The 227826-nt window shown below is 71.6% G+C and carries 217 protein-coding genes, 5 tRNA genes and 2 pseudogenes (1 of these 224 running past the window's edge); 145 read left to right on the top strand and 79 right to left on the bottom strand.

What is annotated here, in order from left to right; genetic code table 11:
* The 6 genes from V6D49_RS10360 to V6D49_RS10335 all read right to left on the bottom strand — a co-directional run.
* A protein-coding gene (locus V6D49_RS10360; RefSeq protein ID WP_340558991.1) for an ATP-binding protein crosses the window boundary here: on the bottom strand, positions 1-28 show its 5' portion. Its footprint begins 1409 nt before the window's first position; only the first 28 of its 1437 coding nucleotides appear in the window; the start codon lies at positions 26-28; its stop codon lies beyond the left edge, outside the window.
* Positions 29-338: 310 nt separating this feature from the next.
* Entirely contained in the window at positions 339-899 is a 561-nt protein-coding gene (locus tag V6D49_RS10355; RefSeq protein ID WP_340558989.1) for a nitroreductase family protein, read from the bottom strand.
* Between the two features lie 88 nt (positions 900-987).
* On the bottom strand, positions 988-1482 hold the full coding sequence (locus V6D49_RS10350) for a peroxiredoxin family protein (protein WP_340558987.1): 495 nt from the start codon (positions 1480-1482) through the stop codon (positions 988-990).
* Positions 1483-1577: 95 nt separating this feature from the next.
* Positions 1578-2549: an alpha/beta fold hydrolase gene (locus V6D49_RS10345; protein WP_340558985.1), complete on the bottom strand. Its 972-nt coding sequence runs from the start codon at positions 2547-2549 to the stop codon at positions 1578-1580.
* A gap of 37 nt (positions 2550-2586) precedes the next feature.
* Positions 2587-3681 (bottom strand): PDR/VanB family oxidoreductase, encoded by a 1095-nt coding sequence (locus tag V6D49_RS10340; protein ID WP_340558983.1) that lies wholly within the window; start codon positions 3679-3681, stop codon positions 2587-2589.
* Between the two features lie 21 nt (positions 3682-3702).
* Positions 3703-4608 carry a metal-dependent hydrolase gene (locus V6D49_RS10335; RefSeq protein ID WP_340558981.1) on the bottom strand — a complete coding sequence of 302 codons (906 nt, stop codon included), beginning with the start codon at positions 4606-4608 and terminating at the stop codon, positions 3703-3705.
* A 201-nt stretch (positions 4609-4809) separates the two neighbouring features.
* Here V6D49_RS10335 and V6D49_RS10330 point away from each other — a divergent pair, with 201 nt between their 5' ends.
* The 19 genes from V6D49_RS10330 to V6D49_RS10240 all read left to right on the top strand — a co-directional run bounded on the left by V6D49_RS10330 (position 4810) and on the right by V6D49_RS10240 (position 25530).
* Positions 4810-5085 carry a hypothetical protein gene (locus V6D49_RS10330; RefSeq protein ID WP_340558979.1) on the top strand — a complete coding sequence of 92 codons (276 nt, stop codon included), beginning with the start codon at positions 4810-4812 and terminating at the stop codon, positions 5083-5085.
* A complete protein-coding gene (locus V6D49_RS10325) occupies positions 5079-6407 on the top strand; it encodes an EsaB/YukD family protein (RefSeq protein ID WP_340558977.1) in 1329 nt (442 codons plus the stop codon). The genes V6D49_RS10330 and V6D49_RS10325 overlap by 7 nt, the downstream gene beginning before the upstream one ends.
* Positions 6408-6416: 9 nt before the next feature.
* The gene (locus V6D49_RS10320; RefSeq protein WP_340558975.1) at positions 6417-7658 is read left to right on the top strand and encodes a MinD/ParA family ATP-binding protein; all 1242 of its coding nucleotides are present in this window, start codon (positions 6417-6419) and stop codon (positions 7656-7658) included.
* Complete coding sequence (eccCa, locus tag V6D49_RS10315; protein WP_340558973.1) at positions 7655-11692, top strand: type VII secretion protein EccCa; 4038 nt, start codon at positions 7655-7657, stop codon at positions 11690-11692. Before V6D49_RS10320 ends, eccCa begins: the two co-directional genes overlap by 4 nt.
* Positions 11689-13119, top strand: a complete 1431-nt coding sequence (locus V6D49_RS10310; RefSeq protein ID WP_340558972.1) for a DUF6177 family protein — start codon at positions 11689-11691, stop codon at positions 13117-13119. Before eccCa ends, V6D49_RS10310 begins: the two co-directional genes overlap by 4 nt.
* 276 nt (positions 13120-13395) lie before the next feature.
* Complete coding sequence (locus tag V6D49_RS10305) at positions 13396-13761, top strand: NADH-quinone oxidoreductase subunit A (protein WP_191209822.1); 366 nt, start codon at positions 13396-13398, stop codon at positions 13759-13761.
* Positions 13752-14399: an NADH-quinone oxidoreductase subunit B gene (locus tag V6D49_RS10300; protein WP_340558971.1), complete on the top strand. Its 648-nt coding sequence runs from the start codon at positions 13752-13754 to the stop codon at positions 14397-14399. Before V6D49_RS10305 ends, V6D49_RS10300 begins: the two co-directional genes overlap by 10 nt.
* Positions 14396-15343 (top strand): NADH-quinone oxidoreductase subunit C, encoded by a 948-nt coding sequence (locus tag V6D49_RS10295; RefSeq protein WP_445330497.1) that lies wholly within the window; start codon positions 14396-14398, stop codon positions 15341-15343. Before V6D49_RS10300 ends, V6D49_RS10295 begins: the two co-directional genes overlap by 4 nt.
* The gene (locus tag V6D49_RS10290; RefSeq protein ID WP_340558969.1) at positions 15343-16302 is read left to right on the top strand and encodes a complex I subunit 1/NuoH family protein; all 960 of its coding nucleotides are present in this window, start codon (positions 15343-15345) and stop codon (positions 16300-16302) included. Before V6D49_RS10295 ends, V6D49_RS10290 begins: the two co-directional genes overlap by 1 nt.
* Positions 16302-16904, top strand: a complete 603-nt coding sequence (locus V6D49_RS10285; protein WP_340558968.1) for a NuoI/complex I 23 kDa subunit family protein — start codon at positions 16302-16304, stop codon at positions 16902-16904. The genes V6D49_RS10290 and V6D49_RS10285 overlap by 1 nt, the downstream gene beginning before the upstream one ends.
* Positions 16901-17473, top strand: a complete 573-nt coding sequence (locus V6D49_RS10280) for an NADH-quinone oxidoreductase subunit J family protein (protein ID WP_340558966.1) — start codon at positions 16901-16903, stop codon at positions 17471-17473. Before V6D49_RS10285 ends, V6D49_RS10280 begins: the two co-directional genes overlap by 4 nt.
* Positions 17473-17847: an NADH-quinone oxidoreductase subunit NuoK gene (gene nuoK / locus V6D49_RS10275; protein WP_340558965.1), complete on the top strand. Its 375-nt coding sequence runs from the start codon at positions 17473-17475 to the stop codon at positions 17845-17847. The genes V6D49_RS10280 and nuoK overlap by 1 nt, the downstream gene beginning before the upstream one ends.
* The gene (locus V6D49_RS10270; RefSeq protein ID WP_340558963.1) at positions 17844-20015 is read left to right on the top strand and encodes an NADH-quinone oxidoreductase subunit 5 family protein; all 2172 of its coding nucleotides are present in this window, start codon (positions 17844-17846) and stop codon (positions 20013-20015) included. The genes nuoK and V6D49_RS10270 overlap by 4 nt, the downstream gene beginning before the upstream one ends.
* Positions 20016-20018: 3 nt before the next feature.
* Positions 20019-21605, top strand: coding sequence for a complex I subunit 4 family protein (locus tag V6D49_RS10265; protein ID WP_340558961.1), 1587 nt, complete (start codon positions 20019-20021; stop codon positions 21603-21605).
* Positions 21602-23188: an NADH-quinone oxidoreductase subunit N gene (locus tag V6D49_RS10260; protein ID WP_340558959.1), complete on the top strand. Its 1587-nt coding sequence runs from the start codon at positions 21602-21604 to the stop codon at positions 23186-23188. Before V6D49_RS10265 ends, V6D49_RS10260 begins: the two co-directional genes overlap by 4 nt.
* Positions 23189-23332: 144 nt before the next feature.
* On the top strand, positions 23333-24196 hold the full coding sequence (htpX, locus tag V6D49_RS10255) for a zinc metalloprotease HtpX (RefSeq protein WP_340558957.1): 864 nt from the start codon (positions 23333-23335) through the stop codon (positions 24194-24196).
* On the top strand, positions 24193-24591 hold the full coding sequence (locus V6D49_RS10250; protein ID WP_340558956.1) for a YccF domain-containing protein: 399 nt from the start codon (positions 24193-24195) through the stop codon (positions 24589-24591). The genes htpX and V6D49_RS10250 overlap by 4 nt, the downstream gene beginning before the upstream one ends.
* Positions 24588-24938: a VOC family protein gene (locus V6D49_RS10245; protein WP_340558954.1), complete on the top strand. Its 351-nt coding sequence runs from the start codon at positions 24588-24590 to the stop codon at positions 24936-24938. Before V6D49_RS10250 ends, V6D49_RS10245 begins: the two co-directional genes overlap by 4 nt.
* A gap of 88 nt (positions 24939-25026) precedes the next feature.
* Positions 25027-25530 carry an FBP domain-containing protein gene (locus tag V6D49_RS10240; protein WP_340558952.1) on the top strand — a complete coding sequence of 168 codons (504 nt, stop codon included), beginning with the start codon at positions 25027-25029 and terminating at the stop codon, positions 25528-25530.
* A 9-nt stretch (positions 25531-25539) separates the two neighbouring features.
* On the opposite strand, the gene V6D49_RS10235 is transcribed toward V6D49_RS10240, so the two are convergent.
* A complete protein-coding gene (locus tag V6D49_RS10235; RefSeq protein ID WP_340558951.1) occupies positions 25540-26256 on the bottom strand; it encodes a TetR/AcrR family transcriptional regulator in 717 nt (238 codons plus the stop codon).
* Positions 26257-26381: 125 nt separating this feature from the next.
* On the opposite strand from V6D49_RS10235, the gene V6D49_RS10230 reads away from it, so the two are divergent.
* A complete protein-coding gene (locus V6D49_RS10230) occupies positions 26382-26831 on the top strand; it encodes a nitroreductase family deazaflavin-dependent oxidoreductase (RefSeq protein WP_340558950.1) in 450 nt (149 codons plus the stop codon).
* A gap of 34 nt (positions 26832-26865) precedes the next feature.
* Here the strand turns inward: V6D49_RS10230 and V6D49_RS10225 are convergent, their stop codons facing one another.
* Positions 26866-27354, bottom strand: a complete 489-nt coding sequence (locus V6D49_RS10225) for a YajQ family cyclic di-GMP-binding protein (protein ID WP_191209806.1) — start codon at positions 27352-27354, stop codon at positions 26866-26868.
* 184 nt (positions 27355-27538) lie between these two features.
* Here V6D49_RS10225 and V6D49_RS10220 point away from each other — a divergent pair.
* A tRNA-Tyr gene (locus tag V6D49_RS10220) sits at positions 27539-27620 on the top strand.
* Between the two features lie 182 nt (positions 27621-27802).
* Here V6D49_RS10220 and V6D49_RS10215 read toward each other — a convergent pair.
* From V6D49_RS10215 to V6D49_RS10145, 15 genes and pseudogenes are all read right to left on the bottom strand, one after another.
* On the bottom strand, positions 27803-29176 hold the full coding sequence (locus V6D49_RS10215; protein WP_340558949.1) for a tyrosine-type recombinase/integrase: 1374 nt from the start codon (positions 29174-29176) through the stop codon (positions 27803-27805).
* Positions 29176-29385 carry a helix-turn-helix transcriptional regulator gene (locus V6D49_RS10210; RefSeq protein WP_191209885.1) on the bottom strand — a complete coding sequence of 70 codons (210 nt, stop codon included), beginning with the start codon at positions 29383-29385 and terminating at the stop codon, positions 29176-29178. The genes V6D49_RS10215 and V6D49_RS10210 overlap by 1 nt, the downstream gene beginning before the upstream one ends.
* Positions 29386-29636: 251 nt before the next feature.
* Complete coding sequence (locus V6D49_RS10205) at positions 29637-31436, bottom strand: DnaB-like helicase N-terminal domain-containing protein (protein WP_340558947.1); 1800 nt, start codon at positions 31434-31436, stop codon at positions 29637-29639.
* An 89-nt stretch (positions 31437-31525) separates the two neighbouring features.
* Entirely contained in the window at positions 31526-31987 is a 462-nt protein-coding gene (locus tag V6D49_RS10200) for a hypothetical protein (RefSeq protein WP_340558945.1), read from the bottom strand.
* 3 nt (positions 31988-31990) lie between these two features.
* Positions 31991-32113 carry a hypothetical protein gene (locus V6D49_RS10195; RefSeq protein WP_340558944.1) on the bottom strand — a complete coding sequence of 41 codons (123 nt, stop codon included), beginning with the start codon at positions 32111-32113 and terminating at the stop codon, positions 31991-31993.
* Positions 32114-32117: 4 nt separating this feature from the next.
* Positions 32118-32312, bottom strand: a complete 195-nt coding sequence (locus tag V6D49_RS10190) for a hypothetical protein (protein ID WP_340558942.1) — start codon at positions 32310-32312, stop codon at positions 32118-32120.
* A gap of 13 nt (positions 32313-32325) precedes the next feature.
* The gene (locus V6D49_RS10185; protein WP_340558941.1) at positions 32326-32514 is read right to left on the bottom strand and encodes a hypothetical protein; all 189 of its coding nucleotides are present in this window, start codon (positions 32512-32514) and stop codon (positions 32326-32328) included.
* Positions 32505-32795, bottom strand: coding sequence for a hypothetical protein (locus V6D49_RS10180; protein ID WP_340558940.1), 291 nt, complete (start codon positions 32793-32795; stop codon positions 32505-32507). The genes V6D49_RS10185 and V6D49_RS10180 overlap by 10 nt, the downstream gene beginning before the upstream one ends.
* A gap of 140 nt (positions 32796-32935) precedes the next feature.
* Positions 32936-35119 (bottom strand): cell division protein FtsK, encoded by a 2184-nt coding sequence (locus V6D49_RS10175; RefSeq protein ID WP_340563847.1) that lies wholly within the window; start codon positions 35117-35119, stop codon positions 32936-32938.
* 140 nt (positions 35120-35259) lie between these two features.
* Positions 35260-35592, bottom strand: coding sequence for a hypothetical protein (locus V6D49_RS10170; protein WP_340558939.1), 333 nt, complete (start codon positions 35590-35592; stop codon positions 35260-35262).
* Positions 35589-35765 (bottom strand): hypothetical protein, encoded by a 177-nt coding sequence (locus V6D49_RS10165; protein ID WP_340564348.1) that lies wholly within the window; start codon positions 35763-35765, stop codon positions 35589-35591. The genes V6D49_RS10170 and V6D49_RS10165 overlap by 4 nt, the downstream gene beginning before the upstream one ends.
* A gap of 522 nt (positions 35766-36287) precedes the next feature.
* A pseudogene (locus V6D49_RS10160) lies at positions 36288-36653 on the bottom strand (DNA cytosine methyltransferase); the annotation flags it as partial.
* 47 nt (positions 36654-36700) lie between these two features.
* On the bottom strand, positions 36701-37678 hold the full coding sequence (locus V6D49_RS10155; protein ID WP_340558938.1) for a DUF2637 domain-containing protein: 978 nt from the start codon (positions 37676-37678) through the stop codon (positions 36701-36703).
* Positions 37675-38325 carry a GGDEF domain-containing protein gene (locus V6D49_RS10150; protein WP_340558937.1) on the bottom strand — a complete coding sequence of 217 codons (651 nt, stop codon included), beginning with the start codon at positions 38323-38325 and terminating at the stop codon, positions 37675-37677. The genes V6D49_RS10155 and V6D49_RS10150 overlap by 4 nt, the downstream gene beginning before the upstream one ends.
* A complete protein-coding gene (locus V6D49_RS10145; protein ID WP_191209798.1) occupies positions 38322-38612 on the bottom strand; it encodes a hypothetical protein in 291 nt (96 codons plus the stop codon). The genes V6D49_RS10150 and V6D49_RS10145 overlap by 4 nt, the downstream gene beginning before the upstream one ends.
* A gap of 155 nt (positions 38613-38767) precedes the next feature.
* Here V6D49_RS10145 and V6D49_RS10140 point away from each other — a divergent pair, with 155 nt between their 5' ends.
* From V6D49_RS10140 to V6D49_RS10125, 4 genes are all read left to right on the top strand, one after another.
* Positions 38768-39121, top strand: coding sequence for a winged helix-turn-helix domain-containing protein (locus V6D49_RS10140; protein WP_224754861.1), 354 nt, complete (start codon positions 38768-38770; stop codon positions 39119-39121).
* A 159-nt stretch (positions 39122-39280) separates the two neighbouring features.
* Entirely contained in the window at positions 39281-40030 is a 750-nt protein-coding gene (locus V6D49_RS10135) for a hypothetical protein (RefSeq protein ID WP_340558936.1), read from the top strand.
* Between the two features lie 34 nt (positions 40031-40064).
* Entirely contained in the window at positions 40065-41153 is a 1089-nt protein-coding gene (locus V6D49_RS10130; protein ID WP_340555944.1) for an IS630 family transposase, read from the top strand.
* A 53-nt stretch (positions 41154-41206) separates the two neighbouring features.
* A complete protein-coding gene (locus V6D49_RS10125) occupies positions 41207-41668 on the top strand; it encodes a hypothetical protein (protein ID WP_340558935.1) in 462 nt (153 codons plus the stop codon).
* A gap of 64 nt (positions 41669-41732) precedes the next feature.
* Here V6D49_RS10125 and V6D49_RS10120 read toward each other — a convergent pair whose 3' ends face one another.
* Positions 41733-42758, bottom strand: coding sequence for a hypothetical protein (locus V6D49_RS10120; RefSeq protein ID WP_340558933.1), 1026 nt, complete (start codon positions 42756-42758; stop codon positions 41733-41735).
* A 649-nt stretch (positions 42759-43407) separates the two neighbouring features.
* Between V6D49_RS10120 and V6D49_RS10115 the strand changes: the two genes are divergently transcribed.
* A tRNA-Tyr gene (locus tag V6D49_RS10115) sits at positions 43408-43493 on the top strand.
* A gap of 62 nt (positions 43494-43555) precedes the next feature.
* Here V6D49_RS10115 and V6D49_RS10110 read toward each other — a convergent pair.
* From V6D49_RS10110 to V6D49_RS10100, 3 genes are all read right to left on the bottom strand, one after another.
* Positions 43556-43852: a hypothetical protein gene (locus V6D49_RS10110; RefSeq protein ID WP_340558931.1), complete on the bottom strand. Its 297-nt coding sequence runs from the start codon at positions 43850-43852 to the stop codon at positions 43556-43558.
* 61 nt (positions 43853-43913) lie between these two features.
* Positions 43914-44573, bottom strand: a complete 660-nt coding sequence (locus V6D49_RS10105; protein ID WP_340558929.1) for an NAD(P)H-binding protein — start codon at positions 44571-44573, stop codon at positions 43914-43916.
* A 37-nt stretch (positions 44574-44610) separates the two neighbouring features.
* Complete coding sequence (locus V6D49_RS10100; RefSeq protein WP_340558927.1) at positions 44611-45879, bottom strand: amidohydrolase family protein; 1269 nt, start codon at positions 45877-45879, stop codon at positions 44611-44613.
* Between the two features lie 299 nt (positions 45880-46178).
* On the opposite strand from V6D49_RS10100, the gene V6D49_RS10095 reads away from it, so the two are divergent.
* The 6 genes from V6D49_RS10095 (at position 46179) to V6D49_RS10070 (ending at position 48768) form a co-directional block, all read left to right on the top strand.
* Positions 46179-46251, top strand: a tRNA-Thr gene (locus V6D49_RS10095).
* 48 nt (positions 46252-46299) lie between these two features.
* Positions 46300-46372: transfer RNA gene (locus V6D49_RS10090), tRNA-Met, on the top strand.
* A 93-nt stretch (positions 46373-46465) separates the two neighbouring features.
* Complete coding sequence (rpmG, locus tag V6D49_RS10085) at positions 46466-46630, top strand: 50S ribosomal protein L33 (protein WP_003956487.1); 165 nt, start codon at positions 46466-46468, stop codon at positions 46628-46630.
* 152 nt (positions 46631-46782) lie between these two features.
* The gene (locus V6D49_RS10080; RefSeq protein WP_340558926.1) at positions 46783-47238 is read left to right on the top strand and encodes a MaoC family dehydratase N-terminal domain-containing protein; all 456 of its coding nucleotides are present in this window, start codon (positions 46783-46785) and stop codon (positions 47236-47238) included.
* A 1-nt stretch (position 47239) separates the two neighbouring features.
* Positions 47240-47674 carry a MaoC family dehydratase gene (locus V6D49_RS10075; protein WP_340558925.1) on the top strand — a complete coding sequence of 145 codons (435 nt, stop codon included), beginning with the start codon at positions 47240-47242 and terminating at the stop codon, positions 47672-47674.
* A 38-nt stretch (positions 47675-47712) separates the two neighbouring features.
* Positions 47713-48768 carry a UDP-N-acetylmuramate dehydrogenase gene (locus V6D49_RS10070; RefSeq protein ID WP_340558923.1) on the top strand — a complete coding sequence of 352 codons (1056 nt, stop codon included), beginning with the start codon at positions 47713-47715 and terminating at the stop codon, positions 48766-48768.
* Between the two features lie 28 nt (positions 48769-48796).
* Here V6D49_RS10070 and V6D49_RS10065 read toward each other — a convergent pair whose 3' ends face one another.
* Positions 48797-49816 carry an adenosine deaminase gene (locus V6D49_RS10065; RefSeq protein ID WP_340558921.1) on the bottom strand — a complete coding sequence of 340 codons (1020 nt, stop codon included), beginning with the start codon at positions 49814-49816 and terminating at the stop codon, positions 48797-48799.
* Between the two features lie 157 nt (positions 49817-49973).
* Positions 49974-51218, bottom strand: a complete 1245-nt coding sequence (locus V6D49_RS10060; RefSeq protein ID WP_340558919.1) for a pyridoxal phosphate-dependent aminotransferase — start codon at positions 51216-51218, stop codon at positions 49974-49976.
* A gap of 278 nt (positions 51219-51496) precedes the next feature.
* Here V6D49_RS10060 and V6D49_RS10055 point away from each other — a divergent pair.
* The 17 genes from V6D49_RS10055 to V6D49_RS09975 all read left to right on the top strand — a co-directional run bounded on the left by V6D49_RS10055 (position 51497) and on the right by V6D49_RS09975 (position 71375).
* Positions 51497-51569, top strand: a tRNA-Trp gene (locus V6D49_RS10055).
* A 118-nt stretch (positions 51570-51687) separates the two neighbouring features.
* Positions 51688-51969 (top strand): preprotein translocase subunit SecE, encoded by a 282-nt coding sequence (secE, locus tag V6D49_RS10050; protein ID WP_191209786.1) that lies wholly within the window; start codon positions 51688-51690, stop codon positions 51967-51969.
* A 76-nt stretch (positions 51970-52045) separates the two neighbouring features.
* Positions 52046-52966 (top strand): transcription termination/antitermination protein NusG, encoded by a 921-nt coding sequence (gene nusG, locus V6D49_RS10045; protein ID WP_340558918.1) that lies wholly within the window; start codon positions 52046-52048, stop codon positions 52964-52966.
* A 206-nt stretch (positions 52967-53172) separates the two neighbouring features.
* Entirely contained in the window at positions 53173-53607 is a 435-nt protein-coding gene (gene rplK / locus V6D49_RS10040; protein ID WP_191209784.1) for a 50S ribosomal protein L11, read from the top strand.
* An 83-nt stretch (positions 53608-53690) separates the two neighbouring features.
* Entirely contained in the window at positions 53691-54413 is a 723-nt protein-coding gene (gene rplA / locus V6D49_RS10035; protein WP_191209783.1) for a 50S ribosomal protein L1, read from the top strand.
* 160 nt (positions 54414-54573) lie between these two features.
* Positions 54574-55494, top strand: coding sequence for a hypothetical protein (locus tag V6D49_RS10030; RefSeq protein WP_340558916.1), 921 nt, complete (start codon positions 54574-54576; stop codon positions 55492-55494).
* 382 nt (positions 55495-55876) lie between these two features.
* Positions 55877-56434, top strand: a complete 558-nt coding sequence (rplJ, locus tag V6D49_RS10025; protein ID WP_191209781.1) for a 50S ribosomal protein L10 — start codon at positions 55877-55879, stop codon at positions 56432-56434.
* A 97-nt stretch (positions 56435-56531) separates the two neighbouring features.
* The gene (gene rplL, locus V6D49_RS10020; RefSeq protein WP_191209874.1) at positions 56532-56921 is read left to right on the top strand and encodes a 50S ribosomal protein L7/L12; all 390 of its coding nucleotides are present in this window, start codon (positions 56532-56534) and stop codon (positions 56919-56921) included.
* Positions 56922-57626: 705 nt separating this feature from the next.
* Complete coding sequence (gene rpoB / locus V6D49_RS10015; RefSeq protein ID WP_340558914.1) at positions 57627-61109, top strand: DNA-directed RNA polymerase subunit beta; 3483 nt, start codon at positions 57627-57629, stop codon at positions 61107-61109.
* Positions 61110-61204: 95 nt separating this feature from the next.
* Positions 61205-65104, top strand: a complete 3900-nt coding sequence (locus V6D49_RS10010) for a DNA-directed RNA polymerase subunit beta' (protein WP_340563845.1) — start codon at positions 61205-61207, stop codon at positions 65102-65104.
* A 136-nt stretch (positions 65105-65240) separates the two neighbouring features.
* A complete protein-coding gene (locus tag V6D49_RS10005; protein WP_340558912.1) occupies positions 65241-65807 on the top strand; it encodes a DUF1707 and DUF4190 domain-containing protein in 567 nt (188 codons plus the stop codon).
* A gap of 344 nt (positions 65808-66151) precedes the next feature.
* Positions 66152-66523, top strand: coding sequence for a 30S ribosomal protein S12 (gene rpsL / locus V6D49_RS10000; protein WP_003948652.1), 372 nt, complete (start codon positions 66152-66154; stop codon positions 66521-66523).
* Between the two features lie 2 nt (positions 66524-66525).
* Positions 66526-66996 (top strand): 30S ribosomal protein S7, encoded by a 471-nt coding sequence (rpsG, locus tag V6D49_RS09995; RefSeq protein WP_191209779.1) that lies wholly within the window; start codon positions 66526-66528, stop codon positions 66994-66996.
* Between the two features lie 39 nt (positions 66997-67035).
* A complete protein-coding gene (fusA, locus tag V6D49_RS09990; protein WP_340558910.1) occupies positions 67036-69159 on the top strand; it encodes an elongation factor G in 2124 nt (707 codons plus the stop codon).
* Between the two features lie 227 nt (positions 69160-69386).
* Positions 69387-70580, top strand: coding sequence for an elongation factor Tu (gene tuf, locus V6D49_RS09985; protein ID WP_191209777.1), 1194 nt, complete (start codon positions 69387-69389; stop codon positions 70578-70580).
* A 122-nt stretch (positions 70581-70702) separates the two neighbouring features.
* A complete protein-coding gene (locus tag V6D49_RS09980) occupies positions 70703-70978 on the top strand; it encodes a type II toxin-antitoxin system Phd/YefM family antitoxin (RefSeq protein ID WP_340558908.1) in 276 nt (91 codons plus the stop codon).
* Positions 70971-71375, top strand: a complete 405-nt coding sequence (locus tag V6D49_RS09975; RefSeq protein ID WP_340558906.1) for a type II toxin-antitoxin system VapC family toxin — start codon at positions 70971-70973, stop codon at positions 71373-71375. The genes V6D49_RS09980 and V6D49_RS09975 overlap by 8 nt, the downstream gene beginning before the upstream one ends.
* Before the next feature lie 24 nt (positions 71376-71399).
* Here the strand turns inward: V6D49_RS09975 and V6D49_RS09970 are convergent, their stop codons facing one another.
* Positions 71400-71783 carry a DUF2267 domain-containing protein gene (locus tag V6D49_RS09970; RefSeq protein ID WP_340558904.1) on the bottom strand — a complete coding sequence of 128 codons (384 nt, stop codon included), beginning with the start codon at positions 71781-71783 and terminating at the stop codon, positions 71400-71402.
* A 128-nt stretch (positions 71784-71911) separates the two neighbouring features.
* A complete protein-coding gene (locus tag V6D49_RS09965; RefSeq protein ID WP_340558903.1) occupies positions 71912-72652 on the bottom strand; it encodes an SDR family NAD(P)-dependent oxidoreductase in 741 nt (246 codons plus the stop codon).
* Positions 72653-72705: 53 nt separating this feature from the next.
* Here V6D49_RS09965 and V6D49_RS09960 point away from each other — a divergent pair, with 53 nt between their 5' ends.
* Together V6D49_RS09960 and V6D49_RS09955 are read left to right on the top strand one after the other, a co-directional pair.
* On the top strand, positions 72706-73044 hold the full coding sequence (locus V6D49_RS09960; protein WP_340558901.1) for an ArsR/SmtB family transcription factor: 339 nt from the start codon (positions 72706-72708) through the stop codon (positions 73042-73044).
* 44 nt (positions 73045-73088) lie between these two features.
* Positions 73089-73310, top strand: coding sequence for a hypothetical protein (locus V6D49_RS09955; protein WP_340558900.1), 222 nt, complete (start codon positions 73089-73091; stop codon positions 73308-73310).
* A gap of 85 nt (positions 73311-73395) precedes the next feature.
* Here the strand turns inward: V6D49_RS09955 and V6D49_RS09950 are convergent, their stop codons facing one another.
* From V6D49_RS09950 to V6D49_RS09930, 5 genes are all read right to left on the bottom strand, one after another.
* Positions 73396-76401 (bottom strand): carbohydrate binding domain-containing protein, encoded by a 3006-nt coding sequence (locus V6D49_RS09950; protein WP_340558898.1) that lies wholly within the window; start codon positions 76399-76401, stop codon positions 73396-73398.
* A gap of 319 nt (positions 76402-76720) precedes the next feature.
* Positions 76721-77365 (bottom strand): dihydrofolate reductase family protein, encoded by a 645-nt coding sequence (locus V6D49_RS09945; RefSeq protein WP_340558896.1) that lies wholly within the window; start codon positions 77363-77365, stop codon positions 76721-76723.
* Positions 77366-77505: 140 nt separating this feature from the next.
* Complete coding sequence (locus V6D49_RS09940; RefSeq protein ID WP_340558894.1) at positions 77506-78414, bottom strand: hypothetical protein; 909 nt, start codon at positions 78412-78414, stop codon at positions 77506-77508.
* On the bottom strand, positions 78411-79007 hold the full coding sequence (locus V6D49_RS09935) for a DUF6932 family protein (RefSeq protein WP_340563843.1): 597 nt from the start codon (positions 79005-79007) through the stop codon (positions 78411-78413). Before V6D49_RS09935 ends, V6D49_RS09940 begins: the two co-directional genes overlap by 4 nt.
* Positions 79008-79125: 118 nt before the next feature.
* The gene (locus tag V6D49_RS09930) at positions 79126-80037 is read right to left on the bottom strand and encodes a helix-turn-helix domain-containing protein (protein ID WP_340558893.1); all 912 of its coding nucleotides are present in this window, start codon (positions 80035-80037) and stop codon (positions 79126-79128) included.
* Between the two features lie 323 nt (positions 80038-80360).
* On the opposite strand from V6D49_RS09930, the gene V6D49_RS09925 reads away from it, so the two are divergent.
* The 3 genes from V6D49_RS09925 to V6D49_RS09915 are packed head-to-tail and all read left to right on the top strand — an operon-like array spanning position 80361 to position 81496.
* Positions 80361-81107: a DUF5753 domain-containing protein gene (locus V6D49_RS09925; protein ID WP_340558891.1), complete on the top strand. Its 747-nt coding sequence runs from the start codon at positions 80361-80363 to the stop codon at positions 81105-81107.
* Positions 81104-81304, top strand: coding sequence for a DUF397 domain-containing protein (locus V6D49_RS09920; RefSeq protein WP_340558889.1), 201 nt, complete (start codon positions 81104-81106; stop codon positions 81302-81304). Before V6D49_RS09925 ends, V6D49_RS09920 begins: the two co-directional genes overlap by 4 nt.
* A gap of 6 nt (positions 81305-81310) precedes the next feature.
* Positions 81311-81496 (top strand): DUF397 domain-containing protein, encoded by a 186-nt coding sequence (locus tag V6D49_RS09915; protein ID WP_340558887.1) that lies wholly within the window; start codon positions 81311-81313, stop codon positions 81494-81496.
* A 64-nt stretch (positions 81497-81560) separates the two neighbouring features.
* Here the strand turns inward: V6D49_RS09915 and V6D49_RS09910 are convergent, their stop codons facing one another.
* Both V6D49_RS09910 and V6D49_RS09905 read right to left on the bottom strand, forming a co-directional pair.
* A complete protein-coding gene (locus V6D49_RS09910; RefSeq protein WP_340558885.1) occupies positions 81561-81971 on the bottom strand; it encodes a VOC family protein in 411 nt (136 codons plus the stop codon).
* A 48-nt stretch (positions 81972-82019) separates the two neighbouring features.
* Complete coding sequence (locus V6D49_RS09905; RefSeq protein ID WP_340558883.1) at positions 82020-82412, bottom strand: AraC family transcriptional regulator; 393 nt, start codon at positions 82410-82412, stop codon at positions 82020-82022.
* A 103-nt stretch (positions 82413-82515) separates the two neighbouring features.
* Here V6D49_RS09905 and V6D49_RS09900 point away from each other — a divergent pair, with 103 nt between their 5' ends.
* From V6D49_RS09900 to V6D49_RS09880, 5 genes are all read left to right on the top strand, one after another.
* On the top strand, positions 82516-83286 hold the full coding sequence (locus tag V6D49_RS09900; RefSeq protein ID WP_340558882.1) for a DUF4232 domain-containing protein: 771 nt from the start codon (positions 82516-82518) through the stop codon (positions 83284-83286).
* A 132-nt stretch (positions 83287-83418) separates the two neighbouring features.
* A complete protein-coding gene (locus V6D49_RS09895; RefSeq protein ID WP_340558881.1) occupies positions 83419-83844 on the top strand; it encodes a DUF7144 family membrane protein in 426 nt (141 codons plus the stop codon).
* A 36-nt stretch (positions 83845-83880) separates the two neighbouring features.
* Positions 83881-84267, top strand: coding sequence for a RidA family protein (locus tag V6D49_RS09890; protein ID WP_340558879.1), 387 nt, complete (start codon positions 83881-83883; stop codon positions 84265-84267).
* A 209-nt stretch (positions 84268-84476) separates the two neighbouring features.
* Entirely contained in the window at positions 84477-85382 is a 906-nt protein-coding gene (locus V6D49_RS09885; RefSeq protein ID WP_340558878.1) for a universal stress protein, read from the top strand.
* 5 nt (positions 85383-85387) lie between these two features.
* Positions 85388-88003, top strand: a complete 2616-nt coding sequence (locus tag V6D49_RS09880; RefSeq protein WP_340558877.1) for a cation-translocating P-type ATPase — start codon at positions 85388-85390, stop codon at positions 88001-88003.
* Between the two features lie 44 nt (positions 88004-88047).
* Here V6D49_RS09880 and bla read toward each other — a convergent pair whose 3' ends face one another.
* From bla to V6D49_RS09865, 3 genes are all read right to left on the bottom strand, one after another.
* Positions 88048-88992: a class A beta-lactamase gene (gene bla, locus V6D49_RS09875; RefSeq protein WP_340558876.1), complete on the bottom strand. Its 945-nt coding sequence runs from the start codon at positions 88990-88992 to the stop codon at positions 88048-88050.
* A gap of 68 nt (positions 88993-89060) precedes the next feature.
* Complete coding sequence (locus V6D49_RS09870; RefSeq protein ID WP_340558875.1) at positions 89061-89273, bottom strand: DUF4287 domain-containing protein; 213 nt, start codon at positions 89271-89273, stop codon at positions 89061-89063.
* A 29-nt stretch (positions 89274-89302) separates the two neighbouring features.
* Positions 89303-89983: a DUF998 domain-containing protein gene (locus V6D49_RS09865; RefSeq protein ID WP_340558873.1), complete on the bottom strand. Its 681-nt coding sequence runs from the start codon at positions 89981-89983 to the stop codon at positions 89303-89305.
* A 126-nt stretch (positions 89984-90109) separates the two neighbouring features.
* On the opposite strand from V6D49_RS09865, the gene V6D49_RS09860 reads away from it, so the two are divergent.
* The 4 genes from V6D49_RS09860 to galE all read left to right on the top strand — a co-directional run bounded on the left by V6D49_RS09860 (position 90110) and on the right by galE (position 95015).
* A complete protein-coding gene (locus V6D49_RS09860; protein WP_340558872.1) occupies positions 90110-90730 on the top strand; it encodes a TetR/AcrR family transcriptional regulator in 621 nt (206 codons plus the stop codon).
* 213 nt (positions 90731-90943) lie between these two features.
* Positions 90944-91963 (top strand): UDP-glucuronic acid decarboxylase family protein, encoded by a 1020-nt coding sequence (locus tag V6D49_RS09855; protein ID WP_340558870.1) that lies wholly within the window; start codon positions 90944-90946, stop codon positions 91961-91963.
* 65 nt (positions 91964-92028) lie between these two features.
* Positions 92029-93936, top strand: coding sequence for a glycosyltransferase family 2 protein (locus tag V6D49_RS09850; RefSeq protein WP_445330496.1), 1908 nt, complete (start codon positions 92029-92031; stop codon positions 93934-93936).
* A 38-nt stretch (positions 93937-93974) separates the two neighbouring features.
* Positions 93975-95015: a UDP-glucose 4-epimerase GalE gene (galE, locus tag V6D49_RS09845; protein ID WP_340558869.1), complete on the top strand. Its 1041-nt coding sequence runs from the start codon at positions 93975-93977 to the stop codon at positions 95013-95015.
* A gap of 21 nt (positions 95016-95036) precedes the next feature.
* Here the strand turns inward: galE and V6D49_RS09840 are convergent, their stop codons facing one another.
* From V6D49_RS09840 to V6D49_RS09830, 3 genes are all read right to left on the bottom strand, one after another.
* On the bottom strand, positions 95037-96716 hold the full coding sequence (locus V6D49_RS09840; RefSeq protein WP_340558867.1) for a right-handed parallel beta-helix repeat-containing protein: 1680 nt from the start codon (positions 96714-96716) through the stop codon (positions 95037-95039).
* A gap of 144 nt (positions 96717-96860) precedes the next feature.
* Positions 96861-98204 (bottom strand): PP2C family protein-serine/threonine phosphatase, encoded by a 1344-nt coding sequence (locus tag V6D49_RS09835; RefSeq protein WP_340558865.1) that lies wholly within the window; start codon positions 98202-98204, stop codon positions 96861-96863.
* Between the two features lie 107 nt (positions 98205-98311).
* The gene (locus V6D49_RS09830; RefSeq protein ID WP_340558863.1) at positions 98312-98677 is read right to left on the bottom strand and encodes a YybH family protein; all 366 of its coding nucleotides are present in this window, start codon (positions 98675-98677) and stop codon (positions 98312-98314) included.
* 130 nt (positions 98678-98807) lie between these two features.
* On the opposite strand from V6D49_RS09830, the gene V6D49_RS09825 reads away from it, so the two are divergent.
* Positions 98808-99701: a LysR family transcriptional regulator gene (locus V6D49_RS09825; RefSeq protein WP_340558861.1), complete on the top strand. Its 894-nt coding sequence runs from the start codon at positions 98808-98810 to the stop codon at positions 99699-99701.
* A gap of 39 nt (positions 99702-99740) precedes the next feature.
* The gene (locus V6D49_RS09820; protein WP_340558859.1) at positions 99741-100106 is read left to right on the top strand and encodes a nuclear transport factor 2 family protein; all 366 of its coding nucleotides are present in this window, start codon (positions 99741-99743) and stop codon (positions 100104-100106) included.
* A 43-nt stretch (positions 100107-100149) separates the two neighbouring features.
* Here V6D49_RS09820 and V6D49_RS09815 read toward each other — a convergent pair whose 3' ends face one another.
* Positions 100150-100734, bottom strand: a complete 585-nt coding sequence (locus V6D49_RS09815) for a TetR/AcrR family transcriptional regulator (protein ID WP_340558857.1) — start codon at positions 100732-100734, stop codon at positions 100150-100152.
* Between the two features lie 88 nt (positions 100735-100822).
* Between V6D49_RS09815 and V6D49_RS09810 the strand changes: the two genes are divergently transcribed.
* Positions 100823-101281 carry a nuclear transport factor 2 family protein gene (locus V6D49_RS09810; protein WP_340558856.1) on the top strand — a complete coding sequence of 153 codons (459 nt, stop codon included), beginning with the start codon at positions 100823-100825 and terminating at the stop codon, positions 101279-101281.
* 20 nt (positions 101282-101301) lie between these two features.
* Here the strand turns inward: V6D49_RS09810 and V6D49_RS09805 are convergent, their stop codons facing one another.
* Positions 101302-102864, bottom strand: a complete 1563-nt coding sequence (locus V6D49_RS09805) for an FG-GAP repeat protein (RefSeq protein ID WP_340558854.1) — start codon at positions 102862-102864, stop codon at positions 101302-101304.
* 365 nt (positions 102865-103229) lie between these two features.
* Between V6D49_RS09805 and V6D49_RS09800 the strand changes: the two genes are divergently transcribed.
* The 40 genes from V6D49_RS09800 (at position 103230) to truA (ending at position 136524) form a co-directional block, all read left to right on the top strand.
* Positions 103230-112394, top strand: a complete 9165-nt coding sequence (locus tag V6D49_RS09800) for a DNRLRE domain-containing protein (protein ID WP_340558852.1) — start codon at positions 103230-103232, stop codon at positions 112392-112394.
* Positions 112395-112396: 2 nt separating this feature from the next.
* Complete coding sequence (locus V6D49_RS09795) at positions 112397-112924, top strand: SMI1/KNR4 family protein (RefSeq protein WP_340558850.1); 528 nt, start codon at positions 112397-112399, stop codon at positions 112922-112924.
* A 34-nt stretch (positions 112925-112958) separates the two neighbouring features.
* A complete protein-coding gene (locus tag V6D49_RS09790; RefSeq protein ID WP_340558849.1) occupies positions 112959-113285 on the top strand; it encodes a hypothetical protein in 327 nt (108 codons plus the stop codon).
* A 415-nt stretch (positions 113286-113700) separates the two neighbouring features.
* A complete protein-coding gene (locus V6D49_RS09785) occupies positions 113701-114282 on the top strand; it encodes a hypothetical protein (RefSeq protein ID WP_340558847.1) in 582 nt (193 codons plus the stop codon).
* Positions 114283-115134: 852 nt separating this feature from the next.
* Positions 115135-115680: a hypothetical protein gene (locus V6D49_RS09780; protein ID WP_340558845.1), complete on the top strand. Its 546-nt coding sequence runs from the start codon at positions 115135-115137 to the stop codon at positions 115678-115680.
* A gap of 47 nt (positions 115681-115727) precedes the next feature.
* A complete protein-coding gene (locus tag V6D49_RS09775; RefSeq protein ID WP_340558843.1) occupies positions 115728-116051 on the top strand; it encodes a hypothetical protein in 324 nt (107 codons plus the stop codon).
* A gap of 341 nt (positions 116052-116392) precedes the next feature.
* Entirely contained in the window at positions 116393-116779 is a 387-nt protein-coding gene (locus tag V6D49_RS09770; protein ID WP_340558842.1) for a hypothetical protein, read from the top strand.
* Positions 116780-116781: 2 nt separating this feature from the next.
* On the top strand, positions 116782-118119 hold the full coding sequence (locus tag V6D49_RS09765) for a hypothetical protein (protein WP_340558840.1): 1338 nt from the start codon (positions 116782-116784) through the stop codon (positions 118117-118119).
* A 378-nt stretch (positions 118120-118497) separates the two neighbouring features.
* Positions 118498-118806: a 30S ribosomal protein S10 gene (gene rpsJ / locus V6D49_RS09760; protein WP_016473429.1), complete on the top strand. Its 309-nt coding sequence runs from the start codon at positions 118498-118500 to the stop codon at positions 118804-118806.
* Between the two features lie 14 nt (positions 118807-118820).
* Complete coding sequence (gene rplC / locus V6D49_RS09755; protein ID WP_340558838.1) at positions 118821-119465, top strand: 50S ribosomal protein L3; 645 nt, start codon at positions 118821-118823, stop codon at positions 119463-119465.
* 4 nt (positions 119466-119469) lie between these two features.
* Entirely contained in the window at positions 119470-120144 is a 675-nt protein-coding gene (rplD, locus tag V6D49_RS09750) for a 50S ribosomal protein L4 (RefSeq protein ID WP_340558836.1), read from the top strand.
* The gene (rplW, locus tag V6D49_RS09745; protein WP_340558834.1) at positions 120144-120485 is read left to right on the top strand and encodes a 50S ribosomal protein L23; all 342 of its coding nucleotides are present in this window, start codon (positions 120144-120146) and stop codon (positions 120483-120485) included. Before rplD ends, rplW begins: the two co-directional genes overlap by 1 nt.
* A 51-nt stretch (positions 120486-120536) precedes the next feature.
* On the top strand, positions 120537-121373 hold the full coding sequence (gene rplB, locus V6D49_RS09740; RefSeq protein ID WP_191209741.1) for a 50S ribosomal protein L2: 837 nt from the start codon (positions 120537-120539) through the stop codon (positions 121371-121373).
* 12 nt (positions 121374-121385) lie between these two features.
* Complete coding sequence (gene rpsS, locus V6D49_RS09735; RefSeq protein WP_340558832.1) at positions 121386-121667, top strand: 30S ribosomal protein S19; 282 nt, start codon at positions 121386-121388, stop codon at positions 121665-121667.
* Between the two features lie 43 nt (positions 121668-121710).
* Positions 121711-122058, top strand: a complete 348-nt coding sequence (gene rplV / locus V6D49_RS09730) for a 50S ribosomal protein L22 (protein ID WP_191209867.1) — start codon at positions 121711-121713, stop codon at positions 122056-122058.
* The gene (gene rpsC / locus V6D49_RS09725) at positions 122058-122885 is read left to right on the top strand and encodes a 30S ribosomal protein S3 (RefSeq protein ID WP_191209740.1); all 828 of its coding nucleotides are present in this window, start codon (positions 122058-122060) and stop codon (positions 122883-122885) included. Before rplV ends, rpsC begins: the two co-directional genes overlap by 1 nt.
* 5 nt (positions 122886-122890) lie before the next feature.
* Positions 122891-123310 (top strand): 50S ribosomal protein L16, encoded by a 420-nt coding sequence (gene rplP / locus V6D49_RS09720; protein WP_191209739.1) that lies wholly within the window; start codon positions 122891-122893, stop codon positions 123308-123310.
* A complete protein-coding gene (gene rpmC / locus V6D49_RS09715; RefSeq protein ID WP_191209738.1) occupies positions 123310-123534 on the top strand; it encodes a 50S ribosomal protein L29 in 225 nt (74 codons plus the stop codon). Before rplP ends, rpmC begins: the two co-directional genes overlap by 1 nt.
* On the top strand, positions 123534-123818 hold the full coding sequence (gene rpsQ / locus V6D49_RS09710; RefSeq protein WP_340558830.1) for a 30S ribosomal protein S17: 285 nt from the start codon (positions 123534-123536) through the stop codon (positions 123816-123818). Before rpmC ends, rpsQ begins: the two co-directional genes overlap by 1 nt.
* 98 nt (positions 123819-123916) lie before the next feature.
* Positions 123917-124285: a 50S ribosomal protein L14 gene (gene rplN, locus V6D49_RS09705; protein WP_030174545.1), complete on the top strand. Its 369-nt coding sequence runs from the start codon at positions 123917-123919 to the stop codon at positions 124283-124285.
* Positions 124286-124287: 2 nt separating this feature from the next.
* Positions 124288-124611 (top strand): 50S ribosomal protein L24, encoded by a 324-nt coding sequence (gene rplX, locus V6D49_RS09700; protein WP_191209736.1) that lies wholly within the window; start codon positions 124288-124290, stop codon positions 124609-124611.
* Positions 124611-125171, top strand: a complete 561-nt coding sequence (gene rplE / locus V6D49_RS09695; protein WP_191209735.1) for a 50S ribosomal protein L5 — start codon at positions 124611-124613, stop codon at positions 125169-125171. Before rplX ends, rplE begins: the two co-directional genes overlap by 1 nt.
* Position 125172: 1 nt before the next feature.
* Positions 125173-125358 (top strand): type Z 30S ribosomal protein S14, encoded by a 186-nt coding sequence (locus V6D49_RS09690; RefSeq protein WP_059127180.1) that lies wholly within the window; start codon positions 125173-125175, stop codon positions 125356-125358.
* 234 nt (positions 125359-125592) lie between these two features.
* A complete protein-coding gene (gene rpsH, locus V6D49_RS09685) occupies positions 125593-125991 on the top strand; it encodes a 30S ribosomal protein S8 (RefSeq protein ID WP_191209734.1) in 399 nt (132 codons plus the stop codon).
* Between the two features lie 23 nt (positions 125992-126014).
* Positions 126015-126554, top strand: a complete 540-nt coding sequence (rplF, locus tag V6D49_RS09680; RefSeq protein ID WP_191209733.1) for a 50S ribosomal protein L6 — start codon at positions 126015-126017, stop codon at positions 126552-126554.
* Between the two features lie 3 nt (positions 126555-126557).
* On the top strand, positions 126558-126941 hold the full coding sequence (gene rplR, locus V6D49_RS09675; RefSeq protein WP_340558828.1) for a 50S ribosomal protein L18: 384 nt from the start codon (positions 126558-126560) through the stop codon (positions 126939-126941).
* Between the two features lie 43 nt (positions 126942-126984).
* On the top strand, positions 126985-127590 hold the full coding sequence (gene rpsE / locus V6D49_RS09670) for a 30S ribosomal protein S5 (RefSeq protein ID WP_191209731.1): 606 nt from the start codon (positions 126985-126987) through the stop codon (positions 127588-127590).
* Positions 127590-127772, top strand: coding sequence for a 50S ribosomal protein L30 (gene rpmD / locus V6D49_RS09665; RefSeq protein WP_191209730.1), 183 nt, complete (start codon positions 127590-127592; stop codon positions 127770-127772). Before rpsE ends, rpmD begins: the two co-directional genes overlap by 1 nt.
* Position 127773: 1 nt before the next feature.
* Positions 127774-128235: a 50S ribosomal protein L15 gene (rplO, locus tag V6D49_RS09660; protein ID WP_340558826.1), complete on the top strand. Its 462-nt coding sequence runs from the start codon at positions 127774-127776 to the stop codon at positions 128233-128235.
* Positions 128236-128467: 232 nt separating this feature from the next.
* Positions 128468-129784 carry a preprotein translocase subunit SecY gene (gene secY / locus V6D49_RS09655; RefSeq protein ID WP_340558824.1) on the top strand — a complete coding sequence of 439 codons (1317 nt, stop codon included), beginning with the start codon at positions 128468-128470 and terminating at the stop codon, positions 129782-129784.
* Positions 129784-130437, top strand: a complete 654-nt coding sequence (locus V6D49_RS09650; protein WP_340558822.1) for an adenylate kinase — start codon at positions 129784-129786, stop codon at positions 130435-130437. Before secY ends, V6D49_RS09650 begins: the two co-directional genes overlap by 1 nt.
* A 202-nt stretch (positions 130438-130639) precedes the next feature.
* Complete coding sequence (gene map, locus V6D49_RS09645; protein ID WP_340558820.1) at positions 130640-131485, top strand: type I methionyl aminopeptidase; 846 nt, start codon at positions 130640-130642, stop codon at positions 131483-131485.
* A 199-nt stretch (positions 131486-131684) separates the two neighbouring features.
* Positions 131685-131906: a translation initiation factor IF-1 gene (gene infA / locus V6D49_RS09640; protein WP_003948620.1), complete on the top strand. Its 222-nt coding sequence runs from the start codon at positions 131685-131687 to the stop codon at positions 131904-131906.
* A gap of 58 nt (positions 131907-131964) precedes the next feature.
* On the top strand, positions 131965-132078 hold the full coding sequence (rpmJ, locus tag V6D49_RS09635; protein WP_003956441.1) for a 50S ribosomal protein L36: 114 nt from the start codon (positions 131965-131967) through the stop codon (positions 132076-132078).
* Between the two features lie 195 nt (positions 132079-132273).
* Positions 132274-132654, top strand: coding sequence for a 30S ribosomal protein S13 (rpsM, locus tag V6D49_RS09630; RefSeq protein ID WP_191209725.1), 381 nt, complete (start codon positions 132274-132276; stop codon positions 132652-132654).
* Between the two features lie 65 nt (positions 132655-132719).
* Positions 132720-133124, top strand: coding sequence for a 30S ribosomal protein S11 (gene rpsK, locus V6D49_RS09625; protein ID WP_004571845.1), 405 nt, complete (start codon positions 132720-132722; stop codon positions 133122-133124).
* 26 nt (positions 133125-133150) lie between these two features.
* The gene (gene rpsD / locus V6D49_RS09620; RefSeq protein WP_191209724.1) at positions 133151-133777 is read left to right on the top strand and encodes a 30S ribosomal protein S4; all 627 of its coding nucleotides are present in this window, start codon (positions 133151-133153) and stop codon (positions 133775-133777) included.
* A 146-nt stretch (positions 133778-133923) separates the two neighbouring features.
* Positions 133924-134946, top strand: coding sequence for a DNA-directed RNA polymerase subunit alpha (locus tag V6D49_RS09615; RefSeq protein WP_191209723.1), 1023 nt, complete (start codon positions 133924-133926; stop codon positions 134944-134946).
* Between the two features lie 112 nt (positions 134947-135058).
* Positions 135059-135574 (top strand): 50S ribosomal protein L17, encoded by a 516-nt coding sequence (gene rplQ, locus V6D49_RS09610; RefSeq protein WP_340558818.1) that lies wholly within the window; start codon positions 135059-135061, stop codon positions 135572-135574.
* A 104-nt stretch (positions 135575-135678) separates the two neighbouring features.
* The gene (truA, locus tag V6D49_RS09605) at positions 135679-136524 is read left to right on the top strand and encodes a tRNA pseudouridine(38-40) synthase TruA (protein ID WP_340558816.1); all 846 of its coding nucleotides are present in this window, start codon (positions 135679-135681) and stop codon (positions 136522-136524) included.
* 37 nt (positions 136525-136561) lie between these two features.
* On the opposite strand, the gene V6D49_RS09600 is transcribed toward truA, so the two are convergent.
* Complete coding sequence (locus tag V6D49_RS09600) at positions 136562-137407, bottom strand: hypothetical protein (protein ID WP_340558814.1); 846 nt, start codon at positions 137405-137407, stop codon at positions 136562-136564.
* Positions 137408-137505: 98 nt separating this feature from the next.
* On the opposite strand from V6D49_RS09600, the gene V6D49_RS09595 reads away from it, so the two are divergent.
* The 4 genes from V6D49_RS09595 (at position 137506) to glmM (ending at position 142126) form a co-directional block, all read left to right on the top strand.
* The gene (locus V6D49_RS09595; RefSeq protein ID WP_340558813.1) at positions 137506-139134 is read left to right on the top strand and encodes an ABC-F family ATP-binding cassette domain-containing protein; all 1629 of its coding nucleotides are present in this window, start codon (positions 137506-137508) and stop codon (positions 139132-139134) included.
* Between the two features lie 384 nt (positions 139135-139518).
* On the top strand, positions 139519-139962 hold the full coding sequence (rplM, locus tag V6D49_RS09590; protein ID WP_340558810.1) for a 50S ribosomal protein L13: 444 nt from the start codon (positions 139519-139521) through the stop codon (positions 139960-139962).
* Between the two features lie 38 nt (positions 139963-140000).
* Positions 140001-140516: a 30S ribosomal protein S9 gene (rpsI, locus tag V6D49_RS09585; RefSeq protein ID WP_340558809.1), complete on the top strand. Its 516-nt coding sequence runs from the start codon at positions 140001-140003 to the stop codon at positions 140514-140516.
* Positions 140517-140767: 251 nt separating this feature from the next.
* A complete protein-coding gene (gene glmM / locus V6D49_RS09580) occupies positions 140768-142126 on the top strand; it encodes a phosphoglucosamine mutase (protein ID WP_340558807.1) in 1359 nt (452 codons plus the stop codon).
* A 58-nt stretch (positions 142127-142184) separates the two neighbouring features.
* On the opposite strand, the gene coaA is transcribed toward glmM, so the two are convergent.
* Complete coding sequence (gene coaA, locus V6D49_RS09575) at positions 142185-143105, bottom strand: type I pantothenate kinase (RefSeq protein WP_340563840.1); 921 nt, start codon at positions 143103-143105, stop codon at positions 142185-142187.
* Between the two features lie 276 nt (positions 143106-143381).
* Between coaA and glmS the strand changes: the two genes are divergently transcribed.
* Together glmS and V6D49_RS09565 are read left to right on the top strand one after the other, a co-directional pair.
* Positions 143382-145229: a glutamine--fructose-6-phosphate transaminase (isomerizing) gene (glmS, locus tag V6D49_RS09570; RefSeq protein WP_340558805.1), complete on the top strand. Its 1848-nt coding sequence runs from the start codon at positions 143382-143384 to the stop codon at positions 145227-145229.
* Between the two features lie 7 nt (positions 145230-145236).
* The gene (locus tag V6D49_RS09565; RefSeq protein ID WP_340558803.1) at positions 145237-145605 is read left to right on the top strand and encodes a holo-ACP synthase; all 369 of its coding nucleotides are present in this window, start codon (positions 145237-145239) and stop codon (positions 145603-145605) included.
* A 121-nt stretch (positions 145606-145726) separates the two neighbouring features.
* Here V6D49_RS09565 and V6D49_RS09560 read toward each other — a convergent pair whose 3' ends face one another.
* The 4 genes from V6D49_RS09560 to V6D49_RS09545 form a co-directional block, all read right to left on the bottom strand.
* Positions 145727-146320 carry a DUF5825 family protein gene (locus tag V6D49_RS09560; RefSeq protein WP_340558802.1) on the bottom strand — a complete coding sequence of 198 codons (594 nt, stop codon included), beginning with the start codon at positions 146318-146320 and terminating at the stop codon, positions 145727-145729.
* A 100-nt stretch (positions 146321-146420) separates the two neighbouring features.
* Positions 146421-148322: a RiPP maturation radical SAM C-methyltransferase gene (locus tag V6D49_RS09555; RefSeq protein WP_340558799.1), complete on the bottom strand. Its 1902-nt coding sequence runs from the start codon at positions 148320-148322 to the stop codon at positions 146421-146423.
* A gap of 295 nt (positions 148323-148617) precedes the next feature.
* Positions 148618-150465: an alpha/beta hydrolase family protein gene (locus V6D49_RS09550; protein WP_340558797.1), complete on the bottom strand. Its 1848-nt coding sequence runs from the start codon at positions 150463-150465 to the stop codon at positions 148618-148620.
* Positions 150462-151718 (bottom strand): MFS transporter, encoded by a 1257-nt coding sequence (locus V6D49_RS09545; RefSeq protein WP_340558796.1) that lies wholly within the window; start codon positions 151716-151718, stop codon positions 150462-150464. The genes V6D49_RS09550 and V6D49_RS09545 overlap by 4 nt, the downstream gene beginning before the upstream one ends.
* A gap of 760 nt (positions 151719-152478) precedes the next feature.
* Between V6D49_RS09545 and V6D49_RS09540 the strand changes: the two genes are divergently transcribed.
* The 5 genes from V6D49_RS09540 to V6D49_RS09520 all read left to right on the top strand — a co-directional run bounded on the left by V6D49_RS09540 (position 152479) and on the right by V6D49_RS09520 (position 157124).
* Positions 152479-153921, top strand: a complete 1443-nt coding sequence (locus V6D49_RS09540) for an NAD(P)H-hydrate dehydratase (RefSeq protein WP_340558794.1) — start codon at positions 152479-152481, stop codon at positions 153919-153921.
* Between the two features lie 12 nt (positions 153922-153933).
* Positions 153934-155157, top strand: a complete 1224-nt coding sequence (alr, locus tag V6D49_RS09535) for an alanine racemase (protein ID WP_340558792.1) — start codon at positions 153934-153936, stop codon at positions 155155-155157.
* A 4-nt stretch (positions 155158-155161) separates the two neighbouring features.
* Positions 155162-156250 (top strand): alpha/beta fold hydrolase, encoded by a 1089-nt coding sequence (locus tag V6D49_RS09530; protein ID WP_340558790.1) that lies wholly within the window; start codon positions 155162-155164, stop codon positions 156248-156250.
* Positions 156251-156260: 10 nt separating this feature from the next.
* The gene (gene tsaE, locus V6D49_RS09525; protein ID WP_340558788.1) at positions 156261-156842 is read left to right on the top strand and encodes a tRNA (adenosine(37)-N6)-threonylcarbamoyltransferase complex ATPase subunit type 1 TsaE; all 582 of its coding nucleotides are present in this window, start codon (positions 156261-156263) and stop codon (positions 156840-156842) included.
* Between the two features lie 111 nt (positions 156843-156953).
* Positions 156954-157124 carry a hypothetical protein gene (locus V6D49_RS09520; RefSeq protein ID WP_340558787.1) on the top strand — a complete coding sequence of 57 codons (171 nt, stop codon included), beginning with the start codon at positions 156954-156956 and terminating at the stop codon, positions 157122-157124.
* A 23-nt stretch (positions 157125-157147) separates the two neighbouring features.
* Here V6D49_RS09520 and V6D49_RS09515 read toward each other — a convergent pair whose 3' ends face one another.
* On the bottom strand, positions 157148-157702 hold the full coding sequence (locus tag V6D49_RS09515; protein WP_340558785.1) for a hypothetical protein: 555 nt from the start codon (positions 157700-157702) through the stop codon (positions 157148-157150).
* Between the two features lie 168 nt (positions 157703-157870).
* On the opposite strand from V6D49_RS09515, the gene tsaB reads away from it, so the two are divergent.
* The 4 genes from tsaB (at position 157871) to V6D49_RS09495 (ending at position 160550) form a co-directional block, all read left to right on the top strand.
* Positions 157871-158548 carry a tRNA (adenosine(37)-N6)-threonylcarbamoyltransferase complex dimerization subunit type 1 TsaB gene (gene tsaB / locus V6D49_RS09510; protein ID WP_340558784.1) on the top strand — a complete coding sequence of 226 codons (678 nt, stop codon included), beginning with the start codon at positions 157871-157873 and terminating at the stop codon, positions 158546-158548.
* A 77-nt stretch (positions 158549-158625) separates the two neighbouring features.
* The gene (gene rimI / locus V6D49_RS09505; RefSeq protein ID WP_340563837.1) at positions 158626-159135 is read left to right on the top strand and encodes a ribosomal protein S18-alanine N-acetyltransferase; all 510 of its coding nucleotides are present in this window, start codon (positions 158626-158628) and stop codon (positions 159133-159135) included.
* A gap of 15 nt (positions 159136-159150) precedes the next feature.
* Positions 159151-160296: a tRNA (adenosine(37)-N6)-threonylcarbamoyltransferase complex transferase subunit TsaD gene (gene tsaD / locus V6D49_RS09500; RefSeq protein ID WP_340563835.1), complete on the top strand. Its 1146-nt coding sequence runs from the start codon at positions 159151-159153 to the stop codon at positions 160294-160296.
* Positions 160293-160550 carry a hypothetical protein gene (locus tag V6D49_RS09495; RefSeq protein ID WP_340558782.1) on the top strand — a complete coding sequence of 86 codons (258 nt, stop codon included), beginning with the start codon at positions 160293-160295 and terminating at the stop codon, positions 160548-160550. Before tsaD ends, V6D49_RS09495 begins: the two co-directional genes overlap by 4 nt.
* A 17-nt stretch (positions 160551-160567) precedes the next feature.
* Here the strand turns inward: V6D49_RS09495 and V6D49_RS09490 are convergent, their stop codons facing one another.
* Positions 160568-161356: a VOC family protein gene (locus V6D49_RS09490; protein WP_340558780.1), complete on the bottom strand. Its 789-nt coding sequence runs from the start codon at positions 161354-161356 to the stop codon at positions 160568-160570.
* 118 nt (positions 161357-161474) lie between these two features.
* Positions 161475-162686, bottom strand: a complete 1212-nt coding sequence (locus tag V6D49_RS09485) for a THUMP-like domain-containing protein (RefSeq protein ID WP_340558778.1) — start codon at positions 162684-162686, stop codon at positions 161475-161477.
* Between the two features lie 81 nt (positions 162687-162767).
* Between V6D49_RS09485 and V6D49_RS09480 the strand changes: the two genes are divergently transcribed.
* The 3 genes from V6D49_RS09480 to groL all read left to right on the top strand — a co-directional run bounded on the left by V6D49_RS09480 (position 162768) and on the right by groL (position 166082).
* Positions 162768-163742, top strand: coding sequence for a polysaccharide deacetylase family protein (locus tag V6D49_RS09480; protein WP_445330632.1), 975 nt, complete (start codon positions 162768-162770; stop codon positions 163740-163742).
* A gap of 286 nt (positions 163743-164028) precedes the next feature.
* Complete coding sequence (gene groES / locus V6D49_RS09475; RefSeq protein ID WP_191209702.1) at positions 164029-164337, top strand: co-chaperone GroES; 309 nt, start codon at positions 164029-164031, stop codon at positions 164335-164337.
* Positions 164338-164456: 119 nt separating this feature from the next.
* Complete coding sequence (gene groL / locus V6D49_RS09470; protein WP_340558775.1) at positions 164457-166082, top strand: chaperonin GroEL; 1626 nt, start codon at positions 164457-164459, stop codon at positions 166080-166082.
* 85 nt (positions 166083-166167) lie between these two features.
* Here groL and V6D49_RS09465 read toward each other — a convergent pair whose 3' ends face one another.
* From V6D49_RS09465 to V6D49_RS09455, 3 genes are all read right to left on the bottom strand, one after another.
* Entirely contained in the window at positions 166168-166875 is a 708-nt protein-coding gene (locus tag V6D49_RS09465; RefSeq protein WP_340558773.1) for an ester cyclase, read from the bottom strand.
* Positions 166876-166982: 107 nt separating this feature from the next.
* Entirely contained in the window at positions 166983-167756 is a 774-nt protein-coding gene (locus V6D49_RS09460; RefSeq protein WP_340558771.1) for an SDR family NAD(P)-dependent oxidoreductase, read from the bottom strand.
* Between the two features lie 117 nt (positions 167757-167873).
* Entirely contained in the window at positions 167874-168524 is a 651-nt protein-coding gene (locus V6D49_RS09455) for an MOSC domain-containing protein (protein ID WP_340558769.1), read from the bottom strand.
* 119 nt (positions 168525-168643) lie between these two features.
* On the opposite strand from V6D49_RS09455, the gene V6D49_RS09450 reads away from it, so the two are divergent.
* Positions 168644-169621, top strand: a complete 978-nt coding sequence (locus tag V6D49_RS09450) for a LysR family transcriptional regulator (protein ID WP_340558767.1) — start codon at positions 168644-168646, stop codon at positions 169619-169621.
* A gap of 73 nt (positions 169622-169694) precedes the next feature.
* On the opposite strand, the gene V6D49_RS09445 is transcribed toward V6D49_RS09450, so the two are convergent.
* A complete protein-coding gene (locus tag V6D49_RS09445; RefSeq protein WP_340558766.1) occupies positions 169695-170045 on the bottom strand; it encodes a WhiB family transcriptional regulator in 351 nt (116 codons plus the stop codon).
* Between the two features lie 589 nt (positions 170046-170634).
* On the opposite strand from V6D49_RS09445, the gene V6D49_RS09440 reads away from it, so the two are divergent.
* The 4 genes from V6D49_RS09440 to V6D49_RS09425 all read left to right on the top strand — a co-directional run bounded on the left by V6D49_RS09440 (position 170635) and on the right by V6D49_RS09425 (position 175046).
* Entirely contained in the window at positions 170635-171246 is a 612-nt protein-coding gene (locus V6D49_RS09440) for a response regulator transcription factor (RefSeq protein ID WP_028426699.1), read from the top strand.
* A 291-nt stretch (positions 171247-171537) separates the two neighbouring features.
* The gene (locus tag V6D49_RS09435; protein ID WP_340558764.1) at positions 171538-172146 is read left to right on the top strand and encodes a sigma-70 family RNA polymerase sigma factor; all 609 of its coding nucleotides are present in this window, start codon (positions 171538-171540) and stop codon (positions 172144-172146) included.
* A gap of 170 nt (positions 172147-172316) precedes the next feature.
* Positions 172317-173825 carry an IMP dehydrogenase gene (guaB, locus tag V6D49_RS09430; protein ID WP_340558763.1) on the top strand — a complete coding sequence of 503 codons (1509 nt, stop codon included), beginning with the start codon at positions 172317-172319 and terminating at the stop codon, positions 173823-173825.
* Between the two features lie 105 nt (positions 173826-173930).
* The gene (locus tag V6D49_RS09425) at positions 173931-175046 is read left to right on the top strand and encodes a GuaB3 family IMP dehydrogenase-related protein (RefSeq protein ID WP_340558762.1); all 1116 of its coding nucleotides are present in this window, start codon (positions 173931-173933) and stop codon (positions 175044-175046) included.
* Between the two features lie 139 nt (positions 175047-175185).
* Here the strand turns inward: V6D49_RS09425 and V6D49_RS09420 are convergent, their stop codons facing one another.
* The 3 genes from V6D49_RS09420 to V6D49_RS09410 form a co-directional block, all read right to left on the bottom strand.
* Complete coding sequence (locus tag V6D49_RS09420) at positions 175186-175503, bottom strand: hypothetical protein (protein WP_340558760.1); 318 nt, start codon at positions 175501-175503, stop codon at positions 175186-175188.
* A gap of 350 nt (positions 175504-175853) precedes the next feature.
* Positions 175854-176138, bottom strand: a complete 285-nt coding sequence (locus tag V6D49_RS09415) for a hypothetical protein (protein WP_340558758.1) — start codon at positions 176136-176138, stop codon at positions 175854-175856.
* Between the two features lie 324 nt (positions 176139-176462).
* Positions 176463-179645 (bottom strand): DNRLRE domain-containing protein, encoded by a 3183-nt coding sequence (locus V6D49_RS09410; RefSeq protein ID WP_340558757.1) that lies wholly within the window; start codon positions 179643-179645, stop codon positions 176463-176465.
* A gap of 621 nt (positions 179646-180266) precedes the next feature.
* Here V6D49_RS09410 and V6D49_RS09405 point away from each other — a divergent pair.
* Positions 180267-187202: a polymorphic toxin-type HINT domain-containing protein gene (locus V6D49_RS09405; RefSeq protein WP_340558756.1), complete on the top strand. Its 6936-nt coding sequence runs from the start codon at positions 180267-180269 to the stop codon at positions 187200-187202.
* 603 nt (positions 187203-187805) lie between these two features.
* Here the strand turns inward: V6D49_RS09405 and V6D49_RS09400 are convergent.
* The 3 genes and pseudogenes from V6D49_RS09400 to V6D49_RS09390 form a co-directional block, all read right to left on the bottom strand.
* Positions 187806-188560, bottom strand: a pseudogene (locus V6D49_RS09400) (helix-turn-helix domain-containing protein).
* A gap of 773 nt (positions 188561-189333) precedes the next feature.
* Complete coding sequence (locus V6D49_RS09395; RefSeq protein ID WP_340558754.1) at positions 189334-189912, bottom strand: hypothetical protein; 579 nt, start codon at positions 189910-189912, stop codon at positions 189334-189336.
* 174 nt (positions 189913-190086) lie between these two features.
* Positions 190087-191349, bottom strand: coding sequence for a nucleotide sugar dehydrogenase (locus tag V6D49_RS09390; protein ID WP_340558753.1), 1263 nt, complete (start codon positions 191347-191349; stop codon positions 190087-190089).
* Positions 191350-191537: 188 nt separating this feature from the next.
* On the opposite strand from V6D49_RS09390, the gene V6D49_RS09385 reads away from it, so the two are divergent.
* The 5 genes from V6D49_RS09385 (at position 191538) to V6D49_RS09365 (ending at position 201830) form a co-directional block, all read left to right on the top strand.
* Entirely contained in the window at positions 191538-193244 is a 1707-nt protein-coding gene (locus V6D49_RS09385) for a glycerol-3-phosphate dehydrogenase/oxidase (protein ID WP_340558752.1), read from the top strand.
* A gap of 132 nt (positions 193245-193376) precedes the next feature.
* Positions 193377-195668, top strand: a complete 2292-nt coding sequence (locus V6D49_RS09380) for a serine/threonine-protein kinase (protein ID WP_340558751.1) — start codon at positions 193377-193379, stop codon at positions 195666-195668.
* Positions 195669-195868: 200 nt separating this feature from the next.
* Positions 195869-198247 (top strand): serine/threonine protein kinase, encoded by a 2379-nt coding sequence (locus V6D49_RS09375; RefSeq protein WP_340558749.1) that lies wholly within the window; start codon positions 195869-195871, stop codon positions 198245-198247.
* A 114-nt stretch (positions 198248-198361) separates the two neighbouring features.
* Complete coding sequence (locus V6D49_RS09370; RefSeq protein WP_340558747.1) at positions 198362-199960, top strand: succinic semialdehyde dehydrogenase; 1599 nt, start codon at positions 198362-198364, stop codon at positions 199958-199960.
* A gap of 31 nt (positions 199961-199991) precedes the next feature.
* Positions 199992-201830 carry a GMC family oxidoreductase gene (locus tag V6D49_RS09365; RefSeq protein ID WP_340558745.1) on the top strand — a complete coding sequence of 613 codons (1839 nt, stop codon included), beginning with the start codon at positions 199992-199994 and terminating at the stop codon, positions 201828-201830.
* Between the two features lie 109 nt (positions 201831-201939).
* Here the strand turns inward: V6D49_RS09365 and V6D49_RS09360 are convergent, their stop codons facing one another.
* Both V6D49_RS09360 and V6D49_RS09355 read right to left on the bottom strand, forming a co-directional pair.
* A complete protein-coding gene (locus tag V6D49_RS09360; protein ID WP_340558744.1) occupies positions 201940-203052 on the bottom strand; it encodes an LAETG motif-containing sortase-dependent surface protein in 1113 nt (370 codons plus the stop codon).
* 308 nt (positions 203053-203360) lie between these two features.
* Positions 203361-203837, bottom strand: coding sequence for a hypothetical protein (locus tag V6D49_RS09355; protein WP_340558742.1), 477 nt, complete (start codon positions 203835-203837; stop codon positions 203361-203363).
* A gap of 98 nt (positions 203838-203935) precedes the next feature.
* Between V6D49_RS09355 and V6D49_RS09350 the strand changes: the two genes are divergently transcribed.
* On the top strand, positions 203936-204379 hold the full coding sequence (locus V6D49_RS09350; protein ID WP_340558740.1) for a MerR family transcriptional regulator: 444 nt from the start codon (positions 203936-203938) through the stop codon (positions 204377-204379).
* Here V6D49_RS09350 and V6D49_RS09345 read toward each other — a convergent pair.
* Both V6D49_RS09345 and V6D49_RS09340 read right to left on the bottom strand, forming a co-directional pair.
* On the bottom strand, positions 204363-204923 hold the full coding sequence (locus tag V6D49_RS09345) for a hypothetical protein (RefSeq protein ID WP_340558739.1): 561 nt from the start codon (positions 204921-204923) through the stop codon (positions 204363-204365). The genes V6D49_RS09350 and V6D49_RS09345 overlap by 17 nt on opposite strands.
* A gap of 296 nt (positions 204924-205219) precedes the next feature.
* Positions 205220-205483, bottom strand: a complete 264-nt coding sequence (locus tag V6D49_RS09340) for a chorismate mutase (RefSeq protein WP_340558737.1) — start codon at positions 205481-205483, stop codon at positions 205220-205222.
* Positions 205484-205775: 292 nt separating this feature from the next.
* On the opposite strand from V6D49_RS09340, the gene guaA reads away from it, so the two are divergent.
* The gene (gene guaA, locus V6D49_RS09335; RefSeq protein WP_340558736.1) at positions 205776-207356 is read left to right on the top strand and encodes a glutamine-hydrolyzing GMP synthase; all 1581 of its coding nucleotides are present in this window, start codon (positions 205776-205778) and stop codon (positions 207354-207356) included.
* Between the two features lie 116 nt (positions 207357-207472).
* Here guaA and V6D49_RS09330 read toward each other — a convergent pair whose 3' ends face one another.
* On the bottom strand, positions 207473-207916 hold the full coding sequence (locus V6D49_RS09330; protein WP_340558735.1) for a cold-shock protein: 444 nt from the start codon (positions 207914-207916) through the stop codon (positions 207473-207475).
* Between the two features lie 224 nt (positions 207917-208140).
* Here V6D49_RS09330 and V6D49_RS09325 point away from each other — a divergent pair, with 224 nt between their 5' ends.
* Complete coding sequence (locus tag V6D49_RS09325) at positions 208141-208926, top strand: thioesterase II family protein (protein ID WP_340558733.1); 786 nt, start codon at positions 208141-208143, stop codon at positions 208924-208926.
* Positions 208927-208969: 43 nt separating this feature from the next.
* Here the strand turns inward: V6D49_RS09325 and V6D49_RS09320 are convergent, their stop codons facing one another.
* Complete coding sequence (locus tag V6D49_RS09320) at positions 208970-209680, bottom strand: response regulator transcription factor (RefSeq protein WP_340558732.1); 711 nt, start codon at positions 209678-209680, stop codon at positions 208970-208972.
* Entirely contained in the window at positions 209677-210981 is a 1305-nt protein-coding gene (locus V6D49_RS09315) for an ATP-binding protein (RefSeq protein WP_340563831.1), read from the bottom strand. Before V6D49_RS09315 ends, V6D49_RS09320 begins: the two co-directional genes overlap by 4 nt.
* A 100-nt stretch (positions 210982-211081) precedes the next feature.
* Here V6D49_RS09315 and V6D49_RS09310 point away from each other — a divergent pair, with 100 nt between their 5' ends.
* Together V6D49_RS09310 and V6D49_RS09305 are read left to right on the top strand one after the other, a co-directional pair.
* Positions 211082-212542 carry a PspC domain-containing protein gene (locus V6D49_RS09310; protein ID WP_340558730.1) on the top strand — a complete coding sequence of 487 codons (1461 nt, stop codon included), beginning with the start codon at positions 211082-211084 and terminating at the stop codon, positions 212540-212542.
* Complete coding sequence (locus V6D49_RS09305) at positions 212539-212793, top strand: hypothetical protein (RefSeq protein ID WP_340558729.1); 255 nt, start codon at positions 212539-212541, stop codon at positions 212791-212793. Before V6D49_RS09310 ends, V6D49_RS09305 begins: the two co-directional genes overlap by 4 nt.
* A 31-nt stretch (positions 212794-212824) precedes the next feature.
* Here the strand turns inward: V6D49_RS09305 and V6D49_RS09300 are convergent, their stop codons facing one another.
* Positions 212825-213337 carry a DoxX family protein gene (locus tag V6D49_RS09300; protein WP_340558727.1) on the bottom strand — a complete coding sequence of 171 codons (513 nt, stop codon included), beginning with the start codon at positions 213335-213337 and terminating at the stop codon, positions 212825-212827.
* A gap of 340 nt (positions 213338-213677) precedes the next feature.
* Between V6D49_RS09300 and V6D49_RS09295 the strand changes: the two genes are divergently transcribed.
* On the top strand, positions 213678-215918 hold the full coding sequence (locus tag V6D49_RS09295) for an ADP-ribosyltransferase (protein ID WP_340558726.1): 2241 nt from the start codon (positions 213678-213680) through the stop codon (positions 215916-215918).
* 82 nt (positions 215919-216000) lie between these two features.
* Positions 216001-216408 (top strand): hypothetical protein, encoded by a 408-nt coding sequence (locus V6D49_RS09290; protein WP_340558725.1) that lies wholly within the window; start codon positions 216001-216003, stop codon positions 216406-216408.
* Positions 216409-216459: 51 nt separating this feature from the next.
* Here the strand turns inward: V6D49_RS09290 and V6D49_RS09285 are convergent, their stop codons facing one another.
* On the bottom strand, positions 216460-217563 hold the full coding sequence (locus tag V6D49_RS09285; protein WP_340558723.1) for a C40 family peptidase: 1104 nt from the start codon (positions 217561-217563) through the stop codon (positions 216460-216462).
* Between the two features lie 200 nt (positions 217564-217763).
* Here V6D49_RS09285 and V6D49_RS09280 point away from each other — a divergent pair, with 200 nt between their 5' ends.
* Positions 217764-218117, top strand: coding sequence for a hypothetical protein (locus V6D49_RS09280; RefSeq protein ID WP_340558722.1), 354 nt, complete (start codon positions 217764-217766; stop codon positions 218115-218117).
* 45 nt (positions 218118-218162) lie between these two features.
* On the opposite strand, the gene V6D49_RS09275 is transcribed toward V6D49_RS09280, so the two are convergent.
* The gene (locus V6D49_RS09275; RefSeq protein WP_340558721.1) at positions 218163-218795 is read right to left on the bottom strand and encodes a DUF1707 SHOCT-like domain-containing protein; all 633 of its coding nucleotides are present in this window, start codon (positions 218793-218795) and stop codon (positions 218163-218165) included.
* Between the two features lie 67 nt (positions 218796-218862).
* Here V6D49_RS09275 and pcrA point away from each other — a divergent pair, with 67 nt between their 5' ends.
* On the top strand, positions 218863-221361 hold the full coding sequence (pcrA, locus tag V6D49_RS09270) for a DNA helicase PcrA (protein WP_340558720.1): 2499 nt from the start codon (positions 218863-218865) through the stop codon (positions 221359-221361).
* Positions 221362-221430: 69 nt separating this feature from the next.
* Here pcrA and V6D49_RS09265 read toward each other — a convergent pair whose 3' ends face one another.
* Complete coding sequence (locus V6D49_RS09265) at positions 221431-223110, bottom strand: peptidoglycan DD-metalloendopeptidase family protein (RefSeq protein WP_340558718.1); 1680 nt, start codon at positions 223108-223110, stop codon at positions 221431-221433.
* Positions 223111-223289: 179 nt separating this feature from the next.
* Positions 223290-224063, bottom strand: coding sequence for an esterase/lipase family protein (locus V6D49_RS09260; protein WP_340558716.1), 774 nt, complete (start codon positions 224061-224063; stop codon positions 223290-223292).
* Positions 224064-224339: 276 nt separating this feature from the next.
* On the opposite strand from V6D49_RS09260, the gene V6D49_RS09255 reads away from it, so the two are divergent.
* The gene (locus V6D49_RS09255; protein ID WP_340558714.1) at positions 224340-224750 is read left to right on the top strand and encodes a cobalamin B12-binding domain-containing protein; all 411 of its coding nucleotides are present in this window, start codon (positions 224340-224342) and stop codon (positions 224748-224750) included.
* 9 nt (positions 224751-224759) lie between these two features.
* Here V6D49_RS09255 and V6D49_RS09250 read toward each other — a convergent pair whose 3' ends face one another.
* Together V6D49_RS09250 and V6D49_RS09245 are read right to left on the bottom strand one after the other, a co-directional pair.
* On the bottom strand, positions 224760-226445 hold the full coding sequence (locus V6D49_RS09250; protein ID WP_445330631.1) for a DUF5691 domain-containing protein: 1686 nt from the start codon (positions 226443-226445) through the stop codon (positions 224760-224762).
* Positions 226446-226459: 14 nt separating this feature from the next.
* Complete coding sequence (locus tag V6D49_RS09245; protein ID WP_340558711.1) at positions 226460-227785, bottom strand: SWIM zinc finger family protein; 1326 nt, start codon at positions 227783-227785, stop codon at positions 226460-226462.
* Positions 227786-227826 lie beyond the last annotated feature (41 nt).

The following is a 227826-nucleotide window of genomic DNA, read 5'->3' as shown; positions in this document are numbered from 1 at the left end:
GGTCAGTAGCTCTCCCGCGAAAATCCATGCCTCACCTCCGTCGACAACGTCAGATCGCTTCTTAGTAAGATTCCATCTTACTTTGTTGCATCCGACGTTGTCGGCGACGGCCGGAGCGTGATCGCGGTGGCGGGGCCGAGGGGGCCGTCGGTGGGGATGACACGGGTCTCGGTGAGGTGGCCCTCGGCGAGGGCGGCAGCCCGGCGGGGTCGGGTTGGAGGGCCAGGGCTGCCGGTCGGGCAGCCAGCCGCCCCCGCTGACGGCGATCATCACCTCCTGGGCGACGGCCGCGCAGATGAGCGCGATGCGGCGGTGACGCACCCGGCCGGGCCCGGCGGCTACGCCGAGGATGCCCAGGGGCCGGAGCGGAGGTGGGCGACGCTGTGCCGCTCGCGTCCCTCCGGGGGGCCGCCGACGGCCCGGCCCACGGCGGCCATGGAGACGATCGCCCAGCCCGGGTCCGGCGCCAGTTCCTCGGTGAGTCCCTCCAGGTCGAAGGCGCGGAACTGGTGCACGGCCAGCCCCAGGGCCTGCGCTTGGACCGTCAGGTGGGCGACGGCCTGGCCGAGGTCGTAGTCCGCGAACTCGGAGTACAGCAGACGCGTGTCGTCGACGTGTCGGCGCGTGAGCGTGACGAGGAGCAGGCCCGCGTCCGTCGCCCACCGGGCGGAGCTGGGGGCGAGGTGGGGGAGGAGCCGTTTGTGCTCCGGCTCCCCGGGCCTGCCGGTGAAGAAGGCCCACGGCTGGGAGTTGCCCGCCGACGGCGCCCACCGTGCGGCCTCCAGCAGCAGCCCGAGGGCCTGATCGTCGACGGCCGCCGACGGGTCGAAGCGGGAGGGGCTGAAACGCCCGGCGAGCAGGGGGTGTATACCGCTGGGCGGCTCCTGGGGATCGTGCACGGTGGGCTGCAACCGCCGACGGCGCGTGGGTATTCCGGCCGGTGGGGTGCGCGACGTGTGACGTGCGGGCGCGCGGCCCGCCCGGTGGCTACCGGGGGTCGGTGGTGGTGAGGGCGGCGAGGTGGGTGGTGAGGGTGTCGGTGGTCTGGAAGGAGAGCCCGGCGAGGGCGACGTGCTTCCAGTGGACGTTTCCGTCGGCGTCGACGATGAAGACCGAGCGGCGCAGACCGAGGCCGGGGAGGGCGATTCCGTAGGAGCGGGAGACGGCGCGGTCGGTGTCGGCCAGCAGCGGCAGGGCGAGGCCGTGGGTGCGAGCGAACGCCTCGTGGCTGTCGAGGCCCTGCGGGCTGATGCCCCACACGGTGGCGCCGAGGTCGCGGAAGGCGTCCAGCTCGGAGGTGTAGGCGCAGAGCTGCTTCGTGCAGACGGGGGTGTTGTCGCCGGGGTAGAAGACGAGGACGAGCGGGGTGCCGCGCTGGTCGGAGAGGCGGTACGTGCCGCGCTGCGCGGTGCCGTCGTCGAGCACGACGCCGGGGAGTTCGAAGTCGGGGGCGGGTGTGCCGGGCGCGGGGGTCCTGGACATGTGGCGTTCCCTCACGAGACGTGTTGAGGCGGGCGGCCTGCCGCAGCAGGCCGGGCGGAGGCGGCCGGGGAGCCGGGCCGCCGTGGACTCGAAGGTTACGGCGCCGACGGCCCGTTCGCCCCGTTCGCCCCGGGGGCTCGCGTCGGCGACCCGGCGTCGGGGGAGGCGGCGAAGCGGCGTACGAGGTCGGCGACGGTGGCGCTCTGCTCCAGCAGCGCCGACCAGTGGGTGGCGTCGAGGGAGCGACGCACGAGGTGGGGCGCCCACTGCTCCAGCCCCTCGGCGAGCGCGGGGGAGACGTAGTGGTCGCGGGTGAGGGTGACGAGTTGGACGGGCACCTGGGTGGGCCGGTAGCCGGGCCGGACGACGCGGGGCAGCATGTTGGCGCGGTAGAGGGCGATGCCGCGCACGGCGTCGTCGCGCAGGGTGGACTGCGGGTGCCCGGCGCGGGGCGGCACGCCCTCGACGCGGTGCAGCACCGACCGCCAGCGGGCCGCGAGGCCGAGCCGCCACACGGCGGGCGCGAGCAGCGGCAGGTGGAAGGCGTAGATGTACCAGGAGTGCGCGGCCTGCGCGAGGAGTTGGGCGAGGTGCCGGGGCGTGGGGTGGGTGAGCCGGTGGCGCGTCCAGTGGCCGACGTGGTCGAGGCAGGGGCCGGAGAGCGTCGTGTAGGTGGCGACGCGCCGTTCCGCGCCGGGCCGGGTGACGGCCTCCCAGCTCTGGATGGAGCCCCAGTCGTGGGCGAGGACGTGCACGGGACGGTCGGGGCTGACGGCGTCGGCGACGGCGAACAGGTCGTCGGCGAGGTGCGGGAGCCGGTAGGCGGCGCGGTCGCGCGGGGCGGTGGAGGCGCCGGCCCCGCGCACGTCGTGGCGGACGACGTGGTGGTCGGCGGCGAGGTCGGCGGCGACGTCGTCCCACACCCGGTGCGTGTCGGGGTAGCCGTGCACGAGGAGAACGGTGGGCCGGGCCGGGTCGCCCTGCGCGTACACGGCGAGGTCGACGCCGCCGGAGCTGACGGTGCTGCGGCGTACGCGCTCATCGCGGTCCTCGGGGGAGACGCTCATCGTCGGTGCCAGTTCCTTCCGCGGCCGGTTCGGCGGGTCACAGGTCCAGTTCGAGGCAGGCGCCCTCGGGGGCGCGGGAGACGCACACGAGCATGTCGCCGTCGGCGCGTTCGGCGGGTGTGAGCCGCCGGTCGCGGTGCTCGACCGGCCCGGCGAGCACCCGCACCCGGCAGACGCCGCAGAAGCCCTGGCGGCAGGAGGAGGCCGTGGCCGGGTCGTTCGCCCGCAGGACGTCGAGCGCGGTGCGGTCGGCGGGCACGGGCAGGACGGTGCCGCTGCGGCGCAGGCGCAAGGAGAACGGGCGGCCGTCGACGACGGGCGGTGCGGCGAAGCGTTCGGCGTGCAGGGCCCCGGCCGGGCACGCGTCGAAGGCGGCCCGGACGGCGTCGAGCAGCGGCCCGGGGCCGCAGCAGTAGACGGCGGCGCCGGGGGGCGCGTCGGCGAGCAGCCGCGCGGCGTCGGGCGGGCCGTGCTCGTCGTCGGTGCGCACGTGCACCCGGCCGGGGTGGCGGGCGTCGAGCGCGGCGAGTTCGTCGGCGAAGGGGAGGGAGGCCCGCGTCCGTCCGCAGTGGACGAGCCGCCAGTCCAGGCCGCGCCGGGCGGCTTCGCGGGCCATCGGCAGGATCGGGGTGATGCCGATGCCGCCCGCCAGGAGCAGGACGCGGTCCTCGGCGGCGAAGGGGAAGGCGTTGCGCGGCCCGGCGACGGTGACGCGGGCGCCGGGCGTCAGGGTGGCGTGGACCTCGACCGAGCCGCCGCCGCCCTCGGGAAGGCGGCGGACGGCGATGCGGTAGGAGTGGCGCTCGGCCGGGTCGCCGCACAGGCTGTACTGGCGCGTGCGCCCGGAGGGCAGTCGCAGGTCGAGGTGGGCGCCGGGTCGCCAGGGCGGCAGCGGGGCGCCGTCGGCGGCGGTGAGGCGCACGGCGACGACGTCGTCGGCCACCATCTGGCGGGCCGTCACCGTCAGCCGCAGCGGCGGGCGGGACGCGGCGGGGTGCCGGCCGGTGGGGTCGGTGCGGGTGGCGAGCGCGAGGTAGCGGTCGGTGAAGGCGTCGAGGAACCGCAGGAAGCGGTCCGGGCGGGGGCGCCCGGAGAGGGCGGCCGGGGGCGGGGTGTCGGGGCGGCTGCGCATGGCTGTCCTCGGCCGGGGTCGTCAGTGGGCGGCGGCGCGGGCGGCCGGGGACGTCCCGAGGTAGGCGACGGCCTGCCGGGTGGAGCCCTCGTGGGTGGGGTGGTAGCGGGGCTTGAAGTACCGGCCCGCCGAGCGGGCGGCCCGTCGCGGGTCGGGGAGGAGCCCGCGCCGGGCGGCGGCGGTGTAGGCGCGCCAGCTGGGCCGGGCGCGGGCGGGCAGCTCGGGGTCGGCCGCCATGAGGAACCGGGTGCCGCTGATCCAGAGCTTCACCAGGACGGGCCCGGCGATGAGCATGGCGCGGGTGCGGCGGACGTAGCCGGGGTCGAGGTGGCACAGCAGGTCGTAGGCGACGCTGCGGTGTTCGACCTCCTCGGCGCCGTGCCAGCGCAGCAGGTCGAGCATGGTGGGGTCGGCGCCGGCCCGGTCGAGGCCGCGCGCGTTCAGGACCCAGTCGCCGAGGAAGGCGGTGACGTGCTCGATGCCCGCGATGAGGGCGACGCGTTCGGTCAGGTAGGCGCGGGCGCGGTGCGGCGGCAGCCCGGGGCGTTCGCCCAGCACCCGCTGGAAGACGAACTCGACGTGCCGCAGGTAGGGGCCGGGGTCGAGGCCCTGGGCGTGCAGGTGGTCGAGGACGCCCTCGTGGGCGTCGGCGTGCAGGGCCTCCTGGCCGATGAAGCCGAGGACCTGTTCGCGCAGTTCGTCGTCGGTGATCAGCGGCAGCGCCTCCTGGAAGGTGCGGACGAACCAGCGTTCGCCCTCGGGGAGCAGGAGGTGCAGGACGTTGACGACGTGGGTGGCCAGGGGCTCGCCGGGGATCCAGTGCATCGGGAGACCGGCCCAGTCGAAGGTGACGTCGCGGGGCTGGAGCACGAGGCCGTCGGGCTCGTCGGGGGCGGCTGCGGCGTCGGGCGCGGCGGGCTGGCGCATGCGGGTTCCTCCCGGAGGAGCGGCGGGTTACCGACGGGTTACCCCACAGTAGAGCTTGCTGACATCTTGTCAATAGTGGTGACGCCCCGCACACCCGCGTCCGTGCCGGGCGGACCCGACCTGGACAGCGGGTCGGAGCGGGGTCGTATGGTGTTGGCGCGCGGCGCCGGGGGTCGCGCGCCAACGGGTGGGAGGGAGCCGATGGCTCGGGACTACGACAGCCAGCTGCTGGAGTCGGTGGCCGTCCGGCGTCGACGGCTGCGGGACGCGCTGCTGTTCGGCTCGCAGCGCATGCGGCGCACCCTCGACGAGAACCTGGGCAAGATGTTCGGCGGGATCGCCCTCGCCGCGGTGGTCTGCGCCGGGTGCGTGGGGTGGTCCTTCATCTCCGAGCGGATGCTGAAGGACGACGACGCCTCGGGCCCGCCCGCGCACGTGAGCGAGAGCGACACCGCCCGGGCGGTGGCCCCGTGGTGAGCGTGGCGGACCAGCGCACCGGCCTCAGCCGGGTGACGCTCGTGGGCGAGCGGCGGCGCGTCGACATGGTGCTGCCCGCCGAGGAGCCGATCGGCGAACTCCTCCCGGACGTCCTGCGCCTCCTCGGCGACAAGGCGGCCGACCGGCCCGCGCTGCGCCGCCTGGTCACCCCCGGCGGCGCCGTCCTGGCCCAGGACGACACGCTGGCCTCCGCCGGTGTCGCCGATGGCGCGGTGCTGCGCCTGGTGCGGCAGCAGGAGACGCCCGCCGCCCCCGTCGTCCACGACGTGACGGACGAGGCCGCCGACGACCTGGACGTGCGCGGCTGGCGCTGGGGCGACCGCACCCGGACGTGGACGGCGGGGACGGCCCACGTCCTCCTCGGCCTCGTCGCCGCCGTCTGCGCCCGGCTCTGGCTCGGCGCCGACGCCGTGGGGCCGTGGCTGCTGGCCGCAGCGGGAGCGGCGTCCGCGATCGGCGCGGTGGCCGCCCGGCTGGGCGGCCGGGAGCTGGGCACCGCCCTCCTCGTACTCGGCGGCGCCCTCGGCGCCTACGGCTCCTGGACGGTGACCGACGGCGCCGCCGTCCGGCTCGCCGCCCTCGGCGGGGTCCTCGCCCTCTCCCTCGTCCTGCTCGGCGTGTGCGCGGGCGCCGGCCGGGGCGCCCTGGTGGGCGCCGGAGCGGTGGCCGTCGTCGTCGGCGGCTGGGAGCTGGCCCTCGCGGTGACGGACGCCGCCGGGGCCGGGCTGATCCTCGGCCTCGCCTCCGTCCTCGCCCTCGGCCACCTGCCGCGCCTCGCGCTCATGGGCGCGGGCCTGACCCGGCTGGACGACCAGCGCGCGGGCGGCGCGTCGGTGAGTCGGCACCGGGTGGACGCCGCCCTGGCCGCCACCCACCGGGGCCTGGCGCTGGCCACCGTGGTGACCGGCCTCTCCGCCGCCGCCGGGGGCTGGCTCGCCGTGAGCGGCCCGCAGGCCACGGCCTGGGAGGTCACGGCCACCGCGCTCTTCGCGGTCGTCCTGCTCTCCCGCTCCCGCGCCTACCCGCTCGCCGTCGAGGTCGTCGCCCTGCTGGCCGCCGGGACGGCCCTGGCGGTGCGGCTGTTCGCGCTGTGGGGCGGGGCCGCGACGGCCGCCCCGCTGGCGGCCCTGGCGGCGGTGGCCCTGGTGCCGCTGGCCGTCCTCGTCCTGCGGCCCCCGGACCACGTCCGGGTCCGGCTGCGGCGGACGGCGAACCTGGTCGAGTCGGTCAGCGTCGTGGTGCTGATCCCCGTCGTGATCGGTGCATTCGGCGTCTACGGCCGACTGCTGAACACCTTCTGAGAGGTTGCTGTGGCACAGTCGGCGCACGGGGACTGGCAGCACACCGTGCTGGGCGAGCTGGGCGGCGCCGCCGAGCGGGCGTCGCGTCCCGCCGGTGCGGACCCGCACTCGGAGTCGTCCGCGCACCCGGAGTCGTCCGCGCACCCGGAGTCGTCCGCGCGCCCGGAGTCGTCCGGCGCGGCCGAGCGGGAGGCGGCGCAGCCCCCGCCCGCCGCACCGACCGAGCCGGTGCCGCCGCAGCGGGCGTCCGCCGCCGCGCCGCACCGGGCCGGGCCGCCGCCCACGCCGGTGTCGGTGCCCGTCGTGGCGCCGCAGCTCGCGGGCACCGAGGGCCGCACCCGGCACGGGGACACCCTCGCCCGCCGCGCCGGGCTGGTGCTGCGCCGCCTGGTGACGGCCGCCGCGAAGGACACGGCGGCGGCCACCGAGACGGCCCAGGCCATCCAGCAACCCATCACCACCGGGCGGCAGATGGCCGTCACCAGCATCCGCGGCGGAGCGGGCAAGTCCACCGTCGCCGCCCTGCTGGCCCTGACGTTCGCGCACTACCGCACCGACCCGGTGCTCGCGGTGGAGGCGGACCCGGCGCTGGGCACGCTGCCGCGCCGCCTGGGCGCCACCGAGGTCCGCTGGTCCTGCGGCGACCTGGCCCGCATCGTCGATCCGTCGCTCCAGATCACGGACGTCACCGGCTACCTCCTGCCGTTCGCGGGCGGCGGGTGGCTGCTGCCCGGCAGCCAGGGCTCGGTCGGCGTGCAGCTCGACGTCGACACCTACCGCGTGGTGATGACCTCGCTGCGCCGCTACTTCGGCACGACGCTCGTCGACTGCGAGACCCTGCCCGCCGAGGTGGCCCGCACCGCGCTGACGACGACCCAGGCGCGGGTGCTCGTCAGCCCGGCGACCGTGGAGGGCGTCGCCGCCACCCGCACCGTGCTCGACTGGCTCGGCGGCCTGCACCGCAGCATGCTCCCGACGACCGTCGTCGTCCTCAACCGCACCAGCCCCGACATGACGCTGGACGAGACGGCGGCCGCCGGGCACCTGGAGGCGGGCGGGGCCCGGGTGCTCGCCCTGCCCTACGACCGGCACCTCGCGGCCGGGGGCGAGGTCCGGACGGGCCTGCTCGGCCAGGCCACGCGCGAGGCCGCCGCCCGCGTCGCGGCGACGCTCATGGACCGCGCCATGTCCCGTGGCGCCCGCACCGGCCGCGCGCCGGGCCCGGGAACGCCGGGGGCCGACGGCCGATGAGCGTCCGCGTCGTCCACCGCCCCGCCCGTACGACCCGCCCGCTGCCGCCGCCCGCCGAACGGTTCGTCGAGCCCCCGCCCAGCCTCCCGGAGGGCAACGCCGGCTCGGCCGCCACGTCGCTGCTGCCGATGGCGGGCGTCATGGGCTCCGTCGTGATGATGACCGTCATCCGCAGCAGCCAGTTCGCGGCGATCGGCGCGCTCGTCCTGGTCGTCGCGGTCGTCGGCGGCGTCGCGCTGCTGTTCAGCCAGCGCGGCCGGGCCCAGCGCACCCGGCGCACCCAGCGCGAGCGCTACCTGGAGTACCTGGAGAACCTGCGCGAGGAGCTGGGCGCCGAGGACCGGGCCCGCCGGGACGCCGCCCGCGTCCTGGCCCCGCCGCCGGAGGCCCTGTACGACCTGGTGGCCGACCCGGCCCGGCTGTGGGAACGCCGCCGCACCGACCGGGACTTCCTCGACGTGCGCGTCGGCACCGGCCGGACGCCCGTGCGCACCCTGTCCATGCAGCAGCAGAGCGGCAACGTCCTCACCCCGCCCGACCCCTTCATGCTCAACGAGGCGGCCGGGCTCCAGGAGCGCTTCGCCACCGCCACGGAGATGCCGCTCACCGTGCCGCTGGACCGGGCGGGCAACGTGAGCATCATCGGCAGCCGTGAGGACGTCCTGCGGGCGGCCCGCACGCTCCTCGTCCAGTCCGCCGTCTCGCACGCGCCGGACGACGTCGCCCTGGCCCTGGCCTGCCCGGCCGAACGGCTCGGGGACTGGGAGTTCGCCAAGTGGCTGCCGCACGCCCTGGACCCGCAGGCGTTCGACGGGCCGGTCAGCGCCCGCCGCATCGCCGAGACCCCGCAGGCGCTCGCCGCCGGGCTCGCCGGGGACCTGCGCCGCCGGGCCGAGTACGCCGCCGAGGTGCGGCGCGGGCTGGCCGGGCGGGAGGCGCTGAAGCTCGGCTCCCGGCTCCTGGTCCTCAGCGACGTCCACGGCGCCGCCGCCCGCGAACTGGCCCGGCCCGACGAGGCCGTGGCCCTGCGCGACATGGGCGTCACCGTGGTGCACCTGCTCGCGCGGCGCGTCGACGAGCCCGGCCAGGTCTCCGTGCGCATCACCGTGGACGGCCCGGACGTCACCGTGGAGGACCTGCGCGGCGAGCAGCCCGAGCAGCGCGTCGTGCGCGGCGCGCTGGACGAGGTGACGGCCGCCGGCGCCCTCGGGCTCGCCCGGATGCTGGCGCCGCTGCGGCTCTCCCCGGAGTCGGCCGCGTCCGGGGCGCCGCTGTCCGGGCCGGTGGACTTCACCGAGCTGATGGGCCTCGACGACCCCGCCGCGCTCGACGTCCGCCGCCTGTGGGCGCCGCGCGGGGACCAGTCGTTCCTGCGGGTGCCGATCGGGCTCGGCGACGGGCACGAGCCGGTGCTGCTGGACCTCAAGGAGTCCGCCGAGCTGGGCATGGGCCCGCACGGGCTGTGCGTCGGCGCGACGGGCTCCGGCAAGTCGGAGCTGCTGCGCACCCTCGTCCTGGCCCTCGTCGCCACGCACCCGCCCGAGGACCTGGCCATGGTCCTCGTCGACTACAAGGGCGGCGCGACGTTCGCGCCCTTCGGCACGCTGCCGCACGTCGCGGGCATCATCACCAACCTGGAGAACAAGGCCGGGCTCGTCGAGCGCGTGCACGCCAGCCTCGCCGGGGAGGTCAAGCGCCGCCAGCAGGTCCTCAAGGACGCCGGCCACATCGCCGACATCGGCACCTACGTCGCCACCCGCGCCCAGCGCCCCGAACTGCCGCCGCTGCCGCACCTGTTCGTCGTCATCGACGAGTTCGGCGAACTCCTCACCGCCAAGCCGGACTTCATCGACCTCTTCCTCTCCATCGGCCGCATCGGCCGGTCCATCGGCGTGCACCTGCTGCTCTCCAGCCAGCGCATCGAGGGCGGCAAGCTCAAGGGGCTGGACACCTACCTCTCCTACCGGCTCGGCCTGCGCACGTTCTCGCCCGAGGAGTCCCGCACCGTCCTGGACACCCCGGACGCCTTCCACCTGCCGCCCATTCCCGGCTTCGGCTACCTCAAGGTCGACACCAGCCACTACGAGCGGTTCAAGGCCTCCTACGTCTCCGGTCCCTACCAGGGCCCGGTGCGCCGCGCCGACGACGGCGAGGAAGGGCCGGCCGCGCTGCCCTACCCCGCCTACAACACCCTCGGCGGCGCTGACGGCAAGGGTGACGACGACGGCGAGCCGAAGGCCGCCCCCGCGCGGCGCACCGTCGGGCCCACGCTGCTGTCCACCGTCGTCGACCAGCTCGCCGCCGCCCGGCCCGACGCCGTGCCGCAGGTCTGGCTGCCCCCGCTCCCGGAGGCCCTGCCGCTGGACGCCGTCGGCGGGCCGCTGGAGACCGGCCCGCAGGGCATGCGGCTCGCCCGCCGCCCGGCCGAGGCGCTGCGCGTCCCACTCGGCCTGCTGGACGACCCGGCCAAGCAGTGGCAGGGCCAGTGGCTGCTCGACCTCACCGTCGCGGGCGGGCACGTCGCCGTCATCGGCGGCCCGCAGTCGGGCAAGACGACGCTGCTGCGCACCCTGATCCTCTCCCTCGCCCTCACCCACACCCCGCAGGACGTCGGCGTCTACGGGCTCGACCTCGTCGGCGGCGGCCTCCAGACGATGGCCGGGCTGCCGCACGTCGGCGGCGTCGCCGGGCGCGCCGACCGGGAGCGGGCCGCCCGCACCGTCGAAGAGGTCCGGGCCATGCTCACCGCCCGCGAGGAGCTCTTCCGCGACCACGGCATCGACTCCGTGGAGCAGCTGCGCCGCATGCGGGCCCGGGGCGAGCTGCCGCAGCTCGGCTCCACGGACGTCGTCCTCGTCATCGACGGCTTCGGCGGCCTGCGCGAGGACTTCGAGGAGCTGGACGAGGCCGTCGCCGACCTCCTCAAGCGCGGCGGCGGGTACGGCATCCACGTCGTCGCGAGCATGCTGCGCTGGAACGACGTGCGCATCGCCACCCAGTCCGCGTTCGGCACCCGCGTCGAGCTGCGGCTCAACGACCCGAGCGAGTCGAGCATCGCGCGCAAGCTCGTGGAGACCATCGGCGCCGAGGAGGCGGGCCGCGTCCTGACCACCGGCAAGCTCTTCGCCCAGTGCGCCCTGCCCCGCATCGACTCCCGGCGCACCGCCGAGGACCTGGGCGACGCCGTCGAGCAGGCCGTCCGCGCCGTGCGCGCCGCGTGGTCCGGCGAGCAGGCCCCGCCCGTGCGGGTGCTGCCCGCCCGGCTCGGCCCGGACCGGCTGCCGTCCCCGCAGCGGGAGCCGAAGCGCGTCCCCCTCGGCCTGGACCAGGCCGGGCTGGAACCCGTCCTGCTCGACCTCTTCCGGCACGACCAGCACCTCCTCGTCTTCGGCGACAGCGAGTGCGGCAAGACGAACCTGCTGCGCCTGGTCGCCCGCGGCCTCATGGACCGCTACGGCGACGACGAGCTCGTCTTCGCCGTCATGGACCCGCGGCGCGGCCTGCACAGCCTCGTCCCCGAGGAGTACCGGGGCGGCTACGCCCACAACGCGCGGCTCGCCCACGGCCTGGCCGGGGCCATCGCCACCGAGCTGGAACAGCGCATGCCGGACGACACCGTCGCCCCCGAGGTGCTCGCCGCAGGCGGTGGGTCGATCGGCGGTCCGCGCATCGTCGTCCTCGTCGACGACTACGACGTCCTCGCCACCGCCGGGCAGGCGCCGCTCGAACCGTTCCTGCCCTACCTGCCCTCCGCGCAGGACATCGGCCTGCACTTCGTCGTCACCCGGCGCGTCGGCGGCGCCTCGCGGGCCCTGTACGAGCCGTTCCTCATGACGCTCCGCGAATCGGGCACGGCCGGCCTCGTCATGACCGGCGACCGCTCCGAGGGCGCCCTCTTCCCCGGCGTCCGCGCCGCCCAGCGCCCGCCGGGGCGTGGCACCTTCGTCCGCCGGGGGGCGCCGAACCGGCTCATCCAGACCGCGCTCGCCGAGGAGCCCGACGTCACCGCATCCGGCAGGGGGACCACCGCATGACCAAGGACGTCGTCGCGCTCACCGAGCGCATGCCCGACACCTGGACGCTCCTGGCCGGGCTCCTGTCCGGCGGGCCCGACACCCGCCTGGCCACCGTCGCTGACGGCGCCGTCGTCCAGCTCACCGACGCCGACGGGCGTCCCCTGGCGTCCGTCGAGGCGCCCATGCTCGTCCAGGTGCCCGGCGAGGTGCGCCGCCTGCTCGGCCTGGACGCCGACCGGCCCGTCTGGTGGACGGAGGTGCGCGCCGCGACCACCGCCAAGGGCGGCGACCGGCTCGCCGGGACGATCGCCACCCGCCTCGTCACCCGCCTCGGCGGCGCCGTGTGGCCCCCCGCCGCGCTCGTCCCCGACGTCGGCACGCCGGTGCGGGACGTCGTCGCCGCGACTCCGGCCGCCGCTCAGCCCGCCGTGGACGTCCTGACCGACGACGTGGCCGTCGTCATCCAGGACCGCCCGGTGATCGCCATGACGGCGTGGCTGTCCGAGACGCTGCGCGCCGTCGCCGACTCCGAGCGCGCCCTCCAACTCGTCACCCCGCCCACGGCCCGACTCTCCCTCCCCACCCGCGCCGTGCTGTCCGGACTGCCCAACCGGTGGGTCGTCCAGGACCCCGGACGCGGCTACTTCGACGGCCTCTCCGGCGCCGAACTGCGCTGGGAGAACGGCTCGTTCACCGCCACCGGGAAGCTCGCCGACGGCTACGCGCCGCCCACCCCGCCCACCGGCCGCCAGCTCGGCGTCTCCGTGCGCACCCGCCACCGGGCCACCACCGACCTGCTGCTCGGCGGCGCCCTGGAGGAGGCCTGGCAGCGCCTGACCGGCACGCTCCCGGCGGGCTGGGGCACCGCCGAACCCGCCGGAGCGCCCTGGTCGCGCGAGGAGCTGAGCACCTACGTGCGGGAGCGCGCCGAACCGACCTGGCTCGTCGTCGTCGGGCAGCCCGACCGTCCCGCCATCGCCACGCTGCGCGTGTCCGTCACCGAGGGCGGCGTCGAGGAGGACATGACGCTGACCGTCGGCCACCCCGAGGGCGGCCCGGAACCGGCCGTCACCGAACTGCCCGGCCTCGCCGCCGAGCTGGCCGCCCACCACGGGCTCGTCTCCCTGCTCGCCCAGCAGCGGCACGGCCGCGCCGACCTGACCGTGCCCTGCGCCCTGGAGGGCCCGCCCGAGCCCGTCGGCTTCGCGCTCGGCCCCGGCGAGGTCCCGGAGATCGGCCTGACCGCCGCCCGCCGCGCGCCGTCGGCCGGCGAACCCGTCCAGCTCGGACCCGCCTCCCGGGCCGGGATGTACTACCCGCTGGCCGAGGTCGGCTGGGGCGGTTTCCAGGAACTCGCCCAGCACCTGCGGGCGACGGACGGGCGGGGCAAACCGGCGGAAGAGGGGGCGGGCGGGGCGAACGGCCCCGAGTCGACCGGGCCGTGAGACGGGGCGCGGGGCCGTCCGACCAGGGCCTAGGGTGTGGTTCGAAGGTAGCGTCGTCCGCCCGGAGGGCGGGGCTGGGGGCGTCTGGTGCGTGCGATCGCAAGGCGGAGGGAGGAAAGCGCAGCGGGCTGCGCTGACGACCGACAACGCCGCGAGCGTGCGTGCCAGGCGTTCCCAGCCAGACGGGACCTTCGAAACACAGCCTAGACTCCGGTCCGTACAGAACGTCGAACGCCGGCGTACAGCCAGGGACCACACCAGGGACGAGGTAGGACGGTGCCGGACTATTTCCACGGCTACTCGGTCGTCGGACTGGTCGCGGTCGTCGGCGTGCTCTTCGTGGCCGTGTCCTTCGCGGCCGGAGCACTCCTGCGGCCGGTCGTGCCGACGCGCGAGAAGATGCTCACCTACGAGTGCGGAGTCGACCCCGTCGGCGAGAACTGGGCGCACACCCAGGTCCGCTACTACGTCTACGCCTTCCTCTACGTCATCTTCGCCATCGACTCGATCTTCCTCTTCCCGTGGGCCACGGTCTTCGCGTCCCTCGGCGCGGTGACCCTGGTGGAGATGTTCCTCTTCCTCGGCCTGCTCGCCCTGGGTCTGCTCTACGCCTGGAAGAAGGGCGTCCTCACATGGACGTGACACGCACCGACCTGCCCATGCCGCGCCGGCTCGGCACCCTCGCCAAGCTCGCCCCCGAGCCCATGAAGGTCGTCCTCAACTGGGGACGCCGGTACAGCCTGTGGGTCTTCAACTTCGGGCTCGCCTGCTGCGCGATCGAGTTCATCGCCGCCTCCATGGCCCGCCACGACTTCATCCGGCTCGGCGTCATCCCGTTCGCGCCCGGCCCGCGCCAGGCCGACCTGATGGTCGTCTCCGGCACGGTCACGGACAAGATGGCCCCGGCCGTCAAGCGGCTCTACGAGCAGATGCCCGAGCCGAAGTACGTCATCTCCTTCGGGGCCTGCTCCAACTGCGGCGGCCCCTACTGGGACTCCTACGCCGTCACCAAGGGCGTCGACCAGATCATCCCCGTCGACGTCTACGTGCCCGGCTGCCCGCCCCGGCCCGAGGCGCTGCTCCAGGGCATCCTCAAGCTCCAGGAGAAGATCGCCGCCGAGTCCCTCGCGGAGCGGTACGGCACCTCCTCCCGGCCCTCCCCGGCCGCCCTGACCAGCCCGCTCGTGGCGCCCCCCGCCGCCGGCCCGGGCTCCGGGCGTGGCGCCGGTCCGGGCTCCGGTGCGGGCGGGACCGGGGACGTCGAGGAGGGCGGACGATGACCACCGCATGGCTGCCGCGTCCGGCCGAGGAGCTCTTCGGCCCCGAGGCGCGCGCCGAGGAGGCCTTCGGTCTGCTGACCGTCGACGTCCCCGCCGCCGGGTGGCTCCCCGCGCTGGAGACCGCCCGCGACTCCCTGGGCTGCACCTACTTCGACTGGCTCAGCGCCGTCGACGAGCCCGGCACCGGCTTCCTCGTCTGCGCCCACCTCGTCGCCCTGCCCGCGCCCGGCGGCGCCGAGGCCGCAGGCGGCGTCCGGCGGCTGGTGCTGCGCACCACCGTCCCGCACGACGCGCCCGCCCTGCCGTCGGCCACCGGCGTCTACCCCGGGGCCGGGTGGCACGAGCGCGAGACGCACGAGATGTTCGGCGTCGACTTCACCGGCCACCCCGGGCTGACGCCGCTGCTGCTGCCCGACACCTTCGAGGGCCACCCGCTGCGCAAGGACTTCGTGCTGGCCGCCCGCGTCGCCAAGGCGTGGCCCGGCGCGAAGGAGCCGGGGGAGTCCGCAGCCGGGCACGGCGGGCCCAAGCGCCGTCAGATGCTCCCGCCCGGCGTCCCCGACCCCAACGAGTGGGGACCGCTCAAGGGCCAGCTGCCCCCGGCCCCGGCCCGGCCCGCACGGGGCCGCGCGGCGGCGGGCGACCGTCCGCCCCGCCGTACCCGCACCGCCTCGGCGGGCTCCGCCAGCCAGCGCGCCACCACCGGCGCGGAGACGCCGACGGCCGACACCCCGGCCACCGGGACGCCCGCCACCGGGACGCCCGCCGCGCCGCGCCGGGCGCGCGCCGCCGACGTGCCGTGGCGCGAGCAGCCGCCGCAGGAGCCCGCCCCCGAGTCGCGCGGCGACGACCCCGGCCCGACCGAGCCCGGCCCCGCCGAGCCCGACCGGACCGACGCCGACCGGCGCGGGACCGGGACCGACGGAGAGGAGGGCACCCCGTAATGGACTTCCTCGACGTCGCGTGGCGGCTCGCCGCCGTCCTCCTCGCCTTCCTCACCCTCCCGCTCCTCGTGGGCCAGGCCGAGCACAAGGTCATGGCCCACATGCAGGGCCGGGTGGGCCCGATGTACGCGGGCGGCTTCCACGGCTGGGCCCAGCTCGTCGCCGACGGCGTCAAGTTCGCCCAGAAGGAGGACGTCGTCCCGACCGAGGCGGACCGGAGGATCTTCCAGCTCGCCCCGGCCGTGGCCCTCGTCCCCTACCTGCTGGTGCTCGTCGCCATCCCCGTCGCGCCCAACGGTGGGGTCGGGCAGGCCATCGACGCGGGCATCTTCTTCGTCCTCGCCGTCCTCGGCGTGGGCGTGCTCGGCCAGCTCATGGGCGGCTGGGCCTCGGCCAACAAGTACAGCCTGCTCGGCGGCCTGCGCACCGCCGCCCAGCTGATGGCCTACGAACTGCCGCTGCTCCTGTCGGCCGCCTCCGTCGCCATGGCCGCCGGAACGCTCTCCCTGCCCGGCATCCTGGACACGTGGGAGTGGTGGTGGCTGCCGTGGCAGCTGATCGGCGCCTTCGTCTTCTTCACCGCCGGGGTCGCCGAGCTGCACCGCCCGCCCTTCGACGCGCCGCTCGCCCCCGAGGAGATCATCTTCGGCCCGCTCACCGAGTACGGCGGCCTGCGCTTCGCGCTGTTCATGCTCGCCGAGTACGCGGGCATCGTCGTCGTCTCGGCGCTCACGGCCGTGCTCTTCCTCGGCGGCTGGCACGGCCCGTTCGCCGACCAGCTCGGCTGGCTGTGGATGCTGCTCAAGACCGCCGCGCTCAGTTTCCTGGTGATCTGGATGCGCGTCGCCTGGCCCCGGATGCGGGCCGACCAGATCCAGAAGTTCGCCTGGACGGTGCTGGTGCCGCTCGCGCTGCTCCAGATCGCCGTCACCGGTGTCGTGAAGGTGGTGTTCCCCTGATGGGTCTCCCCGGCTCCGGCCTGGCCAAGGGCCTCGCCGTCACCCTGAAGACGATGACCCGCCGGTCGCACACCGCGCACTACCCGGACGTGCAGCCGCACCTGCCCGCGCGCAGTCGCGGCGTCATCGGCCTCTTCGAGGAGAACTGCACGGTCTGCATGCTCTGCGCCCGCGAGTGCCCGGACTGGTGCATCTACATCGACTCGCACAAGGAGACGCTCCCCGCCACCGCTCCCGGTGGCCGGGAACGCAGCCGCAACGTGCTCGACCGGTTCGCGATCGACTTCTCGCTGTGCATGTACTGCGGGATCTGCATCGAGGTGTGTCCGTTCGACGCGCTGTTCTGGTCGCCCGAGTTCGAGTACGCCGAGACGGACATCCGTGAGCTGACCCACGAGCGCGACAAGCTGCGGGAGTGGATGTGGACGGTGCCCGAGCCGCCGCCGCTCGACCCGGCCGCCGAGGAGCCCAAGGAGCTCGGCGCCGCCCGCAAGGCGGCCGACAAGCTGGCCGCCGCCGAGGCGGCGGCTGAGGCCGCCGCGTCCGACGCGCCCCCGGCAGGGGAGTCCGGGGACGGCGACGGGGCGGGGGAGCGCGCGTGAACGCTCCCGGCTTCCTGTCCCCGACCGGCGTGGAGATCGCCTTCGTCCTCACCGGCCTCGTCACCCTCGGCGCCGCGCTCGTCGCCGTCACCACGAAACAGCTGGTGCACGCCGCGCTGTGGCTCGTCGTCGCGCTCGGCGGGATCGCGGTGGAGTACCTGCTGCTCACGGCCGAGTTCGTCGCCTGGGTGCAGGTCCTCATCTACGTCGGCTCGATCGTCGTCCTGCTGCTGTTCGGGCTGATGCTCACGCGGGCGCCCGTCGGCCGCTCGCCCGACGCGGACTCCGGCAACCGCTGGGTCGCTCTCGCCGTGGCCCTCGCCGCCGCCGCGACGCTCGTCACCGTCGTCGTGGACGCCTTCCGCACCGCCTGGATCGACCTGGACACCCCGCAGGGCTCGACGCAGGCCATCGGCGAGGCGCTGTTCCGGCACTGGGTGCTGCCCTTCGAGGCCCTCTCCCTGCTGCTGCTCGCCGCCCTCGTCGGCGCCATCGTCGTCTCCCGCCGCCGCAGCGGCCCGGACTCCCAGGACGCCCCGGACGCCGCCGCGCCGGAGGAGGAGCGCTGATGCATCTCGTCTACCCCGCCGTGCTCGCCGCCCTGCTCTTCAGCATCGGCCTGTACGGGGTCCTCGCCCGGCGCAACGCCGTCCTGGTGCTGATCTCCGTCGAGCTCATGCTCAACGCCGTCAACCTGAACCTCGTCGCCTTCGACGTGTGGCTGCGCGACACCCTGCGCGCCGGGCAGAGCCTCACCCTCTTCACCATCGCCATCGCCGCCGCCGAGATCGGCATCGGCCTCGCGATCGTGCTGCAGGTCTACCGCAACCGGGCCGGCTCCGACGTCGACGAGCTCCGCGACCTCGCCGAGCCGCCCCCCGCGCCCACCGACACCGCCGCAGACGCGGAAGCAGACGCAGACAAGGCGGAGGCCGCCGCGTGAGCACGACGACCCTCGCCGTCCTGGTCCCCCTCCTGCCCGCGCTCGGCGCCGTCGCCGGGCTCGCCGCCGGCCGTCGGGCCCCCGGCTTCGTCCGCCCCCTCGCCGTCCTGCCGACGCTGACGGCCGCCGTCCTGGCGATCGTCGTCGCCGTACGGCAGGGCGGGCGGGCCCCGCTGACCGCCGCCACCGAGCTGACGCCCACCGGTAACGCGGCCCTCCCCGTCGAGCTGGCCTTCCAGCTCGACGGCACCGCCGTGCTCGTCGCCGTGCTCGTCGGCACCGTCGCGACCTGCGTGCAGCTCTACTCCACCGGCTACCTGCGGGACGACCCCCGCTACGCCTCCTACGCCGCCCTCGTCTCCCTCTTCACCGCCGCGATGCTGCTCGTCGTCTACAGCGACGACCTCATCGTGCTGCTGGTCGGCTGGGAGATCATGGGCATCTGCTCGTACTTCCTCGTCGGGCACTACTGGGAGACGTCCGCCGCCCGCGCCGCCTCCCTCAAGGCGTTCCTCGTCACCAAGCTCGGCGACGTGCCGTTCCTCATCGGCATCCTCGCGCTCGGCTCCGAGGCGGGAACGTTCCGCATCTCCACGATCGTCACCCGGCTCACCTCCTCGCTGGCCGACTTCCAGCTCGACCACCCCACGGTGATCGCGCTGCTGCTGCTCGCGGGCGTCGCGGGGAAGTCCGCCCAGTTCCCCCTGCACACCTGGCTGCCGGACGCGATGGCCGGTCCCACGCCCGTCTCGGCGCTCATCCACGCCGCGACGATGGTCGCCGCCGGCGTGTACTTCGTGGCCCGGCTGCTCCCCGTCTTCACGGCCTCGGCCGCAGCCCTCGTCGTGCTCGCCCTGCTGGCGGCCGTGACGATGGCCGGCTCCGCGCTGGCCGCGCTCGCGCAGGACGACATCAAGCGCGTGCTCGCCTACTCCACGATCGGTCAGCTCGGCTACCTCGCCGGGGCCCTGGCCGTCGACAACCGGGGCGCGGCGATCTTCCACCTCCTCTCCCACGGCGCCTTCAAGGCGCTGCTCTTCCTGGCCGCCGGCGTGCTCATCCACGCCGCCGGTACCGGGTCGCTCACCGCGATGGCGCGGGCGGGCGGCACCGCCCGGCGCGTCCCCGACGTCTACTGGACGCTGACGATCGGCCTGCTGGCGCTCGCCGCCGTCCCGCCGTTCAGCGGCTTCTTCTCCAAGGAGGCCGTGCTCGGGGCCGCCGAGCACACGGCGCTCGACCCGGCCGTCGGCATCCCGGCCGCCGCCGGGTGGATCGTGCTCGTCGCCGGGCTGCTCACCGCCGCGCTGACCGCCGCCTACGCCACCCGGCTGTGGCTGCTGGCCTGCCGGGGCGAGGCCGCCGTCCCGCCCGCCGTCGCCCCGGCCCCCGCACCGGCCGGTGCCGCCACGGCCGCCGCCGGTGCCGCCGCCGGGCCCGGCACCGGACCCGCGCAGGCGAGCGCCGCCCGCACCGGCGGCTCCCACGCCGTCACCGCCCCGGCCGGTTCCCTGGACGCGGGCACCCCGGACACCGAGGACGCCGCCGCCCCCGAGCCCGGCGCCACGGAGGCCGTCGCCCTGGCCGCCGCCGACGACACGACCGTCCCGTCCGCCGAGGCCGCGCTCGACACCGGCCGCGACCCGGGCCCGGAGCGCGGCCACCCGCACCAGCCGCCCGTCATGACGCTCGTCCTGTGGGTGCTCGCCGTGCCCTCCCTCGCCTTCGGCCTCTTCTACGACTGGCTGCCGCACTGGCTCGGCGGCGGCAGCCTCGGCCCGACGCTCGTCACCTCCGTCCTGGCCACCGGCGCCGCCGCCGCGGGCGCCGCCGTCACCTGGGCCGCCTGGCGGCACGCCGTCACCTACGGCTCGGTCGACCCCGGGCCCGCGCTGCTCGGCCCGCTCCACCGCAGCGCCGTCGACGGCTTCCGCCTCGACGCGCTGTACCAGCGCGCGTTCGTCACCCCCGTGCAGGGCGCGGCCCGGCTCGTGCGCTTCCTGGACCGCGAGGTCATCGACGCCTACGTGCGCGGCGCCGGGACGGCCACCGGCTGGCTCGGCCGGGCCGTCCGCCTCGCCCAGACCGGCAACGTGCAGACCTACCTGAGCGCCCTGCTCGCCGCGTCCGTCGTGCTGGTCCTCGCCGTCGTCCTCGCCGGAGCGTGAGCCGTGATCACCCTCAACGACACCGTGCTGCAGTACCTCCTGGCGGCCGTCGTCACGCTGCCCCTGCTCGGCGCGGCGGCCGCCCTGCTGCCCGCCCCGCCCGGACTGCGCGGCCGCAGCCCCGAGCAGGCCGTGCTGCGGCACGGCGTGACCGTCACCGGCGTCGTCCTCGCCGCCGCCCTGGCCCTCGCCGCCGGCTTCGACTACGACCGCGCGGAGGACATCCAGGGCGGCACCGATATCTCCTGGATCCCCGCCCTCGGCATCCGGCTCCACCTCGGCGTCGACGGCATCTCGCTCCCCCTCCTCGTCCTGACCGCCCTGCTGACGTTCCTCTGCGCCCTCTACAGCTACCGGAACCCGCCGAAGGGCCCGACCCCCACGGCGTTCGTCGCCCTCCTCCTCGTCCTGGAGGCCGGCACCCTCGCCACCTTCGCCGTCCTCGACCTGGTGCTGTTCTTCCTCGCCTTCGAGATGGTGCTCGTCCCGATGTACTTCCTCATCGCCCGCTGGGGCGGCGAGGGCCGCGCCAGGGCGGCCTGGAAGTTCATCCTCTACACGCTGCTCGGTTCCGTCGTCATGCTGCTCGGGCTGCTGCTCGTCGGCCTCACGGCCGGCACGTTCGACATGGTGGCACTCGCCTCTGACAACGGCTCCGGCATCGGCCGCACCACGCAGATCATCGCCGTGCTCGCCCTCGGTATCGGCTTCGCCGTCAAGACGCCGATGTGGCCCCTGCACACCTGGCTCCCCGACGCGCACACCGCCGCGCCCACCGTCGGATCGGTCCTGCTGGCCGGCGTCATGCTGAAGATGGGCACCTACGGGCTCGTCCGCATCGTGCTGCCCGCCGCCCCGGAGGGCGCCGCCTACTTCGCCCCCTACCTGGCGGCCTTCGCCGTCGTCGGCATCCTCTACGGCTCCCTGGCCTGCCTGGCCCTCGTCCGCCGGGGCGGTGGGGGCGACCTCAAGCGGCTCATCGCCTACTCGTCCGTGGGCCACATGGGCTTCGTCCTCCTCGGCATCGCCACCCTGACCCGGACGGGCGTCAACGGCGCCCTGTTCGCCAACGTCGCCCACGGCCTCATCACCGGCCTGCTCTTCTTCCTCGTCGGCGCCCTCAAGGAACGCACCGGCTCCACCGACCTCGACGCCCTCGCCACCCAGGCGGCAGGCGGCCGGGGCGCCGGGCTCTACGGCCGCGCGCCGCGCTTCGGCGGGCTGCTCGCCTTCGGCGCCGTCGCCTCCCTCGGGCTGCCCGGCCTCGCCGGCTTCTGGGGCGAGATGCTGGCCCTCCTCGGCGCCTACCACCCCGCCGACGGGCTCAGCCGCCCCGCCTACCTGGTCTTCATGGCCCTCGGCGGCCTCGGCACCCTGCTCACCGCCGCCTACCTGCTGCTCGTCGTCCGGCGCGTCTGCATGGGCGAACGGCAGCCGGACACCGCCGCGCTCCCGGACGTCCGCGGCTACGAGTTCGCCGCCTGGACGCCGCTCGTCGTCCTCACCGTCCTGGCCGGACTGTGGCCCGCGCTCCTCCTCGGGCTCACCGACCCGGCCGTGCAGAACCTCCTGCCGGGAGTCAGCCGATGACCGAGACCGCCGCCCCCGCCCCGCCCGCCGCGTCGGCGCACCCGGGGGACGTCACCGCGCTCGCCGCGGACCTGGTGCAGTCGGTCGACTGGGTCGCGCTCGCCCCCGTCGCCGTCACCGCCGCCGTCGCCCTGCTCCTCCTCCTGGCCGACCTCTTCCTGCCCGAGCGGCGCAAGCCGCTGCTCGGCTGGGCCGCCGTCGCGGGCCTCGCCCTCGCCATGCTCTCCCTGCTGCCGCTGATCGGCGAGGACCGCTCCACGTTCTGCCTCACCACCGACGCCGCCGCGTGCAGCTACACCGCCGACGGCTTCGCGCTGGCGATCCAGCTCCTCGTCCTCGGCGGCGCGCTGCTCACCGCCCTGCTCTCCGTGACGACCGTCGCCGACAGCAAGCTTCCGCCCGGCGAGTACTGGTTCCTGCTGCTCGCCTCGGTCGCGGGCGCCGCGCTGCTGCCCGCCGCCCGCGACCTGGCCACGCTCGTCGTCGCCCTCGAAGTCGCCTCGCTGCCCGTCTTCGCGCTGATCGCCCTGCGCCGCGAGGACCGGAAGGCGTCCGAGGCCGCGCTGAAGTTCTTCCTGTCCTCCGTCACGGCCACCGCCGTCAGCCTGCTCGGCATCAGCTTCGTCTACGCCGCCACCGGCAGCCTCCACCTGCGGACCGTCGCCCAGAGCCTGACCGACGTCGACCCCCGGCTCACCGTGCTCGTCCCCGCCGGAATCGTCCTGACCCTCGTCGGCTTCGCCTTCAAGACGGCCGCCGTGCCCTACCACTTCTGGGTGCCGGAGACCTACGTCGGCGCGCCCGTGCCCGTCGCCGCCTACCTGTCCGTCATCGGCAAGGCCGCCGGGTTCTCCGGTCTCATCCTCGTCACCCTCTACGCCTTCCCCGCCTACGCCAGCACCTGGGGCCCGGTCGTCGGCGTGCTGGCCGCACTCACCATGACCGTCGGCAACGTGGGCGCGCTGCGGCAGCGCCCCGACGCCCCGCACAGCGCGGTACGGCTGCTGGCCTGGTCGTCCGTCGCCCAGGCCGGCTACCTCCTGGTGCCCATCGCCTCGGCCGCCTACAGCGACGACCCCGGGCGGGCCGTGGGCGCCACCGTCGCCTACGCCCTCATGTACGCCGTCGTGAACCTCGGCGCCTTCGCCGTCGTCCTGCGCCTGCACCGCGCCCCGCGCGCGGGCGGGCGGCCCGGCACGGACGGCGGCACCCGCGTGGCCGACTTCCGCGGCCTCTACGCCGCCCACCCGGCGACCGCCCTCGCCCTCGCGTTCTTCCTGCTCTGCCTGGCCGGGCTGCCGCCGGGCGTCATCGGCCTGTTCGCCAAGGTCAGCGTCTTCGCGGCGGCCGTCGACGCCGGGCTGGGCCAGCTCGCCGTCGTCATGGCCGTCAACGTCGTCATCGGCCTCGTCTACTACCTCCGCTGGACGGCCCTCCTGTTCCGCGCCCCCGTGGGCACCCCCGCCCGGATCAGCCTCCCGGCACCCATCGGCGTCGCCCTGGCGGTGACCGCCGTCGCGGGCGTCGTCCTCTCCGGTGCGCCGCAGCTCGTCCTGCGCTTCGTCTCCGGCTCCCTCCTGTAACCCGCCGGATCGGTTCAGCACCCCGCCCACCGGCGGGAACCCGTGGACGGCGCCTCGCGTTGTCCCCTCCGGGAGGTTCCACTGGAAGGTGGACGGACCACCGGAGCGAGGCGCTCCCCTGCTGCACCACCTGGAGGGCGTACCGTGCACCGCCGCAACAACGGCCTGAGGACCGCCCTGCTGCTGGGGTCGCTGTCCGCGCTGATCGTCGTCGTCGGCGGCTTCTTCGGCCGCACCGGCCTGCTCGTCGCCGTCCTCGTGGCGCTCGGCACGAACGCCTACGCCTACTGGAACAGCGACCGGCTCGCCCTGCGGGCCATGCGCGCCCGCCCCGTCAGCGAGTTCCAGGCGCCCCAGCTCTACCGCATCGTCCGCGAGCTCTCCACCGCCGCGCGTCGGCCCATGCCCCGGCTGTACGTCTCACCCACCCAGGCCCCCAACGCGTTCGCCACCGGACGCACCCCGCGCAACGCCGCCGTCTGCTGCACCGAGGGCATCCTGAGCCTCCTCGACGAACGCGAGCTGCGCGGCGTCCTCGCGCACGAGCTGAGCCACGTCCACAACCGGGACATCCTCATCGCCTCCGTCGCCGGGGCGCTGGCCTCCGTCGTCGTCTTCCTGGCCAACTTCGCCTGGCTCATCCCCTTCGGCCGCACCGACGACGACGAGGGCCCCGGCCTCGTCGGCATGCTGATGCTCATGATCCTCGGGCCCCTCGCCGCCTCCGTGATCCGCCTCGCCGTCAGCCGCTCCCGCGAGTTCGAGGCCGACGCCGACGGGGCGCAGCTCACCGGTGACCCGCTGGCCCTCGCCTCCGCCCTGCGCAAGCTCGACGCGGGCACCAAGCGGCTGCCGCTGCCCCCCGAGCCCCGGCTGGAGACGTCCAGCCACCTCATGATCGCCAACCCGTTCCGGCCCGGTGAGGGGCTCTCCCGGCTCTTCTCCACGCACCCCCCGATGGACGAACGCATCGCACGGCTCGAACGCATGGCAGGCTGGACGCCGTGAAGACGATTCTGAACGTCATCTGGCTGGTGCTCGTCGGCTTCTGGCTCTTCCTGGGCTACCTCGCGGCGGGCGTGCTCCTGTGCATCACCGTCATCGGCATCCCCTTCGGCATCGCGTCCTTCCGTATCGGCGTCTACGCGCTCTGGCCCTTCGGCTACTCCGTGGTCGAACGGCGTGACGCGGGCGCGGGCTCCCTCGTCGGCAACATCCTGTGGCTCGTCCTGGCCGGCTGGTGGCTGGCCCTCGGGCACATCGCCACCGGCGTCGTGTTCTGTCTCACGATCATCGGCATCCCGTTCGGCATCGCCAACTTCAAGCTGGTGCCCGTCTCGCTGATGCCGCTCGGCCGCGAGATCGTCCGCTCCGACGCACCCCGGGGGTACGCACTCCGATGACCGTCCGCCGCGTCGTCCCCGACGCCCACACCCATGCCCTGGCCGAGAACCGCGACTTCTACGGCCTCCTCGGCCTGGAGGAGGTCATGAACCTGGGCTGGGTCATGGCCCTGGCCTCCCCGTCCAACCCCACGGCCCAGCTCCTCTTCATCCGGGAGGAGACGGCGCCCGTCGTCCCCGACCTCAGCATCGAGGTGGACGACGTCGACGCCGTCCACGCCGCCGTCCTGGCCTCCGGGGCCGAGATCGTCCACCCGCTGACCGACGAGCCCTGGGGCGTGCGCCGCTTCTTCACCCGCGACCCCGAGGGGCGCGTGGTCAACGTCGTCAGCCACCGCGACGCCTGACCACCGCGCGGGCCGGCCACCGCTTTGGCCGGCCGCCGCCCGAAAAACCGCAGGACAACGGGCGGGCCCGCGGATAGCTTTGCCTTACATGGAACCCCTCACCGAGAAGACCGTCCGGGCCAGCTTCATCAACTGCAGCAAGGGCGAGGCGTCCCGGCTGCGCCTCCCGACGGACTTCCCCGCAACGCCCTGGGGCGACCTGGACTACCTCGGCTGGACGGACCCGACGGCCCCCCAGCGCTCCCTGCTCGTCCTGCCCCGCGCCGACGGGCCCGTCGGCGTCCTGCTGCGCGGCACCTCCGGCCAGCCGGCCGGAACCGTCAAGTCCAGCATGTGCCAGATCTGCCTCACCGCCCACGACCTGTCCGGCGTGCGCCTCCTCGTCGCCCCGCGCGCCGGAGCCGCCGGGCGGGCGGGCAACTCCGTCGGCCTGTACTTCTGCGCCGACCTCAAGTGCTCCCTCTACCTGCGCGGCATCCGCCGGCCCGCCCGCCGCCTCGTCCGGCACACGGAGTCGCTCACCCTGGAGCAGCGCGTCGAGCGTGCCCTGGCCAACCTGGACGACTTCGTCGCCAAGGTCGCCGCCCCCTGACGGCAGCGCTCAGCGTCCGGCCTCCCCCTCCGGCTCCACCAGCCCGACCGTGCCCCCCAGCCGGGCGGCCGCGTGGTCGAAGAACGCGTCGCGGGCGTCGATGACCCGCTCATACTGGCCGAACACCTCGAAGCCGACCAGCCCGAACAGCTGTGACCAGGCGGCCACCGCCTCCGCCAGGACGGGCCCGGGCAGCCGGACGCCGAGCCGCTCGCGCAGGTCCGCCACGTCGCGCAGCACCGCCTCCGGCACCGGCGGACCGGACGTCCGCAGCGCCCCGGCCGCATGCGCGTCGGCCACCACGGCGATCAGGGCCAGCCCGACGCGGGACGCCGGGCCCACGGTGGCCTGCGGCGCCGCGTAGCCGGGCACCGGCGAGCCGTGGATGAGGGCGTACTCGTGCGGATGCGCGAGTGCCCAGTCCCGCACCGCCCGGCAGACGGCCGTCCAGCGGGCGACGGGCCCGGCGTCCGCCCCCGCGTCCAGCGCGCGCTCGGCGGCCTCACCGACGGCGTCGTAGGCGTCGATGATCAACGCGGTCAGCAGCTCGTCCCGGCTGGGGAAGTAGCGGTAGAGGGCCGAGGAGACCATGCCCAGCTCCCGTGCGACGCCGCGCAGCGAGAGCCGTGCGGCACCCTCGGCGGCCAGCCGGCGCCGGGCCTCCTCCTTGATCGCCGCCGTCACGTCACTCCGCGCGCGCTCCCTGGCCCCTCTGATCACCGTCATGGGGATGAGTGTGCCAGGTGCCGGAGCAGCGGCCAAGAACGAGAGCACTGCTCTTGCCGGCAGCGCGTACGGGTGCGACACTGCTCTATAACGAGAGCAGTGCTCACATCGTGGAGGTCCCCGCCATGCCCGCACACGTCATCAAGCCCGGCCGGCTCACCGTGCACGTGCTCAACCCGCTGATCGCCTGGCTCGCCCGCCGGGGCGTCAGCGTGTGGGGGGCCAGGATCCTGGCCGTGCGCGGCCGGAAGACCGGCACCTGGCGCCGCACCCCCGTGAACCCGCTCACCGTGGACGGCCGCCTCCACCTCGTCGCCCCGCGCGGCCACGTCCAGTGGACGCGCAACCTGCGGGTGGCGGGCGGCGGTGAACTGCGACTCGGCAGGAGGACCGAGCGCTTCACCGCCGTCGAGGTGCCGGACGAGGAGAAGCCCCCGCTCCTGCGCGCCTACCTCCGGCGCTGGAAGGCCGAGGTGGGCGCCTTCTTCGACGGCGTCGGCCCCGACGCCACGGACGCCGAGCTGCTCGCGATCGCCCCGAAGCACCCCGTCTTCCGCCTCACCGTCGAGCCCTGACCCGCCCGGTACCCGACCGGGCGGGCGCCACCCGTCAGCGGTAGTTGACGAACTGGAGGGCGAAGTCGAAGTCCTTGCCCTTCAGCAGGGTGATGACCTCCTGCAGCGCGTCACGGCTCTTCGAGCTGACCCGCAGCTCGTCGCCCTGCACCTGCGCCTTGACGCCCTTCGGGCCCTCGTCGCGGATGACCTTGGCGACCTTCTTGGCGTTGTCCTGGGAGATGCCCTCCTGGATCGAGCTGAAGATCTTGTACTCCTTGCCCGACGCCTGCGGCTCCCCGGACTCCAGCGCCTTCAGCGAGATCCCGCGCTTGACCAGCTTGGTCTCGAAGATGTCCAGGACCGCCTTCGCGCGCTCCTCGGAGTTGGCACGGATCTCGATCTTCTCGCCCGACCAGGCGATGCTCGCGCCCACGCCCTTGAAGTCGTAGCGCGTGGAGATCTCCTTGGCGGCCTGGTTGAGGGCGTTGTCGACCTCCTGCCGCTCGACCTTCGAGACGATGTCGAAACTGGAGTCGGCCATCGTGGGTTGGCTCCTCAATGCGTAGATCCGGTAGGGACGACGGCCCGCCCGACGGCGTCCGCGCCCGCAAGCCTAGCCCCGCCCACCCGGCCGGGCCGCTGATCAACCGAGTGGCGAAGCACCCCCACCCATCAGGTATGGTTTACCCCGTCGTCGAGGAGCACGGCTCCGGACGGCCATCCCAGGCGGTGTGCCCGAGCGGCCAAAGGGAGCAGACTGTAAATCTGCCGGCTCAGCCTTCCCAGGTTCGAATCCTGGCGCCGCCACAGGAACGCAAGAGGCCCCTGACCTGCATACAAGCAGGCAGGGGCCTCTTCGTATCGGTGCCCAGCGGAGTGTCGGACTGTCTCACCCCGTCCCGTTCGATCACGTCCTCTACCAGTGGTTCTGGACGAGCCGTGGACGGGCGTCGGGTGGGTGACCTGCACCTATGGGGCATGCGTGGGGCTCAGCCGGACGGCGTCCCCCGCTCCCCCAACCGAGCGGAGATCTTGGCGTTCGCTGCCTCGTCCGCGTTGCCGAGGAACTTGGCGTACACCCGGAAGAGCACGGCCACGCTGTGGCCGGCCCGCTTGGCCACCAGCTGCGGTTCCACGCCGGAGCTGAGCCACGTGGACACCGCTGCGTGGCGGAGGTCATAGGGCCGTTTCGCCATGAGCGTTTTCGCGGCGCCCGCTGGGAGGGCTTTCTCCCGGGCCCGCGCCCAGACCTCCCCGTAGCCGCTCTCCTGCACGAGTCCACCCCGCAGCGTCCGGAAGAGCCGACCGTCCGGGGCCACGCCGTGCGCCGTGATGTGCCACCGCAGCATGGCCACCAGCTCGGGCGGGATGGGCACCGGCCGCACGGCCTTCCGTGACCGGTGCTTCAGCCCACGGCTGTCGTGCGCTTCCCCGGAATCCGTCCATGCCGCGCCCGCTCGCGGACGCGTCTCCTGTAGTTGCAGGAGGCCCCAGCCACGGCGGGGCAGTGTGCAGTCCTCCCGCCGCAGCCCCACGACTTCGGCGGGCCGCGCGGCGGCGTAGTAGATGCAGCCGAAGAACGCGACCAGGTGCCGGCCACGGGCACCCTGCGCCCGCACGGCGTTCAGCAGTTCCGCCGCCTGGACGGGGTCGGGGACGCACGACGGGTCGATTTCTTCTTCGACCGGTTCAGGCAGGCTCCAGCTCACCCGGGGAATCGGATTCTCGTTCAACAGCCCGGCGTCAACGGCGTAGACAAGCGCGTTGTGGAAGATGGCCCGCTTTCGGCGGATCGTGGACGACGCTGCCGCCTTGCCGTCCAACTTGCGGGTCAGTGCGTCCAAAACCTTCCGCACGAGCATCCTGTCCGCCAGCGCTGACGTGGGTTTCGACTTCCGCTCGAACCATGCCAACACGGCTTGGTACTCGGGCGGCGGCTCCTCGTCCCAACGCTTCACGTTGAATGCCCAGCCGTACAGCGCCGCGCGGACGACGCGGGCGTCCGCCATGCCTTTGGTGTCCTTCACGAGCACAGGCGTCACAGTGGCCATGGCCTCTGCGAGCGTCTTCCGTGTGGACGCGGGGGAGTGCGGCCACTTCATCTCGATGTACTGCCGTGCGTGTTGGTACCACGAGATGTCTTCCTGCTCTCGCAGCAGGGACTTCGGAAGCCCGCTTTCCACGTCGAACGGCTCACCTGCCCTGGCGGCGGTGATGAGCTGAGCCTTGCGGCTCTCCGCCAGTCCGGCCGTGAGGAACGACTCCGAATGTGCCCGCTCGCCCACCTGCCAGCGAAGCTGGAACGGCTTGCGGTACCGACGCTTTCGGATGCTCCACACGCGGACGGTGTAGCTCCACTCCATTACGACACCTCCATGTCGGCCAGAAAGGCGTCGAGGTCGCTACGGCGCACCCGGAGGTGCCCGTTGGGCAGGCGATGTGTGCGGGGGCACTGGCCACGGTTGCGCCAGCGGTACCAGGAGGCTCGCGTGATGCCCAGTTCTTCCAGCACCACGGTGAGCGGTAGGAGTTCATCAGCGGGCTGACGGCGCTTGCGTGCGGACGTGCTCACGGGCGGACCTCCCTGTCCGATCCGGGGATGCGCATGGGTTCTCCGTTGGTGTCCGGCTGGGGCGGTAAGGGCGGTAAGGGTGTTAAGCGGCCTGAGCTGGGCCTTCGCTGGGGCGGTAAGGGGTGCGGTATCCGGGGCGGTATGTCGGGGGCGCGCGTCCGGCGGACTTACCGCCCGCCTTTCCGCACCCCTTACCGCCCTGCCGTCGCCGCTGGTCAGCGTGCTTATCGCCCTTCGCGCCCTTACCGCCCTCAGCCCGCGTAGCTGATGACGGTGGTCGGGCGGCCTCGGGTCGGCCGCTGGGTGCGGACGTAGCCGGGCTGGTCGAGCAGTTCGGCGGTGAGCCGGTCGCGGTCCGCGCGGCTGGAATTCTTGAACAGCCGCCGCACCTGGTCGGCGCTGAGCCCGTCCGGTCCGGCCGCGCGTACGGCGTCGGCGAGCTTGTTCACCTTCGGGTCGCCGGTGACGTTGCCCAGCAGGTGCACGGCGGACGCGCGGGCGTAGTTGAGCAGCTGCCATGCCGCCCGCATGTGGGTCTCGGTGATGGTGTCCGTGTGGTCGCACAGGGCGTAGACCATGGCGACGCGCTGAACGTAGGGCGCGGACCGGGCCGTGAACTGGGCGATGACGCCGCCGGCGGAATCGTCGCTCAGTGCCGGGTACACCTCGTCGCAGTACAGCGCCCACGCGTCCGGGCTGAACTTCACGTGCTCCACACGGGCGGCGTCGTTCAGGACGGTGCGCCACCCTGCCGCGAGATTGGCCACCAGCTCCGGGCTGGCGCCGCGCGAGCCGGGGAGCACGAGGTTGCGGTGGCAGAAGATCGGGAGGAAGCGGTTGTACGTGCCGCCGGCCATTTCCGAGTCCTGCATCTTGGCCCGGAACTCCTCGGGGGTGATGTGGCCGAGGATCGCGATGTGGGGATCGGTGGCCTTGAGCGAGTCGCGGACCATCGAGCCGAGCGAGTCGCCGTCCCATGCTTGCCGCAGGACGCCCGGCAGGCTTGAGCCCTCTCGGCGTCCCCGGCTCATCGTGACGGCGTACTCCGACTCCAGCACCCACAGTCGCTTGTCGGTGCTGGCCGGTGCGGGGTTGTCGCTGTCGTCGTCCTTGACGTACTCGATGAGCCCTTCGCCGGAGTTCAACCCGCGCGGGGTGTGCTCCGGGCCGAAGAACTCGGGCAGGGCTTCCGCCAGCACACGGCGGGCCGTCGAGGTCGCCGAACCCTTCCGGCCGGTCGAGGTGGGACCTATGGTGAGGGCCCAGATGAGGCAGGGATGCCGGTCGTTGCCGACCATGACGTGGGGGCGTCGTCCGATGGCGGCCCCGGCGGCGGAGAGCAGGTTCACCAGGACCGCGACCGGGTCGGCCTCGGTCGTGGGGTCCAGTTCGCGCACGGTCTCGCCCAGCCAGCCGGTGAACACGTCGGGGTGGGGTGTCGGGCCGAGGCGCTGAGGCCGGCGGATGCCGGGCTGGGGGTCGTAGAGGACGTTCGGCGGTCCGTCTTGCGGTGCGTCGTCCTCGGGCCCGCTGTCGCGGTCGGAGGTGGTGAGCGCGGTCACCTCGGCCAGCACGGCGGCCCGCACCTCGTGCGTGTCGACGTCGGACGCTGACGCGGCCTGCACGAGCCGGTTGCCGGATTCGATCAGGCGTCGGCGGACCGCCTTGTCCCTGATGATCTCCGCGTAGTACTCGGCGTGGCTGGGCGTCGGGACCTTCTGCACGAGCGAGTGCAGGTATCCGGCACCACCCACACGGCGAAGGTCGCCGGTCCGGTCGAGTTCGTGCGTGAGGGTGATGGGGTCCACGGCCCGTCCCTCGTCGTGCATCCGCTGAACGGCGCGGTGGATCGTCTCGTGCGCGGGCCGGTAGTGGTCGGAGGGGTCCATCGTGCCCGCCGCATCGGTGATGGCGGCGTCCGACAGGAGCATGGCGCCCAAGACGCACTGCTCCGCGTCGAGGTCCTGCGGCGGACCGTCCCGCCGGGCTTCACCGGGCCCGTGCAGCAACAGCACATCGCCGTGCTGCCGGTCCGTGGGATCAGCTGTCATTCTGGAGGTCTCCTGTTCAGTCATCGAACGGGCAGGGAGACCGGGGCGGCGGGTGTTCCTTGGCCGGGAGACCGCCGCCCCGGGCGTTGCTACTGGTCGCAGGCCCAGCGGGCGTACTGCTGGCGGACGTAGCCGCGGGCATCCCGGACGCCGGTCACGTCGTCCAGCTCGACGAGCCGCTGAGCGGCCTTCGCGGCCACCTCGTCGGCGTCACCCGGGGCGTGATCGGTCAGGGCGATGCGGTCGAGCACGGCGGCCTTGCGCAGCCAGAACTCGCGGCCGAGCGTGGTGCCGACGGGGCGAGTGGCTGCCGCGTCGGCGGTCCACCCGATCTCGCGGATGATGCTGGGCGCGGTGGCGTAGGCGTCTTCCGGCGCCGGCCACGTCGCGGTCTCGGTGTCGGGGCGGTGGTCGGCGGTGATGTAGAGCCGGGCCTGAGCGCTGTGCCGGGACGGCAGCCGCCGCACGGGGCCGGTCTCGAACGTGGTGTTCAGGGCGGTGGTGATGCGGTCGGCGTCGGCCGGGTCGCAGATGACGCGAAGCTCGAACACGGGTCAGTGCTCCTGGTCGCAGATGCAGTCGGGGCACTCGCTGCTGCCGTCGGCGCCGCACCCGCAGCAGTGGGGGTAGGGGTCGGGGTCGTCGGCGCACAGCTCGCAGTCGATGAACGCGGGCATGGGTTCAGTGCTCCTTCGCGGTGGTGGTGAGGGCGGTGATGCTGCCGCCCAGCGCGGCGAGCCGGTCCTCGATGGCTCGCCAGGACTCGGGGTCGATGGAGGCCAGGGCGTGAGCGGCGGCGGCCGTGTCGCCGCGCTGGACGGCGTCGACGGCGTCGCGCAGTTCTCCGGCGGCCATGAGGGTGATGCGGTCGGTCATCGCAGCCGCCCGGTCAGACGTTGGGGATGGCGTCGATGACGGCGGCGAAGAACTCGTTGATGGGCCCGGCCGCGCCGGTGGACGCGAGGAAGTAGCCGAACCCTGCGGCGACGAACGCGGAGCCGGCGCCGAGGCTGCGGGTCCTCAGCAGCATGGCCAGTGCGCCGCCGAAGAGGAGTGCGAGGGAGATGGTCACAGCCATGGGTGGTTCTCCTTCGGGGTGCGTGCGGGGGTGTGGGTGCCGTCGTGGTGCAGGCGGGTGGTGCGGTTGTAGAGCCAGCGCCCGGCACGGAGGCGGTGGCCGTGGCCCTTGCAGCGGCGGCAGGTCTTGCCGCGCTTGGGCTTGCCGCGCCGGGTGTGGGTGAGGGCGAAGCCGAGTCCGGAGCAGGTACGGCACTGGCCGAAGGGCGATGCCGCACACAGAGTCGCGTAACCCAGCGTGACGAACAGGAGGATGGCTATAGCACCCAGGGCAGGGGGCATGTACGGCCTCCAAAGCCGGATTCCGGTGTTCTTGCAGGTGGGCCGCTAGGAGTTAGTGAGCTGATCAGGCGCGGTGCGGGCCGCTAGTGGGGCCGCTAGACCTAGCGGGGTGTGCCGCTAGGTCTAGCGGTGAATCCGAGTCAGGCCGCGTCGGTGTTTCCGTCACGCTGAGCGACGGCGGTGAGGATGTCGGCGCGCTTGATGCCGCGCCGGTTCGCGCCCTTGCCGTCCTCCGTCGTCCCCCAGACCTGACCGGTCTTGACGCCGTAGGGCTTGAGCGCTGCGGTCAGTTGCTCACCGCTCCACGTCCCGTAGACGTCCGGTCGCAGCTCCGCCAGCCGCGCCACGACCGTCTCCGACCACACCTTGGCCTCGTCCGCGCCGACGACGGCGAGGATGTCGGCGAGCAGGTCGAACCCGGGCTGGGCGGTGGCGTCGGCGTCGTGCTCCTGCCCCAGGGCGTACCCGGCGAGCGTGCCGGCCGCTTGGCGTGCGGCGCGGGCCCGGGCGGCGATAGCGTCGGCGGCGGGGGCGTCAATGAACGTGGAGCGGACGATGCGGGCGTCGGCGCCTTCCCCCACGAAGTAGTGGATGCCCTTGTCGGCCCAAGAGAACATCGTGGCCCGCACCCCGCGCTTGTAGGCGGAGGTGCCCAGCACCATGTCGTTCTCCAGCTGGCCCATGACCTTCAGGCAGAACCGCGCGGAGGCGTTCGCGCTGATGCCGGTGGGCAGGGCCTTGGCGTCGGGGCGCTGGGTGGCCAGCAGGAGCACGATGCCGGTCGCGGGGCCGCGCTTGACCAGATCGGTGCAGATCTCCTCGATCTCGCTTCCGTGCTTGTCGTGCTCGAACCACACCTGGCACTCGTCCACCCCGATCACGATCGGGTGCAGGCCGAGTGACGCCTTCGACGCCAGCGCGGAAGTCACCTTCGACTCCGGGCACACGTCGCGCGGCAGGGCCCGGATCGCCTTGGTACGGCGCCGCAGCTCCTCCCGCAGGGCCCGCAGGTCCGCCAGCGCGTATTCGATGTCCTCCTCTTCGTCCCCGGCGCGGTGGCGGTAGGAGACGGCGTTGCCGACCGGGTCGAGGTCGCCGGTTCCCTTGAGGTCGTACGTGTGCAGCTCCGCTCGCGGATCGAGTGCGGCGATGAGCAGCAGGAGGCGCAGGAGGAAGGTCTTGCCCATGCGGGGGATCGCACCGATCACGGCCGCGATGTACATGAGCGTGATCTCCACCCACCGCCCGCGCGGGTCGGTGCCGAACGCGACCGGCTTGAACAGGTCCACGCCCCCGTCCTTGGCCAGCGGCCACACAGGCTGCTTGGCCTTGGACATGTCCTGATCCCCGACCCACAGCACCAGGCGCCCGGTGTGCTCCTCCGTCACGGCCTCGGGCCACACGCACCCCAACGGGCGACGCAGGCCCGACGCGAGCTTGTCGCGCCGGTCGATGACGTCGGTGACCGTCACCCCGTAGGGCAGGTCACCTTCGGCGCGCCAACCGCGCCCGTCGCGGGCGATGGGAGCGGTGAACTTGAACCCGTCCCCGCCCTTGGACTGCGCCTGATTGATCGCCGGAATCCCCAGAGCGCCCAGCGCACGCAGGACGATGTCGGACGTGAGCTTCGGAGCCTTGCCGGTCTCCACGGCGCGGTGGATGACGGGAGCATCGGCCGGCGCCCCCAGCCACCCCAACGCGAGCGTCACCGAGGCGCCCGCGAGCGCGAGCAGCCAGCCGGGAGCGAGGACGTACAGCGACAGGGCCGCCCCGATCCCGACGAACGTCGAGACGACGGCAACCAGGGTGCGCCACTTCACGCGGCGGTCCCGCTGGCGGGAAAGCGTCATGTACTCCGCCACGTTCTCCCGCCGCGCGGCAGCCGCCCGCAGCGGATCGCCTTCGCGATCGGCCACCCACCGCATCGCCCCGCCGACGAACTTCGCCGTACCGGCCGGGGCCTGTGCGGTCAGCCGCAGCCCGTACCACGGCAGGCGCACCCCGTGGTACGCGACGGTGTGCCCGATGTGGCCGGTCAGCCACCGCGCCGCCGTCGCGAACTCGTCCCGAGAGCGGGCCCACGCCGGAAGCACTGCGCGACGCTTACCACCCCGCAACCGATCGGTCAGCCCACCGCCCGATCCGGTCCCCGGGGAGTCGACCCACACGCGCCCCGATCCGTCGACCGACCCGGAGTCGATCCGTCCGGCCGATCCCGTCGCCGATGCGTCGGCCGACTCGCGGGCCGATCGCGCCTTGTCCAGATCGACCACCGCGCCGCCCGACCCGTCGGGCGTGCGATCGGCCGATCCGGTGCCGCTCATCTCGTGTTCGAGCCGGGCGAACAGCTCCCGCTCGTCGTCGTCTCCGTCGTGCTGATTCACTGAGAGTTCCTTCCTTGTGGAGAGGGAGGACCGGGGCCCGACCATGTGCTTTGGTCGGCGGTGGCCGGGCCCCGTCGGTGCTACGACAGGTCGAACAGGCCGATCTGTGCGGGATCGGCAGGTGCGGTGCGCAGTGCCGCGCGGCGAGCTGCGTCCAGGCAATCCGGGCACCATGCCCGGAGCGCGTGCACCGGGAGGGCGACCGCGCGGCGGGTGGGGGTGATCGGGTCGGCCGGCGCGGCGAGCAACCGGACCGGCCCGCGATGCTTGCTGGCGTGTCGGTCGTGCTCTCTCGGGCAGCGGCCCCCGCCCTTGGCGTGGGCGTGGCCACACTCCCCGGAGCACTGGCAGCGCCACTCAGATGCGGCCATGACGATGCGCCACTGGTCGGCGTAGACGATGGGCTCACTCACGCCGCCACCCCGCTTGTACCGTCGCCGCGCGCGGCGAGTGCGACCAGGTGCGTGAGGGCGGTGGTCGCCTGCTGGGGAACCACGCCGTTGCCCAGCGCCTTGAGCTGCGCTGTCCGTGACAGGCCCGGCACGGCCGTGACGTGGCCGGCGGGAAGGCCCATCAGCCACTCCACCAGGAGGGGGTTCAGCCGTCCCAGAGCGTCAACTGGCCTGGGGGCGGGGCGGTCGAGGACGACTTCCCAGTGTCGGACGGCCGGGCCGTAGGCCCCCCAAGCCTGTGCGCCGCCGACGGCAGTGTCAGATCCCCCTTGCCGCCACGCTGGTTCGGGCTGCCCTTGGCCCCGTCCGTCGCTCGTGGGGTCGGCAGAAGTGTGCCGCTGTGGGCCAGGTCGGTCAGGGTCGGCGAGCTGCTGCGTGGGTTCGTTGCCGTAGCCTGCCGGGCTCCCCGGGCGTCCCCTGCCACCGGGGTGGGAAGCAGGGAGACGGCGTGCCGCAAGTTCATCCCACCCTGTGCAGCGTGGCCGACGCCGGTCGCCTCGGAGGTCGAGGGGGTGGGCATCAGCGCGACTACCGTCGGCAGGCCGTCGCGGTAGCCGCGACCCTTGGCGTCCCTGGCACGTGGGGTGGGCAGGCCAGGCGAGGAGGAACAGGCGGTTGCGCCGATGGGCGGCGCCGACATCCGACGCGCGAAGAGTGCACCACTGCGCATCGAACCCGAGGGCGGCAAGGTCGGCGAGGACGGCGTCGAATCCGAGGGAAAGGTGCCCTGCGACGTTCTCAAAGACCGCGTAGCTGGGTCGTAGTACGCGAAGGGCACGGGCGATGTGCGGCCAGATGTGGCGGTCATCGGTGACTCCCTTCCGTTTGCCGGCGCTGCTGAACGGCTGGCAGGGGTAGCCGCCGCACACGATGTCCACCGGCTCCACCGCGTGCCAATCGACGGCGGTGATGTCTCCGAGGTTGGGCGACTGTGGCCAGTGATGGGCCAGGATTCGGGCGGCGCCGGGGTCGTTGTCGGCCACCCAGGCCAGGGAGGCGCCGAATACCTCTGCAACGGCCATGTCCAAACCGCCGTAGCCGCTGCAAAGCGACCCGATCCGCAACCTGTTCACGCCGCCACCGCCTCGGCGTCGGTGGTGCTCTGGGTGCGTTCGGCCTTGAGCGTTTCCCGCAGCCGCCGGGCGTTCGTGGGGGAGCAACGCAGCTCGGTCCGGATCGGCTCAGCTGCCAGCCGTTCGGTCGGCCACTGTGCCGTGGCCTCGCGTGCCTGCGTCAGCAGCTCCTCAAACGACCGCTTGCCCTGCGTACGCCGCCCCTTCCTCGCACCGGTCGCGCGCGGCTTGGGCGCCTCCCTGGGGGGCGCGGGCGGCAGTGCCGGCCGGTCCGGCGTGGCCGGTTCCGGCATCGCCTCGTCGGGGGCGAGTTCGCCCAGCTTGAGCAGGACGCGGGTCCGTCGCGGTGCGGTGCGGCGCCAGTTCCGACCGTGCCGCTCGCGCAGCTCTGCCCGGAGCAGCTGGCGTTCCCGCTCGCGGGCGAGTGCGTCGCGGTAGCTGGTCGTCTCCCACAGCACCATCCGGCGCCACAGGGCGAACGTCGCGATCGGGGAGAGCAGCCAGCGGGAGCGGCGGATGCGTTCCATCCTCGCACCGGTGGCCGCGCCGATGCGGACGGCGTAGATGTGGGCGGCGATCTCGGAGAGCACCACCCACAGAAGCGGCATGGTCCCGTGCGCCACCTTCGCCGACAGGGACTCGCCAGCCGCGACGTTCAGCCAGCACGTCACCGCCGTGAGGGCCCAGGGAACGAACCGCACCCACCCCAGGGGCATCCCCATGCGGATGAGCAACAGGTTGGCCACGGTGAACACCGGAATCGCCACGTCGATGCCGACCGGCAGCATCCACGGTGCACCGAATCCCCACCGCTCAGCTGCGGCGGACACCGCGTCGAACGACGATGCCAAGCCGAGTCCGCCGACCGCGCCGGCGGACAGAGCAGCAGCGGCAGCCAGCCACCGTTCCCCCGTGCTCAGAGCGGGGATGCCCCGGTGCTCAGCCGTCGTCGCGGCCGTCTCGGTCCCGCTCACGGCTTCCTCCCCTCGGACGGGGCCGCGCCGACTCGACCGGGGCGGCGGCCGTTGATCTGCTCGCCGGTGCCCGGCACGTTTCCGTGACCGATGCACCAGTCCCAGCCGCTTCGCTTGCACCGGTACATCGCCTCGTCAGCCCGACGCAGCGCGACCGGCAGTCCCGTACCGGGTCCGGTGGCCACCACTGCGCCGATGGATGCGCTGACGGGGAGCTGGGCGTTCTGGTGGGTGACGGGCTCGTTGAGCCGTTCGGCCAGATCGGCCAGCGCAGCGCGGAGGTCGGACTCACCACCGGCGGTGAACACGGCGGTGAACTCGTCTCCGCCAAGCCGGGCCGCCGTCCCCGCGTGGTCGAGCGCCCACCGGGCCAGCCGCCGACCGGTTGCCCGGATGGCCGCGTCACCGGCTGCGTGACCGAACGTGTCGTTCAGCTCCTTGAAGCGGTTCAGGTCCGCCAGCAGCACCGCCCGCGATCCCCGGGACAACAGCTTCCGGGCCCGGGTCTCGAACAGCGCCCGCGTCGGCAACCCGGTCAACGGGTCGCGCCGGGCGCGGCTGAGCTGGCGACGCATCCACACGGTGTGAACGGACCAGCCCGCCGCTACGGTCGCCGCAGCGGCGACCGTGGAGAGAACAGCGCTCATGCCGCCTCACCCTCTCGGCGCACGCGACGACGCCGGGCCGCAGCCCTCAGCATCGGCACGGTGCGTGTCAGGGCCTCGGCGTACAGCGCGTCCCAGGCGGCCACCTCGTCCGACTCGGCCCGCTCTCGCAGGTCCGCCAGGGCCTCTCGCGCGACGTCCATCCGCGCGGCCCGCTCCTCGTGGGACTCGCCCGGGACACCCACGAACAGCTCCCGGTCGATGCCGAGTGCCAGTTCCGTGAACTCGGAGGCGTTGTAAGCCTCCTGACCAGCAACAAAGGTGCGCATCACTACTCCTGTGCTTGTCGAGCAGGGCAGGGTGCAGCGGTCGGCGTTCCTTGGCCGGGAGACGACCGCGCACGCATCAGCATGCACTAGTGCGCACTAGCTCGCAACCATTGCGGCAGTGCGCAGTAGGGCGCGCTGGTGGATAACCTCGAAGCATGAGCCTTGCCGCGAACGACCCCAGACCCAAGCCGGTGCAGGTTGCGGATGTGCTGCGGAGGCGGATCAGCGAGGGGAGGTACGCGGACGGCAGGTTGCCGGGAACCCGGGAACTGGCCCGCGAATTCGGGATCGCCGGCCAGACGGTGCGCGACGGGCTGGGCATCCTTGTCGCAGAGGGGTTGATCTTCTCTGCGGGGAACCGCGGGTACTTCGTGACGGCGGCCTCAGCAGAGGCGCCGAGTGCTAAGCAGGACACGACCGAAGAGATCAAGGAAATCCGCTCCCAGATTCAGGCATTGGCTGAACGGGTGGCGGCCCTCGAAGGACGCGCCACCTCAGGCAGTGCGTGATCTGGAAAACACTGTGAAGCTGGGGCCGGCTGTCGAGAAGTGACAGTGGGGGTGTCAGAGAGCCGGGCACGGTGACACCTCAGATGCCCCCACACTGTCCTCTTGCGTGTCCCCCCGAAGGAACGGCAAGACTCACGACAGGCAGCCAAGGGAGGGCACATGGCAGACGACAGGCCGGCGTGGGCACACCGCATCGTGGCCGAACGGCAAGCACGGGACTGGTCTCAGCTTCAAGCCGTACGCGCCCTCAGAGCCCACGCACCGAGCGAGCTGCCCAGCGAAGAGTCGATGGTCCGCCAGTGGAAGCGCTGGGAAGCCGGCTCCATGCCCGGCGACTTCTACCGCCCCATCATCGCGGCGACCTTCGGCACCGTGACACACGCGATCTTCCCCGCCCCATCCCGTCGTGACGGCAACGCCGAAATCGTCGCCGCGAGCGGCATGGAGACGCTGGAAATCGTCAGCCGCCTGAACCGCTCCGACGTCGACGCCGCCACCCTGGACGCGCTGCGCATCACCGTCGACCGGCTCTGCTCGGAGTACCCGTTCATGCCGAGCGAGCAGCTGCTCGTAGAGGGCCGGCAGTGGCTCCGCCGCGTGGTGGACCTGCACTCCAAGAGCCTCACGCTAGCCCAGCACCGCGAAGTGCTCGCGCTTTCTGGGTGGCTGGCGCTCCTGGTCGGCTGCGTCGAGTACGACATGGGCAACCGCCACGGCGCTGAGTCCACGCGCCGGGCTGCGCTCTCACTCGCCACTGAGACCGACCACAGCGAGCTCACCGGATGGGCCCACGAGATGCGCGCCTGGTTCGCCCTCACAACAGGCGACTACCGAGGCGTCATCGCCGCCTCCCAAGCTGGCGCCGAACATGCCGCGAACCACGGTGTCGCTGTGCAGCTAGTGTCCTGAGTCGTTTGTTCGGTTGCGGTTGTAGGGTGGGGCGATGCCTGGTCCGAAGCCGTTGCTGCTGGAGCTGTCTGATCACGAACGCCGTGTCCTGCGGGGCTGGTTGCGCAAACGGACGGCCTCGCAGGCTCTGGTGCTGCGGTCGAGGATCGTCCTGGCGTGTGCCGAGGGTCGACCGAACGCGCAGGTCGCGGATGACCTGGGGATCTCGCGGGAGACGGTGCGGAAGTGGCGCTCGAGGTTCGTCGCGGACCGGTTGGAGGGTCTGGTGGACCTTCCGCGTTCGGGGGCGCCCCGAAAAATCTCCGACGAGCAGGTCGAGGCCATGGTCGCCAGGACCCTTGGCCAGGCGCCGCCGTCGGGTGATTCGCACTGGTCGACGCGGTCGATGGCCCAGGTCGAGGGCATGTCGCAGTCGGCCGTCTCGCGGATCTGGCGGGCGTTCGGCCTCAAGCCGCACATCGTTGAGACGTGGAAGCTCTCGACCGACCCGCAGTTCGTCACCAAGGTCCGCGACGTGGTCGGCATCTACCTCTCGCCCCCGGAGAACGCCCTGGTCCTGGCGGTGGACGAGAAGTCGCAGATCCAGGCTCTGGACCGCACCCAGCCCGTGCTGCCCCTGGCGCCGACGGTCCCGGCGAGGATGACGCACGACTACGTCCGGCACGGCACCACCAGCCTGTTCGCCGCCCTGGACATCGTCTCCGGCTCGGTCATAGCCCAGCACTACCGACGCCACCGCGCCCAGGAGTTCCTCCGCTTCCTGAAGACCATCGACGCCGCCGTGCCCAAGCACCTCGAACTCCACCTGGTCCTGGACAACTACGCCACCCACAAGACCGAAGCGGTCAAGAAGTGGCTGCTGCGACACCCCCGCTTCCACCTGCACTTCACCCCCACCTCCGCCTCCTGGCTCAACCTCGTCGAGCGCTGGTTCGCCGAGCTGACCTCCCGCAAACTCCGCCGCTCGACCCACCGCAGCGTGATCGAACTCGAGCGGGACATCCGCGGCTGGATCAACGAGTGGAACAAGAACCCCAAGCCGTTCATCTGGACCAAGACCGCAGACGAGATCCTCGAAACCCTCGCCGCATACTGCACACGAACTAACGACTCAGGACACTAGCGGCTCAGGAAGCGAAGGCGTGGGCCCGCATAGGGGACCGCCGACAGGTCGAGGTGACGCTCGACCGAGGCCGCCGCCTCCTGGAAGGCATGCCGCTTCAAGAAAACCTGGACAACCACTTCGTGGTCGACCCTGCGAAGTTCGATTTCTACGCGATGGACTGCTACCGCCTCGTCGGCGAGAACAAGCTCGCCCGTAATCTCGCCGAACAAGTCCTCCGCGACGGCACCGACTTCGACGGCACAGAACGCTCCCCCATGCGCAACGCCGAAGCCCGCGTAACGCTTGGCGTAACAGCGGCTCGTCAAGGTGATCTAGAGCAGGCGCTAGCCTTTGGCAACCATGCACTCCAGGGCGATCGGCAATCTATGCCGTCGTTGCTCATGACAAGTCGCGAGTTGGCGGCGGAGGTGCGGCGGTCCTACGCAAGCGACCCTGCGGCCCATGAATATCTGAGCCGACTACGTGTGCTTGGAACAACTCAGGCCACCTTCTATTCGCCGCAGGGGTTGTAGTTCTGGATAATATGGCCATCGCGAGTACTGCATTTCGTGCTGCGGCCGAGTTGGCGTACTGAGACTAGAAAGGGGGCTCGTTGGCCATTGCCAGAATTTTCTCAGCCAGTTCCTTGTTGCCAAGTTTCCGAACTTCTTTACTGTAGTTCGAATGCTCGCCCCAAGGGATTCCGTCAATAATCGCTCTCGTGAAATATTCGGCAGATTCGTGGCTCTGAATGTGGTCGACCACATTCTTGAGTCGGTACCATTTCCCGGCGGCTACTGCTTTAAGGATCTCTTTGGCGTCGCCTTCCTGGCCCGCTTTCCGGAGATAGGTCACAATCTCGATGAGCTCGTTGCTTCGCCGCCCTAGTCCGATGTGCCTGAGAATCTTCTTTGCATCACCAGATAGTGTGGCACTCCGGAGTTGCTGCACTATGGACTGAATATTTTTAGGCGGGTGTATTCTTGCAATGTTCGCGAGGTAAGCATCGGCATGTTCCTCTATTTCCGCTCGGCGCATGGCAACGACGATTGCAGGTGTTGACGTTGTCCCGTGAATCCGTGCTGTGTGCGCGAGAAGTGACCCAACAGTTCGATCGTTATCCGATACTACCCACAGCACAGGCTCGCCCCGTGGGTCGATAGGTTTATCCTGGGGGAACTCGTTATTTAGTACTGCGAGAGTCTGAACTATCGACTGCGGGCTATCTTGGGCAGCTCTTCTCATGAGATCGCTGACAGACATCTCGGCCCGCAGCATGGGTTCTACTATCTGCGGGAGCCAGAACGCCGTCGGGGTTTCGGTCGAATTTTCCACTATCTCAATGAGATCGTACATTTGAGCTAGCTTAAGCGCCTCAAGATTCCATGGAATTTCTCTTTCTGGGGTAACGGCTGGTGCGTAATGAGTGGAATGTTTATTTTTCGCGTTCCTGGCGAAGTTTGTCACGCGTTCACGCCAGATTCCTTGAGCTATCTCCTGCGGGGGGAGTGGCGTTCCGTTAACCCTCGCGTGCTCCGCTAGTGCTTCCACGATTGACAATACTTCAAGCAAGTTGAGTGAGCTTTTACCTGAAATCTTGTCCTGAATAGTGGAACGTGCCATCGGGCGGTCTCGTCCTTGCCGCCCGATCAGGTGCTCAATCCTGCGGATGCTGGGATTTCCTGCCCGTACTCGCAGCTCCTGAAGCTGTTTCGCCAAGCTCACGTGTTGTCCCCCTGTTGCTGTCCGCAGGTGTCCGGCTCTGGCCGAGACTGTCCGGGCCTGTCCGGGCCTGTCCGGTGAATGCTTGAGCATCTTAGGTGGCCTGCTGGTGAGCTGTCCGGCATTCGCTGGGTTTGGCCGAGCGCATAGCGTTCGTTGCCTCGGACAGGTTGCCTTCATCCAGAAGACAGCGTCGCCCCCGTCGTGGCTGACAGGGGCGACACCGACTCGTGTGGCCAGGGCAACTGAGACGGCCCCTGGCCCTTCATTGGAGGAGCAACGTGTCGAAGCCCGAGACCCCTTCCATGGGGAAGCGTAAGGACGGAGACCCCCAATGGGTCAACCGCTGGGTGCCCTTGGTGACTGCACTTACAGGGGTGATCGGGGCGCTCGCAGCCTTGGTCAGCGCCGTTCGTGGCTGACTGAATAGGGCCCCCTGTGGGACAGGCTTTCCCACAGGGGGCCCTGGGCGGACGGCCTGACTGGGGTCGCTGTGGACGACATGTGGACGGGGCAGGCGTCCATGCGGGGAGTGTGGAACAAAGGGGCAGGCCAGACCAGCGGCCTCGGTGGCACGCGCAGCAGACTGTAAATCTGCCGGCTCAGCCTTCCCAGGTTCGAATCCTGGCGCCGCCACAGGACCTGAAACGGCCCCTGATCCAGCGATCAGGGGCCGTTCTGGTGTGCGGAGCCGACGGTCAGGCGAGCTGCTTCTCCTCGGCGAGATCGAGGATCATGGTCCGAGGGGTACCGACGAGCGCGGGAGCGTTCTCGGGAGCGGGCCAGATGCGGGTGCGGAGGGTGGTGGCCCACGCCTCGGCCGCCTCCACGGTGTCGAAGTCCAGTTCCACGACGATGTACGCGGGGTCGTCGACCGGGCGGTGAATGCGGTGGTGGCGCACCCCTGCCCGCCGACGCTGGTCGGAAAGGCGGTCGAACGCCGCCTTCCACCGGCCGTAGTCGGTGACCGGGTGCTCGATGTGCAGCGTCGGCATGGTGGCCCCTTCCGAGCGTGCCCCTCTTTCCATGCTCCGGCGGTCCCGAAGGGCTGTCCAGTCAGGGCAGGGCGGCGGTGACGGCGGTGGGGACGGGGGTCTCGCCGCTGACGAGGTTGAGGGTGAGGCCGGCGGTGCGGGGTTCGTCGAGGAGGGCGACGAGGACGGCCGCCACGTCGTCGCGCGGCACCTCGGCGCGTTCGGCGTCCGGGCCGAGGTGGACGCGGCCGGTGCCGGGCGCGTCGGTGAGGCGGCCGGGACGCAGGATCGTCCAGTCGACGTCGGTCCGGGCGCGCACGGCGGCGTCGGCGGCGCCCTTGGCGCGGAGGTAGGCGGCGAAGACCTCGTCCATGCCGGGCGGCGGCTCCTCGTCGACCCGCATGGCCGAGACGACGATCAGGCGGCGGACGCCGGCCCGGGCGGCGGCCTCGGCGAAGAGCTCGGCGCCCCGGCGGTCCATCGTCTCCTTGCGGGCCGCTCCGCTGCCCGGCCCGGCTCCGGCGGCGAAGACGGCGGCGTCGGCGCCCGCGAGGTGACCGGCGACCTCCGCGACGGGAGCGGACTCCAGGTCGCAGACGACGGGTTCGGCCCCGGCCGCCCGGACGGTGTCGGCCGCCTCCGGGCGCCGGATCAGGCCGACCGCCTCGTCGCCGCGTGCGGTGAGCAGCTGTTCGAGCCGCACCGCGATCTGTCCGTTGCCCCCTGCGATGACTGTGCGCATGCGTCCGACGGTACGTCACCCGGGCTCTGGCGCGGTGTCATCTCTGCGCCTGTCGCGGCAGGTCGAGCCCGGCGGCGTCGGCCGCGTCGCAGAACTCCCGCACCGCGCTGGTGCGGGCGACCACGCGGCCCCGGTGGAGCACGACGCGGCTGTACCCCAGCGACAGGACGCCCGGCACCGTCTGCCCTCGGACGGCCAGCAGTTCGGCCGGGAAACCGGCCTCGACGCGCACCGGGGGGAGCCCGAGGGCCCGTCGGGCGTGGGTGCTGACGGCCGCGTAGGCGTCCTCGGGGCTGGCCTCGGCGCGGGACGCCAGGAGGAAGGCGGCCTCCAGGGGGTCGCCGCGCCCGACGGGGTTGGCGGCGTCGCGCAGGGCGCCGCTGCCCGCCGCGACGTGGACGCCCGCCGCGCGGAGCAGCCGCAGTGGCACCCAGCCGCTCGCGTCGGGGTGGCCCGCCGAGCCGTCGAGCGCGCAGCCGCCCTGGGGCAGGGTGACGACGCTGACGCCGGAGGCGGCGAGCCGTCCGGCGAGGTGGGCGGCGACGTCGTGCGGGAGCCGGGCGAGCCCGCAGCAGGGGCCGATGGTGACGTGGGGCCGCAGCCCGCCGGCCATCGCGGCGAGCCGGGCGAGCCGGGCCGGTTCGGGGGCGTCGGTGTGGAGGTCGACGGCGCGGCCGTGTTCGGCGGCGAGCTCGAGCACGGCCTCGGCGTGGCCCGACGGGTCGGGGTCGAGGTCGGGGCAGCCGCCGACGACGTCCACGCCCATGCGGAGGGCGTCGCGGAGCATGGCCAGCCCGTCGGCTCCGGCCGTGCCGGTGAGTTGGCGAGGCACGGCGACGACGCGCAGCTCCGTCAGCCCCCGCAGCGCGCGGCGGGCGCCGAGGACGGCCTGGAGCGAGCGGAGTCCGGCGACGTCGCCGATGCGCACGTGGGTGCGGATGGCGGTGGCGCCGTGGCCGAGTTGCAGGAGCGCGGCCTGGGTGGTGCGGCGCTGGATGTCGACGGGTTCCAGGGAGGGCGGTCCGTCGGTGTCGGCGGTCAGGGCGCTGTCGTGGTGGGCGTGGGGCTCGGCGGGGGCGGGCAGCAGGAGGTATCCGCCCAGGTCGAGGCGGGTGCCCCGGGCGCGGGAGTCCGCGTCGGCGAGGCTTCCGGCCGTGCCGACGGCCTCGATGCGGCCGCCGGTGACGCGGACGTCGACGGTTCTGCCGTCGGCGAGACGGGCGCCGCTGAGGACCAGGCCACCCGACTCCGCGCTCGCTCCGGCGCGTTCGTGGCGCCCGGGTTCCTGGGGCTGGCTGTCCGGCATCGGGCTCCCGCTGGGTGCTGTCCCTCGGTCGAGGAGTGTCTGTGGGGGCGCCCCGGGCCGACGGTGTGGCGCGGTGAAGTGCACGTTCCGTGGGCAGGGTCGGACCGAGCGTAGGACGCGGGGGGTGTCCGGGGCGGGCAGTCGCGGGGCGGTCGGCAAAAGTCGTACCGGAAGGGACGGCTCCGGCGGGTGCTCGGAGGGTGGCCGCGAGGGGCTCCGAGGGCGTCCGGGAGGGGCGCCTCACAGGGACGATACGGATTTCACCTTCGGCGGCGGAGCGTGTAGTGTCTTCCTCGCTCGCCCCAATAGCTCAGTCGGCAGAGCGTCTCCATGGTAAGGAGAAGGTCAACGGTTCGATTCCGTTTTGGGGCTCTGGTGTGAGAGGCCGTCCGCCCGGTGGCGGGGGGCCGGTCACATCGTGGCGGCGTAGCTCAGTCGGTAGAGCAAACGGCTCATAATCGTTGTGTCACCGGTTCAAGTCCGGTCGCCGCTACTCACCACTCAGTAGCCGATTGTGGGGTCGGTCCTTCGATCGGCTACTCTTTCTGCGTTAAACACCATTCGTTCGCGTCAAGGAGCACTCAACGTGGCTGCCACGGACGTCCGCCCGAAGATCACGCTGGCCTGCGTGGAGTGCAAGGAGCGGAACTACATCACCAAGAAGAACCGGCGTAACAACCCGGACCGTCTTGAGATGAAGAAGCACTGCCCGCGCTGCAACTCGCACACCGCGCACCGCGAGACGCGCTGATCACTGGGCTGATCACAGCAATCGTCGAGGCCGTCCCCGTCGCCGGGGGCGGCCTCACGGCGTTCGTCGTCCCCGTGCCCGGTCGCAGTCGGCCACGGGGACGACGAACGCCGGGCACCAGCACGCCGGAATCCAGCAGGAGGTAGCGGGCCATGGCCCTCGACCAGTCGTTCGTCGGGCGGAGCTACCCGCCCACCGCGCCCTACGAGGTCGGCCGGGAGAAGATCCGGGAGTTCGCCGAGGCGATCGGCGACGCCCATCCCGCCTACACCGACCCGGAGGCGGCGAAGGCGCTCGGCCACGAGGACGTCATCGCGCCGCCCACCTTCGTGTTCAGCATCACCTACCGCGCCGCCGCCGAGGTCGTGCAGGACCCGGAGCTCGGGCTGGACTACAGCCGCGTCGTCCACGGCGACCAGCGTTTCGCCTACGTGCGCCCGGTGCGGGCCGGCGACCGGCTCACGGTCACCTCGACGGTCGAGGCCATCCGCTCCATGGCGGGCAACGACATCCTGGACATCCGCGGGGAGGTCCACGACGAGCTGGGCGAGCTCGTCGTGACCGCCCACACGAAGCTGGTCGCCCGCGCGGCGGCGGAGGAGAGCTGAGATGGCCGCCACACTTCGCTACGCCGACGTCGAGCCGGGCACCGAGCTGCCCGCGCGGAGCTTCCCGGTCACCCGGGAGACGCTGGTGCGGTACGCCGGCGCCTCCGGTGACTTCAACCCGATTCACTGGAACGAGCGGTTCGCCCGCGAGGTGGGCCTGCCGGACGTCATCGCGCACGGCATGTTCACGATGGCCTCGGCCGTCCGCGTCGTCACGGACTGGGTCGGAGACCCGGGCGCCGTCGTCGAGTACGGGGTGCGCTTCACCAAGCCCGTCGTGGTCCCGGACGACGGCGGGGGCGCCGTGATCGAGGTCTCCGCCAAGGTCGCCGCGAAGCTCGACGACGAGGCCCGCACCGTCCGCGTCGACCTGACGGCGACTAGCGCCGGGCAGAAGGTCCTCGGCATGTCCCGCGCCGTCGTCCGGCTCGCCTGACCCCGCTCCCCGGCGGTCCCACCCGTACGCTGGTGCCCGTGCAGAAGCTTCTCGACGCCCCGCTCGCCCCGCTGACCACGTTCCGGCTCGGCGGGCCGGCGCGGTGCCTCGTCCACGCCACCAGCGACGACGAGGTGATCGACGCCGTGCGCGCGGCGGACGCCACCGGTACGCCGCTCCTGCTCATCGGCGGCGGCAGCAACCTCGTCATCGGTGACGACGGGTTCGACGGCACCGCCGTCCGCGTCGCGACGACCGGCCTCACCCTGGACGGGACGCGGCTGGAGCTGGCGGCGGGGGAGAACTGGTCGGAGGCCGTCGCCCGCACCGTCGAGGCCGGGCTGGCCGGGGTCGAGTGCCTGGCCGGCATCCCCGGCTCGGCGGGCGCGACGCCGATCCAGAACGTCGGCGCGTACGGGCAGGAGGTCTCGTCCGTCATCACGGAGGTCGTCGCCTACGACCGCGTCGAGGACCGCACGGTGACGATCCCGGCCGCCGAGTGCGGCTTCTCCTACCGGCACAGCCGCTTCAAGGCCGACCCGGACCGCCACGTCGTGCTGCGGGTGCGGTTCTCGCTGGAGGACGCCGACGGGCTCTCCGCCCCGATCCGGTACGCGGAGACGGCGCGGGCCCTCGGCGTCGGGGTCGGGGACCGGGTGCCCGCCGCCCGCGCCCGCGAGACCGTGCTCAAGCTGCGCGCCGGCAAGGGCATGGTGCTCGACCCGGAGGACCACGACACCTGGTCGGCCGGGTCCTTCTTCACCAACCCCGTACTCAGCGAGGCCGAGCACGCCGCGTTCACCGCCCGCGTCGCCGAACGCCTCGGAGCCGACGTCACGGCACCCGCCTGGCCCGCCGGGGAGGGCCGCGTCAAGACCTCGGCCGCCTGGCTCATCGACCACGCGGGTTTCACCAAGGGGTACGGCACCGGCGGAGCCCGCATCTCCAGCAAGCACACGCTGGCCCTGACCAACCGGGGCACGGCCAGCACGGCGGAGCTGCTGGGCCTCGCCCGGGAGGTGCGGGACGGCGTCCGGGCGGCGTTCGGCGTCACGCTCGTCAACGAGCCGGTCACCGTGGGCTGCGCGCTGTAGCCCCGGCCCCCGCTCCGGCCGGGGCACGTCAGGACGCGAGCCAGGCGTCGACCTCCGCCAGCAGCTCCGCCCGCACCGGCCCGGGGGCCAGCGAGCCCCGCAGGGACTGCCGGGCCAGCTCCGCCAGCTCCGCGTCCGTGAAGCCGTGGTGCGCGCGGGCCAGCTCGTACTGGGCGGCCAGCCGCGACCCGAACAGCAGCGGGTCGTCCGCGCCCAGCGCCATCGGCACCCCCGCGTCCCACAGCGTGCGCAGGGGGACGTCCTCGGGCTTGTCGTAGACGCCGAGCGCCACGTTGGACGCCGGGCACACCTCGCACGTCACCCCGGCCTCGGCCAGCCGGGCCAGCAGCCGGGGGTCCTCCGCCGCGCGGACGCCGTGGCCCACGCGGTGGGCCCGCAGGTCGTCCAGGCAGTCGCGCACGCTGCCGGGCCCGTCCAGCTCGCCGCCGTGCGGGGTGGCGGCCAGCCCGCCGTCCCGGGCGATGGCGAAGGCCCGGTCGAAGTCGCGGGCGAAGCCGCGCCGCTCGTCGTTGGAGAGCCCGAAGCCGACGACCCCGCGGTCCCGGTAGCGGACCGCGAGACGGGCCAGGGTGCGGGCGTCCAGCGGGTGCTTCATGCGGTTCGCGGCGACGAGGACCCGGATCGGCAGCCCGGTGGCGCGCTGGGCGGACTCCACGGCGTCCAGGATGATCTCCAGCGCCGGGATGAGGCCGCCGAGCCGTGGCGCGTACGAGGTCGGGTCGACCTGGATCTCCAGCCACCGCGAGCCGTCCGCCACGTCCTCCTCGGCGGTCTCCCGCACGAGCCGCTGGATGTCCTCCGGCTCGCGCAGGCAGGAGCGTGCCATGTCGTAGAGGCGCTGGAAGCGGAACCAGCCGCGCTCGTCCGTCGCGCGCAGCTTCGGCGGCTCCCCGCCGCGCAGGGCGTCCGGCAGGTGGACGCCGTACTTGTCGGCCAGCTCCAGCAGGGTGCTGGGGCGCATGGAGCCGGTGAAGTGCAGGTGGAGATGGGCCTTGGGGAGCAGACGGACGTCACGCACGCGTTCCATCCCAAGATCCTGCCGCATCGGGCGGAGAGCGGGAAGCCGCTTTGCGCACAAGCCGTCCCGTGCGGTATTCGCCGCCCGGGACGGCCTGTGCGTGCCGGGCGGGGCCGGGACGGGCCCTGCCGGGCCGGTGCGCCGCCGCACCGGCCCGGCAGCGGGCTCAGCGGGCCTCGGCGAGCAGCTTCTGGATCCGCGAGACGCCCTCGACGAGGTCCTCGTCGCCCAGCGCGTAGGACAGCCGCAGGTAACCCGGGGTGCCGAACGCCTCACCGGGGACGACGGCGACCTCGGCCTCCTCCAGGATCAGCGCGGCCAGCTCCACCGTGTCGGCGGGCCGCTTGCCCCGGATCTCCTTGCCGAGGAGCCCCTTCACGGACGGGTACGCGTAGAACGCCCCCTCCGGCTCCGGGCAGACCACGCCGTCGATCTCGTTCAGCATCCGCACGATCGTGCGGCGCCGGCGGTCGAAGGACTCCTTCATCTTCGCAACGGCCGTCAGGTCGCCGGAGACGGCGGCCAGGGCGGCGGCCTGCGCCACGTTGCTCACGTTCGACGTGGCGTGGGACTGGAGGTTCGTCGCGGCCTTGACGACGTCCTTCGGGCCGATGACCCAGCCCACGCGCCATCCCGTCATCGCGTACGTCTTGGCGACGCCGTTGACGATCACGCAACGGTCGGCCAGCTCCGGCACGACGACGGGCAGCGAGGAGAACTCGGCGTCGCCGTAGACGAGGTGCTCGTAGATCTCGTCCGTCATCACCCACAGGCCGTGCTCGGCGGCCCAGCGGCCCACGGCCTCAACCTGCTCGCGGGTGTACACGGCGCCGGTCGGGTTGGAGGGGGAGACGAAGAGCAGCACCTTCGTGCGCTCCGTCCGCGCGGCCTCCAGCTGCTCGACGCTCACGCGGTAGCCGGTCGTCTCGTCGGCCACCACCGGCACCGGCACGCCGCCGGCCAGCTTGATCGACTCGGGGTACGTCGTCCAGTACGGGGCCGGGACGATGACCTCGTCGCCCGGGTCGAGCATCGCGGCGAAGGCCTCGTAGATGGCCTGCTTGCCACCGTTGGTGACGAGCACGTTCGCGGCCTCGACCCGGTAGCCGGAGTCACGCAGCGTCTTGTCGACGATGGCGGCCTTCAGCTCGGGCAGGCCGCCCGCCGGGGTGTAGCGGTGGAACTTGGGGTTGCGGCAGGCCTCGACCGCCGCCTCGACGATGTAGTCGGGCGTGGGGAAGTCGGGCTCACCCGCGCCGAAGCCGATCACGGGTCGGCCCGCCGCCTTGAGCGCCTTGGCCTTGGCGTCGACGGCGAGGGTGGCGGACTCGGAGATGGCGCCGACACGCGCCGACACGCGGTTGCCGGACGACGTGGTGGAGGACTGGTCTGAGGGGTTTGCAGCAGTCATGCGAAGCATCGTTGCAGACTCGACGACGGCCGGACACAACGGTTTCACCTGGCGGAAGCCGGGTCGCGGCCCGGGCCGTCCCGGCTGCTCGGCGCACGTCCGCACGTCGACGCCGCCGTCCGTGGGACGCCCGGAGGCGCGGCCGCGCACGTCACGCAGGGCTACCTGTTCGACGGCAGCGCGGTGAGCACGTACACTCTTCCCTCGTTGGCCTTCTCCGACCACGCGTCGGACGCTCAGCCGAGTGTCCGTCATGCGGTAGGTTGAGGGATCGGCAAAGGGTCGTAGCTCAATTGGTAGAGCACTGGTCTCCAAAACCAGCGGTTGGGGGTTCAAGTCCCTCCGGCCCTGCTCCACGCATCTCTTCCACCCCATAGGATGGTGCGTGCAGGCGTACGTACAGAAATGCACCGCCGTGCGGCTGGGCTGAACGTCGCGCGGCCCCCGACCCCGGATCAGGTGAGGACAAGTGGCGGAGATCACGGATACTGCCGAGGTCCCCGAGCCCGGGCGTTCGTCGGATGACAAGAAGCCGCGGCGGGGCGGCAAGCGCGGCAAGAAGGGCCCTCTGGCCCGCCTCGCGCTCTTCTACCGACAGATTGTCGCCGAGCTCCGCAAGGTCGTCTGGCCCACGCGGCACCAGCTCACGACGTACACCACCGTGGTGATCATTTTTGTGCTGATCATGATCGGTATCGTGTTCGTGCTTGACTATGGCTTCAGTGAGGCCGTCAAGTTCGTCTTCGGCTGACACCATCGCGGCGGCGCCGCTCCTGCGGTGCCGGTCCGTATGTTCGACCCCATAGAGCCAGGAAGAAGCAGCTACCGTGTCTGACCCGAACCTGAACGACGCTGTCGAGCCCGCCCAGGGCCGCGAGACCGCGCTCGACTCCGTCGAGGCCGCGGCAGACGACAGCGCCGGCCAGGCCGAGGCCGCGCAGGCCGACCAGGCCGACGACGCTGCGGACGCCACCGCCGAGGCCGACGTCGAGACGGCCGGTGCCGGGGAAGCCCCCGAGGCCGGGCAGGCCGACGACGCCGCCGAGGCGCAGGACGGCACCGAGCAGGCTGACGAGCAGTCCGACGAGCAGTCCGACGAGCAGGCTGAGGACGCCGTCGAGGAGGAGCCCGTCGACCCGGTCGCGGCCCTCCGTGACGAGCTGCGCCACCAGCCCGGCGAGTGGTACGTCATCCACACCTACGCGGGGTACGAGAACCGCGTGAAGACGAACCTGGAGCAGCGGGCCGTCTCGCTCAACGTCGAGGACTACATCTTCCAGGCCGAGGTGCCGCAGGAAGAGGTCGCCCAGATCAAGAACGGCGAGCGCCGCACCGTCCGGCAGAACAAGCTGCCCAGCTACGTGCTGGTCCGCATGGAGCTGACGAACGAGTCGTGGGGCGTCGTCCGCAACACCCCGGGCGTCACCGGCTTCGTGGGCAACGCCTACGACCCGTACCCGCTGACGCTGGACGAGGTCGTCAAGATGCTCGCCCCGGAGGCCGAGGAGAAGGCCGCCAAGGAGGCCGCCGAGGCCGAGGGCCGGCCGGCGCCGAGCCGCAAGCTGGAGGTCCAGGTCCTGGACTTCGAGGTGGGCGACTCGGTCACCGTCACCGACGGACCCTTCGCCACCCTCCAGGCGACGATCAACGAGATCAACCCCGACTCCAAGAAGGTCAAGGGCCTGGTGGAGATCTTCGGGCGCGAGACCCCGGTCGAGCTGAGCTTCGACCAGATCCAGAAGAACTGAGCGCACCGAGCGCACCAGGAAGGGCCCCGGCGACGGTTCCACCGTCCGGCGGGGCCCTTCCGCGTGTCCGGGCCGGGGCCCCGTCGACCCGGTCCGGCCTGCCCGGTTTCGTGGTACGGCGGGCCATTCGCTATCGTGGTGCGGTATGCCTCCATCCGGATGACGGATGGTGGGCGAACCACTCTCACTCAAGACCCGGAGAGAGCATGCCTCCCAAGAAGAAGAAGGTCACGGGGCTGATCAAGCTCCAGATCCAGGCCGGCGCCGCCAACCCGGCTCCGCCGGTCGGCCCCGCGCTGGGCCAGCACGGCGTCAACATCATGGAGTTCTGCAAGGCCTACAACGCCGCGACCGAGTCGCAGCGCGGTTGGGTCATCCCGGTGGAGATCACGGTCTACGAGGACCGCTCCTTCACCTTCATCACGAAGACCCCGCCGGCCGCGAAGATGATCCTCAAGGCCGCGGGCGTGGAGAAGGGCTCCGGCGAGCCGCACGTCAAGAAGGTCGCGAAGATCACGCGCGACCAGGTGCGGGAGATCGCCACCACCAAGATGCCCGACCTGAACGCGAACGACCTGGACGCCGCCGAGAAGATCATCGCCGGCACCGCCCGTTCCATGGGCGTCACGGTCGAGGGCTGACCGCACCCGGTCACCAGCAGTTCCGTGGAAGGGCCAAGCGCTGGTCCACACCACGACTCCGTACCTGAAACACAGGAGCAGAAGTGAAGCGCAGCAAGAATCTCCGCAGCGCGGACGCCAAGATCGACCGGACGCGGCTCTACGCCCCGCTCGAGGCCGTCCGCCTCGCCAAGGACACGACCGCCGTCAAGTTCGACGCGACCGTCGAGGTGGCCTTCCGCCTGGGTGTCGACCCGCGCAAGGCCGACCAGATGGTCCGCGGCACCGTGAACCTGCCGCACGGCACCGGCAAGACCGCCCGGGTCCTGGTCTTCGCGACCGGTGACCGTGCAGCCGCCGCGGAAGCCGCGGGCGCCGACATCGTCGGCTCCGACGAGCTGATCGACGAGATCTCCAAGGGTCAGCGCCTGAACGAGTTCGACGCGGTCGTCGCCACCCCGGACCTCATGGGCAAGGTCGGCCGCCTCGGCCGCGTGCTCGGTCCGCGTGGCCTGATGCCGAACCCGAAGACCGGCACCGTCACTCCCGACGTCGCCAAGGCCGTCACCGAGATCAAGGGCGGCAAGATCGAGTTCCGCGTCGACAAGCACGCGAACCTGCACTTCATCATCGGCAAGGTGTCGTTCGGTGAGCAGCAGCTCGTGGAGAACTACGCGGCGGCGCTGGACGAGGTCATGCGTCTGAAGCCGTCCGCCGCCAAGGGCCGTTACATCAAGAAGGCCACCATCACCACCACGATGGGCCCCGGCATCCCGGTCGACGGCAACCGCACCCGCAACCTGCTCGTCGAGGACGAGGCCGCCTGAGCCTCCCCGCGACGCCGGTTCGGACGAGCCCCCGCTCCCTGTGGAGCGGGGGCTCGTCCGTTTGTCAGGGACACACAGCGGTGTACTACGGTTGGGACATTCACTGGCACATGTGGGGGGTATACGAATGCGTCGTACACGCACGATGACGTTGAGCGCCGTGAGCCTGACCGCGGCCCTGGTCCTCGGCGGCTGCACCGGGGACGGGGACAGCTCGGACGAGGGCGGCAAGAAGGCGCCGGCACCGTCGAAGACCGCCGAGCAGCGCTCGGCGGTCCAGGCCATGGCGGCCGCCACGAAGAAGACGACCGAGGCGAAGTCCGCCCGCGTCGAGATGACGATGACCGCACCGGGTATGCCCGAGGCGATGGACATGCAGGGCGTCATGTCCTGGGACCCGGTCGCCATCGACTTCACCATGAGCGGTTCGGCGTTCGCGCCCGGCGCGGCGGGCGACCCCTCGGCGCCGTCCGAGATGCGCATGATCATGATCGAGGACGTCATGTACGTCAACGCGGGCGAGGCCATGGCCGCTGAGACCGACGGCAAGTCCTGGCTGAAGATGGACCTCACCGCCCTGGCCGAGCAGTCCGGCGACGAGGCGCTCGCCGACCAGATGACGGGCGGCCTGGACGACATGGGCCGCAGCCCGGCCGAGCAGATGGCCCTCCTGCTGGACTCGCCGAACATCGAGCACGTCGGCGAGGAGCAGCTGGACGGTGCCACCACGCAGCACTACCAGGGCACCATGACCGTCGAGGAGATGCTGGAGATCGAGGCGGAGGAGTCCGAGTCCGGCGAGTACATGACCGAGGAGGAGCGGACGGAGCTCCTGCAGGGCATGGAGGAGTCCGGCATCAAGGGCATGGACCTCGAGGTCTGGATCAACGAGGACGACATGCCGGTTCAGCTGACCATGGTGATGGACAGCCCCGAGGGCAGCGTCGAGGTCACTCAGCGCATCACCGACTACGGCGTGACGGTGGCGCCCGAGGCTCCGCCGGCCGACGAGACGATCGACTTCATGGAGATGATGGAGGAGCTCGGCGGTCCCGGGGCCATGGAGCCCGGCGCGGTCTGACGTGCACGGCTTCCGGTCCGACGTCATGGCGCCCGTGCCGTGACGTCGGACCGGGAAGCCGGATTTGCCACCGCCGTGACGCCCCCCGTACAGTGTCGCGGTAGCCAAAGACCGCTGGTCGTTGCTGCGCGCCGTCGTCACAGTCGGAGCGCGGTGGCCTAAGGATTCGCTCGTAGGAGCGGACGGCCCGTGCAGGCACGTGAGGTTCATACTCCGGTACGGGCAGTGTTCCGTACTGTCGAGTCACGCCCCGTGCGCCTGCGCACCGGGGCGTTTCGCTTGTGTGCAGCTCCTTCCTGAAGTGCCCGATGGGGCGGTCCGGCGCGACGGGCCGGTCGGCAGACCGGCCGAGGACCAACACCCGGAAGGAGGCGCGAGGCTCATGGCGACGCCCGACAAGGTCGCAGCCGTTGAGGAGATGACGGAGAAGTTCCGCAACTCCAACGCCGCTGTGGTCACCGCGTACACCGGACTTTCCGTGGCACAGCTCAAGGAGCTGCGCCGCTCGCTCGGTGACAACGCCCAGTACCGTGTGGTGAAGAACACGCTGACCAAGATCGCGGCCAAGGAGGCCGGGGTCACCACGCTCGACGAGTTCCTGACGGGCTCGACGGCGGTCGCCTTCGTGACCGGTGACCCGGTCGAGGCGGCGAAGGGTCTGCGTGACTTCGCCAAGACCAACCCCGCTCTCGAGCTGAAGGGCGGTGTCCTTGACGGCAAGGCACTGTCCGCGGACGAGATCAAGAAGCTTGCGGACCTCGAGTCCCGCGAGGTGCTGCTCTCCAAGCTGGCCGGTGGCATGAAGGCGTCCATGGCCAAGGCCGCGGCGACCTTCCAGGCCCCGCTCACGAAGTTCGTCCGCACCGCGGACGCGCTGCGTGCCAAGCAGGACGAGCAGGGCGGTGCCGGTACGCCGGCTCCCGCCGAGGCCGCGGAGTAACCGAACTTCCGGCTACCGCGCAGCCCAGCGGGCCCCCCGTACGCCCGCCGACATGTACGACATCCGGCACCAGCCGAACGAGTGGAAGGACGCCATCATGGCGAAGCTCAGCCAGGACGAGCTGCTCGCGCAGTTCGAGGAGATGACCCTCATCGAGCTCTCCGAGTTCGTCAAGAAGTTCGAGGAGAAGTTCGACGTCGAGGCCGCCGCCCCGGCCGCCGTCGTCGCCGCTGCCCCGGGTCAGGGTGGTGGCGCCGCCGCCGCCGAGGAGGAGAAGGACGAGTTCGACGTCGTCCTCACCGCCGCCGGTGACAAGAAGATCCAGGTCATCAAGGTCGTGCGCGAGCTCACCTCCCTCGGCCTGAAGGAGGCCAAGGACCTGGTCGACGGTGCGCCGAAGCCGGTTCTGGAGAAGGTCGCCAAGGACGCCGCGGACAAGGCCAAGGAGTCCCTCGAGGGCGCCGGCGCCAGCGTCGAGGTCAAGTGACCCGCTGAACCCCTGCGGGGTGTGTGCCGACACGGCACGCGGCCCGCTCGCCCAGGGCGATCACCCATCCGGGTGGTCGCCCTTCGGCGTTCCCGCACCCCTACGACCGGGGGGTTTCCGGGCTACCCGGGAGTCACCCACTCGATCGCGCCGCGCTCTCCTTGCCTTCGCTGCTGCCAAGGGTAGGGTGATCACCGGCGTTCGGCCCGGCACCCCTGGAGGGGGGCGGCGGGGTCGGCGAGGGGGTGGTCGTCCAGGCCGCCGGCGGCTGCCGTCGCGGGCGTGACCACCGCAACCGAGCGCGGGGCCTTGACGTACGGCCTCCGGGCACGCGATTCTCACAAGCGCCCGAGGTGCCGAGAAGCACTGGTTCGGAGTTCCGCGGAACCCGAGGCATGGAATCTCGGTGATGTGGGAAGCCTTGCGGCAGACGCCGAGGGACGGCCGCCAGGCCGGATCGAGACGCCGCGCGAGAGCTGTGCCGTACGAGAAGCAGTACCGAGAAGCAGCACCGAGACAGACAACCGAGGAAGAGACTCCCGGAGGGAGAGAGAGGCCCTGCGCCGATCTCCGATGTTCCGCTCTGGACATCAGTGTGCCTTGTGGCTACACTGACCCTTTGCGCTGCCTTATAGCTGCTCCCTGCCCGTCACCAGGGGCACCGGTATGCGCGTAGTGAGTCCGAGCCCTCGGAAGGACCCCCTCTTGGCCGCCTCGCGCAACGCCTCGACCGTCAATTCGAACAACGGCGCCAGCACCGCACCGCTGCGTATTTCCTTTGCGAAGATCAAGGAGCCTCTCGGGGTTCCCAACCTCCTCGCGCTCCAAACCGAGAGCTTCGACTGGCTGCTCGGCAACGACGCCTGGAAGGCGCGGATCGAGGCTGCGCTCGACCGGGGGGAGGACGTCCCCACGAAGTCCGGTCTTGAGGAGATCTTCGAAGAGATCTCCCCGATCGAGGACTTCTCCGGGTCGATGTCGCTGACCTTCCGCGACCACCGCTTCGAGCCCCCGAAGAACTCCATCGACGAGTGCAAGGAGCGCGACTTCACGTACGCCGCTCCGCTCTTCGTCACCGCCGAGTTCACCAACAACGAGACCGGCGAGATCAAGTCCCAGACGGTCTTCATGGGCGACTTCCCGCTCATGACGAACAAGGGCACTTTCGTCATCAACGGCACCGAGCGTGTCGTCGTCTCGCAGCTGGTGCGCTCCCCGGGCGTGTACTTCGACAGCTCGCTCGACAAGACGTCCGACAAGGACATCTTCTCCGCCAAGGTCATCCCCTCCCGGGGCGCCTGGCTGGAGATGGAGATCGACAAGCGCGACATGGTCGGTGTGCGCATCGACCGCAAGCGCAAGCAGTCCGTCACCGTGCTGCTGAAGGCCCTGGGCTGGACGACCGAGCAGATCCTGGAGGAGTTCGGTCAGTACGAGTCCATGCGCGCCACCCTGGAGAAGGACCACACCCAGGGGCAGGACGACGCCCTGCTGGACATCTACCGCAAGCTGCGTCCGGGCGAGCCGCCGACCAAGGAGGCCGCCCAGACCCTGCTGGAGAACCTCTACTTCAACCCCAAGCGCTACGACCTCGCCAAGGTCGGCCGCTACAAGATCAACAAGAAGCTCGGTGGCGACGAGCCGCTGGACTCCGGCGTGCTCACCAGTGCCGACATCATCGCCACGATCAAGTACCTGGTGAAGCTGCACGCCGGCGAGACCGAGACGGTCAGCGCCGAGGGTGACGAGATCGTCGTCGAGACCGACGACATCGACCACTTCGGCAACCGCCGCCTGCGCAACGTCGGCGAGCTGATCCAGAACCAGGTCCGCACCGGCCTCGCCCGCATGGAGCGCGTGGTCCGCGAGCGCATGACCACGCAGGACGTCGAGGCGATCACGCCGCAGACCCTGATCAACATCCGGCCGGTCGTCGCCTCCATCAAGGAGTTCTTCGGCACCAGCCAGCTGTCCCAGTTCATGGACCAGACGAACCCGCTGTCGGGCCTGACCCACAAGCGCCGTCTGTCCGCCCTGGGTCCCGGTGGTCTGTCCCGTGAGCGGGCCGGCTTCGAGGTCCGTGACGTGCACCCGTCGCACTACGGCCGCATGTGTCCGATCGAGACGCCGGAAGGCCCGAACATCGGTCTGATCGGCTCGCTCGCCTCCTACGGCCGGGTCAACGCCTTCGGCTTCGTGGAGACCCCGTACCGCAAGGTGGTGGACGGCGTCGTCACCGACGAGGCCCACTACCTCACGGCGGACGAGGAGGACCGGTACGTCATCGCCCAGGCGAACGCCCCGCTGACCGACGACATGCACTTCGCCGAGGGCCGCGTCCTGGTCCGCCGGCGTGGTGGCGAGGTCGACTACGTCACGGGCAACGAGGTCGACTACATGGACGTCTCGCCGCGCCAGATGGTGTCGGTCGCGACGGCCATGATCCCCTTCCTCGAGCACGACGACGCCAACCGCGCGCTCATGGGCTCGAACATGATGCGCCAGGCGGTGCCGCTGCTGAAGTCGGAGTCGCCGCTGGTCGGCACCGGCATGGAGTACCGCTCCGCGGTCGACGCCGGTGACGTCATCAAGGCCGAGAAGGACGGCGTCGTCCAGGAGGTCTCCGCCGACTACGTCACGGTGGCCAACGACGACGGCACGTACACGACCTACCGCGTCGCCAAGTTCTACCGCTCCAACCAGGGCACCTCCTTCAACCAGAAGGTGATCGTCGACGAGGGCGCCCGCGTCATCGAGGGCCAGGTCCTGGCCGACGGCCCGTCCACCGAGAACGGTGAGATGGCGCTCGGCAAGAACCTCCTCGTCGCGTTCATGCCCTGGGAGGGCTACAACTACGAGGACGCGATCATCCTGTCGCAGCGCCTCGTGCAGGACGACGTCCTCTCCTCGATCCACATCGAGGAGCACGAGGTCGACGCCCGCGACACCAAGCTCGGCCCGGAGGAGATCACCCGGGACATCCCGAACGTCTCCGAGGAGGTCCTGGCCGACCTCGACGAGCGCGGCATCATCCGCATCGGTGCCGAGGTCGAGGCCGGCGACATCCTGGTCGGCAAGGTCACCCCGAAGGGTGAGACCGAGCTGACGCCGGAGGAGCGCCTCCTGCGCGCGATCTTCGGTGAGAAGGCCCGTGAGGTCCGTGACACCTCGCTGAAGGTGCCGCACGGCGAGACCGGCAAGGTCATCGGCGTCCGCGTCTTCGACCGCGAGGAGGGCGACGAGCTGCCCCCGGGCGTGAACCAGCTGGTCCGCGTCTACGTGGCGCAGAAGCGCAAGATCACCGACGGTGACAAGCTCGCCGGCCGCCACGGCAACAAGGGCGTCATCTCCAAGATCCTTCCGGTCGAGGACATGCCGTTCACCGAGGACGGCACCCCGGTCGACGTCATCCTCAACCCGCTCGGCGTCCCGTCCCGGATGAACCCGGGCCAGGTGCTGGAGATCCACCTCGGCTGGCTGGCCTCCCAGGGCTGGAAGGTCGAGGGCAGCGAGGAGTGGATGGAGCGGCTGAAGGCCATCGGTGCCGACGAGGTGGCCCCGGGCACCAACGTCGCCACCCCGGTCTTCGACGGCGCCCGCGAGGACGAGCTGACGGGTCTGTTCGAGCACGCCATGCCCAACCGGGACGGGGACCGCGTGGTCCTGCCCTCCGGCAAGGCCAGGCTCTACGACGGCCGCTCGGGCGAGCCGTTCCCGAAGCCGATCTCCATCGGCTACATGTACATCCTCAAGCTGCACCACCTGGTGGACGACAAGCTCCACGCCCGGTCCACCGGCCCGTACAGCATGATCACCCAGCAGCCGCTGGGTGGTAAGGCCCAGTTCGGTGGCCAGCGCTTCGGTGAGATGGAGGTGTGGGCACTGGAGGCGTACGGCGCCGCCTACGCCCTCCAGGAACTGCTGACCATCAAGTCCGACGACGTCACCGGCCGTGTGAAGGTCTACGAGGCCATCGTCAAGGGCGAGAACATCCCCGAGCCCGGCATCCCCGAGTCCTTCAAGGTGCTCATCAAGGAGATGCAGTCGCTCTGCCTCAACGTGGAGGTGCTCTCCTCGGACGGCATGTCGATCGAGATGCGTGACACCGATGAGGACGTCTTCCGCGCCGCGGAAGAGCTCGGCATCGACCTGTCCCGGCGCGAGCCGAGCAGCGTCGAAGAGGTCTGACGGGTGGCCGGGGAGCCGCTGACAGCGGCTCCCCGGCACTCCCCGGACCCCCGTTCAGACCACCATTGACACGACCCTGAGAGGGATTGACGAGAGTGCTCGACGTCAACTTCTTCGACGAACTGCGGATCGGCCTCGCCACCGCTGACGACATCCGTCAGTGGTCCCACGGCGAGGTCAAGAAGCCGGAGACCATCAACTACCGCACCCTCAAGCCGGAAAAGGACGGGCTCTTCTGCGAGAAGATCTTCGGCCCCACCCGGGACTGGGAGTGCTACTGCGGCAAGTACAAGCGCGTCCGCTTCAAGGGCATCATCTGTGAGCGCTGCGGCGTCGAGGTGACCCGCGCCAAGGTGCGCCGTGAGCGGATGGGCCACATCGAGCTCGCCGCCCCCGTCACGCACATCTGGTACTTCAAGGGCGTCCCGTCCCGGCTGGGCTACCTGCTGGACCTCGCGCCGAAGGACCTGGAGAAGGTCATCTACTTCGCCGCGTACATGATCACGTATGTGGACGAGGAGCGCCGCACGCGCGACCTGCCGTCGCTGGAGGCCCACGTCTCCGTCGAGCGCCAGCAGATCGAGCAGCGCCGCGACGCCGACCTGGAGGCCCGCGCCAAGAAGCAGGAGACCGACCTCGCCGAGCTGGAGGCCGAGGGCGCCAAGGCCGACGTCCGCCGCAAGGTGCGCGAGGGCGCCGAGCGCGAGATGAAGCAGCTCCGCGACCGCGCACAGCGCGAGATCGACCGCCTCGACGAGGTGTGGAACCGCTTCAAGAACCTCAAGGTCCAGGACCTGGAGGGTGACGAGCTGCTCTACCGCGAGCTGCGGGACCGCTTCGGCACCTACTTCGACGGCTCCATGGGCGCCGCCGCCCTGCAGAGGCGCCTGGAGACGTTCGACCTGGACGAGGAGGCCGAGCGCCTCCGCGAGATCATCCGCACCGGCAAGGGCCAGAAGAAGACCCGCGCCCTGAAGCGGCTCAAGGTCGTCTCGGCGTTCCTCCAGACGTCCAACAGCCCCAAGGGCATGGTCCTGGACTGCGTCCCGGTCATCCCGCCGGACCTGCGTCCGATGGTGCAGCTGGACGGTGGCCGTTTCGCGACCTCCGACCTGAACGACCTGTACCGCCGCGTCATCAACCGCAACAACCGCCTCAAGCGTCTCCTCGACCTCGGTGCGCCCGAGATCATCGTGAACAACGAGAAGCGGATGCTGCAGGAGGCCGTCGACGCGCTGTTCGACAACGGCCGCCGCGGCCGGCCGGTGACGGGCCCGGGCAACCGGCCCCTGAAGTCGCTGTCCGACATGCTCAAGGGCAAGCAGGGCCGCTTCCGGCAGAACCTGCTCGGCAAGCGCGTCGACTACTCGGCCCGTTCGGTCATCGTCGTCGGCCCGCAGCTCAAGCTCCACCAGTGCGGTCTGCCGAAGGCGATGGCGCTGGAGCTGTTCAAGCCGTTCGTGATGAAGCGCCTGGTCGACCTGAACCACGCGCAGAACATCAAGTCGGCCAAGCGCATGGTCGAGCGCCAGCGCACCGTGGTGTACGACGTCCTCGAAGAGGTCATCGCCGAGCACCCGGTGCTGCTCAACCGTGCGCCGACGCTGCACCGCCTCGGCATTCAGGCCTTCGAGCCGCAGCTCGTCGAGGGCAAGGCCATTCAGATTCACCCGCTCGTGTGCACCGCGTTCAACGCGGACTTCGACGGTGACCAGATGGCCGTCCACCTCCCGCTCTCGGCGGAGGCCCAGGCCGAGGCCCGCATCCTGATGCTGTCCTCGAACAACATCCTCAAGCCCGCCGACGGCCGTCCGGTGACCATGCCCACCCAGGACATGGTGCTCGGCCTCTTCTTCCTCACCAGTGAGGCGGGGGAGCGCGAGGTCGTGGGCTCGGGCCGGTCGTTCGCGTCGACCGCCGAGGCGATCATGGCGTTCGACGCCGGCGAGCTGTCGCTCCAGGCCGAGATCGACATCCGGTTCCCGGTGGGCTCCGTCCCGCCGCTGGGCTGGACGCCGCCGATCCCGGAGGAGGGCGAGTCCGCCTGGCAGCCGGGTGACGGCTTCCGCCTCCGCTCGACGCTCGGCCGGGCGCTCTTCAACGAGCTCCTGCCCGAGGAGTTCCCGTTCGTCAACTACACCGTCGGCAAGAAGCAGCTCTCCCAGATCGTCAACGACCTGGCCGAGCGCTACCCGAAGGTGGCGGTCGCCGCGACGCTGGACAACCTCAAGTCGGCCGGTTACCACTGGGCCACGCGCTCCGGTGTGACCATCGCCATCTCCGACGTCGTCGTCCCCGAGGCGAAGAAGGAGATCATCGCCGGGTACGAGGCGAAGGACGAGAAGGTCCAGAAGCAGTACGAGCGCGGCCTGATCACGAAGAACGAGCGTTCTCAGGAACTGATCGAGATCTGGACCAAGGCGACGAACGAGGTCGCCGAGGCCATGAACGCGAACTTCCCGAAGACGAACGCGATCTTCATGATGGTCGACTCGGGTGCGCGCGGAAACATGATGCAGATGCGTCAGATCGCGGGTATGCGTGGTCTGGTGTCGAACGCGAAGAACGAGACCATCCCGCGTCCGATCAAGTCCTCGTTCCGTGAGGGCCTGTCCGTGCTGGAGTACTTCATCTCCACGCACGGTGCCCGTAAGGGTCTGGCGGACACCGCCCTGCGGACCGCCGACTCCGGCTACCTCACGCGTCGTCTCGTGGACGTCTCCCAGGACGTCATCATCCGCGAGGAGGACTGCGGCACCGAGCGCGGCCTCAAGCTGCCCATCGCCGTCAGGGGCGAGGACGGCGTGCTGCGCAAGACCGAGGACGTCGAGACCAGCGTGTACGCGCGCTGCCTCGCCGAGGACATCGTCGTCGACGGCAAGGTGCTCGGCCCGGCCGGCACCGACCTGGGCGACGTCCTCATCGAGGAGCTCGTCCGGCACGGCATCGAGACGGTCAAGACCCGCTCGGTCCTGACCTGCGAGTCCGCCGTCGGCACCTGCGCCATGTGCTACGGCCGCTCCCTGGCCACCGGCAAGCTGGTGGACATCGGCGAGGCCGTCGGCATCATCGCCGCCCAGTCCATCGGTGAGCCCGGCACCCAGCTGACGATGCGTACCTTCCACACCGGTGGTGTGGCCGGTGACGACATCACCCAGGGTCTGCCGCGTGTCGTCGAGCTGTTCGAGGCGCGCACCCCGAAGGGTGTCGCCCCGATCACCGAGTCGGCCGGCCGGGTGCGGATCGAGGAGACGGAGAAGACGAAGAAGGTCGTCGTCACGCCGGACGACGGCAGCGACGAGATGGCCTACCCCGTCTCCAAGCGTTCGCGTCTGCTCGTGAGCGAGGGCGACCACGTCACCGTCGGTCAGCCGCTGACGGTCGGTGCGGCCAACCCGCACGACGTCCTGCGCATCCTCGGCCAGCGCGCCGTCCAGGTCCACCTGGTCGGCGAGGTGCAGAAGGTCTACAACAGCCAGGGCGTGTCGATCCACGACAAGCACATCGAGATCATCATCCGGCAGATGCTGCGCCGGGTGACGATCATCGAGTCCGGCGACGCCGAGCTGCTGCCCGGCGAGCTGGTCGAGCGGTCGAAGTTCGAGGGCGAGAACCGTCGCGTGGTCCAGGAGGGCGGACACCCGGCCTCCGGCCGTCCGCAGCTGATGGGTATCACCAAGGCCTCGCTCGCGACCGAGTCGTGGCTGTCGGCGGCCTCCTTCCAGGAGACGACCAGGGTCCTGACCGACGCGGCGATCAACGCCAAGTCGGACTCCCTGATCGGCCTCAAGGAGAACGTCATCATCGGTAAGCTCATCCCGGCCGGTACGGGCCTGTCCCGCTACCGCAACATCCGGGTCGAGCCGACCGAGGAGGCGAAGGCCGCGATGTACTCGGCCGTCGGGTACGACGACATCGACTACTCGCCGTTCGGCACCGGCTCCGGCCAGGCCGTTCCGCTGGAGGACTACGACTACGGCCCCTACAACCAGTAGGGCCCACCCGTCGCCGTGGGCGGCACTCCCTCGGGAGTGCCGCCCTTCGGCGTTCTCCGGGGGGAACTCCGCGTGACGCCCGGACGTCCTGGATGATAGGAGCCGTACGCTCCGCAACGTGGGGAGGAGTCGGTCGATGTCACTGAACTGGCCGGGAGGCAGCCAGCCTTACGGGGGTCAGCCCTACGGGGGGCAGCCGTTCATGCGGGCCTCCGACGCCGACCGTGAGCGGGCGGCGGACGTCCTGAAGGCCGGCTACGCCGAGGGGCGCCTGCCCAAGGAGGAGTACGAGGCCCGCCTCCACCGCATCCACGAGGCGAGCACGTACGCCGAGATGCAGCCGCTCATCGCCGACCTGCCGCAGGGGCCGGTCCCCGCGCCCGCGCCCACCCCGTACCAGCGTCCGGTCGAGCCGACGTACCACATCACCCCACCGCGGTACTCCCCCTATCCGGTGCACCCGATGCGCCGCCCGCCGGAGACGAGCGGGTGGGCGACGGCCGCGCTGGTCTGCGCCTGCCTCGTGCCGGCCGTCTACATCACCGCGCTGCCGGCCGTGATCTGCGGCCACGTCGCACGGGCCGACATCCGGCGGACGGGCAAGGAGGGGAACGGCTTCGCGACGGCCGGCATCGTCGTGGGGTACGTCGCCATGGGTTTCGCGGCGCTGATCGCCCTCTTCGCGGTCGCCCTCTCCGTGTGAGCGTTCGCCCCGCCCTCTGGTCGCCGCGCGTGGGGCCCGCTACGGTGAGAGCGCCCGGGTGACGGCGCCCGGGGATTCCGTGCCGCCCGCGCGCGCCGATCGCTTTTGACCGGAGCCGATGCGGTAGGTACGCTCTGACCTTGTGCCTGGGGTGTCCCCTGCGCTGGTTCGTCCCGTTCGTGGACGGCCTCGCGTGACACCAGGATCTGCACTCACTTCTCCCTCCAGAGGAGTCTCCCGCGTCAGTGGGGGGTCTGCAGAATCCGACACACCCGACCGCGTGGGTCGGACAATGTGGCCCAGGTTAGCTTTACCGAGACTGGCACACAGAAACCGGAGAAACTGTGCCTACGATCCAGCAGCTGGTCCGCAAGGGCCGGCAGGACAAGGTCGAGAAGAACAAGACGCCGGCACTCGAGGGCTCTCCTCAGCGTCGTGGCGTCTGCACGCGCGTGTTCACCACCACCCCGAAGAAGCCGAACTCGGCCCTGCGTAAGGTCGCGCGTGTGCGTCTGACCAGCGGGATCGAGGTCACGGCCTACATCCCGGGTGAGGGCCACAACCTGCAGGAGCACTCCATCGTGCTCGTGCGTGGCGGCCGTGTGAAGGACCTGCCGGGCGTTCGCTACAAGATCATCCGTGGCTCGCTCGACACCCAGGGCGTCAAGAACCGCAAGCAGGCTCGCAGCCGCTACGGCGCCAAGAAGGAGAAGTAAGCATGCCTCGTAAGGGCCCCGCCCCGAAGCGCCCGGTCATCATCGACCCGGTGTACGGCACTCCTCTGGTGACCTCCCTGATCAACAAGGTGCTGCTGAACGGCAAGCGCTCCACCGCCGAGCGCATCGTCTACGGCGCCATGGAGGGTCTGCGTGAGAAGACCGGCAACGACCCGGTCATCACGCTGAAGCGCGCTCTGGAGAACATCAAGCCGACCCTCGAGGTCAAGTCGCGTCGTGTGGGTGGCGCCACCTACCAGGTGCCGGTCGAGGTCAAGCCCGGCCGCGCCTCCACGCTCGCGCTGCGCTGGCTCGTCGGCTACTCGCGCGCCCGTCGCGAGAAGACGATGACCGAGCGGCTGATGAACGAGCTCCTCGACGCCTCCAACGGCCTCGGCGCGGCCGTGAAGAAGCGTGAGGACACCCACAAGATGGCCGAGTCCAACAAGGCCTTCGCGCACTACCGCTGGTAGTCGCTACCCCTATCGAGACCGAGAGAAGACTGAAGCCTCATGGCTACCACTTCACTTGACCTGACCAAGGTCCGGAACATCGGGATCATGGCCCACATCGACGCGGGCAAGACGACGACCACCGAGCGGATCCTGTTCTACACCGGTGTCAGCTACAAGATCGGTGAGGTCCACGACGGCGCTGCCACGATGGACTGGATGGCGCAGGAGCAGGAGCGCGGCATCACCATCACGTCCGCCGCGACGACCTGTCACTGGCCGCTGGACGACATCGACCACACCATCAACATCATCGACACCCCGGGCCACGTCGACTTCACCGTCGAGGTGGAGCGTTCGCTGCGCGTGCTCGACGGTGCGGTGACGGTGTTCGACGGTGTCGCCGGCGTCGAGCCGCAGTCCGAGACGGTGTGGCGTCAGGCGGACCGCTACGGCGTGCCGCGCATCTGCTTCGTCAACAAGCTGGACCGGACCGGCGCCGAGTTCCACCGCTGCGTCGACATGATCGTCGACCGCCTCGGTGCGACGCCGCTGGTCATGCAGCTGCCGATCGGCGCGGAGTCCGACTTCAAGGGCGTCGTGGACCTGGTCCGCATGAAGGGCCTCGTCTGGTCCGCCGAGACGGCCCTGGGTGAGGCGTACGACGTCGTCGACATCCCCGACACGCACAAGGAGGCCGCCGAGGAGTACCGCGGCAAGCTCCTTGAGGCCGTCGCGGAGAACGACGAGGAGATGATGGAGCTGTACCTCGAGGGCCAGGAGCCCACCGAGGAGCAGCTCATGGCCGCGATCCGCCGTGTCACCCTCGCGTCCACGGGCGCCGAGGGCACCCCGACGGTCACCCCGGTGTTCTGCGGTACCGCGTTCAAGAACAAGGGCGTGCAGCCCCTGCTCGACGCGGTCGTGCGCTACCTGCCCTCGCCCCTGGACGTCGAGGCCATCGAGGGCCACGACGTCAAGGACGCCGAGCAGGTCATCAAGCGCCGTCCGTCCGAGGAGGAGCCGCTGGCCGCCCTGGCGTTCAAGATCGCCAGCGACCCGCACCTCGGCAAGCTCACCTTCGTCCGGGTGTACTCGGGCCGCCTGGAGGCCGGCACTCAGGTGCTGAACTCCGTGAAGGGCAAGAAGGAGCGCATCGGCAAGATCTACCGGATGCACGCGAACAAGCGTGAGGAGATCGGTTCGGTGGGTGCCGGCGACATCATCGCCGTCATGGGTCTGAAGCAGACCACCACCGGTGAGACCCTCTGCGACGCGTCGTCCCCGGTGATCCTGGAGTCGATGGAGTTCCCGGCCCCGGTCATCCAGGTCGCCATCGAGCCCAAGTCGAAGGGTGACCAGGAGAAGCTGGGCGTCGCGATCCAGCGGCTGGCCGAGGAGGACCCGTCCTTCCAGGTCAACACCGACGAGGAGACCGGCCAGACGATCATCGCGGGCATGGGCGAGCTGCACCTGGACGTGCTGGTCGACCGCATGAAGCGCGAGTTCAAGGTCGAGGCCAACGTCGGCAAGCCGCAGGTGGCCTACCGCGAGACGCTGCGCAAGTCGGTCGACAAGCACGACTACACGCACAAGAAGCAGACCGGCGGTTCCGGCCAGTTCGCGAAGGTGCAGATCCAGATCGAGCCGCTGGAAGGCGACGGCTACGAGTTCGTCAACAAGGTCACCGGTGGCCGCATCCCCAGGGAGTACATCCCCTCGGTGGACGCCGGCTGCCAGGAGGCCATGGAGTTCGGCGTCCTGGCGGGCTACCCGCTCACGGGTGTCCGCGTGACGCTGCTCGACGGTGCCTTCCACGAGGTCGACTCCTCCGAGATGGCCTTCAAGATCGCCGGCTCGATGGCCTTCAAGGAGGCCGCCCGCAAGGCCAGCCCGGCCCTGCTGGAGCCGATGATGAAGGTCGAGGTCACCACGCCCGAGGACTACATGGGCGATGTGATCGGCGACATCAACTCCCGCCGCGGTCAGATCCAGTCCATGGAGGACCGCGGTGGCGCCAAGCTCGTCACGGGTCTGGTGCCGCTGTCGGAGATGTTCGGCTACGTCGGTGACCTGCGGAGCAAGACCTCCGGTCGCGCGAGCTACTCCATGCAGTTCGACTCCTACGCCGAGGTTCCCCGGAACGTCAGCGAGGAGATCATCGCGAAGGCCCGGGGCGAGTGACGTCGGTTCGCCGTCGTAATCTCACCCCTTAGGCTGTAGCACAACGGCATTCCGGGGCATCCGGCACAGATCGCACACGCGTTCTGGGCCGGAGCCCCGGGTCGCCAGCCCTTAAGAACGAACGGGTCAAGGGCGTCCCCCTCGGGGTCCTGGCTTGTTCGGTACGACCACCTGAACCCTTCCGCAGAAGCGGGGGGCGTACAGCACCAGTCCACAGGAGGACCCCAGTGGCGAAGGCGAAGTTCGAGCGGACTAAGCCGCACGTCAACATCGGCACCATCGGTCACATCGACCACGGTAAGACCACCCTCACGGCGGCCATTACCAAGGTGCTGCACGACCAGTTCCCGGACCTGAACGAGGCTTCTGCGTTCGAGAACATCGACAAGGCGCCCGAGGAGCGTCAGCGCGGTATCACCATCTCCATCGCGCACGTCGAGTACCAGACCGACTCGCGTCACTACGCCCACGTCGACTGCCCGGGTCACGCGGACTACATCAAGAACATGATCACCGGTGCCGCCCAGATGGACGGCGCGATCCTGGTGGTCGCCGCGACCGACGGCCCGATGCCGCAGACCAAGGAGCACGTGCTCCTGGCCCGCCAGGTCGGCGTTCCGTACATCGTCGTCGCCCTGAACAAGGCCGACATGGTGGACGACGAGGAGATCCTGGAGCTCGTCGAGCTCGAGGTCCGCGAGCTGCTCTCCGAGTACGAGTTCCCGGGCGACGACGTTCCGGTCGTCAAGGTCTCCGCGCTGAAGGCGCTGGAGGGCGACGCCAAGTGGGGCGAGTCCGTCATGGAGCTCATGAAGGCGGTCGACGAGTCGATCCCGGAGCCCGAGCGCGACACCGAGAAGCCGTTCCTCATGCCCATCGAGGACGTCTTCACGATCACCGGTCGCGGTACGGTCGTCACCGGCCGTATCGAGCGTGGCGTTCTCAAGGTCAACGAGAACGTGGACATCATCGGCATCAAGCCGGAGAAGACCTCCACCACGGTCACCGGCATCGAGATGTTCCGCAAGCTGCTCGACGAGGGCCAGGCCGGTGAGAACGTCGGTCTGCTGCTCCGCGGCATCAAGCGCGAGGACGTCGAGCGCGGCCAGGTCATCATCAAGCCGGGCTCGGTCACCCCGCACACGGAGTTCGAGGCGCAGGCGTACATCCTGTCGAAGGACGAGGGCGGTCGCCACACCCCGTTCTTCAACAACTACCGCCCGCAGTTCTACTTCCGCACGACGGACGTGACCGGCGTGGTGACCCTCCCCGAGGGCACCGAGATGGTCATGCCGGGTGACAACACCGAGATGAAGGTGGAGCTCATCCAGCCCGTCGCCATGGAGGAGGGCCTGAAGTTCGCCATCCGTGAGGGTGGCCGGACCGTGGGCGCCGGCCAGGTCACCAAGATCGTCAAGTGACCTGACGCTCCCCGGAGCACGCTGAACGAAGGGGCCCGTACGACCACCCGGTCGTACGGGCCCCTTCGCGTGTCTATCCGACAGCCGTAGCACGCTGTGCTATGGGGTGCTACGCTGATGGCATGAAGACCATCACGCAGCGAGAGCTCAGGAACGAGTCCGCAGCGGTCATGAACGCCGTGGAGGAGGGCGAAACCTTCCACATCACCCGGAACGGTGTCGAGGTCGCCGAACTGCGGCCGCTGTCCCGTAGGCGTCGGCTCAGCGCCGAGGAGCTCGTAGCCCGGCACCGGACGCTGCCACGTCTCGACCATCGTGAGCTGCGTCGTGAGGCCGACGAGGTCTTCGGGGACGAGGACGACGTGACCGTCGACCCCTGGACGCGCTCCGATGACTGAGCGGCACGCCTCCGGGGTGCTCGACACCTGCACGTTCATCGACCTGGGCCTCCTGGACCCGAAGGTTCTGCCCGCCGTGCCCGAGCTGACGGCGATTACCATGGCCGAGTTGCAGCAAGGGGTTGCCATGGCCAAGGACGCCGCCGCCCGTGCGGTCCGGATGGAGGTGCTGGGGGCGGCGGTGGCGGACTTCGAGCCATTGCCGTTCGACGGCGCCGCTGCGGCGCGCTACGGCACCTTGGTGGCGCTGGTGGTCGGTGCGGGCCGCAACCCCAAGCCTCGCCGCATGGACCTGATGATGGCCGCCGTCGCTTCCTCGCGCGGCCTTCCCCTGTACACCCGCAACGGTGCCGACTTCGCGGGCCTGGAAGGGCATGTGACGGTCGTGACGGTGTGACGCCGGCTTCGGCCTCGGCGGGCGTCAGGTCAGTTCGGGGTGGCCGAAGAGGTCGGCGTACCCCGAGGGCAGGTCGCTGATCACCTTGTTCAGCTCGCCGCCGCTCACCTGTCCGGCGACGGCCGTCAGGACGGCCCGGCTGTGACTCTCCGCCTGCTCCTCGGTGTCACCGGTGATCTCCGCGACCCGGTGCACGAACTCGCCCACACCCCAGTTCTGCGGCGTCGAGCTGGCGCCCTCGATCAGCTCGGCGACGGGGTCGGGAAGCTGGTCGGCCAGGTGCTCGGCCGTCTCCGGCGGGAGCCGGTCACCGAGCGTGCTGATCACCGCCTCAGTGGCGCGGGCGGCGTCCTCGCGCTCGTACCCGCCGGTCTCGCTCACGGTCATCAGGAACTCGTCGTAAGCCATGCGTGCCTCTCTCCCTCCTCGGCGGCGCGGCCCGCGTAGGGCCGTGCGGACCCGACCCGCCGGGCCGCCCGCGCCGAGTTCCCGGCGCGTGGTCGGGCAAACGGTCGCCACCCGCTCAGGATGCGGGGTCAGGTGAGGTTCAGGCCGCCGTCCACGGTGACGATCTGGCCGGTGAGCCAGGACGCGTCCCGGCCCGCGAGATGGACGATCCACGCGGCGACCTCCTCGGGTGCCCCGCGCCGTCCGAGGGGTATCCGGGCGGCCTCGGCGGCCTTGATCTCCGCGATGTCCGCCTCCGGCAGGCCGGAGGCGGACAGGGCCTCGCTCTCCGTCGGGCCGGGTGCCACGGCGTTGACGCGGACACCCTCGGGGGCGAGCTCCAGCGCCCAGCTCCGGGTGAGGCTCTCCAACGCGGCCTTGGACGCCGCGTAGTACGCCGCCCCGGCGGCCGGGCGGTGCCCGAAGGTGCTGGAGACGTTGACGACGGCGCCGCCGACTGCGGTGAGGTGGGGGAGTGCGGCCGCGAGGAGCAGGCCGGGTGCGGTGACGTTGAGGGCCAGCAGCCGCGTCACCCGCTCGGCGTCGGTTCGGGCCGACGGCATCGCGGTGAAGGCGCCCGCGTTGTTGACGAGGACGTCGAGGCGTCCCCAGCGCCGCACGGCCTCCCGTACGACGGTGTCGGGGGCGTCCACGGCGGTGATGTCGGCGCTCAGCGTCGCGATGCCGGGGTGCGCCTCCGCCGTCGCGGCGAGCGGCTCCGGGCGCCGTCCGACGGCGAGGACGTGCGCGCCCCGCTCGGCGAACGCCCGCGCCGTCGCCCGGCCGATCCCGCTGCCGGCCCCCGTCACGACGACCACGTGCCCGTCCATGCTCTCTCCCTTGTTCGATGTTCGGCGAATATCGAACAACGTACCATGGTGCCATGAAGGACCCCCAGCACCCGGCCCCCGACGCGATGAGCCTCACCCGCGTGCTGGCCGCGCTGAGCGACCCCGTCCGACTCGGGGTCGTCCGGCTGCTGGCCGACGGTGCCGAGCTCGGCTGGGGCGAGCTGCGCGCGCCCGTCGCCAAGTCGACGCTCAGCCACCACATGAAGGTCCTGCGCGACGCGGGCGTCACCCGCACCCGCCAGGAGGGCACCCGCTGCTACGTACGGCTGCGCAGCGCCGACCTCGAAGCCCGCTTCCCCGCGCTGCTCCCCGCGATCCTCGACGCCGCCGCGACCGACGGCGTCGGGGCGGACGTCAGCACGGCGTCCTGAGGCGGGCCTCGACGGGCTCTTCCGGCTCCGCGTACGATCCGCGGATGGGCGACGCCACGGGGTTCCGGTACGAGCAGCGGTCCGACGGGACGGTCGTGGTGCTCCACGGCGCCCGGAAGGCGGCGACGCTGCGGGGGCCCCGGGCCGCCGAGTTCCTCGACGCCGTCACCTCCGAGGACCCGCAGCTGGTGATGGCCCGCTGGACCGGCAACTACCGGCGGGGCAACGAGCGCACCGCCAAGGCGCACCCCCGCAACCGCGCCTGACCACAGCGGCAGGAGCCCCGCGCGGGCCGTTCCCGCGCGGGGCTCTCCGTGGTGCGTCACCTGTGCCCCGGGGCGGGGCCGGGCGTCACTTCAGGTAGGGGCCGGCGGTGCCGATCCGGCCCGGTCCGTCGAGGACGTAGACGCGCAGGTTGCCCTTCCCGGGAGCGGAGACGGTGAGGTTCCCGTCGGTCACGGTCCGGGCGTCGCCCGTGACGGCGTCCCGGTAGGTGCCGTTGGGGATGCCGGTGTAGGACGCGCCGCCCGAGACGGTGACCAGCGCGAAGCTGTCCGTTGCGCCCTCGGTGTAGCGGCGCTTGAACGCCATGTCCCCGCTGACGCCCTCGGTGGAGTACTGACCCATCTGGAGGGCCGGTACCGCGCGGCGGATCTGGTTGAGCCGCTGGAGGTGCCGGGCCAGCGGCTGGGCGAGGGTGTCGGCGACCGCGCCGTCGGCGGAGTCCACCGTGCCGAAGTCCGAGGCGCTGACGTCGCCCTGGAGGTGGTCGCCGAAGTAGGCGCGGCCGGTGGTCGCCAGCGGGCAGGTGGGCCCGCAGTCGATCTTCTGCCCCTTCTGGAACTCGATCTCCGAGCCGTAGTAGAGGGTGGGGATGCCGCGGAAGGTCCACATCAGCGACATGTTCTCGGCCCAGGCGTCAGTGCCGCCCGTGTACCGCTCGCTGGACTTGTTGGGGCCGTAGTCGTGGCTGTCGACGTAGACGACGTTGTACGTGGCGTTGTTGTAACTGTCGTCCGAGTCCTTTCCGTTGTGGAAGGCGTTGGAGGCGTCCCCGAAGTTCATGTGCATGCGCATGTCGATGACGTGCATGCCGGAGAACGCGCTGTGGTCCGGGGCGTGGTAGTCGTTGCCGTCCAGGAAGGCGTTGGTGCTGGTCGGCTGGCCGGCCGGGCCGATCGCCTGCTCGTGCTCGTACATCTCCAGTGCGGCCGTGGCGTCGTCGGCGGCGTACTCCTTGCGCTCCTTCCAGGTGAAGAACTGCGCGGAGTGATTGACCGAGCCCCGGTTCCACTTGTCGTTGACGAAGGCGGCCACCTCGCCGAAGACGAAGAAGTTCTCGGCGGCCTCGGCGCCGTGCTGCTGGGTGACGCGCTCCTGGATGGCGGGGAGGAAGCGGCGATTCCAGGTGGTGCGGGGGATGTGCACCGCCGTGTCGACGCGGAAGCCGTCCACGCCCATGTCGATGTACTTGTTGTACGCGCCGATCAGGTAGTTCTGGACGGCCGCGCTCTCGGTGTCGAAGTCGGCGAGATCCTCGTGCAGCCAGCAGGAGCGGGAGTCCTCGCCCTCCCAGTTGCCGATCCAGCACTGGTGGTAGAGGTCCTCCGGGAACATGCCCGAGGTGGGGGAGGGCCACTGGCAGTTGTAGATCCGGTAGCCCTCGGGGGAGGTGTGCCCCGTCGGCTCGCCCCAGTCAACGCAGGTGTTGCCGGTCGGCTCGGCCGTCGACCACAGGTCGCCGTTGTAGTACGACTTCCCCGACTTCGGCTCCACGGTGAGGCCGTCGTACGCGAAGGCGGAGTTCGGCTCGTCGTAGTACCAGCTCCACTCGCTGTCGCGGACGCCGTAGACGGTCGGGGTGAACAGCCCCTTGGCGCCCCAGCGGGAGGAGTGGTTGTAGACGACGTCCTGGTAGATCTTCATGCCCTTGGCGTGGGCCGCGTTGATCAGGTCCTGGTACGAGGCTCCGGCGGACTCCAGGCGCGGGTCGACACGGTAGAAGTCGTAGCCGTGGTAGCCGTGGAAGTCGTAGTCCGAGCGGTTGAGGACGACCGGCGTGACCCAGACGGCCGAGAAGCCGAGGCCCTTGATGTAGTCGAGCCGCTCGATCAGGCCCTTGAAGTCACCCCGGAACATCGGGTCGTCGTACTCGGCGTTGCCGGACTTCTCGTGCTGGCTGCCGCCCCGGTTGTTGGAGGCGTCGCCGTCGTGGAACCGGGCGGTCATGACGAAGTAGATCGGGTCCTTGCGCGGATCGGTGCCCAGCGGCTTCCCCGGCTCGGCGGCCGGCGGCCGCTCACCCGTGGTGGCGCTCGCGGAGGCGGAGGCGTCGGAGACGTTCCCGGCGGCGTCCACGGCCTTCACGGTGTAGGTGTACCGGGTCCGCTCCTCCAGGTTCGCGTCGGAGAAGACGGTGGAGCCGACGTCGGTCACGAGGGTGCCGTTGGTGCCACCGGTCCGCGTGACCTGGTACTTCGCCACGCCCGTGTCGTCGCTGGAGGGCTCCCAGGTGAGCACGACGGACACGCCGTCGGCCTGCGCGGTGACCTCCGTCGGGACGCTCGGCGCCTGCGTGTCGGGCACCTCGTCGGCGCACGGGTCGTCGGCGTCGTCGGTGACCGCGTTGTCCCGGACGGTGGAGCGGCCGGCGCCGATCGTGTAGTCGGCCCCCTGGTTGTTGTCCCAGACGCCGTTGCCGTTGTTGAACGCGGCCGTCAGTGTGGTGGCCGTGCCGAGGTCGATCTCGCGCTTCCACCAGCCCGTGCAGGCGGGCTGCATGCCGACGCCGGGCACGTCCGTCCAGGAGCCGTCCTCGGGCCGGTAGTGGACGTTGGCCGTGGTCCAGCCCAGGGTCTCGGTGGAGTAGAAGACCGTGGCCCGGTTGCCGTCCCCCGGCGTGGGACCGGGCGTCGGGTCGGGGTCGTCGTCCGGGCAGGGGTCGGAGTGGGCGACGACGCCGTCCTTGACGGTGATCTCGCCGGTGCCGAGGTCGTAGTTCTGGCCGGCGTTGTTGTCCCAGGTGCCGGACCCGTCGGTGAACGTGGCCTGCAGGCCGTCGGCCCCGCCGAGGTCGACGGTCTTCTTCACCCAGTCGGTACAGGCCGCTTCCATGCGGACGCCGGGCACGCTCGTCCAGGAGCCGCCGTCGGGCGCGTAGTGCAGGTGGTAGGCCGACCAGTCCTTCGTCTTCGTGGAGTAGAAGACGGTCGCGGTGGTGTCGGAGGCTGCGGTGGCGGCGGTGGGCTGCGTGGTGAGCTCGACGTCGCCGGGCAGGGCGGTGAGCAGGCCGACGAGGCCGGCTGCGGCCGTCGCGGCCGCCAGCGGTCTCCGCCACCGGCGTGGGGTGCGGTGCATACGGGTCTCCCGTGAGAGGTCACGGCCGCGCTGCCGACGGGGCCGGCAACGGCGGCGGTCGATGCGCAGGTGCACGGCCGCACCGGTGGGGTGGGCCGTCGACGACGTGACGCGCTCACGGTCCTGCACGTGAAGAAGATCGGGGGTGGCTGAATGAATGAACTCGCGGAATATTGCTGCAAGTTCTTGCGCTCTGGAAGTTACCGGGGCGTGGCAGAGCCGTAAAGAGGTGCGGCACGAAGTCGTGCGCCGCACCTTCTTCGCGCCCGACGAGATGACCACGCCCGCGCCCCCGGGCCGACCGGCGACGAGCCTTCTGTTACTTGCGCCAGAACAGGTGGTGCGTCACACCGCTCGGGCTGGGCACGACCTCCAGGTGGAACCGGTCGCGCAGCTCGTCGGGGGACTCCCAGAGCCGCAGCCCGGACTCGAAGGTCACCGGTGAGACCGCGATGTGCATCGTGTCGACGAGGTCGGCTTCGAGGAACTGCCTGATGGTGGTGACCCCACCACCCAGCCGGACGTCCCTGCCCTGCGCCGCCTCCCGCGCCTGCGCGAGGACCGCGGCCGGGTCGCCGCCGACGAAGTGGAACGTGGTGTCGCTGAGCGTGAACGACGGGCGCTCGTGGTGCGTCAGGACGAAGACCGGGGTGTGGAACGGGGGTTCCTCGCCCCACCAGCCGCGCCACTCGTGGTCCTGCCAGGGGCCGCGCTGAGGGCCGAACTTGTTGCGGCCCATGATCTCCGCACCGATGTTGCGCGCGAAGTCCCGCGTGAAGTAGTCGTCGAGCCCCCGGCTCCCGCCGGAATCCGTGCGCCCGGGCCAGCTCGCCGTGGCTCCGGCCCAGGCGAACAGCTCCTCCGGACTGACATGGCCGAACGGTCGCTCCAGGCTCTGGTGCTCACCGGCGCCGATGCCGTCGCTTGAGACGCCGAAGTTCATGACTCTGAGCAGCTGATCCACGCATTCCTCCTCGGACGGGTCGCGCGACGTCCTGACGGGGCATCACGTCGGGTCCCAAACGGTACGCCGGGGCACTGACAGCCCCTTTCGCACACGCGCAACAGGCGGAGACGCAGTCAGGGTTGTCGGCCTGATCATCCTCAGGGGTGGACATCGAACCGCAGGTCCTCCGCCTCCGTTCCCCGGTAGTGGTACTCGGAGGCCCGGGTGCGGCCCAATACATCGAGCTTGCGCCGAAAGAGCACGCGGAAGTGGACATGGTCACCGAGGGAAAGTCGCATGGAAATAAGCTGTTCAGGTTCAACGCGTACGTCATAGGCGTGGGCATTGTGGGCCGTTCCGCTTTTCACCTTAACCAGCCCACTGCTCCGCAGTTCGGTTACGCGGCCGGATACGACCATTTCCTGATCGGCATCGTACGTCCGTTGCAGGTTCTTCGCATGCGTCACGCCCCGTTCTGTCAACGCTGCCCTGCGAACATCACCATTCGCCGCGTACCAGGTCACCCCCAGTGAAAGACCGAAGCGATCGAGCGCCTTTGCCAGTCCTTCGACGGAGTCGAACATCTTGGACCACTCACGGACGTCCCCACCCTCCTCCAGGGCACCGAGTAGCCGTGTGAGTGCCCGGACTCCGTGGTCCGCGGTCGAAGCGCCAACCGTCGTCAGAGTGTCGGGAGTCGGGGGCCGTGACGTCTCCACGGCACGCGCATGCACAACGGTACTGCCTCGTGAGATGCCGGTGATCTCCAGCGCCACCGGTGCGCCTGCGGCCTCGGAGACCACCTTCTCGACGTCTCCCAACAGGGCTTCCCCCCATTGGAAGCGCAATGCCCCCGTTCCGGTGTCGGGGCCCGTGAGGCGAAGCTGGAGCTCTTCCGGCAATGTGGCGTCCGGTGCCCACTCCCGCAGCGCTTCGAGGTGGCTGACGCGGTGATCCGCCTCGATCTCCGCATCCTCACGGTCATCAGTGCCCAGCTCCTCAAGGAGCCTCTCCGCGTCGTCAACCCGTGCCTGACGCACCCGTCGTCGCCAATCACTCTCGCTCATAGCCGCACCTCCAGGTAGCCACGGACAGGCATCGCGCTCTCCGCCGACGGGGCGGGGTCCGAACCGTCACGTAGGCGACAGCGCTGCCACCAGTCGTCCCACACGCCGCGCTCTCTGAAGTACCCGGCGTCTTCCGCAGTGAGCATTTTTGCCTCAAAGACGTGAGGCACCGTACGATACCCGATTCTCACGGGAGATACGCCAAATTTCTGCCGCATATTTTCTCTGCTCTGAAATGCTCGAGTCAACCACTTCGATCCGGGATTCCTGCGAATAGATTTTTCTGCTGCCTCGTCGATCAGTAGTGTGGCGTCAATGTTTCGCGGATCTGGCTTTACGCTGACGAAACTGCCGCCGAGCCAGATACGGTGGATCAGGGCCCGACCTTCTAGAATCTCCTCGTACTGGTCTTCCAGTAGTACAAAATTGCCGATGTACTCCTGGAACTTGCTCCACAGCTCGCTGCGGCGGGCCGAACTTCGGAACCGCTCCGCATCGACGAGGAGCGCTTGCGCCTCGTCCATGGTCACGGAGTAGCGCCCTGGCGGGAAGAAGCCATCGGCGGTGAAGCGCGGATGCAACACGTCCTCCATGGTGTTCACGACGGGTCAGTGGTGAGGGTTGGTCGGGTTTGGTCCTGGGGGAGTTGCGTGCCTGTGGTGTCCGTCCGCGACATCGTGCTGCCGGTCGCGGCGACCGAACAGAGGTCGTTCACGGTGCTGTGGTGGCCGGGCGGCAGTCGCGGCAGTGGCCGGGGGTGGGGGAGCGGAAGACGCGGCCGCACTCGCCCCGGCACTCCTGGAACGGGTCGGGTTTCCGTGGGGGCGGGGGTGCGGCAGCCGCCCGGGGCGGAATGAGGACGGTGAGGCGGTGGCGCAGGAGGCCGGAGGGGTTGCGCAGGGGGTCGGGGAGGCCCGTGGTGAGGGTGGTGCGGATGGTGGCGAGTGGGGTGCCGCGTTCGAGCCAGGCGGCGACGGCCGGGGTGAGGCGGCGGATGTCGCGTTCGGGGAGGAGGAGGCGGGGGTCGTCGCGGTGCAGGCTCGCCAGGAGGTCCCCGGCGGTGCGGTGCCGGCCGAGGTTCGCCGTCCGGGGCTCGGGGAGGGGCGGTGGCGGTGGCGGTGGGGTGCGGTCGGGCTGCGGCGGGACGGCGGCGGCCGGGGACGGCGCGGTCGGGGCGGCGTCGGCGGCTGCCGGTGGCGGGGTGACCTGCGGCGTCGGGTGCGAGCGGTGAGACGTGGGGCGGGGCGGACGGGGTGGGGCGGTCGGCCGCGTGGTGGGGCGGTGGTGGCAGACGGTACGGGTGACGATCCGGCCGCTGGGGAGGCGGGTGCGGTGGCGGGTCAGGTAGCCGTGGGTCTCCAGTTCGCGGAGGGCGGCGGCGATGCGGGTCTCGCCCTCGGTGAAGCGGGTGGCGAGGGCCTTGATGCCGACCCGCGCGCCTTCGGGGAGTGACTGGATGTGGACGGCGAGTCCGATCGCCGTCGCCGACAGCTCGCGGTGCTGGGCGAGGTGGTTGCCGACCACGGTGAACCGTTCGGTGTGCCGCGCCCGCACGTGGGTGACGCCCGCCTGCGGAACGGCGGACGGCGTGCGGACCCGGGCGCTAAGCTGCGCCTCAGCCATCGGGAAGCTCCTACTTCCTCGGTGGTCAGGCCCTCGATCGGGATGCCCGTCCCGGCCGGGGGCCGTCGCATGTGCGGTTGTGTGATGAGCGTGAGCCTATGACCGTGAACCGGAGCGAAGTCCAGCCCGGCGGGGAGCGTTCACCCGTTTGGCGCACGGTCGCGGGTTGGTGGGTTGGGGAGTTCTTCCAGCACGTCCTTGAACGGGGTGGACGTCGTGACACGCCGGGACTCCGCCCACCGGAACGCGCCCGGCCGCGTCCCGGTCCGCGTGACGTTCGTCGGTGACGGGTTCGGCAACGGCGGGACGGGCTCAGCCGGGCAGTGCGAACTCGGCCCAGACCGTCTTGCGCGGCGGCGGTCCGGTGCGGACGCCCCAGCGGTCGGCCAGCGCGTCGCGGACGCCGTCTGCCCAAGCCGAACCTCCTGGAGCAGGCCGACGACGTCCTGGGCGCCGGCGGAAAGCTCAAGGCCCTGGCCCAGGAGGTCACCGAGGCCCGGTACCCCAAACGCGTCCGCAGCATCGCCAAACTCGAAGCCGACTCGGTTGAGATGGGCGTCTACAGCACTCACACCATTCCGGCTCTGCTTCAGACGGAAGAATATGCGCGCGGACTGTTCGAACTTCGGCGTCCCCTCCTTTCCGTGGAGGAGATCGAACGAAATCTCGCTGCTCGGATGGCGAGACAGGAGATCATTGCCGCGTCGCGGACCGAGCCCGTGATGACCTTTGTGTTGGAGGAAGTGACGCTTCGGCGCTGCGCCCACGGGCGGACTGTGCAGCGAGGTCAGCTTGAGCACCTGCGTCAGGTCGCGGAGTTGCGCAACGTGGAAGTACAGATCATGCCGACAGGTCAGGAAGGTCACGCCGGCCTGAGCGGAGGCTTTCGGTTGTTCAAGCTGCGTGCTGGCGCAACGTTGGGTTGCTGCGAGATTCAACACGTCATCCAGTCCATCACCGAGTCGCATCGAGTCCAATCGCTGGAGATGCAGTATGGGATGATCCGAGCCCAGGCCCTCACGCCGAGGGAGTCGCTGGCCTTCATCGACAAAGTGCTGGGAGAGGTATGAGAGTTGATCTCATAGCAGCGAGCGGTAGTTGGTTCAAGAGCAGCTACAGCAGTGGTGAACCGGACTCGGACTGTGTCGAGATCATGGACGCACTCGACGCCGTACACATCCGCGACTCCAAGGCCAAGAGCGGTCCGACCATCGCGGTTCCTCCCTCTGCGTGGGCCGATTTCATCTCGTTCGCCGCGAAAGGCTGATCAACCATGGACGTCCATGGCGCGTGGTTCAAGAGCAGCTACAGCAACGGTCAGCACGACACGGACTGCGTCGAGGTCGCGGGGGCGCCTGACGTCGTGCACGTCCGGGACTCGAAGGACGTGCGTCGGCCGAGCTTCTCCGTTCCGCGCACGACGTGGGCCGCGTTCGTGAGGTTCGCGTCCGAGCGCTGACGCGCGGACCCGCGCCCGCCCGGCCGGTGACGACGGCCGGGCGGGGCAGGGGGCGGCCGGGGCGTCAGTCGGCCTTCGGTTCGGTGAAGCGGATGTGGTTGCCGAAGGGGTCGCGGATTCCGCAGTCGACGCCGTAGGGCTGCTCCACGGGCTCCTGCGTGAACTCGACGCCCTTGGACAGCAGTTCGTCGTAGGTCTTGCGGCAGTCGGACGTCGTGAGGATGACGGTGCCCATGGCGCCCTTGGTGACGAGGTCCCGGACCTGCTCGGCCGTCTGCTCGGACATCTGCGGTCCGCCCGGAAGCTCCAGCAGGATCTGCCGGTCCGGGGCGCCGGGGACGTTGACCGTGAGCCAGCGCATGAAACCGAGGTCGAGGTCCGTGTGGACCTCCAGGCCGAGCTTCCCGACGTAGAAGTCGACGGCCTCGTCCTGGTCGAGGACGTACAGCTGTGAGTGCGTGATGGCGTTGAACATGGGGATGACGCTACTGGCGGGTCGCTGCCCGTACTTATCCGAAACTGCTCAGTCGCGCGGGCGCGTCCAGGCCATGGTGAAGCACGTCGGGACGTTGGTGGCCTGCGCCTCCTTGCGGTACTGCCGTGGTGACGTGCCGACGATGTCGCTGAAGGTGCGGCTGAACGTGCCGAGGCTGCCGAAGCCGACCTCGAAGCAGATGTCGGTTACGCTGCGGTCGGTCCCCCGCAGAAGCGACATCGCTCGCTCGACGCGTCGGCGTTGCAGGTAGCGGTGCGGGGTCTCGCCGAACGTGGCGCGGAACGTCCGCGTGAAGTGCGCGGGCGACACGTGTGCGACCCGGGCCAGGGCCGGGACGTCCAGCGGCTCGGCGTAGGCCCGGTCCATCACGTCGCGGGCCCGCAGCATGCGGCGGTTCGTGTCCTCGGTCGCGCGGCTCACCGCGTCATCACACCACGCTTCGGCGTCGTGCCGGTCGGAGGCACCGATTCGTGACGTGGAAGGTCTGGATATCGGACGGGTGTTCCTGCGAACATCACGCGTTGTGAAGACCTTGACGCGGGCCGGGCTCGGCCGTACCTCCGTTCGGCGGCTGGGCGTGCTGCTCGCCGCGAGTGCTCTGCTGGTCTCGGGCTGCGGCGGTGGCTCGGACGACTCCGAGGCGGACGACAAGGCCGCGCCGTCCGCCTCGCAGGAGGAGAGCGGCGGCTCCGGGGAGACCGACGGTGGCGGAGACGGTGGCGACGGCGGCGGGGACTCCGACGGCGGCACGGACGGCGGCGGCGACGGTAGCACGACCGGCGGGGGCGGGAAGGACGGCGGCGAGAAGGACGGCGGCGGGGGCGACAAGGACGGGATCGAGCCCGCGCCGGACGACCCGGCCGTCGACCCGGACTGCCCCGACCCCGGTGTGCGCGTCATGGCGGCCGGTCCCGTCGACGGGGACGAGAGCCTGAGCCTGCTGCGGGTCATGATGCTCAACTGCGGCAAGGAGCCGTTCGCCGTCAACGGTTACCCGGACGTCCGGGTGCTCGACGAGGGCGGCGAGGCGCTGGACGTCGAGGTGCACGAGGGCGTGGCCGCCGTGTCCGAGGTGCGGGGCTTCAACGGCGAGCCGAAGAAGCTGTCCCTGCGTCCGGGGGAGACGGCCATGGCGGTCCTGGTGTGGCGGCCGGGGAGCGGCGCGGGCGGCCGGTCGGTGGACGTGGCCCCGGCCGAGGGCGATCCGTGGCAGAGCGTGACGTCCCTCGGCGGCAAGGACTTCGCCGCCGCCGGGGAGCTGGCCGTGAGCCCCTGGAAGACGGTCGAGGGCTGAGCCCGTCCGGGTGAGGGCGCGGGCGCGTCGGCGTTCACCCGTTCGGCCCCTTCCCGCTGGTTGCCGGGGCGGAGGCGCTCAACGCTGGCCGTGGGTCCGTAGCGGGCCCCGGTCTGAAGAAGGAGCCGCCTCATGGCCTCATCGACGCACTCGCGCTCGGGCGGGAGCACACACGACAGGGACGCCTGGGCGAGCGGAGGCACCGTGTTCGCCGGGGTGCTCGCACTCGTCTACGGCGTCATCGGCGTCCTCCAGGGCATCGCGGGCATCGCCAAGGACGACGTCTACGGAACGATCGGCGACTACACGTACGCCTTCGACACGACCTCCTGGGGCTGGATCCACCTGGTCCTCGGCGTGATCGTGGCGCTCACGGGGCTGGGCATCCTCATGGGGGCCACGTGGGCGCGGTTCCTCGGGGTGTTCCTCGCGGGCCTGGTCATCATCGCGAACTTCGTCTGGCTGCCCTACCAGCCGTTGTGGGGGCTGGTGAACATCGCCCTGGGCGTCTTCGTCATCTGGGCGCTGGCCACCAGCCGTTCGTCCTTCGCCGACTGATCCCGACGGCGGTGGGGCCGCACGTATCGTGCCCGCATGAGTGAGCGACGCGCGATCCTGAGCGGTTCCACCTTCGAGGAGCGGATCGGTTACGCCCGCGCGGTCGTGGACGGCGACCGGGTGCACGTCTCGGGCACGACCGGCTTCGACTACGCGACGATGACGATCTCCGAGGACGTCGTCGCACAGGCCGAGCAGTGCCTGCGCAACGTGGAGGCGGCGCTGAAGGAGGCCGGGTGCACGTTCGCGGACGTTGTGCGCGTGCGGTACCTGCTGCCCCGGCGCGAGGACTTCGAGCCCTGCTGGCCCGTGCTGCGGGCCTGCTTCGGCGAGGTCCGTCCGGCGGCGACGATGATGGAGTGCGGGCTCGCCGACCCGCGCATGAGGATCGAGATCGAGGTGGACGCCCGCCGCCCGGTGTGACGGCCGACGTCCTTGCCTCGCGCCGACCGCGGGGCCGGCCCCCGGTAGTGCTCCCGCTGACCCGGCCGGACGGGAGAGGGGCCGTTCGGCGGCGCCGGGTGCCCCTCCGCCGTGTCTGACGGGGCCACCCCGCCCGCCCATTGGCGAAACAGGCGAAGTCGGGCAACCGTGGTGACAAGAGGTCGGACCGTTCGTGATGAGCGTGACGCATGATGCGCTCCGTGGACCGGGAGGTCGTGGTGAGTGCAACGGTCGTGGTGGGTGTGGACGGTTCGCCGTCGAGTCTGGCGGCGGTCGACCTCGCGGCACGCGAGGCGCGGATGCGCCGGTGCGAACTGAAGGTGGTGCACGCGTTCGTCTGGCCGATGACGTACACGCCGCTCGCCTCGGTACCCCTCGGCCCGCCCGAGGGGTCGATGCGCGAGATGGTCGGCGAAATCGTGGCCGAGGCGGTGGAGCGCGCCCGTGCCGCGGAGCCGGAGGTGGAGGTCACCAACGCCGTGGTCGGCGGCGAGCCGCTGATGGTGCTGGAGAGCCAGTCGCACCAGGCCGCGCTGATCGTGGTCGGCAGCCGTGGTCGGGGCGGCTTCGCGGGGTTGCTGCTGGGGTCGACCGCGGTGCACCTGGCCGCGCACGGCCGCTGCCCGACCATGGTGGTGCGGGGCGGCGCCGACGCGACCGGCCCGGTCCTGCTCGGGGTCGACGGGTCACCGGCCGGTGACGGAGCGGTCGGCTTCGCCTTCGAGGAAGCGGCCCTCCGCGGGACGGACCTGGTGGCCCACCACGCGTGGAAGCCGTGGAGCGTGGCGGTCACCCCACCGCTCGACCCGACGGCGTCCAGCGCGCTGGATCCGGTGATGCTGGAGGCCGGCGAGAGGCGCCTGGTGGCCGAAGCGCTCGCCGGCCGGCACGAGAGGTATCCGGACGTCCCGGTCCGGCCCGAGGTGGTGCGGGGCGGTGCCCGGGAGGCGCTCATCGAGGCGAGCCGGGAGGCCGGCCTGGTCGTCGTCGGTGCCCGGGGGCGCGGCGGGTTCGCCGGTCTTCTGCTGGGCTCGGTCAGCCAGGCCCTCCTGCACCACGCCCACTGCCCCGTCGCGGTCGTCCGGAAGGAGTAGGCGTCGTGACGAAGTCACCGCATCGGCGTGGTCTCTCGCCCGGACATCGCAGGGACCGGGGCGGCCGGTGGCAGGTCGCCGACCCCCACGCGCTCACGGCGGCGGAGGTGCTCAGCCGGCTGGACGTGGACGCGGACTTCGGGCTGGACACCGCGGAGGTCACGCGGCGTCGCTCGCTCGTGGGGCGCAACGCGCTCGCGGGACGCAGGAGGCTGTCGGCCTGGGCCATCGTCCTCGAACAGATCCGCAGCGCGGTCGTGGTGCTGCTGGCGGCAGCGGCGGTGGCCGCGCTGCTCATCGGCGAAGTGGTCGAGGCCGCGGCGGTCGCCCTGGTGCTCGTCATCAACACCATCGTCGGGTTCGCCACCGAACTGCGCGCGGTGCGTTCCATGGAGGCGCTGCGTCGGCTCGCCGCCACCGTCGCCGACGTCGAGCGCGATGACCGGCGCGACGAGCTCGACGCGGTGGAGCTCGTGCCCGGTGACATCATCTCGGTCGAGGGCGGGGACCGCGTGCCCGCGGACGCGCGCCTGATCGAGGCCAACGACCTCACCGTCGACGAAGCGGCGCTGACCGGGGAGAGCGAACCCGTCGCCAAGACGCCGGACGCCGTGGCCGCCGGCACCCCGCTGGCCGACCGCACCGGCATGCTCTACCTCGGCACCATCGTGCGCGCCGGTCGCGGCCGGGCGGTCGTGGTGGCCACCGGCACCACCACCGAAGTCGGCCGCATCGCCGAACTGGCCGCCTCGACCGAGACGATGCAGGCACCGCTGCAAGCCGGACTGGAGCGGCTGGGACGGGCTCTGTCCCTGGTCGTCGTCGGTGTGGCCGGCGCGCTGGCCGGACTCGCCCTGCTGCGCGGCCTCGACGTCTACGAGATCATCGAGGTGTCCATCGCCCTGGCCGTCGCCATCGTCCCGGAGGGCCTGCCCGCCGTCGCCACCCTCACCCTCACCGTCGGCATGCGGCGCATGGCCCGCCACCAGGCTCTGGTACGACGGCTGCCCACCGTGGAGACGCTCGGCAGCACCACCGTGATCGCCTCCGACAAGACCGGCACGCTCACCGCCAACCGCATGGAGGTCGTGGAGGTCGCCCTGGCGGAGGGGGTCGAGGAGCGGCGGCTGTGGGAGAGCGCGACCCTGTGCAACGATGCCGACGTCGCCCCCGACGGTGAACCGGTGGGCGACCCCACCGAGGTCGCCCTGCTCCGCGGTGCACAGGACTCCGGCACCGACTGGCGACACCTCAGAGACGGCCGTCCGCGCCGCGACGAGGTCCCCTTCGATCCGGTGACCAAGCGCATGGCGGTGGTCACCGACACCCACGTCCACACCAAGGGCGCCCCCGAGGTCCTCCTCGACCCGCACCGTCACGGCGCACTCCTCACCGCCGCCGACGCCATGGGCGGTAGGGCCCTGCGTACGCTCGCCATCGCCGCCGGTCCCGCCCCCGCCGACCCCGTCGACGACGACGAGCTGTTCGCCGCCGCTGACGTGCTCGGGGTCGTGGGCCTCGCCGACCCGCCCCGTCCGGCCGCCATCGAGGCCGTCGCCGTGTGCCACCGGGCGGGCATCCGGGTCGTCATGATCACCGGTGACCAGCCCCGGACCGCCGCGGCCGTCGCCGACCAACTCGGACTCCGCGCCCAGTCGGTCGTCACCGGCGCCGAGCTCGACCGTCTCGACGACGCCGCCCTGGCACGCGTCATCGACGAGACCGACGTGTACGCCCGGGTCGCACCCGAGCACAAGCTCCGCCTCGTGCAGGCTCATCAGGCAGCGGGCCACACGGTCGCCGTCACCGGCGACGGCGTGAACGACACCCCCGCCCTGCGTCAGGCCGACGTCGGCGTCGCCATGGGCCGCACGGGCACCGACGCCGCCCGGGAGGCCGCCGACATCGTGCTCACCACGGACGACTTCGGCACCATCGAACACGCCGTCGTGGAGGGCCGCCGGGTCTTCGACAACATCCGCCGCTTCGGCCAGTACCTGTTCTCCTGGCACCTCGCCGTCGTCCTCGTCGTGACCGCCGCGATCGCACTGGGCTCGCCCGCCCCCCTGGCCGGCCTCATGATCCTGTGGAACAACATCATCATCGACGTCATCCCGTCCTTCGCCCTCGCGCTCGAGCCCAGCGACGACGACGCCATGCGCCACCCGCCACGCCCGAAGAACGAACCCGTGCTCGGTGCCGCCGCCCTCCGTCGCATCGTCACCCAGGGCGCCCTCGTCGGGAGCGTCGGCCTGGCCAGCTACTACCTCGCCACCACCGTCATGGATCTCGACCTCGAGGCTGCGCGCACCATGACCTTCGTGACCCTGACGACCGCACAGCTCCTCGCCGTCTTCAACGCCCGCTCCGACCGGGGCTCCGGCTTCCGCGGTGCCACCGCCAACCCCTACCTGTGGGCCGCGCTCGCCCTCACCGTCGCCCTGGAGGCCATGGCCCTCGCCGTCCCCGGCCTCCGCGATCTCCTCGGTCTCACCACGCTCGGTGGCGCTCCCTGGCTCGCGGCGCTCGCGCTCGCCACCCTCCCCCTCCTGCTCACCCAGTCGGTACGGATCCTGCGTGCCGCCCGAGCAGCGGAAGTCTCCCGGCAGCACATGGCCTAGCGGCGGCTTCAGCGCCTCGTCGACGGGTGCCGGGGGCCCGCGGCTCAGACCAACGTCTCCGCCACGTAGGCAGCGGCCTCGGCGAGGAGGGCCTGGTCGCGGTCGGCGTCCTGCTCCGCCTTGCTGGACATGAGGGCGATGACCAGCGGGTCGGTATCCGGCGGCCAGACGATGGCGAAGTCGTTGAGCGTGCCGTACGCACCGGTTCCCGTCTTGTCGGCCACCCGCCACCCCTGCGGGAGCCCGGCGCGGACGCGCTGGTCCCCGGTGACGCTGCGTTCCAGCAGGTCGCGGAGGAAGGCCCGCTTGTCGGCCGGCAGGACGTCGCCCAGCACGATGCGCCGGTAGTCCTCGCCCATGGCCCGGGGGGAGCTGGTGTCCCGGGGGTCGTCCGGGATCGCCTGGGTGATGTCGGGCTCGACGCGGTCCATGCGCGTCACCGTGTCGCCGAGGCCGCGGGCGTACCGCGTCAGCTCCTGCGGGCCGCCGAGTTCGCGGACGAGGAGGTTGCCTGCCGTGCCGTCGCTGTAGCGGATCGCGGCGTCGCACAGTTGGCGGATGGTCATGCCCGTGTCGACGTGCTTGCGGGTGAGCGGGGCGTGCTCCATGAGGTCGTCCCGGCTGTAGGTGACGAGCGTGTCCAGGTGCGACATCGGGTTGCGGTCGAGGACGGCGGCGGCCGCCAGGCCCTTGAAGGTGGAGCAGAAGGCGAACCGTTCGTCCGCCCGGTGGGCGATGGTGGCACCCGTGCCGGTGGCGAGGGCGTACACCCCGAGCCGGGCGTCGAACCTCCGCTCCAGCCGGACGAGAGGCTCGTGGTCTCCGCCGTCCGGGGTGGTCGTCGGGGAGGGGGACGACGCGGGCCCCTTCTCCTCGGTGGTGGGGGCGGGGGACGGGGAGGGGCTCTCCCCGGCGCAGCCGGCCGCGGACCAGGCCGCTGCCGCCGCGAGGAGGGCCCGACGGCTGATGGCTGACGGTGACGGCGTCATCGACTCTCTCTCGTCGGCGGGCTCGTGCGCGGTGTGCGCCCGGCACAAGATACCGAGGGGCCGCCGGCTCAGGTCCCGTTCTTCTCGGCGAGGGTGTGGGCGACGAGGGCGTTGGCGTGGCCGTGGCCGAGGCCGTGCTCGGTCTTGAGCCAGGTCACGAGCTCCATGTGCCGGCTGAGCGGGGAGGAGCGGATGAGCTCCTTCCACTCCGCGATCGGGCGGCCGTAGGTCTTCTCGATCGACGGGAAGTAGCTCGCGGGGCCCTTGGCCGGTGTGGTCATGCTGATGCTCCTGTCGGTGCGGTGCGGATTCAGCGTCGGTCGGCCAGCCGCAGGCTGACGGCCGTGAGCCAGAGCAGGCCGAGCCCCGCCGAGGCGGTGAACGCCGGCATCGAGACGGAGGCGGCGGACGATCCGGCCAGCATCACCAGGGGCACGACGCGGGAGGCGAGGGCGTATCCGCGCCGCCCCTCGGCCGCGAAGAACCGGCCGAGGACGAGGAACGCGGCGCACAGCGCGAGGAAGCCCAGCGTGGCGGCGGCCATGTGGACGCCGCCCTCGGCGCTCATCGACGCCGGGGCGCCGTCGGGGGTGCCCGACGGGAAGCCGTGGCCCGGGTCGGCCCGGAAGACGCCGGCGACGAGGAACGACGCACCGAACACACCGATCAGCCGGGGTGCCCAGACCCCGCCGGGCGCGCCCCGCAGCGCTCGCCGTGTCCCGACGGCACCGGCGACGGCCAGGGCGCCGGTGACGACGAAGACGGCGATCTGGATCCAGCCGAGGGTGCCGAGGCTGAGCTGGCTCAGCGCGTTGCGGGTGAGGTCGAAGGCGTCCCGGGTGAGGGCCTGGGCCAGCCCGGCGACGAGGAACAGCGGGCCTGCGGCGGCCCCCGCCGTCAGGAGCCCGCGCGTGACCGGCCGGTCGGCGGGGTCGGAGGCCGGGCCGGCGGTGAGCGTGGCGGTGCCGGGCCTGGTGCGGCTGGTGGTCATGGTGCCCCTTCGAAGTGCGACGGTCGTGCCTTGAGAACTAGACCGTCTAGTTTCAAGAACTGGACGGTACGGTACTCGTGTGAAACTGGACTGTCCAGTACTCATAGAGCAGTGGGAGGCACCGTGGTGGCGGGAACGCAGGTCGGCCGGTCGGAGCGGAAGCGGCGGGCGATCATGGCGGCCGGGACCGAGGTCTTCATGGCCAAGGGCTACGCCGGGACGAGCATGGACGACATCGCCAAGCGGGCCGCCGTCTCCAAGCAGACCGTCTACAAGCACTTCGCCGACAAGGAGAAGCTGTTCGCCGAGATCGTGCTGGCCACCACGGACCGCGTCGACGCCATGGTCGACCTCGTGGCGGACGTCCCGGCCGAGGCGGAGGCGCTGCACACGCACCTCGTCTCCCTCGCCCGTGCGCTGCTCGAGGCCCTGACCCAGCCGCAGGTGCTCCAGTTGCGACGGCTGGTCATCGCCAACGCGGACGCCTTCCCGGAGCTGGGTGCCGCCTGGTACGAGCGGGGGTTCGAGCGGGTCCTGGCCACTCTGGCCGCCACCTTCCGGTCCCTGACGGAGGCGGGGGTGCTCCACGTCCGTGAACCGCTGCTCGCCGCCCACCACTTCACAGGGCTGCTGCTGTGGATCCCCGTGAACAAGGCCATGTTCCACGGTGGCCCCCGGCACACTCCGGCGGAGCTGGACCACTACGCGGCCGAAGGTGTCCGCGCGTTCCTCGCCGCCTACCGCTGAGGGTGCGGGCCGGCTGCTCCGTGCGGGCGAGGTCGGGGGGCGGGGGCCGCCGTTCGGGTCAGGGGGAGCGTGTCAAAAGGGACAAAATAATACATTCATTCTTAATCTCTTCCTGCGGTTCCATGACGGACCGCTCCGCCTCAGCCGGTCGCGCGGCACGAGCCGCACCCGCCCTTGGCGGGTGTGTCGTTCTGCCCGAACCACGGAGGAGCCATGCGTGTAGCCGTTACCGGGGGCGCCGGATTTCTTGGATCGCACCTGTGCGAGGCGCTGCTGCGGCGCGGGGACGAGGTCGTCTGCGTGGACGACCTGTCGACCGGTCAGCCCGAGAACCTCGCCGCGCTGGCGGCCGACCCGGCCTTCACCTTCCTGCGCGCCGACGTCAGTGCGGCCCTGGACGTGCCCGGCCCGCTCGACGCCGTCGCCCACCTGGCCAGCCCCGCCTCGCCGCCCGACTACCTGCGGCTGCCGCTGCACACCCTGGCCGTGGGCAGCCGGGGCACGGAGAACGCCCTGCGCCTCGCCGGGCGGCACGACGCGCGGTTCCTGCTGGCCTCGACCAGCGAGGTCTACGGCGACCCGCTCGTGCACCCGCAGGACGAGAGCTACTGGGGGAACGTCAACCCCATCGGCCCGCGCAGCGTGTACGACGAGGCGAAGCGTTTTTCCGAGGCCCTCGCCCTCGCCCACCACCGCACCCACGGCGTCAACGTGGGCATCGTGCGGATCTTCAACACCTACGGCCCGCGCATGCGCCCCCACGACGGCCGCGTCGTCTCCAGCTTCATCACTCAGGCCCTCAGCGGGGAACCACTGACCCTCTACGGCGACGGCAAGCAGAGCCGCAGCTTCTGCTACGTCGACGACCTCGTGCGCGGCCTCCTCGCGATGCTCGACGCCGACGAGCCGGGGCCCGTCAACCTGGGCAACCCCGTCGAGCTGTCGGTCGCCGACCTCGCCGACCTCGTACTGCGCCTCACCGGCTCCGACGCGCAGGTGCACCACCACCCGCTGCCCGTCGACGACCCCGTCCGCCGCCGCCCCGACATCACACGGGCCGAGCAACGCCTCGGCTGGCACCCCGAGGTGGGCATCGAGGACGGCCTGTGCCGCACCGTCGCCTGGTTCGCCGCCCGGCCCCTGGACGTGGCCGCCGGAGCGGCGGCGATCCGGGGGAGCCAGCAGGACGCCACCCGGCACGCCCCCGACCCCGCGGCCGCGTCCCCGCGCTGACGCCGGCCCATGACGCCCCCACGGCACCGTGTCGCGGCCCGGTGCCAGCGACGGAGCACGCTTCCATGACGCAGGCAGAATCCGCCCTCCTCGCGCAGGCCACCACGTCCGCGCCGCCGTCGACCATGCCGCAGCCCGCCGACGCCGGGGACTCCCTGCGCGACCAGCTGCTCGGCCTCTCCGACGGCGGCGTCGTCGACGTCGGGCCGGACGGTCCCGTCCTCGGCCGGCCGCGCCGCCGCCTGCGGACGCGTCCGAGCAGCTTCGTACGGGTCCTCACCGGCACGACCCGGGTGAAGGCGATGCTCCTGTGCCTCGCCTGGGTGCTCGCCCTCGGGTGGTTCTGGAGCTGGTGGCTCCAGCCGGACCACCGCGTCGGCTGGGTGGGCCTGGTCGTCAACAGCGCGCTGCTGCTGTACCTCGCGGTGATGCCGGTGCACTTCGTCGTCTCCGTGCTGCGGCTGCGCCGGTTCGACCCGGGGACCGGCGTCCCGGCCCTGCGGACGGCGTTCGTCGTCACGCGGGCGCCGTCGGAGGACTGGGACATCGCGCGGGCGACGCTGCGGGCGATGCTCGCCCAGGACTTCCCGCACCCCTACGACGTCTGGCTCTGCGACGAGGACCCCACTCCCCGCATCCGCCGCTGGTGCCGCAGCCACGGCGTCCGCCTCTCCTGCCGCAAGGGCGTGGCCGCCTACCACCGCGACACCTGGCCGCGCCGCACCCGCTGCAAGGAGGGAAACCTCGCCTACTTCTACGACCACTGGGGCTACCGCGACTACGACGTCGTCGCCCAGCTCGACTGCGACCACGCGCCGCGCCCCGGCTACCTGACGGAGGTCGTCCGCCCCTTCGCGGACCCGGCCGTCGGCTACGTCGCCGCCCCCTCGGTGTGCGACACGAACGCGGACGCGTCGTGGTCCGCGCGGGGACGGCTGCACCGCGAGGCGCTCTTCCACGGCCCCGTCCAGCTCGGCCACTCGGCCGGTCTCGCACCGGTGTGCATCGGCTCCCACTACGCCGTCCGCACCCAAGCCCTGCGGGACGTCGGCGGCCTCGGGCCCGAGCTGGCCGAGGACTTCACCACCACGTTCCTGCTGAACTCGGCTGGCTGGCACGGCGCGTTCGCCATCGACGCGGAGGCACACGGCGAGGGGCCGATCACGTTCTCCGCGATGGTGACGCAGGAGTTCCAGTGGTCCCGGAGCCTGACGGTGGCGCTGCTGGGCCTGCTGCCCCGGCACCTGGCCCGGCTGCCCCGGGTGCTGCGCGTCCGCTTCACCCTGGTGCTCGTCTACTACCCGCTGCTCGCCGTCACGACGACGGCCGGGCTCGCGCTGCCTCCGGTGGCCGCCGTCACCGGAATGGCCTGGATCAACGTCAACTACTTCGCCTTCCTCGCCCACTTCTGGGTGATGTCCGGCGCTCTGATCCTCCTCGCCCTGCTGCTGCGCCGAAGCGGGCTGCTGCGTCCGCCCGGCGCGCCCGTCGTGAGCTGGGAGGGCTGGCTGTTCGCCCTCGCCCGCTGGCCGTGGGTGGCCTGCGGCGTCGGCGCGGCGGTGCTGCAACGGCTGCGGCCCCGGCGGATCGTCTTCAAGGTCACGCCCAAGTCGCGCGACGGACTGGAACCCCTGCCGCTGCGCCTCGTCGCCCCCTACCTGCTCATCACCGTCACCCTGGCCTCGGCGGCGGTCGTCGGCGAACTCACCGGTCCGGCGGCGGGCTACGTCTTCCTGTGCATGCTCGGCGCCACCTCCTACGCCGTCCTCACCCTGGCCGTCGGGTGGCTGCACGTCACCGAGACCGCACGGGCGGCCGGGGTGCGGCTCCGGCGCGCCCTCGGCACGGCCGCGCTGCCGCTGCTCGCGGGCACCCTCGCCCTGCTGCCGCTCGCGCTGGCCTACGCCCTCTACCCGGCCTACCTCGTAGGCGTCTTCGGCCCCGACCTCCTTCCGCAGGTCGGAGCCCGGTGACGTCGTCCGGCCCCCGCCCTTCCGGAAGGAACGCCCGTATGCCCCGCACGGTCCTGGTCACCGGTGGCGCCGGCTTCATCGGCAGCCACACCTGCGTCGAACTGCTCGCCCACGGCTACGACGTCGTGGTCGTCGACGACCACTCCCACAGCTCGCCGGTCGCGCTGGAGCGCGTCGCGAAGATCGCCGGACGCCCGCCCACCGCGTCCTACGTGACGGACGTGCGGGACCGGGCGGGCCTGGACGCCGTCTTCGCCGCCCACCGCGTCGACGCCGTCATCCACTTCGCCGCGCGCAAGGCGGTGGGGGAGTCGGTGCGCATGCCGGTCGCGTACTACGACACCAACGTCGGCGGGACGACCGCGCTGCTCGGCGCCATGGAGCGGCACGGCGTCTCCCGGCTCGTCCTCTCCTCCTCCTGCTCCGTCTACGGGGACGGCCCGGCGGGCGCCGGCGCGCCGGGCCCGCTCACCGAGACGGACCCGGTGGCCCCCACCAACCCCTACGCCACCACCAAGCTGCTGTGCGAGCGGATCATCGGCGACGTCTGCGACCGGCTGCCCGAAGCCTTCAGCGCCTTCGCCCTGCGCTACTTCAACCCCGTCGGAGCCCACCCGAGCGGGCTGCTCGGCGAGGACCCGCGCGGTGTGCCGGACAACCTCATGCCCTACCTCGCCCAGGTCGCCGTCGGCCGCCTCGACCGACTGCGCGTCTTCGGCGACGACTACCCCACCGCCGACGGCACGGGCGTCCGCGACTACCTGCACGTCATGGACGTCGCCGAGGGACACCGCGTCGCCCTGGAGCACCTCGACGACGAGGCGGGCCTGCGCGTCCTCAACCTGGGCACCGGCACCGGCACCTCCGTGCTGGAACTGCTCGCCGCCTTCTCCGCCGCGTGCGGCCGGCGGCTGCCGTACGAGATCACCGCCCGCCGCCCCGGCGACGTCGCCGCGCTCGTCGCCGACCCGGGGGCCGTGCGGCGGGCGTGGGGCTGGTCCGCCACCCGGGACGTCGCCGCCATGTGCCGGGACGCCTGGCGCTTCCAGGACCTCAACCCCTCCGGCTACCCGGACTGACCGCGCACCGGGGCGAACCGCTCACCCGTCCCGACCACGCCGCGCGGCCAGCGCGCCGAGGGGCGGCGTCGCGCCCAGCTGCCTCCCGGCGAAGTCGACGCGGCCGGGGTCGACGCCGAGCGCCGCCGGGTCGACGGCCGCGCCCGCGAGGTCCGCCGCGCAGCGCGGGGTCAGCAGCCCGGCGGCCCCCTCCGCCTCGGTGACGGGCGTCGTCACGGCGGCCAGGCACGGGTCGGCGTCGGTGCCGGTGTCCGCACCGCCGCGCCGCTCCTGGCCGCTCGCCCCGCGCCAGGCGTCCAGGGCGGTGAACGTCTCGCCGCCCCACCGCAGCCGCCAGCCGTCGGCGGCGTGGTAGGCGTTGCCCTGGAGGGTGACCTCGGCGGGCTTGAACCCCCGGTCGGCGCCGACGAGCGGGGCGCCGTCGGTGACGAGGATGTTGTTCTGGACGCGGACGCGGTCCAGATCCTCCTGCAGCCGCAGGGCCGGCGCCGCGACCGGACCGTTCGCGCGCATGACGACGGTGTTGTGGTGCACGTCCAGGTCGCTCAGGCGCAGGCCGTAGACGACGATGCCGCCGTAGACCTCCAGCTTGTGGGCGTCGTTCGCGCTCAGGTTGAAGCGCAGGACGTTGTCGCGGTGGGCGCCCGTGGGGCGGCCGGAGTAGACGAGGTAGCCGGGGCCCTCGTTGCCGAAGGACAGGTTGTACTGCACCACCGTCCGCGACACGTTGTTGTCCAGCCCGAAGCCGCCGCCGTCCACGCGGGAGCCGGTGTGGTTCCCGTGGGAGACGTTGTGCTCGATGACCAGCCCGGTGGCGTCGTAGGCCCAGATGCCCTCCGGCCCCTCCTGGGCGTCGGGGGAGGAGCGGGCGCCGTTGCCGTGGGCGACGGAGTCCGCGATGCGCCCGCCGCGCACGCTGCCGAGGATGACGCCGCTCCCGGTGTTCCGGTCGTCCGCCGTCGGGTCACCGGTGTTGCCGTGCGCGCGCACCCCCGTGACCGTCACGTCGTGGTGGGCGTAGGCGGGCTCGTCGGCGTCCAGCGGTGGCCCGCTGGTGACGAGCCCGGCCTCCAGGTTGCCGTGCAGCACCGAGTCGGCGACGCGCACGTCCCGGAAGCCCACGCCGCGCGGGGCGCCGACGCCGACGCCGTTGCGGAACCCCGAGACGTCCACCCCCGTGAGCGTCACCCCGGCGAACCGCTCCCCGCGCGACGCGTCGCTGAACAGGTGGACGCCGTCGTGCTCCCGGCGCGCCCGCGCGTCCCCGCGCAGGACGAGGTCGCGCACCTCCACGCCGCCGGTGCCGTACACCGTGACGCCCGCCGAGCCGCTCGCCCGCAGCGTCGCCCGGCCGCTCCCGTAGGAGTCGATGACGACCGGCCTGCGCGCGTCGCCCGCCTCCCCCCGCGCGATGTCCAGCCCGCCCCGGAACCGGGCGCCGCCCTCCAGCCGCAGCCGGTCGCCGGGGCGGTACTTCACCTCGTCGGCGCGGCCGAGCGTGCGCCAGGCGTTCTCGGGGGACAGGCCGTCCGCGCCGTCGTCGCCGTCCGGGCTGACGTAGTACGTGAACCCGCCCGCGCTGTTCTTCCCCGGCGGCGCGTAGGGCTCGGGCAGCGAGCAGCCCGAGGGGAGCGCGAGGAGGCACGCGAGGCCGCCCGTCGCGCCGAGGGCCGACCAGCTCCTCCGGAGCCCCATCCGCATGTGCACTCCCTGACCGGCCGTGGGGACGAAACGGTGAAACGGTGAAACGGTGAAACGGTGGAACGATGAAACAGGGCAAAGACTGCCAGAAGGGTCGGTGGGTGGGCCCGCATTCACCCGAAGGGCGGCGTCAGGCGGGTGGCGTCAGGCGGATGGCGTCACGGGGTCCGCCTCGGGGACGCGCAGCGCCAGCACGGCCGTGTCGTCCTGGCCCGCCTCGGGGCGGAAGTCCGCCAGCGCCGCGCACAGTTCCGCCAGCGGGGCGCGCGCCAGCGGCCCGGCCGCCGTCTCCAGCGCGCGCAGCCCCTCGTCCAGCGACTCCCCGCGCCGCTCGACCAGCCCGTCGGTGTACAGCACGAGCGTCGAACCCGGCGGGACGGCCAGCTCATGGTCCGGGCGTGGCTGCGCGACGTCCACGCCCAGCGGCAGGCCGGGCTCGCCCGACAGGACGTGCGCACTGCCCGCCGGGGAGATCAGCAGCGGCGGTGGGTGCCCCGCCGAACTCCAGCTCAGCCGCCGCTCCCCGTCCCCGTCCCGCCACACGCGGGCCAGGCAGGCGGTCGTGACGGGGAGGTCGGTGATGGCGTGGAGCGTCCGGTCGAGCGTGCCGAGCACCGTGCTGGGCGGCTTGCGCCGCTCGTACAGCAGCGCACGCAGCATGTTGCGCGCCTGCGCCATGGCCGCTGCGGCGTACACGTCGTGCCCGACGACGTCACCGATCACGACGGCGCACGAACCGTCCGGCAGCGGGACCGCGTCGTACCAGTCCCCGCCCAGCCGGTTTCCCGGAGCCGCCGCCGGCCGGTACACCGCCCGGGCCTCGTACGGCGCCAGGTCCGGCAGCCGGGGCAGCAGCAGCCGCTGGAACAGCTCCGCGCTCGCCCGCACCGACGCGAACAGCCGCGCGTTGTCGATCGCCACCGCCGCCGCGCTCGCCAGCGCGACGAGCACCGCCTCGTCGTGCTCGTCGAACGGCAGACCGTCCCGCCGGTCCGTCAGGTACAGGTTCCCGTAGACCTGGTCGCGCACCCGGATGGAGACGCCCAGCAGCCGACTCATCGGCGGATGGCCCTCGGGGAAGCCCACCGACTCCGGGTGGGCGGCGATCGTCTCCACCCGCAGCGGCTCCGGGTGCCGGATCAGGTGACCCAGCAGCCCGAGTCCGTGCGGCAGCGGCACGCCCGCCAGCGCCCGCTCCTCCTCCTCGCTCAGCCCGACGGGGATGAAGTCCGCCAGCCGCTCACCCGTCTCGTCCAGCACCCCCATCGCCCCGTATCGGGCGCCCACCAGCTCCTGCGCCGTCTTCAGCAGCTCCCGCAGCAGCGACGGCAGCTCCAGCTCCCGGTTCAGCGCCAGGAACGCGTCCAGCAGGCCGTGGAAACGCTCCTGCGCCCGCGTCAGCGACCTGACGCGCTCCGCAATGTCCTCCAGCTCCTGGTCCGCCTTCGACCGCAGACGCCTGAAGGACTCCGATCCCTGTGCCGCCATGGCTCTTCCCTAGCACGCGCACCGGCACACGTCCGCACGCCACCACCGGGACCGCCCGGATAGCGCGCCGTGCGGGCCGTGTGGTGTGCGGGCCGCCGATCGGCGCGTCAGCGCGCGGGCGGCAGGAACTCCGGCTGGTCGAGCACGCGCAGCCAGCTGCCGTCCGGCTGACGCCGGACCACCTGGGCGCGGGCGCCCGCGCCGTCCCTCGGCGGCGTCGCGGTGAGGGCGACGTCCCCGCTGACGAGCGTCGGCAGCGGCGCCTCCGGCTCGAAGCGCGGCGCGTGCGCCAGGACCTCCCCCCACAAAGCGCGGATCGCCGCCCGGCCCACCGTCGTCCTGCCCGGCGGGTAGGCCATCACCGCGTCCTCCTCGTACAGCGCCGCGACGCCGGCCGCGTCCCCGGCGTTCGACCGCTCGACGAACAGGCGGGTGAGGTCCTCGGGCCGCATGGCCTTCTCGTACTCCGGCACGGTGTCCTCCTGGGTCGGGTGGGGTCGCGGGATCGGTACGGCGCGGGATCGGTACGCCGTGCCTCCAGCGTGGGCGCGGGCCGATGAGAAGTCCAACAGATGATGGAGATGGCACCTAGCATTCCCGGTTATGGAACTGAGGCAGCTGGAGTACTTCGTCGCCGTCGCCGACGAGCGGAACTTCACCCGCGCCGCCGCCCGCGTCCACATCAGCCAGTCCGGCGTCAGCGCCCAGGTCCGTCAACTCGAACGGGAGCTGGGGGCCGACCTGTTCGACCGCTCGGCGCGCACCGTCACCCTCACCGCCGCAGGCCGCGCGGCGCTCACCCACGCCCGCGCCGCGCTCGCCGCCGCCGAGGCGGTCGGCGAGGCCGTGAGCGAGGTGACCGGCCTGCTCCGGGGACGGCTCACCCTCGGCATGGTCATCGGCTGCACCGTCACGCCGCTGTTCGACGCCCTCGCCGCGTTCCACCGCGAACACCCCGGCGTCGAGCTCTCGCTGCGGGAGGACCACTCCGACCGGCTCGTCTCGGACGTGCGCTCCGGCGCCCTCGACGCCGCCCTGGTCGGCTCGGCCACGGCCGCACCGGAGGGGCTGGAGGCGCTGACCGTCGTCAGCGAACGGCTCGTCACCGCCGTCCCTCCGGACCACCCCCTCGCCCGGCTGCGGCGCGTCACCCTGCGCGACGTGTGCGTTCACCCGATCGTGTGCCTACCGCCCGGCACCGGGGTGCGCACGGTCTTCGACCGCGCCTGCGCCGCCCAGGACCTGCGCCCCGCCGTCCCCCTCCAGGCCGGTGCCGCCGACGCGGTCGCCGACCTCGCCGCCCGGGGGCTGGCCGCCGCCGTCCTCAGCGCCTCCATGGTCCACAGCCAGGACGACCGCCTCGTGGTCCGGCCGATCGCCGACGCCGACACCCCCGCGTACCTGTCCGTCGTCTGGCGCGCGGCGCACGGACCCGCCCTCCGCGCCCTCCTCCGCCACGCCCACCGCGCCTTCCCCCGGCCGCCCGGCGCGCTGTGAGCCCGGATACCGACACACCCCACGGGTACGGTCGGGCCCATGGACATCGCTGAGCTCCTGGAGCTGGAGCATCGTGGTTGGCAGTCGCTCTGCGACAGCACCGGCGGTGACTTCTACGGGCGGTTGATGACCGAGGACGGCGTCATGGTGCTCGCGCACGGACACGTGCTCAGCCGCCAGGACGTCGTCGCTTCGCTCAGCGACGCGCCGCCCTGGCGGACCTACGAGATCTCCGGGGAACGGCTCGTCCCGCTGAGTGAGGACTCCGCCGCCCTGGTCTATCGCGGGCGGGCGTACCGGGAAGGCGCGGAGCCGGCGTTCACGGCACTGATGTCGAGCGTCTACGTGCGGCGGGGCACGGGGTGGGCGCTGGCCCTGTACCAGCAGACGCCCGTGCCCGAGTAGCCGAACGCGTCCGGCGCCGCGCGCAGTTCGGCGCGGCGCGGGGTCAGCGGGCGTCGCGGGCGTCGCGGGCGGTGGTGAGGAGGGTGCGGGCGGCGGCGCGGGCCTGGTGGGCCGCGGTGGCGTCGCCGGTGAGGGCGGCGGTGGCGATGGCGCCGTCCACCAGGAGCGCGAGCTGGGCGGCCAGGGCCCGGTGGTCGGCGACGCCGAGGGGCCGGGTCAGCCCGGCCAGGTAGGCGTGGAGGGCCTGCTTGTGCTCCCGGGCGGCCAGCGCGACGTCGTCGGCGGCGGGGCCGAGTTCGCCGACGGCGTTGACGAAGGCGCAGCCCCGGAACCCCGGCGCGGTGAACCACGTGTGCAGCCAGTCGAAGACGGCGAGGGGGGCGGCGTCCGGCGTGGCGGCGTGGGCGGTGACGTGGTCGGCCAGCTCGGCGCGCCAGCGCGCGTCCCGGCGGCGCAGGTACGCCGCGACGATCTCGTGCTTGGCGCGGAAGCACCGGTAGACGCGTTTGAGCGGCAGCCCGGAGGCCGCCCGCAGCTCGTCCATGCCGACGGCCTGGATGCCGCGTGCGTAGAACAGCGACTCCGCGGCGTCGAGCAGCCGGGTGCGGGCCGTGTCGTCGTCGGTCATCGGGGCCTCCTGGCGCAGAGAACGTGCGTTCTCTAGAGTAGGGGCAGCGCGGAGAACGACCGTTCTCCGCTCAGGGAGGGAAGTCGCCATGGAAGCACGTCCGCCGCTGCCGCCGTTCGACGAGGCCGGCGCCCTGCGCAAGGTGCGCGCCGCCGAGGACGCCTGGAACACCCGCGACCCGGAGCGCGTCGCCCGCGCCTACACCGAGGACTCGGTCTGGCGGAACCGCGACACGTTCCTGCGCGGCCGGGAGGAGATCGTCGCCTTCCTGAGGGCCAAATGGGACCGCGAGCTCGACTACGCGCTGCGCAAGGAGCTGTGGAGCTTCGGCCCGCAGCGGATCGCCGTCCGCTTCCAGTACGAGTGGCACGACGCGGCGGGGCAGTGCTGGCGCAGCCACGGCAACGAGATGTGGGAGTTCACCGCGCAGGGCCTGATGTCCCGCCGGGAGGCCAGCATCAACGACGTCCCGATCGCCCGGCAGGACCGCCGCATCCTCGGCCCCCGCCCCGCCGACGAGGACCGCACCCCACTCCCGCTCCGGTAGGCACCCGGACCGCACGACGGTCAGCGCGGCAGGCTGATGCCGAACGCGTCCCCGTGCTCGCCGTCGTCCCAGCCGAGGTCGCCCTCGGCCAGCGCGGTGGCCGACTCCAACTCCCCGGGCCGCACCTTCACCACCGTGACGGTCCCGGCGGCGTTCCCGGGCGCGCCGATGAGGGGCTCGTCGCGTCCGTCGCCATCGGTGTCCAGAGCTCCCACGGTCCAGCCGAAGTGGTCGGCGGTGGCGACGACTCCGGGCACGCCGTCGACGTCCTGGTCGATCCAGACACCGCCGCCGGCGGTGATGCCACCGGTCGAATTGCCGAACATCACCAGGGCCGCGCCGGAACCGGTCGCGGAGCCGATGGCCTCGCTGCGCATGCCGATGACGAGGTCGTCGACGCCGTCCCCGTCGAAGTCCCCGGCGGCCAGCGAGGCACCGAAGTAGTCCTCCTCCTCGGGGGCGCCGGGAATGCCGGGGCTGTCCTGGTGGAAGACGTCGACATCCTCGTGGCGGTAGCCCTCCTCGTCGGCGTAGAGGACGGCGACGCTGCCCGCCGCCCCCTCCGCGCCGACCTTCTGGTCGGAGACGCCGACCGCGAGGTCGAGGTAGGGGTCGTCGTCGAAATGGCCGAGCGCGAGGGCGCTTCCGGAGAACTCGCCGATGCCGTCGATGTGCGCGGAGTCGATGTAGGAGCCGTCGGAGGGCCCTGCGTCGTCGAACGGGCCGAAGAGGGTGTGGATCGAGCCCCGGTCGGAGCTGCCGCTGATCTGCTCGCCGAGGGTGGTGACGACGAGATCGTCCGCGCCGTCGCCGTCGACGTCGCCGATGGCGAGCTGCTCACCGAAGCGGTCGCCCTCCTCCGGGACCCCGGGCGCGTGCGGGCTGTCCTGGTCGACCCACAGGGCCGAGTCGGCCCGCAGGCCGTCCGCCGACCCGAACAGCACCTTGACCGAACCGGCGTTGGCCTTGCCGTCCGCGGAGTCCAGGGGCTGGCCGACGGCCAGGTCGTCGTAGCCGTCCCCGTCCAGGTCTCCCGCCGCCAGGGAGTAGGCGAAGAACTCGTCCCAGCCAGCCGCCCCCGGAACTCCCGGCGTGTCCTCGTGGAATGAGCCGGTGCGGCTGTCGTACACGCCGTCGGCGCTGCCATAGAGGATGGTCAGATAGCCCGCGCCCTCGGTGTCCCCGATCGCCTCCATGGGAGCGCTGACCGCCAGGTCGGCGTAGCCGTCGGCGTCGAAGTCGCCGCTGGCGACGACCTGCCCGAAGCTGTCGTCCGGTTCGGCGTCGCCGGGGACTCCTGGGGACTGCTGGTCGATCCGGACCGAGTCACTCCCCGGGCCACTGCCGGACCCGTTGGCCACAAGGAGGGAGCCCGCATTGAGGTGACCGTTGACGGTGTTCCCGGGGAGCCCGACCGCCAGGTCGGCGATGCCGTCTCCGTTCACGTCGTAGGGGATGGCCCGATCCGGCTGCCCGCCGACCAACGCGGCCGTCACGGTCACCGTCGCGGCGCACGCCAGCAGGCCGCCGGCCAGGAGCCATCTCCGGTTCCCGGTCGGGAGCGCCGCCGTCAACTTGGCCATGGGTCCCTCTCGTCGGGGTGAGTGGATGTGGCAGGCAGGCTAGACAGACGGACATCTCGACTTGATCACGCCTCCGTGGTCCCCCGGAGTGGGTGTGACGGCTTTCGCCACCCGCTCAAGAACCCGGTGAACGGGTGCCGTTGTGACGTGACGGGGTCCGCGCTGTACGCCACTGGTGGGTGTGCACCGGTGACCGTTCGTTACCGAGCCGTTGTCGTGACCCTGCCTGAACGGCCTCTCCATGATCTAGCGTGTTCGGCGTTCGCGGTTCGGTACGGACCTCGAACGTGTCGTCGTTTCACCTGAGAGCCGGTCACCACCTCGCGTGGGACCGGCTTTGTCGTAACCGCCGCCTGAGGAGTCCCGTGCCCAGCTCCGGTCCCAGCGACCCGCCCGCCAGAGCCCGTCGCCCGCTTCACGGCCTCGGCACCATGGCGGGCACGCTGGTGCTCGCGCTGAGCGTGAGCCTCCTCCCGGCGTTTCCCGCCGCTGCGCTGCCGCCTGCGGCGACCGGCGGTTCGGGCGAGGTGCCCGAGCAGCGTTCCGGTAGCGCTGCGGGCCGGGAGCACGCCGTCGACGCCTCACGTACGGACGCCAACGGGGCCAACTCGGCGTCCGTGGAGGAGCTGCCCGCAGGCGACGATGCCCTTCCGCTGGCGGAGTCCGCCGGGGCCTTCACCCCCGTCGCGCCGGAGACCGAGCCGCAGGCGGTGGAGCGGCAGGCCTCCGAACGGACGGTCGGGGAAGCCGGTTTCGACGCCGAGCGCAGCAAGGAACTGCCGCAGCGGCGGGACGCGGTGACCAAGGAGTACGAGAACCCGGACGGCACCCGCACCACCCGCGTCTACCCCGAACCGGTGCACTACCAGGACGACGACGGCACCTGGCGGGAGATCGACCCGGCTCTCGTCGAAGCCGACGCGGACACCGTGCCGAGCCCGGCCGCGCGGAGCCTTGACGGCGGTGGCTCGGCCGACGGCGTCAGCGACCGGCTGGTCATGAGCGCGGACGACAGCGGGCTTTCCTTCGGGCGGACGGGTGACGACCCCCGCCTGGCGGAGCTCGCGGTCGGCGAGGGCGGCCGGGTGGCGTTCGGTCTCGCGGACGCCGCCGCCGTACCGGGAACCGTCGAGGGCGACACCGTGCGCTTCCCCGGCATTCGACCCGACGCCGACCTGACGCTGCAGGCCGAGCACGGCTCCGTCAAGGAGACGATCGTCCTCAACTCGCCCGACGCCCCTCGGACGTGGACGTTCCCGCTCTCGCTCGACGGACTGACGCCCACGCTCGACGAGGACGGGTCGGTGGAGCTGCGGGACGCCGACGGGACCCCGCGCGCCGTCGTCCCCACACCGTGGATGGAGGACTCCGCCACCGACCCCGACTCGGGGGAACCGGCCATCTCGGACGCCGTCAGCTACCGGCTGGAGCAGCGGAGCGGCGGCCGGTGGGACCTGCTGGTCGTGGTGGACGACGCCTGGCTGGACGCTCCCGAGCGGGAGTACCCGGTGCTCGTCGACCCGAGCGTCGACGACCTGGAGACCTACGGTGACGCCTTCGTCCAGGACGACTGGCCCGACACGAACTTCGGCGGCGACGACGAGCTGAAGGTCGGCAGCTACGACGGTGGCGGCAGCCGCGCCAACAGCTACCTGCGCTTCGACAACGTCTCCAGCCAGCTGGAGAACCGCTACATCCTCAACGCGGACCTGGGCCTGTTCAACCACTGGTCGTCGTCCTGCTCCGCGCACGACGTGCGGGTGCACCAGGTCAAGGAGGCCTGGCAGGCCGGCAAGGTCACCTGGGCCAACCAGCCCCCGGTGGTCTCCACCCCGGTCGCCACCGCCTCGTTCGCCCACGGGGAGAACTGTTCCGGCGCCGCGTGGCGCACCATCGACCTCGGCCTCAAGGGCATCGACCTCGTGCAGGACTGGGTCGACGGCTCGACCGGCAACTACGGCCTGTCCCTGCGCGCGCCCTTCAACGACAGCGGCGCCTGGAAGCGCTTCGGCAGCAAGAACTCCGCCAACCCGCCGTACCTGGCCATCACGCACAGCTCGTGGGGTGCCGAGTACAGCGTCGGTTCGCAGACCGAGCCGCTCACCGGTCACCAGGGCGGTGAGGCGACCGTCACGGTGAAGAACCTCGGCGACCTGACGTGGGAGGCGCTGGGCTGGAACGAGTTCCGCCTGGGCACCCGGGTCCGTGACCACGACAGCGGCGAGCTGCTGGACGCCGTCGCCTTCACCCGCTTCAACGAGCGCGTCACCCCCGGAGACTCGGCGACCGTCGACGCGCGCATCCCCCACCTGCCGCCCGGCACGTACAAGATCAACTTCGACGTGCAGCGGCTCAAGGACCAGAAGTGGATGTCCAGCGAGAACGTGCCCGTCGCCACGGTGACGGTGACCTCGCAGGACGTGGGTCCGCGGATCACGGACGTCTACCCCCGGCCCGGTGGTCAGGTGGGCAGCCTGACACCGGCGTTGTTCGTGGACGCGGAGACGATCGACCACTATCCGGCCGACGCGTCCATCGATCACTGGTTCGAGGTCTGTGAGGGCAGCACGGAGGCGCCGGTGAACTGCGTGGACTCCGGCTGGGTGGACCCGCGGACCTGGAACGTGCCCGCCGACACCCTGGAGTGGGGCGAGCAGTACGTGTGGCGGGTCAAGGCCCGCGAGGGGAGCGAGGAGGGACCGCTCAGCCCGTACTACCCCTTCACCACCGCCGTCGAGCAGCCCGCCATCACCTCCCACCTGGGCGGCGCGGCCGCCGACGGGCGTGAGGTCGATCCGCGCACCGGCAACTACACCACCACCGACACCGACGCGCAGGTCGCCACGGTCGGTCCCGCGTTGAGCGTCACCCGCACCTACAACAGCCGTGACCCGCGTGACGACAACGCCTTCGGTGCCGGCTGGAGCACCCGCTACGACATGCGGGTCGAGCCGGACGAGGACGGCACCGGCAACGTCGTGGTCACCTACCCCTCGGGCCGTCAGGTCCGCTTCGGCCACCACCCCGACGGCACCTACGCACCGCCCCACGGCAGCTTCGCCACCCTCACCCGCACCCAGGACGACGGCTGGCGTCTGACCGACAAGGAACAGACCGACCACCTCTTCGACGCCCAGGGCCGCATCACCGAGGTCACCGACTTCCGTGGCCGTGCCCAGAGCATGACCTACGACGGCGACCGGCTCACCACCGTCACCGGCGTCGGCGACCGCACCCTGAACTTCACCTGGTCGGGTGACCACGTCACCTCCGTCACCACCGCGCCCCCCGGCCCTGACAGCGACCCGCTGACGTGGGACTACACCTACGTCGGCCACCGGCTGACCGAGGTGTGCGGCCCCGAGGACGCCGAGGGCTCCTGCACCCACTACACCTACGGCGACGGCTCCCACCACCGCACCGTCGTCCGCGACGCCGGTCCGTTCTCCTACTGGCGCCTGGGCGAGGAGCCCGGGGCCACGGAGGCCCGCAGCGACCTGCTCCTCGGCGGCGACGAGCACGCCGGGACGTACCACGACGTCACCCTGGGCACCGACGGCGCCCTGGCGGGCAGCTCCGACACCGCCGCCACGTTCGACGGGGACTCCTCCTACGTCCAGCTCCCCGACCAGCTCGTCACCGACACCCCGTACCTGACGGTCGCCCTGTGGTTCCGCACCACGGAGGACGGCGTGCTGTTCAGCTACCAGAACCACACGCTCGAAGAGGACGACGCGGAGAAGCTCACCCCGGCGCTGTACGTCGGGACGGACGGCAAGCTGCGCGGCCAGTTCCGCAACGGCGACGTCGACCCGATCACCTCCACCGGGTCCGTCGCCGACGGCGCGTGGCACCACGCCGCGCTCACCGCAGCCGGCAACAGCCAGACGCTCTACCTCGACGGCCAGCCCGTCGGCACGGCCGAAGGCGCCATCAGCCAGCACGACCAGCGCTTCGTCTACCTCGGCGCCGGTTACTGGCAGGACTGGCCCGCCACCACCGGCACCATTGGCCACTTCGCCGGCGACATCGACGAGGCGGCCGTCCACACCCGCCCCCTCGGGGCCCGGACCATCGCGGAGCACCACGCCTCCGGCACAGACGCCCAGCAGCTCACCCGCGTCACGCTGCCCAGCGGCCGGACGCACGCCGAGGTCTCCTACGACACCGCGCGCGACCGCGTCGCCGCCTACACCGATGCAGACGGGGGCCGTTACGAGCTGTCCGCACACGTCCTGACCGGTCAGGACGGCCGTCCGGCCACCGACGGCCAGGACGCCGTGCCGGAGGACCCGGCCGTCACCGTCACCGTCACGGACCCCGACGAGCGGACGTCCAGCCACACCTACGACCCGCTCCAGGGCCACCGCCGCGTCGCGCAGACCGACGCGGCCGGAAACACGGCCACCTTCGCCTACGACAGCGGCGGCTTCCTGGCCGCCACCACCGGTCCCGACGGCACCGTCACCCGGCTCGGCCACGACGACCGGGGCAACAAGATCTCCCAGACGGTCTGCCGCGACGCGGGCGAGGAGGCCACCTGCCACACCACCCACTACGCGTACTTCCTCAACGCGGACGACCCGCTCGACCCGCGCAACGACCAGCTCGTCGCGCGCCGTGACGCCCGCTCGGCCGACGCCGAGGACGACACCTACCGCACCTCCTACGGGTACAACTCCTACGGTGACCGGGTCTCGACCACGTCGCCCGCCACGCCCGGCTTCCCCGACGGCCGCACCGAGACCCACACCTTCACCGACGGCACCGAGGACGCCGTCGGCGGCGGCACGGTCCCCGCCGGACTCCTCGCCACCACGACCGACGTGCGCGGCGGCGAGACCGTGCGCGCGTACGACGCGGCAGGCGACCTGCGGCGCGTCACCGACTCCGCCGGGCTGGTGACCGAGTACACCTACGACGCGCTCGGTCGCGAACTGACCGTCACCGAGACGTCCGAGGCCCATCCCGACGGCGTCACGTCCACGACCGAGTACGACGGCGCGTCCCGCGTCGTGCGCGGCACCGGGCGCGTCACCACCAACGCCGTCACCGGGGACGAGCACCAGGCCGTCACCGCCTACACCCACGACGCGGACGGCAACGTGCTCACCGAGACCGTCTCCGACACGGCGGGCGACGCCCCCGACCGCGTCACGGAGCGCACCTACGACGGCCACGGCCGCCTCGCCACCGTCAGCGGTCCGGAGGACTTCGAGGAGAGCTACACCTACGACGCCTACGGCAACCAGACCACGCGCACCATGCCCGGCGGCGTGACGTTCCGCTACACCTACACCGCGCGCGGTGAACTCGCCGAGACCGTGCTGGAGGACTACGAGGACGGCAGCGGCGGCGACCCCGCCGACGTCGTCCTGGACTCCTACGCCTACGACCCCGCAGGCCGCCTCGCCGAACACACCGACGCCATGGGTCGCACCACCCGGCACACCTACTACGACGACGGACTCCCGGCGCAGGAGATCCTCACCGGCTACCAGGACGCCGACGGCGACACCCGCGACGTCGTGCTCAGCGAACGCCACTACGACGCCGCCGGACACCTGACGACGGAGATCACCGGGAACGGCGGAACCACCACCGCCTACGAGATCGACGCCGCAGGCGACACCACCGCCGAGGTCCTCGACCCCGACGGCCTCGCCCGCCGGACCGACTACACGCTCGACGCGGGGGGCTCGGTCGCCACCGAGACCCGGACGGGCGCGGGCGGTGACCGCACCGAGCTGATCACCTTCGAACGCGACACCGCCGGACGTCTCCTGCGGGAAGCCGTCGAGAACGACGGCGCGGACCTCGTCACCACCTACGAGGTGGACGACCGAGGCCTCGTGCTCGCCGAGACCTCCCCGCGCGGCAACGTCTCCGGGGCCGATCCGGCCGACCACACCACCGAGTTCCGCTACGACGCGGCCGGCCGCCTGGTGGAGACGCGCGGCGCACCCGTCACCGTCGAGCAGCGCGGCGAGGCCCCCGTCACCGAACGCCCCGTCACCCGCAGCGTCTACGACGCCTTCGGGGACGAGACGGCGACACGGGACGCGAACGGCGAGGTCGTCCGCACCGACTACGACGCCCTCGGCCGCCCCGTGCGGACCACCCTGCCCGACTACACGCCGCCCGGCGCCGTCGAGGCGCTGACACCCACCGTCACCCGCACCTACGACGCGGCCGGGCACGTCGCCACCGAGACCGGCCCCCTCGGCCACACCACCGACTTCACCCACGACCAGTTCGGCAACCCCACCAGCGTCACGGCCCCCGCACCGCAGGACGGCGCCGAACGGCCGGTCACCCGCTACACCTACGACCTGCTGGGCGAGCAGCGCTCGGTGACCGACCCGACGGGCGCCCGCACCGAGTCCACCTACGACGAACTCGGCCGACGCATCACGGTCAGCGTCTTCGAACGCCACCCGGCCGAGGCCGTGTACACGACCCGTCTGCGCTACGACGACAGCGGCAACCTCGTCTCCACCACCAGCCCCGGCGGGGCCGAGGCGAGCGCCGAGTACAACGCGGCGGGCCAGCCCGTCACCGAGACCGACGCCGCAGACGGCACGACGACCTACGCCTACGGCCCCACCGGCCTGCTGACCGCCCTCACCGACCCCCTGGGACGCATCGCCCGGACGCAGTACGACCCGGCCGGGCGGGCCGTCGAGGTCAGCGACCACGACACCGAGGGCGCCCCGCTACGCAGCCGCAGCACCGCGTACGACGCCGAAGGCAACCCGGTCGCCGTCACCGACGCGCTCGGCCACACCACCCGGCAGACGTTCGACGCGGCCGGACGCCTGACGCGGCTCGTCGAGCCCGTCGACGACGACACCTCCGTCACCACCACCTTCGGCTACGACGCCACCGGGCAGCGCACCCGCCTGACCGACGGCCGGGGCCACACCACCTGGTACACCCACACCAGCCACGGTGAGCCGGAGTCCGTCGTCGAACCGGCCACGGACGCCCACCCCGACGCCGTCGACCGCACGTTCACCACCGTGTACGACGCCGCCGGCCGCCCCGTGCGCGAGATCCAGCCCGGCGGCGTCACCCAGCAGCGCACCTTCGACGCGCTGGGCCGGATCACCGAGCACACCGGCTCCGGCGCCGAGGCGGCGACCGGCACGGACACCTTCACCTACGACCTCGCCGACCGGCTGACGTCCGTCAACGCCCCCGGCGGCACCCAGACGTTCGGCTACGACGACCGGGGCAACCTGCTGACCGCCGAAGGCCCCTCCGGCGACGCGTCGTTCACCTACGACGCCGACGGCCACCTGACCAGCCGCACCGACGCCGCAGGCACGACCACCTTCGGCTACGACCCGGCCGGCCGCCTCGTCTCGGCCGCAGAGCCCCTCACCGGCGCCACCCAGGGCTACAGCTACAACGCCGCGTCCCAGCCGACGGGCGTCACCTACGGCGGCGACGGCGCCGTCCGCAGCTACACCTACGACGACCTCGGCCGCCTGGCCACCGACACCCTGACCGAGCCCGGCGGGGCCACCAGCGCCTCACTCGCCTACGCCTACGACGCCGAGGACCGCGTCACCGGCAAGACCACCACCGGCACCGCCGGCTCCGGCGCCCACACCTACACCTACGACCGCTCCGGCCGCCTCACCGGCTGGACCGCCCCCGACGGGACCGACACCCCCTACACCTGGGACGCGGCGGGCAACCGCACGACCGGGGGCGAGGCGACCGCCACCTACGACGAGCGCAACCGTCTGCTGACGGCCGACGACACCTCCTACGCCTACACGGCGCGCGGCACGCAGCGCACGGTCACCGACGCCGACGGCGGAACCGTCACCGCCGCCTTCGACGCGCTCGGCCGTATGAGCAGCCGCGACGGCGTCGACTACACCTACGACGGCCTGGGCCGACTCGTCCAGCGCGGCGAGGACACCCCCTTCGCCTACGCGGACCAGTCCAACAACGCCGTCCGCACCGGTGACCAGCTCGTCACCCGCGACCCCGCCGGCGACCCGCTGGCCACGGCCGACGCGGACGGCGACGGCGCCACCGCCGTCCTCACCGACGTCCACGGCGACGTGACCGCCACCTTCACCCCCGACGACGGCACGCTTTCCGGATCCACCGCCTACTCGCCCTTCGGCCAGGTCGCCGCCACCGACGGCGCCACGGGGGCGCTGGGCTACCAGGGCGAGTACACCGACCCGGAGACCGGCGAAGTCAACATGCACGCCCGCTGGTACGACCCCGCGTCCGGCGGCTTCACCTCCCGCGACTCCTGGACCCTCGACCCCGTCCCCTCCGTCCAGGCCAACCGCTACACCTACGGGAGCGCCAGCCCCCTCAACCACACCGACCCCACCGGCCACAAGTCCGCCCACCAAGGGGGCGGATGGGCACCACTCATCGGCCGCCCGTACTCCGGCGGTGGTCGTGGCAGTGCACCCAAGCCACAAGGGGGAGGCACACCGAACCGTTCGAACAACAATGCGGGCAAGGGTAAGAAGTCGAGCAAGAAGAAGCCCGTCACGTCCCACCGAAGCACGAGCCACCGAAGCCAGGCACGCCGCTGGCAGCGCGAGCTCCGGTACAGGGACCGGATGCGGGGCAACAACCGGCCCCACAGGCCCACGACGAACGCTTCCCGGTGTACGTACAACTGCGGCTACAGCTCGGGGGCGGGCGGTGCCAGCGGGGGCAACGGAGGCGCTGCCGCCACGCGCGTTCCCCAAGGTCCCCGTGGCCCTCAGGGACCTCCGCCGCCGCCCCCGCCACCCCCGTGGCACGTGATCCTCGCGGCGGTCATATCCGTCGTCCACGCCCGGGACGTCTCGACAGCCACCGTCGACTCCGCCCAGAACACCCTCGCCGACGATTCACACACGCGCTCCAGGGGTGCACTTGAGCCAGAGAAGCCGTATACACCGGAACTTGCAGGAGATCTCGCCCTCAGGGATCTCTTTCCGGATGCCCAAATTGACCCGAATCTCGGATACGGTTGGTCGGGTGCAGACCCGACGAAGAAGCGGACACGAAATAGGTGCGAGCGCGACCTTCCGTCCAGTAACTCGTCGTTCTACTATGCACCGATGACTCGGTTCGGTCCGGGTCTTGATGACTGCCGGGCGACCGGGGCTGTGGGCTGGATTACAACTTTCGATATCCGGCCTTGGCGGCTGGACCCAACGTGGAAGCCAGCTGGCTACGAACGGCTTCCTAAGAACAATCGAGCGGCACTGCACCTCATCGGCAATCAGTTGGGAGGGGCAAACGGTACACTACGAAATTTCGTAGCGGGTTATCAGAGGCCCGCCAACAGTCCAGACATGTCTGGGCTTGAAGCCCGGATTCGGGGTGCCGTAGAGGGTGATAATCAGAATGTGATGTATGGCGTGCTGCCTGTTTACGAGAATGACCCCGCCATTCCGGAGGAAATCAGAATGCGCGCTGTCGGTGACGGTGGATTCTGGCTGGATTGTACGATTTACAATCGCCCATCCGGCGGATACGACTGCTCGGAAGGATAGACATGAGGATTGAGGATTTCGAGAGTCTTCTTGGCGTTCCCCCGTATGTCGCTAATCCACTTCACTCTGATTGGAGTGAATTTGAGGATTTTGTCGGCCGCGCTCTACCAGTCGACTACAAGGAGTTCGTTTCCTCTTACGGTCCATGTTGTCTGAGTGGTACGCTGTTGATTTTTCATCCCAAAGCATCCCAGGGTGACACCAGTCTGAACCTCTTCGAGGAGGTGCAGTTGGCTGGTGGGCAGTATGAGAAACTAAAAAGAACGCCCTACTACGAAGTTCCTTACCCCATTCACCCTGACCCCCATGGTTGTATTCCCGTGGCCCGAACATCAGGGGGCAATCAGATTTTCCTTCTGCCGCCTAAGGGTGCGGAAGATGAATGGAACGTGGTGATGGATATGGGTGAGTGGGTGAATTTCCCTTCAGGCTTCACCTATTTCTTGCATGAGGCGCTGAGTGGCAATCTGCACGTTCCCTTTCTTCAGGAGGAAGAGCCCAGTTTCGAACCCGTCGGATTTCTGAATTGAGGGCCAACAACCGACGCGTAGGGGTGCCTCTCGGTTGCCAGTGCTGAGTGTTGCAGACCTTGAGCGCGTTGCTCCCGAGCTCGCACGGCAACGGATGCGGCAGCCACGCGAAAACGACTTCCTGCTGATCGCTGGCGAACTCGGTCTGAGCGGATTTCCCCCGGACTACGTGGAACTGGCACGCGGATATCCCGCCATGGAGATCGATGGCTTTCTGCGGATTTGGCTACCCGACCCTGGCGACGAGGCGGGGTATGCTGACCACCTGCGGGACGAGCTCGAACTCGTGCAAGAACTCGCCGAGGATGGCCTGACATCTGGGCACGAGGCTCATCCGGCTCCTGGCGGGCTGCTCGCGTGAAGTGAGTCTCTTCACGGGGACGCCTTCTACTGGAAGCTCGCCGGTCGGGAGCCCGCTGATTGGCCCGTGGTCGTCGGCTGCCGTGGTCAGGACTGGTGGGAGTTTCCCGGCGGAATGGTCGCCTTTCTGGTGGGCCTCATTGATGGGACGGTGGAACGTCGCGGACTGCCAGAGGACGTTCCCCGCCGCCAACCACGGGTCTACCTCTTTCAGGAGTGAGTCCGTTTCGGTGGGGCAGCGGTGGTGAGGCCCGTCCTGCATCCTTTCTACCGCTACATCATGCAGCCGGTACCGCAGTCGTTACGTGCGATCTCGCTTGCTGGGGGTGGCGTAGCGGCACTGCTGTGCTCGCGGCCTGGCGGGCGAGACTCGAAGCAACACCGTTGACGGGCTTCCGGGGAGTTGAGGATTCTGTATGAGTATCGATCAATTGGGTCGTGACGCCGGCCTAGCGGTTCCGCGACGTTATGTCGTGGATTGGGATCGAGTGGAGCATGACCTGGGTGCTTCCTTGCCCGCAGACTATAAGTCCTACGTTTATTGGTTCGGTCCTGGCAGATTCGATGATTACCTCACTGTGTTTGTGCCAGGTGTGGTGAATAGCAACGTAGAACTGGTGCATGCGCTGTCGACTGAAAGGAAGGTGATCCATAGTCGATCACAAATTTCCGGCCAGCCGGCCCTGTACGCTGTATATCCAGAGGAGGGCGGTGTAATTCCGTGGGCTGGAACCTCTGACGGAGACGTCCTGTGTTGGCGTACTGGCTCCGTCGACCCTGGTCAGTGGACCATCGTGGGGCGCCCTGGGCGGGGGCGGGACATTGGATACTACGACGGTGGAATGGTCGGTTTCATGCATGAATTCATCTGGGATGCCATCGAGATGAGTTTCATTTCCGAAGTGGATTCTGATATCCCCCTCGCTTTTCAGCCGACTGATGGAAGTCGCCCGGGAGCCGGGCGTCCTCCTTTGGAACAGTACGGTTACTTCGAGTGACATAATCAAATAATGAGAGACCCTCGTGGGCATGGCTAAGCGAAGGGAGAATCAATCGCCCACAGGCTGGTTTACCTTCTGGGGTAGGTGACGGTGAGTCATTCCGCGCAGGCAGATAAATTCCCACGAAGTTCTTGGGATTCTGTCTTCAATGACGACAGTAAAGTCTTCGCGCAAGCAGCGAAGATGTTGAGCGGAGTTGCGCGCCTTGAGCGCGTCGTTCCCGCGCTCGCTCGGCAACAGCCGGGGTAGCCTCACGAAATTGATCTCACGTTGATCGCTAGTGAACTTGACCTGAAGGGATTTCCTTCCAATTGTGTAGAGCTTGTGTGGGTCTATTCGCCCACAGAGATCGACGGGCTCTTGCTGGTCTGGGTACCCGATTTCGGCAACGAGGTGGGGCACACGGAACACCTGCGAGGCGAGCTTGAACTCGTGGAAGGCTGGCCGGGCATGGCCTGACGTGTGGGCACAAGGGCCATCCGGCTCCCGGCGGGCTGCTCCCGTGGGGTGAGTCGTCTGGGCGGAAACCTCTTCCACAGGAAGATCGCTGGCACTTCACCTGCTGAATGGCCGGTGGTCGCTGGCTGTTGCGAACAGTACTGGTGAAAGTTTTCCGGTGGGATGGTCGCCTTCCTGGTGAGCCTCATCGACGGGACGGTGGAACGTCGTGGGCTGCCGGGTGACCTCCTCCGCTGCCGCCCACGAACCTATCTCTTCCATGAATGAGCGCGTATCGGTGTGTTGGGGCCCGGTGGCGCGCCTGGGTGTCGTGCGCCGAAAAGGCGCGACGGGGAGCGCCTGGATGCGCAATGGCAGTCGGGCGGGAAATTGTCTTGCGCGAGGAATGACGTGGATGGAGCGGCGACCTTGAGTCTTCATGGCCTTGAAGTATCCATGCCAGCACTTATTTCAGTGCGGCGCGCGCAGCCACAGGGGATTGATTGGGACTCCATCGCTCAAGAGCTAGGCATTGAGTTCCCGAATGACTACATGGCTCTTTCGGAATTCTATCCAGGGTTGGTCATCGACGATTGGCTTGCGATCCAGTGTCCTCGCGCAGGCAGCGAGGGGCGGTTTGTTGATTTCGTGAAGCGAGAGGCCGCACGGGTTGCGGGCCTGCGCGACGCTGGAATGACGCGCGGGTACGTCCCGTATCCGGAGGAGTCGGGGCTTGTCCCCTGGGCGGACTCTATCGATGGTGACGTGCTGCACTTTCGCACCTCACCCAAGGGAGGTGATCATTGGACTGTTGTCGTCAGCAGCTGTAACGATGACTGGTGTGAGTTCGAGGGTGGGTCCACCGCGTACCTGTCGGGGCTTGCCTCGGGGCACATTGCGTCACATGTTCTGCCGCCTGATTTCCCAGGTCCGAATCCCGGGGTCTTCTGTGGCTGAGTTCCTGCATTCTTGATTGACGATGATCAACGCGTGTCCGGGGCGGCATGGTGTGGGTCAGTGGGATCGCCGACGCCGTGGGGTGGCGGTCGGGGGAGGTCGGGGTCGCGTGGGATCTGATCGAGGCGCGGCTGGGGACGGCGCTGCCGCAGGACTACAAGGAGCTGTGCCGTGTTGCTTCGGTGCGGGGGGAGTTCAGCGGGCACGTGCAGGTGTACGGCGCGCCGGGTGGTGCCGTGTCGCAGGTGGCCGATCAGCTGGAGTCGCTGTGGCGGACGGTGGAGGCGCACCCCATCGTGCGCGGCGTGTACGAGCCATACGGCCTGTACCGGCGCGGTGGGAGTGGCCTATTCCGTGGGCGACGTCGGTGACGGCCGCTGAGTTCTTCTGGGCGGCCGACGTCGGGTTGCCTGCGGAGGAGTGGCCGGTCGTGGCCCGGCAGAAGGACGGGCCGTAGCAGCGCTGGCCGATGAGCGCCTCGGAGTGCCTCTTCCGCGTTCTGACCGACGTGACCTTCGAGGGCTTCACGATCGCCGACCTGGTGGAGCGGCCGTCCTTTGTGCCGTGTGGGGCGTAGCTCAGGGCACGGCCGCCGGTGCGGTTGGCGGGGGAGTGGGGCTTGGCTGGAAGTCGCCGGGGGTATGGGGTGACCGGGTGGTCGTCGGCTGAGGGGGTCGGTGTGGGGGAGCAGGGTGGTCGGGACAGCGTGGTCGTGAGTTTCCCCGGGGTCGGTGCCCGGGAGGCCGGTGTGTTGGCGGCGGATCTGGCGGAGTTCCTGCACGCCGAGGTGCCGCAGGCCGCTGCCCGGCAGCAGCGGGCCGACGCCAAGCGGCAGGACGCGGGGACGCTCGTCGCCCTCGCCGGTGCGTTGAGCCTCGGAGTCGGGCCGATCCTCGCGCGGGGCGTCGCGACGTGGATGGCCAAGCGCAGCGTCGCTCAGTTGCACCTCGTGCGACGGCGGGCGGGGTCCGGGGAGGTGACCACGGAGCTGACGTTGGAGGGGCGGCCCTCGGCGCGCACGATGAAGGTCATCGAGCGGTTCCTTGAGGACACCGCGCAGGACGAGGATGCCGGGGCCGTCGGGGAGGCGGGGGAGTAGGGGTGCTCGATCGCGGGCGCACGCTGGCGATCGTCTGCGGCGCCGACTCCTGGCCGAGCATGGACCAGTTCGAGGACGCCGTCGCGTTCCGTACCACGGCCAACGCCGTGCGCGGCTATCTCACCGGAGAGCGTCTGCGGCTGCCGTCCGCGCACGTGCTGTGGCTGTTCGGGGAGCCCGGGGCGCAGCACCACCTCGACGCGATCCAGGACTTCCTGGTCAAGGCGTTCGGCGAGCAGAGCCCCAGGGGCGCCGGGTGGACCGTGCTGTTCCTCTACACCGGTCACGGGTTCTTCCCGCCGTCGTCGCAGGAGTACTGCCTCGCGCTGCACGACACCCGCCCGCCGCTGACGGAGGAGACCAGCCTGCGCGCGAGCTCGCTGGGCCGCCTGCTGCGGGCGGTGGCGCCCGACAGCGACCGCGTCCTGATCCTCGACTCCTGCTTCGCGGCGGCGGCCGTGCCCCTCATGCAGGGCCCGCTCGACGAGGTCGTCGGGCGGCGGGTGCGAACGGTGCTCGACGAGGAGCCCCGCTCCGGGCCCGGCAGCGTCGCCGTGCTGTGCGCAGCCGACCGGGACACCTGGGCCGAGATGGACGGCACGCTGTCCTGGACGACGTTCGGACGCAGCCTCGTCGACGTCCTGACTGCCGGGGAGGCGGACGTGGCCGGTCCTCTGTCGCTGGCCGACGTGTGCCGGGCCGTGGGGGTGCTCCAGCGGGAGAAGGGGGCGCCCGTGCCGGAGGTCCACGCCCCCACGCAGAAGGCCGGGAACCTGAGCCAGGCCCTCCTGTTCCCCAATCCGGCGGGCCCGGAACCCGGGGCCGGGGCCGCCGGGCCGAAGCGGCCTGGCGGCCGGGCGGGCGGAGGGCCGGTGGTGGGAATGCCTGGCATGCCCACCGTGAGAGCGGCACCAGCCGTGGCTGACCTGGTGGGCTCCCTTCTCGCCGTTCAGCCGGAGCGTGTCGTCCGCCATGGGGAACGTCTGTCCGCACGGCTGGCCCGAAGGACGGCTGTCCAGTGCGACGTCTCCCCGGGCGAGTCGGTCATAGCCGCCTGCCTTCCGGACTGGCCTGATCCTCCCCTGTACAGCAACGTGATCGCCTTCAGCGACCGGGCGCTCTACGTGGTCACGAAACGGTCCAGGTTACGCTGCCCCTACAGTCGGTTGCCGGGCCTCGACGTGCGGATCGTCTCCGAGAGGCGCTTGGGGTTGACCGAGTGGGCCTTGGTCGTACGGTCAGGTGGGGTCGAGGTGACATACGGAGGCTGGGGCAAGGGCTACGCGCAGCAGCTCTACGCCTTGCTCTCCACCGTCCGGTCGGTCGCTCCGGGGGGCTGAGTCGCCTCCCGCCCGAGCTGTCCCGTGTTCGAGGGGCCCTGGCCCGATTGGCGACGGCTCTGTCCTGTATGGCACACTGTTCCGGTTGCTCGGTTGAGTGCCGATGCTGTGCGCCTCCCGCCGGGAGGACCGGAAGCGAGTCCCAGGTATTCGTCGCCCCTCGTCAGGGGCGGAAGTACGGGAATCTTCCGGGAAGCGCAGGAGGGGCTTTTAACCAGGCACCCGGTGGGTTTCTTCCCCCCGGTTCCTTCCCCTCGCAGGGCTGCTCCTGCGGAGAAGTACGAGAGGGGATGCGACACGCCCGACCGCGTGGGTCGGACGTGAGGGTGGAACCGCCGGGTCCAGAGCGTTTACGAGAGACAGGACTACGAAGTAGCCATGGCGGGACAGAAGATCCGCATCCGGCTCAAGGCCTACGACCACGAGGTCATCGACAACTCGGCGAAGAAGATCGTCGAGACGGTGACCCGCACTGGTGCGTCGGTCGCGGGCCCGGTGCCGCTGCCCACTGAGAAGAACGTGTACTGCGTCATCAAGTCGCCGCACAAGTACAAGGACTCGCGCGAGCACTTCGAGATGCGTACCCACAAGCGTCTGATCGACATCCTCGACCCGACGCCCAAGACCGTTGACTCGCTGATGCGCCTGGACCTCCCGGCCGGCGTTGACATCGAGATCAAGCTCTGAGGGGTGCGCTGAAGATGGCTAAGCAGATCAAGGGCCTCCTGGGCGAGAAGCTCGGCATGACCCAGGTCTGGGACGAGAACAACCGTGTCGTCCCGGTGACCGTGGTCAAGGCCGGCCCCTGCGTCGTGACCCAGGTGCGCTCCGGAGACCGTGACGGCTACGGCGCCGTCCAGATCGCCTTCGGCGAGATCGACCCGCGCAAGGTGAACAAGCCCCTCAAGGGCCACTTCGCCAAGGCCGACGTGACGCCCCGGCGCCACCTGGTCGAGCTCCGTACCGAGGACGCGTCCGAGTACACCCTGGGCCAGGAGATCACCGCCGAGGTGTTCGAGTCCGGCGTCAAGGTGGACGTGACCGGTAAGTCCAAGGGCAAGGGCACCGCCGGTGTCATGAAGCGCCACGGCTTCCACGGCGGCAAGGCTTCGCACGGTGCGCACCGCGTGCACCGCAAGCCGGGCTCCATCGGTGGCTGCGCCACCCCCGGCCGCGTCTTCAAGGGAATGAAGATGGCGGGCCGCATGGGCAACGAGCGGGTCACCACCCAGAACCTGACCGTCCACGCCGTTGACGCGGAGAAGGGACTGCTGCTCATCAAGGGCGCCGTCCCCGGTCCGAACGGCGGCCTCGTCCTGGTCCGTACTGCGGCCAAGGGGGCCTGAGGTAATGAGCACCATTGACATCCTTTCGCCGGCAGGCGACAAGGCCGGGACCGTCGAGCTCCCCGCGGAGATCTTCGACGCGAAGGTCAGCATCCCGCTGATCCACCAGGTCGTCGTCGCCCAGCTGGCCGCTGCCCGCCAGGGCACGCACAAGACCAAGACCCGTGGCGAGGTCCGCGGCGGTGGCAAGAAGCCGTACCGCCAGAAGGGCACCGGCCGCGCGCGTCAGGGTTCGACCCGCGCTCCGCAGTTCGCCGGTGGTGGCGTCGTGCACGGTCCCGTGCCGCGTGACTACTCGCAGCGGACCCCGAAGAAGATGAAGGCCGCCGCCCTGCGTGGCGCCCTCTCCGACCGGGCCCGCCACAACCGCGTCCACGTCGTCTCCGGCGTGGTCGAGGGCGAGGTCTCCACCAAGGCCGCCAAGACCCTCTTCGGCAGGATCAGCGAGCGCAAGAGCGTGCTCCTGGTCGCCGAGCGGGCCGACGAGGCCGCGTGGCTGTCCGCCCGCAACCTGCCCCAGGTGCACATCCTGGAGCCGGGCCAGCTGAACACGTACGACGTGCTCGTCTCCGACGACGTGGTCTTCACCAAGGCTGCCTACGACTCCTTCGTCGCCGGGCCCGCCGAGGCCGGCAAGGCCGTCGCGAGTGAGGTTGAGCTCGAAGGGAGCGACGCCTGATGAGCGAGGCAACCGCCACCGCGGTCACCGAGATCACGAGCAGCACGTTCACGGACCCCCGTGACATCCTGCTCAAGCCCGTGGTCTCGGAGAAGAGCTACGCGCTGCTCGACGAGAACAAGTACACGTTCATCGTCGACCCGCGGGCCAACAAGACCCAGATCAAGCAGGCCGTCGAGGCGGTCTTCTCGGTCAAGGTCACCGGTGTGAACACGATCAACCGGCAGGGCAAGCGCAAGCGCACCCGCACCGGTTACGGCAAGCGCGCCGACACCAAGCGCGCCATCGTGACCCTCGCCGAGGGCGACCGTATCGACATCTTCGGCGGGCCGGTCTCCTAACGGAGACGTGGACTGTCCAATAGCTGTCCGATTTTGGACGAGGACTGAGAAATGGGTATCCGCAAGTACAAGCCGACGACTCCTGGCCGTCGTGGCGCCAGCGTCGCCGACTTCGTCGAGATCACGCGGTCCACGCCGGAGAAGTCGCTGGTCCGCCCGCTGCACAGCAAGGGCGGCCGTAACAACGCCGGTCGTGTGACCGTTCGCCACCAGGGCGGTGGCCACAAGCGCGCCTACCGAGTGATCGACTTCCGTCGTCACGACAAGGACGGCGTGCCGGCCAAGGTCGCGCACATCGAGTACGACCCGAACCGCACCGCGCGCATCGCGCTGCTGCACTACGCCGACGGCGAGAAGCGCTACATCCTCGCGCCGCGCGGCATCCAGCAGGGCGACCGCGTCGAGAACGGTCCCGGGGCCGACATCAAGCCGGGCAACAACCTGCCGCTGCGCAACATCCCGGTGGGTACGACCATCCACGCCATCGAGCTGCGGCCCGGCGGCGGCGCGAAGTTCGCCCGCTCCGCGGGTGCCGCCGTGCAGCTGCTCGCGCGTGAGGGCTCCATGGCCCACCTGCGCATGCCGTCCGGCGAGATCCGGCTGGTCGACGTCCGCTGCCGCGCCACCGTCGGCGAGGTCGGCAACGCCGAGCAGTCGAACATCAACTGGGGCAAGGCGGGCCGCAAGCGCTGGCTGGGCGTTCGCCCGACCGTCCGCGGCGTCGTGATGAACCCGATCGACCACCCGCACGGTGGTGGTGAGGGCCGGACCTCGGGTGGACGCCACCCGGTGTCGCCCTGGGGTCAGAAGGAAGGACGTACTCGCTCGCCGAAGAAGGCCAGCAACAAGTACATCGTCCGCCGCCGCAAGACGAACAAGAAGCGCTAGGAGCGGGTTTAGATGCCGCGCAGTCTCAAGAAGGGGCCCTTCGTCGACGACCACCTGATCAAGAAGGTGGACACGCAGAACGAAGCCGGTTCCAAGAACGTCATCAAGACCTGGTCCCGCCGCTCCATGATCGTCCCGGCCATGCTGGGCCACACGATCGCGGTGCACGACGGCCGCAAGCACGTCCCGGTGTTCGTCACCGAGTCGATGGTCGGCCACAAGCTCGGCGAGTTCGCGCCGACCCGCACCTTCCGCGGCCACGTGAAGGACGATCGCAAGTCGCGTCGTCGCTGATCGGCTGGGTGCAACGACTATGACTGACACCGAAGGGACAACCATGGAAGCCAGGGCCCAGGCGCGCTATGTGCGCGTCACGCCCATGAAGGCCCGCCGGGTGGTGGACCTCGTCCGTGGCATGAACGCCACGGAGGCCCAGGCGGTCCTGCGTTTCGCCCCGCAGGCCGCGAGTGTGCCGGTGGGCAAGGTGCTCGACAGCGCCATTGCCAACGCCGCGCACAACTACGACCACACCGACGTGAGCACCCTGTTCGTGAAGGAGGCTTACGTCGACGAGGGCCCGACCCTGAAGCGTTTCCGTCCGCGCGCCCAGGGCCGCGCGTACCGGATTCGCAAGCGGACCAGCCACATCACGGTGGTCGTCGGCAGCAAGGAAGGAACCCGGTAATGGGCCAGAAGGTTAACCCGCACGGGTTCCGGCTCGGCATCACCACGGACTTCAAGTCCCGGTGGTACGCCGACAAGCTGTACAAGGACTACATCAAGGAAGACGTCGAGATCCGCCGCCTGCTCACGCAGGGCATGGAGCGGGCCGGCATCTCCAAGGTGGAGATCGAGCGCACCCGCGACCGTGTGCGCGTCGACGTGCACACCGCCCGTCCGGGCATCGTCATCGGCCGCCGCGGCGCCGAGGCGGAGCGGATCCGCGGCCGGCTCGAGAAGCTGACCGGCAAGCAGATCCAGTTCAACATCCTCGAGGTGAAGAACCCGGAGCTGGACGCTCAGCTGGTGGCCCAGGCCGTCGCCGAGCAGCTGTCCTCCCGCGTCTCCTTCCGTCGCGCCATGCGCAAGAGCATGCAGTCGACGATGAAGGCCGGCGCCAAGGGCATCAAGATCCAGTGCGGCGGTCGTCTCGGCGGCGCCGAGATGTCCCGCTCGGAGTTCTACCGCGAGGGCCGTGTGCCCCTGCACACGCTCCGCGCGAATGTCGACTACGGCTTCTTCGAGGCCAAGACCACCTTCGGCCGCATCGGCGTCAAGGTGTGGATCTACAAGGGCGACGTGAAGAACATCGCCGAGGTCCGCGCCGAGAACGCCGCCGCGCGCGCCGGTAACCGTCCCTCCCGCGGCGGCAGCGACCGTCCGCGCCGGGGTGGCGGTGGCGGCGAGCGTCGTGGCCGCAAGCCGCAGCAGCAGCAGGCTGCCGCCGAGGCCCCCAAGGCCGAGGCGCCCGCCGCCGCCGCTCCGGCTGAGAGCACCGGACAGGAGGCCTGACCGCCATGCTGATCCCGCGCAGGGTCAAGCACCGCAAGCAGCACCACCCCAAGCGCTCGGGTATGGCCAAGGGTGGCACCGAGGTCGCCTTCGGCGAGTTCGGCATCCAGGCGGTCACCGCCGCGTACGTGACGAACCGGCAGATCGAGGCAGCTCGTATCGCCATGACGCGTCACATCAAGCGTGGCGGCAAGGTCTGGATCAACATCTACCCGGACCGTCCGCTCACCAAGAAGCCCGCCGAGACCCGCATGGGTTCCGGTAAGGGTTCGCCGGAGTGGTGGATCGCGAACGTCAAGCCCGGTCGGGTGATGTTCGAGCTGTCCTACCCGAACGAGAAGATTGCTCGTGAGGCGCTCACTCGCGCTGCTCACAAGCTTCCGATGAAGTGCCGGATCGTGCGGCGCGAGGCAGGTGACGCGTGATGTCGGCCGGTACCAAGGCCAGCGAGCTGCGTGAGCTGAACAACGAGGAACTCGTTGGGAAGCTGCGCGAGGCCAAGGAGGAGCTGTTCAAGCTCCGCTTCCAGGCGGCGACCGGTCAGCTGGAGAACAACAGCCGGCTGAAGGCCGTCCGCAAGGACATCGCCCGGATCTACACCCTGATGCGCGAGCGCGAGCTCGGCATCGAGACGGTGGAGAGCGCCTGATGAGCGAGACGAATGTGACTGAGAAGAACGAGCAGCGCGGCTTCCGCAAGACCCGTGAGGGTCTGGTCGTCAGCGACAAGATGGACAAGACCGTCGTCGTCGCCGTCGAGGACCGCGTCAAGCACGCGCTGTACGGCAAGGTCATCCGCCGTACCAGCAAGCTCAAGGCGCACGACGAGCAGAACGCCGCGGGTGTCGGCGACCGCGTCCTCCTCATGGAGACCCGGCCGCTGTCCGCGACGAAGCGCTGGCGCGTCGTCGAGATCCTCGAGAAGGCCAAGTAACCCGTAAGGCATTCGCCTTCCGGAAAGTTCCGCCAGGCTCGGTGGGGAGTTCGCACTGAACTCCCCACCGGGAACCGGCAGACGATCAGGAGATAGACGTGATCCAGCAGGAGTCGCGACTGCGTGTCGCCGACAACACTGGTGCGAAGGAGATCCTTTGCATCCGTGTGCTCGGTGGCTCGGGTCGCCGCTACGCGGGTATCGGGGACGTCATCGTCGCCACCGTCAAGGACGCGATCCCCGGTGGCAACGTGAAGAAGGGTGACGTCGTCAAGGCCGTCATCGTGCGCACCGTCAAGGAGCGCCGTCGTCCCGACGGCTCGTACATCCGCTTCGACGAGAACGCCGCTGTCATCCTCAAGGGTGACGGTGACCCCCGCGGCACCCGAATCTTCGGCCCGGTGGGCCGTGAACTGCGCGAGAAGAAGTTCATGAAGATCATCTCGCTCGCGCCGGAGGTGCTGTGAGCATGAAGATCAAGAAGGGCGACCTGGTTCAGGTCATCACCGGCAAGGACAAGGGCAAGCAGGGCAAGGTCATCCAGGCCTACCCCCGCGAGGACCGCGTCCTGGTCGAGGGTGTCAACCGGGTCAAGAAGCACACGAAGGCCGGCCAGACCGCTCGCGGTTCGAAGACCGGCGGCATCGTGACGACCGAGGCCCCCGTCCACGTGAGCAACGTTCAGCTCGTCGTGGAGAAGGACGGCGAGAAGGTCGTGACGCGCGTCGGATACCGCTTCGACGAGGACGGCAACAAGATCCGCGTTGCCAAGCGGACCGGTGAGGACATCTGATGACTGCCACCACCAACGCACCGCGCCTCAAGCAGCGCTACCGCGAGGAGATCGCGGGCAAGCTGCGTGACGAGTTCCAGTACGAGAACGTCATGCAGATCCCCGGCCTCACCAAGATCGTGGTCAACATGGGTGTGGGCGACGCCGCCCGCGACTCCAAGCTGATCGAGGGCGCCATCCGCGACCTCGCCACGATCACCGGCCAGAAGCCGGCCGTGACCAAGGCCCGTAAGTCCATCGCGCAGTTCAAGCTGCGCGAGGGCCAGCCGATCGGTGCCCACGTGACCATGCGTGGCGACCGGATGTGGGAGTTCCTGGACCGCCTGCTGTCGCTCGCGCTGCCGCGCATCCGCGACTTCCGCGGTCTGTCCCCGAAGCAGTTCGACGGACGCGGGAACTACACCTTCGGTCTCACGGAGCAGGTCATGTTCCACGAGATCGACCAGGACAAGATCGACCGGGTCCGGGGCATGGACATCACCGTGGTCACCACGGCGACCAACGACGAAGAGGGCCGCGCCCTGCTGCGTCACCTCGGCTTCCCGTTCAAGGAGAACTGACATGGCGAAGAAGGCTCTGATCGCCAAGGCCGCCCGCAAGCCGAAGTTCGGTGTGCGTTCGTACACCCGCTGCCAGCGCTGCGGCCGTCCGCACTCCGTCTACCGCAAGTTCGGCCTGTGCCGTGTGTGCCTTCGCGAGATGGCGCACCGCGGCGAGCTGCCGGGCGTGACCAAGAGCTCCTGGTAACCCCGCACCCGCGGACCACCAGGACTCTCGGTAAGCAACTGGACGGCGGAGGCCCGCCCCCCATGCCGTAAGCTTGTGGGGTTGGGCGTCCGCCGCCCAGGACCGCCCGCGGGCGAAGCCCGCTAAAGACGCTTACTACGCCGTAGGTCCCCGCACCGCACCCGTCCCGCCACCGAGTGGGGAGAGGGATGGAGCAGACAGGAAACCCCGGCGAGAGAGGCCGAAGGCCATCACATGACCATGACCGATCCGATCGCAGACATGCTCACACGTCTGCGGAACGCGAACTCGGCGTACCACGACACCGTCGAGATGCCGCACAGCAAGATCAAGTCGCACATCGCGGAGATCCTCCAGCAGGAGGGCTACATCACCGGCTGGAAGGTCGAGGACGCCCCCGTGGGCAAGAGCCTCGTCCTGGAGCTGAAGTTCGGCCCCAACCGCGAGCGCTCGATCGCCGGCATCAAGCGGATCTCGAAGCCGGGCCTTCGGGTCTACGCAAAGTCCACCAACCTGCCGAAGGTGCTCGGCGGCCTGGGCGTGGCGATCATCTCCACGTCGCACGGGCTCCTCACCGACAAGCAGGCCGGCAAGAAGGGCGTGGGCGGGGAAGTCCTCGCCTACGTCTGGTAACGGAAGGGAACGGAGGAAAAGCCATGTCGCGAATCGGCAAGCTCCCCATCACGGTTCCCGCCGGTGTGGACGTCACCATCGATGGCCGCGCGGTCAGCGTGAAGGGCCCCAAGGGCTCCCTCGCGCACACCGTCGCCGCCCCCATCGAGGTCGCCAAGGGTGAGGACGGCGCCGTAGTCGTCACCCGCCCGAACGACGAGAGCCGGAACAAGGCCCTGCACGGCCTGTCCCGCACGCTGGTGGCGAACATGATCACTGGCGTGACCGAGGGCTACGTCAAGAAGCTCGAAATCAGCGGTGTCGGTTACCGCGTCCAGGCGAAGGGCTCCAACCTGGAGTTCTCCCTCGGCTTCAGCCACCCGGTGCTGGTCGAGGCGCCCGAGGGCATCACCTTCAAGGTCGAGACCCCGACCCGCTTCTCGGTCGAGGGCATCGACAAGCAGAAGGTGGGCGAGGTCGCGGCCAACATCCGCAAGCTGCGCAAGCCCGACCCGTACAAGGCCAAGGGCGTCAAGTACGAGGGCGAAGTCATCCGCCGCAAGGTCGGAAAGGCTGGTAAGTAAGCCATGGCATTCGGCGTGAAGATCGCCAAGGGCGACGCCTACAAGCGCGCCGCCATCAAGCGGCGTCACATCCGCGTCCGGAAGAAGGTCTCCGGCACCGCCGAGCGTCCGCGTCTCGTGGTGACGCGGTCCAACCGCCACATGGTGGCGCAGGTCATCGACGACATCCAGGGCCACACGCTGGCCTCGGCGTCCTCGATGGACAGCTCCGTCCGTGGCGCCGAGGGTGACAAGAGCGCCCAGGCCAAGCAGGTCGGCGCACTGGTCGCCGAGCGCGCGAAGGCCGCCGGCGTGGAGGCCGTCGTCTTCGACCGCGGCGGCAACAAGTACGCCGGGCGCATCGCCGCCCTGGCCGACGCCGCCCGCGAGGCCGGGCTCAGGTTCTGAGCCGGTCCCTACGCACAGCGGATCAACGAGAGAGGTAATTCCAATGGCTGGACCCCAGCGCCGCGGTGGCGGCGCCGGTGGCGGCGAGCGGCGGGACCGTAAGGACCGGCGGGACGGCGGCGCTGCTGCCGACAAGACCGCGTACGTCGAGCGCGTCGTCGCGATCAACCGCGTCGCCAAGGTTGTGAAGGGTGGTCGTCGCTTCAGCTTCACCGCGCTGGTCGTGGTGGGCGACGGTGACGGCACCGTGGGCGTCGGATACGGCAAGGCCAAGGAGGTGCCGGCCGCCATCGCCAAGGGCGTTGAGGAGGCCAAGAAGCACTTCTTCAAGGTCCCCCGCATCCAGGGCACCATTCCGCACCCCATCCAGGGTGAGGAGGCGGCCGGTGTCGTGCTGCTCAAGCCGGCTTCCCCCGGTACCGGTGTGATCGCCGGTGGCCCGGTGCGTGCCGTGCTGGAGTGCGCGGGCATCCACGACGTGCTGAGCAAGTCCCTCGGCTCGTCCAACCCGATCAACATCGTGCACGCCACGGTGGCCGCTCTGCGGGGCCTGCAGCGCCCCGAGGAGATCGCCGCCCGTCGTGGCCTGCCGCTCGAGGACGTCGCGCCCGCCGCCCTGCTGCGGGCCCGTGCCGGGGTGAGCGCGTAATGGCTCAGCTGAAGATCGTTCAGACCCGTTCCGTGATCGGTACGAAGCAGAACCACCGTGAGACGCTGCGGACCCTCGGTCTCAAGCGTGTCAACGACGTGGTCGTCAAGGCTGACCGTCCCGAGGTGCGCGGCATGGTGCACACCGTGCGTCACCTGGTGACGGTCGAGGAGGTCGACTGAGATGGCTGCTCAGGAAGAGAAGCCGCTGAAGGTCCACAACCTCCGTCCCGCCCCGGGCGCCAAGACCACCAAGACCCGCGTCGGTCGTGGTGAGGCGTCGAAGGGCAAGACGGCGGGTCGTGGCACCAAGGGCACCAAGGCCCGCTACCAGGTCCCGGAGCGCTTCGAGGGTGGGCAGATGCCGCTGCACATGCGGCTGCCCAAGCTCAAGGGCTTCAAGAACCCGTTCCGCACCGAGTACCAGGTCGTCAACCTGGACAAGCTCGCCGCCCTCTACCCCGAGGGTGGCGAGGTCACCGTGGCCGACCTGGTCGCCAAGGGTGCCGTGCGCAAGAACAACCTCGTCAAGGTGCTCGGCAGCGGCGAGGTCTCCGTGGCGCTGACGGTGACCGTGGACAAGGTCTCCGGCTCCGCCAAGGAGAAGATCACCGCCGCCGGCGGCTCCGTCACCGAGCTCGTCTGAGCACGATGACAGCAACACCAACCGGGGATGCCCAAGGAACGGGCATCCCCGGTTGGTCGTTTGGTCGTTCCTAGGGCGGGCTTCTCGCCGGTAAGGTGAGCGGCACTGTCCGCCTGCGCGCAGCCACCCGTTGGGCGTCGGCACAGTGATCGACCAGTTCTCGACCGTCGTATCCGTCATTACCCAGACCGTCACCTCTCGCGCACATCGTGCGAGAGCCGCAGGAGGTACCGTGCTCAGCGCGTTCACCCGGGCTTTCAAGACGCCCGACCTGCGCAAGAAGCTGCTGTTCACGCTGGGCATCGTGGTGCTCTACCGGCTCGGGGCCCAGGTCCCCGTCCCGGGGATCAGCTATCAGAACGTCCAGTTCTGCCTGGACAACCAGCAGAGCGGCGACGCCGGCCTGCTCGGCCTGGTGAACATGTTCAGCGGTGGCGCACTGTTGCAGGTCACCATCTTCGCTCTCGGGATCATGCCGTACATCACGGCGAGCATCATCCTGCAGCTCCTCGTGGTGGTGATCCCGCGGCTGGAGGCCCTGAAGAAGGAGGGCCAGGCAGGCCAGGCGAAGATCACCCAGTACACCCGCTACCTCACCGTGGCGCTGGCGGTGCTGCAGGCCACCGGTCTCGTCGCGACCGCACGCAGCGGCTCCCTCTTCCAGGGCTGCCCCGTGGGCGACCAGATCGTCCCCGACGACTCGGTGTACACGACCATCAGCATGGTCGTCACCATGACCGCCGGCACCGCCCTGATCATGTGGCTCGGTGAGCTCGTCACCGACCGCGGTATCGGCAACGGCATGTCCATCCTGATGTTCATCTCCATCGCGGCCGGCTTCCCCGGCGCGCTGTGGGCCATCAAGCAGCAGGGTGACCTCGCGGACGGCTGGATCGAGTTCGGCACCGTCGTGGTGGTCGGCCTCGCGATGGTGGGCCTCGTGGTCTTCGTCGAGCAGGCCCAGCGCCGCATCCCCGTGCAGTACGCGAAGCGCATGATCGGCCGCCGTTCCTACGGCGGAACGTCCACCTACATCCCGCTCAAGGTGAACCAGGCAGGTGTGATTCCTGTCATCTTCGCCTCGTCGCTGCTCTACATCCCGGCGCTGATCGTTCAGTTCAGCGGGTCGCAGGCGGGCTGGGCCGACTGGGTTCGGAACAACTTCACGAGCCAGGGTGCCCCGATTTACGTCGTAACGTACTTCTTGCTCATCGTCTTCTTCGCCTTCTTCTACGTCGCCATCTCCTTCAACCCCGAAGAAGTTGCAGACAACATGAAGAAGTATGGTGGCTTCATCCCGGGTATCCGGGCCGGACGCCCCACGGCGGAGTACTTGAGCTACGTGCTGAACCGCATCACGTGGCCCGGGTCGATCTACCTCGGTCTGATCGCCCTCGTGCCCACCGTGGCGCTGGCAGGTTTCGGTGCGAACGAGAACTTCCCGTTCGGCGGTACCAGCATCCTGATCATCGTGGGTGTCGGCCTGGAGACGGTCAAGCAGATCGAGAGCCAGCTCCAGCAGCGCAACTACGAAGGGTTCCTCCGCTGATGCGTATCCTCCTCGTCGGGCCGCCTGGTGCGGGCAAGGGCACGCAGGCCGCGTTGCTCGCCAAGAATCTCGGCATTCCGCACATCTCCACCGGTGACCTCTTCCGTGCCAACATCAGCCAGGGCACGGAGCTGGGTCGCCGCGCGCAGGACTTCATGCGCAAGGGCGAGCTGGTGCCGGACGAGATCACCATCGGCATGGCCAAGGACCGCATGGAGCAGCCGGACGCCGCGAGTGGCTTCCTGCTGGACGGTTTCCCGCGCAACCTCGCGCAGGCCGAGGCGCTGGACGGCATCCTCACGGACGTCGGCCTGGCGCTGGACTCCGTGCTGGACCTGGAGGTCCCCGAGGACGAGGTGGTCCGGCGCATCGCCGGCCGCCGCATGTGCCGCCAGGACAGCAGCCACATCTTCCACGTCGACTACACCCCGCCGAAGGCGGAGGGCGTGTGCGACGTGTGCGGTGGTGAGCTGTACCAGCGGGACGACGACCGTGAGGACACGGTGCGCAAGCGGCTGGAGGTCTACCACAGCGAGACCGAGCCGATCATCGACTACTACAAGGCGCAGGGCCTGGTGACGACGCTGTCGGCACTGGGCGCCGTCGCCGACGTCACGCAGCGCGCGCTCGCCGCGCTGCCGGAGAAGGCGTAGCCCCGCCGCGCCATCGTGCCGTGAAGGCCGCCGCCCCCTACGGGGTGGCGGCCTTCGGCGTTCTCGGGGCGGTGCGTCAGCCGGGCAGCTCGTAGCGGACCAGCGCGCGCGGGGTCGGGTGGATTTTCCAGGCCGTATGGTGGAGGGGGCGTCGGCCGGACACGGGCCGCGCCTTCGTCGGACGCAGAAAGGCCCAGCCGTCATGGTGGAGATCAAGACCCCGGAGCAGATCGCGAAGATGCGTGAGGCGGGGCTGGTGGTCGCCGCCATGCACCGCGCGTGCGCGGAGGCCGCGGTGCCCGGCGCCACCACGAAGGATCTGGACGAGGTCGCCGCGAAGGTGCTCGCCGAGCACGGGGCGAAGCCGAACTTCCTCGGCTACGGCGGCTTCCCCGGCAACATCTGCACCTCGGTGAACCAGGTCGTCGTCCACGGCATCCCGGACCGCGAGACGGTGCTCAACCCGGGCGACATCATCTCGATCGATGCCGGAGCCATCGTGGACGGCTGGCACGGCGACGCGGCGATCACCGTGTTCGTCGGGGAGGGGCACGCGCCCGAGCTGCACGAGCTGAGCCGGGTGACGGAGGAGTCCCTGTGGGCGGGGATCGCCGCGTTCCGGCGGGGATCGCGGCTGGTGGAGATCTCCCGGGCGGTGGAGGGCTACGTGAAGCGGCAGCCCCGCCCGGCGTCGGGGAAGTACGGGATCATCGAGGACTACGGCGGCCACGGCATCGGCAGCCAGATGCACATGGACCCGCACCTGCTGAACTACGTCGACCGGCGGCGGCTGATCGGGCGGCACAATCCCAAGCTGGTGACGGGCATGTGTCTGGCGATCGAGCCGATGCTCTCGCTGGGCACGCCGCGCACCCACGTCCTGGAGGACGAGTGGACGGTGGAGACGGACGACGGTTCGTGGTCCAGCCACTGGGAGCACTCCGTCGCGCTGACGGAGAAGGGTCCGCTGGTGCTGACGGCGGTGGACGGCGGCAAGGCGAAGCTGGCCGAGTACGGCGTCACGGCGGCCCCCGACCCGCTCGGCTGAGGGGCGGCGGCCTCCCGCACACGCCTCCGGCCGTCGTCCGGGGCGGACGTGTGAGCGTGTGGCCGAGTGGGAAGGCTTACGCGATCGCCCCGATTTCGTTCTCCGGGCCACCCTGGCGTAGACTGGCTCGTCGGTCCCGGTGTACCCCTATGCCCGGGCCGGTCCAGGTAGCCGATCCCGGAAGGTGAAAACCTCAAGTATGGCCAAAAAACAAGGGGCCATCGAAATCGAGGGCACCGTTGTCGAGTCCCTGCCGAACGCCATGTTCAAGGTGGAGCTCCAGAACGGTCACCAGGTCCTCGCGCACATCAGCGGCAAGATGCGGATGCACTACATCCGTATCCTTCCTGACGACCGGGTCGTGGTGGAGCTGTCTCCCTACGACCTGACGCGTGGACGGATCGTCTACCGCTACAAGTAGATCGAGCCCTCACCTCGCTCCCGTGAGGTGCTGGCCAGACCCGGAGAACCTCAATCCCATGAAGGTCAAGCCGAGCGTCAAGAAGATCTGCGACAAGTGCAAGGTGATCCGCCGTCACGGCCGGGTCATGGTCATCTGCGACAACCTGCGCCACAAGCAGCGCCAGGGCTGACGCAGCACGACCCGCACCTCGCAGTACTTCGCGCGACGCGAGCACACGTAGATACGCAGTCACCCGACCCCCCACGTCACGTGTGGGGACGACACCCCCGGTCCGGAGGCCGGGGACCCGGCTCGTAGGCCCCCTCGGGAGCCGTACGGGAACGGTGCTGCGGAAGACCTCCGTGAACATTCAGGAGCCACATCCATGGCACGCCTCGAAGGCGTTGACCTCCCGCGCGACAAGCGGGTGGAGGTCGCCCTCACCTATGTCTTCGGCATCGGCCGTACCCGGTCCCGCGAGACCCTCTCCGCCACCGGCGTGAACCCGGACACCCGCGTCCGGGACCTCACCGAGGAGGAGCTGGTCAAGCTCCGCGAGTACGTTGAGGCCAACATCCAGACCGAGGGTGACCTCCGTCGCGAGATCCAGGCCGACATCCGCCGCAAGGTCGAGATCGGCAACTACCAGGGTCTGCGGCACCGCCGCGGCCTGCCGGTCCGCGGTCAGCGCACCAAGACCAACGCCCGCACCCGCAAGGGCCCGCGTCGCGCCATCGCCGGCAAGAAGAAGCCGGGCAAGAAGTAGTCCGCACCGGACGCTACAAGCGGTCCGAGCTGCAGGACCGACCACCTCCACGGGAGTAAATCTATATGCCTCCGAAGGGCCGTACTGCGGGCGCCAAGAAGGTGCGCCGCAAGGAGAAGAAGAACGTCGCCCACGGGCACGCTCACATCAAGAGCACGTTCAACAACACCATCGTTTCCATCACCGACCCCACCGGCAACGTGATCTCCTGGGCCTCGGCCGGGCACGTGGGCTTCAAGGGTTCGCGCAAGTCGACGCCGTTCGCCGCGCAGATGGCCGCCGAGTCGGCCGCCCGTCGCGCGCAGGAGCACGGCATGCGGAAGGTGGACGTCTTCGTGAAGGGTCCCGGCTCCGGCCGTGAGACCGCGATCCGTTCGCTCCAGGCCACCGGCCTGGAGGTCGGCTCGATCCAGGACGTCACCCCCACCCCGCACAACGGCTGCCGCCCGCCCAAGCGTCGCCGCGTCTGACCAGCTGAAGTAGGAGACAAGAGACTATGGCGCGTTACACCGGGGCCGACTGCAAGCGTTGCCGTCGGGAGAAGCAGAAGCTCTTCCTCAAGGGAGCTAAGTGCGAGAGCGCGAAGTGCCCGATCGAGATCCGTCCTTACCCCCCGGGTGAGCACGGACGCGGGCGCACCAAGGACAGCGAGTACCTGCTGCAGAAGCGTGAGAAGCAGAAGTGCGCGCGGATCTACGGTGTCCTCGAGAAGCAGTTCCGGGGCTACTACAACGAGGCCAACAGGAAGTCCGGCAAGACCGGTGAGAACCTGCTGCGCATCCTCGAGACCCGGCTGGACAACGTCGTGTACCGGGCCGGCTACGCCAAGTCCCGCGACCACGCCCGTCAGCTCGTCCGTCACGGCCACATCCTCGTGAACGGCCGCAAGACGGACATCCCCTCCGCCCGGGTCTCCCCGAGCGACATCATCGAGGTCCGCGAGTCCTCCCGGAACATGACGCCGTTCCAGGTGGCGCAGGCCGAGGCCGGGGACAAGACCGTCCCGGCGTGGCTGGAGGTCATCCCCTCCAAGCTGCGGATCCTCGTGCACAGCATGCCCGAGCGCCAGGTGATCGACACCCAGGTGCAGGAGCAGCTGATCGTCGAGCTGTACTCGAAGTAATCGGGTCCTGCTCACACGGGGCGGGCGGTCCGCGGGTGCATCACCCCGGGCCGCCCGTACCCTTGCGGTAGAGCCCGGACGGCCGGTGGGCCGTCCGGGGAGTCCGGCATCAAATAGCGGTTGCCGAAGACTGGAGGCACATCCCCATGCTGATCGCTCAGCGCCCTTCCCTGACCGAAGAGGTCGTCGACGAGTTCCGTTCCCGGTTCGTGATCGAGCCGCTGGAGCCGGGCTTCGGCTACACCCTCGGTAACTCCCTGCGTCGTACGCTCCTCTCCTCGATCCCCGGTGCGGCCGTCACCAGCATCCGGATCGACGGCGTCCTGCACGAGTTCACCACCGTGCCGGGCGTCAAGGAGGACGTCACCGACCTGATCCTCAACATCAAGCAGCTCGTCGTCTCCTCCGAGCACGACGAGCCGGTCGTGATGTACCTGCGCAAGCAGGGCCCGGGTCTGGTCACCGCCGCCGACATCGCGCCGCCGGCCGGTGTCGAGGTGCACAACCCCGACCTCGTCCTCGCCACGCTCAACGGCAAGGGCAAGCTGGAGATGGAGCTGACGGTCGAGCGCGGCCGCGGCTACGTCTCCGCCGTGCAGAACAAGCAGGCGGGCCAGGAGATCGGCCGTATCCCGGTCGACTCCATCTACAGCCCGGTGCTCAAGGTCACCTACAAGGTCGAGGCGACCCGTGTCGAGCAGCGCACCGACTTCGACAAGCTGATCGTCGACGTCGAGACGAAGGAGTCGATGCGTCCGCGTGACGCCGTCGCCTCCGCCGGTAAGACGCTGGTCGAGCTGTTCGGCCTGGCCCGCGAGCTCAACGTCGACGCCGAGGGCATCGACATGGGCCCGTCGCCGACGGACGCCGCCCTGGCCGCCGACCTGGCGCTGCCGATCGAGGAGCTGGAGCTGACGGTCCGCTCCTACAACTGCCTCAAGCGCGAGGGCATCCACTCGGTGGGCGAGCTCGTGGCCCGCTCCGAGGCGGACCTGCTGGACATCCGCAACTTCGGCGCGAAGTCCATCGACGAGGTCAAGGCCAAGCTGCACGGCATGGGCCTGGCGCTCAAGGACAGCCCGCCCGGGTTCGACCCGACCGCCGCCGCCGACGCCTACGGCGCGGACGACGACGCCGACCAGGGCTTCGTCGAGACCGAGCAGTACTGATCGTCCGGGGCCCGTCCAGCGGGCGGGCCCCGGGTTCCGCGCGGGCACGAGCCCGTGCGGACCCTGACACCGGTACCTGATACGGCCGGTGCAGACACCAAGGAGAAACACGATGCCGAAGCCCACCAAGGGTGCCCGTCTGGGCGGCAGCGCCGCGCACCAGAAGGCCATGCTGGGGAACCTCGCCACGGCCCTCTTCGAGCACGGCCGCATCACCACCACCGAGGCGAAGGCCCGCCGCCTGCGTCCGGTCGCGGAGCGTCTGATCACCAAGGCGAAGAAGGGCGACCTGCACAACCGTCGCCAGGTCATGCGCACGGTCCTGGACAAGTCCGTCGTGCACACCCTCTTCACCGAGATCGGCCCGCGCTACGAGAACCGCCCGGGTGGCTACACCCGGATCACCAAGATCGGCAACCGTCGCGGCGACAACGCGCCCATGGCGGTCATCGAGCTGGTGGAGGCCCTGACCGTGCAGCAGACCGCTGTCGGTGAGGCCGAGGCCGCCACGAAGCGTTCCGCGAAGGACGCCGAGGGCGAGAAGGCCGCGGACCTCAAGAAGGCCGACGACACCGAGGCCCCGGCCGAGGAGTCGGCCGAGGCCGCCGAGGAGTCCAAGGACGCCTGAGCACCACCGCCCGGTGTGCTCGCGGGCCCGCTCCCTCACCGGGGGCGGGCCCGTCCGCGTACCGGGCGGGGCTGCCGAAGGCCGGGGAGAGAGGAACGACGCGGGTGAGTGAGCGGGTGGAGCCCGGATGCGTCCGGGTACGGCTGGACCTGGGCTATGACGGCCGGGACTTCTCCGGGTGGGCCGTGCAGCGGGGCCGCCGCACGGTGCAGGGCGAGATCCAGGAGGCGCTGCGCGTCGTGACGCGCTCCGCCGAGCCGTTCGAGCTGACGGTCGCCGGGCGGACGGACGCGGGCGTGCACGCGCGCGGGCAGGTCGCCCACGTGGACCTGCCCGCCGGGCTGTGGGAGGCGCACCGCGAGCAGCTGCTGCGCCGGCTCGCCGGACGGCTGCCCCACGACGTCCGGGTGTGGCGCCTGACGCCCGCCCCGGAGCACTTCAACGCCCGCTTCTCGGCGATCTGGCGCCGGTACGCCTACCGGGTCACCGACGACCCCGGCGGCGTCGACCCGCTGCTGCGCGGCCACGTGCTGTGGCACAACTGGCCGCTCGACCTGGACGCCATGAACGCCGCCGCCGCGCACCTGCTCGGGGAGCACGACTTCGCGGCGTACTGCAAGAAGCGGGACGGCGCCACGACGATCCGCCGGCTGCTGGACCTGCGCTGGGAGCGGCGCCCGGACGGCGTCCTGGAGGCGACCGTCAGGGCGGACGCGTTCTGCCACAACATGGTGCGCTCGCTGGTGGGCGCCATGCTCTTCGTCGGTGACGGCCACCGACCCCCCACGTGGCCGGGCGAGGTCCTGGCGGCGGGCGTCCGCGACTCGGCGGTGCACGTCGTGCGGCCGCACGGGCTGACGCTGGAGGAGGTCGGCTATCCGGCCGACGACGCGCTCGCCGCGCGCAACGCCGAGGCCCGCAACCTCCGCTCGCTGCTGCCCTGCCGCTGACGGTCCCCGGGGGACGTGCGCCCCGCCGTCCGGCGCGTCAGCCGGCGGGCGGGGCGGTCGCCGCCGCGGCGGCCTGCTCCTCGCCCCTCAGGTGGATGCGGTCCTGCGCGTGGGCGGCCAGGTCGCGGCCCGCGTTGAGCGCTTTCTCCTCCTCCGGCGTGACGTTCGTGCCGTCGAGGTAGCCGGAGAGCGTGAAGTAGGTGTAGCGCCCGTAGGCGTTGGCGCTGGACCGGCAGGCCGAGTACCGGCAGAAGTCCTCGGGCACCGGGCCCGCGGTGAGGGGCGCGACGTAGGGCCGGGCGTCCTCCTTGGCCTGTACGGCGGCATCCTCCGAGGGCAGGACCGCGATGCCGACGGTGATGGCGACGCCGTCGCGGGTGAACGTCGCGCGGTGCAGTTCGGTGCAGCCGCCGTCCGTCAGGACCTTCGCGAGCTCCTCGCGGGCGGCCGAGGAGCAGTCGTCGGTGGACTTCGCCGCGACGCGCGTGAACGTGCGGCCCTCCACCTCGATCGTCTCGGCGGGGAAGAAGCTCTCCGCCGTACGCGGGGCGGTGTCCCTGTCCGGGTCGGAGATGAACTCGTACGGGTTCGGCGGCGGGGGCGCCTCGGTGAAGTCCGGCTCCGGCTGGGAGGGGCCGGAGGGCAGGTCGGCGGGGGTCGGCAGGGCGGTCGTCGGGTCGTCGGAGGTGCCGCCTCCGCCGCCCTGGACGACGGCCACGGCCACGATCGCGGCGACGGCCACCGTCGCCGCCGCGCCGCCGCCGATCAGCGCCCAGCGCCGCCGGCGCGCGCGGGACGCGGCGGCCGTGTCGGCGAGCGCGTTCCAGTCGGGAGTCCGCTGGTCCCCGGGCCCCCAGCCCGGCCCCCCTTGCCCAAAGCTCATGGCCCGCATCCTAGAGGGTGTTTCGCACGTCCCGTCCGGCTGGGAGTACGGGGAAAAGCGGTGGCCTTCCCGGCCGGTGACGTCCACAATCCGGAACCATGGGACACCTCGAAGCCGCGCACGTCGAGTACTACCTCCCGGACGGGCGGCTGCTGCTGGCCGACGCCTCGTTCCGGGTCGGCGAGGGGGCGGCCGTCGCGCTGGTCGGGGCCAACGGCGCGGGGAAGACGACGCTGCTGCGCATCCTCGCCGGTGAGGTCGAGGCGCACGGCGGCACCGTGGCGGTCACCGGCGGGCTGGGCGTGATGCCGCAGTTCGTCGGCTCGGTGCGGGACGAGCGCACGGTGCGGGACCTGCTGGTCTCCGTCGCCCCGCCCCGCGTGCGGGAGGCCGCCCGTGCCGTCGACGCGGCGGAGCTCGCGGTCATGGAGCGGGACGACGAGCCCGCGCAGCTCGCCTACGCGCAGGCCCTCAGCGACTGGGCGGAGGTCCGGGGCTACGAGGCCGAGACGCAGTGGGACATCTGCACGACGGCCGCCCTCGGCGTCCCGTACGAGAAGGCCCGGTGGCGCGAGGTGCGCACGCTCTCCGGCGGGGAGCAGAAACGTCTCGTCCTGGAGTCGCTGCTGCGCGGCCCCGACGAGGTGCTGCTGCTGGACGAGCCGGACAACTACCTCGACGTCCCCGGCAAGCGCTGGCTGGAGGAGCAGCTGCGGGAGACGCGCAAGACGGTGCTGTTCATCTCCCACGACCGCGAGCTCCTGGCCCGCTCGGCCGAGAAGATCATCAGCGTCGAGCCCGGCCCGGCCGGTTCGGACGTGTGGGTGCACGGCGGTGGCTTCGACACCTACCACCAGGCCCGGCGCGAGCGCTTCGCCCGCTTCGAGGAGCTGCGGCGGCGCTGGGACGAGAAGCACGCGCAGCTCAAGCAGCTCGTGAACACGCTCAAGAACAAGGCCGCGTTCAACAGCGACCTCGCCTCCCGGTACCAGGCGGCGCGGACGCGGCTGCGGAAGTTCGAGGAGGCGGGCCCGCCGCAGGAGCCGCCGCGCGCGCAGCGGATCACCATGCGGCTGCGCGGCGGACGCACGGGCGTGCGGGCCGTCACCTGCGAGCGGCTGGAGCTGACCGGCCTGATGCACCCCTTCGACCTGGAGGTGTTCTACGGCGAACGGGTCGCGGTGCTCGGCTCGAACGGCTCGGGGAAGTCGCACTTCCTGCGGCTGCTGGCGGACGATCCCGAGCACCCCGTCGCCCACACCGGGAGCCGGCGGCTGGGCGCGCGCGTCGTGCCGGGGCACTTCGCGCAGACGCACGCCCACCCCGAGCTCGCCGGACGGCCGCTGCGGGACATCCTGTGGACGGAGCACGCCCTGGACCGGGGTGCGGCGATGTCGGCCCTGCGCCGCTACGAGCTGGACCGCGCCTCCGAGCAGCCCTTCGACCGGTTGTCCGGCGGGCAGCAGGCCCGGTTCCAGATCCTGCTGCTGGAGCTGGGCGGGGCGACGGCGCTGCTCCTGGACGAGCCGACGGACAACCTGGACCTGGAGAGCGCCGAAGCCCTCCAGGCCGGGCTGGAGGCCTACCAGGGCACGGTGCTGGCGGTCACCCACGACCGCTGGTTCGCCCGCTCCTTCGACCGCTACCTCGTCTTCGGCGCGGACGGCCGCGTCCGGGAGTCCGCGGAGCCCGTCTGGGACGAACGCCGCGTCGCCCGCGCCCGCTGAGCCCCGTCCATGGCGGACGGGGTCGGGGGCGTGGGGTCCTGGCCCGGACGCGGACCGAGGTGAGAAGCAGGACGGAGATGCCGTTCGGGGAGCCCGTCCGGCTGCCGCTCGCCGACGGGCGGGTCGTGGAGCTCGACACCTCGGAGTTCCCCGCGCAGCGCTGAGGGCGGCCCGGTTTTGACCCGATCGGGGGGCGGCCGGTATTCTGCGAGATCGTTGTGTACCGGTCTGCCTCATTCTCACGTGAGGGGGGCCCTACACCGGCCCACCGGTAGATGACCAGCATCTGCACACGGCCCGCGTCACCGTCGTGCGGTCCAGGCTGTCGTGATCCATCTGGTGGCCCTGTCAGGACTCACTCAGAAGAAGCGAAGGCATACGACCGTGCGTACGTACAGCCCCAAGCCCGGCGACATCAAGCGCCAGTGGCACGTCATCGACGCGCAGGACGTTGTCCTGGGCCGTCTGGCCTCGCAGGCCGCAACCCTCCTCCGGGGCAAGCACAAGCCCGTGTACGCGCCGCACGTTGACGCTGGTGACTTCGTCATCATCGTCAACGCGGAGAAGGTGCACCTCTCCGGCAACAAGCGGACCCAGAAGCTGGCCTACCGCCACTCCGGGTACCCGGGCGGTCTCCGCTCCGTCCGCTACGAGGACCTGCTGGAGAACAACCCGGAGAAGGCCGTCGAGAAGGCCGTCAAGGGCATGCTCCCCAAGAACACGCTGGGCCGCCAGATGCTCTCGAAGCTGAAGGTCTACCGCGGCGCCGAGCACCCGCACGGCGCGCAGCAGCCCGTGCCGTTCGAGATCACCCAGATCAGCCAGTAATCCGGCCACTACCGGAACACAGAGAACCGAGGAGCATCGTGGCCGAGACCACCGCTGAGACCCCCGTCGTCGACACCGAGGACATCGAGCACTACAGCACCGAGACGCCCGAGGGCGTCGAGGGCGAGTACTCGACCGAGTCGCTCGCCTCCCACTTCGGCGACCCGCTGCCGGGCGCCGGCACCGGGCGCCGCAAGAACGCCATCGCCCGCGTGCGCATCGTGCCGGGCAGCGGCAAGTGGAAGATCAACGGTCGCACCCTGGAGACCTACTTCCCCAACAAGGTGCACCAGCAGGAAGTCAACGAGCCCTTCAAGGTGCTCGAGCTGGACGACCGCTACGACGTCGTCGCCCGCATCAGCGGCGGCGGCATCTCCGGTCAGGCCGGTGCGCTGCGCCTGGGCGTGGCCCGTGCCCTGAACGAGGCGGACGTGGAGAACAACCGCGGTCCGCTCAAGAAGGCCGGCTTCCTCACCCGTGACGCCCGCGCCGTCGAGCGCAAGAAGGCCGGTCTCAAGAAGGCCCGTAAGGGTACGCAGTACAGCAAGCGCTGACGCCTCGCGCGCCGCGCTCCGAACGCCCCGGCGGTACATCCGTGCCGCCGGGGCGTTCCCCTATCCGGACGTCCCGTGCGGGCCGCGCGCGGCCCGCACGGGACGTCCGCAGTTCCGGGATACGAGTGGCGTATACCGGAAAGAACCAGTGAATCCCGGTATGACGCCGCGCTTTCCTGGTCATACCCTGCACAGGGCGCCGCCTCGAATCTTCGTCGGCGGTGTCGGCTCGAGCTCTCGGAGGTACCACGGTGGGACGACTCTTCGGAACGGACGGCGTGCGCGGTGTCGCGAACGCGGATCTGACGGCCGAGATGGCGCTGGGCCTGTCCGTGGCGGCGGCCCACGTGCTGGGCGAGGCCGGTTCGTTCGAGGGGCACCGACCGGTGGCCGTGGTGGGGCGCGACCCGCGCGCCTCGGGGGAGTTCCTGGAGGCCGCCGTCGTGGCGGGGCTGGCCAGCGCGGGCGTCGACGTCCTGCGTGTCGGCGTGCTGCCCACCCCGGCCGTCGCCTACCTGACCGGGTCGCTCGGGGCGGACCTGGGGGTCATGCTCTCCGCGAGCCACAACCCCATGCCGGACAACGGGGTGAAGTTCTTCGCCCGGGGCGGCCACAAGCTCCCCGACGAGCTGGAGGACCGCATCGAGGCCACCTACCACGAGCACGCCGCCGGCGAGCCGTGGCAGCGGCCGACGGGTGCGGGCGTCGGCCGGGTCCGGGACTACGGCGAGGGCTTCGACGGCTACGTGGCGCACCTCGTGGGCGTCCTGCCCAACCGCCTGGACGGGCTGAAGGTCGTCATCGACGGCGCGCACGGCGCGGCCGCCCGGGTGTCGCCGGAGGCGTTCGCCCGCGCCGGCGCGGAGGTCGTCACCATCGGCGCCGAGCCGGACGGCCTGAACATCAACGCCGAGTGCGGCTCCACCCACCTGGAGGGCCTGCGCGCGGCCGTCGTCGAGCACGGCGCGGACCTGGGCGTCGCGCACGACGGCGACGCCGACCGCTGCCTGGCGGTGGACGCGCGGGGCGCGGAGGTCGACGGCGACCAGATCCTCGCCGTCCTGGCCCTCGGCATGCGGGAGGCCGGCACGCTGCGCGGCGACACCGTGGTGGCGACCGTCATGTCCAACCTGGGCTTCAAGCTGGCCATGGAGCGTGAGGGGCTCACCCTCGTGCAGACGGCCGTGGGCGACCGGTACGTGCTGGAGGAGCTCAAGCGCGGCGGGTTCTCCCTGGGCGGCGAGCAGTCGGGGCACGTCATCGCCCTCGACCACGCCACGACGGGCGACGGCACGCTGACCGGTCTGCTGCTGGCCGCCCGCGTCGCCGCGACGGGCAGGACGCTCGCCGAGCTGGTGGGCGTCATGGAGCGGCTGCCGCAGGTGCTGATCAACGTGCCGAACGTCGACAAGTCGCGGGTGGCGACCTCGGCGGAGCTGGGCGCGGCCGTCACGGACGCGGAGCGCGAGCTGGGCGCGACCGGACGCGTGCTGCTGCGGCCCTCCGGTACCGAGCCGCTGGTGCGGGTGATGGTGGAGGCCGCGGACATCGAGCAGGCCCACGCCGTCGCCGGGCGGCTGGCCGACGCCGTCAAGTCCGCCCTGGGCTGACCCGCGCGCCCCTGCCCGGAGCGGGGGCGGGAGTTGGGGCGGCGGGGGCCCGGGGACGTCAGAGCTTGCGCAGCGAGAGGCGCTGGACCGTGTGGTCGGCGCCCTTGCGCAGCACCAGGTTGGCCCGGCCGCGCGTCGGCACGATGTTCTCCCTGAGGTTCGGGCAGTTGATGTCGCGCCAGGTGCCGCGCGCGTAGTCCAGCGCCTCCTCCTCCGAGACCTGGGTGTACTTGCGGAAGTAGGAGAAGGGGTTCTGGAACGCCGTGCGCCGCAGCTTGCGGAAACGTTCCAGGTACCAGCGCTCGATGTCCTCCAGCCGCGCGTCGACGTAGACGGAGAAGTCGAAGTAGTCCGCGACGGCGACGCGCGTGCGGCCGTCCGTGCCCGGCAGCGCGGGCTGGAGCACGTTCAACCCCTCGACGATGAGGATGTCGGGGCGGCGCACGGTGAGTCGCTCGCCGGGCACGATGTCGTAGATCAGGTGCGAGTAGACGGGGGCGGTGACCTCCTCGCGGCCCGCCTTGACGTCCGCCACGAAGCGGGTGAGGGCGCGGCGGTCGTAGGACTCGGGGAAGCCCTTGCGCGACATCAGCCCGCGCCGGTGCAGCTCGGCGTTGGGCAGGAGGAAGCCGTCGGTCGTCACGAGCTCCACGCGCGGGTGCTCGGGCCAGCGGGCCAGCAGCGCCCGGAGGAGCCGCGCCGTCGTGGACTTGCCGACGGCGACGCTCCCGGCCACGCCGATGACGAACGGGGTGCCCGGCTGGGCGCCCTCGCCGAGGAAGGTGTTCAGCGCGCCGCGCAGCCCGTGCGTGGCCCCGACGTAGAGGTTCAGCAGCCGGGAGAGCGGGAGGTAGATGTCGCGGACCTCGTCGAGGTCGACGACGTCGCCGAGGCCGCGCAGCCGCTCGACCTCCTCGGCCGTCAGGGGCAGCGGCGTCCGCTCCCGCAGCGCGCTCCACTCGGCGCGGCTGAGGTCCACGTACGGGGTGACGTCGGCGCGGCGCCGTCCCGGGGACGGCGGCGGGAGCGGGGGCTCCCCGGGCCGGAGGGCGGCGGAGGGCTCGGACGGGCCAGGTGAGCGGGGCACGCGCCCATTGTGCGCCCGCCCGGCGCGGACGCTCATCCGGGGGCGCCCCCGGCCGCCCACGCGCCCCCTTGCGATGCCGGACGCCCGCGCCGGGACCGTGCGGCGCGGCCGGAGGTTCCCCGGCGCCCTCACGGGCACGCCGCACGGCACCACGTAGGCTGCCGTGCCATGTGCGGCATCGTGGGTTATGTGGGAGGGCGGTCCGCCCTCGACGTGGTCATCGCAGGACTGAAGCGGCTGGAGTACCGGGGCTACGACTCGGCCGGGGTGGCCGTGCTGGCCGACGGCGGGCTCGCCTCGGCGCGCAAGGCGGGCAAGCTCGCCAACCTCGGCAAGGTGCTCGACGAGCGTCCGCTGCCCTCGGGCACCACCGGCATCGGGCACACCCGCTGGGCCACCCACGGCGGCCCCACCGACGGCAACGCCCACCCGCACCTGGACAACGCCGGACGCGTCGCCGTCGTCCACAACGGCATCATCGAGAACTTCGCCGTCCTGCGCGCCGAGCTGACCGAGCGCGGCCACGACCTGACCTCCGAGACGGACACCGAGGTCGTCGCCCACCTGCTGGCCGAGGCGTTCTCCTCCTGTGGCGACCTGCCCGAGGCCATGCGCCAGGTGTGCCGGCGGCTGGAGGGGGCGTTCACGCTCGTCGCCGTGCACGCGGACGAGCCGGACACCGTCGTCGGCGCGCGGCGCAACTCGCCGTTGGTCGTGGGGGTCGGGGAGGAGGAGGCGTTCCTCGCGTCCGACGTCGCGGCGTTCATCGAGCACACCCGCGAGGCGATCGAGCTGGGCCAGGACCAGGTCGTCGCGCTCACCCGGGAGTCCGTGACCGTCACCGACTTCGACGGCGCGCCCGCCGAGGTGCGGCACTACCACGTCGACTGGGACGCGTCCGCCGCCGAGAAGGACGGCTACGACTACTTCATGCTCAAGGAGATCGCCGAGCAGCCGAAGGCCGTCGCCGACACGCTGCTGGGCCGCATCGACGCCCAGGGCGCCCTGCACCTGGACGAGGTCCGCATCCCCGCCTCCGTGCTGCGCGAGATCACCAAGGTCGTCGTCGTGGCCTGCGGCACCGCCTACCACGCGGGCATGATCGCCAAGTACGCCATCGAGCACTGGACGCGCATCCCCTGCGAGACGGAGCTGGCCAGCGAGTTCCGCTACCGGGACCCGATCCTGGACCAGCGCACCCTCGTCATCGCCATCTCGCAGTCCGGCGAGACCATGGACACCCTCATGGCGCTGCGGCACGCCCGCGAGCAGGGCGCCAAGGTGCTGGCCATCTGCAACACCAACGGCTCCACCATCCCCCGCGAGTCCGACGCCGTGCTCTACACGCACGCGGGCCCCGAGGTCGCCGTCGCCTCGACCAAGGCGTTCCTCACCCAGCTCGTGGCCTGCTACCTCGTCGCGCTCTACCTCGGCCAGGTACGCGGTACGAAGTGGGGCGACGAGATCAACTCCGTCGTCGGCGAGCTGGCGCACATCGGCACCGAGGTCGACACGGTGCTCGGGACGATGGAGCCGGTGCGCGAGCTGGCCCGCTCCCTGGCCGACAAGAACACCGTGCTCTTCCTCGGCCGGCACGTCGGCTTCCCCGTGGCCCTGGAGGGCGCGCTCAAGCTCAAGGAGCTGGCGTACATGCACGCCGAGGGCTTCGCGGCCGGGGAGCTCAAGCACGGCCCGATCGCGCTGATCGAGCAGGACCTGCCGGTCGTCGTCGTGGTGCCCTCGCCGCGCGGCCGCTCCGTGCTGCACGACAAGATCGTCTCCAACATCCAGGAGATCCGGGCCCGGGGCGCGCGCACCATCGTCGTCGCCGAGGAGGGCGACGAGGCCGTGGTGCCGTACGCCGACCACCTCATCCGCGTCCCCGTCACGCCGACGCTCCTCCAGCCGCTGGTCGCGACGGTCCCGCTCCAGGTCTTCGCGTGCGAGCTGGCCACGGCCCGGGGCAACGAGGTCGACCAGCCCCGCAACCTCGCCAAGTCCGTGACGGTGGAGTGAGCGCACCGTGATCGTGGGGGTGGGGATCGACGTCGCCGAGATCGACCGCTTCGCGCAGTCGCTGGAGCGGACCCCGGCGCTGGCGGAGCGGCTGTTCCTCCCCGCTGAGCAGTTCCTGCCCAGCGGGGAGCGGCGCGGGGTGGCCTCCCTGGCCGCCCGGTTCGCGGCGAAGGAGGCGCTGGCCAAGGCACTGGGCGCGCCCCGGGGGCTGCGCTGGACGGACGCGGAGGTGCGGACGGCCGACACCGGCGCGCCGTCCCTGGTCGTGCGGGGCACGGTCGCGGACCGCGCCGCGCTGCTCGGCGTGCGGCGCTGGCACGTCTCGCTCAGCCACGACGCGGGCGTGGCCTCGGCCGTCGTCATCGCCGAGGCGTAGCCGCCCGGCGCTGGGTGACCGTGTGCCGGGGCGGGGGATCTCCTGACCTTGTCCGTCCGAAACCGGGGCTCGGCGGCTCCGCCCCTGGCTCTCGGCTCTCACGCCGCGCGGGTGCGCCAGTTCAGATCACCAGCGGTGCCTCCGACCACCGGCGGACCCGGTAGGGGGCCCACCACAGGTGGTCGCCGAGACGAAGGACGAGGGACTCGCCCATGAGGTCGTCAAGGACCGGTCCCGGGATCGCGTCGGCACGGGCGCCGTCGACGAGGGCGTCGATGGCCTGGTGGTACTCCGGCTCGTCGATGGTGAAGCGGCGCAGTTCCCCGTAGCGCCGGTCGCGCACCTGCACGAAACCGGGACCGTACCGGAAGACGCACTTGCAGATGTAGTAGGCGCCCCGCCACGCCAGCGCCGTCGCGACCGGGTCGGCGGTGCCGAGGACGGCGGTCGGCGGGTGGAGATGGCCGTAGTGGCGCCAGGCTTCGGGGTCCCGGCCGGTGTGGAGCTGCCAGTCGACCGCGATGGCCAGACTGGACAGATCGCCCACGAGGCTCAGCGCCCGGACCGACCAAGCCGCGTCGGCGGGGTCCGTCACGTCGACCGGGCGGGGAAGCGTGACGTGCCGGGCCCCGGCGGCGAAGAGCCGACGGGCCGCCTCGCCTCCGGGCATGTCGATCTCGTAACTGCCCAGGGACATGCCGGGAAGCGCGCTCACCTCCGGTTCGTAGTCCCGTGAGGCGGTCACGGTAAAGGGTGCGGGGCCGGTGAGTGCTGGAGTCATCGTCGTCTCTCCGTGGTGCGGTCGTCGGCGGTGGTCAGGCGGACGTCGCGGTGAGCTCGGTGTCACCGGCGGAGGTGTGCCGCATGAAGTCGATGCGGAGGAACTCCTCGTTGAGCGCGGGCGGCGCGATCTGCACGAACTGCCCGCTGTCCTCGAAGACCACCCCGAGCCCACGCCACCGCGCCAGAATCTGCCGCAGAGCCTCTTCGCCCATCTGGTGGCCGGGGTGCAGTTTGCGAGCGGCGGCCCTCACCGTGTGCGGCTGGTCGAGTAGCCGGAACAGGGCCAGTTCGAAGGGGTCCGTCAGCTCCAGGTGGGTCCAGTCGAAGGCCGGCCGCTTGCTGACCAGGACGATCCGGTCCTCCAGATCGCAGTGGGTGAGGCGGCTGCCGGCGTAGTTGCGCTTCCAGCGCGCGATGGCCTCGTCGAGGCGGCGGACGACGTCCTCGCCGATCCCGCGCGGCGGCACATCGAAGACGTACGCCAGGTCGAACATCTCGGCGTCGGGGAGGTCGTAGGTCAACCGGTACGGTTCGGCGGGCCGCAGTTCGGAGAATCCGAGCCCGGGGTCGTTGAAGTACGGGCTGAAGCGCTCGATCGCGATCCGGGAGGATGGGCCGACCGGCGGATTGAGGTGCTCCAGCGCACTCAGTTGCGCCACCACGTCGTCGTAGTCCTCGGAGTCCTCGCCGGGGAACCCGTGCAGGTAGTTCCAGGCCACCGAGAGGCCCACGGTGGCGGCGTCGCGGAGCATCCGTACGTTCTGGCAGCCGGTCACACCCTTGTCCATCAGTGTCAGCACCCGGCTGTTGAGGCTCTCGATGCCGGGCTGGACGAAGATCAGGCCCGCGTCGGCGAGTGTCTGGAGCTGACCCTGCCGCATGTTCGCCTTGATCTCGATGTGCATGCGCAGGTCGAACCCGCTGTCGATGATGCGCGGCAGCACGGTCTTCACGTAGCCCATGTCCAGAATGTTGTCGACGACGTACATGTCAAGAATCCGGTGTTTGCGGGCCAGTTCGATGATCTCGTCGTAGAACACGTCCGGGCTCTTGCTGCGGAACTGCATGAACGAACCGTTCAACCCGCAGAAGGTGCAGTGGTGCTTCTCACCCCACCAGCAGCCCCGCGCGCCCTCAACCACCAGTTTGGGTTCCACCCAGTGCCGTGCGTGGGAGGAAGCGAGTCGCTCGAAGTACCCGGAGTAGTCCGGCGGCAGGATCGAAGCGGGTGGCAGCGGTTTGGAGCTCATGGCGTTGACCGCACGGGAGCCGTCCGTGCCGCGCCAGCACAGCCCCGGCACATCCGACAGCGGTTCGTCGGCCTCCAGCGCGTTGAGCAGCGCGGGGAAAGACACTTCGCCCTCGCCGCGCAGGACGTAGTCGACGAAGGGGAAGTTGCGGTGGACGGCCTCGCCCTGCTTGCCGTCGCAGTTGGCGCCCCCCATGGCCGTCGCGATGTGCGATGCGAGGCGCTTGACGTACTTGGCTGCGGCCAGAGCGGCGGTGTTCTGCTGAAAGGTCGACGTGAAACCCACGACGTCCGGCGCCAGCTCCACGATGCGCTCGGCTATGTGCCGGACGAAATCGGGTGCGGTCACGTGCAGTGCCTTCGTCATTTCCATCCGGGGCCCGCGCACCCGGCTGCTCATCGCCTCGGTGAATTCGGGAACCCGCCACTGGGGGTCGTCGTAGAGGGCGGAGGAGAAAACCCAGTCACCGCATCCCAGGAAATAGGATCCCAGCGCGTAGTAGGAGTAGTCCTCCAGCGAGAACTCCGTTGACTTGGTGACCCAGTCCACATACTCGATATTGGCGTGGAGAATGTCCGCTGTTCCGTTCGTGACGCGCTCATCGACACTGCGTTTCAGAATTCCGAGGGCCAGCGACGGGAGATCGATCGGGGCCCAGGGCATGTTCACCAGGAGTACGCGCATGGCTGGCCTCTTCTCAGGTGATCCGTGCACGGATTCAGTCATCTGTCAGGCGTCCGGTCCGGCCGGCGGAGCCGTCAGGCCCGGGAAGGGACACCGTGTCGGCGATCCGGTGGGGGCCGGAGGGCGAGGCGGGGCCGGCCCCGCATGGAGTGCGAGGCCGGCATCTCGTGCTACTTGCCCTCGTCCTCCATCTCCTCCGCGGAGCGGAGGTAGACGACGACGCCGACGCCGGGTTTGCGGCTCTCCTCGTCGCCGTCGAGCGGGTCCCCGTGGATGATGTCCTTCTGCATGATGTTCACCTCCTCTCCGGCTGCTGGGGCGGCTCGGCCCGTACGGATGCCGTGGGCAGCCCGCGGCCGAGAAAACTGAGGGTCCGTCTGATCACGGCCAGGTGGTCCGCGCCGTCGTAGCCGTCATGGCCGGAGTCCAGCCACATCAGCTCGTGGGCCACCCCGCCCGCGCGCAGCACGTCCAGGTATGCCGCGATCTGCTCCGGCGGGCACTTGACGTCCCACCGCGCGGCGACGACCAGGAGCGGGGAGCAGATGGCGGTCGCGTAGGAGGACGGGGACGCATGGGCGTAGGCGTCGGGCACCTGGTCCGGCGTGCCTCCGAACAGTGCGGTGTCCAGCACCTGGAGTTCGGGAGTGGAGTGCCAGAAGGCCGTGGCGCAGTCGGCCAGCGGCTTGACGGCGACTCCGGCGTCCCACAGATCCGGTCGGGTCCCCATGGCCAGCAGCGTCAGATACCCGCCCCACGAGGTGCCGCACAGGCCCACGGCACCCTCACGGCCGATGCCTCGCTCAAGCAGCTCGGCACGGGCCCGCACCAGATCGGCCACCTGCGTGTGTCCGACGCCCTCGGAGTAGGCGGAGCGCCAACGCGGTCCGTAGCCCGTCGAACCCCGGTAGTTGACGCGGGCGACGGCGTAGCCCGAGCTGACGAGGGCCTGCACCATGGGGTCGTAGGCGTCGCGGTCGTGGTCGGCCGGGCCGCCGTGGACGAGCAGGACCAGTGGGTAGGGTGCGGGGCGGTCGGAGGGTGTGGTGACGAAGGTGTGCACCGGACCATCCGGCCCGGGTGTCCACAGGTCCTGGCGGTGGCCGAACCGGGGGAGACGCCACCGGCTCTGCCCTGGCAGCGGCCTACCCGACAGGGACAACGCCTGCGGCACGGTCACCGCATCGGTCCAGATGAAATGCACGTCACCGTCGGCAGCGGGGGACGCGTCCAGGATGCTGCCCTCCGGGGTCGGTATCCGGGTCAGCCGGTGTCGGTCCAGTTCGGCGGTGAACAGCTGACTGCGCCCGTGCCGGTCCTGCCGCAGCAGAATCCGGGTGTCTCCCGGGCCGGGATACCAGCGGGCGGTCGTCTCGGTGTCGAACGAGCACCAGGGCAGCAACTCCAGGCCGCGCCCGGATGACCAGGTGCCGAGGTGGTAGCGGCCGGCCCGCTCGCGCATCACCAGGAGCAGAGGTCGACCGGGCACCGGTGTGGAACCGGAGGACGGCGCCGGATCGGGCAGCGGGTGGAGTGCGGGCGCGAAGCCTAGGGCCCAGGTACGTTCCCTAACCCCGGAGAGCACGGCGACGGTGGTGCCGTCCGGGGTCAGCAGCGTCACGGCATGCGCGGAGTGTGCCGGCCCGGACACCGCCAGCAGCCCGCCGTCTGGTGCCAGGTCACATAGCGTGCCGGAGCCTGTGGTGCGCAGAACCGGAGTACCGGCGCCACCGCGCCGCCCCAGATGGACGCTGAGCCCTTCGGGGCTCCGGACGCCGACGGCCACCGTGCCCCCGGCAGCCAGTGCCAACCCGGCGGGCCGTCCTTGCGGCACGCCGGCAAGTGCCGGGTGGTCCGGGCCGCCGTTGAAGGCCTGGGTGCGCCAGCAGCCGCTGCCATCGCGGTCCTCGTCGAACCACCAGACGGCCTCCTCGCCGTCGATGGCGCACAGCAGCGTGCCGTGCGGACGGTCTGTGACCTGCCGTCCGACGCCGCTGGAGCGGTCCCACGTGAAGATTTCGCACCGGCCGTCGGCGTCCCCGGTGTACACCATCCGGTCCGGATGCCGGGGGCTGGTCACCGGCAGGACCGGCCGGTAGACGCCGTAGGCCCGCGTGGCCGCCCTCGGCGCGGCCGGCGTCACGGCGTCCCTCCCGTCACGAGCCGGGCTCTGATGGTCGCGTACAACGCCAGCCCGGCGAACGCGCCCGCACAGCCCAAGGCCACCGACCGGCCGCCGTACGCGCTCACGAAGACCCCCGCCGCCACCGGCGCGAGCACAGCGACTCCCTGGCCGGCGGTGCCCAGAACGGTTCCCATCCGGGCCAGCAGCCGGTCCGGAGTGACCAGCACCGCTCGGGTCTGCAGAACGACGACGACGGAGGGCACGATCAGCGACACGCAGCTCAGCATCAGCCCGTAGAACCAGATCTCGGAAGCGAACGCGAGACCGGTCGCCGTCGGCACCATGGCCCACGACGCGCCGGTCACGATCCACCCGGCCGGAATCCGCCGCACCAGCCACGGTGCGGCGAGTGCGCCCAGCAGCCCACCGACGCCGGCCAGGGTCAGGATGAGCCCGATCGAGGAGGGGCTGGCGCCTTGGGCGTGGGAGGCGACCACGGCGTGGAAGTACAGCGCGCCGAGCAGCGCGTTGATCCCGGCGGTCCACATCATCACGAAGCGCAGGAAGGGTTCGGCCCACACGAAGCGCAGTCCCTCGGTGAGGTCACGAACGAACGATGCGGCAGGCCCCTCCCGCACGGGCGTCAGGTCCGTGCGGATCGCCCTGCTCAGCACCGCCACCAGCAGGAACGACACCGTGTCCGCGAGCAGCGGCACCCAGCGTGCCAACTGGTACAGCACGCCGCCCACCGTGGGCCCGACGATCTGCACAGCCTGGTCCCGCGCCTGCAGGTATCCGATCGCCCGGGTGTACTCGCCGGACGGCACCAGTCGCCGGATCGTCCCGGAGGCGGCCGCCCCGTAGGTGGCACTGGCCGCCTGTTCGATCACGGCCGCGACGAGTACGTGGGCGAGGACGACGTGGCCGAGGGCCACGGCCACGAACACCGATCCCATGGCGCCCGCCGCGACGATGGCCGCCGTGTACATCATCGGCTTGCGCGGCCACCGGTCGGCGAGTACGCCCGCCGCGGGCGAGACCACCAGCCCGCTGACCAGAGCCACCGACGTCACGAGGCCGACGAGGCCGGCCGGATGTCCAGCACCGAGCAGAATGAGGGGCAGGACGAGGGAGGAGGCGTGGGTGCCGAGACCATCGACGGCACCCGCCGTCCAGAAGAGAAAGAAATCTCGTTTGCGGAACGGGGACGAGGACTGGCTGTCGGGTAAGCCAGGGCTCGAAGGTCTTAACTTCTCTTCGGCTGCGTCCATCAAGAATTGCACCGGGAGAGTATTGCCGACACGAACGCACCCACAATGGCCCCTGCATTAGTCGGACGTTTTCCCATCGAGGACCGCGAGCGTATCGAACAGTGAGGCCTGTCACAACACCGCGTGCGAACTCTGTTCCTGATCAAGAAGTACGCTTCAGGGCGTTGGGTAGTTGATCTCCAGGTGCACGCCGAATAGCAGCGGGCGGGCCTCTGCGGCCGCGCGCTGCATGCCACAGGGCTGATTCGAGATCGTACTGATCAAGGGGAATGGCTGGTCAGGGCAGACCGATGAGATCCAGCAATGATTCCCCGTGAAATGATCTTCGCAGGGTCGGTTGTTGAGGGGCCTACCGGGCGGGAGGGTGGCAACCCGCGTGCGGGCAGACGCAAAGCCCCTGGTGGGACGGCTCTCACCACAAGATCGTCCGCTGAGCCTGCAGGCCACAATGGTCACCTACGTTGCCCTTCTTGATGCCCCGCGCCACGTGGTGGAGTGCACGGCCCGACTGCTGTCCGCGCACCGCCGCTCGGCGCGCAGGGAATCCACTCGCTGACCAGCGCACTCAAAGTGCTGCACCGTCGTGTGAAGAACGTATGCGGGCTGTACTTGCTCTTCCTCGGTCCAGCCCCACAGCGGCGTGAGTTCACCGATCGTCATCCGGCCGATCACGTGGTCCTTCTTCGTTGCGAACGCCTCGTCATCACGCGGCACGTGCCGACTCCGGCCCCGGTGGTCGTCAGCGCCTACGCTGGCGGCCATGCGGAACGCCTACCGGGTCGAGGTCGTACGGCACGCCGAGCGGGAGCTGATGGCACGGCTCCCCGAGGGCGCCCTCATGCAACGCGCCGCCGCCGGGCTGGCCGCCGCCGCGGCCGACCTGCTCGGCCGCGTCTACGGCACCCGCGTCGCCCTCCTGGTCGGCAGCGGGGACAACGGCGGCGACGCCCTGTACGCGGGGGCCCGGCTCGCGCGGCGCGGCGCCGGGGTCACCGCCGTGCTGCTGAGCCCCGACCGCGTCCACCCCGGCGGGCTCGCCGCGCTCCGCCGGGCGGGCGGCCGTGCCGTCGGGGCCGAGGAGGCCGTGCTCGACGGGGCCGATCTGGTGCTGGACGGCATCACCGGCATCGGCGGCACGGGCGGCCTGCGGGAGAACGCCGCCCGCCTGCTGCGCGGCGTCACCGCTCCCGTCCTCGCCGTGGACCTGCCGAGCGGGGTGAACGCCGACACCGGCGAGGTCGAGGGCGAGGCCGTCCGGGCGGTGGCGACGGTGACGTTCGGCGCGTGGAAGCCCGGCCTGCTCGTCGAGCCCGCCCGCAGCCGCGCCGGGGCGGTGCGGCTCGTCGACATCGGCCTGGCGCCGCACCTGCCCGCCACGCCCGACGTGGAGGCGCCGCAGCACGCCGACGTGGCCGCCCTGCTGCCCCGGCCGGGCGCCGACACCGACAAGTACCGGCGGGGCGTCGTGGGCGTCGCCGCCGGCTCGGCGCAGTACCCGGGCGCCGCCGTGCTGGCCGTCTCCGGGGCGCTGCGCGGGGGCGCCGGGGCCGTGCGCTACGCGGGCACGGCCGCCGCCGAGGTGATCGCCCGGCACCCCGAGGCGCTGGTCACCGACGGCTCCCCGGAGCACGCGGGCCGGGTGCAGGCGTGGGCCGTCGGATCGGGGCTGGGCGGCGGCGCCGGGGCGGAGCGGGCCGTCCGCGAGGTGCTGGACGCCGAGGTCCCGGTGCTGATCGACGCCGACGGGCTGCGGCTGGCCGACGTCGCGGCCGTGCGGGCCCGCCGCGCCCCGACGGTGCTGACCCCGCACGCCGGTGAGGCCGCCGCCCTGCTGGACACCTCCCGGGCCGCCGTCGAGGCGGGCATGCTCGACGCCGTGCGGCGGCTGGCCGACCGCTACCGGGCGACCGTCCTGCTCAAGGGCTCCGCCACGCTCGTCGCCGGGCCGGACGGCGGGCCCGTGCGGGCCAACCCCACCGGCACCGGCTGGCTCGCCACCGCGGGCAGCGGCGACGTCCTCTCCGGCCTGATCGGCGCGCTGCTCGCCGCCGGGCTCGACGCCCGGGACGCCGCCGCCGCCGGGGCCTACCTGCACGGGGTGGCGGGCCGGACGGCCACGGCGCCGCCCGCCGCGTCCGACGTCGCCGCCGCCCTCCCGGCGGCCTGGCGCGAGGTGTGCGCGGCCCGCCCGCACGGTGCCTGAGACACTGGTGCCGTGAACAGCGCACCCGCCACCCGCCCGCCGCGCGTCCGGGCCGAGATCGACCTCGCCGCCGTGCGCGCGAACGTGCGGGCCCTGCGCGCCCGGGCGGCCGGGGGCGCCGGGCTCATGGCGGTCGTCAAGGCGGACGCCTACGGGCACGGCCTGCTCCCGTGCGCCCGCGCCGCCCGCCGGGCCGGGTCCGACTGGCTGGGGACGGCCACCCCCGAGGAGGCGCTGGCCCTGCGCGCGGCCGGGGACACCGGCCCGGTGCTCGCGTGGCTGTGGACGCCCGGCGGCCCCTGGGCGCGCGCAGTCGAGGCGGACGTCGACGTCTCCGCGAGCGCCCTGTGGGCGCTGGACGAGATCGTGGCCGCCGCCCGCACGACGGGCCGCACCGCCCGCGTCCACCTCAAGGCCGACACCGGGCTGGGCCGCAACGGCTGCCAGCCCGCCGACTGGCCGGCCCTGGTGGCCGCCGCCCGCGCCGCCGAGGCGGAGGGCGCCGTGCGCGTCACCGGTCTGTGGTCGCACTTCGCCTGCGCCGACGAGCCGGGGCACCCCTCGATCGCCGTGCAGCTGACCGCGTTCCGCGAGGCGCTGGCCCAGGCCGAGCGGGCCGGGCTGCGCCCCGAGGTCCGGCACCTGGCCAACTCGCCCGCCACGCTCACCCTCCCCGCGTCCCACTTCGACCTCGTGCGCCCCGGCGTCTCCGTCTACGGGCTCTCGCCCGCCCCCGAGATCGGGGTGCCGGAGGAATTCGGGCTGCGCCCGGCGATGCGGCTCAGCGCCGACCTGGCGAACGTCAAGCGGGTGCCCGGCGGGCACGGCGTCTCCTACGGGCTCACCTACACCACGCCGGGCCCGACGACGCTCGCCCTCGTCCCGGCCGGGTACGCCGACGGCGTTCCCCGGCACGCGTCGGGCTGCGGTCCCGTCCTCGTCGCGGGGAAGCTGCGGACGGTGGCCGGGCGGGTGGCGATGGACCAGTTCGTCGTGGACCTCGGCGGAGACGGCGCCGAGGCCGGGGACGAGGCCGTGCTGTTCGGCCCCGGCGACTCGGGCGAGCCGACGGCGGAGGACTGGGCGCGGGCCGTCGGCACGATCGGGTACGAGATCGTCACCCGCGTCGGCTCCCGCGTCCCCCGCGTCCATCTGAACGCCGAGCCCGACGCCGGGGCCGAGCCCGCCGACGTCGGAACCGACGCCGACGCCGACGCCGACGCCGGGGCCGGGTAGGGCCATGGGCCTGGGGGACATGAGCCCGCGCCGCCGGGCCGGGCTCGCCGGGGCCGCGCTCGGCGTCGTCGCGGCGGGCGTCGCCGTCGAACGGCTGACGGTCCACCGCACGGTACGCCGCCGGGCCCGCCTCTCCCTGGACGCGCAGGGCCCCTACGGCACCCTGCGCGGCACCCCCGGCACCGTCCGCGCCGACGACGGGACCGAGCTCTACTACGAGACGGACGGCCCCGCAGCAAACGAGGTCACCGCCGACGACACCCTCACCGTCGTCCTCAGCCACGGCTACTGCCTCAGCCAGGACTCCTGGCACTTCCAGCGCGCCGCCCTGCGCGACCTCGGGGTGCGCGCCGTCTACTGGGACCAGCGCGGCCACGGCCGGTCCGGGCTCGGTGGCGCCGACCGTCCGCAGGCCGCCCCGGAGCTGCTCCACCGGCTCGGCCAGGACCTGAGGGCCGTGCTGGACGCGGCGGCACCGCGCGGGCCCGTGGTGCTCGTCGGCCACTCCATGGGGGGCATGACGATGATGACGTTCGCCGCCCAGTACCCCGCGTGGGTGAAGCGGCGCGTCGCCGGGGCCGCGTTCCTGGGCACGTCGGCGGGGGGCCTCGCGGAGGTGACCTACGGCTTCCCGGCCGCCGGGGTGCGGGCGGCGCGCCGCGTGCTGCCGGGTGTACTCGGGCTGCTCTCGGCGCACCCGGCGCTGGTGGAGCGCGGCCGGGAGGCCGTCGCCGACCTGCTCGCCGGCCTGGTGCGGCACTACTCCTTCGGCGCGCCCCGCGCGGTCGACCCGGCCGTGTCCCGCTTCGCGGAGCGGCTGATCGAGGCCACGCCGATCGACGTCGTCGCCGAGTTCTACCCCGCCTTCGAGGGGCACGAGCAGACCGCCGCCCTCGCCGCCTTCGCGGGCCGTCCCGCCCTCGTCGCCGCCGGGGAACGGGACCAGCTCACCCCGCAGCCGCACAGCGAGGCCATCGCCGCCGCGCTGCCCGGCGCCCGGCTGGAGATCCTGCCCGACACCGGGCACCTGCTGATGCTCGAACGCCCCGAGGAGGTCAACGCCCTCCTGCGCGCCCTGCTGGGCACGGCCTAGCATCGGAGTCATGCACGAAGCCACGCAGACGGCCACACCCCGGGCGCAGGCCCGGGCCCGGATCACGGTCAGCACGCCCGAGCGCATGCGGGAGGTGGGCCGCAGGCTCGCCGGTCTCCTGCGCGCCGGTGACCTGGTGCTGCTCTCCGGCGAACTGGGCGCCGGGAAGACGACGCTCGCCCGGGGCCTGGGGGAGGGGCTGGGCGTGCGCGGTGCCGTCACCTCGCCGACGTTCGTCATCGCCCGCGTGCACCCCTCGACGGTGGGCGGCCCGCCGCTCGTCCACGTCGACGCCTACCGGCTCGGCGGCGGGCTGGAGGAGATGGAGGACCTGGACCTGGACGTCTCGCTGCCCGAGTCCGTCGTCGTCGTGGAGTGGGGCGAGGGCAAGGTCGAGGAGCTGACGGAGGACCGCCTGCACGTGGTGATCGACCGCACCCTCGGCACGGACGTCCCGGAACCGCAGTCGGCCGAAGGCGCGGCCGAAGGTGCGGGCGACGGCGCGGACGACGGCGCCGTCGACGTCCGCGAGGTGACGCTCACCGGTGTCGGCTCCCGCTGGGCGGACGTCGACCTGTCGGCGGTGGTCTGAGCCGTCCTGGCGGCGTTCCCGACCGCGTCCCGACGACGTGTCGGCAAGCTGTTGCGCAGCCGACCCCCGCGTGGTTAGGTGAACCTAACTTGTAGCGCGTGAGGAGGGGCCATGCCGGAACGTGAGTCCGCACCACCGTCCGCACGACCGTGCGCGCCGCAGACGCCGCCGTTCGGCGAACTCCTGGCGTCCTGCGCGGCCGCCCGCGCCGTCTCCCGGCCCCCGGAGGACGAGCCCCGCACGCCCCGCGCCCCGCGCGTCCGTGAGGACGACGCCGCCTGAGGCCGACCCGGCGCGGCCGGGCGTCACGGGACGACGACGACCTCGGTGCCGAGCGTCGCGAACTCCCACATCGCCGTGCCGTCGGCCCGGGTCTCCCGGATGCCGCCCGTCTTGCGCTCCGGCTCCGCCGTCGGCTCGGCGCCGTCCTCGACGGGCGCGCTGAAGCCGATCCCGGTGCCCGCGAGCGTCGCGAACCGCACGACGTGCTGCACGGGCACCCCGTCCGTCCCCGTGACCTGCGCGGCCCGCGACGTCACGGTGTAGGTGCCGACCACCGGGTCGAGGGTGCCCGGCCGGACCTCGTACGTCCGCTGCACCGCCTCGCTCGCGCCGACCAGCCACACGCGGTCCGCCTCCAGCGAGTACACCACGCGTCGCCCCTCCCCGGAGGCGGGCGGCAGGGCCTGCGGGTCCGGTGACTGCTCGGCGGCCGGTGAGGGGGACGCCGACGGCTCGGACCGCTTGCCGTCGTGCGCCGCGTCCTGGGCGGCCGACGCCTGGTAGGCGAGGAAGCCGACCGTGGCGAGCGCCAGCGCGGTCAGTCCGGCCACGAACGTCCCCGCACTGCTGCGTGCCACCGGGTTCACCCCTCGATGCCGTGTGTCGTCTTCTCGCCGCCCGGCTTCTCGCCGCCCGGCGCGCGCGGGTGTGCGCGCACTGATCGTCAGTGCGACGGTAGCAGCCCCCGGGTACCCCTCCGGGGCAGCCCGGACACCGCACCGCCGGGCGCGCCGTAGGCTTGCTCCGTGCTGCTGCTCGCTCTTGACACCGCCACCCCCGCGATCACCGTCGCCCTGCACGACGGCGAGCGGGTCCTCGCCGCCCGCGACCAGGTGGACGCCCGCCGCCACGGTGAGCTGCTGCTCCCGGCGGTGGACGCCGTCCTGGCCGAGGCGGGCCGCGTGCTGAACGAGGTGACGGGCCTGGTCGTCGGCATCGGGCCGGGCCCCTACACCGGGCTGCGGGTCGGGCTGGTGACGGCGGCGGGGTTCGGCGCGGCGCTCGGCATCCCCGTGCACGGCCTGTGCACGCTCGACGGCCTGGCCTACGCCGCCGGGCGGTCCGGGGCCGTCGGCGGGGACGGGCCGTTCGTCGTCGCGACGGACGCCCGCCGCAAGGAGGTCTACTGGGCCCGCTACACCGACGCCCGGACGCGCGTGGGTGAACCGCGCGTGGACCGGCCCGCCGACATCGCCGCCGAGGTCGCCGGCGTCCCCGCCGTCGGCGCGGGCGCCCGGCTGTACCCCGGGACCTTCACCGGTCTGCGGGAGGACGGCCCCGAGCACCAGTCGGCCGCCGCGCTCGCCGCGCTGGCCGCCGAGCGGCTGGCCGCCGGGGAGCCGTTCCCGCCGCCGCTGCCGATGTACCTGCGCCGCCCGGACGCCAAGGTCCCCGCCGGGTACAAGGTGGTCACGCCACGGTGAGCCCGAGGCAGGATCGCGCCGAACACGCCGAACACGCCGAACACGCCGACCCGTCCGGCGCCGTCACGCTGCGCGCGATGCGCTGGTGGCACATCGAGCCGGTGCTGGCCCTGGAGCGCGCGCTGTTCCCCGAGGACGCGTGGTCGGCGGGGATGTTCTGGTCGGAGCTGGCGCACGCGCGCGGGCCCGGCGCCACGCACCACTACACCGTCGCCGAGGACCCCGGCGGCCGGATCGTCGGCTACGCCGGGCTGGCCACCACCGTCGACGGCACCGGGGACGTCCAGACCATCGCCGCCGCCCCCGAGCGGCAGGGCACCGGGCTCGGCACCCGGCTCCTGACCGACCTCCTCGCCGCCGCCACCGCCTTCGAGTGCCACCAGGTCTTCCTGGAGGTCCGCGTCGACAACCCGCGGGCCCAGCGCCTGTACGAGCGGCACGGTTTCGTGCCGGTGGGCCTGCGGCGCGGCTACTACCAGCCGGGCGACGTCGACGCGCTGGTCATGCGCCGCGAGCACGGCGCCCCGACGACGCCCCCGCCCCCGGCCGGCGCCGGACGTCCCCCCGCCCCCAGCGACCCGAGCTAGGAACGACGACAGATGATCCCCGACGAGCCCCTTGTCCTCGGCATCGAGACCTCCTGCGACGAGACCGGTGTCGGCGTCGTGCGCGGTCACACGCTGCTGGCCGACGCCGTCGCCTCCAGCGTCGACGACCACGCCCGCTACGGCGGCGTCGTCCCCGAGATCGCCAGCCGGGCGCACCTGGAGGCCATGGTCCCGACCATCCAGCGCGCCCTGGCCCAGGCGGGCGTGGCCGCCACCGACCTCGACGGCGTCGCCGTCACCGCCGGCCCCGGGCTGGCCGGGGCGCTGCTCGTCGGCGTCTCGGCGGCCAAGGCGTACGCCTACGCGCTCGGCAAGCCGCTCTACGGCGTCAACCACCTGGCGTCCCACATCTGCGTCGACCAGCTCGAACACGGCGCGCTGCCCGAGCCGACGATGGCGCTGCTCGTCAGCGGCGGCCACTCCTCGCTGCTCCTCGCGCCCGACATCACCGCCGACGTCCGCCCGCTGGGCGCCACGATCGACGACGCGGCGGGTGAGGCGTTCGACAAGGTCGCCCGCGTCCTCGGCCTGGGCTTCCCCGGCGGACCCGTCATCGACCGCTACGCCCGCGAGGGCGACCCCGCCGCGATCGCCTTCCCGCGCGGCCTCACCGGCCCGCGTGACGCCCCCTACGACTTCTCCTTCTCCGGGCTCAAGACCGCCGTCGCCCGCTGGATCGAGGCCCGGCGGCGGGCGGGCGAGGACGTGCCCGTCGCCGACGTCGCCGCGTCCTTCCAGGAGGCCGTCACCGACGTGCTCACGCGCAAGGCGATCCGGGCCTGCCGGGACGAGGGCGTGGACCACCTGATGATCGGCGGCGGTGTCGCCGCCAACTCGCGGCTGCGCGCGCTGGCGGAGGAGCGGTGCGCCGACGCGGGCATCACCCTGCGGGTGCCCCGGCCGAAGCTGTGCACGGACAACGGCGCGATGGTCGCCGCGCTCGGCGCCGAGATGGTCGCCCGGGGCCGCGCCGCCTCCGGCTGGGACCTGCCGGCCGACTCCTCGCTCCCCGTCACCGAGCCCCACGTCCCGGCGGCCCCGCCCGTCGCGCACGACCACGACCACGACCACTCGTCTGAGCACGACCACTCCCACGACCACGTGCACGAACTGAGCCGGAAGAACCTCTACGACGCATGACGACGCCTGCGACGACCGCCCTGATGTGGGAAGCCCGCGCCGCCGAGGGGCGGGGCGCGGAGCTGCTGGCCTGGGCGCGGTCCCAGACCCTCGACCCCGCGCCCGGGCGGCGCGAGACCTACACCGCGCCCGGTGACCGCGTCCTGGTGATCACCCACTGGGAGGAGCCGGGGCCGGTCGGTGAGCTTCCCGACCCGCCCGCCGGGCTGCTGCACCGCCCGGTGCACCGCTGGCGCTTCACCCGGGTCGACTGAGGCGCGGCACCCGCACCTCAGGTGTGCTCCGAGGTGACGTGGAAGAGGGCGCCCTCGGGGTCGCGCAGCCCGGCCACCCGGCCGAAGTGGGACAGCTCCGGCGCCTGGACGACGCTGCCGCCGGCCGCCTCCGTCCGCGCCGCCACCTCGTCCACGTCGTCGACGCAGAAGTAGACGTGCCACTGCGGCCGGACCGTCGGGTCCGGCGCCTCCTCCACCGCGCCGCCCCACAGGTCCGCGACGTGGTGGCCGTCCACGGACAGCACCACGTGGTCCGACTCGAACCGGACGCTGACCCGGTCCGGCTCCCGGGTGTCCCAGGCGAACACGCCGCCGTAAAACATGGCCGCCCCGAAGGCGTCACCCGTGACGAGCTGCAGGCGGGCCGGCGCACCCGCCAGCCGCCGCATCCGCCACCCGGGGACGGGATCGCCCTCCCAGACGCCGAAGCGCGCGTCCTGCCGGTCGGCCGCCCACAGCACCCGGCCCGTGCCGAAGGGGAGCGGCCCCACGGCCACCGTCCCCCCGCGCTCCTGGATGCGTCCGGCCACCTCGTTCACGCTGTTCGCCTGGAAGTACGCCGTCCACGCCGGGGCGAAGGTCCGGGTCTGCGCCGTCATGCCGAGCCCGGCGACCGCACGCCCCTCGGTGAGCGCCAGCTGGTAGCCCTGCTCCTGGTCGCGGAAGCCCGGCCGGTAGGTCCAGCCGAGGGCGCTCTCGTAGAAGCGCATGGCGGCGTCCAGGTCGTGCGTCATGAGGCTCACCCAGCACGGCGCACCGTGGACGGCTCCCGCATCGTCGGGCACCTGTGCTCACCTCGTTTCCGTGCGCGGCCCCGCTCGTTCCGCTTCCACCTTCCGGCCCCGGAGCCGGACGTGCCACACGGGGACGCCCGACGGCGGGCGGGCCGGGGCGGTCGCGGCCCTACACGGGGTGGCCGAGCAGCATCGTGGGCGCCCCCGCCACCCGGGTGAGGAAGACGGTCGCCGCGTTCGGGCCCGCGAGGCGGACCTTGCGCCGCAGCTCCTCGGGTTCCACGGCCGAGCCGCGCTTCTTCACCGTCAGGACGCCGACCTCCCGCTCCCGCAGCAGCGCGCGCAGCCGCTTGACGTGGAAGGGCAGGACGTCCGTCACCTCGTAGGCCCGCGCGTACGGCGTCGCCCGCAGGACGTCGGAGGTCACGTAGGCGATGTCCGGGCTCAGCAGGCGGCCGTCCACGTCGCGGGCGACGTCGGCGACGAGGTGGGCCCGGATGACCGCGCCGTCCGGCTCGTACAGGTACCGGCCGACCGGTCCGGGCTCCGGGTCGGGCAGGCCGGCCCCGAGGAGCGAGTGCCCGCCGGGGAGCAGCGTGGCCCGGAACCCGGGTGTCGCCCCGGCACCGAACCACAGCACGGCCTCCTTGACCTCGCCCGACACCGAGATCCACTCCGTCTCGGCGTCGTCGGGCAGCGCCTCGTGCGGCACGCCGGGGGCGATCTTCAGGGCCGCGTGCGGCACCCGGCGCGCCACGTCGAGTGCCCAGGACAGCGGCGGCGAGTACGCCTCGGGGTCGAACACCCGGCCCCGGCCGCCGCGCCGCGCCGGGTCGACGAAGACGGCGTCGTACCCGTCGACGTCCACCTCGGTGACGTCGGCCCGGCGCACCGTGATCCGTTCGGTCAGGCCGAGCGCCGCGGCGTTGGCCTCGATGACGGCGCAGGTCAGGGGCGAGCGGTCCACCGCGAGGACGTCGACCCCGGCGCGGGCGAGCTCGACGGCGTCACCCCCGATGCCGCAGCACAGGTCGGCCAGTCGCCGCACCCCGCGTCCGGCCAGCCGCCCGGCGCGGTAGGCGGCCACCCCGGAGCGCGTCGCCTGCTCGACGCCGTCGGGGGTGAAGTACATCCGGGCGGCGTCCTCGGGGCCGAACTTCGCGACGGCCCGCTGCCGCAGCCGGGCCTGGCCGAGTGCCGCCGAGACGAGGGCGGCGGGGTGGTCGCGGCGCAGCCGGGTGGCGAGGGCCAGTTCGTCGGCGGGGTCGTGGTCGCGCAGCAGCTCCAGCAGCTCGGCCCCCTCGTCGGTCAGGAGCGCCCGGAAGGCGTCGACCTCGGGGGAGGCGGGGGTCGGTGTGTCGGGTGATTCGGATACGGCCACGCGGCTCATTTTCCTCTGCCCGGCGGAACGCCGTCGCCCTCCGGGCCCCGGCTGCTGGCACGATCCGGCGTTATGCCGATCATCAGACAAATCAGACAAGATGACAGGAAAGGGTCGCGGAACTGGCGTCAGCTCCGGCGCGCCGCCGGCGCCTCCACCGTCGTCGTGCTCGCCGTCTCGTGCGCCGCCGTCTCCGGGACCGGCCACGTCCCCGACGGCCGCGCCCCGCTCGACGAGCCGCTCGCCGCCGCCGTGGAAGGGCTGCCGCTCGGCGAGGCGGAGCGCGTCGGCGCCGAGTACGCCGCCGCCTCCCTCGCCGACTACGCCCACGGCCTGGAGCGGGCCGAGGCCCGTCGCGTCGCCGCCGCGAAACGCTGGGGGCTCGCCACGCCCCCGCTGCGCCCCCCGGCGCCGCCCCGGCAGAAGGTCGAGCTCGCCAGCACCCCCGGGCTCATCGCGGACGAGGGGCTGCCGCCGGTCCTCGTCCGCGTCCCCACCGACGACAAGGTCGTCTTCCTCACCATCGACGACGGCTGGCACAAGGACCCGCGCTTCACCCGCATGCTGCGGGAACTCGACATCCCCTACAGCGCGTTCCTCTCCGACTACGTGGCCAAGGACGACTACGACTACTTCCGCCGCATGCACCGCGACGGCGCCGCCGTCCAGAACCACACCCTGCACCACAAGGAGATGCCGAAGCTCTCCTACGAGCGGCAGCGCCGCGAGATCTGCGACATGCAGGAGGTGCTGAAGAAGGAGATCGGGGTGACGCCGCGGCTGTTCCGCCCGCCCTACGGCGCCTACAACCGCGACACGCTCCGTGCGGCGGCCACCTGCGGCATCGAGGCCGTCCCGCTGTGGGCCGAGGAGGCGTGGGCCAAGAAGTTCGACTGGGGCCGCGCCGACCGCACCTTCCACCCCGGCGACATCATCCTCACCCACTTCCGCGGGCCGGACGAGTGGGGCGGCACCATGAACGACATGCTGCGCCGCACCCTGAAGACCGCCACCGACCAGGGCTTCGCCCTCGCCCGCCTGGAGGACTACATCTGACCGGGCCCCGCGGTCCGGAGGGCCGGACGGCGGGCGGGGCGGGTGTGGCGGACGGCCGTGCGGCGGGTGGAAGGGGCCGTTCCGGGTGCCGGATCCGACGACGCGCGGTGTGGCGTTGGCACTCCGCTTGACCGAGTGCTAACCGAGGCATAGTCTCACCGTTGGCACTCTCCACCGGGGAGTGCCAGGCGCGACGGGAAGGTCCGGCACCCGCGACGACGGATCGACCAGGTCGCCACCTCTAGACATAAGACCCCGTGAGATCTCCGAAGGGGGAGGTCGGATCGTGACGACCGCCAGCTCCAAGGTTGCCATCAAGCCGCTTGAGGACCGCATCGTGGTCCAGCCGCTCGACGCCGAGCAGACCACGGCCTCGGGCCTGGTCATTCCGGACACCGCCAAGGAGAAGCCCCAGGAGGGCACCGTCCTGGCCGTGGGCCCGGGCCGCTTCGAGGACGGTAACCGCCTGCCGCTCGACGTGAAGGTCGGTGACGTCGTTCTGTACAGCAAGTACGGCGGCACCGAGGTGAAGTACAACAACGAGGAGTACCTCGTCCTCTCGGCTCGCGACGTGCTCGCGATCATCGAGAAGTAAGGCACCCCCGCACATCCGTGTGTCGATCCGCGCCCTGGTTCCCCGTCACAGACAGCCGGGGCCAGGGCGCGGTTCGTTTGTGATACGCCCACAAAGCCCTGAGAGGACCTCTCTACGCCATGGCGAAGATCCTGAAGTTCGACGAGGACGCCCGTCGCGCCCTGGAGCGCGGCGTCAACAAGCTGGCCGACACCGTCAAGGTGACGATCGGCCCCAAGGGCCGCAACGTCGTCATCGACAAGAAGTTCGGCGCCCCGACCATCACCAACGACGGCGTCACCATCGCGCGTGAGGTCGAGGTCGAGGACCCGTACGAGAACCTCGGCGCCCAGCTCGTCAAGGAGGTGGCGACCAAGACCAACGACATCGCGGGTGACGGCACCACCACCGCCACCGTGCTGGCCCAGGCGCTCGTCCGCGAGGGCCTGCGCAACGTCGCCGCCGGCGCCTCCCCGGCCGCCCTGAAGAAGGGCATCGACGCCGCCGTCAAGGCCGTCTCCGACGACCTGATCGCTTCCGCCAGCCCGATCGACTCCAAGGCCGACATCGCCTCGGTGGCCGGTCTGTCCGCGCAGGACAAGCAGGTCGGCGAGCTGATCGCCGAGGCCATGGACAAGGTCGGCAAGGACGGCGTCATCACCGTCGAGGAGTCGCAGACCTTCGGCCTGGAGCTGGACTTCACCGAGGGCATGGCCTTCGACAAGGGCTACCTCTCGCCCTACATGGTCACCGACCAGGAGCGGATGGAGGCCGTCCTCGACGACCCGTACATCCTCATCCACCAGGGCAAGATCTCGGCCATCGCCGACCTGCTGCCGCTGCTGGAGAAGATCATGCAGGCCGGCGGCTCCCGCCCGCTGCTGATCATCGCCGAGGACGTCGAGGGCGAGGCCCTGTCCACGCTGGTCGTCAACAAGATCCGCGGCACCTTCAACGCCGTCGCCGTCAAGGCTCCCGGCTTCGGTGACCGCCGCAAGGCGATGCTCGGCGACATGGCCACCCTCACCGGCGGCACCGTCGTCGCCGAGGAGGTCGGCCTCAAGCTCGACCAGGTCGGCCTGGACGTGCTGGGCTCCGCCCGCCGCGTCACCGTCACCAAGGACGACACCACCATCGTCGACGGCGCCGGGACCAGCGACGACGTGCAGGCCCGCGTCGCGCAGATCAAGGCCGAGATCGACAACACCGACTCCGACTGGGACCGCGAGAAGCTCCAGGAGCGCCTCGCCAAGCTGGCCGGCGGCGTGTGCGTCATCCGCGTCGGCGCGGCCACCGAGGTCGAGCTCAAGGAGAAGAAGCACCGCCTGGAGGACGCCATCTCCGCGACCCGCGCCGCGGTCGAGGAGGGCATCGTCTCCGGTGGCGGCTCCGCGCTCGTCCACTCCGCGAAGGTCCTGGCCGACAGCCTGGGCAAGTCCGACGACGAGGCCACCGGCGTCGCCGTCGTGCGTCGCGCCGTCGTCGAGCCGCTGCGCTGGATCGCGGAGAACGCCGGCCTGGAGGGCTACGTCATCACCTCCAAGGTCGCCGAGATGGAGAAGGGCCACGGCTTCAACGCCGCCACCGGCGAGTACGGCGACCTGGTCAAGGCCGGCGTCATCGACCCGGTGAAGGTCACCCGCTCCGCCCTGGAGAACGCCGCGTCCATCGCCTCCCTGCTCCTCACGACCGAGACCCTGGTCGTCGAGAAGCCGGCCGAGGAGGAGGACGCCGGTCACGGCCACGGTCACGGCCACGCGCACTGACCAGGCCCGGCACACCGCCTGACGCAGGCCCCCACCCCTGGCGGGTGGGGGCCTGTCGGCGTCCGGGCCCGGCGCGGTGCCGCGCCTACGGCCGGGGCAGTTCGACGGCGCCGATCTCCGCGAGCAGCCGGGCGTTGTCCCAGTTGAACCAGCTCTCGGCGATCTTGCCGTCCTGGAACCGGAACGTCACGTGGCCGGTGAGCGTGAACTCCCTGCCGGTCGGCTCGGTGCCCATGAAGGTGCCCACGTGCCGCGCCGCGGCCTCGAAGCGCTGGCTGACCAGGTCACCGTCGGCCACGGCGCCCAGCACCGTGAACCGGGGTTCGAACGGGTCGAGTTCCTCCCGCAGGTTCTCCCGTGCCTCGTCAAGGCCGTGCAGGTCGCCCGTGGGGTTGGCCGGGTCGTGCTCCACGTAGTCCGCGTGGAAGTAGTCCTCCAGCGCGGCGTAGTCCCGCTCGGACAGCACCTCTTCGAAGACCCGGCGGGCGGTGTCCTTGTTCAGCTGCTCGTCCCGCACCACGTCCAGGTCCGTGAACTGCGGCATCTCGTCACAGAGCGCCACCATCTCCTGGAAGATCCGGTCGGTCTCGGGCAGGTTCGAGTTCCGCATCGCCTCCTCGTAGGAGGGGAACTCGACGATCTCCACCACGTGGGTGGAGCTGGACCGGTCGCGGCCGACGAGGGCGTGGGTCGCCGTCCGCTTGCCCCGGGTCGCCTCCACCCAGGAGTCCAGCAGCCGGTTCATGTCGTCGACCCGGCTGGTTTTACAGTCGATGAGCTGCACGAATGTCATGACGGCCTCCTACGGTCGGCCATCGGTGAAGGGGGACATCTCCAGGCTATGCCTCCCGCGAAACCGACGCCTGGGCGTGGCGTGGGCGGCACGGTGACGGCGGGCCCCTACTTCGGTGCGTACTTGCGGCCCGAGCTGGACGACACCCGGCCCAGCAGCCCGCGCGGCACCAGCTTGCTCGCGCCCAGCAGCGTCTTGTACCGGGCGTCCGGCACGGAGAGCGTCCGGCCCCGGGCGAGGTCCTTCAGCGCGGCGTCCACGACCCGGTCGGCGTCCAGCCACATCCACCCCGGGACGTCCGAGGCCGACATCCCGGCCCGCTCGTGGAACTCGGTCCGCACGAACCCCGGGCACAGCGCCAGCATCCGCACCCCCGAGTCCGCCAGGTCCTGCGCGGCCCCCTGCGTGAACTGCACGACCCACGCCTTGCTCGCCCCGTACGTCCCGCGCGGCACGAACGCGGCCACGGAGGCGACGTTCACCACCCCGCCCCGGCCGCGCTCCCGCATCGCCCCGGCCGCCGCCGACGTCAGCCGCAGCACCGCCTCGCAGTGCACGCGCAGCATCCGCAGCTCGTCCTCCTCCGACACCTCCAGGAAGCGGCCCTTGGTGCCGAAGCCCGCGTTGTTGACCAGCAGGTCCACCGGGTGGCGCCGGTCGCCCAGCCGCCGGGCGACGGCGGTGATGCCCTCCTCCGTGGCCAGGTCGGCCCGCAGCGTGGACGCCTCGATGCCGTGCCGGTCGTGCAGCTCGGTGGCCTGCCGCGCCAGCCGTTCGGCGTCCCGGGCGACCAGCACCACGTCGTGTCCGTCCCGGGCCAGCCGCCGGGCGAACGCGGCGCCGATTCCGGCCGTCGCCCCTGTGATCAGTGCAGTCGTCATACCGGGAACCGTAGCGGCCCGCCGCTCAACGCCCCGCGCGGCTCCCGTCCTTCGGCCCGCCCGCCACCTGTCCGGACGCGCGCGCCCGCACCGCGCGGGCGCACCCGGCGCGGCGGCTCACTCGCCCCGCGCCTCGGCGAGCACCCGCTCCGGCAGGACGTCCCGCGCGGCCAGCAGCCGGGGCAGCAGCTCGCGCTCGGTGGTGAGGGCGCGGAACATCAGCGAGACCGTGACGTCGTGGTCGGGCCGGTGCACCACCTCGACGGCGTCCCCGGCCCGGATCTCGCCGCCCTCGGCGACGCGCAGATAGGGGCCGGGCCGGGCGGCGCGGGTGAAGCGCTTCACCCAGCCCGCCTCGCCGAGGTGCCCGGCGAACGTCCGGCAGGGCAGCCGCACGTGGCACACCTCCAGCACCACCTGGGGGCCGACGCGCCAGCGCTCGCCGACCAGCGCGTGGTTGATGTCGTAGTTGGACGTCGTCAGGTTCTCGCCGAACGTACCCGGCGGCAGCTCGCGGCCCAGCTCCTCCTCCCAGACGTCCAGGTCCTCGCGGGCGAAGGCGTACACGGCCTGGTCGTCGCCGCCGTGGAACCGCAGGTCCCCGATCGCGTCCCCCACGATGCCGCTGCCGCCGGTGCCCCGCGGCCCCGGAGCCTTGACCAGCACCGGGCCGCGCACCGGCGTCTTGCCGATGCCCGTGAGGCCGGCGGGGGCCGAACTGTGTTCCGTCGCCTGGAGGGCACCGCGGTTCACCGAGAGTATGTGCATGGCCAAAGGCTACGACCCCCTCCGTCCGGCAGGTCCAGGCGTTGCCGACGCCACGCGTGGGTGGGCCGGCCGGGCCGGGCCGAGGCGGGCCGTGGCCGGGGCCGTCTTAGGGTGGGGGCATGCTCGAAGCCCGTCACCTCCGGGTCCTGCGCGCCGTGGCGGCCGCCGGTTCGTACTCGGCCGCCGCCCGGGAGCTGGGCTGCACGCAGCCCGCCGTCAGCCAGCAGATGCGCGCGCTGGAGCAGTCGGTCGGGACGCCGCTGCTGTACCGGGCGGGCCGGGAGACCCGGCTGACGGAGGCGGGCGAGGCCCTGGCCCGGCACGGTGCCACCGTGCTCGCCGGGCTGACGGCGGCGGAGGAGGAGGTCGCCGCCATCGCGGGGCTGCGGGCCGGGCGGGTGCGGCTGGTGTCCTTCCCCAGCGCCAGCTCGACGCTGCTGCCCGGCGCCGTCGCCGCGCTGCGTACCGAACACCCGGGCACCCGGGTCTCCCTGGTGGAGGCCCAGCCGCCCGGCTCGGTGGAGCTGCTGCGCGCCGGGGACTGCGACGTCGCCCTCGCCTACCGCTACCCGGGCTCCTCCGACGGCGCCGCCTCCGGTGCCGCCGCCGCCCGGTCGGCTCCGGCGGCCGAGTGGGACGACCTCGTCGTGCGGCCGCTGCTGACCGACCGGCTCGTGGGGCTCCTCCCGGAGGGCCACCGGCTGGCCACGGGGGCGGACGTGCCGTTCGCCGCGTTGGCGGAGGAGTCGTGGATCGCCGGGTGCCCCCGGTGCCGCCGCCATCTGGAGGACGTGTGCGGGGCGGCGGGCTTCGCGCCCCGGATCGACTTCGCCACGGATGACTACCCGGCGGTGGTGGGCCTGGTGGGAGCGGGTCTCGGCGTCGCCGTGCTGCCGGAGCTGGCGGTCGAGTCGGTGCGCCCGAAGGGGGTGGCCCTGGTCGCCGTCACGCCCGAGGTGCGACGCGAGGTCGTGGCGCTGACGCTGCCCGACCTCGGCCGCGTCCCGGCGGTGGCCGCCACACTCGACCATCTGGCGGCGTCGGCCGCCGCGCGCACCGGCACGCCGTCGGCGGCCGTGACCCCACGACAGGGCTGACGCGCGGCGGGCAGCGGGCACCCCCCGCGCGCAGATACGTTTCTGCGCGCCGTCGTCCTCCGGGCCCGGTTGCTCACGCCCCCGTCGGCGTGTCGGCCGCCGGGCCGGAGCCGGGCGCGCCCGCGCCGCCGGTCGTCACGAGACGGTGCCGGGCCCGGCCCATCAGCTCTTCGCGTTCGTCCTCCGTCAGGCCTCCCCAGACGCCGTACGGCTCCCGCACGGCCAGGGCGTGGGCCGCGCACTGCGCACGGACCGGGCAGCGCATGCACACCTCTTTCGCCGATGCCTCACGCGCGCTGCGGGCCGCGCCGCGCTCGCCCTCCGGGTGGAAGAAGAGCGAGCTGTCGACCCCGCGGCAGGCGGCCAGGAGCTGCCAGTCCCACAGGTCGGCGTTGGGGCCCGGAAGGCGGGAGAAATCTGCCATTGCTCGTCCTCTCGGAGCGTTGCTGCGGCTGTTCGACGGGCCTGTCGACCCCCGGGCGCCTTGCCGGAGCGCCCGGTCCCGAATGGGGCCGCCCGCATCGGCGGGCGCCCCCGAGTACCCGCGAGGGCGGTCGGGATGCCTTCGCGCCGGGGGTGTGGGGAGCGTGGGTGGTGGTGTCCATCCATCCCCGTCGTCCTGAGTTTGGTGTGAGTAGCTGTAAATATGACTCTTTGCCGAATTTAGCCACGGACGCCACAAAGTGGAAGCAAAAGCGCCCAAATAGGGCACAGTGGTCCGAGGCGCGCTGCGCGACGGGGTGCGTCCGAGGGATGTGCGCCGCCCTGCGCGGCCGTGCGTCCTTCTGGGTGTTCGCGCCCACACGTAGAGTGCCGAAGGCGGGTCGCACGGCCCGTAACTCTTTTGGGTGACCGTCGTTGAGAGTGCGGAGGCGGTTGGCAGGACACCGAGTCCCCGGCCCGGAGCCGAGGACGTGCCCCGGTCACGGCGGCGCGGGCGCTCAACCGCACAGGTGACGATTCGTAACAGCCTGGAGGCTCAAGGTGATGCGCATCAGCAGCGGAGGGCGGCCATGACTTCCGTCCTCGTATGCGACGACTCCCCGCTCGCCCGGGAGGCGCTCCGCCGTGCGGTCGCGACCGTGCCCGGCGTCGAGCGCGTGACGACGGCGGCCAACGGCGAGGAAGTCCTCCGCCGCTGGGGCGCCGACCGCTCCGACCTCGTCCTGATGGACGTGCGCATGCCCGGCCTGGGCGGTGTGGAGACGGTGCGCCGGCTGCTCTCCGCCGATCCGGGGGCACGCATCATCATGCTCACCGTCGCGGAGGACCTCGACGGCGTCGCGCTCGCCGTCGCCGCCGGCGCCCGGGGCTACCTGCACAAGGACGCCTCCCGCGCCGAGCTGCGGGCCACCGTCACCCAGGCGCTGGCCGACCCGACGTGGCGGCTGGCCCCGCGCCGGCTGCGCTCCGCCGAGATGGGCGCGGCCCCCACCCTCACCGCCCGCGAGATCCAGGTGCTGGAAGGCATGAGCCACGGACGGTCCAACGCCGAGATCGGCCGCGAGCTCTTCCTCTCCGAGGACACCGTCAAGACGCACGCCCGGCGCCTGTTCAAGAAGCTGGGCGCCTCCGACCGGGCGCACGCCGTGGCGCTCGGTTTCCGCTGGGGCCTCGTCCGCTGATCCTGCGGTCCGGGGGCGCGGCGCCGCACGTCACAGGCCCGCCACGCCCCCGCCGGCTCCTCCGTTCCGCCCCGGTCTCCGCACCAACGCGCGCGATGCCGCATGCTTGGTGGTGGACTCCTGTCCGGCCGAACGCCGGAATCAGCCGGCGGCAGCCGACCGGGACGGTGTGAGGAACCCGAAAGGGGGAGGGCTAGCCAGATGGTCATGGGCGCACTCCGATATAACGCTTCAGGGCACAACCAAGAGCGCGGTGCGGCGAATGCGTCGGACTCGGTGCACCATGGACCGATGCGCGACGACACCACACCGGGCACCGCTGTCGTGCCCACCGGCCGTGGACCGGGCATCGGTGCCGTCGTGCGGCGCGCCGTCGAGGGGGACGAGCAGGCCACCCACGACCTCCTCGCGCACGTCCACCCCCTCGCTCTGCGCTACTGCCGTACGCGGCTGAGCCGGCTGCCCGGAGACGCCCGGCACTTCGTCGACGACCTCGCGCAGGAGGTCTGCCTCGCCGTCCTGTGCGCCCTGCCGCGCTACCGGGACACCGGCAAGCCGTTCGACGCGTTCGTCGTCGCCATCGCCCAGCACAAGGTCGCGGACCTCCAGCGGGCCGCGATGCGGCACCCCGGCCTGATGGCCGTGCCGTCGGACGAGATGCCCGAGCAGCCCGACGACAGCCTCGGCCCGGAGGAGCGCGCGCTGCTGAGCAGCGACACCGAGTGGGCCAAGAAGCTCCTCGCCAACCTCCCGGAGCACCAGCGCGAGCTGATCCTCCTGCGCGTCGCCGTCGGGCTCAGCGCCGAGGAGACGGGCCAGATGCTCGGCATGTCCCCGGGCGCCGTCCGCGTCGCGCAGCATCGCGCGCTGTCCCGGCTGCGCGCCCTCGCCGAGCAGTAGCCCCACCCGCGCCCCGCACCGCCCGCGCGCCCCCGGCGGCCCCGTCCGACCGGCCGGTCCGCGCCGCGTGACCAGCGCCATCCGGCCGTACTTTCACACGAGCACGAGGTCCCTCGTTTGGCCGTTAGCATGGGGGGACGTGTACGGGCAAGACCACCAGGGAAGGTGTCATGACTGACAACGTCGACGGAGTGCCTGAGAAGTTCGCGCGGCTCGGGCTGACCTACGACGACGTCCTGCTGCTGCCCGGCGAGTCGGACATGGCACCCCAGGACATCGACACGTCCTCCCTCGTCTCCCGCAACGTCCGGGTGAACATCCCGCTGCTCTCCGCCGCGATGGACAAGGTGACCGAGGCGCGCATGGCCATCGCCATGGCCCGGCAGGGCGGCGTCGGCGTCCTCCACCGGAACCTGTCGATCGAGGAGCAGGCCGCCCAGGTCGACCGCGTCAAGCGCTCCGAGTCCGGCATGGTCACCGACCCCATCACCATCCGGCCGGACGCGACCCTGCGCGAGGCGGACGAGCTGTGCGGCCGCTTCCGCATCAGCGGCGTGCCCGTGACGGACGCCGTCGGCAAGCTGCTCGGCATCGTCACCAACCGCGACATGGCCTTCGAGCTCGACCGCACCCGCCAGGTCCGCGACGTGATGACGCCGATGCCGCTGGTCACCGGCAAGGTCGGCATCCCCCGCTCCGAGGCCATGGAGCTGCTGCGCCGCCACAAGATCGAGAAGCTGCCGCTGGTCGACGACGACGGCCGGATCAAGGGCCTCATCACCGTCAAGGACTTCGTGAAGGCCGAGAAGTACCCGAACGCCGCCAAGGACGCCGAGGGCCGGCTTCTCGTCGGCGCCGCCGTCGGCGTGGCCGGTGACGCCTACGAGCGGGCCCAGGCCCTCATCGAGGCCGGTGTCGACTTCGTCGTCGTCGACACCGCCCACGGGCACTCCCGGCTGGTCGGTGACATGGTCGCCAAGATCAAGTCCAACCACGCCGGCGTCGACGTCGTCGGCGGCAACATCGCCACGCGTGACGGCGCGAAGGCCCTCGTCGACGCGGGCTGCGACGGCATCAAGGTCGGTGTCGGCCCCGGCTCCATCTGCACCACCCGCGTCGTCGCCGGCATCGGCGTCCCGCAGGTCACCGCCATCTACGACGCCGCCCTGGCGGCCCGCGAGGCCGGTATCCCCGTCATCGGCGACGGCGGCCTCCAGTACAGCGGCGACATCGCGAAGGCCATCGTCGCGGGCGCCGACACCGTCATGCTCGGCAGCCTGCTCGCGGGCTGCCAGGAGTCGCCCGGCGAGCTGCTGTTCATCAACGGCAAGCAGTTCAAGTCCTACCGGGGCATGGGCTCGCTCGGGGCGATGCAGTCGCGCGGCGAGCAGCGTTCCTTCTCCAAGGACCGCTACTTCCAGGAGGAGGTCAGCGGCGACGACAAGCTGATCCCCGAGGGCATCGAGGGCCAGGTGCCCTACCGGGGGCCGCTGTCCGCCGTCGTCCACCAGCTCGTCGGCGGTCTGCGGCAGTCCATGTTCTACGTGGGCGGGCGCACCGTGCCGCAGATGAAGGAGCGCGGCCAGTTCGTGCGCATCACGGCGGCCGGGCTCACCGAGAGCCACCCCCACGACATCCAGATGACCGTCGAGGCCCCCAACTACTCCTCGCGCCGCTGAGGCCACGTCCGATCCGGTGGCCGCCGCACGCCGGGACGCGATGCGGCTCCCGGACGCCCTTGCGCGATACTGGGGGCCGCACAGCCGTAGGGAAGGGCAGCATCAGTGACTGAGATCGAGATCGGGCGCGGCAAGCGCGGCCGCCAGGCGTACGCCTTCGACGACATCGCCGTCGTCCCCAGCCGCCGCACGCGAGACCCGAAGGAGGTCTCCATCGCCTGGCAGATCGACGCGTACCGCTTCGAACTGCCCTTCCTCGCCGCGCCGATGGACTCCGTCGTCTCCCCGGCGACGGCCATCCGCATCGGTGAGATGGGCGGCCTCGGCGTCCTCAACCTCGAAGGCCTGTGGACGCGGTACGAGGACCCGGAGCCCCTGCTCGCGGAGATCGCCGAACTGCCCGAGGGTGAGGCGAACCGCCGCCTCCAGGACATCTACGCGGAGCCGATCAAGGAGGAGCTGATCGGCCGCCGCCTCAAGGAGGTCCGGGACGCGGGCGTCGTCACCGCCGCGGCGCTGTCGCCGCAGCGCACCGCGCAGTTCTCCAAGGCCGTGGTGGACGCGGGCGTCGACATCTTCGTCATCCGCGGCACGACCGTCTCCGCCGAGCACGTCTCCTCGGCCGCCGAGCCGCTGAACCTCAAGCAGTTCATCTACGAGCTGGACGTCCCCGTCATCGTCGGCGGCTGCGCCACCTACACCGCCGCCCTGCACCTCATGCGTACCGGCGCCGCCGGCGTCCTCGTCGGCTTCGGCGGCGGCGCGGCCCACACCACGCGCAACGTGCTCGGCATCCAGGTGCCCATGGCCACCGCCGTCGCCGACGTCGCCGCTGCCCGTCGCGACTACCTCGACGAGTCCGGCGGCCGGTACGTCCACGTCATCGCCGACGGCGGCGTCGGGTGGTCCGGCGACCTGCCGAAGGCCGTCGCCTGCGGCGCCGACGCCGTCATGATGGGCTCCCCGCTCGCCCGCGCGACCGACGCCCCGGGGCGCGGCTTCCACTGGGGCATGGAGGCCGTCCACGAGGACGTGCCGCGTGGGAAGAAGGTCCACCTCGGCACCGTCGGCACCACGGAGGAGGTCCTCACCGGCCCCTCCCACACCCCCGACGGCTCGATGAACTTCTTCGGCGCCCTCCGCCGGGCCATGGCCACCACCGGCTACTCCGACCTCAAGGAGTTCCAGCGCGTCGAGGTCACCGTCTCCCGCAGTCGCTGACCGTCCCCGCGCACGCCCTCGGGCCCGTTCCGCTTGTGGCGGGACGGGCCCGAGGCGTTTCGCGGACCGGCGGCGGTGCAGCGCCTCCGCGGCGCCGGTCGCCGTGCAGGTCCGGCAAGGGCGCGGCCCGGTCACCGGATCAGTGCCGGGCGGGCGCTTCGACGTTTCCGGAACACGTCATCGTGGACGTCTGGCGCGAGGTGGCTGGGCGCTCGCCGGACGAGGTGTCCTCGGTGTTCGTGCCGGACGAGACGCAGTTGGAGGTCGTCTCGGTGACGGTGCGGCCGTCCTCGGTGGTGTAGGTGTCCTCGAAGTGCCGGGCGCACTGGTAACCGCCCTCGGTCTGGACGCACTTCGGTGCGGGGACGGGCCCGTCCTGCGCGGGGACGAGGTCGGCTGCCGTCAGGGCGAAGCTGCCCAGAAGCACCGCGAGAGCGACGGTCGCCTTCTTCAGCATCGTTCTCCTTTCCCGAGCCCACGAGGGGCACGTGTCACACGTCATGAGTAATGCGGTGGTCTTTTTCGGTTCCCCGGGGGAAGTGGGAAGAAAATTCACTAAAGGCACTGACGTCACGGCCATGGCCGTTTTAGTGGCTGTTATTTATTGCTGCTGCAATTTAGTGAACGTCATGCTGACCCGGTCAGTGGCGGGTCCGGCCGCGCCCTTTCGTGGTGCCCGTGGGGCGAAGCCCCCCGGGGCCGCCGCACCTTCGCGAGTGTGGCGGCCCCGGGGCCTCACGTTCCGTGCGGCGGCGGAAGCCGCCCCGAGTCGGGCTTCAGCCGGGCAGCGCCTCAGGAGTCAGCGGTTCAGCGGAACTCGCTCTTGTTCTTCTGGTCGACGTCGCAACGGAAGTTGACCGAGTTGTCGGAGCCGGCCTCGCCCTCGCCCTGGCCGAGGAGGCCCAGGCCGAGGCCCAGGTTCACGTCGCCGAGCAGGCTCGCGGAGGTCTGCTCGACGTCCTGCGAGCAGGCCGCGGCGTTGTCCTGGTCGACGATCGGGGCCCCGCCGTACGCGAACGCGGAACCGGAACCGACCGCGCCGAGGCTGGCAACCATTGCCACAGCAACGGCGGCAGTGCGGATGGTGCGCATGGAAATCTCCCTGCTTCTCATGAGTGGCCACGTAAAGACGTGGGTCTGTGGTCAGACGAGTCAATAATCCGCTTACGAAATTCCTTATCCGGGGTGGACACGCCGTCGCCCCGGGCGCCACGGCGAGTCTCACCCCAGCAGCGGAGCGCGCGTCGCCCGGGAACGGCTTTGCACGCGGCGGCTGTTCGGGTTCCCAGCCGTTCGGGTGGGGCCCGCGGCACACGGTGCGCACGGTCGTCCGTCAGGGCGCGCCGCGTACCGGGCCGGGGGAGCGACGAAGCCGCGCCCCCGGTCAACCGGGGGCGCGGCGGGGTCGGTTCGGGATCAGCCCAGGGCGGGGATGTTGCTCTGCTGCCAGCCGCTGCTGCCGACCTCGACCCGGGTTCCGTGGGTCTCGGCGCCGCCGGGGTAGAAGTAGAGCAGGCCCGTGCGGGTGGTCGCCCAGAAGTCGGGCACGCCGTCCCCGTTCGCGTCGGGGGTGCCGCGCAGGACGGGCAGGTGCTCCGGCAGCCAGGCGGACGTGTCGTAGACCTCGTCCTGCCCGGTGCCGGACGCGGAGCCGCTGCCGAGCGACTCCAGGTTCACGCCCCCGCCCGACCCCGGCTTCCCGTGCCGGAGCTTCAGCCCCTCACCGGAGACGCCGGTGCGGAACAGCAGGTCGGCGGCGTCGTCACCGGTGAGGTCGCCGACGAGCACCAGGTCCCGGGTCTCCCAGGCCGCATCCGTGTCCAGCCGGTGCGCCGAGGTGAACGCGCCGCCGGTGTAGCCGGTGAAGGCCCACAGCTCGTCGCCCGCGAGGGCGAAGGCGTCGGGGTGGCCGTCCCCGGTGCTGTCCTCCGTCGTGACGAGCTGCGTCAGGGTGGCCGGGTCGGGTGCGTCCTCCGGCAGCAGCACCGGCAGGCGCTCGCCGACGTCGAAGCTGCCGTAGCCGTCACCCGGGTAGAGGTACAGCTCGCCGTCGGGCATCCGGGCGAGGAGGTCCGAGATGCCGTCCCCGGGGAACCAGTCGCCTGTGTGGCTGATCGGGACGGGCTCGCCGGCGTCGTCGAACCAGTAGCCGTCGTCCAGCGCGGCGCCGCCGTCGTGCGCCCCCGCCGTGTGGATGTGCACGGCACCGCCGTCGGCGGCGGGGTAGGTCCGCAGGTTGCCCAGCCGGTCGATGGCGAGGAGGTCGGGGGTGCCGTCGCCGTTGAGGTCGCCGGGGGCGTCCAGCGTGTCGGCGGGCGTCACGTAGAAGAGGTAGCGGATCTCGGGGGACTTGTTGCCGACGCCGTCGACGGCCCGCACGTACAGCAGGTTCGGCCCGGGGTAGGTCGGCTCGAACGAGACCGTCGCCGTGCCGTCGGACGCCGCGTCGGGGGACGTCCGGTCGAAGCTGCCGGAGTTGAGGCTGTACTCGAAGTGGTCCGTGCCCGCGCCGGACTCCGTGGCGAACGTGACACTGCCCGCCGTTCCGAACCGGACGGTGGACCAGACGCCGCCGTCGTCCCCCGGAGCCGGGAAGTCGTCCGAGGACACGGTCGGGGTGGGCGGTGCCGAGTGGTCGATGACGAAGCGGCAGGGGTCCGGACCGAGGGGCGCGTAGGTGGACTTGGCACCGTCGGTGTCCCAGGAGCGCACGCCCCAGGAGTAGTTGCCGCCGTCGGTGAAGTCCTCCCAGGGCAGGGTGATCGACGCGTAGCCGTTGCTGTCGGGCGTGCGCACGTCGCTGTAGACGGCGTTCGCGAAGTCGCCCGTCGGATACACCGCGAAGTGCAGGTACTTGAGGTTGCCGTCCGGGTCGGAGCCACGGGCGCGGAAGGTCAGGTCGTGCTTGCCGACGGAGGCGTAGGGGCTGGTGAGGTCGCAGTCCGGGCCCGGCGTCATGGTCTGGTTCGTGGGCTGGTTGGGCGTGCGGTTGTAGACGATCTCGATGTACGGCGAGTTCTCGCCGTTGGCCCGGAACTTCTTCCACGCGTTCGTGTCCGTCTCGCTGGCCGCCCGCAGGCCCAGCGTCAGGGTGGACCACTCCTTGTCGGCGGCCTCCTGAGCGGCCGACTTGATGTTCATCCCCACCCACTTGTCGGGACAGGAACCGGACTTGTAGCCGTGCCCGTTGGTCTCCGAGTCGAGGACCCGGTACCAGGAGGGCTGGTCGGACCAGCTCGACCCGCTGTTGATCGTGCTCGTCAGCCACAGGTTGTACTTGCGCGCCGAGCAGCCCCACGAGTACGTCTGCAACGTCCGGAACGTCGCGGACTTGATGCTCGCCCCGTGCAGGTCGGAGTCGTGGTAGAAGGTGAAGACGGACCGGGAGAGGCCACCCGTGGTCGACTCGTACCCGACGCGCGCCTCGTTGGTGCCGTCGTTGAAGTTCTGGCCGTTGTAGAAGCTGGAGTCGGGGTACTTCTTGTACAGCAGCGTCCAGTTCTTCTTGCGGCCCTTGAACGACGGGTCGATGAAGAGGGGGAAGACGGTGTCCTCGGCGGCCAGCAGGTCCGCCTCGGGCGTGACGGTCAGCACGTCCTCACCGGTGTCCTCGTCGAGGCTCGCGGCGAGCACCGCGTCGTGCGCGCCGGGCCGGGGCCCGGCCAGCCCCGGAAGGTTCAGCGTCTCGCTCACCGTCTCGATGACGTCGGGCTCCTCGCCGAGCGTGACGGCCGGCTTGCCCGCCGAGTCCCACGCGAAGGCGGTCGGGGAGGCGGCCACCTCGTTGCCGTCGGCGTCCACGGCCTGCACGGTGTCGGACGCGGCGTTCAGCCGGAACGTCAGGTCGGGGGAGGAGAGGCGGTACCGCAGCCGCTCCAGCAGGGGGTCCTGAGCGGCGTCCCGGTCGTGCACGATGAGCACGTGCGAGTAGCCGCTGTCGCGGGCCGTCATCAGCAGGTCGATGCCGGGGCGCACGTTCTCGTAGAGGGCGCGGGGGCCGCTCACCAGCGGTTCGGGCAGCGGTCCTGGCCAGCTGACGGTGAGTTCGTGGCCGCCGGTGGTCAGCCGGACGAGGCGGGTCCACTCGGTGGTGGCGTCGGCGTCCCTGCCGAGCTGCGGGCGTGGCCCCTCGTCCGGTGTGCCGGCGCTGAACAGCAGGGGGTCGTTGACGGCCTTGGGCGCGTAGCCGCCCGCGACCTCCTCCAGGTCGGTGTCGATCTCCTGCCAGCCGTCCTCGGTCTCGGCGCGGATGGTGTCGCTGTGGACTCGGGTGCGCAGGTAGCCGTCGGGTTGGGCCCACGTCGTGGCCGTGGCGCCGCGCTCGGTCTCGACCTCGACGTCCTCGCCCGTTTCCCGGGCCTTCTCGGCGGCGGCCTCCGCGTCGAGGGGAGCCTCGGCTTTCGACCGCGCGGCGGGCTCGGGCGCCTCCCCGTCGTCGCCGGTCAGGTGGATTCCGAGGGGCAACGCCAGCGCGAGGGCGACGAGCGTGGCGAGGACGGCCGCTCCGCGCCGGGAGGGCCGCCGGAAGCGACGCGCACGGGCCGGGGTGGTCTCCTCCCCCGTCCCGTCCGCCTCCTTCGTTTCATCCACGGCCGCCATGCGTCGTTCCCCCCAAGGAGTGCCAGAGCTGTTCGGGCATCCACCTGCGGCGGTCGGAGGAAGAGGAATACGTCCCCCCGCGATCGGCCGCGCGCAACGAATGCCAGCAGAGCATGACCCATCTCCACGATTTCGTCACCGGTCGTCGTTTCGGAGGGGGCGCGTACCTAGCGAAGGGCGGGGAAAGCGCACAGAATGCGGAGCCGATGCGTCCGGACACTGCTCTCGCTGTTGGAACACCGTCAAAACCGCCATAACGGTACGAACAGCCAGGGTGTTTGCCCAGTTCACAGGCGTCATGTCCACTGTGGGTAGACACTCGGTGAACTATCTGTACATGCACGTCATGCAGGTTGATGGGCCCTAATTCAGCACCCCGGAAAATCCGTCCGTTATTCCGTGGTGAGCCATCTCACACCGGTCCGCAGAATGTGGAATCACCGTGACGGGCTGTGCATAGTTACCGCGGTTCTATGTCTTTTCTGTGTGGGCTGCCCTGCTGTCTGCGCGGCTTTTTCTGGGGGGTCCACGGTGTCCACGCATGTGTTGCGCGGTCGGTTCCGTCGTGCGGTGCGGCGCACGGGAAGCGGCGGCACCCGTCGGCTGAGAAGCGGCCTGGGTGTGTCCCTGTCCGCGCTGATGGTCGTGACGCTGCTGCCCGCCACCGCCGTCGCCCTCCCGCCCGGCGACCCGCGCGGCGGCCCGGACCTCACCGCGCTCCAGCAGGAGGACCCGGCCCCGCTGGACGAGGCGGCCGCCGCCGAGCTGGAGGAGTGGACGGGCGACCTGCCCCCGAGCGTCGAGTACCAGCCGACCGACGTGGCCGTGCCCGCCGGGGGCACCGCGCAGGTCCCGCTGGACGCCGCCGGGGACGAGCTCGTCCAGGCGGGCGACCTCCCCGTCCGCCTCGGCAAGGCGACGCCGAGCACCGAGGACCCCACCCCGCCCGAACCGTCCGGCACCTGGAACGTCGAGGTGGAGCCGCGCACGGCGGTGGAGGGCGTCGGCGTCGACGGCGCCGTCATCACCGTGACGCCGCCCTCCGCCGAGGCCACCCCCGTCGACGTCGAGCTGGACTACTCGGCCTTCGAGGACCTCTACGGCACCGAGTGGGCCTCCCGGCTGGAGATCGACCAGCTCCCCGAGTGCTTCCTGACGACCCCCGAGCTGCCGGAGTGCGCGACGCCGGTCGACGTGCCGTCCAGCAACGACGCGGGCGCCGACACCGTCCGGGCGACCGTCGACCCCGCCCAGGCCCAGGCGTCCGGACTCTCCACCCAGGCGGGCGGCGGCCCCATGGTGCTCGCCGCCACCGACTCCGGCGCCGGCGCGGGCGGCACCTACAAGGCCACCGACCTCTCCCCGACGGGCACCTGGACCGCCGGCGGCTCCGGCGGCGGCTTCACCTGGGCCTACCCGCTCAGCGTCCCCGCAGCCCCCGCCGGCCCGGCGCCCAGCGTCGGCTTCAGCTACTCCTCGCAGGCCGTCGACGGCAAGACGTCCGTCGCCAACGGGCAGGCGTCCTGGATCGGCGACGGCTGGAACTACCACCCCGGTTTCATCGAGCGCCGCTACCGCCCCTGCTCCGACGACCGCGACGGCTCGCCCAACAACGACAACAGCACCGACAAGAAGAAGTCCGACCTGTGCTGGGCGAGCGACAACGTCGCCCTCTCCCTCGGCGGCACCACCACCGAACTCGTCCTCGACGACGGGAAGTGGACCCCGGCCAACGACGACGGCTCCCAGGTCGAACTCAAGAAGGACACCGCGCTCGGCAACGGCGACAACGACGGCGAGTACTGGGTCGTCACCACCCGGGACGGCACGAAGCACTGGTTCGGCAAGCACAAGGTCGGCGGCGGCCGGGCGGACACGAACTCCGTCTTCACCGCCCCCGTCTTCGGCAACCACGCGGGCGAGCCCTGCCACGCCACCGCCTTCAAGGACTCCTCCTGCACCCAGGCGTGGCGCTGGAACCTGGACTACGTCGAGGACGTCCACGGCAACGCCATGGTCATCGACTGGCTCAAGGAGACCAACCACTACGCCAAGAACGGCAAGTTCAAGGACCACGTCTCCTACGTGCGCGGCGGCCACCCCAAGAAGATCGACTACGGCCTGCGCGCCGACGACCTCGACGGCGCCCCGGCCGGCCGCGTCACCTTCTCCCTCGCCGAGCGGTGCATCAAGGAGGGCGAGGTCGACTGCACGGACGCCGACTTCGACTCCGACAACTACGGCGACAAGCAGCCCTGGTGGGACACGCCCTCCACCCTCCACTGCAAGGCCGACGCCGAGAACTGCTACGTCTCCTCGCCCACCTTCTGGAGCCGCAAACGGCTCTCCGGCGTCACCACCTACGGCCAGCGCACCCCGGACTCCACCGCGTTGTCGAAGGTGGACGTCTGGACGCTCGACCACTACTTCCCCAAGCAGCGCACCGACACCCACCCGCCGCTGTGGCTGGAGTCCATCACCCGCACCGGCTACAGCGCCGACGGCTCGGGCACGACACTGCCCCCGGTGACGTTCCTGCCGAACGTCGTCGACATGCCCAACCGCGTCGCCCGCTCCACCAGCGACCCCACCCCCGACTTCGACCGGCTGCGCGTCGAGACGATCCGTACCGAGACCGGCGGCGAACTCCAGGTCACCTACTCCGACCCCTGCCCGATCGGCGCCTCCCCGGACCCGGAGAGCAACGCCTCGCGCTGCTTCCCCGTGCACTGGTCCCCGGACCCGGAGCTGGAGGAGCCGGAGATCGAGTGGTTCAACAAGTACGTCGTCACCAAGGTCGTCGAGAAGGACCGCGTCGCCCGCCAGCCCGACGTCGTCACCTCCTACGCCTACGAGGGCGACGCCGCCTGGGCCAAGGACACCGACGAGTTCTCCAAGCCCGAACTGCGCACCTACAGCCAGTGGCGCGGCTACGGCTCCGTCGTCGTCCGCAAGGGCCTGACGGAGAACACCGGCGACCACGACGCCACCGTCCGCACCGAGACCCGCACCCGCTACTTCCGGGGCATGTCGAAGGACGCCGGCCGGGCGACCGTCATGATCGAGGACTCCACCGGCCAGGAGATCGCCGAGGATCTGCTGCCCTACCAGGGCATGGCCGTCGAGGCCCTCACCTACGACGAGGCCGACGGCGACGTCCAGGCCCGCACCGTCACCTGGCCGCGCGCCGAGCTGCGGGCGTCCCGGCCGCGCGGTGACGGGCTGCCGGACCTGGAGGCGTACCGCACCGGCGTCCGACGCACCGACGCCGTCGAGGTGACCAGCAGCGGCACCCGCACCGTCCGCACCGTCACCACCTTCGACCCGGTGTACGGGCTCCCCGAGACCTCCTACGCCTCCACGCTGACGCCGAAGGAGGGCGGCGGCCACACCCAGGGCAACGAGGTGTGCACCACGACCTCCCACGTCCACAACACGGCGAAGCACCTCATCGGGCTCACCTCCCGGCAGCGCGTCACCGTCGGCGACTGCGCGGCGGCGGCGACCGCCGGGGGCGGGGACGTCGTCTCCGACACCCGCACCTCCTACGACGCGCTCGACGCCTTCGGCGACGCCCCGACGCGCGGCCTGCCGTACCAGGTCGACACCGTCGACGCCGACGGCACCGGCTGGGTCACCTCCGCCCGCACCACGTTCGACGCCCTCGGCCGCGCCACCGCCGTCAAGGACGCCGAGGACAACGTCACCCGCACGACGTTCGCCCCCGCCACCGGGCCCGTCTTCTCCAGCACGACGACCAACCCCCTCGGCCACACCACGACCACCACCGTCGACCCCGGCCGGGGCACCCCGCTCACCACCACCGACACCAACAGCCGCACGACGACGATGGCCTACGACGACCTCGGCCGCGTCACGGCCGTGTGGACGCCGTCGCAGAAGCCCGCCCTCGACCCGGCCGCCCAGCGGTTCTCCTACCAGATCGACGAGGACACCCCGCCCGCCGTCACCACCCGCAGCCTGCGCGACAACGGCACCTACGACGACTCCATCACCCTCCTCGACGGCCTCCTGCGCCCGCGCCAGACCCAGACCGAGGCCCTCGGCGGCGGCCGCATCGTCACCGACACCCGGTACAACTCCCTCGGCGCGGTGGCCGCCACGAACAACGGCTACCTCACCACCGGCGAGCCCAAGGCCGAACTCTTCGTCCCGCAGAGCGTCTTCGAGATCCCGCACTCCACCGAGACCGCCTACGACGGCATGGGCCGAGAGGTCAAGGAGACCACCCTCTACGCGGGCACGGCCAACCACTCCACCGTCACGACCTACGGCGGCGACTGGACGCTCACCAACGCCGGCCTCAACGCGGAGGGCACGTCCACACGTCGCGGCAGCAAGGCCGTCAAGACCTGGACCGACGTCCTCGGCCGCACGAGCCTCGTCCAACACGCGACCAACCCGGCCGCGTCCAGCTGGAACGACACCCGCTACGCCTACGACGCACGCGGCAACCACACCGAGGTCACCGACGCCGAGGGCAACGCGTGGACCTACACCTACGACGCCCGCGGCCGTCTCACCACCACCACCGACCCGGACATGGGCGAGGCGACGTACACCTACGACGTCCTCGACCGCCAGGTCACCAGCACCGACTCGCGCGGCCAGACGCGTCACACCACCTACGACGTCCTCGGCCGCAAGACCCACCTGCGCGACGACTCCGCCACCGGCCCCCTCGTCGCCACCTGGACCTACGACACCCTCCTCCAGGCCGAGGGCCTCCCCGTCGCCTCCACCCGCTACACCGACGGCGCCGCGTACACCACCGAAGTCACCGGCTACGACCTCGAGTACCGGCCGACGGGGACGCGGCTCACCATCCCCATGACGCCGAAGACGGCGGGCCTGGCCGGCACCTACGAGTACCGGCAGACCTACACCGAGACCGGAAAGCCGGAGACGAGCACACTGCCCTCGACGCCGGGCGGTCTGCACTCCGAGAAGGTGATCACCCGCTACGACGGCGAGGGCTCACCGATCACCACCTCCGGGCTGGACTGGTACACCGGCGGCACCCACTACAGCCCCTACGGCGAGGTCCTGCGGACCGTCTCCGGCGAGGCGCCGCAGCGGATCTGGTCCACCTACGAGTACGACCCGAACACCCGGCGCCTGGACCGCCACGTCACCGACCGCGAGAAGTCCGGCCCGCACCGACTGTCCGACAACTGGTACGGCTACGACATCGTCGGCAACGTCACCTACATCACCGACATCGCCACCCCGGTCATGCGCGACCGGCAGTGCTTCAGCTACAACGCCATCGGCCAGCTCCGCCACGCCTGGACCGCTGCCACCGGCGGCTGCCCCCGCGCGACGGGCGCCCGCGACTCCGCCCCCGACCCCGCGGACCTCACCCTCGGCCCCGACGGCGACGGCTACTGGCACACCTACGAGTACGACGCCATCGGCAACCGGACCCAGCTCACCGAGCACGACCTCACCGACCCGGCGCTCACCGACACCCACACCTACAGCTACGACGGCCCCCAGCCCCACGCCCTGACCGCCGTCAACTCCACCGAGGTCGACACCACCGGGACCGTCGAAAGCCTCCAGACCTACGCCTACGACACCACGGGCAACACCACGGAGCGCCAGATCGGAGGTGACACACAACAGCTCACGTGGAGCCCCGACAACAAGCTCACCGCCACCGACACCACGGGCGACGGCGTCGACGACGTCTCCTACCTCTACGACGCCGACGGCAACCGCCTCATCGAGACGACCGCCACCGACTCCACCCTCTTCCTCGGCGACGCCCAGGTCACCGTCGACACCGCCGGCCGCGCCATCGAGGCCCGCCGCTACTACACCCACCCCGGCGCGCCGACCACCGTCCGCACCACCGGCGGCAGCGCGGACCTGGACGACCACGAGCTGTCCGTCCTGGCGTCCGACCACCACAACACGGCCACGACGGCGGTGACGCTGGACGCGAACATGACGGTGGCGCGGCGGAAGTTCGACCCGTTCGGCAACCCCCGGGGCGAGGAGCCCACCGCCTGGCCCGGCCGCGACTCCTTCCTCGGCACCGGTATCGACGACCCCCTCACCGGCCTGACCCACATCGGCGCCCGCGAGTACGACCCCACCACCGGCCGCTTCATCTCCGTCGACCCGATCATCGACATCACCGACCCACTCCAGATGAACGGCTACGCCTACGCCAACAACAACCCGGTCACCAAGTCCGACCCCACGGGCCTCATGATCTGGGACGACGCGACGGGCCAGGGCTACGGCAACCAGCAAGTACTGCACAGCACCCAGCAGCACCAGGGCCTCCGTGACGCCAACAATCGGCCTACCCCGGCGTACAAGGGTCTGCTCACGCAGCAGAAGACGTATTACAACGACTGGAAGAGCCAGGTTTCCACTTATGAAGAGGAAGGCTCCACGGGCGTTGACTGGGATGGGGACGGCTACATTTTCGTTTACCACAGCGTTTACGTCCCCGTGGAACACAAGGGCATCGTCCCTGAATTCCGTGACTTTCTCTTCTCCAAGCTGAAAGAACTGTGCTACCGCCCAGACGGTAGGTGCTACGAGGACACATCAGTGCCTTCCAATGCCTACAGCGTCTATCAGGCGGTTGGTTTCGCCTGTCACGAGGCCGGCGGTTGCCCGGACGAAATGTGGACCACCTCAGGCGCGGTATCTATGGGTTTTGGCGCCTTCGGCGTTACACCCGGCCGATCGCCTGCACTGCGACGAGGGAGTTGCAATAGCTTCGTTCCAGGCACCGGCGTTCTCATGGCTGATGGTTCCGTCAAACCCATCGAAGAGCTGGCGAACGGTGATCGCGTACTTGCTGGAGACGCGTCGTCTGGTGAAACGAGCAGCCAGACGGTAACTGCGGTCATCAAGGGCGAAGGCCAAAAAGAACTTATCCGCATAACCGTTAAGACTTCCGATGATGACCGTGGAGAGTCCACAAACACGCTGACTGCAACAGCCAATCACCCATTCTGGGTCCCTCAAGCCGAGGCCTGGCTCGACGCCGAAGACCTGAAACCAGGGCAATGGCTGCAAACGAGCGCAGGCACCAAGGTTCAGATCTCAGCCGTCAGGCGCAGCGCTGCTCACTCAGTAGTCCACAACCTGACAATCAGCGACCAGCACACGTACTATGTGCTGGTCGGGGCAACTGCCGTCCTCGTTCACAATGCGAACTGTTCCAGTAATGCCAAGATTCTCAGCGACAACCTTCAAACTAGTGGTGCCGCGCGGCCTGCGGAATCTGCTGCGCATCATATCGTGGCCAGTACTTCACCGAAGGCTGCAGCTGCACGTCAGCGACTCGCGAGCTTCGGAATAGACATCAACGATGCTAGTAACGGTGTGTTCTTGCCACGCGGGTCCAAGTCGGCAAACCCGACAGGTGCATCCGTTCACTCGCGAATACACACGAACGACTACTACGCTTACGTAAACAAGATGATCGGCGGTGCGAGAAATGCAAAAGAGGCTCGAGACGTTCTACAACATCTGCGAGGTCAGTTGCAGGACGGGAGGTGGCCCTAAGCTTGAGGTGTAGTCCATTTGGGTGCGTCTACGATTTCGTTAATTCGCGATAGATCAGTTCGAGGGATACGATCGATGAAGCGACCAGTCGGCTCTGCGCAAAGCGTTCTGCTAAGTATCGTTGACGAGTTGACCTCAGGGTCAGGGGTTCCCAATTTCCAAGATGCCATGGATGCTATCGCTAGTTTCGCGCGAGTTCAGTTCGACGTGCCGAACGAGTCCGACTCGGATGGCTTTCTTTTCCAGTATGGCGAAGTGAACTGGTACTCTGAGCCTGTATTTGCCGTGGGGTTCGTGCGGCAGATGGAAATCGTTGACGCTGGGGGAGAGCATGAGGGGTACTCGCAAGTTCAGCTTGAATACCAGTACTCAGTTGACGCGTCTCTGCGATCCCTGGCAAGCCACAGTTCCTGGTGCTTCTATGAGGACGAGGCGCGCTTCGGTGAGTGGCTCGGATTGGTGAAGCGAGACTCTGTTTGGAATGCTATCCGAGAGAAGAAACTTGTAAATTTTTGCATCTCTCAAGAGTCCGTTTAGGGCTATGTGGTCGTCGGTGTGATGCGTGCGTTAGTATTACTTGGACATGTTCATGCAGTGGTGGAGCTATTCAGTGCTCAGTGGTTGGCGGTTGTAGGTGTCCAGGGTGGGTTTGGTCGTGGAGGAGTCTTGGAGGGTGAGTTCCCAGGGGCCGGTGTTGATGTCGAACTCCTTGCCGAAGCCGACCCATTTGCCGGTCATGCGGCGGCCGGTGGGTTCCGCGAGGAGTTGGACGGCGCCGTGGTAGCGGGCGCCTCGGTAGTAGCTGTCGTCGGCGGTCCGCTCGGTCCAGGTGCCGGTGACGATGTTCCGGTCGGCCTCAAGGTCCATCGTCAGGGGTGACGGTGAGGAGCCGGGGAGGCTGCGGACGGTCAGGCGGGTTCCGTGTTGGAGGATCACGACGTAGTGCAGGCCAGTGAAGACGGCGTCCCGGCCGGAACTGAAGTACTCGTAGCGTGAGAGCCAGACGCCGGAGTAGTTGGTGCGGGGTGAGGCGGTCGATGTGGTGGGTGAGGGGGAAGGGCGGAAGCCTGTTGCGGTAGTGGCGGGGGCCGTGTCGTGACCGCCGTGGCCGTCGTCCGTGACGCGGGCGAGGGCGGCGATCGGGGGGAAGCCGAGTGCTTCGATGGGAAGTCCGGTGACGCGTTCGAGGGCCTTGGCGTACAGGGGCGTGGGCTGGTGATCGTCCCGGCCTCCCACCTCTGGACGAGGCGCTTGGAGGCGCCCGGTACGCCTGCTTCGCGTAGCGCGCGGGCCAGGTCGTCCTGACTCATCAGAAGCCCCATCCGGGCGGCACGCAGAGCGCTGTTCGGTGTCGTCATGCCTCGCTACGGTACGCCGCTTGCGTCGCCTATGACACCGAAATGACGCCCTAGCCGTCGCCGACATGACGTCTTGTCAGCCGCCGTGTGAGTGCGCCGTTCACCGCGAGTCTGGAGCGGTTGGTGTTCGGACTCCATGAAGGGGCGGTGTCGTGTTGCGAAGAATGCGGGGCTTCAGGGGAGAGGTGGGGCGCTTGGGGTGGCGTCGGGTCGGCAGTTTTGCCGGGCCCGCACGCGTCGTCAGAGGCAGGGTCGTTGTGTTGGTTTGGTCGTCGCCGTTCCTGTCGGGCGGGGCACGCTGTGTTGTCTGGCTGCCCGGCGACGACGACGTCACGGCCATGGTCCGTCCCGAGATGGTGGCTGCCCAGCTCAACGCGGCGTGTAGGGCGGAGGGGATGGCGTGACGCGGGGCGTGGTGGAAGCGGCCGCTGTCATGCTGGTCGTCGTCGCGGTGTCCGGGGGAGTGACCGGGATCTGGCACGGGATGCCGCGTGCCCTCTGCGCGGACCTCGCGGAAGAGGAGCGGCCATGATGACGATGACGGTCTACCGCCTCGGCGCGGACGGCAGGCGGACGGTGCTCTCGACGCGTGAGGTGAGGCGGCCGACGGCGCAGGAGTGGGTTCCGGAGTTCTCCGGGTGGCCGCCGTGCCGCTGTGGCCGGTGCGAGGGGGCTGAGGGCCGGGAACGGCGTGGTGGGGTGGCTGAGGGGGAGCGTTGAACGTACGGCGGCCCGGCGCTGGGGGCGCCGGGCCGGGGGTGGGGTGTGCGGGGTCAGCTGCGGCAGAGGGCGTAGGCGGCGGCGTAGCCGCTGGCGGCCTTGGCGGCCCAGGCGTTCTGCCGGTACTGGGAGGGCGCGTTGACCTCGATCATGTCGTAGGCGGCGCCGCCGTAGCTGTAGGACGGGCTCATCACGAAGCCACCGGAGATCAGGCTCGTGTTCTCGGGGCACTGGGCGTAGGAGGTCTGGGAGGAGTCGACGGACGGGCCGGCGACGGCCTTCGTGGGTGCCGACGCGCTGTCGCACAGGGCGTACGCCCTGATCGTCCCGTTGTGGACCTGGGCGGCCCAGGCGCCCTGCCGGTAGGCGGAGGGGGCCGAGACGTCGACGGTGTCGAGCAGGTCGCCGTTGTTGGCGAAGACGCCGTTCGCGGCGTAGCCGCCGCCGATGAGCTGGGTGCCCGTGGGGCACTGGGCGTAGCTGGTCTCGCCGGCCTTCATCTCGGGACCCACCACCGTTCGCACCGTGGTGTCGGCGGCCGCCGTCCCGGCGGTCCCGGCCAGGCCGGTCGCGGCCAGGGCCAGGGCGGCCACGGCGAAGCCCAGGCGACGGCCCGTCACGTTCTTCCTCACGTCGTCTCTCCTCTCGTGCCCGCCGCGCGGCGGGCACGGTGCTCAACGGCGGGTGGGAGGGGAGGAACCGGGCGGGCGCGGTTCTCTCACGCCTTCGTGTCGGACGTGGCCGTGCGCGGCTTCTCCGTTGCCTCGTGCGGGCATGGGGCGTTCTTACGGAGCCTCCGGAGGTGCTCAGAGCCGGTACGCCGTGCCGGTGGGGGTGGTGCCGCGGGTGTCGAGGAGGAGTTGGGCCTTGGCGGCCAGCCCCGCGAGGTCGTAGGTGCGGTGGGGTTGGAGGAGGAGGGTGAGGTCGGCGGCGCCGGCCGTGTCGTAGAGGCTGTCGGCGCGGGGGATGGGGCGGCCGGCCGCGTGCCACTGCGGGACGTGCGGGTCGTGGTAGCTGAGCTGCGCGCCGAGGTCGAGGAGGCGGGTGGCGATCTCGCGGGCGGGGGAGCCGGCCTGGTCGGCGAGGTCGGGCTTGTAGGTGACGCCGAGGAGGAGGATGCGGGCGCCGCGTGCGGACTTGCCGTGCTCGTTGAGCAGGGTCGTCGCGCGCTGGGTGATGTAGCGCGGCATCCGGTCGTTGACCTCGCGGGCCAGCTCGACCAGGCGGAGCGGGTGGCCGAGGGTGCGGTTGCGGTAGGCGAGGTAGTTGGGGTCGACGGGCGCGGCGTGGCCGCCGACGCCGGGCCCGGGGCGGAAGGGGGCGAAGCCGAAGGGTTTCGTCTCGGCGCAGCGGATGACGTCCCACAGGTCGACGTCCAGGTCGTGGCAGAGGATCGCCATCTCGTTGGCCAGGGCGATGTTGAGGTGCCGGTAGTTGACTTCCAGCAGGTGCGTCGTCTCGGCCTCGCGCAGGCCCCGGGCGCGCACCACCTTGTCGGTGAGGCGGCCGTAGACGGCGGCGGCGGCCTCGGTGCAGGCGGGGGTGTAGCCGCCGATGACGCGGGGGACGGCGCTGTGCCGGAAGGCGCGGTTGCCGGGGTCGAGGCGGGCGGGGCAGACGGCGAGGTGGAAGTCGTGGCCCGCGCGGAGGCCGGAGCCGCGTTCGAGGAGGGTGCGGATCTCGGTCTCGGTGGTGCCGGGGTAGACGGCCGACTCGACGACGACCGTCGTCCGGGGGCGCAGGTGCGCGGCGAGGGTGGTGGCGGCGGCGCGGACGGCGGTGAGGTCCAGGGCGCCGTCGGCTCCCAGCGGCGTCGGGGCGCAGAGGAGGGCGGTGCGGACGCGGCCGAGGGCGGCCGGGTCGGCGGTGGGGGCGAAGCCGGTGGAGAGCATGCGGCGGATGTCGGCGGCCGTCAGGGTGCCGCAGGGCGGCTGGCGTCCGGTGGCCAGGTCGGTGACGGCGCGTTCGTCGGCGTCGTAGCCGATGGTGCTGATGCCCGCCGCCGTCGCGGCCTGGGCTGCGGGGAGGCCGAGATGTCCGAGGCCGACAACGGCGAGATCTGCGGGCATGACGGCGATTCCCTTCCCCTGACGAGTCCCCGGGCGGCCAGCGCTATGAACCGCTACGTCAGGTTAAGCGCATATATGACAGATATGGTGGATTACGCAGGCTGTGGACAACGAGCGGGTCAAGGTCGGCGTCATGGGGGAGCATCGACGTGTGGGCCTGACGACGGTGCGACACCCGGGAGGCAACGATGAGGACAGCGACGATGGGACCGGCGGAACGGGCCGAGTCCCTCGCCCGAATGGCCGAACGGGAGCTGGACGTTCTCGTGGTGGGCGGCGGGGTGGTCGGCGCCGGCACGGTGCTGGACGCCGCCACGCGCGGGCTGTCGACGGGCATCGTGGAGGCGCGGGACTGGGCGTCGGGGACGTCGAGCCGGTCCAGCAAGCTCATCCACGGCGGGCTGCGCTACCTGGAGATGCTGGACTTCGCGCTCGTGCGGGAGGCGCTGAAGGAGCGCGGGCTGCTGCTGGAGCGGATCGCCCCGCACCTGGTGAAGCCGGTGCCGTTCCTCTACCCGTTGCAGCACCGGGGCTGGGAGCGCTGGTACGCCGGCTCGGGCGTGGCGCTGTACGACGCGATGTCGGTGTCCTCCGGGCGGGGGCGCGGGCTGCCGCTGCACCGGCACCTGAGTCGGCGGAAGGCGCTGCGGGTGGCGCCGTGCCTGCGGGATGACGCGCTCGCGGGCGCCTTGCAGTACTACGACGCGCAGACGGACGACGCCCGGTTCGTGACGGCGCTCGTGCGCACGGCGGCCTCGTACGGGGCGCACGCGGCGAACCGCGCGCGGGTCGTCGGCTTCCTGCGGGAGGGTGAGCGGGTCGTCGGGGCGCGGGTGAAGGACCTGGAGTCCGGCGGTGAGTTCGAGGTGCGGGCCCAGCAGGTCATCAACGCGACCGGGGTGTGGACGGACGACACCCAGGGGCTGATCGCGGAGCGCGGGCAGTTCCACGTGCGTGCCTCCAAGGGAATTCACCTGGTGGTTCCGCGCGATCGGGTGAACTCGTCCACGGGCCTGATCCTGCGCACGGAGAAGAGCGTGCTCTTCGTCATCCCGTGGGGCCGGCACTGGATCGTCGGGACGACGGACACCGGGTGGGAGCTGGACAAGGCGCATCCGGCGGCGTCCAGCGCCGACATCGACTACCTGCTGGAACGCGTCAACTCGGTGCTGTCGACCCCGCTGACGCGCGACGACGTGGAGGGGGTCTACGCGGGGCTGCGCCCGCTGCTGGCCGGGGAGTCGGACGCGACGAGCAAGCTGTCGCGCGAGCACACCGTCGCGCACCCGGTGCCGGGGATGGTCGTCGTGGCGGGCGGCAAGTACACGACGTACCGGGTGATGGCGAAGGACGCGGTCGACGAGGCCGTGCGCGGGCTCGACCACCGGGTCGCCGCCTGCTGCACCGAGGACGTGCCGCTGGCCGGGGCCGAGGGCTACCCGGCGCGGTGGAACGCCCGCGCGCGGACGGCCGCCCGCACCGGTCTCCACGTCGCACGGGTCGAGCACCTGCTCAACCGCTACGGGACGCTGGCGGAGGAGGTCCTCGACCTCATCGAGCGGGAGCCCCACCTGGGCGAGCCGCTGCCCGCCGCCGACGACTATTTGAAGGCCGAGATCGTGTACGCCTGTTCGCACGAGCAGGCCCGGCACCTGGACGACGTGCTGACGCGGCGTACGCGCATCTCGATCGAGACGTTCGACCGGGGGACGCGCAGCGCCCGGGAGTGCGCGGAGCTGATGGCCGGTGTGCTGGGCTGGGACGAGGGGCAGATCGCGCGCGAAGTGGAGCACTACGAGAAGCGTGTTGAGGCCGAGCGTGAGTCGCAGCGCCAGCCTGACGACCAGACGGCCGACGCGGCCCGGCTCGGGGCGCCGGAGATCGTCGGGGGGTGAGCGGGCCGCTTCCCGTCGCCGTCTCCCGCCCACGGCCGCTCGCCCACCGCCCGTACCGGGGTTGTTCCTTCGGGGCCCGCCGCATGGGTGACAATGGGTCGACTGGCTGGGCGGGCGATCGCGAGGGGAAGTATGGGCGAGGACGACGGCAGGACGGTCAAGGCCGACGCCGCCACCGACGGCACGGACGCCGCCAAGCGCAGAGAACGCACCGGGAACACGGACGCCACCGCGCGCGAGGACGTTGCCCGGAGCGGCGAGAAGCCCGAGGTGAGAGCCGAGGAGGGCACGGGCGGGCGCGCAGTCGGCGAGGAGAAGCCCGGTGGTGCGTCGGGGCGCGGCGCCTCGACCGCTACCCCGTCCGGCACGCCGTCCGACGCTCGATCCGCACGCGAGGACGAGGCCGTACCCGCCTCCGGGCCCGACGCCGCCCCCGCCACCGAGGACGCCTCGCCCGGCGGCGCGGCCGGGACCGGCGCGGCGGACGGCAAGGCGGACGACCGTGAGGCGGAGGACGGCGAGTCGGACGACGGTGAGGCCGCCGCCAAGGGCCGGGAGACCGGACGGCTGCTCGCCGGGCGGTACCGGCTCGGCGGCGTCCAGGGCCGGGGCGGCATGGGGACGGTGTGGCGGGCACGGGACGAGGTCCTGGGCCGCACCGTCGCGGTGAAGGAGCTGCGCTTCCCCTCCGACATCGACGAGGACGAGAAGCGCCGCCTCATCACCCGCACCCTGCGCGAGGCCAAGGCCATCGCCCGGATCCGCAGCGGCAGCGCGGTCACCGTCTTCGACGTGGTCGACGAGGACGACCGGCCGTGGATCGTCATGGAGCTGGTCGAGGGCCGCTCGCTGGCCGAGGTGATCCGGGAGGACGGTCCCGTGCCGCCGCGCCGGGCCGCCGAGATCGGGCTGGCCGTGCTCGGCGTGCTGCGCGCCGCCCACCGGGAGGGCATCGTCCACCGCGACGTCAAGCCGTCCAACGTGCTGATCGAGCAGGACACCGGCCGCGTCGTCCTCACCGACTTCGGCATCGCCAAGGTGGAGGGCGATCCGTCGGTGACGTCCACCGGCATGCTCGTCGGCGCTCCGTCGTACATCTCGCCGGAGCGGGCACGCGGCCAGCGTCCCGGGCCGCCCGCCGACATGTGGTCACTCGGCGGGCTGCTCTACGCCGCCGTGGAGGGCACCCCGCCCTACGACAAGGGCTCGGCCATCGCCACCCTGACCGCCGTCATGACCGACCCGCTGGAGCCGCCGCGCAACGCGAGCGAGCTGGAGGAGGTCATCTACGGGCTCCTCATCAAGGACCCGGCGAAGCGGCTGGACGACGCGGGCGCCCGGGTGCTGCTCCAGGCGGTGCTGGACGCCCCGGCCGACTCCGAGTTGGCGGCCACCAGCACCGCGACCCGGACGGTCGCGATGCCCGAGCCGTCCTCCGGTACGGCGCGACCGAAGGGCGGCCCGGCGCGGCAGGACCAGCGGTCGCGGACGACGACGGCGCCGACCGGGCGTGGTGAGCCGAAGCGGCGCACGCTCGCGGCCTTCGGGTCGATGAGTGGCGGGCGCGGTGCGCAGGGCGGACCGGACGGCGAGGGCGCCGACGGACGGCCCTCCGGGGTCATGGTCGCGGCCATCGCGATCGTCGTGCTCGGCGTCCTCGGTGCGGTGCTGGCCTTCACGCTGAACAGCGGCGACGGCGACGAGCAGGACCCGCCGGGCTCCAGTGACACGGCCGACTCCGGCGGTACCGGCGAGGACGAGGGCGACGGCGCGGAGAAGCCCGGCAACGGCGACCAGGCCGACCGGGGCAAGAGCGCGGACGGCGCCGGGGCCGAGGGCGCGGACGCGTCCGGCGCCGAGGACGGCGGCAGCGACGGCGGCGAGGACGCCAAGGGCGAGGACGGGGACGCGGCGGCCCGGGGCGGCGGTGACGACGGCGGGGAGGACGGCGCCGACGCAGCGCCCGAGGGCTACGCCACCGTCACCGACGAGCAGTTCCGCTTCGCCATGGCGCTGCCCGAGGGGTGGGAGCGGGTCCGCATAGCGGGCCAGAACTCGGGCGGGGTCTACGCCGCCGAGTCGGGCGCGGCCCCCAGCGTCCAGGTCGACTACACGAACGCGCCGGGCGACGACGCGGTGGCGGCCTGGGAACAGTTGGAGCGCGCCGTGAAGGGCACGTTCCCGCAGTACGAGCGCGTCGGCCTCGAAGAGGTGGCGTGGCGCGACTACCCGACCGTCGCGGACTGGAGTTACGAGTACACCCGCGACGGCGAGCGGATGCGCGCACTGAACCGGGGCTTCCGGGTGGACGGGGGCCGTGGGCACGCGATTCTGGTCACGTGTCAGGCGGACGAGTGGGACGGGAAGGAGTGCCGGACGCTGCGCGAGACGGCGTTCGACACCTTCGAGCCGGTGGATCCGTAGGGGCGGACGCCCGGGGTACGGGCGCGCGGAGCGCGCGCCGTGTGCGCGGGCGCACGCTCCCCCGAGTGCGCTGAGGTTCCCCACAGCGCCCCGAAGGCACGTATCGTGAGAGTCCGAAGACCGTAAGCATCCGCAATCAGGCCGGTGCGGAGGTGTTCTGACGGTTTCGCACTGAGTGGGCCGCCTGGTGGGGAGGCGTCGTGGACGAGTTCGCGGGTCGGCTGCTGGCCGAGCGATACCGCCTGCCCCCTCCGCCGTCGGACGACGGGTACGACAGGTACGAGGTGCGCGAGGTCGTCGGCTTCGACACGGCGAGCGGGCAGGACGTCCTCGTCCGCCAGGTGCCGTTGCCGGAGGTCGTCGACGCCGAGGTCCTCGGTGACCACGGCGGCGGGCACTGGGGCCACGGCCGGGCCACCCGGGAGCCGGCCGATCCGGCCGTGCGCCGGGCCGTCGAGGCCGCGCTCACGGCCGCCCGCATACCGGACCACCCCCGGCTGGACCAGGTGTTCGACGTCTTCGTCGAGGACGACGGGCTGTGGGTCGTCAGCGAGTTGGTCGCCGGCCGCACGCTGGCCGACGTCATCGCGGACCGCCCGCTGACGCCCCACCGCGCCGCAGAGATCGCCGCCGACCTGCTGGCCGGGCTCAGCGCCGTCCACACCTACGGCTGGACGCACCGCAACATCACCGCGCACTCGGTGCTGATCTGCGACGACGGCCGCGCCCTGCTCAGCGGCCTGGCCTCGGGCGCCGCCGAGGAGGCCCTGTGCGGCTACGACCCGCTGCCGACGGACGGTCCGATGGCGCCGGACGACCGGGGGGAGCCGGACGACCCGGCGGCACCGGACGGCCCGGCAGGACCGGGAGGTGACGACACCCAGCAACTGCCGCCCTACGACGAGCGGATGGCGACCGGCCACCGGACCGTCCGGGCCCTGGCACCGGAGAGCGGACCCGAGAGCGAACCGGAGCCCGAACCGGAACCGGAGCGCCGGCCCGCCCAGTACGGCCCGTGGGGCGGGGACAAGCCGGGCCCCGCCGCGCCGAAGGCGTACCTGCCGCCGCCGCCCCCGCAGTACACCTACGCCGAGCCCCCTGCGGAGCGAGCGGGCCCCGGAGCCGAGGCGGAACGGGAAGCGGAGTACGAACCGGAGCTTCTCCACGCCGAGTTCGTGCTCGACGCCGACGAGGTGCCGGACGCCTGGGGCGTCCCGGAGCCGGAGGAGCCGGGCCGCTACCGGGGGCCGACGACCGCGCTGGCGGCCGAGCGGGCCCGGCAGGCACGGATGACGACGGTCGGCCCGGTCACCGAGCGCTGGGCGCCGGAGCAGGCGGGCCCGGTCTACCAGAACTGGCGCCTGGCGCCCCCGGTCGGCCCCGCCGCGGACCTGTGGGCGATCGGGGCGCTGCTGTACCGGGCGGTGCAGGGGCACGCGCCGTACCCCGAGGACAGCGTCGCGGACCTGGTCCAGATGGTGTGCGCGGAGCCCCCGGCGTTCGCGGAGGAGTGCGGCCCGCTGCGGCCGGTGATCGAGTCGCTGCTGCGGCAGGACCCGACGGAGCGCCCCCAGTTCGAGGAGCTGAGCGGCTGGCTGCGGTCCCTGATCCGGTCCGCGCCGGAGCCGGACGTGGGCCGCAACGCGGTCACGGCGCACCCGTCGCTGACGTCGGGCCGTCGCCGCGACGCCCGGCGGCTGCCGATCCTGCGGCTGCGCGGGGAGCTCGTGCGGCGCCGCCGGACGGAGAAGCGGCCGGTGCCGGTGGCGCGCCACCGGGGGCGCCGGGACCGCCGACAGGCCAGTCCGCGCAAGCTCGGTCTGGTGCTGCTGGCGGTGGTGCTGGTGGGGCTGGCCTCGGCGGTCGCCGTGGCGGCGCTGCTCATGCCGCCCGCCGACCCCTCGGACCCGAACCGGCGCGGCTCGGTCGGCGAGGCGCCGGGGGAGTCCTCCGGCGGGTCGGGCGGCGCCGGGGAGCCGGACGCCGACGAGGGCCGGCCGGGCACCGACGAGGGCGACGAGCCGGAGGGCGAGGCGCCGGGGGACGACCCGAAGCAGCCGGAGGAGACGGACGAGCCGGGCACCGAGACGCCGCAGTCGGGCGAGCCGGACGGCGAGCAGCCGGCCGCCCCCGAGGGCTACGTCGTGCAGCGCGACCCGGCGGGGTTCCGGATCGCCGTGCCGGAGGGCTGGACGCGGGGCCAGACCAGCGGCGGGCAGGTGCGCTTCAGCGGTGACGGGCTGGAGCTGATCGTCGTCCCCGGCCGGGACGGGACGGACCGGTACGGGACGGACCCGCGCGAGTACCAGTTGAGCGACGAGCCGGAGCTGTCCGGGTACCGCGACTCCACGGGGTGGAAGACGGTCAGCGGCGTGCGCAGCATCACGGTCGGTGAGACGGCAATGGCGGAGGGCGAGTTCGTGTGGGAGGCGGGCGGCGAGCGCCGGCTCGCCCGGAACCGGGCGATGCTGCTCGGGTCGACGTACCACGTCGTGCAGGTGAGGGGCCCGGAGGACCGGCGGGCGGAGATCGACGCGCACTTCTCACAGGTGGTGGACACCTACCGCGCCACGGGGTGACGGCGGGGCCGACGGGGGCGGCCCGCCATTCGTGCCAGTGATTGCTGGCACTTTTTCGAAAATCGGGTTACCGGCGGGTACCCAATCCTCCGGGGGCGCCGTACCCTCCCCTCTATGACGGACTCCCAGCACCGGAACCCGGTCGCCGCCGCGCCCGAGGGCGCCCGCACCGCCGCCGACGTCGTCACCCCGGATCTCGTCGCCCGGCTCACCCGGGGGCTGGGCGGAACCGGCCGGACCGCCTGCCACACCCCCCTCACCGGGGAGAAGCTGGCCGACCTGCCCGAGTCCACCCCCGAGGAGGTCACCGAGGCCTTCGCGCGCGCCCGCGCCGCGCAGCCGGGCTGGGCGGCCCGGACGGTGCGCGAGCGGGCAGCCGTGCTGCTGCGCTTCCACGACCTCGTCCTGCGCCGTCAGGAGGAGATCCTCGACCTCGTCCAGCTGGAGACCGGCAAGGCACGGCTGCACGCCCAGGAGGAGGTGCTGGCGGTGTGCATGGCCGCCCGGCACTACGGCCGCAGGGCGCCCTCCTACCTGGCGCCCAAGCGGCACGCGGGCGCCATCCCGGTGCTGACGCGCACCCGTCAGCTGCGCCAGCCGCGCGGCGTCGTCGGCATGATCGCGCCGTGGAACTACCCGTTCGAGCTGAGCGTCGGCGACGCGCTGCCCGCCTTCGTCGCCGGGAACGCCGTCGTCATGAAGCCCGACACCGAGACGGCCCTCAGCGCGCTGTGGGCCCGCGATCTGCTCATCGAGGCCGGGCTGCCCGCCGAGATCTGGCAGGTGGTGCTCGGCGAGGGGCCGGTCGTCGGGCCCGCCGTCGTGGACGGTGGCGACTACGTCTCGTTCACCGGCTCCACCCGCACCGGCCGGGAGGTCGCCCAGCGCGCGGCGGCCCGGCTGGTGGGCTGCTCGCTGGAGCTCGGCGGCAAGAACGCCATGATCGTGCTGCCCGACGCCGACCTGGACAAGGCGGCGGCCGGTGCCGTGCGGGCCTGCTTCTCCTCCGCCGGGCAGCTGTGCATATCCGTGGAGCGCCTGTACGTGCACGCGTCCGTGGCCGACGCGTTCCTGGAGCGCTTCGTGGCCCGCACCCGGGCCATGCGGCTCGGCGCGTCCCTCGCCTTCGGCGCGGACATGGGCTCACTCGTCTCCGAGGCGCAGCTGCGGACGGTCTCCCGGCACGTCGACGAGGCGGACGCCAAGGGCGCCGCCGTCCTGACCGGCGGCAGGGCCCGCCCGGACATCGGCCCGCTGTTCTACGAGCCGACGATCCTGGAGGGCGTCGAGGCCCCCATGACCGTCTGCACCGAGGAGACGTTCGGCCCCGTCGTCTCCGTCTACCGCTACTCCGACCCGGACGAGGCGGTCGCCCAGGCCAACGCCACCCCGTACGGCCTGAACTCCAGTGTGTGGTCCCGCAGTTCCCGCACCGCCTGGGACGTCGCGGCGCGGCTGCGCACCGGCACCGTCAACATCAACGAGGGGTACGCCGCGGCCTACGGCAGTGTCCAGGCGCCGATGGGCGGCATGGGCGACTCGGGCCTCGGACGCCGTCACGGCTCCGAGGGCCTGCTCAAGTTCACCGAGCCGCAGACCGTCGCCCAGCAGCGCCTGCTGCCGATGGCGCCGTCGCTGGGCATGGACGACGCGCAGTACGCCGCGTTCATGTCCCGCTCGCTCAAGGTGCTCAAGGCGCTGCGCTTCCGCTGAGCCGTCCCCGCTTCACGTTCGGAGGATTTCCGTGTCACAGGACGAGTCCGTCCCCACCGCGCAGGACGCCGAGCAGCCCGCCGAGGCCGACGGCGCCGACGGGTACGACTACGACGTCATCGTCGTCGGCTCCGGCTTCGGCGGTTCCGTCTCCGCCCTGCGGCTGACGGAGAAGGGGTACCGGGTCGGCGTGCTGGAGGCGGGCCGCCGCTTCGACCGCGCCGCACTGCCCAGGAACTCCTGGGACGTGAAGAACTACCTGTGGGCGCCCGCGCTCGGCCTCTACGGCATCCAGCGCATCCACCTGCTCAACAACGTCATGATCCTGGCGGGCGCCGGGGTCGGCGGCGGCTCGCTCAACTACGCCAACACCCTCTACGTGCCGCCGCCCGCCTTCTTCCAGGACCGCCAGTGGGGTCACATCACCGACTGGCAGGACGAGTTGAAGCCGTACTACGACCAGGCCCAGCGCATGCTCGGCGTCCGGCTCAACCCCACCATGACGCCGTCCGACGCCCACCTCAAGGCGGCGGCCGAGCGGATGGGCTGCGGCGACACCTTCCACATGGCGCCCGTCGGCGTCTTCTTCGGCGACGGGCAGGACGCCGACGGCACGGCGAAGGCCGCCCCCGGCGCCACCGTGCCCGACCCCTACTTCGGCGGCGTGGGCCCCGAGCGCCGGGCGTGCTCCGAGTGCGGCGAGTGCATGACGGGCTGCCGGCACGGCGCGAAGAACACGCTCAACGAGAACTACCTCTACCTCGCCGAGAAGGCGGGGGCCGTCGTCCACCCCATGACGTCCGTGACCGCCGTGACCGAGGACGGCGACGGCCTCGCCGTCTCCGTCGTCCGCACCGGCCGGCGGCGCAAGGGGAAGCCGCGCGTCCTGCGGGCCCGCCACGTCGTCGTCGCCGCCGGGACGTACGGCACCCAGACGCTCCTGCACCGCATGCGCGACGAGGGCCTGCTGCCGCGGCTGTCCGGACGCCTCGGCGAGCTGACCCGCACCAACTCCGAGGGGCTCGTCGGCGCCCAGACGGCCCGCACGCGCTACCGCCGGAAGTGGGGCAAGGACGCCGAGCTCGACTTCACCCGTGGCGTCGCCATCACCTCCTCGATCCACCCGAACGAGACGACGCACATCGAGCCCGTCCGCTACGGCAAGGGCTCCAACGCCATGGGCTTCATGACGACGCTCGCCGTCCGCCACCACTCCAGGCTGCCGCGTGTGCTGGGGCACCTCCTGACGTACCTGCTGCACCCCGCGCAGGGCCTCCGCTCGCTGTCGAACTACAAGTGGTCCGAACGCGTCATCATCGGTCTCGTCATGCAGACGCTCGACAACTCCCTGACCACCTACCGCAAGGAGAAGGGCCTGGGCAAGGGCCTGCTGACGGCCAAGCAGGGCCACGGCGCGCCCAACCCGCTGCACATCCCCGAGGGCGCGGAGGCGTGCCGCATCCTCGCCGACGAGATCAACGGCTTCGCCGGGACGAACGTCGGCGAGGTCATGGGGACGCCGCTGACCGCCCACTTCCTCGGCGGCTGCCCCATCGGGGCCGACGCCGACCAGGGCGTCATCGACCCCTACCACCGCCTCTACGGCCACCCCGGCATCTCCGTCGTGGACGGCTCCGCCGTCTCCGCCAACCTGGGCGTCAACCCGTCGTTGACGATCACCGCCCAGGCCGAACGGGCCATGTCGCTGTGGCCCAACAAGGGCGAGGCCGACCCGCGCCCGGAGCAGGGCGCCCCCTACGTCCGCCTCACCCCCGTCGCCCCCAAGGCCCCCGCCGTCCCCGACTCCGCCTTCGGCGCCCTGCGCCTGCCGGTGCTCCCCGTCCCGTCGGTGCCGCCGAAGACGTCCTGACCCCCGCCCCGCCCGCCCCCCCCACAGCCGAAGGACCCGGCCTCCGCGTGGAGACCGGGTCCTTCGGCGTACGCGCGGAGCTACGACCGCTCAGCGCTCATCACTCGCGTCAGGCGGTGGCGTCGGCGCCCTTGCGGCGGCGGACGACGAACATGGCGCCGGCGCCCAGCGCGACGGCCGCCGCGCCCGCGAGCGCGAACATCGGCAGGTTCGAGTCCGAACCGGTCTGGGCGAGCTCGCCCTCGATCTTCAGGTCGGCGTCCGGCTTGCTGTCCGGCTTGGCCGGCAGCTCCGTCTTGCCACCCTGCGGCTTGGCGTCGTTGCCGTTCGGCTTCTTGCCCGCCGCGATGATCTCGAAGTAGTAGTCCTCGCTGACGCTGTCGGTGCAGGTCTCACCGTCGTCGTTCAGGTAGAACGCGTAGCCGAGGGCGACACCGAGCGAGGCCGGGGCCTGCTCGTCCACGCTGAGGCGCAGCTGGAGCGTGGAGGACTGCCCGGCGTCGAGCGAGCCGTTGCCGACGAAGCCGTACTGGTCCGAGGACCAGTCCGTGTCGACGTCGACCCAGGTGCCGTGGATGTTCTTCACCTGGAGGCTGATGTGCTCGCTCTCGTCACCGCCGTCCTCGGTGAAGGCCCAGGTGTAGACGTGGGCCTGGGCGAAGTCCTTCTTCTCACCGGTGTTGTTCTCGATGGTGAGGGAGAAGTTCTGCCAGCCGGCGCCGGCCGCCACCTGCTCGGGCAGACCGTTGATCGTCGAGACGAGGTCGTCGTCGGAGTCGGTGACGAGGCACTCCTCGGTCACCGGCTCCTCGGTCTCCTCCTCCTCGGACTCCTCGTCCTCGCCCGGCTTCTCGCCCTCGGGCTTCTCCTCGTCGGTCCCGTCCTCCTCGGACTCCTCCTCGTCGGTCCCGTCCTCGGGGGAGGTCTCCTCGTCGGTCTTGCCCTCGGAGTCGTTCTCCCCCTCGGTCTTGCCCTCAGAGGTCTTCTCGTCGTCGGTGGTGTCCTCGGTGGAGGTCTCGTCCTCGGAGGTCTTCTCCTCGTCCGTGGTCTCCTCGGCGGGGGTCTCCTCCTTCGGAGCCTCCTCCTCGCCCGGCTTCGGCTCCGTCTGGGTGGACTCCGTGCCCGGGTTCTCGTCCGCGTACGCGGCGGGGGCCGCGAGGAGCGCGGCGGGGGCGATGACGGCCGTGGCGGCGGCAGCCGCGACTGCACGGCGAATACGCATGAATGACCTCTTCGTGGTCGTGTCGCAAAGAAGCGCTGAAGGTGGGCCGGCGCGCCGGAGACAGGACTCCGCGCGGCTTCGGCAGGTCGACAGTAAAGCGGGGATAAACGCCGTGTCAGCCGTAGTTTTCACCGGCTGGGACGCCGCCGAGCCGCCCGTCGACCGGCAAATCCGACAGTCCGGTGCAGTTGCCCTCGCTCCGCGCTTTTCCTTGTGGGGCATGTCACAGTGCGGCACCGTGGAGTCGATGCCGGACCGTGATCAACTCCCGTACAACCCTTGACCTGCGACGTTCGCGAGATCCGTCGTCACGCGGGGTGACGGGCGCCGGTCGCGTCCTTCAGGCCGACGCGGGTGCGCAGCCACGGGGCCAGCTGGACGAGGCCGAAGGCGACCTCCACGACGAAGAAGATCCACAGCACGCCGGTGGCGCCGTGACCGAGGGCGTACGCCTGCCAGGTGGCGAACAGCGCGCGGGCGACACCGTCGAACAGCCCGTGCAGGGGCAGCGGTCGGACGATGCGCAGCAGCGCCCAGACGACGACCACCGACCCCATGAGGTTCGCGTAGAGCGTCTGGACGGGATCGATCGGGGGGAACCCGCCGACGCCCCACGCCTCACCCGCCGAGGAGATGAGCTCGTGGATCAGCGCGTACGTCCAGGGCGTGGCGAAACCCGCCGTGACGAGGAGGTCGTACCAGGCGCTGGCGCGGACGGCGCGCAGGTAGGAGGGGGCGGTGGGGTCCTTGAGGAGGGTCTTCGGGGAGGCTTCGGGGGAAGACATGCCAGGCTCCTGACGGTCTCGGATCAGTGATGCCTGACGCTAAACAGTGGAGTACGCTCCAAGGTCAAGCCACCGAGGGCTGCCACCGAGGGGGAGTCATGCGCATCGGCGAGTTGGCCGCGCGGACGGGCCTGACCAAGGACACCGTCCGCTTCTACGAGAAGACCGGCCTCGTCTCGAGCAGTCGGCTGCCGAACGGCTATCGCGACTTCCCGCCGGAGGCGGAGACCTGGTTGCACTACGTCCGGACGGCGCAGTCCCTCGGCTTCTCGCTGGCCGAGATCGCGCGGACGGGCGAGGAGTTGCGCGACGCACCGGACGAGGCCGAGGCGCTGTCGGCACTGCTGGAGGAGAAGATCCACCTCATCGACGCGCGCGTGGCCGAGCTGAACGCCCTGCGCGCCGAACTCGCGACCCGCGTCGGCACCGGCTGCCCGCTGCGGGCCCGCGAGCGGCAGGAGCGGACGGGGCGGGCCGGTCGGCCGGAGCCGACGCCGGTCGTCGGGCCGGCCGCGCGGGGAACCGTCAGAGCAGGCCGGTGACCTGACCGAGCGCGTCGGGCAGCCGGGACTCGCCGTCGGCGCTGACGACGTCGAGGAGGGCGGTGCGCTCGCCCTGGAGGGTGGGCGTGCCGAGACGGGCGTCGGGGGCCGTCAGGCGCGGCAGGCCGGAGGGCTCGGCACCGGGGTTGGTCAGCGGCAGGTCGACGGTGAGCGACGGGGCGGCGGCGTCCATCGTCTCGGAGGTCGTGGTCAGTTGGGCCGCGGTGCCGTCGAGGCCGGGCACGGGGGCCTCGGCGAACAGGCCCGGGGTGTCGAGGACGGCGCCGAGTGAGGGGACCACGGGGACCGAGATCCGGTCGCCCTGCATGATCTGCGGGGTTTCCGGCGGGGTGATCGGGGAGGACGGGACGGTCGCGAAGACCGTCGGGGCGTCCAGCGGAAGCGTTTCCTCTACGGACTCCAGGGGAACGTCGACCGGCACCGGGACGTCCCGGCCGTCGGCCACGGCCTCCGCCGCGGGCGCCAGCGCGGCCGCAGCACACATCGACAGCGCCGCGAACCGGCCCTGCGGGGAAATCCTCATGAGTTCTTTTGTCCTCTCCGTCACAAGCCATCGGGGCGCCCAAGGCGGTCGGTCCCCGGGGGGCCGGGGACCGACCGCTGGAGGAGTGACCGGGCTGCTGTCCCCTGCCGTCCGGTCACCTGCCCGGAGCGCGGTCCCACGGCGGGCCGCCTTCTGCAGGGCGGGCACGCCTCACGCTCCGGTGGGCCGTCCCACGGGCCGCCGGGCGCCCGGCGGCATCGGGGACACCTCGGACAACGAAGGGCCGGCGGCCCGGGTCACGCACCGTACGGGTGACGGCAGAGGTGGGGCGACCGTCAGACGCGGCCCCGGGAGAGTTCGAGCAGGGTCATGGCGAGCGTGGTGCCGTGGCCGCCGAGCTCCGCGCGGAAGCGGCTGAGGATCTCCATCTCGCGCGAGAGGTGGACGCGGCGCCCGCCCGCCGCGAGGCGGGCCTCCTGGACGGTGGCGGAGACGGCCATGCGGGCGCGGACGAGGCCGATGATCTCGGCGTCCAGTTCGTCGATCCGGGCGCGGGCGGCGGCGATGCGGGCTTCGGGGGTGGCTGCGGTGGTGCTCACGGGGGCTCCTTGGGTGGTGCGGAGCCCCGGTCCGTCGGCCGGCCCGGGGAACGTGGCGCGAACACCGGCGCCCCGGGCCGTGATCGGCCCGGGGCGCCTGAAGAGGTCTGGTGGTCGCTTACGCGCGACGACAGTGGACCTGACGGCAGCCGGCCGGGCCGGTGCCATAGGTAAACCACGTGGTCGTGTGCGTGAGCATGCGGACAGTATGCCATCAGCCGGAAGGAGGCGGGGGCGCCCGTCGGTAGAATGGCGGCACCATCCTCCCGCTCCACCGCCGAAAGGCCGTCTCGTGGCATCAGTGCCCACTCCGCCGGACGTCGTCCTCGTCGTCGACTTCGGCGCGCAGTACGCCCAGCTCATCGCCCGCCGTGTCCGCGAGGCCCGCGTCTACAGCGAGGTCGTCCCCTCGACGATGCCGGTGGACGAGATGCTCGCGAAGGACCCGAAGGCGATCATCCTCTCCGGCGGCCCCTCCTCGGTCTACGCGGAGGGCGCGCCCCGGCTCGATCCGGCGCTGTTCGAGGCCGGGGTGCCGGTCTTCGGCATGTGCTACGGCTTCCAGCTGATGGCCGAGCTGCTGGGCGGACAGGTGGACAACACGGGCGCGCGGGAGTACGGACGGACGCCGCTGGCCGTGACGAAGCCGGGCTCCACGCTCTTCGAGGGCACGCCGGTCGACCAGAGCGTGTGGATGTCCCACGGTGACGCCTGCTCGGCGGCCCCCGAGGGCTTCACGGTGACGGCCTCCACCGACGTCGTCCCCGTCGCCGCGTTCGAGAACGACGAGCGGAAGCTGTACGGCGTCCAGTACCACCCCGAGGTGATGCACTCCACCCACGGGCAGCAGGTGCTGGAGCACTTCCTGTACCGGGGCGCGGGTCTGGCGCCGAGCTGGACGGCGGGGAGCATCGTCGAGGAGCAGGTCGCCGCGATCCGCGCGCAGGTCGGGGAGAAGCGCGCCATCTGCGGCCTGTCCGGCGGGGTGGACTCGGCGGTCGCGGCGGCACTGGTCCAGCGGGCCATCGGCGACCAGCTGACCTGCGTGTACGTCGACCACGGCCTGATGCGGCAGGGCGAGACGGAGCAGGTGGAGAAGGACTTCGTCGCCGCGACGGGCGTGCAGCTGAAGGTCGTGGACGCGGAGAAGCGCTTCCTGGACGCCCTGGCCGGCGTCAGCGACCCGGAGCAGAAGCGGAAGATCATCGGCCGGGAGTTCATCCGCGTCTTCGAGCAGGCGCAGGCAGAGCTGGTCGCGGAGGCCGGTGAGGAGGGCGCGGAGGTCGCCTTCCTGGTGCAGGGCACGCTCTACCCGGACATCGTCGAGTCGGGCGGCGGCACCGGCACGGCGAACATCAAGTCGCACCACAACGTCGGCGGGCTGCCGGAGGACCTGGAGTTCGAACTCGTCGAGCCGCTGCGGCAGCTCTTCAAGGACGAGGTCCGCATGGTGGGCCAGGAGCTGGGCCTGCCGGAGGAGATCGTCCAGCGGCAGCCGTTCCCCGGCCCGGGGCTGGGCATCCGCATCGTCGGCGAGGTGACGAAGGAGCGGCTTGACCTGCTGCGCGCGGCGGACGCCATCGCCCGCGAGGAGCTGACGGCCGCCGGGCTCGACCGCGAGATCTGGCAGTGCCCCGTCGTGCTGCTCGCCGACGTGCGGTCGGTGGGCGTGCAGGGCGACGGCCGGTCCTACGGTCACCCGGTCGTGCTGCGGCCGGTCTCCTCGGAGGACGCCATGACGGCGGACTGGTCCCGGCTGCCCTACGACGTCCTGGCCCGGATCTCCACGCGCATCACCAACGAGGTGCCGGACGTGAACCGCGTCGTGCTGGACGTGACGAGCAAGCCGCCGGGCACGATCGAGTGGGAGTGACGGCCCACCGGCCGTCCGTCACGTGACGTCGCCGCCGTCCGCGGGTGCGGGCGGCGGCGACGTGTACCTCCGGTATCCACCGGTGTCGTGACCCGGCGGAACGTGCGGTCAGGCGGTCAGGCGGTCAGCCAGCCGTGGCCGCGCGCGAGCCGGTCCAGACGCTGCCGCACGGCGACGATCTGCTCGCCGGTCAGCGTCGGCACCGACTCCAGCAGCGCCTCCGTCAACTCCTGCCGGAACTCCTGCGGCGACAGGACGTCGCACAGGACGTCCTCGTCGCCGTCGGTGTCCGCCGCGAAGGCCGCCTGCGAGAAGCGCTCGGAGGTCGGCGCGCCCCCCGCGCCGCGGGGCGCCGCCCCCTCGGCGAGGCTCACCATCGAGGCCTTGGGACCCCGGTCGCCGTGTTCGAGGCGGAACTCGACGACCGCCCCGGGCTTGTACAGGTTCTTCTCATCCCGCAGGTCGTTGGCGTGCATGAAGATGTCCTCGCCACCGTCGTCCGGGACGATGAACCCGTACCCGCGCACGTCGTCGAACCGCACCACTCGCCCCAGCGCCACCGCGCACCTCACCACACCAACAACTTCTTCCGACAGGACCCGGGCACGATACCCCAGTGGCCCGTGCCGGGGCCCGGCCGTGTGCGCGAACTCCCGGAACGGGCGGGAGGGGCCGAGTAGGGGGCCTGAGGGGATTATGCCGGGCGCGGGCCGGGCCGTAACGTAGTGATCATGTCAGGGACGGCGCCGTCACCGGGGCCGGATTCAGGGGGAAGGACAACGACATGTCGGCCGCATCCGGTCACCACGACCGCTGGCTCCGCAGGTTCGAGCCCGCGCCGGAGGGGGCCACACGGCTCCTCGCGCTGCCCCACGCGGGCGGCTCCGCACCGTACTTCCTGCCTCTCGCCCGGGCGCTCGCCCCGGAGTTGGACGTCGTCTGCGCCCAGTACCCGGGCCGTCAGGACCGCTACCGGGAAGCGCTCCTGGACAACGTCGAGGCGTTCGTGGACGGGCTGTTCGAGGCGCTCACGTCCGAACCCGCCGGTCCCCTGGTGCTGTTCGGCCACAGCATGGGTGCCATCCTCGCCTACGAGTTGGGCCTGCGGATCGAGCGGCAGGGCGGCGCCGACCTGCTCGGCGTCATCGCCTCCGGCCGACGCTCGCCCACCCGGCACCGCGCCGACGACGCGGTGCACCTGCGCGACGACGACGGGATCATCGCGGAGATCCGCGAACTGAACGGCACCGACCCGGGCGTGCTGAACGACGACGAACTGCTCCGCATGGTGCTGCCCGCCCTGCGGACCGACTACCGGGCCGTCGAGACGTACCGCCACCGGCCGGAGGAGCGGCTGCGGGCTCCGCTCAGCGTGCTGACCGGGGAGAGCGACCCCCACGTGACGCAGGAGGAGGCCCGCGCCTGGCAGGAGTTGACCGACGGCGACTTCCGCTACCAGTCCTTCCCCGGAGGTCACTTCTACCTCGGCACCCAGCAGGCGGCCGTCACCGAGGCGATCCGCAGGAGCATCGCCGCGTTCCGACCCACCCCCTCACCGACCACGCCCTGAGGGAGCACGAGGGGGCGGGCCCGAACGTCCGGGCCCGCCCGGCTCAGACCAGGCGTCGGGCGGTGGCCCAGCGGGTGAGCTCGTGCCGGTTGGAGAGCTGGAGCTTGCGCAGCACCGCCGAGACGTGCGACTCCACCGTCTTGACGGAGATGAACAGCTGCTTGGCGATCTCCTTGTACGCGTAGCCGCGCGCGATGAGCCGCAACACCTCGCGCTCCCGCTGCGTGAGCCGGTCGAGGTCCTCGTCGACCGGCGGGGCGTCGGTGGAGGCGAAGGCGTCGAGGACGAAACCGGCCAGGCGCGGGGAGAAGACGGCGTCCCCGTCGGAAACCCGGAAGATGGCGTTCACCAGGTCCGAACCCGTGATCGTCTTGGTGACGTAGCCCCGCGCGCCCCCGCGGATCACGCCGATGACGTCCTCGGCGGCGTCCGAGACCGACAGGGCGAGGAACCGCACCGGCCGGTCGATCGCGCCCATCAGCGACGCGCTGCGGCGCAGGACCTCGACGCCCCCGCCCCCGGGCAGGTGCACGTCGAGGAGGACGACGTCGGGGCGGGTGGCGGTGATGACGGTGACGGCCTGGTCGACGTCGCCCGCCTCACCGACGACCTCCACCCCCGTCGCCGGGGTGTCGCCGATCTCGGCCTGGACACCCGCCCGGAACATCCGGTGGTCGTCGACGAGGACGACCCGCACCCGGCGGTCGGCCTCCTGGCTCCCGGCCCGCTGCGCCGGTGACGTCTCGCCGCTCATGGTGTCTCCGCCCTCTCCATCTCCAGCTCCACTTCGGTGCCCTCGCCGGGCGCGGTGCGGATGCGCGCCGTACCGCCGTTGCGCTCCATCCGGCCGATGACGGACTCGCGCACGCCCATCCGGTCGGCGGGCACGGCGTCCAGGTCGAAGCCGGGGCCCCGGTCGCGGACGGAGATGAAGACCGTACGCCCCTCCACCTCGGCGAAGACCTGGACCGCGCCGCTCTCGCCACCGTACTTGGCGGCGTTGACCATCGCCTCGCGCGCCGCCTGGACCAGTGCGGCCAGCCGGTCGTCGCACGGGCAGTCGCCCACGCACACCACCTCCACCGGCACCCCGTGGTGGTCCTCGACGTCCGCCGCCGTGGCCTTCACGGCGGCGGCGAGCGTCTCCGGGCGGTCCGCGTCGTCCTCGGCGGCGCCGGACGCGCCCCGGTAGAGCCACTCGCGCAGCTCCCGCTCCTGCGCCCGCGCCAGGCGGGCCACCTCGCGGGCGTTGTCGGAGTTGCGCTGGATGAGGGTGAGCGTGTGCAGCACCGAGTCGTGGACGTGGGCCGCCACCTCGGCCCGCTCCTGCGCGCGGATGCGCATCAGCCGCTCCTCCGAGAGGTCCTGGGTGATGCGGACGAGGTAGGGCCCGGCCAGGAGCGCGATACCCACCAGCACGGCCACCGAAGCCTGGAGCACCGCACCGAACTGCTCCGCCGACCCCTGGATGACGACGAAGCCCGACACCCCGACCCCGACGAGCACCACCCCGGCGGCGCTGCGCGCGATCGGCAGCAGCCCGCGCCGTCGGCTCACCTCCGTCCAGTGCGCCCGGCGCGCGTTGTCGGCCTGCCGCCACACGACGGCCACCCCGATCCCCATCACCAGCAGCGGCCACACGTAGGCGTTCGCCTGGCCGAACTGGAGGTTCGCGCCGAGCGCGAACAGCGCCGCCACGAGCACCAGGACGGCGAAGACCTGCCCCCGGTCCGGCCTCCGCAGCCGCCGCCCGGTGCCGGCCTGGGACCGGGGATCGGAGGCCCTGGCCTCCACGCCGCCCGCCCCCAGCGGCACGACGAACCAGAACACCGCGTACAGCAACGCGCCCAGCCCGCTGGTGAAGAACAGGATCAGGAAGACGACACGGACCCACAGCACCGGCAGGGCCAGGTGCCCCGCGAGGCCGCGCGCCACACCGCCCAGCCAGCGGCCCTCGCTGCTGCGGTAGAGCTTGCGCAGGGCAGGGGGCTCAAGGGGGGTGGAGGTGGCGGTGGTCATGGCCCGATGGTCACACGCGGCCGGCGCGGCGGGCATCAGGGTCATCCCCGACACCGTCCCCGAAGCGGAATCTCAGGGAAGTCTCCGGGACGTCCCCGGATGCCCTCCGCCACCGGGGCCGTCCACCATGGTCGGCATGACGAGTGACGAGGGCGGTCGCACGGGTGCCGAAGACGGACGCACGGGGGTGCGGACGGCACCGGACCCGGCGCCGGACGACGAACGGTCCGCCCTGCCCGAACGGAGCAGGAAGAGCAAGGTCGTCGCCGGAGTGTGCGGCGGGGTCGCCCGCCACTACGACGTCGACCCGGTGATCCTGCGCGTCCCGCTCGCCGTCCTCTCCGTCATCGGCGGCCTCGGGCTGCTGCTGTACGGCTTCGCGTGGCTGCTGCTGCCGCTGGAGGGCGAGGACGAGAACGAGGCGCGCCGGCTGCTGTCCGGACGCGTCGAGGGCACCGGGCTCGCAGCCGTCCTCCTCACCCTCGCCGGGAGCGGGCTGATGCTCGCCTCGCTCGGCGGCGACCAGAGCGGCGTCTCCTTCTCCCTGCTGGTCCTCCTGGCACTGGCCGCCGGGCTGTACTGGTCGCAGCGGCGCCGCCAGGAGGGGGCCGCCGACGCGGAGGCCGGGCCCGAGCCCGTCTCGCAGGTACCGCCCGAGGCGCAGGCGCCGCCCGTTCCGCACGCGCCCTCATGGTGGCGGGAGCCGCTCACCAAGGACCCGCAGGCGGCCGGGACGGGGTACCTGTGGGGCCCCGCCGACGCCGTCCCGCAGAAGCCCGCCGACGGTGCCCCGGCCCCGCCCGTCGCGCCGGGCGGCGGCCACGGTCGTCCCGGGCAGGGCGCCTGGCCCGCCCGGCCCGTCCCGACGGCGCCCGAGCGACGGGGGCGGCGGCTGGGCTGGGCCGTCGTGCCCGCCGCCTTCGTGGCCGGCTGGATCGGGGTGGTCGCCACCTGGGACGGCGGTTCGCTGTCCACGACGCTCGTGACGGGGCTGAGCTGCGCGCTGGCCGTGCTGGCGCTCGGCCTCGTGGTGAGCGCCTTCGCCGGGCGGACGGGCGGCGGCACCGTCCTCGTGGCCGTCATGACCGCCGGCCTGCTCGCCGGTGCCGCCGCGCTGCCGGAGGACCTCTCCCCGTCCTGGAGCCGCACCCGCTGGGAGCCCGCCGCCGTGGCGGACGTCCGGCCGAGTTACGACCTGGGCAGCGGCGAAGGCGTCCTGGACCTGACCGGAATCGACCTCGCCGAGGACGAGACCGTCCGCAGCGCGCTGACGGCGGACGTGGGGGAGGTGCGGATCGTCGTGCCCGAGAACGCCCGCCTGGTCCTCGACCTGGACATCTCCCTCGGCGGCTACCGGGTGCCCGGCACGACGCCCTACGGCGACGGCCTGGAGGGCGGCGGCGTCAGCGTCGACGAGACCGTCACCCTGCTACCCCGGGGCGACGCCGAACCCCGGGGGACGATCCGGCTGAGCGTCGAACTGCTGATGGGCGAGACCGTCGTGGAGCGGGCGATCGTGGAACGGGCGGCCGACCAGGAGGCCGGTCGGGAGGCCGGTCAAGAGACGGCCGGTCAGGCAGAAGAGGGGCAGCAGTGAAGGACACCGTGCACCGTCGGCGTTTCGAACCGGTCAGGTTCGTCCTCGGGTTGGGCCTCCTCGCCCTCGCCGTCTGCCACCTGCTGCGTGAGCGCGGCGATCTCGACGTCTCCGCCCTCGCGCTCGCCCTCCTGCTGCCGAGCGTGCTGCTCGCCGCGCTGTGCGTCGCGGGCGCCAAGCAACTCGTACGGGGCGCGCGCCGCCGCAGGGGGGGCGGTGGCGGCCCGCCGCCGCTGCCAGACGGCCGGTGAGCGCCGCCGGCCGCCCCCGTCACCGCCCCCGTCAGCCGAACAGCTGTCCCCCACGGCGGCCACGACGGGCCGCAAGGGCGGCGTCGAGCGACAGCATCGGGGCCCCGGCCATGATCAGCGGCACCCACGCCATGAGGTAGGGGAGGTCCTGGCTGTAGTAGTACGGCCCGACGTCCCAGCTGATCGTCAGCCAGAAGGACAGCGAGATGAGCGCCCCGCCCAGCGCCGCGACCCGCGTCAGGAGGCCGAGCAGCGTGCCGATGCCCACGGCCAGTTCGCCGAAGGCGATGGCGTAGCCGAACGCCTCCGGCTGGGTCAGCGCCAGGTCGAGCAGCCAGGGGGCCGCCGCGCCCGGAATGGACTGGAGCAGGCCCTCCATCGACTCCGGATAGCCGGGGTCCGTCAGCTTGTCGAGCCCGGCGTAGACGAACGTCACGCCGAGGAAGAGGCGCAGCGGGAGCAGCGCGTAGCGGGCCGCCGTCTCCCGCAGCCCGCCCGGCTCCCGTAGCTCCCGGTGGTGGCCCGAACCGTTCGTGTACGTCATCGCCCTGCCCGCCCTTCTCCCGCGCGGACGTCGTCGGGCGTCCGCGGCACGGCCGCTTCTCGCCGATTGTCCTGCTCATGCCTTCACCAGGCCATACGCGGCGCAGGGCCGCAGCGTTCAGGGGACGTCGCTCGGGATCCGGTTCGTCCGCCGGCGCGCGACGGGACGGTGAAGAGGACGTGCAGCTTGCCGGAAGGAGGCGGGGGCGCATTGTTCCCGCCACGCCCCGGCTGATAGGTGTGGTTTCGAGCCATCGGCCTGGCGGTGAACGGTGGCACGGACACGGCGGGAAGCTCGATCCGCCGGGTCAGGCTCGGGGATCGTAGGGGGAGTTCGGGCGATGGCTGACATGGTGGATCCGTCGGGGGTGCCGTCGTTCACCGGTGATTTCGGGTTGCTGGAGGAGGAAGCGGCCGCGTTGAAGGAGGACGCGGGCAGGATCCGGGACACCGGTTCGGGTGTGCATGCGACGTTTCAGGGGTTGTCGGCGTTCTACACGGCGCCGGAGGCGGATCAGTTGTTCGGCTCGACGCGGCCGGTCTCGGATCGGGCGGATGACTTCGCCGATGATCTGGAGAAGGTGGCGGGGGCGTTGGTCGGGTTCGCCGAGGAGGCGCGTCCGATCGTGGCGAGGCTGGAGCGGTTGAAGGGGGAGGCGCAGTCGTTCGTCGACTCGGTCAAGGACGATGACGAGTGGACGTACGACGAGGAGAAGATCGAGACGAACAACGCGTTGGTGGGGGATATCTCCGCGGCGGTGGCGGAGTTCTGGGCGGCGGAGCGGTCGGCGGCGAACAAGATCACGGCGTTGGTGAACGGGACCCAGTGGGTGGCGGGTGACGGGTCGGACGGCGCGAACATGTACGGCCTGAGCGTGGAGGACATGCGGCAGGCGGGGGAGACGCCGTGGGGGAGGATGGCCGAGGAGGACCACCACTGGTATGAGGTGGGGCACTGGGTCAAGAGTTATGTGTGGGACGGGTTCATCGTTGACGGGATCTGGGGCACCCTGACGGGTTTGGGTGGTCTGGTGGGGTTGCGGGGGTGGGAGACGTTCAAGGACTCCTGGAAGGGTCTGGGGCAGCTGGCCACCGGCATCCTGATCATCGGCTCCCCGTTGCTGGCGGCGGCGGCGTACGCGGTGGCGCCGGAGGGGGCGCGGACGTGGATGAGGGACAGCCTGAACACGACCAAGGAGGTCGGTAAGTCCCTGGTGGCGTGGGACGAGTGGGGTGAGAACCCGGGTCGGGCGGCGGGGCTGGTGACGTTCAACGTCCTGACCACGGTGGCCACGTTGGGTACGGGGACGGCGGTGCGGGGTGCGAGCGCTTCGGGGACGGCGGCGCGGGTGATGAACGCGGCCGGGCGGGCCGGCCGCATCGTCGACCCGATGACCTACATCGGCAACGGGTTGAACGCGACCTTCCGCGGCCTGCCCAGACTCACCGACGTCACCTCCGGCCTCGCCGACCTCAGCGCCGTACGCGCCGTCGAACTCCCCGACGGCACCATGCGCCTCCCCGACGGCACCACCGTCACGCCGGGCACGCCCCTGCCCGAACTCCCGCCCGGTGTCAGCGCGGTGGAGACGCCGGACGGCTCCGTCATCGCGCCCGACGGCACGGTGCTGCACCCGGACGGATCGGTGCGGTCGCCCGGCCATCCCGCCGACCCGGCCGACCAGGCGCCCGTGGAGCTGAGCGCGGCGGACCGCGCGGTGCTGGACGGTACGCCCGGCGCCGCGCAGCCGGAGCCCGTGGGCGTCGGCGCGGGGCAGAGCGCCGGGGACGCCACGGCCCACGCGGGCGGGGACGTGCCCGACGTCCCGGGCTCCGGTCCCGGCTCCGACCCGGCCCCCGGCCCCTCCGGCTCCGACGCCCCCGACGCTTCGAGCTCCGACGCCCCCGGCCCCGTGAACGGTGGCGGCGACGGCGTCGACCCGATCACACCCGCCGAGTGGAACAAGCTCACCCCGGACGAGAAGGTCGCCTTCGCCGAGGCCGAGCTGAAGAACGACGCGGTGACGTTCGCGGACAACACCGAGGCCCTGCACTACGGCGCCACCTACTGGAACGACTACGCGGAGAACATGCCGAAGTCCCAGCAGGACGCGGTGCACGACTACACGATGGAGCCGCCGCACAGCGGGCCGACGTACGTGGAGATCAACGGCTACCTGCGCGGTGACGCCTCCCTGGGCACGCCCGAGGTGCTGCACGACATCGCGGAGATCGACAAGGCCATGAACGGGCGGCCCGTCGGGGAGACGCTGACCGTCGTGCGCGGCACCGGGCTCGGGCACTACGGCATGCCGCCGCAGGCCATGGAGGGCAAGGTCTTCACGGACGACTCCTACATGTCGACGTCGCTGGGTGACACCGCCCCGGCGTTCAGCGGCAAGGAGGCGGTGCTGCACCTGCGCGTCCCGAAGGGCACCCCGGCGCTGTGGGTCGAGAAGGTCTCCGCCTTCGGCGCGGGGGAGCGGGAGCTGCTGATGGGGCGCGGGACGCGTTACCAGGTCACCCGCGTGGTCATGCACAATGGGCAATGGCAGGTGTACGGAGAGATCCTGCCCCCGTAGGGCAGGCGGACGCACGTGGGTGCGGTGAAGGACACAGAGGCTCAGGCAGGTCCGGGCCGCCCCGGTCACCGGGCGCCGGACCGTGGACGAACGGGTGGAGCACATGGGCAGCGACAGCCATCTGACGCCCCGCATGACGGAGGACCTGCGGCCGAGGGCGGTCGGCGGGTCCGAGGACTACGGCTACGTCGCCGAGGGGCCGGTCAGTTATGTCGCGGTCGGCTCCGGCGAGGGCGTGCTGGGCTTCCTGTGGGCCTCCGACGCGGAGGACGCCGCCGGGTTCGAGCCGCGCGGCGGCGCGGGCGACGCCGCCTTCAACGCCGCCGTGGCCTGGGCCGGGCTGCTGCGCGAGTGCCGGGCGAAGGGGCTGGACCCGACGCAGGCGCTGGCCGAGCTGTCGCGCGACGGCGGCGACGAGGCCATCGGCCGGGCCGTCCCCGGCACTCTGGGCGAGGCCCCCACCCTGACGGCTCTGCGCGAGGCCCCGTGACGGGCCGGCCCGCCTGAGCCGTTCCGGGCTCCGCCGCTCCGGGCTCCGGCCTCACGCCGGGCGGGTGGCGGCGGCGAACGGCATCGTGTCGATCCGGTCGACGCGGACGGTCGAGCCCGTCCGGGGGGCGTGGATCATCTGGCCCCCGCCGATGTAGAGCCCGACGTGGCTGAGTCCCTGGTAGAAGAAGACGAGGTCGCCGGGGGCCAGTTCGGCGCGGGAGACCCGCCGACCGGCGTCCACCTGGGTGTACGTCGTGCGGGGGAGAGAGACGCCCGCCGCCCGCCACGCGGCCTGGGTGAGCCCGGAGCAGTCGTAGGCGTCCGGCCCGGTCGCGCCCCAGCCGTAGGGCGTGCCGATCGCGTTCCGGGCGAAGGCGAGCGCCTGGGCGGCCCGCCCGCCCGGTGCGGGCGCGGGGGCGGGCCGCGGTGCGGGCGCCGTTCCCGTGCCCGGCGTCGCGGGGCCCTCCCCGGCCCCGGCCCCGTCCTCGGCCTGCCGGCCGCCGTCGTCCGCCCGCCCGGTCGCGTCCGTCCCGTCCGGCGGCGCGAGACGGCGCAGCAGGCGCTCCGCCTCGGCCAGCTTCGCGTGCGCGGCCTCCTTGTGCTGCCGGGCCTCCCGTTCGGCGGCCCGTACGGCACCGGCCTTCCGGACCCCCTCCTCGCGCAGTTGGGTGCTCTCGCGGAGCAGGCCGCGCAGGCTCCGCAGAGCGCGGTGCTGCCGCAGCCCGACGCGTTCCCGGGCGGACGCCCGGCGCAGGAACTCCTCCGGGGTGGTGGACAGCGCGAGCTGCGCCGCCGGTTCGGCCACGCCGCTGCGGTACTGCGCGGTGGCGTGGGCACCGAGCGCGTTGCGGGCGGCGTTGACGCGGTCCGTGGCGCGGGCCGAGCCGTCGCGCAGGGCGTCCAGCTGACGTGCCGCTTTGCGGGAACGTTCCTTCGCCGCGTGGTGGAGTTCCCCCGCCGCCTCGGCCTCCCGGTGCAGCCGCTCCACCTCGGTGCGCACCTGCCGGGCGTCGGGCCGGAGTGCGGCGACGGCGACGCCGGGCGACGCCGCGGCCGTCGCGGTCGCCGCACCCGCCAGGGCCAGACTCGCCCAGGCCCGCGGGCGCGAGCGGTCACGGGTGCGGGGACTGCGGTGCTTGCGATGCGCTGCCATGGGGTCGGACGCTAGGCCGCCGCTCACCACCACGGCGTACGGATGACCGGCATCGCCCCTATCCGGTCGTCGTCGACCGGTCCTGACGTCGTGCGGACCGGACCGCGTCGGCCCACGACCCGGTCCGACCGAACGGCGGCCGTTCCCCACGCACCCGGCCCGCTCGTCGCCCCCGGCGACCCGCCCGTTAACCTCCGGCCATGGACGTCCTGATCAACCTCTTCGTGGCTCTCCACATCATCGGCATCGCCGCCCTCCTCGGCGGCTTCCTCTTCCAGACGAAGGCGCTGCGCACCGGTGAGGCCAGGATGCTGCCGGGCATGCTGCACGGCGCGATCACCATGCTCGTGACGGGCGTGTGCCTCGTCGGTCTGCACCAGGCCGAGGGGAACGAGGTGAACAACCTCAAGATCGGCGTGAAGCTGGCGGTGCTGGTGGTGATCCTGGGGCTCGTCTACGTCAAGCGTGACGACGCGAAGGTGCCGTCCGCCGTGCTGGGGACCGTCGGGCTGCTCACCGTGCTGAACATCTTCCTCGCGACCCTCTGGACGTGACCGGCCGCCGCCGGGCCGGGACCCCGCCCGGCGGCTTGGTCACGTTCACGCGCCGTTGCCCCGCCGCCTGAGCCACTGCTCCCAGCGGTTCGGGTAGCGCACCAGCACCTCGCCCAGGGCCACCGAGCCCGTCACCTCCAGGGTGGGCGCACCCGCGGCGGGCGGTTCGACGGCCTTGTTCCTGACGGAACCGACGTGGGCCCGCACCCCGTGCGTCCGCACCGACCAGCCGTGCGGGACGACGACCGTCACGTCCCCCATACCGGCCTTGATCTCCAGAGCGACCTCGGGCACCCGGCAGACCGCCTGACTGAAGTCGATCTTCACGCTGCCCATCCGCGAGTGCGCGGAGATCCGGCGGGGCACCTCCCAGTGCCCGGTCTGCGTGATGTCCCCGGCCCCGGACTTGAGGACCATCGGCTCGTCGACGGACGGCGGCGGGGCGGGCGGCGTCGGCGTGTGGCGCCCCGGAAGGTCGGCGGTGAGCGGCGCCAGCTCGCCGTACGTCTTCGCCTCGAACGTCCGCTCCAGCCGCTCGTGCAGCTCCGACAGGTCGATCCGACCGTCACCCGCCGCCTCGCGCAGCACCTCCGCCACCGCTTCCCGGTCGGCGTCCGAGGCACGCAGCCCGGGGTCGTGGTCGGGGTGGGGCACGGGCGCACGGGAGGCGTCAGTCATACCGGCCAGTCTAGAAGCCCGGAACCGCGTGAGGACCGTCAGCGGCGCACCCTAGACTCGGTAGGCGATGAGCAGCCTCTTCGACGACAACTTTCTGGCCCACCTCGAACCTCCCGCCGAGGACGAGCCACCGCCTCCGGCCGAGGGCGGCCCCGGCGTGCCCGGGCAGGTCGGCCACGCCGGGGAGGAGGTGCCCGACGGGCTGTTCAGCGGCGCGTACGCGGGCGGGCGCGGGCCGGAGGCCCACTACCGCGACGGTGCGCCGCGTCCCGTCATCGACCCCGAGGCGCTGCTCACCGGGCTGAACGAGCAGCAGCGCGCGGCCGTCGTGCACCACGGCTCGCCGCTGCTCATCGTCGCGGGCGCGGGTTCGGGCAAGACGCGGGTGCTCACCCACCGCATCGCCCACCTCCTGGGCGCCCGCAAGGTGCACCCCGGGGCGATCCTCGCCATCACCTTCACCAACAAGGCCGCGGGCGAGATGAAGGAGCGGGTCGAGGAACTGGTCGGGCCGCGCGCGCGGTCGATGTGGGTCTCGACGTTCCACAGCGCGTGCGTGCGCATCCTGCGCCGGGAGAGCAAGAAGCTCGGCTTCACGTCCTCGTTCTCGATCTACGACGCGGCCGACTCCCGGCGTCTCATGGCCCTGGTCTGCCGCGACCTGGAGCTCGACCCCAAGCGCTACCCGCCGAAGTCGTTCAGTGCGAAGGTCTCCAACCTCAAGAACGAGCTGGTCGACGAGGAGGACTTCGCCGGGCAGGCGGGCGACGCCTTCGAGAAGACGCTCGCCGAGGCGTACACGCTCTACCAGGCGCGGCTGCGCGAGGCCAACGCCCTGGACTTCGACGACATCATCATGACCACGGTGCACCTGCTCCAGGCGTTCCCGGACGTCGCCGAGCACTACCGCCGGCGCTTCCGGCACGTCCTCGTCGACGAGTACCAGGACACCAACCACGCGCAGTACACGCTGATCCGCGAGCTGGTCGGCGTGGGGGAGGTCGCGGGGGAGGTCGCGGACGACGGGGGGCAGCCGGCCGTCGAGCGGGCCGAGCTGTGCGTCGTCGGTGACGCAGACCAGTCGATCTACGCCTTCCGGGGCGCCACGATCCGCAACATCCTCCAGTTCGAGGAGGACTACCCGGACGCCACCACGATCCTGCTGGAGCAGAACTACCGCTCCACGCAGACGATCCTCTCGGCGGCCAACGCCGTCATCGAACGCAACGAGAGCCGCCGTCCGAAGAACCTGTGGACGCGGGAGGGCGCGGGCTCGCGCATCACCGGCTACGTCGCGGACACCGAGCACGACGAGGCGCAGTTCGTCGCCGAGGAGATCGACCGGCTGACGGACGCGGGCGACGCCGGCCCCGGCGACGTGGCGGTCTTCTACCGGACGAACGCGCAGTCCCGGGTGTTCGAGGAGATCTTCATCCGGGTCGGGCTGCCGTACAAGGTCGTCGGCGGGGTGCGGTTCTACGAGCGCAAGGAGGTCCGGGACGTCCTGGCCTACCTGCGCGTGCTCGCCAACCCGGAGGACTCGGTGCCGCTGCGCCGCATCCTCAACGTCCCCAAGCGGGGCATCGGGGACCGGGCCGAGGCGATGATCGAGGCGCTGGCCTCCCGGGAGCGGATCGGCTTCCCCCAGGCGCTGCGCCGCGTCGACGAGGCGTACGGCATGGCCGCCCGCTCGGTGAACGCCGTCAAGCGCTTCAACACGCTCATGGAGGAGCTGCGCACGGTCGTGGAGTCCGGCGCCGGGCCGGCCACCGTGCTGGAGGCCGTCCTGGAGCGGACGGGCTACCTGGCCGAGCTCCAGGCCTCCACCGACCCGCAGGACGAGACGCGGGTGGAGAACCTCCAGGAACTCGCCGCCGTGGCCCTGGAGTTCGAGCAGGCCCGGGCCGAGGACGACCCCGGTACGCTGGCCGACTTCCTGGAGCAGGTCGCCCTCGTCGCCGACTCCGACCAGATCCCCGACGAGGAGGAGCGCGAGGAGGGCAGCGGCGTCATCACGCTCATGACCCTCCACACCGCCAAGGGCCTGGAGTTCCCCGTCGTCTTCCTCACCGGCATGGAGGACGGCGTCTTCCCGCACATGCGTGCGCTCGGGCAGGCCAAGGAGCTGGAGGAGGAACGGCGGCTGGCGTACGTGGGCATCACCCGCGCCCGGCAGCGCCTCTACGTCAGCCGGGCCAGTATGCGCAGCGCCTGGGGGCAGCCCGCCTACAACCCGCCGTCCCGCTTCCTGGAGGAGATCCCCGCCGAGTACCTGGACTGGCGGCGCCTCGGCGGCGGCCCGGCGGGTGCGGCGGCGACGGCGGGGGTCCGCTCGTCGTCCACCGCCTCGGTGCGGCGCGGCGGTTCGGGCTTCGCGACGCGACGCGTGCAGGACCGGCCGGTCGTCTCCCTGGCGGTCGGGGACCGGGTCACGCACGACAGCTTCGGGCTCGGCACGGTCGTGTCCGTGCAGGGCAGCGGTGACAAGGCGGAGGCCACGATCGACTTCGGCGACCCCAAGCCGAAGCGGCTGCTGCTGCGGTACGCGCCGGTGGAGAAGCTGTAGGCCGACGCCCGGTGGGCCCCGCGTCCATCCGGTGCGCGGGGCGCCGGTGTGGCCGCCGGGGTGGGCCGGTCAGGTGGGGTCGAGGCCCTTGCCCCGGAACCAGGCCACCGGGTCCACGGCGGAACCGCCGCCGGGGCGGACCTCGAAGTGCAGGTGCGGCCCGGTGGAGTTGCCCGAGCTGCCCGCGTACCCGATCGTGTCGCCGGCCTTGACCTGGCCGGAGCGGATGCGGGTGCTGCTCAGGTGGCAGTACCACGTCTCGGTGCCGTCGGCGGCCGTCACCACCATCATGTTGCCGTAGGCGATGTCCCAGCGGGTGGTGACCGTGCCGTCGGTGGCGGCCTTGACCGGGGTGCCGTAGCCGACGGGGAAGTCGATGCCGGTGTGGACCGACATCCAGTTGATCCCGGCCTGTCCGTAGTAGGCGCTCAGCCCGCGCTGGTCCACGGGGAGGGCGAACTTGGGCCGCATCGCCTCGCGCTTCGCCGCCTCGGCGGCCTTCCGTTCCCGCTCGGCCTCCTGACGGGCCTTGAGGTCGATGCGCTCCTGGGTGCGGCTGGCGCGGTCACCGAAGTCGCGCACGTCGGCGGAGAGGCCGGCGAGCTGCGTGTCCAGCTTGTTGTTGACGGCGGCCGGCTTGACGGTGTCCTGGTCCGGCGCTGCCTGGGCCGGGCTGTCCTCCGCGCTCTCGGCGACCCCACCGCCCACGGAGGCGGCGGCGATCCCCGCCACGCCCATGACGGCCACCGAGGGAACCGCGACCGTCAGCAGCGCGGAACGCTTCGGCTTCGCCGCCCGGCGGCGGCGTCCGCCCCGCGCGGCGGGCACGGTGCCCGCCGACGGCGGTGCCGACGTGGGCGTCGTCGCCGCGTCCTCCGGCTCCGCCCAGGTGTCGTCCGCGTCGGCGACCGGGGGAAGGTCGTCGCGCGTGTCGTCCTCGGCACGGTCCGGGGCCTCGGGGTGGTCCGCGAGGTCCGTGCCGTACGGCTCTTCGTGGGCGTGGGCGTGGGCGTGGGCGTCGGCCGGCGGGCCCTCCGGGACGTCGTGGCCCTGCGGGGCGTCGACGGCGTGGGCGCCGGTGTCCCAGACCTCGGTGCTGTCGGCCCAGCCGTGGTCGGGCTGCGCGGGGATGGCGGAGAGCGGGTTGTCGACGGCGGGCCAGGCCTCGGCCGTCCAGGTCTCGGCGGTCAGCGGGTCGTACGCGGTACCCGCCCCGTAGGGATCGGTGGAAAAGCCGCCGGTTTCGTAACCGGCGGCCTGGGAAAACGCGTTGTTGTCGTGATCAGAGGGGTGGAGGGCGGTGACGTCGGCAACCGCGTCCACCCCCGCGCCGTACGTGCCGGTGCCGTACTCCGTCATGCCGTATCCCGCGTCGCCGTACGCGGAGCCGTCGTACGTCGGGTTCCCGTAGGAGGCCCCGTCATGGGAGGACGCGTAGGAGGACGGGTCGTGGCCGGGCGCGGTGAAGGGGGAAGCGGTGAAAGAGACCTGCTGGGTGGGAAAACCGTCGTAGCCGGTGGCGGCGGGCTGTGCGTCGGCCCCGCCCTGCGCCGCGTGCGGGCCGTCGTCCGGGAGGGCGCCGAACAGCGGGTCGTCGTCGCCGTATCCGCTGCCGGTGTACCCGTGGTCCGCGTCGGTCACGGCGTAGCCGTGTGCGGCGGCCTGCCCGTAGGGGTCCTCGTAACCGGCGTAGCCGGAGAACCCGGAACCTGCGGGGGTCGTCAGACCCGACGGGGGACGGTCGTTCACCAACTTCTCTTTCGCCTCGGAGACAGGGGCTGCCAGAGCAGTGCGGCGACTGTACCCGTCCCCTCGTGACGCCGACAATCTTCCGCAGGTTTTGAGCGGGCGAACTGCGGGCAGCAAGCCGTCCTTTTGGCGTACTACGAACCGGTAACGGACGGCTTGTTCGAGCCCTTCGTTCGGATTCAGGCCACCTCGGTGGAGGACGTCGCCGGAACCGTCACCCCGTCCGCGGCGACGAGTTCGCTGCGGATCCGGGCGATGACGGCGCGGTGCAGCGGCAGCGTCAGATGCCCGACGCCGCGCACCCGGACCGTGCGTCGCCGCAGGTCGGGATGGTCCAGCCGGGCGGACTCCGGAGGGGACACCACCTGGTCGCCGTCGCTCCAGAAGCTCACGAACCGGGTGCGGCACCCCGGTGCCGGAGCGGCCAGCTCGGTCAGCAGCGCGGACCCCGGACGCATCTGCCGGACCACCGGGTGCACCGACATGGCCGGAACCGCGCGCGTCCCGTGGTGCGGTGTGCCGAGCGTGACGAGGGTGTGCACGTGGGCGTCACCCCCGAAGAACTGCACGTGACAGCGGGCGATCAGCCCGCCGAGGCTGTGCCCGACGATGTCGATCCGCTGCTGCCCGGTGCGTTCCCGCAGCTCCTCGATGTGCCGCCCGAGCCTCTCGGCCGCCGCCCGCACGTCGCAGACCCACGGCGCGTAGTTGGCGCAGGCGACGTGCGGCCAGCCGTGCCGGGCCAGGGAGCGGCGCAGGAGGGTGAAGACGGACCGGTTGTCGACGAAGCCGTGCAGCAGCAGGACCGGCCGGGGTCCGGGGAGGTCCGCCCGGTCGGCGGGTACGGGGCGTTCGGCGAGGACGCCGGTGGAGTAGAGGGCCAGTCGCCCGGTGAGGACCGCCGCCTCCAGGGCGGTGGTGCGCACGGTGTCGAGCACGCGCGGCATGTGCATCCTGGCTCACCCCCGTGAACCGCACCCGTCCGTCGCGCGCCGGGTGGCGCGCGCTGCCTGACGCCCCTCCTCAGGTGCCCGTGCGTCGTGCCGACGGCCACCTGTGACCGGTGGGGCGGGGTGGTGCTGGTGACGCTGCTTCTCCCATTGTGTGATTTCCCCCTCCCCCCGCACCATGAAACGAGCGGGTGCGCGATGCTGGGACGATAACGTTCGTTCACACCGGCGCCCCGAGCGGCGGAGCCGGAGCCGCGATCAACGATGATGGAGGCAGTGATGGGTGTGTCGGGTCCGATCCGCGTGGTGGTCGCCAAGCCGGGGCTCGACGGCCATGACCGGGGAGCCAAGGTCATCGCCCGTGCCCTGCGGGACGCGGGCATGGAGGTCATCTACACCGGCCTGCACCAGACGCCGGAGCAGATCGTGGCCACCGCCATCCAGGAGGACGCCGACGCCATCGGGCTGTCGATCCTCTCCGGGGCGCACAACACCCTCTTCGCCAAGGTGCTGGAGCTCCTCAAGGAGCGGGACGCCGAGGACATCAAGGTCTTCGGCGGCGGCATCATCCCCGAGGACGACATCGAGCCGCTGCGGGCCAAGGGCGTCGCCGCCGTCTTCACCCCCGGCGCGACGACGACGGAGATCGTGGACTGGGTCCGGAGCAACATCCGTTCCGTCGCGGCCTGACGCCGGGCGTCAGGCGACGGGGGGCGGCCCGGCGGGCTCCGGAGCCCGCCCCGCCAGCTCCTCGGCCATGGCCGCGCGGACGGTGAGGGTCGCGACGAGCCGCTGGAACGCCTCAGCCCAGTAGCCCCCGGCGCCGGGCCCCCCGGGCTCCGGCTCCTCCGGATGCGCCGCCAGCGGGGCCAGGCGCCCGGCCTGGACCGGATCGAGGCAGCGCTCGGCGAGCCCCATCACGCCGCTGAAGCTCCACGGGTAGCCCCCGGCGTCCCTGGCGATCTCCAGCGCGTCGATCACCGCTCCGCCCAGCTCCTGGGACCACGGCACCGCGCACGTGCTGAGCAGCCGGAACGCCTCGGACAGCCCGTGCGCCGCGACGAACGCCGCCGCCCAGGCCGCCCGCTCGCGCGCCGGGAGGACCGTCAGCAGCCGCGCCGGGTCGCCCGGCCCCTCGGCCATCGGAGCGCTCGGGGGGCCCGCCAGCGCCCGGGCCCAGGCGGCGTCCCGCTGCCGCACGGCCGCCCGCGCCCACGCCGCGTGCAGGTCCTCCCGCCAGCCGTCCGCCACCGGAAGGGCCACGATCCCCGCCGGGGACCGGCCGCCCAGCCGCTCCGACCAGCATCCCAGCGGGGCCGCCTCCACGAGCTGGCCGAGCCACCACGAACGCTCCCCGTGCCCGGCGGGCGGCGTCGGGCTCACGCCGTCCCGCTGCATGCCCGCGTCGCACTCGTGCGGCGCCTCCACCGCGATCCCGGCCCCGCCCCCCGCCGGTCCCGTGCCGACCCGGTCCAGGTGGACGCAGGCCAGCGCCCGCGCGGCCATCCGCCCCGCCAGCGCCGAGCCGGGCAGCGCGGACAGCAGCTCCGCCGCCGTCGACCGCACCGTCCGGCTCCGGTCGCCCAGCGCCCGGTCCAGAAACGGTTCGTCCGCCGTCGTGAGGGACTCCCGCAGGGTGTCGAGGAACATCAGCCGGTCCTCCGCGCGCTCGGCGGACCAGGTGCCCGCCAGCAGCTCCCGCGCGGCGTCGGCGTCGTGCCGACGCAAGCCCGCCAGCAGTGCCACCCGCTCCGCGAACAGGCCCTCCTCCCACCGGGACCGCACGGCACGGGCGTCCTCCAGGTCCACCGGCGCCGAGGCCGCGCCGCCGCGCAGCGCGAACCTCCACTCCGCGTTCAGCCCGGCCAGCCACAGCGCACGCGGCCCGGCGAACGCCAGCGCGTCGGCCCGCAGGTCGGTCCGGGCCCGCGCCGCGTCCAGCAGCGCGGGCAGCTCGGCGGCCGGGGCCCGGTAGCCGTGGGCACCCGCCGCCGCCAGCCACTGCGGCAGCAGTTCGGCCAGATCCGGGCCTCCGCTCCGGCGTCCGCCGCCGCCCGGCTCGGTGCGTCCGGCCAGCAGCATCGCCAGCCGCCGCGCCGCCGGGGCGGGCAGCGGCGGACGCGGGTCGGCCGGGGCGGGGTCGGGCCGGGGCCCGGCCGCACCGGGGAGCAGCCCCGCCCGCTCCCGGACGGTCTCCCGCGCCGCCAGCTCGAGCAGCGCGGCGGGGGAGCCGCCCGGCGGGGTGCGCCGCTCGGCCCCCAGGAGCGCCGCCGTCACGAGCTCCTCCCAGCCGACGTCCCCCGGCCCGGGCCGTCCGTCGGCCACCTGGTCGTCGTGCTGGTCGTGCTGGTCGTGCTGGTCGTCGTGGTCGTGCTGGTCGTTCATCGCGGTCCCCGTGTTCACAGCGGTATCGCCTCCCCCTCGGACCAGACCGTGTGCGGGGTGAACCCCCTCGGCCCGCACTCCCCGAACACCGTGACCGGTCCGCCGCCCGACACGGCGACGAGCCGCCACAGCCCCGGTCGGCCGGTGGGCGTCAGCGGCAGCGCCGCCTCCCCGTCGTGGTCGGCGAGCCGCCAGGACGCGTCGTCGGACCCCGGGACCGGCACCACCCCCGCCAGCACCACCGGCCACGCCTCCAGCCACGGGTCGTCGGCCAGCCGTGTGCCGTAGGCGGCCAGCGCCGCCGCCACCCCCACCCCCGCCGGGACGCCCCCGGGGGCCGGCTCCCCCCGCCGCTCGCCCAGGACCGCGCGCAGCGGGACACCCGCCGGGTGGAACGCCAGCCCGGCCGTCAGGACCCGGCCCACCGGGAGCTGCAGCTCCGGCGCCCGCCCGGCCGCTCCGAAGGAGAGCAGCAGCGCGAGCCGACCGGAACCCCGGCCGAGCAGCCAGAAGCGACGCACCGCGAGCCGGCCCTCCTCGCCGTCCCAGCGGCCCAGCACCAGCCAGTCGTCCTCCGTGACCGCCGCCCGGTCCGCGAGGAGGGCCGCCGCCTCCGTGGTGAGGCCCAGCCGCGCCCGCACGGTCGCCGCCAGCGGGGCGGGCAGCCCGTCCAGCCCGAGCGCGGCCCGGCACAGCAGGTGCAGCAGGGCACACTCGGCCAGCAGCCGACCCGGCCAGCCGGGGCCGGAGGCGGGCACCCCGGCCAGCTCCCGGACGCGCGCGGCGAGCCCGGGTGCCTGGGCGTCCACCATGCGGGCCGCCATCTCGTCCCACGACGCGTACCCCGCCTGGTCGGCGTCGGCCAGGCCGCCCTCCAGCAGGTCCGTCAGCCGGTGCTCCAGCTCCCGCGCGCCCGTCGCGACGCGGCGCGCCCGCCGCTCCGCCCGACGCCGGGCCGCCTCGGGGTCGGCCGGGCCGCTCCCCCCGCCCGCCGCCCTCTTCCGCCGCTTCGCCAGCCAGCCCGCCGCCCAGTCCGGCGGCTCGCCGGACGGGACCGGGCCGGGTCCCTCGGTCCACCGGAGCAGCAGACCGAGCGCGTGCTTGCAGGGGAACCTGCGGCTGGGGCAACTGCACGTGGACGCGGGCCCGGTGAGGTCGACCGCCGTCCGGTAGGGCCGCGCGCCACTGCCCGCGCACAGCCCCCACACGGCGTCCTGCCCGGTGCCGGTGCCCGACCACGGGCCGGGCGCCGCGAGCCTGCTCCCGGCCCGGCGTGACGCCGCGTCGGGAGCCAGCGTCAGCACCTGCTCCGCGCTCCAGCGCACCTGGTGTCCCGTCATGCGAACGACCGTACGGGCGGCCACTGACAACGGGCCGTCAG

It is taken from the genome of Streptomyces sp. GSL17-111, from assembly GCF_037911585.1.
GTDB lineage: Bacteria > Actinomycetota > Actinomycetes > Streptomycetales > Streptomycetaceae > Streptomyces.
The sequence above is the reverse complement of the archived record's forward strand: the minus strand, read 5'-3'. Positions and strand labels throughout refer to the sequence as shown.

Coding starts and splice junctions, on each gene's coding strand:
- V6D49_RS10350 (WP_340558987.1), bottom strand. CDS start 1,482: ATGTCCAGGACCCCCGCGCCCGGCACACCCGCCCCCGACTTCGAACTC.
- V6D49_RS10345 (WP_340558985.1), bottom strand. CDS start 2,549: ATGAGCGTCTCCCCCGAGGACCGCGATGAGCGCGTACGCCGCAGCACC.
- V6D49_RS10340 (WP_340558983.1), bottom strand. CDS start 3,681: ATGCGCAGCCGCCCCGACACCCCGCCCCCGGCCGCCCTCTCCGGGCGC.
- V6D49_RS10335 (WP_340558981.1), bottom strand. CDS start 4,608: ATGCGCCAGCCCGCCGCGCCCGACGCCGCAGCCGCCCCCGACGAGCCC.
- V6D49_RS10330 (WP_340558979.1), top strand. CDS start 4,810: ATGGCTCGGGACTACGACAGCCAGCTGCTGGAGTCGGTGGCCGTCCGG.
- eccCa (WP_340558973.1), top strand. CDS start 7,655: ATGAGCGTCCGCGTCGTCCACCGCCCCGCCCGTACGACCCGCCCGCTG.
- V6D49_RS10310 (WP_340558972.1), top strand. CDS start 11,689: ATGACCAAGGACGTCGTCGCGCTCACCGAGCGCATGCCCGACACCTGG.
- V6D49_RS10300 (WP_340558971.1), top strand. CDS start 13,752: ATGGACGTGACACGCACCGACCTGCCCATGCCGCGCCGGCTCGGCACC.
- V6D49_RS10295 (WP_445330497.1), top strand. CDS start 14,396: ATGACCACCGCATGGCTGCCGCGTCCGGCCGAGGAGCTCTTCGGCCCC.
- V6D49_RS10290 (WP_340558969.1), top strand. CDS start 15,343: ATGGACTTCCTCGACGTCGCGTGGCGGCTCGCCGCCGTCCTCCTCGCC.
- V6D49_RS10285 (WP_340558968.1), top strand. CDS start 16,302: ATGGGTCTCCCCGGCTCCGGCCTGGCCAAGGGCCTCGCCGTCACCCTG.
- nuoK (WP_340558965.1), top strand. CDS start 17,473: ATGCATCTCGTCTACCCCGCCGTGCTCGCCGCCCTGCTCTTCAGCATC.
- V6D49_RS10260 (WP_340558959.1), top strand. CDS start 21,602: ATGACCGAGACCGCCGCCCCCGCCCCGCCCGCCGCGTCGGCGCACCCG.
- V6D49_RS10245 (WP_340558954.1), top strand. CDS start 24,588: ATGACCGTCCGCCGCGTCGTCCCCGACGCCCACACCCATGCCCTGGCC.
- V6D49_RS10240 (WP_340558952.1), top strand. CDS start 25,027: ATGGAACCCCTCACCGAGAAGACCGTCCGGGCCAGCTTCATCAACTGC.
- V6D49_RS10235 (WP_340558951.1), bottom strand. CDS start 26,256: ATGACGGTGATCAGAGGGGCCAGGGAGCGCGCGCGGAGTGACGTGACG.
- V6D49_RS10230 (WP_340558950.1), top strand. CDS start 26,382: ATGCCCGCACACGTCATCAAGCCCGGCCGGCTCACCGTGCACGTGCTC.
- V6D49_RS10225 (WP_191209806.1), bottom strand. CDS start 27,354: ATGGCCGACTCCAGTTTCGACATCGTCTCGAAGGTCGAGCGGCAGGAG.
- V6D49_RS10215 (WP_340558949.1), bottom strand. CDS start 29,176: ATGGAGTGGAGCTACACCGTCCGCGTGTGGAGCATCCGAAAGCGTCGG.
- V6D49_RS10205 (WP_340558947.1), bottom strand. CDS start 31,436: ATGACAGCTGATCCCACGGACCGGCAGCACGGCGATGTGCTGTTGCTG.
- V6D49_RS10195 (WP_340558944.1), bottom strand. CDS start 32,113: ATGCCCGCGTTCATCGACTGCGAGCTGTGCGCCGACGACCCCGACCCC.
- V6D49_RS10190 (WP_340558942.1), bottom strand. CDS start 32,312: ATGACCGACCGCATCACCCTCATGGCCGCCGGAGAACTGCGCGACGCC.
- V6D49_RS10185 (WP_340558941.1), bottom strand. CDS start 32,514: ATGGCTGTGACCATCTCCCTCGCACTCCTCTTCGGCGGCGCACTGGCC.
- V6D49_RS10180 (WP_340558940.1), bottom strand. CDS start 32,795: ATGCCCCCTGCCCTGGGTGCTATAGCCATCCTCCTGTTCGTCACGCTG.
- V6D49_RS10175 (WP_340563847.1), bottom strand. CDS start 35,119: ATGAGCGGCACCGGATCGGCCGATCGCACGCCCGACGGGTCGGGCGGC.
- V6D49_RS10150 (WP_340558937.1), bottom strand. CDS start 38,325: ATGAGCGCTGTTCTCTCCACGGTCGCCGCTGCGGCGACCGTAGCGGCG.
- V6D49_RS10145 (WP_191209798.1), bottom strand. CDS start 38,612: ATGCGCACCTTTGTTGCTGGTCAGGAGGCTTACAACGCCTCCGAGTTC.
- V6D49_RS10140 (WP_224754861.1), top strand. CDS start 38,768: ATGAGCCTTGCCGCGAACGACCCCAGACCCAAGCCGGTGCAGGTTGCG.
- V6D49_RS10135 (WP_340558936.1), top strand. CDS start 39,281: ATGGCAGACGACAGGCCGGCGTGGGCACACCGCATCGTGGCCGAACGG.
- V6D49_RS10130 (WP_340555944.1), top strand. CDS start 40,065: ATGCCTGGTCCGAAGCCGTTGCTGCTGGAGCTGTCTGATCACGAACGC.
- V6D49_RS10120 (WP_340558933.1), bottom strand. CDS start 42,758: ATGGCACGTTCCACTATTCAGGACAAGATTTCAGGTAAAAGCTCACTC.
- V6D49_RS10110 (WP_340558931.1), bottom strand. CDS start 43,852: ATGCCGACGCTGCACATCGAGCACCCGGTCACCGACTACGGCCGGTGG.
- V6D49_RS10105 (WP_340558929.1), bottom strand. CDS start 44,573: ATGCGCACAGTCATCGCAGGGGGCAACGGACAGATCGCGGTGCGGCTC.
- V6D49_RS10100 (WP_340558927.1), bottom strand. CDS start 45,879: ATGCCGGACAGCCAGCCCCAGGAACCCGGGCGCCACGAACGCGCCGGA.
- V6D49_RS10080 (WP_340558926.1), top strand. CDS start 46,783: ATGGCCCTCGACCAGTCGTTCGTCGGGCGGAGCTACCCGCCCACCGCG.
- V6D49_RS10075 (WP_340558925.1), top strand. CDS start 47,240: ATGGCCGCCACACTTCGCTACGCCGACGTCGAGCCGGGCACCGAGCTG.
- V6D49_RS10065 (WP_340558921.1), bottom strand. CDS start 49,816: ATGGAACGCGTGCGTGACGTCCGTCTGCTCCCCAAGGCCCATCTCCAC.
- V6D49_RS10060 (WP_340558919.1), bottom strand. CDS start 51,218: ATGACTGCTGCAAACCCCTCAGACCAGTCCTCCACCACGTCGTCCGGC.
- rplK (WP_191209784.1), top strand. CDS start 53,173: ATGCCTCCCAAGAAGAAGAAGGTCACGGGGCTGATCAAGCTCCAGATC.
- rplJ (WP_191209781.1), top strand. CDS start 55,877: ATGGCGACGCCCGACAAGGTCGCAGCCGTTGAGGAGATGACGGAGAAG.
- rplL (WP_191209874.1), top strand. CDS start 56,532: ATGGCGAAGCTCAGCCAGGACGAGCTGCTCGCGCAGTTCGAGGAGATG.
- V6D49_RS10005 (WP_340558912.1), top strand. CDS start 65,241: ATGTCACTGAACTGGCCGGGAGGCAGCCAGCCTTACGGGGGTCAGCCC.
- rpsG (WP_191209779.1), top strand. CDS start 66,526: ATGCCTCGTAAGGGCCCCGCCCCGAAGCGCCCGGTCATCATCGACCCG.
- fusA (WP_340558910.1), top strand. CDS start 67,036: ATGGCTACCACTTCACTTGACCTGACCAAGGTCCGGAACATCGGGATC.
- V6D49_RS09980 (WP_340558908.1), top strand. CDS start 70,703: ATGAAGACCATCACGCAGCGAGAGCTCAGGAACGAGTCCGCAGCGGTC.
- V6D49_RS09975 (WP_340558906.1), top strand. CDS start 70,971: ATGACTGAGCGGCACGCCTCCGGGGTGCTCGACACCTGCACGTTCATC.
- V6D49_RS09970 (WP_340558904.1), bottom strand. CDS start 71,783: ATGGCTTACGACGAGTTCCTGATGACCGTGAGCGAGACCGGCGGGTAC.
- V6D49_RS09965 (WP_340558903.1), bottom strand. CDS start 72,652: ATGGACGGGCACGTGGTCGTCGTGACGGGGGCCGGCAGCGGGATCGGC.
- V6D49_RS09960 (WP_340558901.1), top strand. CDS start 72,706: ATGAAGGACCCCCAGCACCCGGCCCCCGACGCGATGAGCCTCACCCGC.
- V6D49_RS09955 (WP_340558900.1), top strand. CDS start 73,089: ATGGGCGACGCCACGGGGTTCCGGTACGAGCAGCGGTCCGACGGGACG.
- V6D49_RS09950 (WP_340558898.1), bottom strand. CDS start 76,401: ATGCACCGCACCCCACGCCGGTGGCGGAGACCGCTGGCGGCCGCGACG.
- V6D49_RS09940 (WP_340558894.1), bottom strand. CDS start 78,414: ATGAGCGAGAGTGATTGGCGACGACGGGTGCGTCAGGCACGGGTTGAC.
- V6D49_RS09935 (WP_340563843.1), bottom strand. CDS start 79,007: ATGGAGGACGTGTTGCATCCGCGCTTCACCGCCGATGGCTTCTTCCCG.
- V6D49_RS09930 (WP_340558893.1), bottom strand. CDS start 80,037: ATGGCTGAGGCGCAGCTTAGCGCCCGGGTCCGCACGCCGTCCGCCGTT.
- V6D49_RS09920 (WP_340558889.1), top strand. CDS start 81,104: ATGAGAGTTGATCTCATAGCAGCGAGCGGTAGTTGGTTCAAGAGCAGC.
- V6D49_RS09915 (WP_340558887.1), top strand. CDS start 81,311: ATGGACGTCCATGGCGCGTGGTTCAAGAGCAGCTACAGCAACGGTCAG.
- V6D49_RS09910 (WP_340558885.1), bottom strand. CDS start 81,971: ATGTTCAACGCCATCACGCACTCACAGCTGTACGTCCTCGACCAGGAC.
- V6D49_RS09895 (WP_340558881.1), top strand. CDS start 83,419: ATGGCCTCATCGACGCACTCGCGCTCGGGCGGGAGCACACACGACAGG.
- V6D49_RS09890 (WP_340558879.1), top strand. CDS start 83,881: ATGAGTGAGCGACGCGCGATCCTGAGCGGTTCCACCTTCGAGGAGCGG.
- V6D49_RS09885 (WP_340558878.1), top strand. CDS start 84,477: ATGATGCGCTCCGTGGACCGGGAGGTCGTGGTGAGTGCAACGGTCGTG.
- bla (WP_340558876.1), bottom strand. CDS start 88,992: ATGACGCCGTCACCGTCAGCCATCAGCCGTCGGGCCCTCCTCGCGGCG.
- V6D49_RS09870 (WP_340558875.1), bottom strand. CDS start 89,273: ATGACCACACCGGCCAAGGGCCCCGCGAGCTACTTCCCGTCGATCGAG.
- V6D49_RS09865 (WP_340558873.1), bottom strand. CDS start 89,983: ATGACCACCAGCCGCACCAGGCCCGGCACCGCCACGCTCACCGCCGGC.
- V6D49_RS09855 (WP_340558870.1), top strand. CDS start 90,944: ATGCGTGTAGCCGTTACCGGGGGCGCCGGATTTCTTGGATCGCACCTG.
- V6D49_RS09850 (WP_445330496.1), top strand. CDS start 92,029: ATGACGCAGGCAGAATCCGCCCTCCTCGCGCAGGCCACCACGTCCGCG.
- galE (WP_340558869.1), top strand. CDS start 93,975: ATGCCCCGCACGGTCCTGGTCACCGGTGGCGCCGGCTTCATCGGCAGC.
- V6D49_RS09840 (WP_340558867.1), bottom strand. CDS start 96,716: ATGCGGATGGGGCTCCGGAGGAGCTGGTCGGCCCTCGGCGCGACGGGC.
- V6D49_RS09835 (WP_340558865.1), bottom strand. CDS start 98,204: ATGGCGGCACAGGGATCGGAGTCCTTCAGGCGTCTGCGGTCGAAGGCG.
- V6D49_RS09825 (WP_340558861.1), top strand. CDS start 98,808: ATGGAACTGAGGCAGCTGGAGTACTTCGTCGCCGTCGCCGACGAGCGG.
- V6D49_RS09820 (WP_340558859.1), top strand. CDS start 99,741: ATGGACATCGCTGAGCTCCTGGAGCTGGAGCATCGTGGTTGGCAGTCG.
- V6D49_RS09815 (WP_340558857.1), bottom strand. CDS start 100,734: ATGACCGACGACGACACGGCCCGCACCCGGCTGCTCGACGCCGCGGAG.
- V6D49_RS09810 (WP_340558856.1), top strand. CDS start 100,823: ATGGAAGCACGTCCGCCGCTGCCGCCGTTCGACGAGGCCGGCGCCCTG.
- V6D49_RS09805 (WP_340558854.1), bottom strand. CDS start 102,864: ATGGCCAAGTTGACGGCGGCGCTCCCGACCGGGAACCGGAGATGGCTC.
- V6D49_RS09795 (WP_340558850.1), top strand. CDS start 112,397: ATGAGGATTGAGGATTTCGAGAGTCTTCTTGGCGTTCCCCCGTATGTC.
- V6D49_RS09785 (WP_340558847.1), top strand. CDS start 113,701: ATGAGTATCGATCAATTGGGTCGTGACGCCGGCCTAGCGGTTCCGCGA.
- V6D49_RS09775 (WP_340558843.1), top strand. CDS start 115,728: ATGGTGTGGGTCAGTGGGATCGCCGACGCCGTGGGGTGGCGGTCGGGG.
- rpsJ (WP_016473429.1), top strand. CDS start 118,498: ATGGCGGGACAGAAGATCCGCATCCGGCTCAAGGCCTACGACCACGAG.
- rplC (WP_340558838.1), top strand. CDS start 118,821: ATGGCTAAGCAGATCAAGGGCCTCCTGGGCGAGAAGCTCGGCATGACC.
- rplD (WP_340558836.1), top strand. CDS start 119,470: ATGAGCACCATTGACATCCTTTCGCCGGCAGGCGACAAGGCCGGGACC.
- rplW (WP_340558834.1), top strand. CDS start 120,144: ATGAGCGAGGCAACCGCCACCGCGGTCACCGAGATCACGAGCAGCACG.
- rplB (WP_191209741.1), top strand. CDS start 120,537: ATGGGTATCCGCAAGTACAAGCCGACGACTCCTGGCCGTCGTGGCGCC.
- rpsS (WP_340558832.1), top strand. CDS start 121,386: ATGCCGCGCAGTCTCAAGAAGGGGCCCTTCGTCGACGACCACCTGATC.
- rplV (WP_191209867.1), top strand. CDS start 121,711: ATGGAAGCCAGGGCCCAGGCGCGCTATGTGCGCGTCACGCCCATGAAG.
- rpsC (WP_191209740.1), top strand. CDS start 122,058: ATGGGCCAGAAGGTTAACCCGCACGGGTTCCGGCTCGGCATCACCACG.
- rplP (WP_191209739.1), top strand. CDS start 122,891: ATGCTGATCCCGCGCAGGGTCAAGCACCGCAAGCAGCACCACCCCAAG.
- rpmC (WP_191209738.1), top strand. CDS start 123,310: ATGTCGGCCGGTACCAAGGCCAGCGAGCTGCGTGAGCTGAACAACGAG.
- rpsQ (WP_340558830.1), top strand. CDS start 123,534: ATGAGCGAGACGAATGTGACTGAGAAGAACGAGCAGCGCGGCTTCCGC.
- rplX (WP_191209736.1), top strand. CDS start 124,288: ATGAAGATCAAGAAGGGCGACCTGGTTCAGGTCATCACCGGCAAGGAC.
- rplE (WP_191209735.1), top strand. CDS start 124,611: ATGACTGCCACCACCAACGCACCGCGCCTCAAGCAGCGCTACCGCGAG.
- V6D49_RS09690 (WP_059127180.1), top strand. CDS start 125,173: ATGGCGAAGAAGGCTCTGATCGCCAAGGCCGCCCGCAAGCCGAAGTTC.
- rpsH (WP_191209734.1), top strand. CDS start 125,593: ATGACCATGACCGATCCGATCGCAGACATGCTCACACGTCTGCGGAAC.
- rplF (WP_191209733.1), top strand. CDS start 126,015: ATGTCGCGAATCGGCAAGCTCCCCATCACGGTTCCCGCCGGTGTGGAC.
- rplR (WP_340558828.1), top strand. CDS start 126,558: ATGGCATTCGGCGTGAAGATCGCCAAGGGCGACGCCTACAAGCGCGCC.
- rpsE (WP_191209731.1), top strand. CDS start 126,985: ATGGCTGGACCCCAGCGCCGCGGTGGCGGCGCCGGTGGCGGCGAGCGG.
- rpmD (WP_191209730.1), top strand. CDS start 127,590: ATGGCTCAGCTGAAGATCGTTCAGACCCGTTCCGTGATCGGTACGAAG.
- rplO (WP_340558826.1), top strand. CDS start 127,774: ATGGCTGCTCAGGAAGAGAAGCCGCTGAAGGTCCACAACCTCCGTCCC.
- V6D49_RS09650 (WP_340558822.1), top strand. CDS start 129,784: ATGCGTATCCTCCTCGTCGGGCCGCCTGGTGCGGGCAAGGGCACGCAG.
- map (WP_340558820.1), top strand. CDS start 130,640: ATGGTGGAGATCAAGACCCCGGAGCAGATCGCGAAGATGCGTGAGGCG.
- infA (WP_003948620.1), top strand. CDS start 131,685: ATGGCCAAAAAACAAGGGGCCATCGAAATCGAGGGCACCGTTGTCGAG.
- rpmJ (WP_003956441.1), top strand. CDS start 131,965: ATGAAGGTCAAGCCGAGCGTCAAGAAGATCTGCGACAAGTGCAAGGTG.
- rpsM (WP_191209725.1), top strand. CDS start 132,274: ATGGCACGCCTCGAAGGCGTTGACCTCCCGCGCGACAAGCGGGTGGAG.
- rpsK (WP_004571845.1), top strand. CDS start 132,720: ATGCCTCCGAAGGGCCGTACTGCGGGCGCCAAGAAGGTGCGCCGCAAG.
- rpsD (WP_191209724.1), top strand. CDS start 133,151: ATGGCGCGTTACACCGGGGCCGACTGCAAGCGTTGCCGTCGGGAGAAG.
- V6D49_RS09615 (WP_191209723.1), top strand. CDS start 133,924: ATGCTGATCGCTCAGCGCCCTTCCCTGACCGAAGAGGTCGTCGACGAG.
- rplQ (WP_340558818.1), top strand. CDS start 135,059: ATGCCGAAGCCCACCAAGGGTGCCCGTCTGGGCGGCAGCGCCGCGCAC.
- V6D49_RS09600 (WP_340558814.1), bottom strand. CDS start 137,407: ATGAGCTTTGGGCAAGGGGGGCCGGGCTGGGGGCCCGGGGACCAGCGG.
- V6D49_RS09595 (WP_340558813.1), top strand. CDS start 137,506: ATGGGACACCTCGAAGCCGCGCACGTCGAGTACTACCTCCCGGACGGG.
- glmS (WP_340558805.1), top strand. CDS start 143,382: ATGTGCGGCATCGTGGGTTATGTGGGAGGGCGGTCCGCCCTCGACGTG.
- V6D49_RS09555 (WP_340558799.1), bottom strand. CDS start 148,322: ATGCGCGTACTCCTGGTGAACATGCCCTGGGCCCCGATCGATCTCCCG.
- V6D49_RS09545 (WP_340558796.1), bottom strand. CDS start 151,718: ATGGACGCAGCCGAAGAGAAGTTAAGACCTTCGAGCCCTGGCTTACCC.
- V6D49_RS09540 (WP_340558794.1), top strand. CDS start 152,479: ATGCGGAACGCCTACCGGGTCGAGGTCGTACGGCACGCCGAGCGGGAG.
- V6D49_RS09530 (WP_340558790.1), top strand. CDS start 155,162: ATGGGCCTGGGGGACATGAGCCCGCGCCGCCGGGCCGGGCTCGCCGGG.
- tsaE (WP_340558788.1), top strand. CDS start 156,261: ATGCACGAAGCCACGCAGACGGCCACACCCCGGGCGCAGGCCCGGGCC.
- V6D49_RS09520 (WP_340558787.1), top strand. CDS start 156,954: ATGCCGGAACGTGAGTCCGCACCACCGTCCGCACGACCGTGCGCGCCG.
- rimI (WP_340563837.1), top strand. CDS start 158,626: ATGCGCTGGTGGCACATCGAGCCGGTGCTGGCCCTGGAGCGCGCGCTG.
- V6D49_RS09495 (WP_340558782.1), top strand. CDS start 160,293: ATGACGACGCCTGCGACGACCGCCCTGATGTGGGAAGCCCGCGCCGCC.
- groL (WP_340558775.1), top strand. CDS start 164,457: ATGGCGAAGATCCTGAAGTTCGACGAGGACGCCCGTCGCGCCCTGGAG.
- V6D49_RS09465 (WP_340558773.1), bottom strand. CDS start 166,875: ATGACATTCGTGCAGCTCATCGACTGTAAAACCAGCCGGGTCGACGAC.
- V6D49_RS09460 (WP_340558771.1), bottom strand. CDS start 167,756: ATGACGACTGCACTGATCACAGGGGCGACGGCCGGAATCGGCGCCGCG.
- V6D49_RS09455 (WP_340558769.1), bottom strand. CDS start 168,524: ATGCACATACTCTCGGTGAACCGCGGTGCCCTCCAGGCGACGGAACAC.
- V6D49_RS09450 (WP_340558767.1), top strand. CDS start 168,644: ATGCTCGAAGCCCGTCACCTCCGGGTCCTGCGCGCCGTGGCGGCCGCC.
- V6D49_RS09445 (WP_340558766.1), bottom strand. CDS start 170,045: ATGGCAGATTTCTCCCGCCTTCCGGGCCCCAACGCCGACCTGTGGGAC.
- V6D49_RS09440 (WP_028426699.1), top strand. CDS start 170,635: ATGACTTCCGTCCTCGTATGCGACGACTCCCCGCTCGCCCGGGAGGCG.
- V6D49_RS09435 (WP_340558764.1), top strand. CDS start 171,538: ATGCGCGACGACACCACACCGGGCACCGCTGTCGTGCCCACCGGCCGT.
- guaB (WP_340558763.1), top strand. CDS start 172,317: ATGACTGACAACGTCGACGGAGTGCCTGAGAAGTTCGCGCGGCTCGGG.
- V6D49_RS09420 (WP_340558760.1), bottom strand. CDS start 175,503: ATGCTGAAGAAGGCGACCGTCGCTCTCGCGGTGCTTCTGGGCAGCTTC.
- V6D49_RS09415 (WP_340558758.1), bottom strand. CDS start 176,138: ATGCGCACCATCCGCACTGCCGCCGTTGCTGTGGCAATGGTTGCCAGC.
- V6D49_RS09410 (WP_340558757.1), bottom strand. CDS start 179,645: ATGGCGGCCGTGGATGAAACGAAGGAGGCGGACGGGACGGGGGAGGAG.
- V6D49_RS09390 (WP_340558753.1), bottom strand. CDS start 191,349: ATGCCCGCAGATCTCGCCGTTGTCGGCCTCGGACATCTCGGCCTCCCC.
- V6D49_RS09385 (WP_340558752.1), top strand. CDS start 191,538: ATGAGGACAGCGACGATGGGACCGGCGGAACGGGCCGAGTCCCTCGCC.
- V6D49_RS09380 (WP_340558751.1), top strand. CDS start 193,377: ATGGGCGAGGACGACGGCAGGACGGTCAAGGCCGACGCCGCCACCGAC.
- V6D49_RS09370 (WP_340558747.1), top strand. CDS start 198,362: ATGACGGACTCCCAGCACCGGAACCCGGTCGCCGCCGCGCCCGAGGGC.
- V6D49_RS09360 (WP_340558744.1), bottom strand. CDS start 203,052: ATGCGTATTCGCCGTGCAGTCGCGGCTGCCGCCGCCACGGCCGTCATC.
- V6D49_RS09355 (WP_340558742.1), bottom strand. CDS start 203,837: ATGTCTTCCCCCGAAGCCTCCCCGAAGACCCTCCTCAAGGACCCCACC.
- V6D49_RS09350 (WP_340558740.1), top strand. CDS start 203,936: ATGCGCATCGGCGAGTTGGCCGCGCGGACGGGCCTGACCAAGGACACC.
- V6D49_RS09345 (WP_340558739.1), bottom strand. CDS start 204,923: ATGAGGATTTCCCCGCAGGGCCGGTTCGCGGCGCTGTCGATGTGTGCT.
- V6D49_RS09325 (WP_340558733.1), top strand. CDS start 208,141: ATGTCGGCCGCATCCGGTCACCACGACCGCTGGCTCCGCAGGTTCGAG.
- V6D49_RS09320 (WP_340558732.1), bottom strand. CDS start 209,680: ATGAGCGGCGAGACGTCACCGGCGCAGCGGGCCGGGAGCCAGGAGGCC.
- V6D49_RS09315 (WP_340563831.1), bottom strand. CDS start 210,981: ATGCCCGCCGCGCCGGCCGCGTGTGACCATCGGGCCATGACCACCGCC.
- V6D49_RS09310 (WP_340558730.1), top strand. CDS start 211,082: ATGACGAGTGACGAGGGCGGTCGCACGGGTGCCGAAGACGGACGCACG.
- V6D49_RS09300 (WP_340558727.1), bottom strand. CDS start 213,337: ATGACGTACACGAACGGTTCGGGCCACCACCGGGAGCTACGGGAGCCG.
- V6D49_RS09295 (WP_340558726.1), top strand. CDS start 213,678: ATGGCTGACATGGTGGATCCGTCGGGGGTGCCGTCGTTCACCGGTGAT.
- V6D49_RS09285 (WP_340558723.1), bottom strand. CDS start 217,563: ATGGCAGCGCATCGCAAGCACCGCAGTCCCCGCACCCGTGACCGCTCG.
- V6D49_RS09280 (WP_340558722.1), top strand. CDS start 217,764: ATGGACGTCCTGATCAACCTCTTCGTGGCTCTCCACATCATCGGCATC.
- V6D49_RS09275 (WP_340558721.1), bottom strand. CDS start 218,795: ATGACTGACGCCTCCCGTGCGCCCGTGCCCCACCCCGACCACGACCCC.
- pcrA (WP_340558720.1), top strand. CDS start 218,863: ATGAGCAGCCTCTTCGACGACAACTTTCTGGCCCACCTCGAACCTCCC.
- V6D49_RS09260 (WP_340558716.1), bottom strand. CDS start 224,063: ATGCACATGCCGCGCGTGCTCGACACCGTGCGCACCACCGCCCTGGAG.
- V6D49_RS09255 (WP_340558714.1), top strand. CDS start 224,340: ATGGGTGTGTCGGGTCCGATCCGCGTGGTGGTCGCCAAGCCGGGGCTC.
- V6D49_RS09250 (WP_445330631.1), bottom strand. CDS start 226,445: ATGAACGACCAGCACGACCACGACGACCAGCACGACCAGCACGACCAG.
- V6D49_RS09245 (WP_340558711.1), bottom strand. CDS start 227,785: ATGACGGGACACCAGGTGCGCTGGAGCGCGGAGCAGGTGCTGACGCTG.